Raw genomic sequence first — 225888 nt, forward strand, 5'->3', positions numbered from 1 at the left:
GGTTGGCGGACAACGCCACGGCCACACCGGCCAGCAACACCGCCACCAGGCTGGCCATGTTCAGGTAGCGCTCGGCCTTGCCCAGGGCGCCGCCGATCTGCTGGTTGCCATCCCGCGAGTCCTGCAGGCGCTGGTTGGCCGCGAGGCCCGGCTCGATCAGGTCACGATAGGTTTGCAGTGCCGTACTTGAGGGGGCTGCGCGCCACAGCTCGCGGTAACTGACGCGGCTGCCGGGCTGGACGACGCCAGTGGCGCCCAGGTCGGCCAGGTTGATCATCACCCGTGGCGTGAGGCTGTAGAAATTGCCGGCGCGGTCCGGTTCATAGGTCAGCACACGCGCCAGGCGCAGGGACTTCATGCCCACGTCGATGCTGTCACCGACTTTCAGGTCGAGTGCGGTGAGCAGCCGTGCCTCCACCCAGGCTTCGCCGGGTTTCGGGCCGCCGCCCGCGGTTTCGTCAGCGAATGGCGCGGCTGCGCTCTTCAGTTCGCCGCGCAGCGGGTATTGTTCGTTGACCGCCTTGATGCTGGACAGCTGGATGCCGTTATCGGTGGCGATAACGCTGGAAAACTCGACGACGCGTGCGTGATCCAGGCCCAGTTCGATCCCGGACCTGATTTGCTCGGGGCGCGCGGGTGAGCTGCCCTCGAGCACCAGGTCGGCGCCGAGGAACTCGGTGGCGCGCAACAGCATGGCGCCATTAAGGCGTGCGCCGAAGTAGCCGATGGCGGTGCTGGAGGCCACGGCCACCAGCAGGGCGAAGAACAACACGCGCAATTCGCCGGCGCGGGCATCGCGCAGCAATTGGCGTAGGGCAAGGCTAAACAGGCGCAACAGCGGCAAGCGTGCCATCAAGGCTCCAGGGGCGCGACCAGCAGGCCGGCTTCAAGGCGGATCAGGCGTCGGCAACGGTGCGCCAGGCGCTCGTCGTGAGTGACCAGGACCAGGGTCGTGCCGCTTTCTTTATTCAGTTCGAACAGCAGGTCGCTGATGCGCTCGCCGGTATGGCTGTCGAGGTTGCCGGTGGGTTCGTCGGCAAACAGCACGTCCGGTTCGGCGGCAAAGGCGCGGGCGATCGCCACCCGTTGCTGCTCACCCCCGGAGAGTTGGCGTGGCGAGTGGGTCAGGCGTTGGCCCAGGCCGACCCGTTCGAGCAGGTACCTGGCGCGCTCGCGGGCGTCTTTGCGGCCGTCCAGCTCCAGCGGCAGCATGACGTTTTCCAGGGCGTTGAGGCTGTCGAGCAGTTGGAATGACTGGAAGACGAAGCCCACATGCTCGGCGCGGATGCGCGCGCGCTGGTCTTCGTCGAGGCTGCTCAGGGCTTGGCCGGCGAGGATGACTTCGCCGCTGCTGGGCAGGTCGAGGCCGGCCAGCAGACCGAGGAGGGTGGACTTGCCGGAGCCGGAGGCACCGACGATAGCCAGGCTATCGCCCTTGTTCAGTTCCAGGCTCAGTTCGTGCAGGATAGTCAGTTCACCTTCCGCGCTGGGAACCACTTTGCTAAGGTTTCGCGCGATGAGAATGCTTGCGCCCATGGAGAATCCGATGCGAATGTGGTTTTTGAGTGCTGGCCTGGCCTTGATGTGCATGGCCCAGAACGCAGCGGCGGGTACAGTCCTGATCGTTGGCGATAGTATCAGTGCCGGTTTCGGACTGGATACCAGCAAAGGGTGGGTAGCCTTGTTGGGACAGCGGCTCAAACACGAAGGTTTCGACGATAAAGTGGTCAACGCGTCCATCAGCGGCGACACCAGCGCCGGAGGCCTCGCGCGGCTGCCGGCGGCGCTTGCGGAGCATAAGCCCAACCTGGTGATTATCGAGCTGGGCGGCAATGACGGCCTGCGTGGACAGCCGCCCGCGCAATTGAAACAAAATCTTGCGTCGATGATCGAGCAGTCCCAGGCGGTCGGCGCCAAGGTCCTGCTGCTGGGCATGCAGTTGCCGCCTAACTACGGTCCGAAATACACCACGGCATTTGCCGGGGTCTACGCGGCCCTGGCCAAGGAGAAGAGCGTGCCGTTGGTGCCGTTTTTCCTCGACGGCGTGGGCGGTCATCCCGAGCTGATGCAGGCCGATCAACTGCACCCGGCGGTCGGCGCCCAGGGTAAGTTGCTGGAAAATGTCTGGCCGACGCTAAAACCGCTGTTATGACGCTTTTCTACCGGCAGGCTTTCGGCTAAGGTGGCGCCCCCCCGATTTGGAGCCCTCGATGTCGCGTCCTGCCTGGTCCCTGTTTAATTACCAACTGATCGAGCCGGACGAGCAGCTGGATCTGTTCGCCTGCCAGGAAGTCCGGGTGCATCTGGTCACGCGTCAATTGGAGCTGGGCGGCACGATCGATCGCACGCTCTGCGGCACGTTGTTGCCGGCTCAGCCACGCTGGTCGGCGGTGGATCGCTCGATCTTCCAGGACCAGCGCCTGTGCCCCCTGTGCCGTGCCATCTTGGAGTCGCAAAAGCGTGGCACGCCGCCGATCTGGCCGGAGCTGCGCTTCGAGTGGTGAGGGGCGCTACGAGCTTGCAGCTTGAAGCCCGCATCGCGTATACAATCGCTTTTTACCTACACGTTGTTCTGCGAAGGATTTTCCGGATGTTGTCGCGCCTTTCCGCCGTCACCTGCTGCCTGTCTCTTGCCGCCCTGTGTGCGGCGGGTTCCGCAGCGGCCTTGCAGTTGCCCCTGCCACCCCCGGGCGAAGACATCGTCGGCCAGGTCCAAGTGATCAAGGCCAAGTACGAAGATACGTTTGCCGACCTGGGCACCACCTACGACCTGGGCTACTCGGAGATGGTCGCCGCCAACCCGGGCGTCGATGCCTGGTTGCCGGGGGCGGGCACCGAGATCGTCCTGCCGACGCGGTTCATCCTGCCGCCGGGCCCCCGCGAAGGCATCGTGATCAACCTTGCCGAATACCGGCTCTACTATTTCCCCAAGGGCCAGAACGTCGTCTACACCTTCCCGCTGGGGATTGGTCGTGAAGGCTGGGGCTCGCCGATCGCCCATACCAGCATTGTCGCGAAAACGCCGAACCCGACCTGGACGCCGCCCGCTTCGATCAAGGCCGAGCACGCCGCCAACGGCGATCCGTTGCCCAACGTGGTACCGGCCGGCCCGGACAACCCGCTGGGGCCGTTCAAGTTCACCCTGGGCACGCCGGGCTACCTGATCCACGGCTCCAACATGAAGTTCGGTATCGGCACGCGTACCAGCCACGGCTGCTTCCGCATGTTCAACAATAACGTGCTGGAAATGGCCGGCATGGTACCGGTGGGTACTCCGGTGCGTATCATCAACGATGCCTACAAGTTCGGCAGCAGTGGCGGCAAGGTCTACCTCGAAGCGCATACGCCGCTGAACGACGATGGCACGCCGTCGGTGGTCGACAAGCACACCGCGGTGATCAACGCGCTGCTCAAGCGTGAAGACCTGGCCAATCACCTGCGGGTGAACTGGGATCAGGTGCGCGACGTGGTCGCGGCGGAAGATGGCCTGCCGACTGAAATCGGTGTGCCGGCTGCGGCGTCGATGGTCTCGAACGCGCCGCTCGATCCGTTGCAATAAGCCGGTTCGATCAATCGCCCGCCACGGCCTTGGGCTGCGGCGGGCTTTTTATTGCCCGTGATCCGGGACCGAATCGCAGGCAATAAAAAGCCGGTCCAAGAATGGACCGGCTTGGTAACAACCCCGAAGGACTATTACTTGCGGCTAGCTTTTTCAAGCATGCGCAGAGCGCGCTCGTTAGCTTCGTCAGCAGTCTGTTGTGCTTTTTGAGCAGCAGCCAGAGCTTCATCAGCTTTACGGTAGGCTTCGTCTGCACGAGCCTGGGAGCGAGCTGCTGCGTCTTCAGTTGCAGTCAGACGAGCTTCGGTTTCTTTGGAGACGCTGCTGCAACCGGTAGCCAGAACTGCGGCCAGAGCCAGAGCAGAGAATTTCAGAACGTTGTTCATCGTGTTCCCCTTCAAGGACTTTCTATAAGATAGCTACTATCTCAGAGTGAGCTAATAGCCGGCGTACATACTACTCATTACTTGTAGTAAGTAAACTGACGTAGCGCAAGAAGCAAAAAAAAATTTCTGTGCTGAATCTATTTTGGCTAATCTTTTGGGAAATTGTATAAAAAGCGTTCAATTTTTAGCAGTCTGCTGAAGAATGCATGCGCCCTGAAAGGGCCGGCCCGCATGTGTCAAGCCTTGTAAGTAGATGAAAATTTATATACTGAAGCTAACACTTTTGTACAGGTTGACTTTGCCAAACCCTGTATCTTTTGCGCATGTAGAGGTGACTTTAACAGCGCCTGTTCGTCTCAAGCTTCAACTGCCGGCAATGTTCAGGCTTTCGGTCACCGATTGATCGAGGCCCTTTCTATATCCGCCAGCCCCAGGGATGACGAGTGCGTCTTGAGCAATTTCAGGATTGCCGCCTACTATTCTCTACGTGCTGGTTGTGAGCGCTCACGGTTTTCTCGTTGTCGAAACCGGCACGGGGTGGCGTAGATGTTCCTTCGCCGGAAAAACATCGGTAAGGTAGGGGTCAGAATCCAAGACCCGCGAGGAGTAGTGATGAGCGAGGCGTTGTCCATCCACCATGACCAGGCTGGTCATCAGTTCGAGACCAATGTGGACGGTCATCGTGCCTACCTGACCTATATGGACCTCGGGAAGCAGACCTTGGACATCTATCGGACCTTCGTGCCCAACGCACTGCGAGGTCGCGGTATCGCGGCTGCATTGACCGAGGAAGCCTTGAAGTTCGCCGAAGAGGCCGGCTACACGGTGATCCCGTCGTGCTCTTACGTCGAGCGCTACATGGAGCGCCACCAGCGCCATGCGGCCAAGCTGTAAGGCATGAACTGCAACATGAAAAACGCCGGGCTTAGCCCGGCGTTTTTGTGTGCGCTGATCAGGATCAGGTTCAGCTGCGCTTGCGCAGGGGCAACACGTCCTTGAGCTTGGCGTGCATGCTGCGCAGGGTGTTCTCGGTGGTTGCCCAGTCGATGCAGGCATCGGTGATCGACACGCCGTACTGCAAGTCGGCCAGGTCTTTGGGGATCGCCTGGCAGCCCCAGTTCAGGTGGCTTTCGACCATCAGGCCGATGATCGACTGGTTGCCTTCCAGGATCTGGTTGGCGACGTTTTCCATCACCAGCGGTTGCAGGGCCGGGTCCTTGTTGGAGTTGGCGTGGCTGCAATCGACCATGATGTTCGGCTTGATCTTGGCCTTGTTCAGCGCCTGTTCGCACAGGGCAACGCTGACCGAATCATAGTTGGGCTTGCCGTTGCCGCCGCGCAATACCACGTGACCGTAGGCGTTGCCTTTGGTGGTGACGATGGAGACGCCGCCTTCCTGGTTGATACCCAGGAAGCGATGAGGGCTGGAGACCGACTGCAGCGCGTTGATCGCCACGGTCAGGCCGCCGTCGGTGCCGTTCTTGAAGCCCACGGCCGAAGACAGGCCGGACGCCATTTCGCGGTGGGTTTGCGATTCGGTGGTGCGCGCGCCGATGGCCGACCAGCTGATCAGGTCCTGCAGGTACTGCGGGGAGATCGGGTCGAGGGCTTCGGTGGCGGTGGGCAGGCCCATTTCGGCCAGGTCCAGCAGCAACTTGCGACCGATGTGCAAGCCGTCCTGGATCTTGAACGAGTCGTCCAGGTACGGGTCGTTGATCAGGCCCTTCCAGCCGACGGTGGTACGCGGTTTCTCGAAATAGACGCGCATGACCAGATACAAGGTGTCGGACACTTCTTCGGCCAGCGCCTTGAGGCGCTCGGCGTATTCGTGGGCAGCCTTGAGGTCGTGGATCGAGCATGGCCCGATTACCACGAAGAGGCGGTGGTCGGTGCCGTCGAGAATGTCACGAATGACTTCGCGGCCCTTGGTGACGGTCTGCAGGGCAGCGTCGCTCAGGGGGATTTCGCGCTTGAGCTGATCGGGCGTGATCAGGGTCTCGTTGGATTCGACGTTCAGGTCGTTGATCGGTAAATCAGCCATCGTGTTACTCGTCAGGGTCACGGGTGCCGGCCGCCAGCCATCCCCGTGCGGCGGAGCACAGCATGATTTGAATGCAGGGGGGAGGAACCTTAGCGCGTAACACAGGCCCGCGACAATGGGCAAAGCCCGCTTTAATCCAGCGCCGGCGCTACAAACGCCTCATGGGAGAATTCACCGGCGTGCCGCGCCACCCACTCGCGGGCCATCGTTTCGAACTGCTCGGGCGTCGACTCGGCGTCTTCGTGCTGGCGGCAGTAGCGCTCTATCCGGCATGCTTGCTCACCCATGCGTGCGCCGAACAACGCATGTTCATCGGTAAACGAGATGCCGACGCGATAGCCGTCTTTTACCTTGCGGCACCATGCCACATAGCCCGGGTAGCGGGCCCCGGCGCCCAGGGACGGGATATGCAGGTCAACCGCTGTACCCTGGCGCCAGGCACGCGGGCAATTGCAGGCGATGCCGCCCAGGCCGATAGTGTGCAGGCGTTGGCGGGGAATGGGGGGAGAGGGACGTTGGATCAACAGGGCAGCGACATCATCAGGATGAGGTAAAAAACGACCCATGTACACGGACTCCGAGCACCGTCCAGTCGACGGCGGTGGCAGCAGTATAGTGAAGGAGCAGGCATTGACCGACCTGGATATTGACCAGCAACTGCTGGGATTACCAGGCATTTCGCTCGTGCTGTTTACCAGCGTGGGCTGTTCCGGTTGCCGTTGGGCGCATCAGCAGCTACCGGGCTGGCAGTTGCCGGTGGATCGGTTGTGCTGGGTGGATGCCGGGCACAACGGCGGCGCGGTGGAACGTTATCAGGTCTTTCATTTGCCGGCGCTGTTCGTGGTGTGCGAGGGTCAATTCTTCGGGCAGATACAGACACGTCTTACACCTTCCGAGCTTACCGACGCTATTCATCAAGCGCTTACCCGCACTCCAGAGGATTTGCCATGACCGCATTGTCGCCACGCATTGGCATTATCGGCACCGGCGCCATCGGTGGTTTCTACGGCCTGATGCTGGCGCGCGCCGGCTTCGATGTGCATTTCCTGCTGCGCAGCGAATACGCAGCGGTCAGTGAGCGTGGCCTGCGCCTCAATAGCAGCGTGCATGGCACCTTGCACCTGAACCCCGTGCAGGCCTACGCCCACGCCGCCGACATGCCGCCGTGCGACTGGCTGCTGGTGGGCACCAAATCCACGGGCAATGTCGACCTGGCCCCGACCATCGCCCAGGTCGCGGCGCCCGACGCCAAGGTGGTGTTGCTGCAAAATGGCCTCGACGTCGAAGACAGCCTGCGCGAACACTTGCCGGCGTCCCTGCATCTGCTCGGTGGTCTGTGCTATATCGGCGTACACCGTTCCGCCCCCGGCGTCGTCGAGCATCAGGCGTTGGGCCGGGTCAACCTGGGTTATCACAGCGGCACTGCCGCCAACGACGAAGCGCGCCAGAAGGCGATTGTCGAGGCAGGCGCCGCGTTGTTTCATCAGGCCGGCATCGAGTCCCAGGCCATGACCAACGTACACCTGGCGCGCTGGCACAAGCTGGTGTGGAACGTGCCTTATAATGGTCTCTCCGTGCTGTTGGGCTGTGGCACCACGGCGATGATGGCGGACGAGTCCAGCCGCGAACTGATCCAGGCGCTGATGGCCGAAGTGGTGAAGGGCGCTCACGCCTGCGGTCATGAGATTCCGGCCAGCTATGCCGAGCAGATGTTTACCATGACCGAAAGCATGGACGACTACCTGCCCAGCATGTACCACGACCATATCCATAAACGCCCGCTGGAACTGGCGGCGATCTACGCTCGCCCACTCGCCGCCGCCAAGGCCGCTGGCTGCGAGCTGCCGCGCATGCAGGCGTTGTATCAGGCCTTGAGTTTTATTGATCGGCATAACCGCTGATTGGGGGGAACCACCATGGCAAACGGATTGGGCGACAAACTGGTGCTGGCGATTTCATCGCGGGCCCTGTTCGACTTGAGCGATAGCCACAAGGTCTACCTGGCCCAAGGCGTGGAGGCCTACCGCAAATACCAGATCGAGCACGAAGAAGAAACGCTCGAGCCGGGCGATGCCTTCCCGCTGGTCAAAAAACTGCTGAGCCTCAACGCCAGCCTGGGCCGGGCCCGGGTCGAGGTGGTGCTGGTGTCGCGCAACAGTGCCGACACCGGCCTGCGCGTGTTCAATTCGATCCAGCATTACGGGTTGGATATTTCCCGCGCCGCTTTCGTAGGAGGGCGTAGTCCATATCCTTATTTGGCGGCGTTTGGTTGCCATCTGTTTCTTTCGACCCATGCTGACGATGTGCGCAGTGCGCTCGATGCCGGGTTCGCCGCGGCGACGATTCTGTCGGGCGGCGCACGCCGTGCATCGAGCGAGGAGCTGCGGATCGCATTCGATGGCGATGCGGTGTTGTTTTCCGACGAGTCGGAGCGCGTTTACCAACAGGGCGGGCTGGAAGCGTTCCAGGCCAGCGAACGCGAATCGGCGCGCCAGCCGTTGCATGGCGGCCCCTTCAAGGGCTTCCTCGCGGCGCTGAACCTGTTGCAGCGTGAGTTTCCGGACGCGGCCTGCCCGATCCGTACTGCCCTGGTCACCGCCCGATCGGCGCCGTCCCATGAGCGGGTGATCCGCACCCTGCGCGAGTGGGATATCCGCCTGGACGAGTCGTTGTTCCTCGGCGGCCTGGAGAAATCCGCGTTCCTGGAGGCGTTCGCCGCCGACGTTTTTTTCGACGACCAGGCCGGCCATTGCGAGAAAGCCAGGGAGGTGGTGGCCACCGGGCATGTGCCCCATGGCATCAGTAATGAGGTGAAGATTCAGACGCCGAGCTAAGTCAGTCGAAATCCCCGAGGCGCTGCTAAGCTCATTCAATCTCCGCCATCCTGGCAGTCCAGGAGGTTTTATGATCCGTTCGATGCTGTATGCCACGGACCTTGGTCTGTATGCGCCTTATGTGATGCAACATGCGCTGGCGCTGGCGCGAACGTTCAAGGCTGAGCTGTCGGTGATTCATGTGGTCGAACCCATCGGGCTGTTCGCCGAATCGGTGTTGCAAAGCTACCTTGATGAAAAGGCCCTGAATGAATGGCAGAGCCAGGGCCTGAGCACAGTGATGGCGACGATCGAGCAGCGGGTCCTTGAGAGTTTTCGCGAGGAGCTGGGGGACGGCGCGCAAGACTTGCAACTGATCCACTCGGTGCGGGTGATCCAGGGTGACCCGTGCGAGGTGATTCTCGACCAGTTGCGTAAACTTTCCGTGGATTTGTTGATCGTAGGCAGTCATAGCCACGCAACGGCCGCGGCCACACCCCTTGGGCGCACTGCCGCGCGGGTGTTGCAGCTGTCTCCGGTGCCGGTTTACCTGGTGCCATCGTTACAACGTCGACGCAGTGATGACGTGTGAGGGGGAGTGATAGATAAAAAGTTCTAGATTTATCCATCTAACCTTTAATATAGTTATATACCGTCGCTGATACCCGTGGCGTCTATCTGCTTTGAGGGATACATATGAAGCTTCAACAACTGCGCTACATCTGGGAAGTGGCGCACCACGATCTCAACGTTTCCGCTACCGCTCAAAGCCTGTACACCTCGCAACCGGGTATCAGCAAACAGATCCGCCTGCTCGAAGACGAGCTGGGTGTCGAAGTGTTCGCCCGCAGCGGCAAGCACCTGACACGCGTCACCCCGGCCGGTGAGCGCATCATCACCACCGCCGGCGAGATCCTGCGCAAAGTCGAAAGCATCAAGCAGATCGCCCAGGAATTCTCCAACGAGAAGAAGGGCACCCTGTCGATCGCGACCACCCACACCCAGGCACGGTATGCGTTGCCGCCGGTGATCCGCGATTTCATCAAGCAATACCCGGACGTGGCCCTGCACATGCACCAGGGGTCGCCGATGCAGATCGCTGAAATGGCCGCCGACGGCACCGTCGATTTCGCGATTGCGACTGAGGCGCTGGAGTTGTTCGGCGACCTGGTGATGATGCCGTGCTATCGCTGGAACCGTTGTGTGGTGGTGCCGCAAGGCCACCCGCTGGCCAAGCTGCCGAAGCTGACCCTGGAAGCCCTGGCGGAATACCCGATCGTGACTTATGTGTTCGGCTTTACCGGCCGCTCCAAGCTCGACGAAGCCTTCAGCCACCGCGGCCTCACGCCGAAAGTGGTGTTCACCGCCGCCGACGCCGACGTGATCAAGACTTACGTTCGCTTGGGCCTGGGCGTGGGGATCGTCGCCAAGATGGCGGTCGATACCCAGCTCGATAAAGACCTGGTCGTGCTCGACGCCAGCGAGTTGTTCGAGTCCAGCGTGACCAAGATCGGTTTCCGTCGCGGCACGTTCCTGCGTGGTTTCATGTGCGACTTCATCGAGAAATTCGCCCCGCACCTGACACGCGAAGTCATGGCCAAGGCGATCCAGTGCCACAACAAGCAGGAACTGGAAGAGTTGTTCGACGGCGTAGAACTGCCCGTCCACTGAGTGGTTTCAGCGGGCCTCGGTCACCGTAAAGTGTTGCCGGGCGCCCTCCACCAGGATTTCCACCTCATCGCCTTCGAACTTGCCCAGCAGGCTGTGGCCCAGGGGCGAGCGCGGGGTGATGACGGTGACCGGTTGCCCCACCACATCGACTTTCAAACCCGCAGCATCCGGCGCCAGGAACAACCATTGCTGGCGACCGTTTTCGTCCTCCAGGCCCACTAGCGCGCCGACTTCTATCCCCCGTTGCTCATCGTATGCACGCAGTTGCAGTTGCAGGTTCTGGCACAGCGCCAGCGACTGCTTGATTTCCTCCACCCGCTTGGCCTGCCCGGCCGCCAGGTAAGACGCTTCCAGGCCGAGGGTGTCGTATTTGTTTTCGGCGATGTTTTCTTCGTGGGTCGCGGTTTCGTAGGCGGTCTGCGCGGCGCGCTGGGCGATGTCGAGGTCGACGCTGAGTTTTTCCAGGATCAACTGGAGGACGGCGTGTTTATTCATGGTTGGGCTTGATCATTCGCAAAATTGCAGGACATTCGCCTTGCTCTTTTCATTGGGCGCGTTCTGGTCCTGTTGCAGCCAGAACTGGCATTTGGGGTTGGACAGGTTGCGCGCATTGTTGCGCGCCTGATCCAGGCTCTGCCGTTGTTCCTGCTTGCGCAGGTTCTCTTGATACTGCTCGAACAGACGGTTCGGCGGTTCCACCGCGACCGGCGCGGGCTTGCCGAGTTGCTCGACGGCCTGGGCGACCGGCGCCAGGCTCTGCGGGAACAGATAGCGCGACGCCAGCCAGGTGGTCAGCGCAATCGCGATAAACCCCAGCCACACGCCCAGGGCGATAGCGAGACAAAGCTTGAACAACGACAGCGGACGGTCAGACATGGCGGCCTCCTGGCAGGCATTTACGGCGTGGCGGCGATTGTCGCACAGCCACCGTGCAGAATAATCGCGATCAAGCCTTCTGCATCGGGGCATTTATGCGGACAATCGAGCCTTTGAGCGTGGGAGCCCGGAATGAAAGCCCGCTGGGATATTTTTTGCAGCGTCGTCGACAACTACGGCGACATTGGCGTGACCTGGCGTCTGGCCCGGCAATTGGTGGTGGAGCACGCCTGTGACGTGCGCTTGTGGGTCGATGACCTGCGGGCCTTCGAACGCATGTGTCCGGAGATTGATGTACGGCTGGAGCAGCAATGGCAAGAGGGCGTCGACGTGCGCCATTGGCCGGCGCAGTGGTCGGCCACGCCATCGGCGGATGTGGTGATCGCCGCGTTTGCCTGCCAGCTGCCGCCTGACTACATGGACGCGATGGCCGCGCGCGAGCACGCGCCGTTGTGGATGAACCTGGACTACCTGAGTGCCGAGGACTGGGTGGTGGGGTGCCATCGTCTGCCGTCGGTGAAGTTCAAGGGGGTGCAGAAGTACTTCTTCTTTCCCGGCTTCCGGCCCGGCACCGGTGGCCTGTTGCGTGAGGCGGGGTTGCTGCAACAGCGTCAGGCGTTTCAGCAGGATGCTGGCGCTCAGAAAAATTTCCTGCAAAGCCTGGGCGTATTTCCCGCAACCGGTGCGCGGCTGATGTCGCTGTTTGCCTACGAAAATGCCGCGCTTGCCGGTTGGCTGGACGTGTTGGCGACGGACGGGCGCGCCACTCATCTGCTGGTGCCGGAAGGGCGCATCCTCGGCGATGTGCAGCGCTGGCTCGGCGTGGACCGGCTGGCGGCGGGCGATACTCATCAGCGCGACGCCCTGACCGTGCAGGTGCTGCCGTTCGTGCGCCAGGAGCAATACGACCGCCTGCTGTGGTGTTGCGAGTTCAACGCCGTGCGCGGCGAAGACTCGTTCGTGCGGGCCCAATGGGCCGGGCGCCCGTTGCTGTGGCACATCTATCGCCAGGACGAAGACATCCACCTGGACAAGCTCGACGCCTTTCTGGAGTTGTACACCGCAGCCCTCTCGCCGGCGGCAAAAGCCGCAGTGGTAGCGCTTTGGCAGGCCTGGAACACCGAGGGCGATATGGCCCAGCCGTGGAAAATGCTGCTGGAACACTGGCCGGAAGTGGCTGCACATGCCGAAACATGGTGTCTGGAACAGGCCTTGCAGGCGGATCTTGCGACGGCGCTGGTACAGTTTTATGAAAGTTGGATATGATACGCCACCTTGATTTTTGTAAACCCCATCCAAATTTCGGATATACGCAATGAAAACTGGTAAAGAACTGAAACCCGGTATGGTAATCCGTATCGACAACGATCCTTGGTTGGTTCAGAAAGCTGAGTTCACCAAGTCGGGCCGTAACAGCGCGATCATGAAGACCAAGCTGAAAAACCTGCTGACTGGTTACAAGACCGAAACCGTTTACAGCGCTGATGACAAGCTGGACGACGTGATCCTCGACCGTAAAGAAGCGACCCTGTCCTTCATCAGCGGCGACGCTTACACGTTCATGGACACCACCGACTACACCATGTACGAGCTGAACGCTGAAGATATCGAAGCCGTTCTGCCGTTCATCGAAGAAGGCATGACCGACGTCTGCGAAGCTATCTTCTTCGAAGACCGTCTGGTTTCCGTAGAGCTGCCGACCACCATCGTGCGTAAGGTTGCCTACACCGAAGGTTCCGCTCGCGGCGACACTTCGGGCAAAGTCATGAAGCCTGCCAAGCTGGCTAACGGTACCGAACTGCAAGTGGCCGATTTCATCGAAATCGACGACTTGATCGAGATCGACACCCGTGAAGGCGGTTCGTACAAAGGTCGCGCCAAGAAGTAATTCTGGCCCCACCGGTACGAAAAAAGCCCGACCTTGAGTCGGGCTTTTTTGTGGGCGTTTACCTGTCACTTCAAGTATTGCCTCAGCTCATCCGATGCTTGCCGCAACGCCGGCACGTGGCTGGCGGCGTGTCGTTGGCGAGCCGCGCGGGTTAGACGGTGACGTGCAGACGCACATCGACGTTGCCGCGGGTGGCGTTGGAGTACGGGCAGACTTGGTGGGCAGCGTCGACCAGGCTTTGCGCGTCGTCCTGGGCCAGGCCCGGCAGGCTGATGTGCAGGTCGATATCCAGACCGAAGCCACCCGGGATCTGACCGATGCCGACATGGGCAGTGATCGACGCATCATCCGGAATTTTGCGTTTGGTCTGGCTGGCGACGAATTTCAGTGCGCCGATAAAGCAGGCCGAGTAGCCGGCGGCGAACAGTTGTTCCGGGTTGGTGGCCTGACCGCCGGCACCGCCCAGTTCCTTGGGGGTGGAGAGTTTGACGTCGAGGATGTTGTCGTTGGAAACGGCGCGACCATCACGGCCGCCGGTGGCGGTGGCTACTGCGGTATAGAGCGTTTGCATGGTGTTGCCCTCTTGTGGTTTTGCGCTAAATATTTGCGCGCTAAGTAGTTGGTGAGATGAATGTATAGCGCTAATGTTTAGTGCGCAAGATAAATTTCAGGATTTTTTCGTAAGGGCACCTCAAAACCACCTGTGGGAGGGGATTGCCCCCTCCGCAGGTATGGGGCTTGGGTGTGTTTAGACCGCGCCTTGCAGATTGCCCCGCAACGCAATCAAATCAGCTTGCAGCTTGCGCAGTTGCTCCAGCTCCAGGCCGCTGGCGCCGAGGATGCACTGAGGAATCCCCTTGGCCTTGTCTTGCAAGGCGCGGCCAGCGTCGGTCAGTTCCACCACCACCACCCGCTCGTCTTCGCGACTGCGCGTGCGGCTGAGCAGGCCCTCGGCTTCCAGGCGCTTGAGCAGGGGGGTCAGGGAGCCGGGATCGGTCAGCAGGCGGCTGCTGATTTCGCCGACAGTCAAGCCATCCTCTTCCCACAGCACCATCATGGCCAGGTACTGCGGATAGGTCAGGCCAAGGGCTTGCAGCAGCGGCTTGTAGACCTTGGTCATCAGCAATGAAGTGGAGTGCAGGGCGAAGCACAGCTGGTTATCCAGCAACAGGGATTGGCAAGGATCGGGATTTTTGCTCATGGTGCTGCCTCAAAAAAAGCGTATCTGGGCTGGAATCTAGCGGGCAAATCTTTAATGCGCCAGGTAATTCTGTCCGGGGGGTCAGACCAATCCGCTTTGCAGTGCCAGGTCCCAGGGCGGCACTGGGCTGAAGCGCGATTTCAGGTATTCGAGCAACAAGCGGCTACGTGCGTTCGGCTGTTGTTCCAGGCGCAGCGCATAGATGCCGGTGGTTTCCGGGCTGGGCAGGCCGTTTTCGCAAAACAGGGGCAAGAGTTCGCCGCGGACCAGGTATTCACTCGCCAGCCAGGTGGGCAGGTGCGCGATACCCAGGCCGGCCAGGGCGCCGGAGAGCAGGGCTTCGGCGTTGTTGGCGCTCATGCGGATGCGTTGCGGGCGATAGGTGGCGCGACGCCCGTCCAGTTCGAAGCGCCAGGCGAACATCGGCGCCAGGCCATCCCAGTCCAGGCCGTCGTGTTCGCTGAGGTCTCGCGGATGGGTCGGCGTGCCACGGTTTTTCAGGTAGGCCGGGCTGGCACAGGCAATTCGCACGATGCTGGCCAGCGGCGTGGCGATCAGCCGGGTGTCGACGATATGCCCGGCACGTAGCACCAGATCGACCTTGCCCAAGTGCGCGCCCTGCATGTCCACGAAGCTGTCGATCAAATGCAGGTGTACATCCAGCCCCGGGTAGACATTCAGGAAGTCGGCGATCACCGGCGCCAGATGCCGTCGACCGAACGCCGCCGGTGCGTCCACGCGAATCAAGCCTTCCGGCGCATGGCTCAAGGACACCGCTTCCGCCCGCGCCAATTGCAACTCGGTGACGATGCGCCGCGCGCGTTCGGCGAACGCCAGGCCGGCCGGTGTCGGCAGCACCGCGTGGGTGCTGCGCTGGAACAAGCGGCTGCCCACCGAGCTTTCCAGGCTGTCGATACGCCGGGCCACGGCGGAGGGCGTCAGCGGATGGCGACGCGCGGCGGCAGAAAAACTGCCGGTTTCCAGCACATCGAGAAACAGGCTGAGTTGGTCGGTGAGGATATGCGGGTTCATCGGTCGACGCTTATGCGGGATTGGCACAGCCATTGTGCGTTGCTGTGCGTATCCGCGCCAGAGCGGACTGCGTAGCATGCAAGGCTTGGGATTGTGGAGTAATGCGTGGTGTTGGATTTAGCGATGTACTTGGTTATGGGCGCGGCATTGGGCACGGTGGGCGGCCTGTTCGGCATTGGCGGCGGGTTGATTGCCATCCCGGTGCTCGGCGTGCTGTTCGGCCTCGATCAGCAGATCGCCCAAGGCACCGCGCTGGTGATGGTGGTGCCCAACGTGATGCTCGCGCTGTGGCGTTATCACCAGCGTAATCGCATTGAACTGCGCCACGCGCTGCCGCTGGGGGTGATGGGCTTCAGCTTTGCCTGGCTCGGCTCGATCTGGGCCGTGGGCCTGGACGCCGGCGCGATGCGTGTCGGCTTTATCGCATTTCTGCTGGCGCTGTCGGCCTACAACCTGCTGCGCATGTTCACCCGCAATGCGCCGCCGACGGCACAGATGCGCCATGCCTGGCCGTGGCTCGGGGTGTTGGGCGCGGTCTCCGGCTCTATGGGCGGTTTGTTCGGTGTCGGTGGTGCGGTGGTCGCCACGCCGGTGCTGACCAGTGTGTTCGGCACCACCCAGGTGGTGGCCCAAGGCTTGTCCCTGGCCTTGGCGCTGCCCAGCACCGGGGTGACTCTTGTCACTTACGCCTGGCACCACGAAGTGGACTGGATGATCGGCATCCCCCTGGCGGTCGGTGGCCTGCTCAGCATCAGTTGGGGTGTAAAAGTCGCCCACGCTCTGCCGGAGCGCCTGTTGCGCGGTTTGTTCTGCGGTTTCCTGGTGGTGTGCGCCGTGATGCTGATGTTTAAGGTTTGAAGCCGTCGATGATGTACTCCGCCAGGCATTCGGTGATAGGTGACGTCATCAGCGGGTTGCGTAACAAGCGCAGATTCATCGACGGCAAGGGTGGGAAACCCTCGTCACTGCCGAGCACGCGCAGGTCATCCGTCACCAGGCTTTCCATGCTGACCATCACTGCCAGGCCGGCGCTGACCACGGCCTGGATCGCCGCCCCGTTGGTGCTGTTGTAGGCCAGGCGATAATTGCGCCCGACGGTATCCAGTGAGGTGCGCGCCCACTGGGTGTAAAGGCAATCGGCGCCGGACATCGCCAGTGGCAGGGCGTCGTGCTCGTCCACGCAGAAACACGGCGCCGCCGCCCACACCACGCGCTCGGTGCGCAACAGCTCGCCGATATCATTGCCGGGTTCGCGGCTGATCACCGTCAACGCCAGATCCCGCCGTTGCATCAGCACGGTGGATGCCTCGCAGTGCATCTCGATCTGGATCAGCGGGTAGGCCTTGGAAAACTGTTTGAGAATCCCCGGCAGGAAGCGCATCACATAGTCGTCCGGGGTGCCGATGCGTACCAGCCCGACCATATGCGGTTCTCGCAGGGTGTTGAACACCTCGCTGTGCAGTTTCAGGATGCGCCGCGCATACCCCAGCAGCACCTGGCCCTCCGGCGTCAGTCGCACTTGGCGGCCGTCGCGCTCGAACAGTTTGCGCTGCAGCACGTCTTCTTCCAGGCGCTTCATTTGCATGCTGACCGCCGATTGGGTGCGGTTGACCTGCTCGCCGGCGCGGGTAAACCCACCCTGGTCGGCGATGGCGACGAAGGTGCGCAGCACGTCGGTGTCGATGCTTGGGTAGGCAGCCAATTGATCAATTCCTGAGATGTATTTCATAAGAAACATTTGTTGGATTGATCATAGCCGCCGGCACACACTCGCGTCATCCCCAAGGGAGGGCGAGAAGATGAAAGGTCAAACAGGTTGTGCAGGATGGACGAAGCGGCCGCTTTCCGGGCTGTTCCAAGCAATTGCGCGGTGGCAGGTATTGCGGCACGAGCGTCGGTTAGTGGCCACGCTGAGCGATGCGGCGCTCAAGGATATCGGGCTGAGCCGCGCTGACGTGGAGCACGAAGCCCATCGGCATTTCTGGGAAGACCCACTGCGAAAATGACCGAGGATGCAGTAGGGTGGTCGGCACGTTCATACGGAGATGCCCATGCCCGCCGACCTGTCGTTTTCCCTCAAGCAAGCGCGCCGCATGGCACTGGCCGCCCAGGGCTTTTCCGGGCGCCAGGCGCCTGCATTGATCAAGGCCGCACACCTCAACCGCTTGATCGACCGCCTGGGCGTGCTGCAGATCGATTCGGTCAATGCCGTGGTGCGCTCCCATTACCTGCCGTTGTTTTCCCGCCTGGGTCAGTACGCCCCGTCACTGCTTGAGCAGGCGGCCTGGAGCCAGGGCCGACAGCGTTCGTTGTTCGAGTATTGGGGGCATGAGGCCTCGTTGTTGCCGATGGCGCTGTACCCCTTGATGCGCTGGCGCATGGAGCGGGCAAGACAAGGGCAGGGGATCTACGCGCAGATGGCGCGTTTTGGTCGCGAGCAGCAGGCCATCATCCAGCGCGTGTTGAACACTGTCGAACAACAGGGCGCCCTGGGTGCAGGCAGTCTGTCGACCCGCGCCGAGCGCGCCGGTCCGTGGTGGGACTGGAGCGATGAAAAGCACGCGCTGGAATGGCTGTTCGCCGCTGGCCTGGTCACGGTTGCCGGTCGGCGCGGGTTCGAGCGGCTCTACGATTTGCCCGAGCGCGTCATCCCCGGCGACCGGCTGCACCAGGCGCCGTTGAGCGAGGCCGAGGCTCAGCGCGGTTTGCTGCTGCACAGTGCGACTGCGCTGGGTGTGGGCAGCGAAAAAGATCTGCGCGATTATTTCCGCCTGGAGCCTGCCGACACTCGCAGCCGTTTGGCCGAACTCGTCGAAGACGGCCAATTGCTGATGTGCCGAGTGCAGGGCTGGAAGCAGCCGGCCTACTGCCTGCCGGAGCCGAAAGTGCCGCGCAAGGTGTCGGCCAGCGCGCTGTTGTCGCCGTTCGATTCGCTGATCTGGGAGCGCAGCCGCACCGAGCGGCTGTTCGATTTCCGTTATCGGTTGGAGATTTACACGCCGCAGGACAAGCGGGTGTACGGCTACTACGTGCTGCCGTTTCTGCACAACGAGCGGATCGCCGCGCGCGTCGACCTGTGTGCCGAACGCGCCCACGGCCGCCTGGCCGTGCATGCGGTGCATGAAGAAACGCCGGGGCTGGACGAGGAGGGGATGTGCGCGCTGGCGCTGAACTTGCGGCAAATGGCCGATTGGCTGGGGCTCGAACAGGTGCAGCTCAATTGCCCACGGCCGAGTGCCGACCGATTAAGGGCGGCGATGCTCACATCACGGTAGGCCCGAGCTTGCTCGCGCCTACCGAATGGTGTCACCGTTTTACTTGCTTCAACGTCTCGGCGATCAGGAACGCCAGCTCCAGCGACTGATCGGCATTCATCCGCGGGTCGCAGTGGGTGTGGTAGCGGTCCGACAAGCCATCTTCGGTGATCGGCCGCGCGCCGCCGATGCATTCGGTGACGTTCTGCCCGGTCATCTCGATATGAATCCCGCCGGCATAGGTGCCTTCGGCCTCGTGTACCTGGAAGAATTCCTTCACCTCGCCGAGGATCTGCGCAAAGTCGCGGGTCTTGTAGCCGCTGCTGGCCTTGATCGTGTTGCCGTGCATCGGGTCGGAGCTCCACAGCACCTGTTTGCCCTCACGCTGCACGGCGCGAAGCAGCGCCGGCAGGTGGTCGCCGACCTTGTTGGCGCCCATGCGCGCGATCAGGTTCAAGCGGCCGGGGTCGTTGTCCGGGTTGAGGATGTCGATCAGGCGGATCAGGTCATCCGGGTTCATGCTCGGGCCGACCTTGACCCCGATCGGGTTGTGTACCCCGCGCAGGAACTCGACGTGGGCGCCGTCCAACTGACGGGTGCGATCGCCGATCCACAGCATGTGGGCCGAGCAGTCGTAGTAGTCGTTGGTCAGGCTGTCGCGGCGCACGAAGGCTTGTTCGTAGTTGAGCAGCAGCGCTTCGTGGGCGGTGAAGAAGCTGGTTTCGCGCAGTTGCGGCGAGCTGTCCATGCCACAGGCGCGCATGAAGGCCAGGGTTTCGTCGATACGGTTCGCCAACTGGCTGTACTTCTCGGCCAGTGCGGAGTTGGCGATGAAGTCCAGGTTCCACTTGTGTACCTGGTGCAGGTCGGCAAACCCGCCCTGGGCGAACGCGCGCAGCAGGTTAAGGGTGGCGGTGGACTGGTGGTAGGACTGCAGCAGGCGGTCGGGGTCCGGCACGCGGCTTTTTTCGTCGAAGCCGATGCCGTTGACGATATCGCCACGGTAGGCCAGCAAGGTGACGCCATCGATGGTTTCATCGTTGGACGAGCGCGGCTTGGCGAACTGGCCGGCCATGCGCCCGACTTTCACCACCGGGCAGCCGGCGGCGAAGGTCATCACGATAGCCATCTGCAGCAGCACCTTGAAGGTGTCGCGGATTTTTGCGGCGGAGAACTCGGCAAAACTCTCGGCGCAGTCGCCGCCTTGCAGCAGGAAGGCGCGACCCTGGGTCACCTCGGCAAACTGGCGGCGCAACTCGCGGGCCTCCCCGGCAAATACCAGCGGCGGGTAGCTGGCCAGGCTCTGCTCCACCTGTAACAGGTGTGCAGCGTCCGGGTACTGGGGTTGTTGCTGGATCGGCAGGGCGCGCCAGCTGTCGGGGCTCCAGGGTTGGCTCATCGTGGACTCGATAGGGTGATTGACGGTCGGGCGCCAATGTTATCAGCAATTAGTGCGTGACCTGTTGCCGCCGGTTGGCCGACAATCGCGCCTTTGCCCTGGGGTGAACCCGTTAGGAGTTGTAAATGAGCGAGGAGCGTGTCGAGCGCCTGCTGGCCGAGGTCCATGATGACTTCGGCATGATCCGCGTGCTCGAAGTGGCCGATTACCGTTTTCTCGAGTTTGGCGACGCCATCGAGCAAAGCTGCGTGTTCACCGCCGACCCGAGCTGGCTGGAGTACGACTACACCCGTGCGATGCTGATCGGTGCGTTGTGCCACGAGCAGCCGGAAAGCGCGTTGTTCCTCGGCCTGGGCGCCGGCACGCTGACCCAGGCGTGCCTCAAGTTCCTGCCGCTGGAGGATGTCGAAGCCATCGAGCTGCGCCCCGAAGTGCCGCGCCTGGCCATTGAGTTCCTGGGGCTGGACGACGATCCGCGCCTGTACATCCGCATTGGCGATGCTCTGGAATTGCTCGAGACCGCCGAAACGGCCGACCTGATCTTCGTCGACCTGTACACCGATGTCGGCCCCGGCGTCGGGCACCTGGCCTGGACCTTCCTGGAAAACTGCCAGAAGAAGCTCAACCCCGGCGGCTGGCTGGTGATCAACCAGTGGGCCACCGACGACGGCAAGCCGTTGGGTGCGGCCCTGCTGCGCGGGTTGTATCACCGGCATTATTGGGAGCTGCCGGTGAAGGAGGGCAATGTGATCCTGCTGGTGCCTTCGGAGTTGGATCAGGCGCTGGACGCTGCGGCGCTCTCGGCCCGCGCCGAAGCGCTGGCACCGCGATTGGGCTATTCGTTGCAGCCATTGATCAAGGCGATTCGGCCGGCAACCTAGTTGTCTGAACGGGCGTCATCGCGGGCAAGCCCACTCCCACATTTGACCGAGCACATCCTGAAGGAATGCGGTCGATGTGGAAGCGGGCTTGCTCGCGATGACTGCGGCACGGCCAACTCAAATTCCCCTGAATACCCCCGGGCGCTTCTCGAGCATGGCGCGCACGCCTTCCTTGGCGTCTTCGCTGTTGAACAATTGCGCGACCAGCGGCGGTAACGCCGCGGCCGCGACAGCTTCGCCCTCCAAGCGCGCCAGGCGGGCCGACATCAACGTGGCTTGCACGCCGAGGGGCGCCTGGCGCGCGATGCGGCTGGCCAGTTCGATGGCGCGCGGCAGCAGGTCTTCGCTGGCCATCACTTCCTGCACCAACCCCAGGCGCAGGGCTTCGTGGGCATCGAACTCATCGCCGGTGAGCAGCCAGCGCATGGCGTTGCCCCAGCCTGCTATTTGATGAAAGCGCAACGTCGCACCGCCAAATGGAAAGATCCCACGTTGTACTTCCATCTGCGCGAAGCGGGTGTTGCTCGCGCAGAGATTGATATCCGCCGCCAACATCAACTCGATGCCAAGGGTCAGGCAGTAGCCCTGAGCGGCGACGATCACCGGTTTGCCGACCCGAGGGCCGGCGAACACGCCCCAGGGATCGCAGCCCCCCGGTGGCGGTTGCCAGCCTCCGGCCATCACTGCGCTGACGTTGGCCAGGTCCAGCCCGGCGGTGAAGTGGTCGCCGTGGGCGAACACCACGGCCACCCGCGCATCGTCGTTTCGATCAAATTCGCCATAGGCCAGGCTCAGTGCGTTGAGCAGATCCAGATCAAAGGCATTGCGCTTGGCGACCCGATCCAGGCCCAACAACAGGACATGACCCAGGAGTTCACGGCTGACGAGGCTGCTGCTGGCTTGATTCATCGGGTGTGCCCTCGGGCGCAGTAAGGGGTTTCGGACCAAAGGGGCCGAGTGTGCGGATGAACCGTTTAAGCGTTTCAGCCAACAGGGCCGGGCACTTGAAAAATAGACCCTGGAGCCCATCTGCGCAAAGGCGGTGACGCAGTGCGGTTTATCGGTGCTTTGCGATAAAAAAAGCTCCCTTTTTCAGCTATTTCCGGTATAGTGCGCGCCGGCCTTTAACCGGGCCGCGTTTAGGTAGCGCAATTCCCCGAAGTCAGCTTCGGCTGCACGTCCGCACAGCGGACTCTTCCTTGACGAATCTTTTTCATTCATTCGTTTTCGCAAATCCCCGCCGACAAAGCAGCCAGGGCGACTCTTGAGTCTCAACACGGCATGCGCAGCTTTGGAGCATGGGTCTTTGCGGATGCACTTAGAGGCAGACCCATGACCCAGGAAACCGGCGGCTTCGCCGCTTTTAATCTTAACCCGAACATTCTTGCTGCCGTCATTGCGACTGGCTACGAAGAACCTTCGGCGATTCAGCAGCAATCGATCCCGATCATCATGGCCGGCCACGACATGATTGGCCAGGCGCAAACCGGTACCGGTAAAACCGCCGCGTTCGCCCTGCCTATCCTGCACTGCATCGATCCTGCCAAGCGCGAACCGCAAGCCCTGATCCTGGCGCCAACTCGTGAGTTGGCGCTGCAAGTAGCAACCGCTTTTGAAACCTACGCCAAGCAAATGCCAGGCGTAACCGTTGTGGCCGTCTACGGCGGCGCGCCGATGGGCCCGCAACTCAAGGCTATCCGTAATGGCGCACAGATCGTTGTCGCCACTCCGGGGCGTCTGTGCGACCACCTGCGTCGTGACGAGAAAGTCCTGTCGACCGTGAACCACCTGGTTCTGGACGAAGCTGACGAAATGTTGAAGCTGGGCTTCATGGATGACCTGGAAGTCATCTTCAAGGCACTGCCACCGACCCGTCAGACCGTGCTGTTCTCGGCCACCCTGCCGCAGTCGATCCGTGCCATTGCCGAACGCCACCTGCGCGATCCGCAACACGTGAAGATCCAGACCAAGACTCAGACCGTTACCGCGATCGAACAGGCTCACCTGTTGGTTCACGCTGACCAGAAGACCTCGGCTGTATTGAGCCTGCTGGAAGTCGAAGACTTCGACGCGCTGATCATGTTCGTGCGTACCAAGCAAGCGACCCTGGACCTGGCCAGTGCCCTCGAAGCCAAAGGCTACAAAGCCGCTGCGCTGAACGGTGACATCGCCCAGAACCAACGTGAGCGCGTGATCGACTCCCTCAAGGATGGCCGTCTGGACATCGTTGTAGCGACCGACGTAGCTGCTCGTGGCCTCGACGTTCCACGTATCACCCACGTGTTCAACGTTGACATGCCTTACGATCCAGAGTCCTACGTTCACCGTATCGGCCGTACCGGCCGTGCGGGTCGCGAAGGTCGCGCACTGCTGCTGGTGACGCCGCGTGAGCGCCGCATGCTGCAAGTGATAGAGCGTGTGACCGGTCAGAAGGTTGCCGAAGTCCGCCTGCCGGATGCCCAGGCCGTTCTCGATGCACGCATCAAGAAACTGACCAACAGCCTGTCGCCACTGGTGGCTGACGCTGAATCGACCCACGGTGACCTGCTGGACCGCCTGACCGCCGATATCGGTTGCACCCCACGTGCCCTGGCTGCAGCCCTGCTGCGCAAAGCTACCAACGGTCAGGCCCTGACCCTGGCGGCCATCGAGAAAGAACGCCCACTGGTACCGAACAACGCGCCACGCGGTGATCGTCCAGAGCGTTCCGGCGACCGTCCTGAGCGTGGTGATCGTGAGCGTCGCGCTCCGGTGCCATTGGCTGAAGGTCGTGCTCGCTGCCGTACCGCGCTGGGCGCGCGTGACGGTATCGCGGCCAAGAACCTGCTGGGCGCTATCCTCAACGAGGGTGGCCTGGCACGTGAAGCCATCGGTCGCATCCAGGTCCGTGACAGCTTCTCCCTGGTGGAGCTGCCGGAAGACGGTCTGGAAAAACTGCTGACCAAGCTGAAAGACACACGCGTTGCCGGTAAGCAGCTCAAGCTGCGTCGCTACCGCGAAGATTGATCCGCCCCTGGGCTGATTGATCGCACCTAAAAAAATCCCCGACTGGTTCGGGGATTTTTTTTGCCCGGCAATTGGCGCGGATCGTCGTGGGGTGGTCGGCCATAACGGTCAGCTACTGATCTTATTGGGTTTAGGAAAAGTCTGAGTTTCTGAGCGGCCTTTCTGGCAGCCGGCTTTGCGTAAAGTTTTTACTATCAAGTGACGGGGGCGGATAAACCTGAGTTGCATCGCTCAAGGGTAAAAAACGCTCTCAATCTGCTCTCGTCAGTTGTTCAAGTTGGAACGGTTCGCTTGTGACCGTGTCGAGGGATAGGCGCCGGGCTTGACGGCTATTGATTGATTTTTCCAGAAAGGAGCTGTGGCTGTTATGCGTATTAATAATTCACAGTTGTTTCCACAAACAATGCCTGAGCCTGCGACTTATCCTCCCAGCCAACCGCCTGTTAATCAGGCGCGAGAGCCAACACGCGAGCACGGTTTGCCGTGGACCGAGCGCGCACTCGCTTCGGATGCCGCGGCTGCTCGTTCAAGAAGAAATACGCCATCCATGCCTGTAGCGTCTGCGACCACGACGTCAACGCTTAATAAAGTTAGCGATCCAAAACTGGAAATCAAGAAGGTAGCCACATCGCCCAATGGGCTGTATGGCCTGAGTTACTCGCTGTCCGCGCCTGGCGCTGGGTTGAGTAACATTACGTTTCCAATGAGTATCGACGAAGGCCTTCAACGAAAAGGAAGCAAGGACGCAGGGATTTATTATGCGATGCAGTTTGGCGTCAATGATGCACAAGGTCGGCCTCTTGGCCGGGGCTATATTGGGATGCAGCCGCGCGGGGATGGCAAGGCGCTGATTGTGTTTTCTGGAAACGGTGAGCATTTCAAAGCGCCACAAGGCCGCCCCGAGTTTGATGGGGGAAAAGGCGCCAGTAACAGCACATTGGTAGATTTTAAATTTGGGAATAAATATAACCTCACGGTAGAACGAGATCCTGAGGATGCCCATAAGTTGAGGGGGGTTATTCAGGATGTTACCGATTCCGACATGCCGGGCCCCAAGCAGCATGTCAAAGATATTTATGTCGATCAGAAGTTTGCCTTGGCTGGCAGAGACAGAGGCTTCGTCGAACATTACGGCGCGAAAATAGACCGAAGTTCGCAGATCGCGCCTACTCGCGGTAGTTTCTCCGCCCCCTTTACTACAGACGATAAGGGCAATGTCAGGGTGGGTGAAATCAAGAGTGACGGGCTCTATGGCCGGTACAAGAACTCGATGGTGGGACTGCAGCGGGTGATCAGCGAAGCGGGTAAAGGTCAGGAAATACAATTCTCTTTTCAGGGCGCAGGTTATGAGAAGAAAGCCTGAAGTGCGCTGTTGATAGAGCCTGAGTAAGCGTCTCAACGCTACGCCTGTTAGAGTCGAGCCCCTTGAAAAGGTTGGCGATGCAAAAACCCGGAAGGCCCACGCAGGTGAGGATTTCCGGGTTTTCTTCTTGGGCCGCGCTCGCTTTACGGGCGGCCCTCAATCTGGGTTTGCCCGCGCATCGGGATGTGCGTCAGCCGAAGCGGTAGATGTCCATGCCCAGCGCGCCCATGGTGAAGCCTTGGTGCGCCACGCTGAAGTCGCCGCCGGCACCCCGCGCAAAGTAGAGCGGCAGTAAATGTTCATCACTGGGATGGCTGCGCACGGCGTTGGGCGCCTGGCGGCGATAATCGTGCAGCGCGGCTTCGTCGTTGGCGGCAAGCTTGTCCACCATCCAGTCACGAAACGCCCGCGCCCACGGCTCGATGCTTTCGGACCCGGCGTGCCAATCCAGTTCGCCGAGGTTGTGGGTGATGCTGCCGGAGCCGATCAGCAACACGCCTTGTTCGCGCAGGCTGGCGAGGGCGTGTCCGACCCGGGTCTGCAGGGCAGGGCCCATACGGCTGGGCAAGGACACCTGCACCACCGGGATATCCGCGGCCGGGTACATCAGCGACAGCGGCACCCAGGCGCCGTGGTCGAAGGGACGGCGCTCATCGATGCGCGCATTCAAGCCATCGGCGTGCAGCAACTCGACAATGTCGCGCGCCAATTGCGGGTCGCCCGGCGCCGGGTATTGCACGGCAAACAACTCGGCCGGAAAGCCGCCGAAGTCATGCCAGGTTTCCGGTGCGGCGTTGCCGCTGACCAGCAATTCCTGGCTTTCCCAATGCGCCGACACCACCACAATCGCCTTCGGCCGTGGCAGTTCAGCCGCCAGGCGCTGCAGGGCCGGGCCGCTGGCGCCGGGTTGCAGGGCGAGCATGGGCGAACCATGGGAGATAAACAGAGTGGGGAGCATTAGAAGGGCCCTCAGGGTTAACATGGCCCATCTTCAACCAGGTCAATGATCTAAATCTAATATAAGTTTTAGCGCCTTTTGATCGAATTTTTAGGGTGATGTATGGATTCTCAGTTTTGGCGGGAGCGCTGGGCGCGTAATCAGATCGGTTTTCACTTGCCCGAGGTCAACCCCTATCTGCAACGGCACTGGCCGCAGCTGGCTGTCGCGCAGGGGGCAAAGGTGCTGGTGCCCTTGTGTGGCAAAAGCCTGGATCTGGTGTGGCTGGCCAGTCAAGGCTGTCGCGTGCTCGGGGTAGAGCTGTCGGAGCAGGCGGTTGAGGCATTCTTCAGTGAGCAGGGGCTGATACCGCGTATCAGCCAACGCGGCGTGTTCAAGGTGTACCAGGCGGATGTGATCGAGGTGTGGTGCGGTGATTTCTTCGCGCTGGACGCGCAGGCGCTGCTCGATTGCACGGCGCTTTATGATCGCGCGGCGTTGATCGCCTTGCCGCCGCTGATGCGGGCGCGCTACACCGAGCACCTCAATACGCTTCTGGGGCCGGGTTGCAAGGGGTTGCTGATTACCCTCGACTACGACCAGACGCAAAAGGCCGGCCCACCGTTTGCGGTGACCGATGATGAGGTGAAGGCGCTGCTGGGGGCGCACTGGGCCCTCGAAGTGCTTGAGGAGCAGGACGTTTTGGGTGAGAGCTGGAAGTTCGTTCAGGACGGCGTAACCCGGCTGGAAGAGCGAGTCTACCGACTCACGAAGCGCTGAGTCCTGGGCGGGCAAGGCGCCCACAAAAAAGGGGCGATCAGATCGCCCCTTTCCGTGTAGCCGCCAAGCGGTCAGCCGCGACGACGCAGTGCGTCAATCCGCTCTTCCAGCGGCGGGTGGCTCATGAACATGCGCGCCAGGCCCTGCTTGATGCCGCCGTTGATGCCAAAGGCGGTCAGGCTGTCCGGCATATGCACCGGCAGGCCCTGTTCGGAGCGCAGGTGCTGCAAGGCTGCAATCATCGCCCCGGTGCCGGCCAGGCGGGCACCGGCTTCGTCCGCGCGAAATTCCCGTTTGCGCGAGAACCACATCACGATCGCGCTGGCCAGGAAGCCCAGCACCAGTTCAGCGAAGATGGTTGCCACGTAGTAGGCAATGCCGCGGCCTTCTTCGTTCTTGAAGATCACCTTGTCGACGAAGTTGCCGATGATCCGCGCGAAGAACATCACGAAGGTGTTCACCACGCCCTGGACCAGCGCCAGGGTGACCATGTCACCGTTCGCCACGTGGCCGATCTCGTGGGCCAGCACCGCCTTGACTTCATCGTAGGAGAAGCGCTCCAGCATGCCCTGGCTCACCGCAACGAGCGCGTCGTTCTTGTTCCAGCCGGTGGCAAAGGCGTTGGCTTCATAGGCCGGGAAGATCCCGACCTCCGGCATCTTGATACCGGCCTCGCGGGACAACTGTTCGACGGTCTGCAGCAACCATTGCTCATGCCGGGTGCGTGGCTGAGTGATGACCTGGGTGCTGGTGCTCATCTTCGCCATCCACTTGGAGATGAACAGCGAGAACAGCGAGCCGGCAAAACCAAAGACCGCACAGAAGATCAGCAGCTGATTGAGGTTCAGATCAACCCCGTTGGCCGCCATGAACCCGTTGAAGCCGAAAAGGCTCAGGGTGATGCTGGCAATCAGCACGACCGCCAGGTTGGTGGCCAAGAACAGCAGGATGCGCATCATGGTTGTAGAGTTCTCCTCATGCTAAATATGTCGCGTACTGCGGGGTATATAAGGTGCGACATGGGGTGATTCAACCGAGCGACTATTTCAAACTGTGTCCTACAGCCTGAATGTAGAGTCTTGAAGGGAATTTCCCACCTGTATTGCCCCGCTTGATCAGCCTCCTGTTGCCTCGCGGCCCTTTGATTATAAGGGGCACGCGCTGGGAGAGGGGCAAACGCAGTGCGGAGCGGGGCAATGGGCAGAGAAGTGTTGCCAGATACTCGCTGTACGACCAGATCCAGGTCGTACAGCGTCATAGTCGTTACTGGCGATAGGACTTGAGGAAGTTGCCGATGCGACCGATGGCCATGTCCAGGTCATCCACACGCGGCAAGGTCACCACGCGGAAGTGATCCGGCCACGGCCAGTTGAACGCGGTGCCTTGCACCACCAGCAGCTTTTCCGACAGCAGCAGGTCGAGCACGAACTTCTCGTCGTTGAGGATCGGGCAGACTTTCGGGTCGATGCGTGGGAAGGCGTACAGCGCGCCCATCGGCTTCACGCAACTGACGCCGGGAATGTCGTTGAGCAATTCCCAGGTGCGGTTGCGTTGTTCCAACAGGCGGCCCTGAGGCAGCAGCAGATCGTTGATGCTCTGGTAACCGCCCAGCGCAGTCTGGATCGCGTGCTGGCTCGGTACGTTGGCACACAGGCGCATATTGGCCAGCATGTCGATGCCTTCAATGTAGCTCTGGGCGTTGTGCTTGGGCCCGGAGATGGCGACCCAGCCGGAGCGGAAACCCGCCACGCGGTAGGACTTGGACAAGCCGTTGAAGGTCAGGCAGAGCAGGTCCGGCGCGAGGGAGGCGGTGCAGATGTGGACGGCATCGTCGTAGAGGATCTTGTCGTAGATCTCGTCGGAGAACACCACCAGGTTGTGCTGGCGCGCCAGCTCGAGCATGCCCAGCAGCACTTCCCGCGAGTACACGGCGCCGGTCGGGTTGTTCGGGTTGATGATGACCAGCGCCTTGGTGTTCGGGGTGATCTTGGCCTTGATGTCGGCCAGGTCCGGGAACCAGTCGGCGCCTTCGTCGCACAGGTAGTGTACCGGGCGGCCACCGGCCAGGGTCACCGCGGCGGTCCACAGCGGGTAGTCCGGCGCCGGCACCAGTACTTCGTCGCTATTGTTGAGCAAGGCCTGCATCGACATCACGATCAGTTCGGACACGCCGTTGCCCAGGTAGATGTCCTCGATGCCGACACCTTCGACCTGCTTCTGCTGGTAATACTGCATCACCGCCTTGCGCGCACTGAACAGGCCTTTGGAATCGCTGTAGCCCTGGGCGGTGGGCAGGTTGCGGATCACGTCCTGGAGGATTTCGTCCGGCGCTTCGAAACCAAAGGGCGCCGGGTTGCCAATGTTCAGCTTGAGGATGCGATGGCCTTCCTCTTCCAGGCGTTTGGCGTGCTTGAGCACCGGGCCGCGAATGTCGTAGCAGACGTTGGCGAGCTTGTTCGATTTGCTGACCTGCATGGCGATGTGATCCTGAAAATGAACGATCCAGACGGTGCGGAGCCTACCGTGCTGAGAATCCTGCGTTGGTCGCACCCATAAATACGTTTGAATGCCGCTAACGCGGGTGCCAGACTGCCGGGTTGAAGAGGCGCAATCATACGTGCCGCCTGATCCCTGGAAAAGACACAGATCAGGGTTTTTCAGTTGCCGAGGTGTACTGATGGAAAAGCTGCAGAAAACCATTGAAGAATGGAAAGCGATGCTCGATCCGGAGCAATACAACGTGTGCCGCCTGAAGGGCACCGAACGGCCGTTTTCCGGCAAGTACAATGCCACCAAGACCGACGGCGTGTATCACTGCATCTGCTGCAATGAGCCACTGTTCGACTCTACCACCAAGTTCGATTCCGGCTGCGGCTGGCCCAGCTTCTACGCACCGATCGCCGACAGCGCGATGATCGAGATCCGCGATGTCAGCCACGGCATGATCCGCACCGAAGTCACCTGCGCCAAGTGCGACGCGCACCTGGGGCATGTGTTCCCGGATGGCCCGCCGCCGACCGGCCTGCGCTATTGCATCAACTCGGTGTGCCTGGACCTCGTGCCGCGCTGAGCCTGAGTCGCCCCTGCGTCTTGCGCGGGGGCGATGTATACCGGGCTATCAGTTTGATCAATTCAATTGCACGCAATTGAATTGCTCGCTATGTTTTGCCTTCTTTCTCCTGATCCGAGGCATTGCCATGAGCGACAACCTGCTGAGCATCCCTTGCACCACCATCAAGGGTGAGCAAAAGACCTTGGCCGATTTTGCCGGCAAGGCCATTCTCGTGGTCAACACTGCCAGCAAATGCGGCTTCACCCCGCAGTACAAGGGCCTGGAGCAACTCTGGCAGCAGTACAAGGACCAGGGCCTGGTGGTGCTGGGGTTTCCGTGCAACCAGTTCGGCAAGCAGGAACCGGGCAACGAAGGCGCGATTGCCGAGTTCTGCGAGCTGAATTTCGGCGTCAGCTTCCCGTTGTTCAAGAAGATCGACGTCAATGGCGGCGCTGCCCACCCGCTGTTCGTGCAGTTGAAAAAACGCGCGCCGGGCCTGCTGGGTTCCAAGGGCATCAAGTGGAATTTCACCAAGTTCCTCATCGGTCGCGACGGCCAGGTGGTCAAGCGCTTTGCGCCAACCACCAAGCCCCAGGAGTTGACCCAAGAGATCGAAGCCCTGCTCAAATGACCGACCTGCCCACCGTGTCCCTGGCGCTGGACAACCAGCTGTGTTTCAAACTCTACGCCGCATCGCGCGCGGTGACCCGCGCCTATAAACCGATGCTTGACCAGTTGGGCCTGACCTACCCGCAATACGTGGTGATGCTGGTGTTGTGGGAATGGCACCACGCGACGCCGCCCCAGCCCACGGTCAAGGCCCTGGGCGAGCGCTTGATGCTCGATTCGGGCACGCTGACGCCGCTGCTCAAGCGCCTGGAGCAGCTTGGGTTAGTGAGGCGCCAGCGCAGCGCGCAGGATGAACGCGAAGTGCATTTGAGCCTGAGCCACGCCGGGCTGCAGTTGCGCGGCCAGGCCCATCAGTTGAAAACCCGCTTGCTGTGCGACAGCGGTGTCGACCTCAACCAGGCCGATGCCTTGCGCGAGGGGTTGGACCAATTGCTCGCGCAGATCAGAGACTTGTCGTCTTAGGCACCCACAGGTCCAGCAACGCATTGAGTTCTTCGCGGCGAAACGGCTTGGCCAGGTAGTCATTCATCCCCGCCGCCCGGCAACGCTCGCGTTCTTCCGACAGCGCGTTGGCGGTCAGGGCGACAATGGGCAGGTCCGGCCAGCGCCCGCTGCGACGAATCTGCCGACTGGCCTCGTAGCCATCCATCACCGGCATGTTGCAGTCCATCAACACCATGTCGAAGTGCTGTTCTTCGAGGAACTTGAGCGCTTCGCCACCATGGGCGGCGACGATCACTTCGCAGCCCAACTTGCTGAGCATGCCCTTGGCCACCAGCTGATTGACCGGGTTGTCCTCCACCAGCAGGATGCGTGCCCGGTGGACCAGGGGCGTGGCATCGAGTGCGATCGGGTCGAGGATCAAGTGCGCGTCGCTGCGCAGATTACGTTGCAGGATCTGGTACAGCGCGTTGCGGCTCAAAGGGCGCGCCTGTTGCTGCAACGGCGCCAGGGCCGCGACTTCCTCACTGGGCATGAAATTGCCATAGGCGGTCACCAGCAGGATCGGCGCAGTGATGGCCGGGCGCAGGCGAAACAGGCACTCCGGGCAGTCCGTGATCAACAAGTCGGGGTTTTTCCCGCTCAAGTCCTCATCGATAGAATAGCAATGCACTGTCAGCCCCCAGTGAGGTAGCAGGGTGCTGAGCAGCTCCGCCAGGCCGCTGTCGGCACTGGTGATTGCAATGACTTCGCCCGTCAGCGGCGCGAGCCGGGGCGCAGGCAAATGGGCGGGCAGCGGCAGGTCGGCGCAGAACTGGCTGCCGAAGCCGACTTCCGAACTGATGCTCAGCCGACCGTGCATCGCCTCGCACAGGTTATGGGTCAGCGCCAGGCCCAGGCCGGTGCCGCCAAACTGGCGGGTGATGCCCGCGCCAGCCTGGGTGAACGGCTGGAAGATCTTCACCTGCGCGTCCTGGGCAATGCCGATCCCGGTGTCGCACACTTCGATTTTTACTCGGCCATCCTGGGCGCTGAGGCGCACATCCACGCGGCCGAAGCGCGTGAACTTCAAGGCGTTGGACAGCAGGTTACTGACGATCTGCCGCACACGTGTCGGGTCGCCGAGCACCTGCGCCGGGAACTGCGGGTCGATCAGGCACGTCAGTTCGACACTCGGCGCGGCGTTCTGCGATAACAGGTTGGCGGTGTCTTCCACCAGCGCGCCGAGGTCGAACGGGATGTGCTCCAGCTCCAACTGGCCCGCGTCGAACTTGGACAGGTCGAGGATATCGTTGAGCAGTTCCACCAGCACCTTGCCGGAGTCATGGGCGATCGACAGTTGCTGGCGCTGCTCGGCGTTGAGCGGGCTGTCCAGCGACAGCGCGATCATGCCCAGCAACCCATTGAGCGGCGTGCGGATTTCGTGACTCATATTGGCCAGGAACGCCGCCCGCGCCTGAGCCATGCCCAGCGCGTTCATTTTTGCTGCTTCCAACTCATCGTTGGACTGGCTCAAGCGCTGGTTGCTGGCCTTGAGCTCCAGCGTGCGCGCCGAGACGATGTTTTCCAGTTGCCCCAGGTACTCGGTGAGGCGGTCCTCGGCGTGACGGCGCTGCTGGATCTCGGTTTCCAGGGTGTCGAATTGCTGGTTGGCCATGTTGACCAGCACGCCGATTTCATCGTGCTCGTGCCCCGGCGGGCAATCCAGGCGCGTCTGCCTGCGCGTGCTCAGCTCGCGAATGATGCGTACCAGCGGTTGGGTCAGCATCACATAGAACAGGCCCAGCAGGATCCCGGTCAGCAGCAGGCTGCGTACAAACCCGTTGATCAGGGTGACCTCGGCACGGTGTAGGAAGCGGCTACCAAAGGCGTAGGTGTCTACGTCGAGGCGCAGCACGCCAAGGGATTCGTTGGGCATATGGCTGAGGAACAACCGGTCTTCAAACTGGCGGTTGGCGCCGAACAGGAAATCGCTGACGGGCCGGTAGGGGCTTTCCTTGCGCGGCCGTCCGACGTCGGCCAGTACCACGCCGTTGTTGTCGGTCAACCGCGCCTGAATGATGGCGGGGGAGTGCAACAGGCCGAGGGTCAGCTCCTGGGCCAACTCGGCGTCGATGTTGTAGGCGATGCGCGACGCCGGGTTATGGCTGATTTCAATCAGCGAACGAATTTCACGGTTGATGGATGCGTCTTCGCTGGCATAATCAATGCCGATCTGGATCAGGCTGAGCAAGGTTCCCAAGACGAAACCGACCAGCACAGTCAATCTGGCTTGTTTATAAGACAAGCGGTGGGCGAACTTGATATCCATCGAGTGTTGAACCACTTCACGTTTCCCTTCGCCCGGCAAGCATAGCTGAACATCCACAGGTTCAGGCTTGCCCGGTACGAATCGTCAGTTTTAGAGGTGCAGCCCGGAGCGCTCGGCCGCAGGGTTGCCAATACGCCATCTTTTACAAGAACTTGCCAGAGGAATAGTCGTGGATTCTCGATTGAATGCCTTTCTTGAGCGTGCCGATGCCGTACTCGCGCGCCTGGAACCCCTGTTGCCAGCCCCGCGCCAAACCATCGACTGGAACCAATGCCTTGCGGCCCGTTGGCAGCGTGAGGGTCGCAGCGGCTTCCTGCTGCCGCTGGAGGTCAGCCTGGACATGCGCCTGTCCGACCTGATCGGTGTGGACAAGCAGCGTGAAACATTGGCGCGCAACACCCAACAGTTCCTCGACGGCCTGCCCGCCAACCATGCGCTGCTGTGGGGCTCGCGCGGCACGGGGAAATCGTCGATGGTGCGCGCCTTGCTCGCCCAGCACGCCAGCGCCGGTTTGCGCTTGATCGAAATCGAACGCGATCACCTCGCCGACCTGCCGCGTGTGGTCGAACAACTGCTCAAGCTGCCGCAGCGTTTCATTCTGTTCTGCGATGACCTGTCGTTCGAGGCCGGTGAAGGCGATTACCGCGTGCTCAAGAGTGTGCTGGACGGCTCACTGGAACAGGCGCCGGAAAACGTGCTGCTGTATGCCACGTCCAACCGTCGTCACCTGGTGCCGGAAAACCAGAGCGACAACGATAACTGGAAACGCGTGGATGGCGAGCTGCACCCGAGTGAGGCGGTGGAAGACAAGATCGCCTTGTCCGATCGTTTTGGCCTGTGGCTGTCGTTCTACCCATTCACTCAGGAACATTTCCTGAACGTGGTGGAACACTGGATCGGCGAGCTGGCGCGCAAGGCCGGCCTGCAGTGGCAGCGTGATGAAGACCTCGATATCCTCGCCGTGCGCTGGGCCACCGGGCGTGGCAACCGCAACGGCCGTTGCGCGTATCAATTCGCCCGTTACTGGGTGGGCCTCAAATTGCTGGAGCGTCAACCATGATCGATTTGCAGCAGGCCGGCAGCGGTCTGGATGGCTATGCCATGTTGTGTGCGCAGTTGGAGTCGCTGCTGGCCGATGAGCGCGATTTCATCGCCAACAGCGCGCAGTTCTCTGCGTTTTTGTTCAATCAGTTGGATGATTTGAACTGGGCCGGTTTCTACCTCAACCGTCACGACGAGTTGGTGTTGGGGCCGTTCCAGGGGCAGATCGCGTGTGTACGCATTCCGTTCGGGCGTGGCGTGTGCGGTGCGGCGGCCGCGTCGCGCCAGACCCAGCGGGTTGAAGATGTGCATGCGTTCCCGGGGCATATCGCCTGTGACAGCGCATCGAACAGTGAACTGGTGGTGCCGCTGGTCAAGGATGGCCGACTGATTGGCGTCCTCGACCTCGACAGCCCGTCGCTGGCCCGGTTTACCGCGCAAGACCAGGTTGGTATCGAGCAGTTGGCGGCGATTTTCCTGCGCCTGACCGACTGCTGACCGACCGTTGCGGGGGCGGGCCGTGCGGCGCGCTCCTGCCTACCCTGGAGAGCCCAGGCCGTTGAGTTGCATGTGCAGCAGGCGCTCCAGTTCCAGCATGCACTTTTCCAGGGTCTTGATACCGGTTTCGATCACCGCCCGATCATCGCCGCGGGCGCAGGCCTGCTCCAGCGCTTCGCATTGCGCCGCCAGTACACTGGCCTGGACGATACGCGCAGCGCCCTTGATCTTGTGGGCCTGCTCGATGATGTCCTGCAGTGAAGCCTGCTGGGCCCACAACGTGACCAATATCTGGCGATCGTGACAACTGCTGCTCAGCAGTTCCTCAAGCAGCCGCCGAGTCAGTTGCGGATCGCCGCCCGTCAGCGCATCCAGGTGGCTGAGGTCGAGTCGCGGGCCGGACGGCTGCGGCGCGATCTGCGCCAGTTGCCGTTCCAGCGCCGTGAGGCTGATCGGTTTGAACAGGCAGTCGTTCATCCCGGCTTCGGCGCAGCGCAGCTTCTCTTCGGGCTGGGCGTTGGCGGTAAACCCCAGGACCACGCAGGGTGTCAGTTGCTCCCGCTGCTCATACTCACGGATCGAGCGGCTTAACTCATAGCCATTCATGATGGGCATGTTGCAGTCGGCGATCACCAGGTCGAAGTGGGCCTGGCGCCAGGCCTGGAACCCGGCGGCGCCATGTTGGGCTGCGGTGAACTGGTGGCCCAGGTAACCCAGTTGCTGGCACATCAGCAGGCGATTCGCCGGATGATCATCCACCACCAGCACGTTGAGCACCGGCGCCGGTGCGGGCGCGGCCGGCAGGGGGTCGTCCGCGGCCTGGATGGGCTGCAGGCAGTTCATCTTCAGGCTGACATGCACCTGGGTGCCGACCATGGGCACGCTGCTTAGGCTCAGTTGCCCGCCCATCATCGCGCACAGACTGCGGCAGATCACCAGCCCCAGGCCCGCGCCGCTGCGGGCCAATTGCCCGGAATTGTCGGCCTGGGCAAAGGGTTCGAACAGGCGCAACTGGTCGTCGCGGCTGATGCCGATCCCCGTGTCTTCGACCACCAGCTTCATTTCGACCTGCTGTGCCAATTCGGTGGCTTGCACCTGCACCTTGATCTTTACCTGCCCGCGCTCGGTGAACTTGATCGCATTGCTCACCAGGTTGGACAGCACCTGCTTGAAGCGCAGCGGGTCGATCAGCACGTCGGTGTCATCGAGCTCGGGCTTGAACTCCAGCAGCAAACTCAGGGTTTTCTGGCGTGCCAGGCCGTCGAATACCCGCACTACCGACTCGATCACTTCCCGCAGGTTCACACGCTCCGGTGCCAGGCTCAGGCGGCCGGATTCGATCCGCGCGATGTCCAGAATATCGCCGATCAGCTCCAGCAGGTCCTTGGCCGAGTGGTAGGCGACTTCGATCGCCGGGCGGTCGAGATGCCCCTGGTCGGCGCGCTTGAGGGTCAGTTCGAGCATGCCGATCACCGCGTTCATCGGGGTGCGGATTTCGTGGCTCATGGTTGCCAGAAAGGTGCTCTTGGCGCGGTTGGCTTCGTCGGCACGTTCCTTGGCGGCGCGCAGCTCATCGAACAGCTGGCGTCGTTCGCTGATGTCGATCCAGCCGCCGATGATGCCCTGGACTTCGCCGGTGGAGTCGCGGTAGGGCAATATCCAGTGGTAGATCGTCAGCTTTTTGCCATTGATGAGCAGGGTGCGATCAAGGATCAGCGGGTTGCCCTCGGCGACCACGCGCAGATAGTCGGCGTGATACTGAGCCGCTTCGGTTGCCTGGGCCGTGCTCATCTGCATCACACTTTTGCCGATGACCTCTTCGCGCTTGACGTCGAACACCTGCAGGTAGCTGTCGTTGCAGGTCTGCAATAGGCCGTTGCGGTCGCGGACATAGATCGGGTGCGGCGTTTCGTTGACCAGTGCGCGCATGAATTCGAACTGGTCGTTGAGGGCGCGTTCGGCCATCTTGCGGTGCTTGATCTCCCGGCGCATGTAGGCGTTCCAGGTCAGGGAAATCAGCAGCAGCAGGCCGGTGACGAGGATGATCTGGGCAATCAGGTGGTGGTAGTTGCGCCAGTAGCTGTCGGAGGCGGCGGCGTAGCCTCGCCAACGGCTGTTGATCACCCCGAGCTCATCGGGGGCGATGCTCAGCAGCGCCTTGTCGAGGATCGCGCTCAACTCGGTGGCACCCCGTGACGTGGCCAGCGCAAAGACTGCGGGGAGGGTGCCGATGCTGCCGCTGATCTGCAGTTTGTCCTGAAACACTTGGGAGGACAGGAAATAGTTGGCGATCACCAACGAGTTCACCGCGCCTTCCACATGCCCTTGGGCCAGGAGTTCCGAGGCCTTGAAGGTGTCACTGGTTTCCACCAGGTGAATGTGCGGGAAATCCTTGCGCAGAAGGCTTTCCAGAGGGTTGCCTTGGGTAATCGCCAGGCGCTTGCCTGCCATCTGTTCAAGATTTGATGGGGCGTCGGGTTCCTTGCGCGTGAGCAATACGTAGGAGTTTTCCAGATAGGGACGACTGAAGTTCAGTTGAGCTTCGCGTTCCGTGCTGGGAATGATGGCGCCGATGAGGTCGGCTTTGCCGGTATCGACTTGCTCGATCATCGCGTTGACATCGCGTGCGCGCAGGATCTCGAAGCGCAACCCGGTGCGCAGGCGGATCAGCTCCAGGAGGTCGGCGGTGATGCCGCGGAAGTTGCCGTCAGCATCGAAGAAGGTCAATGGCGCGAAGGTTTCGTTGGCGATTACCCGGACCACCGGGTGCGCCTTCAGCCAACGTTCCTCGCGTTGCGTCAGTTGCAGTTTTTGCGCGGTGAGCAGGATGTCGCTGCCCGCACTCCAGCGTTTGGCAATGCTCTCCTGCTCATTGGTCGGCACCGCCGCCAGCACCGCGTTGAGGATGCTCAAGAGGGTGTGCTGGTCCTGGCGCACGGCAAAGCTGAAACCATAGGCTTCGTGCTTGCCGAAGTTGGCCATGCGGATATTTTTCAGGTAGCCCTTGTTGATCATGTAATGGGTGGAAATGGTGTCGCCGAGAAACACATCCGCCTGGTCGAATGCCACTGCATTCAGGGCGTTCTGATAAGAGGGGTAGGTGTGGATGGTCGCCTCAGGATACAGCTTCTCGACTTCGCCCAGCGGCAGGTAGTGATAGACCAGGCTCAGGCGCAGCCCGGCCAGGCCCTCACTGAGGCTGCGGGTTTCGCCCTCGCGTGTCACCAGCACTGGCTGGTCCACGGCATACGGTGCTGAAAGGGTGAGCAGCGGGTTGGTGGCCTCAAAGCCATTGGACGAGCCCAGCAGGTCTATTTCACCGGCTTCAAGCGCCTGAATGGAGGCTTCCCGGTTGGGGTAGCGCAGCACTCTGACGGGGAGCGCCAGCGCCTTGGCCAACAGCCCGGCGTAATCGGCCGTGAGCCCCTCATAGTCGCGTCCGCTGGACGTGAGGTCGAAGGGCGGGTAATCGGGAGCTGCCGCGCCGAGTACCAGTTCGCGTTTGTTCTGCAGCCACTGGCGTTGCGTCTTGTCCAGTTGAGTGTCCAGTTGAACGGCGCCTGCGCGGCTCAATAAGGTGAAGTGTTCCGGTTCCGTTTGAGCAGCGAGCACAGAGGTGCTCAAGCACACGCCTGCGCTCAATATGATCAGATAGTCCTTTATACGCCTGGGCATCCGCTTTCTCACACTAGCGCGTTTCGTTTTGCCAACTCGATAAGTTCTACCAAGGACTTGGCTTTGAGTTTTTGCATAAGCCTCTTTTTGTAGGTGCTGACGGTTTTGTTACTGAGAAACATACCTTTGGCAATTTCCTTGTTGGTGCGACCTTGTGCAAAAAGTTGCAAGACCATTAATTCGCGATCGTTCACTGCCTTGAACAGTTCCAGTTCCTGGGAATTACTGTCCGGGCCGCAGGCGTTCAATGCCTGGCTGGGGAAGTAGTTGTAGCCGGATAATACAGCGCGGATGGCACTCAGCAGTTCACTCAGGTCGCCCTCTTTGCACACATAGCCGTCGGCGCCCGAGCGCATGCAGCGGGTGGCGAACAGGGTTGGGCATTGGGCCGTCAGAATCAGGGTTTTCATCCCTGAATTCAACACATAAGTGCAACGCTCACCCCTGCATAAACTTCGTACGGCGTCTTCCAGCCCAGGCGTTTTCGCGGGCGTAAATTGATCTTCGTTACCACGCGACTGACCGCCTCGACGGTCAGCTTGCTGAAGTCGCCGCCCTTGGGAAAATACTGCCGGAGCAGGCCGTTGGTATTTTCATTAGTGCCTCGCTGCCAGGATGAATAGGGTTCTGCAAAAAAGACTTGGCACTGGCTCCGATGCGCAATGCGTTCATGCCCGGCAAACTCCTTCCCGTTATCCAGCGTCAGCGTGTGAACAGCATGCCCCTTGAGCAACAGATTGATCGCCCGCGTTACCTGCCGGCGCGTCCTGCGCTTGACCGGATAGGCGCTCAGGTAGCCGCTTTTACGATCAACCAGCGTGACCAGATTGCCGCCTACGCCATGCACCGTGTCACCCTCCCAATCACCTAGACGCTCGCGGGCTTCGACCTCAGCAGGGCGCTCGGTTATCGATACGCGATTACGCAACTGTCCGCGCCGGTCGTGGCTTCCGTAGCGTTTTCGGTACAGCTTCCTGCGGTGCCGCAAATACTTGTATAACTCGCCACCTGCGTGTTTGTCGGTGGCGATAAACCGATAAATCCACTCGTGACTGACCGCGCGCTCCGGCTGCTCTTGCTTCAGGCGCTGAGCAATCTGCTCCGGGCTCATACCGTGTTTTAGCCAGAGCGGCAGATAATGGCTGAACCACGTTAATGGCTTGCAGTGCTTGCGCGCCTGCGCTCGACGGGCATCACTTTCATGGGTCGCAGCAACCGCTTTGTAGGTCTTCTGGGAGCTGTTGCGGCGAACCTCACGACTGATCGTCGAGGGATGTACGCCAACCTGTTTCGCGATGCTTGCCTGGCTTTTTCCGGCGCTCAGACCGGCCTCAATCTGGTAACGTTGGCCCTGAGTCAGCTGCCGGTAATGCGTAGTCATCTGCGCTTGAATCCTTCGGTGTGAGAGCCTGGATTCTACCGGTGGCTGACTCTCTGCCTATCGTTTCAAACGTTGCACTTATTCTATGAATTCAGGATCGAAGTATTCATTGCGTTAAATCGGCACAGCACTTCGAGGCCATCAAGTTTTGGAATACTGATATCCAGAATGATCAGGTCTGGAAGGCATTCGCGAACCATTTGTATTGCATCACAACCGTTATCCGTTTCGCCGACGACTTTATAGCCTTCGTGTTCCAACAACATACGAATCGCCAGCCTGATAACAGGATGGTCATCAATGATGAAAACTGTGTTCATAATCACATTCCATGCAAGTGCAAATAAAGCGGGCACATTAGCTCAGAAGGCGAGGCGGGAGCATGGAGGTGAGGGGGCGTAGATACAGAACAGGAATATTCCTACATTAAAAAAGGTATTGCCTTACGATCTATCAAGGCTTTGTGGACGTCTGTTTCAGAATTCGGTCGGCGATGTGGGTTCGGGCCTTGGCCCACCGGTTAAGCGGTTATTGTGGTAAGTTTTTCCTATATGGAGATGTTTAAATTCCTACATTTACAGCGGGCTTATCAGCGTCATTAGTTCGTCCCGGTTTAACGGTTTTGATAAATAACCAAGTAACGGCAAGTTACGTTGTAAGGCTTGAGTCTTCAGATTCGCCAGTTCGGGCAGGGGCAGGCCGCTCAGCAGGATCGCCCCTGCGATAAACCCCCGCCGACCGGCGATTTCGACTAACTCAAGCCCGGGCAGATCTGGCAGGCATTGGTCGCACAACATGAGGTCGAAGGGCCGTTCGGACTGGGTCATCAAGCGGATCGCCTGTTCGGCGTTTTCCGCCAGGGTCAGGTGCTCGAAGCCGAAGCTGTTGAGCAGGCACTGGGTTGCCAGGAGCTGAAAGGGGTGATCCTCCACCAACAGGATGCGAAGGCAATTCTTGAACATAGGAAGGGCACACGGTGAGTCAAGCGGCGATTGGGCGGGGCGTAGGAAGGCGCCCTATGCCCTTTAAGAGCGTGCGTGATTATTCATCGGGTGTTTGTACTGATTCGATCAGGCCGCTCTGTTCCCTTCGTAGGTAGATTCTGTTCAGGCAACAGGCAGCTGGATCAGTCATCTATTGCGGGCTGGAACGCCCGGTCATTTCCCGCGCCATCTCGGTGGCGTAGCTGTCGGTCATGCCGGCGATGAAATCGATCATCCGCAGGAACGAGGCGTGCAGCGACCAGGCCGGGTCGGGGGCACTGTTGCCCAGCAGGTCGAGGATGCGCCGGTTCTTGAACGACGGCGTGCGCCCGCCGTGCTGTTCAAGCGCCGCCCCGCAGAAGGCGTTGAGGAGGATTTCCAGGGTGGTGTAGGCGCCGATTTCATGCAGGGTCTTGCGCTTGTCCTGGAAGATTTTCTTGCGCGCCATGTCCTTGGCATCCAGCACGCAGCGCTTGGCGGGGCCGTGCATATGCTCGACCAGATCACCGTGCAAGGTGCCGGCGAGCAAGGCGTCCTGTTGTTCGACGAAAGCGCGTGCGGCGGCGTTGGTCAGGTGTTCGATGGCTTTGCCGCGCAGGATCGCCAGTTTGCGCCGCCGTGAATCCTGGGCGCCCAGTTGCCGGTAGGTTTGCGGCAGGTCGTCGCCGACCAGGTCGAGCAGCAGCGACTCGACTTCGGCATATTGCAGCAAGTCCATTTCCAAGCCGTCTTCCAGGTCGATCAGCGCGTAGCAGATGTCGTCCGCGGCCTCCATCAAGTACACCAGCGGATGGCGCGCCCAGCGTTGTTCTTCCAGTTGCGGCAGGCCGAGCTTGTGGGCGATCTGCTCAAGGATCGGCAGTTCGCTCTGGTAGCAGCCGAACTTGTGTTTCTTGTAGCCCAGGGAGTCCGCATGGCGGGCGGTCCACGGGTATTTCAGGTAGGTGCCCAAGGTCGCGTAGGTCAGCCGCGTGCCGCCGTCGAACTGGTGGTATTCCAGCTGGGTCAGCACTCTGAAACCCTGGGCGTTGCCTTCGAAATTGAGGAAGTCATTGCGCTCGGCCACGCTCATGTCGTCCAGCCAGCCGCGCCCGGCGGCCTGCTGGAACCAATGGCGGATGGCGTCTTCGCCGGAGTGCCCGAAGGGCGGGTTGCCGATGTCATGGGCCAGGCAGGCCGATTGCACCACCATGCCCAGGTCGCTCGGGTCGCACCACTCGGGCAGGGCGCTGCGCAGGGTTTCGCCCACGCGCATGCCGAGGGAGCGGCCGACGCAGCTGACTTCCAGGGAGTGGGTCAGACGGGTGTGGATATGGTCGTTGCTCGACACCGGGTGGACTTGAGTCTTGCGCCCCAGGCGGCGGAACGCGCCGGAGAAAATGATGCGGTCATGGTCTTTGTGAAACGGGCTACGGCCCAATTCTTCCGGGCTGTGCAGGGGCTTTCCAAGACGTTCGCGAGTCAGCAGGGTGGGCCAATCCAAGGCGGGTACTCTCCGTGCGGTGAATGACTCACCCAGCTTCCCGGTTCCGGGTGGGCGGGGCAAGCGAAAATCTACAGGCCGACCGCGTCGATATCGATTAACAGCAAGCGCTGACCGTTATCGAAGAATTGTCCGGCGGTCAGGCAATACTGGTTGGTGGTGGCGTCGCGGTAGGTCGAAGACAGCGTCAAGCGGCGCTCGTCCCAGCCTTCGGCCAGCAGATGATAGAAATACGGGCGCCACGACCAATTGTGGCCGAGGTAGCGGCTGTCGGCTTGCCAGGCGTCCTGGCGCCATTCGAAATTGGGGGTCAGTTGGGTGCCATGCCGGTCGCACTGGTAGAACCGCAGCAGCCAGGGATAATCCGGCAATTGCGGCAAATGGCTCAGCGGCGCCTGGCCCTGGGCCCAGGTCTGGAGGATTTTCATCAGTTCGGCCAGTTGTTGGCGCAATTGCATGATGCGTCCGCGTTCGGCGAGTTTTTTCTGCACGTAGGCGCCACGCAGTTGGGCGAAGCGCGGCACGAAAGCATCGGCGGCGAACCAGTCCAGTTGCGCCTGGGCAAACAGATAGCCCTGCACATACCGCGAGCCGCATTCCAGCGCAAAACTCAACTGCGCCTCAGTCTCCACCCCTTCGGCAATGATCCAGCAGCCGGTTTTTTCCGCCATTTGCGCCAGTGCCCGCACCACTTCACTGCTGGGGCCCCCTTTGGCGGCCTCCTGAAACAGGCGCATGTCCAGCTTGAGAATGTCCGGCTGCAACGCCAGCACGCGGTCGAGTTGCGAATAACCGGCGCCGAAGTCATCGATGGCGATGCGCGCGCCGGCCTCGCGATAGCGCGCCACCACGTCGGCCAGGCGCTGGATATCGCCGCCCAGTTCAGTGATCTCGAACACGATGCGCTGTGGATCGACGCCGTGAGCCTGCACCTGTTGCAAACTGGGCAGGGCCTGGCCGGCGCGCAGGCGATTGATCCAGCGCGGCGAGATATTCAGGCTCAGAAACCAGTCCTGCGGTGCCTCGTGCAGACGGCTCAAGGCGTTGTCGCGGATCTGCCGGTCCAGGCGCCGCAAGGCCACGCCCGAGGTGCGCGGGTCGGCGAACAATGGGCCGACCGACAGCAGGCGACCGTCAGCCTGGCGCAGGCGGCCGAGAGCCTCGACGCCGGCGATGCGCCCGGTGGCGGTGTCGATGAAGGGTTGGAAGCAGGCGAGCGGTTGCCCGTCGATCACGGGGCCTCCTTAAAAACGTTGGCAACAAAGTGCCCGGCCCTCGTTGACGAGGGCCGGGCCGATTCTGTTTGCAAGAATGCAGCCAGCAAGCCTCAACCTTTGCGTGAGGCGCCCTGCATGGCTAATTTGATCAGTGGGATCAAACCGGCGCCCAGTCGCACCAGGCGGGTCAGGCTGCTGAGACTGCCGCCCTTGGCGCCCTTGCCGGTAAAGAAGCCGATCAGCGTCACTGCGGCCACGCCCCACAGCGGCGCATGCTTGATGCCCAGGCTGTCCTGCCAGTGTTGGCCCATGTTGCGCACCTTATTCAGGGGCGCCATCAGTTGCTGGGACTCGTGGCGGATTTCCTGGCGGTGCATTTCCATGCGCAGGCGGATCAATGCCTTGCGCATTTCCCGGCGCGAGTTGGTGGGTGGGATTTCAGTCAGGCTCATGGCAGCAGGCGCTCCCGGTCATTGGCCAGCTCTTCGAGGGTGGCGTGGAACGGCGTGGACTCATCGAACACCGCCGCCTTCAAGCGCACACCGCAGAATGCAGCGGCCAGGGTATAGAACACGCAGAGGCAGATGATTCCGGTCAGGCGGTAGCCGGTGTCCCACACCAGAATCATCACCAATGTCGACAACCCCACCAGCAACAGCAGGGCAAACACCAGGGCCAGCCCGGCAAACAGCAGCAGGCTGACGGTGCGCGCTTTCTGCTCCTGCAGCTCGATGCCGAACAGTTCGACATGGCTGTGCAGCAAGCCCAGTACGGCTGCGCCCAGGCGTCGGGACGTTGAACTTGGGCCCGTGGACGAGCCGGATTCGCCGATAGACATAGGATTAGCGCCTTGTAGCCAACAGACCGATCAAGAAGCCCACGCCGGCGGCAATGCCCACTGATTGCCAAGGGTTGGCCTGCACATAATCTTCGGTCGCGGTGACGGCGGCCTTGCTGCGGTCGCGCAGGGAGTCTTCGGTCAGTTGCAGGGTTTCACGGGCCTTGAGCAGGCTGTCGTGGATCTTGGCGCGCAGCTCGTCGGCCTGGTCGCCGGCCAGGATGGCGGTGTCGTCCAGCAACTTTTCAGTATCACTGACCAGCGTTTGAAAATCCGCCATCAGTATTTCTTGAGCCGTCTGTGCTGTTTTGCTGGCCATGGTTATCTCCGTGAGTGGCTGATCGGTACGTGTGGTTTCGAGTCACCGGTATCGGTGAAGGTTCATTGCAAATGTCTGGTACAGCTTTTGCTTTGCCTTGGTGCGCAGGCCTCTGGGGCTGCGCTGAATCTGGGCGGTTGGGCCGCAAACCGGTGAAAACCTTACCCTATATAACTGAAACTCGCGGAAAAACCCTGTCGGGAATGGCCGATTGTGCTGATCGCTGCGCTAAAGCGGTTCACGCCCTCAGAAGAGGGGCGGAGCCGGTGGTGCCAATTTAGTGCGCGAAACGCTGGCTTGAACCGCTTTGGTGCTTTTTGCCTTTATCGCAGGCCTGCCAACCTCCATGGAAAATCTGCAAAGCGCAGTGGACACCCTTGTCCACAGCTCCAACACCCTGTTCATTCTGATCGGTGCGGTCATGGTTTTGGCCATGCACGCCGGTTTTGCCTTCCTCGAAGTCGGCACCGTGCGTCAGAAGAACCAAGTCAACGCCCTGTCGAAAATCCTCAGTGACTTCGCGATCTCCACCCTGGCCTATTTCTTTATAGGCTATTGGATCTCTTATGGCGTGAGCTTCATGCAACCGGCGGCGGTGATCAGTGCCGATCACGGCTATGGTCTGGTGAAGTTCTTCTTCCTGCTGACCTTTGCCGCGGCGATTCCGGCGATCATTTCCGGGGGCATTGCCGAGCGTGCACGATTTGTTCCGCAACTGTGCGCTACCGCGCTGATCGTGGCGTTTATCTACCCGTTTTTCGAAGGCATGGTGTGGAACGGCAATTTCGGCGTGCAGGCTTGGTTGCTCGCGACCTTCGGTGCCAGCTTCCATGACTTCGCCGGTTCCGTGGTGGTGCATGCCATGGGCGGCTGGCTGGCGTTGGCGGCGGTGCTGTTGCTCGGGCCGCGCAACGGGCGTTATCGCGAAGGGCGCCTGGTCGCGTTTGCGCCGTCGAGCATCCCGTTCCTGGCGCTGGGCTCGTGGATTCTGATTGTCGGCTGGTTCGGCTTTAACGTGATGAGCGCACAAACCCTGAACGGCGTCAGCGGCCTGGTGGCGGTCAACTCGCTGATGGCCATGGTCGGGGGTACGGTTGCGGCGCTGGTGATTGGCCGCAATGACCCCGGCTTCCTGCACAACGGCCCGCTGGCCGGGCTGGTGGCGATTTGTGCCGGTTCCGACCTGATGCATCCGGTGGGCGCATTGGTCACGGGGGTTGTCGCCGGTGGCTTGTTTGTGTGGTGCTTCATTGCCGCCCAGGATCGCTGGAAGATCGACGATGTGCTGGGTGTCTGGCCGTTGCATGGCCTGTGTGGCGTGTGGGGTGGCATTGCCTGCGGCATCTTCGGCCAGACCGCCCTTGGCGGGTTGGGCGGGGTCAGCCTGATCAGCCAATTGATCGGCACCGCGTTGGGTGTGCTGGTGGCGTTTGCCGGCGGCCTGCTGGTGTATGGCGTGATCAAGCGCGTACACGGGCTGCGCCTGAGCCAGGAAGAGGAGTACTACGGCGCGGACCTGTCGATCCACAAGATCGGTGCGATCAGTCAGGATTGATCGGCGCCTCTTCGTCAGGGGCCGCCCGCGGGTAGAAGCCGTGCAGCAGACGGTAGCGGTTGTGCCGCACCTCATCGACCCGCGCTTGCACCTGCTGGTCCGGCAGGCCCAGCAGGATCAGGGCGTGGGAGGCGAGCATCAGGCTCGACTCGAGCAGCTCGGGCACTACTTCGCTGGCGCCCGCGGCTTTCAGTTCGGCTAATTGGCTGTCGTCGCGGGTGCGTACCAGGATCGGTACGTCGGCGTTGATCCGGCGGGCTTCCTTCAGCACCAGCAGGGCGACTTCGGTGTTATCCACGGCGATCACCACCAGCCGCGCCCGTTCCAGGCCGACCGCGCTGAGCAGGGCGCCACGGCGGCAGTCGCCGTAATGCACGCTGTTGTCTTCGGTGGCGGCTTCCTGCACCCGTTCCGGGTTGTCATCCAGGGCGATAAACGCCTGTTGTTCGTGGTGCAGAAAGCGCCCGATGGATTGCCCGACGCGGCCATAGCCGCAGATCACCGCATGGTCGCGTAACTCGGCGTTGAGCGCGGTGATGGCTTCGAGTTGCACCTGCTGGTTGGGTTTGCGGTGCAGGCGCAGGGCAATGCCCGGTGCCGCGCGCAGCAAAAGCGGGGTCAGCAGCATCGAACAGAAGGTGGCGGCCAGCAGCAAGCCGTTGAACTCATCCGGTATCAGCCGGCTCTGTTGCATCTGCGCCATCAGCGCAAAACAGAACTCGCCGCCCTGGGCCAGGGCCAGGCCGCTGCGCCAGGCGGTTTCGCGGTCGCTGCCGCGCAGTTTGACCAGCGCCGCGACCACGCAGCCCTTGGTCAGCATCAGCGTGAAGGTCAGGCCGAGGATCAGCAGGCTGTGGCTGATGAACAGTTGCAGGTCGATGAGCATGCCGATGCTGACGAAAAACAGCCCCAGCAGAATGTCGCGAAACGGCCGGATATCCGCCTCGATCTGATGCCGGTAATGGCTTTCCCCCAGCAGCATGCCGGCCAGGAACGCACCAAGCGCCGGGGAGAGGCCCAGCAGGTGCGTGAGCCAGGCGGTCAGCAACACGATCACCAGCGCCAGCAGCACAAACAGCTCGGCCGAATGGGAGGCGGCGACTTCATGGAACAGACGCGGCAATAACCAGCGGCTGGCGAGCAACAGGCCGACGAACAACAACAATGTCTTGGCCAGCGTCAACGGCAGCGCCCAGTACCAGGCCTGCTCGCTGCCACCGGCGAACACCGGCACCAGGGTCAGCAGCAACACCGCCACTACATCCTGGAACAGCAGCACGCCAATCGCGTTCTGGCCGTGACTGCTGAAGATTTCCCCGAGGCTGCTCAGCTCTTTGCTGACAATGGCCGTGGACGACAACGCCAGCCCCGCACCGAGCATCAAGGCGATGTTCGGCGATACGCCAAAGGCCATCAACAGGCCTCCCAGCAGCAACCCGCAGCCCAGCACTTGCAAGCTGCCCAGGCCAAATACCACGTGGCGCAGGGCGAACATCTTGCTCAGGGAGAACTCCAGGCCAAGGGAAAACAGCAGGAATACCACGCCCAGCTCGGCGAGGTCGGGCAGGTTTTCGCTGTCATTCACCCAGTCGAGGGCGGTCGGCCCCACGGCCAGGCCCACGCACAGGTAGCCCAGCACGGGCGGCAATTGCAGCCGGCGAAACAGCGCAATCACCACCAGGGATGAGGCCAGAATGATCAGCAGGTTGGCGAACACAAGCATCTCCGTTGCAGGGCGAGCGGACAAAAAGCCGCGAGAATCGCTGAATCAGTTATAGGCCATGGTGATCTGGGTCAGGGTTTATCGGCTCGCCAGCGCTATAGAGTCGGCCTAAAATGGGCGCCTATTCCTGATCAGGTCCTGTCGTCATGCCTCCTGAATGCCAGTTGTTCACTACGTTGGGTTGCCATCTGTGTGAGCTCGCCGAAGCAGAAATCATGCCGTTGGTCGAACATGGGTTGCTGGTTGAGCTGGTGGATATCGCCGATTCCGAAGCCTTGTTTGAAGCCTATGGCCTAACGATTCCGGTGCTGCGCCGGGTGGATACCGGGGCTGAACTGGGTTGGCCGTTCGACACGGAGCAGGTGGTGGCCTTCCTATTCTAGCGCTTGGGCGATGGCAGCTTTCTCAATATTGGGTTACTGTATGTTTGTACAGCGATTGAATAGAGGGAACGCCCGTGGTGAATGTTGAACAACTGAAAAGCAGCGTTAATCGCATGTCCGCCGACGTTGTGCGCGATGCGGTGAACGAGCTGCGCCTCGACGGCCTGGTCACGGAAGGCAAGACGCCGTTTAACAAAGTGCATTTCAATACCTGCTTTGCCGAGATCGAAGCGCTGTTCCAGCGCGCCGGTTATCACAAGCAGTTGGATGTGGTGGGTTACCAGGGCTTGCTGTACGCGCTATATGATCCGGGCCGTTGGGAAGCGGTAGACGTGCTGCGCTGGCTCAAGGAATTTACCGAGGCCGCCAGTGCTTCGCCGATTCTGCGGGCGCAATTGGCCAAGGCCTGAGATCCGCCCTAGGCTCAATCCCGCTCCATGCGGGATAATGCCGGCCTGTTTCCCAGGCTTCGAGCATCCGCATGTCCACTTCCGGTTTTTCCGCGTCCCAGCATCAAGCCAGCACCTTGTACTTGCCGCCTGGCCCTTGGGCGACGGTGCTCGACTGCCTGTGCGAGCATTTCCCGGCGATCGGCCGCACGCAGTGGCTGGACCGCATCGCCCGTGGCCGGGTGCTGGATCTGCAGGGTAGCCCGATCCGCCTGGACCTGGCCTACAAGGAAGGCTTGTGCATCTACTACTTCCGCGAAGTGCCGAACGAAAAAGTCATCCCGGTGCAGGAAACCATCCTGTACGCCGACGAACACTTGGTGGTGGCGGACAAACCACACTTTCTGCCCGTCACCCCGGCGGGTGAGTATGTCGAGCAAACCCTGTTGCGCCGCCTGATCCGCCGCCTGGACAACCCGTCCCTGGTGCCCCTGCACCGCATCGACCGGCATACGGCGGGGCTGGTGCTGTTCTCGGCCAACCCGCAAAGCCGCTCGGCCTATCAGCAGTTGTTTCCCACGCGTCAAATCGACAAGTTCTACGAGGCCATCGCCCCGGCCTTGCCGAACCTGACCTTCCCGCTGGTCCACAAAAGCCGTCTGGTGGATGGCGAGCCGTTCTTTCGCATGCAGGAAGGGCCAGGCGCCAGCAACACCGAAACGGCCGTGGAAGTGCGCGAAACCCACGGCGACTTATGGCGCTATGGGCTGTTCCCTGTGACCGGCAAGAAGCACCAGTTGCGTGTACACATGACGGCGCTCGGCGCGAGCATCTGCAATGACCCGTTCTACCCCGAAGTGATCAAGGATGCCGTGGACGACTACGCCAATCCCTTGAAGCTGCTCGCCCAGGGGGTGCGTTTTATCGATCCGGTCACGGGTGCAGAACGCAGTTTCCGCAGCCAGATCACGCTCGACTGGTAACCGCAGAAACGACAAGGCCCGCGCGAGGCGGGCCTTGTATGCAAGCGTTGCGGCTTACAGGTCTTTAACGGTACGCACTTGATCCTTGTTGATGCGGGTGCGCTTGCCGTCAAGCTGTTCGAATTCGTAGAAACCCGTATCTTCATTGTATTTCGGGGTATCGACAGCCTGGATTTCGCGACCGTCATTCAGGGTGATCACTGTTGGCGAGGCGCAACCGGCAAGGGTAGCGAGGCCCAGTGCAAGCATGAAAGCGGCGATGGTCCGTTGAGTCATGAGTGTGTCTCCAAGAGAATTCTTTTTGATTGCTGACTGTGTGACGCGTGGCGCGTCGACAAAGTTCCTTGTGTGGGGGTCATTCTGACACGCCAGGCCTGGTGTGTAACAGCGCAGGTGTGTTCAGGTTGGCCAGGCGCGGATCATCTGCCGGGCATTCCAGCCCGATGCCCCCCAACTGCAGGAAAATCTTGCGCGGGCTGCGCTCACCGGCTTGCCAGGCCTGTTCTACCGCGCTTTGCAGGTGGGTGGGGATGATGCAGATCAACGGTTCCCAGAATTCACCGTGGCGCACCATCACCGGCAGCCGCGGATTGCGCTGCGCCGTCTTGCGCAGGTCGGCGAGCAGTCGAGCGTCAAGATGCGGCACATCGCACGGCAAAATCAGTAAGTGCTCATGGCGGGCGGCGTTCAAGCCTGCGCGGATACCGGCCAGCGGCCCGGGGAAATCCGTACTGTCGTCACTCACCAACTGGTCGGCATACGGCGTGTAGCGGTCCGGGTTGCGGTTGCACGAGATGATCAGGTCGTCGGTCAGTGGGCGCACCAAGTGGTGCAAGTGCGCGATCAATGGCTGACCCTGCCATTCCAGCAAGCCTTTGTCTTGTCCGCCCATGCGTTGGCCGCGGCCACCGGCCAACAGCAGAATCGAACAGGGCAGAGGCGAAGAATCGTCGGGCATGGGGGTTCCGCAGCGGCAGGTAAATAGGGGCCTGTGATATAACATCGGGCTGTTCCTTCGACAACCGGACCGTGCCATGAAAGCCAAGGCAGATGCGCCCTTTGTACCCCTGAATATCGCTGTATTGACGGTCAGCGACACCCGCACCCTGGACACCGACACCTCGGGCCAGGTTTTCGTCGACCGCCTGATCGCCGCCGGCCACCTCCTGGCCGAGCGCGTGCTGCTCAAGGACGACCTCTACAAGATTCGCGCGCAGGTGGCCCACTGGATCGCCGAAGACGTGGTGCAGGTCGTGCTGATCACTGGCGGCACCGGCTTCACCGGCCGTGACAGCACGCCCGAAGCGGTGAGCTGCCTGCTCGACAAACAGGTCGATGGCTTTGGCGAGCTGTTCCGCCAGATCTCCGTGGCCGACATCGGCACCTCCACCGTGCAATCCCGCGCCCTGGCCGGCCTGGCGAACGGCACCCTGGTGTGCTGCCTGCCGGGTTCGACCAACGCCGTGCGTACCGGTTGGGACGGCATCCTCGCTGAGCAACTGGACAACCGTCACCGCCCCTGCAACTTCGTACCGCACCTGAAGCAGGCCGAACCCTGTGAATCCCGTGGATAAGCCGGGCAAGACCGGCGCCTTGATGCCGGTGGAAGAAGCCCTGCAACGCTTGCTCGAGATGGCCGAGGCCGCGCCGATTCGCGAGCAGCAGGTATTGCCCCTGGCCGCGGGTGATGGCCGCGTACTGGCGCAGGATTTGATCTCCACCCTCGATCTGCCGCCGTGGCCCAACAGCGCCATGGACGGTTATGCCGTGCGCCTGGCGGACTGGACGGGCGAACCGTTGGCGGTGAGCCAGCGCATCTTCGCCGGTCAGGCCCCCGCGCCATTGGCTGCCGGCACCTGCGCGCGCATCTTCACCGGGGCGCCCGTGCCGCAAGGCGCGGACTGCGTGGAAATGCAGGAAAACGCCGTGGTCCACGCCGACGCGCGTGTGAGCTTTACCGAGCCGTTGCATATCGGTCAGAACATTCGCCCGCAAGGGCAGGAAACCACCGTCGGCGAAGTGGTGCTGACCGCGGGCACGCGCCTGGGGCCGATCGAACTCGGCCTGGCTGCGTCCCTCGGTCTCGACCAATTGGCCGTGGTACGCCGCGTGCGGGTCGCGGTGCTGTCCACCGGCGATGAGTTGATCGAGCCCGGCCTGCCCCTCGGCCCAGGGCAGATCTACAACAGCAACCGTCGCGTGCTGTGCAGTTGGCTGGAGCGCCTGGGATGCGAAGTGATCGATGCGGGCATTCTTCCCGATGACCTGGACCAGACGCGCACGTGTCTGGCGGGCCTGGGCGCGGTTGACTTGATTCTGTCGACCGGCGGTGTGTCGGTGGGCGAGGCGGATTTTCTCGGCATTGCCCTGCGTGAAGAAGGCGAGCTGGCCTTGTGGAAGCTCGCGATCAAACCGGGCAAACCGCTGACCTTCGGCCATTTTCGTGGCGTGCCGGTGATCGGCCTGCCGGGCAATCCGGCGTCGACGCTGGTGACGTTTGCCCTGTTGGCACGCCCCTATCTGCTGCGCCGCCAAGGTGTGGCGGAGGTCGAGCCGCTGCGGTTCGAGGTGCCGGCGGGGTTCGTCTGGCCCAAACCGGGCAACCGCCGCGAATATTTGCGCGGGCGCATCGAGCAGGGCAAGGCGGTCATCTATCGCAACCAGAGCTCCGGCGTGCTGCGCAGTGCGGCGTGGGCGCAAGGGTTGGTAGAGGTGTTGGAAGGGACGACGCTGGCGATTGGCGACCGGGTGAATTTCATTCCCCTGAGCGAAGTCCTGAACTGAAGCCGATCTGAATGTGGGAGGGGCTTGCCCCGATGGCGGTGTATCAGCCACAGATGTGTTGACTGAAACACTGCCATCGGGGGCAAGCCCCTCCCACATTTGGATTGTTGTTTGTCTGGGGCTACTCAGTAGTCGTCGCCACGCTCGGTGACATCGCGCTCGACCGGCTCGGCGTCCGGATCGTACCCCGCCGGAAACTTGCCCTTCAACGTCCAGGCAAACGCAATGATCTCGGCGATCGTGCGGTACAACTCTTCCGGGATACTGTCGCCCAGTTCCATGCGCGCCAGCAGCTTCACCAGCTCGGCGTTTTCATAGATGGGCACTTCGTTTTCCCGCGCCAGCTTGAGGATCGCTTCGGCCAGGGCATCGTCGCCCTTGGCGGTCAGGGTCGGCGCTTGTTGGCCGTCATACTTGAGGGCGATGGCGTGGCGCGGTGGGTTGGCGTTGTTCATGCGGTTTCGTCCACCCAGCGTTGCTCCAATCCGGTTTTCGGCCCGCGTGGCGGCGTGCCGAGGTGGCAGTCGAGGTCGCCGACATTGATGCCCGACGTCACCAGGCGCTCGCGCAAACTGCCCAAGTGACTTTCGATCAAACTGGCGGTGAACGGTCGCGTCGCCCACAGCTGGCTCGACAGTTTGCCCTGAGACAATTGCGCCTGGACCTGCAACGGCCCCAGCGGCTCCATGTCGAAGGCCAGTTCCACGCGCCAGAGCATCTGCTTGGGGTCTTTTTTGTCCTTGCGTTCAGGCTGGTCCTTGTCCTGCGCGGGCTCTTCGCGCTGGAACTTGACCTGCAGCGGCACGATGTCCTGCAGGGTCCGCATGGGAATTTCCAGCTGCCAGGTGGTTTGCAGGCGGCCGTCGGCGGTGGTGCCGGTCTGTTCCAGGCTCGACAACTGATGGCTCTGTAACCGCGAGATGGCCCCGGCGGCCAGGCGCAGCAGGTTTTCCAGGTCGCCTTCGCCTGCCAGGCGTTGCATCAGCCGCTCCGGCAATGGAAAACCGGCGGGTGCCTGGCGGGCGCTGATCTGCCCGAGGGTGTTCAGCGGGCTGCGCACGAAGTTGGGCAGTATCTGAGCCAGGGTGTTGGCGGCGAGGATGGCATTGAGGTTGGTGCTGACGGGCAGGGCGGGCAGCAGATCGGCGACCAGGCGCAACAGCGCGCCTTTCATATCCAGCGGTGGAATTTGCGGGTTTTGCCCGGCCAGCAACTTGGCTTCAAGAAACGCGCCGCTGTTCTGGATGACTTGCGCCAGCACCTTGGGATTGCTGACTTGCGCCAGGTCGGGCAATGCCGCGAGCAGCCGCGTGGCGGCCGAGCGCAGTTCGACGGACGTACTGTCGTCCTGGGGCAGGCGTTGCAACGCGGTGAACACCGCATCCAGCGAGCCCTGGCGACTTTGCTGGGTGGCGAGTTGCTGGGTCACGGCCAGTTGATCCTTGAGCCCGCTCAAGGGCACAAAGTTCAGGGTCTGCGTGTCCTGTACCACAGCGCTGAGCAGGCTGCCGACGCGTAGCGGTTGCGGGCTTTCCAGGGTCAGGGTCGTGCCGGCCAGGGTGCTGTTGAGGACTGTCACCAACGAACGGTAGATCGTCGGTTGCGTGGTGCCTTGGGGCAGCGCTTGGCTGGTCAGGACTTTGGCTTGCAGCAAGGTGCCCGCCGGCATTTGTGTGGTGTCGATGCGGGTGAGGGCGGCGACGTTGGCGCTCAAGGCCTGCTGCAGGCTGAGGGTCAGGTTACCGGCGGACGTCTGGCTCACCGCCACATTGCTGCCCAGCGGCAAGGGTTGCGGGCTGCTGGCCTGCACCAGCGTCTGGCGGCCACCGTCGAGGGTCAATTTGAGCAGCAACTGAAAGGCTTCGCCGCCTTGTTTAAGTGCGATGACTTCGGCGTTCGCGGTTTTTCCCGGGTCGATCAAGCCGATCTGCGGCTCCAGCAGTTTCAGCAACTCACCGGTTGCTGGCGCCGGCGCAGGGGCCGGCCCGGCTGTCGGGGCAGGAGAAAGCGTAGGAAGGTTGATCTCACCGGTCATCGTGCGTGTCGTCTCAGGGGAAATAGCCCTCTTTAGCGTAGGGCATCGCATGTATAATGCGGCCCGTCTGCCATGAGAGCGGTAAAAACCTCACAACTATTTGATCCAGCTCTCTAAAATCGGTCGCCAAAGCCGTTATTGTGCTCCTTTCTATAACGGCCGCAGCACCGCCGACTTGAACCGTAAAGGCCCGCGATCTTTTGACCAGCCCTCTTCTTGAAGCCGTAGCGCTTGCCTGTGAACGCGACCTGCGCCTGCTGTTCGAGCACCTCGACCTGCGCCTGGCGGGCGGTGACATGGTGCAGATCAGCGGGCCCAACGGCAGCGGCAAGACCAGCCTCCTGCGTTTGCTGGCCGGGTTGATGCAGCCCACGGCGGGCGAAGTGCGGCTCAACGGCAAGCCCCTGAACGAACAGCGCACCGAGCTGGCCCGCAACCTCACCTGGATCGGCCACGCCGCCGGGATCAAGGACGTGCTCAGCGCCGAGGAAAACCTCAGCTGGCTCAGCGCCCTGCATCATCCGGCCAGCCGCGAGGCGATCTGGCAGGCACTCGCCGCCGTCGGCCTCAAGGGCTTCGAAGATGTGCCCTGCCACACCTTGTCGGCCGGCCAGCAGCGCCGCGTGGCCCTGGCGCGCCTGTATCTGCCCGGCCCGCCGCTGTGGATTCTCGACGAACCCTTCACCGCCCTCGACAAACAAGGTGTCGCCCAGTTGGAAGAACATCTGGCGCGGCATTGTGAGCAGGGCGGCCTCGTCGTGCTGACGACGCACCACAGCCTGACGCGCCTGCCCGCCGGTTACCGCGAGCTGGACCTGGGGCGGTGGTCGGTATGAGTGTGTTCGCGCTGTTGGTGGCCCGCGAGGCGCGGCTGTTGTGCCGGCGCCCGGCCGAACTGGCCAATCCGCTGGTGTTCTTTGCGATTGTCATCGCGTTGTTCCCGCTGGCGGTCGGCCCCGAGACTAAACTGTTGCAAACCTTGTCTCCGGGACTGGTGTGGGTGGCGGCCCTTTTGTCCGTGCTGCTCTCGCTGGACGGGCTGTTTCGCAGTGATTTCGAGGACGGTTCCCTGGAACAGTGGGTCCTTTCGTCGCACCCCCTGCCACTTCTGGTATTGGCCAAGGTACTGGCACACTGGGCGTTTTCCGGCCTGGCGCTGGTGTTGCTCTCGCCGTTGCTGGCAATGATGCTAGGGTTGCCCAGTGAATGCCTGCCGGTATTGCTCATGTCCTTGTTGCTCGGCACGCCGGCGCTCAGCCTGTTGGGAGCGGTGGGCGCGGCGCTGACGGTGGGTTTGAAGCGCGGCGGCCTGCTGCTGGCCCTGTTGATTCTGCCTTTGTATATCCCGGTGTTGATCCTCGGCAGCGGCGCTTTGCAAGCCGCGCTCATGGGCATGCCGGCGACCGGTTACCTCCTGTGGCTTGGCAGCCTGACCGCCCTGGCGGTAACCCTGACACCCTTTGCCATAGCCGCCGGCCTGAAGATCAGCGTCGGCGAATAATGAAGTCGGGTTACGCGTAACCCGTTCTTCAACATAAGAAAGACCCTACGCTTCTTGCAAACACAAGACGCAACCGTGATGGAAACAGCAATGAACTGGACCTGGTTTCACAAGCTCGGCTCGCCCAAATGGTTTTACAGCATCAGCGGCAAGCTGCTGCCGTGGTTGAGCATCGCCGCCGTAGTGCTGATCGGCCTCGGCCTGGTCTGGGGCCTGGCCTTCGCGCCGCCGGATTACCAGCAGGGCAACAGCTTTCGCATCATCTATATCCACGTGCCTACCGCAATGCTGGCCCAGTCCTGCTACGTGATGCTGGCGGTGTGCGGCATCGTCGGCCTGGTGTGGAAGATGAAACTCGCGGACGTCGCCCTGCAATGCGCCGCGCCCATCGGTGCGTGGATGACCGCCGTGTCGCTGGTCACCGGCGCGATCTGGGGCAAACCCACCTGGGGCTCGTGGTGGGTGTGGGATGCGCGACTAACGTCCATGTTGATCCTGCTGTTTCTGTACTTCGGTCTGATTGCCCTGGGCAACGCGATCAGCAATCGTGACAGCGCCGCCAAGGCCTGTGCGGTGCTGGCGATTGTCGGTGTGATCAACATCCCGATCATCAAATACTCGGTGGAGTGGTGGAACACCCTGCACCAGGGCGCCACCTTCACCCTCACCGAAAAACCGGCGATGCCCGTGGAAATGTGGGCGCCGCTGTTGCTGATGGTGCTGGGGTTCTACTGCTTCTTCGGCGCTGTGCTGCTGATGCGGATGCGCCTTGAAGTGCTCAAGCGTGAAGCCCGCGCCAGTTGGGTCAAGGCCGAAGTGCAGAGCAGCCTGGGAGCGCGTGGATGAGTTTTGCTTCTTTCAGTGATTTTCTCGCCATGGGCCACCATGGCCTGTATGTCTGGACGGCCTATGGCATCTGCCTGGCGGTACTGGCCCTCAACGTTGCCGTGCCGATCCTGGCCCGCAAGCGTTACCTGCAACAAGAGGCGCGTCGTCTGCGCCGGGAGACCGAAAAGTGAATCCGCTGCGTAGAAAGCGTCTGTTGATCATCCTTGCCATTCTGGCCGGCGTCGGTATTGCCGTGGGCCTGGCGATGAGCGCCTTGCGGGAGAACATCAACCTGTTCTACACCCCAACCCAGATCGCCAACGGCGAAGCACCGCTGGACACGCGCATCCGCGCCGGCGGCATGGTGGAGAAGGGCTCGTTGAAACGCTCCGGCGATTCTCTCGACGTCACCTTCGTGGTCACCGACTTCAACAAGGCCGTGACCATTACGTATCGCGGCATCCTCCCGGACCTGTTCCGCGAAGGCCAGGGCATCGTCGCCCTGGGCAAACTGAATGCCGATGGCGTGGTGGTGGCCGATGAAGTACTGGCCAAGCACGATGAGAAATACATGCCGCCGGAAGTCACCAAAGCGTTGAAAGACAGCGGCCAAACCGCTCCAACTCCAGCCAAGGAGGGCTAAGTGATGACGTCCGCACTGTTTATTCCGGAGCTGGGCCATTTGGCGATGATCCTCGCCCTGTGCTTCGCCATCGTCCAGGCCGTGGTGCCGTTGCTCGGCGCGTGGCGCGGCGACCGCCTGTGGATGAGCCTGGCGCAGCCGGCCGCCTGGGGCCAGTTTGCCTTCCTGGTGTTCGCGTTCGGTTGCCTGACCTACGCCTTTATGACCGACGATTTTTCCGTCGCCTATGTGGCCAGCAACTCCAACAGCGCCTTGCCCTGGTATTACAAGTTCAGCGCCGTGTGGGGCGCCCACGAAGGTTCGCTGCTGTTGTGGGCTCTGATCCTCGGCGGTTGGACCTTCGCCGTGTCGATCTTCTCCCGGCAACTGCCGCAAGTCATGCTGGCCAGGGTGCTGGCAGTGATGGGCATGATCAGCGTCGGCTTCCTGCTGTTCCTGATCATGACGTCCAACCCGTTCAGCCGCATCTTGCCGCAGATCCCGGTGGACGGGCGTGACCTCAACCCGCTGCTGCAGGACATCGGCCTGATCGTCCACCCGCCGATGCTCTACATGGGCTACGTGGGTTTCTCCGTGGCCTTCGCCTTCGCCATCGCCGCCTTGCTCGGCGGGCGCCTCGATGCGGCCTGGGCGCGCTGGTCGCGGCCATGGACCATCGTCGCCTGGGCCTTCCTCGGCATCGGTATCACCCTGGGTTCGTGGTGGGCCTATTACGAGCTCGGCTGGGGCGGCTGGTGGTTCTGGGACCCGGTGGAAAACGCGTCCTTCATGCCATGGCTGGTGGGTACGGCGCTGATTCACTCGCTGGCCGTCACGGAAAAACGCGGCGTGTTCAAGAGCTGGACGGTGTTGCTGGCCATCGCGGCGTTTTCCCTCAGCCTGCTCGGCACTTTCCTCGTGCGTTCGGGCGTGCTGACTTCGGTTCACGCGTTTGCGTCCGACCCTGCCCGCGGTGTGTTCATCCTGATGTTCCTGCTGTGTGTGGTCGGCGGTTCCCTGACCCTGTTTGCCCTGCGCGCGCCGGTGGTCAAGAGCCAGGTCGGCTTCAACCTGTGGTCGCGGGAAACCCTGTTGCTGGGCAACAACCTCGTGCTGGTGGTGGCCGCGTCGATGATCCTGCTCGGCACCCTGTACCCGCTGGTGCTGGATGCGCTGACCGGCGCCAAGCTGTCGGTCGGCCCGCCGTATTTCAACGCCTTGTTCATTCCGTTGATGGGCTTGTTGATGGTGGTAATGGCCGTCGGCGTGCTGGTGCGCTGGAAAGACACCCCAGTGAAATGGCTGGTGGGCATGCTGACCCCGGTGCTGCTGGGCAGCGCCGCCTTGGCCGTGATCGCTGGTATCGCTTATGGCGATTTCAACTGGGCGGTCCTCGCCACGTTCATGCTCGCCGCCTGGGTATTGCTGGCCGGCATGCGCGACATCGTCGACAAGACCCGCCACAAAGGCCTGATCAAAGGCCTGCCCACCCTGACCCGCAGCTATTGGGGCATGCAGATTGCGCACATCGGCATCGCCGTGTGTGCCCTCGGCGTGGTGCTCTCCAGCCAGAACAGCGCCGAGCGCGACCTGCGCCTGGCCCCCGGCGAGTCCATGGACCTGGCCGGTTACCACTTCATCTTCGAAGGCGCCAAGCACTTCGAAGGGCCGAACTTCACGTCCGACAAAGGCACCGTGCGCGTAGTCCGCAACGGTAAGGAAGTCGCCGTGCTGCACCCGGAAAAACGCTTGTACACCGTGCAGAGTTCGATGATGACCGAAGCCGGGATCGACGGCGGTTTCACCCGTGACCTTTACGTTGCCCTGGGTGAGCCGCTGGGCGAAGGTGCCTGGGCGGTGCGCGTGCATGTCAAACCGTTCGTGCGCTGGATCTGGTTCGGCGGTTTGCTCACCGGTCTGGGTGGTGTGCTCGCGGCGCTGGACCGGCGCTATCGGGTCAAGGTCAAGAGCCGGGTGCGTGAAGCCCTGGGCCTGCAAGGAGCTGCGGTATGAAGCGTTGGTTGATGGTCGTGCCGCTGGCATTGTTTCTGCTGGTGGCGGTGTTCCTGTATCGCGGGTTGTACCTGGACCCGGCCGAGTTGCCCTCGGCCATGATCGGCAAGCCGTTCCCGGCGTTTTCCCTGCCGACGGTGCAGGGCGACAAGACCCTGACCCAGGCCGATTTGCTGGGCAAGCCGGCGCTGGTCAACGTGTGGGGCACCTGGTGCATTTCCTGCCGCGTAGAACACCCGGTGCTGAACAAACTCGCCGAGAACGGCGTGGTGATCTACGGCATCAACTACAAGGACGACAATGCGGCGGCCTTGAAGTGGCTGGCGGAATTCCACAACCCGTACCAGCTGGATATCCGCGATGAAGACGGCAACCTGGGGTTGAATCTCGGCGTCTACGGCGCCCCGGAAACCTTCTTTATCGATGCCAAGGGCGTGATCCGCGACAAGTATGTCGGCGTCATCGATGAAGTCGTCTGGCGCGAACAACTGGCCGCCAAGTACCAGGCCCTGGTCGACGAGGCCAAGCCATGAAGCGCTGGTTAGCTGCTGCCGTATTGGCCCTGGGCCTGGCGGGCGTGGCCCACGCCGCCATCGACACCTACGAATTCGCCAACGACGCCGAGCGTGAGCGTTTTCGCGAACTGACCAAGGAACTGCGCTGCCCCAAGTGCCAGAACCAGGACATCGCCGACTCCAACGCGCCCATCGCCGCCGACCTGCGCAAAGAGATCTTCCGCATGTTGGGGGAGGGCAAGGACAACCAGCAGATCATCGACTTCATGGTCGACCGCTACGGCGATTTCGTGCGCTACAAACCGGCCCTCACCGGCAAGACCGCACTGCTCTGGTTCGGCCCCGCCGGGCTGCTGCTGGCTGGCATGGTGGTGATGGTGGTGATCGTCCGCCGTCGCCGCGCCGCCCCTACCGATGGTTCCGACGCGCTATCCCCCGACGAGCGCCAACGCCTCGACCAATTGCTGGACACCAAGACTGATGATTGATTTCTGGCTCGCAGCCGGTTTGCTGCTTCTGATTGCCCTGAGTTTCCTGTTGATCCCTGTGTTGCGCGGCCGTCGTGCCCAGCGCGAAGAGGATCGCACCGCGCTGAACGTGGCGCTGTATCAAGAACGCGTGGCCGAACTGCAAACCCAGCAGGACGAAGGCGTGCTCAACGCTACGCAACTCGACACCGGCCGCGCCGAAGCCGCGCGCGAATTGCTGGCCGACACCGAAGGCCTGGAAAAGCCCCGCGAATCGCGCCTGGGCAAGCCGCTGCCGTTGCTCGCAGCGGTTTTGGTGCCCGTGCTGGGCATTGGCTTGTACCTGCACTTCGGTGCCAGCGACAAGGTCGAACTGACCCGCGAATTCTCCCAGCCACCGGTGTCCATGGAAGACATGACCCACCGCCTGGAACGGGCCGCGGCCGCCCAGCCGGATTCGGCAGAAGGCTTGTACTTCCTCGGTCGCGCCTACATGGCCCAGGACCGCTCCGCCGATGCCGCCAAGGTCTTCGAGCGCACCGTGGCCCTGGCCGGGCGCCAGCCGGAGCTGTTGGGCCAGTGGGCCCAGGCCCAGTACTTCGCCGACAACAAGCAGTGGTCGCCCAAGGTCCAGGCCCTGACCGACGAAGCCCTCAAGCTCGACCCGCGAGAAGTCACCAGCCTCGGTCTGCTTGGCATCGCGGCCTTTGAAGGCCAGCGCTACCAGGAGGCGATCGATTACTGGAGCCGCCTGCTGGCGCAACTGCCGCCCGAAGACAACTCCCGCGTCGCCCTGCAAGGCGGGATCGACCGCGCGGCAGAGCGGCTGAAAGCGAGCGGTGGCACCGTCGCCCAAAAAGCCGTGATGAAAGTGCGCGTGGACCTCTCCGCCGACATCAAGGCCAAGGCCCTGCCAAGCGACAGCGTGTTCATCTTCGCTCGCGCTGTCTCCGGCCCGCCGGCGCCGCTGGCGGCCAAGCGTGTGACCGTCGCCGACCTGCCGGTCACCGTCGAACTGGGCGATGCCGACGCAATGATGCCGCAGTTGAAACTGTCCAACTTCCCTGAAGTCCAACTGGTTGCGCGCATATCCCGGGCCGGTCAACCGACCACTGGCGAGTGGATCGGCCGCAGCCAACCCCTGGCCAGCACCACCACTGCGCTGCAGCAGCTGACCATCGACAGTCCGGACAAGTAATTCGAGGAAACGCCTATGACCGCCCTTGCACGCATCACCCTGCTCAGCCTGGTATTGGGCTTGAGCGCTTGTGCGGTCCACCGCCCACCTCCGGCACCCACCGGCCCGACCATTCCCCCATCGGGCCCCTCGACCAAGCCAGCCACCAGGCCCTCCAGCCCGGTCACCGCACCCGCGAAAGCGCCACCGAGCAAGTCGCCGACCTTCGCCCCGCCACCCGGCGCGGCCAGCCACTGGGACGGCAAGATGCAGGTGTATGTGCTGGAAGACCAGCCCGACACCTTCTACCGCCAGCGCACCTACTACCGCTGGAGCAACGGCTGGAACCGCTCCATCAGCCCGGACGGGCCGTGGGAAGAGACCGACGTGCATGGCGTACCGCCAGGGTTGAGCAAGCAGTACGCGCAGTGACAGAAGGCGACCTTTGGGTCGCCTTTTTCATGCCTGCAGCCTGTCAGTCCACTGGACACTCGTGATCCAGCGCCGCATCCACCAATAACTGTGCAATCTCCATCATCTGCACCACCGCCAACACCTGCTTACGGCTTGAGCCATCAAGGTGCTCAGCGCAGTCATACGCACAGGTCGTCGCTGATTCAAGCATCTCGCTGGCATTGCTCAAGGCCGCTTCGGTGCTGAGACCGGAGCGAACGGTGAAGATGATTTCAGAGGGCGTTTGCGGGTTATCAGCCGAGGGGGATGACGGGGGATTTGGCGTGACTTTTTTCATGCAGTAAATCTCCATTCAGTGGAGCTCACCACATCCGCGACCAAGCAGAAGGGTGGCGAGCTGTACGCAGGTTGGTCGACCAGGGAATGGAAACCCGGCAGGGCCGCAGCCCTCCCACGCACAGCTCGCCATAACGCGAACACAATAATGCCGCTTGCGCGGCACTGTGCGCCATTCTCACCCGGGCGACCAAACCCGATCGCTGATGAGCAGCGATTGCGAGAGGCTAATGGTGCGTTCTAACAACTGCAAGCCACAGAAGTTGTAGGAAAAGTCTTGGCTGAATTTATTTGTGCGATGAGTTCTATATCTTGACGGAATAATCCTAAGTATTTAACTGAGTGAAGGTTCGGAATGTTCTACTTTCTGTTTTCTATCTGCTGACGCGCACGCCTGACCGAGTGCGTAGCGCGTCACAATTCGATACTGTGGCCGCCGCCGTGAAACGTAGTCGGTCATGCAACAAATCTGCAGACAAGCGAAGAGGGTGTATTGATGGCGGGCAGGTTGATCTATCTCATCGGGCCATCGGGTTCGGGCAAGGACAGCCTGTTGGACGCTGCACGACCACGTTTGGCCGAACGTGGCTGTCGCATTGTGCGTCGGGTGATTACGCGCTCGGCGGAAGCGGTGGGCGAGGCGGCACAGGGGGTGAGCGCCGAGCAGTTTGTCGCGATGCAAGCCGAAGGCGCGTTTGCGTTGAGTTGGCAGGCCAATGGGTTGTCCTATGGCATACCCAAGGACATCGACGCATGGCTGGCGGCGGGGGAGGATGTGCTGGTCAACGGCTCCCGTGCCCACCTGGCGCAGGCCCGCGAGCGTTACCCGGCGTTGCTGGTGGTGTTGCTGAGTGTCGATCAGGCGGCGCTGCGCCAGCGCTTGCTGGCGCGGGGGCGTGAGTCGGTGGCGGATATCGATGCGCGCCTGGCGCGTAATGCACGGTTTACGGCGCAGTTGCTGGCCGGCATGGGGGCGGGGTTGCTCGTGCTGGATAACTCCGGCCCGCTGGAGCATACGGTCGAGTGTTTGCTGCGCTACCTGGACCCGTCAGCGCGTTGACAACCGTTCCACATACTCCACAAACGCCCGCGCCTTGGCACTCGCCATTCGCCCTGTCGGAAACACGGCCCATAAGTCCCGCGCCGGCAAATGCCAGTCGGTCAACACCGGCTTCACCGCGCCACTGGCCAGTTCCGGCGCGAACATCCAGGCCGATGCCAGGGTCAGGCCCAAGTGGCTCAGCACAGCCGCGCGTACCCCTTCCGCCGCTGTGATGTGCAAGCGGCCATGGACGACGATCGGGTATTCGCGGGCGTCTCGGGTAAATGTCCAGCGCGCGCCCTCGCCCTGGGTGTAGATGACCGCCTGGTGTCGCAGCAGATCGGCTGGCGTGGCGGGTTCGCCGAAGCGTTCGAAGTAGGCCGGGGTGCCCAGGATATGGCAGGGCGACGCCCCGATCTTGCGTGCGGTCAGCCCCGAATCGCTCAGGTTGCCCATGCGCAGGGCGACGTCGATGCCTTCTTCCACCAGGTTGAGGCTGTGGTCGTCGAGTACTACATCGATGTTCAACCCAGGGTACTGCTCCAGGAACGGCCCCAGGTGCGGAAGGATATGCAGGCTGGCGAAGGTCACGGCGGCGCTGATGCGCAAGTTACCCGACAGCCCGGCGCCCGCGCTGCGGGCAGCGTCGTCGGCCTCGTTGGCCTCATCGATGGCGCGCTTGGCTTTTTCGAAATACGCCAGGCCCGCTTCGGTCGGCGTCAGGCCCCTGGTTGAGCGCAGTACCAAGCGCACCGCCAGGCGCGCTTCCAACTGCGCGACGCTCTTCGACACCGCGAGCTGGCCGATGCCCAGGCGTTTGGCGGCGGCGGAGAACGAGCCGGTTTCGACAACGTGGACGAAGGTTTCCATGGCGGTCAGGCGGTCCATCGGGTGTCCCTTGCTTGTGATTGAGCGCATCGCGACGCAGTACGGCGCAAAGCCTACGGGGAATGGCTATGGCTTGTCACCCGCTCCCAGGCGGGGTTTATCGCAGTGAAGAAGCTTAAGTGGATATGTCTTTGTCTGGCGGGAATTGAAGTAAGCCAGTGACGGGTATTTGTTTAGAATTTGTTTTTTTATTGTAAAAGCAACCCGGTATTGGTGAGTCGGTTGTGTGGTTGGATGTTTAAATTGCAAATAAAATCCTGGTTGTCTGACTGCATGTTACGCAGCGTGTGGTTGTTTCAGCTGAAACTAAAATAGTGTTGGTCCGCCATTTTTCACTGTGCGAGATTATCGGCGATAACGATGAGCCTGGTTTAACGCGGCTCGCGGTTATTGATACTTAATCTCCGGATCGATTCGATTCGGTGTTCTTGTGTATTCATTAATAATACGAGTGCCGCACAATGAATGGACCTGATCTGTTTACTGTAACTTCCCGCATGGGTTTTCCGATATCGGACCCCGGCCCGTTTGGTGCCGGGGCCTCGAAGAAACCGTCGTTTACGACGGACCAGGCGGCCAAACAAATCACGCGGGAAAATCATCGTTTCCGTGACCGTAACGGCGATCAGAAGATCGACTTGCACTACACGGTCGACGCGAGTTTCACCGCCCAGCAGAAACAGCGCGTGCACCAGGCAGTGCAAGCCTGGCAGGATGTGGCCAATATCAATTTCCGCGAGCAGTCAAACGGTACGGACGGAGCGCTCAGTATCCACAACAACCCTCGCGGCGACCGGGGGGGTGCCGACTTACCTCATGGTTCCACGAATCGGACAGCGGCCACGATCGGCACCCGGGGCGGGGCGGCTTCGCCTGCGCTGGGCAGTCACTTTTCGGTCACGGCTATTCATGAAATCGGTCACGCTATTGGCCTGCAACATCCGGGACGCTATAACGGCGACGGTGCCAACTACCAAAACGGCGCGGTCTATGCGCAGGACACCAAGGCACGCACCGTGATGAGTTACTGGTCGGAACGCCATCAATCCGGTCATGACTTCAGATCGCTCAATCCGTCTGCCCCGATGATGGACGATATCGCCGCGGCGCAACGCTTGTATGGCGCCAACCACCAGACCCGCAAGACCGACACTGTCTATGGTTTCAACTCCAATACCGAGCGCGAAGTGATGAGCCTTACCAGCGCCAGGGACAAACCGGTGTTCTGTGTGTGGGATGGTGGCGGTGTGGATACGCTGGATTTTTCCGGGTTTTCCCAGGATCAGAAGGTCGATCTGAATGCGGAGTCGTTCTCTGACGTGGGCGGCTTGAAGGGCAATGTGTCCGTCGCCAAGGGATGTGTTATTGAAAACGCGATCGGCGGTGCCGGTCGTGATGCCTTGATCGGCAATGATGCGGCCAACCGCCTCAAGGGCGGTGCCGGCGCCGACACGTTGAGGGGCGGCGGCGGCGCGGATACGTTTGTCTACGATAACGTCAGCGACTCCGCCGCACAGAGCCCAGACCTGATTGAGGACTTCACCAGCGGTACCGATAAGATCGACGTCTCGGGTGCGTTAAAAGCGGCAGGTGTGCGCGCCCTGGTGTTTACCGATCGGTTCAGCGGCCGCGCCGGTGAAGCGGTGCTCAAACACGATGCCAGTACGGGGGGGGCGAGCCTGGCCATTGATTTGAAGGGGACGGGCAACGCGGACATGGTGATCAACAGCAAGGGGCAGATCAAGCCTGGCGATGTACGGTGGGATGGGGCGCAGCCTGACGTTCAGTCTGTGCCGACGCCAGCCCCGACTCCGACTCCGGCTCCAACCCCAACCCCAACCCCAACCCCAACCCCAACCCCAACCCCAACCCCAACCCCAACCCCAACCCCAACCCCAACCCCAACCCCGCTGCCGGGTGAAACCCCAAACGGGCCGTCCGCACTGATCGAAATGCTTGCCAAGACACTCTCAGCGTTCGTGTTACAGCTGCTGCAGATTATCGCCCCATCGTCCAGTGGCAGGCCGCGCTCGTAACCCCACCCACGATCCCGAGGCATCATGCCGTCAGGCAGTGACCGCCGAAGTGTGGCGCGAAGCACTGAGAAAGCGCAGCAGCGCCACCAGCGGGAACGCACTGCCCACCAGCATCACGCCCAGCCAGCCGCCGTGTTCGTAAACGCTGCTGGCAATCGCCGAGCCGAAGGCACCACCGATGAAGATGCTGGTCATGTACAGCGCGTTCAGGCGGCTGCGGCTGTTGGCGTCGAGGGCGTAGATGGCGCGTTGGCCGAGGACCATGTTCATCTGCACGCAGAAGTCGAGGACCACCCCGGTCACCGCCAGGCCGATCACGCTGTACAGCGGGTGTACGAAGGCCGGCAGGAAGCTCAACACCGCAAACACCATGGCCAGCAGTGACGCGCGGTGGGTGTGGCCGGCATCGGCCAGGCGCCCGGCGATGGGCGCGGCGATGGCACCGATGGCACCGACCAGGGCGAAGATCGCGATCTGGGTCTGGCTCAGGCCATGATTGCGCACCAACTCCAGCGGCGCAGCGGTCCAGAACAGGCTGAAGGTGGCAAACATGCAACCTTGATAAAAGGCGCGCTGGCGCAACAGCGGTTGTTCACGCAGCAGGGTGCCGAGGGAACGCAGCAATTGGCCATAGCTGGCGCTGTGGTCGGGCTGGCGCTTGGGAATGGTCATCAGCAAGACCACGCTGATAACGGCCATCAACGCGGCCGCGGCCATGAACATCGCGCGCCAGCCGAAATGGTCGGCGACCACACTGGACACCGGCCGCGCCAGCAGGATGCCCAGCAACAGGCCGCCCATGATGCTGCCGACCACGCGGCCACGGGACTCGGCAGGTGCCAGGTGCGCCGCCAGTGGGATCAGGATCTGCACCGACACCGAACTGAAACCGATCAACAACGACACCAGCAGGAACAGGTTCGGTTGCTCGGTAAACGCCGCGCCCAGCAGGCTGGCGATGGCGATCACGGTGGTGCTGATCATCAGCTTGCGGTTTTCCAGCAAGTCGCCCAGGGGCACCAGGAAGAACAGGCCCAGGGCGTAGCCGATTTGCGTCAGCGATACGATCAGGCTGGCCATGGCGGGCGTCAGGCCGATGTCCGGCGCGATCAGCTCGATGATCGGTTGCGCGTAGTAGATGTTGGCGACGATGGCGCCGCAGCAAAACGCAAACAGCATCACCATCCCGCGGGTCATGGTGCTCGTAGCGTGGGGAGTAGCGTTCATGGTGTTCTCATAAAAGCGAAGGAAGATGGCGAGCGAGAGTAAAGACAAGACACTGCGGCGAGTAGGCTGTTGGCGGTGATAACACTCATGCCGTGAAATGATGACTGAAGCCTTGGCGTTGGCTTCGAGCGCCCATGATACATGCAGACGCACCGGCCGAAACAGGCGACCCGGCGGCCTGACAATCATGCTTGGCATCAAACGAATGTGGGAGCGGGCTTGCCTGCAATGCGGACACCCCGGTGTATCGGACACACCCGGGCGATGCTATCGCAGGCAAGCCAGCCCCCACATTGGCTCGCGTTTCTTCAGTGCGAGCGGCTTACTGCTCGTTGTAGATCTGGTCGAACACCCCGCCATCGTTGAAGTGGGTTTTCTGCACGGTGCGCCAGTCGCCAAAGGTCTTCTCGACCGACAGGAAGTCGACTTTCGGGAAACGATCGGTGTACTTGGCCAGCACTTTCGGATCACGCGGGCGCAGGTAGTTGTTGGCCGCGATTTCCTGGCCTTCCGGCGACCACAGGTACTTCAGGTAGTCTTCGGCGACCGCGCGCGTGCCTTTCTTCTCGACCACTTTGTCCACCACCGTGACCGGCGGCTCGGCTTCGGCGGAGACGCTGGGGTAGACCACTTCGAACTGATCGCGGCCGAATTCGCGGGCGATCATTTCCGCTTCGTTTTCAAAGGTCACCAGCACATCGCCGATCTGGTTGGTCATGAACGTCGTGGTCGCGGCACGGCCACCGGTGTCCAGCACGGGCGCTTGCTTGAACAGCTTGCCGACAAAGGCCTTGGCTTTGTCTTCGTCACCGCCGTTCTTCAGCACGTAGCCCCAGGCCGACAGGTAGGTGTAGCGACCGTTACCCGAGGTCTTCGGGTTGGGCACGACCACTTGCACACCATCCTTGAGCAGGTCCGGCCAGTCTTTCAGGGCTTTCGGGTTGCCCTTGCGCACGATAAACACGGTGGCCGAAGTGAACGGCGCGCTGTTGTTCGGCAGGCGGGTAGCCCAGTTGTCCGGCACCAGTTTGCCGTTGTCGACCAGGGCGTTGATGTCGGTGGCCATGTTCATGGTGATCACATCAGCCGGCAGGCCGTCGATCACCGAGCGCGCTTGTTTGCTGGAGCCGCCGAAGGACATCTGCAAGGTCAGCTTGTCGTTCGGGTGCTCGGCTTCCCAGTGTTTCTGGAAGGCTGCGTTGTAGTCCTTGTAGAAATCGCGCATCACGTCGTAGGACACATTGAGCAGGGTGGTCGGTGCGGCCTGGACGACACCGGCCAATGCAAGGCCGGCGGCCAGGAGAGAGGCGCTAACGAGTTTTTTCACTGCTCATTCCTTGTTGTTCGAGAGTAGAGAGAGGCACTTTGCCAGCGACTATAGCCGGGGCTGTATATTCGCTTAAAGATTAAAAAGATCTTTGCTTATTCCAGCTTGTTAAACAATGCGTTGCCACACCGCGAACAAAACGCCGCGTTCGCGTCGTGGGTGTTTTTCTTGCACACCGGGCAGTCCGTTTGCAACTGTTCACCGCGCATGGCGTTGGCCAGTTCGGCGGTGAAGATCCCGGTGGGCACGGCGATGATCGAATAACCGGTGATCATCACCAGGGACGAAATCACCTGGCCCAGCGGGGTCTTGGGCACGATATCGCCGAAGCCCACGGTGGTCAGGGTCACGATTGCCCAGTAGATGCCCTTGGGGATGCTGGTGAAGCCGTTCCCAGGCCCTTCGATCACATACATCAAGGTGCCGAACACCGTCACCAGGGTGCAGACGCTGAGCAGGAACACCACGATCTTCTGCTTGCTGCCGCGCAACGCCGACATCAGGTAGTTGGCCTGCTTGAGGTACGGCCCGAGCTTGAGCACCCGGAAGATGCGCAGCATGCGGATGATGCGGATGATCAACAGGTACTGGGCATCGCTGTAATACAGCGCGAGGATGCCGGGCACGATGGCGAGCAAATCCACCAGGCCGTAGAAACTGAAGGCATAGCGCAACGGCTTGGGCGAGCAGTACAGGCGCAGGCCATACTCGATGGCGAAGATGACGGTGAAGCCCCACTCGATGTAGGCCAGCACGGCCGCGTAATTGTCGTGGACTTCCTGGATGCTGTCGAGGATCACCACCACCAGGCTGGCGAGAATGATCAGCAGCAGGGTACTGTCAAAACGCCGCCCGGCCGGCGTGTCACTCTGGAAAACCATGACATAGAGACGCTGACGCCAGTCGTTGTTGCTGTCCATAACGTTCGCCCCTATCGAATATCGGGCAAGCCTAGGGGGATTCGAACGGGCTGTCCACGCGGGCTTTCGCTGCAGGACAATCTGGCTTAAGCCGTTGAGCAGCGCTTCGGCCCAGTCGGGGCAGGAGACCCTGACCGGCGCTAGATCAACGTCTGATCGACCCCGGTTGCGCAACCCGCAGTTTCGGCCCTTGCAGGCCCATCGGAATGCTGAAGGGGGCGTTCAACAGGGTGGGTAGCCTCGAGAATCAGAATGGCGCGAAAGTCGTTGACGTTGGTGCGGGTCGGTTCGGTGATGATCAGATCGTCGAGGGCGGCGAAATAGCCGTAGCCATTGTTGTTGTCCAGCTCGTCGCAGGCCGACAGCCCCAGCGCTTCGGCGCGGGCGTAGCTGGTGGGGGTCATGAGCGCGCCGGCGTTGTCTTCCGAACCGTCGATGCCGTCGGTATCGCCGGCCAGGGCATAGACGCCGGGCAGGCCCTTGAGGCTGTCGGTGAGGCTCAGCAGGAATTCGGCGTTGCGCCCGCCACGGCCAGTGCCGCGCACGGTCACGGTGGTTTCCCCGCCGGACAGGATCACGCATGGCGCCGCCAACGGCTGGCCGTGCTGCACGATCTGCCGGGTGATCCCGGCGTGGACCTTGGCCACGTCCCGCGCTTCGCCTTCGAGGTCGCCGAGGATCAGCGGGCTGAACCCGGCCTGGCGGACTTTCACCGCGACCGCTTCCAACGACTGTTGTGGGTGGGCGATCAATTGGAAATGGCTGCGGGCGAGCAGCGGGTCGCCGGGTTTGACGGTTTCCGAGGCCGGGTTCTGCAACCAGCTGCGCACGGACGCCGGCGCGTCGATGCCATAGCGCTTGAGAATGGCCAGGGCCTGTTGCGAAGTGCTTGGGTCGCCGACCGTGGGGCCGGAAGCGATCACCGTGGCCAGGTCGCCCGGCACATCGGAAATCGCGTAGGTATAGACCGTCGCCGGCCATGCCGCCCTGGCCAGTCGGCCGCCCTTGATCGCCGAGAGGTGCTTGCGCACGCAATTCATCTCGCCGATGGTGGCGCCGGATTTGAGCAGGGCTTTGTTGATGGCCTGTTTGTCGGCCAGGCTGATGCCTTCGGCGGGCAGGGCGAGCAATGCCGAGCCACCGCCGGAGAGCAGGAAGATCACCCGGTCGTCTTCGCTCAGTTGGCTGATCAGCGCCAGCACGCGCTGCGCCACTTTGATGCCGGCAGCATCCGGGACCGGGTGGGCGGCTTCGACCACTTCGATTTTCTGGCACGGCGCGCCATGGCCGTAGCGGGTGACCACCAGCCCCGTGACTTCACCGTGCCAGGCGTTTTCCACGACCAGCGCCATGGCAGCCGCGGCTTTGCCGGCGCCGATCACAATCACCCGGCCGCTGCGGTCGGCGGGCAGGTAGGCTTCGAGGACTTGCCGGGGATGGGCGGCGTCAATGGCTGTGGCAAACAGCTCGCGAAGCAGGTGTTGCGGATCGACCGACATAAGCGGGCTCCCGGGGATTTTTTGTTATTAGAGATGCAGCAATTGCGGCTATTGAAATGCGATCAACCTGTGGGAGGGGGCTTGCTCCCTCCCACATTTGACGGCATTTCAAAAAGGGCAGCGGTGTGGGTTATTTGTCGCGAATCGAGAAGTTCGCCATATGCTCCAAGCCCTTGATCAACGCCGAGTGGTCCCAGTTGCCGCCCCCGATCGCGGTGCAGGTGCTGAACACCTGTTGGGTGCCAGCGGTGTTCGGCAGGTTGATCCCCAGCTCCTTGGCTCCGGCCAGCGCGAGGTTGAGGTCCTTCTGGTGCAGGTTGATGCGAAAGCCCGGATCGAAGGTGCCCTTGATCATGCGTTCGCCGTGTACTTCAAGGATCTTCGACGAGGCGAAGCCGCCCATCAGCGCTTCACGCACCTTGGCCGGGTCGGCGCCGTTTTTGGCCGCGAACAGCAGCGCTTCGGCCACCGCCTGGATGTTCAGCGCGACGATAATCTGATTCGCCACTTTGGCTGTCTGGCCGTCGCCGTTGCCGCCGACCAGAGTGATGTTCTTGCCCATGCTCTGGAACAGCGGCAAGGCACGCTCGAAGGTCTGCGGCTCACCGCCGACCATGATGCTCAAGGTGCCGGCCTTGGCTCCGACTTCACCGCCGGACACCGGCGCATCGAGGTACTGCGCGCCGGTCTGGTTGATCCTGGCGGCAAAGGCCTTGGTGGCGGTGGGGGAGATCGAGCTCATGTCGATCACCACTTTGTTCGGCGACAGACCGGCGGCCACGCCATCGGCGCGGAACAGCACGTCATCGACCTGCGGGGTGTCGGGCACCATGACGATGATGAATTCGGCTTCCTGGGCGACGTGCTGCGGGGTGGCCAGCGCGATGGCGCCGGCGGCGATCAACTCGGCTGGCGCCTTGCCGTGATGCTCGGACAGGAACAGTTGGTGACCGGCTTTTTGCAGGTTGGCGGCCATGGGTTGGCCCATGATGCCGGTGCCGATGAATCCGATTTTAGCCATGAAGAAATCCTCTTTTTATTCGATAGAGCGCGGTCTGCCAAACACATGGGGTCCAAATGTGGGAGGGAGCAAGTCCCCTCCCACAGGTTGGTTGCGTGTTGTGCCTGTCACAGGGCGTTATGGGTCTTGAGCCAACCCAAACCCGCTTCGGTGGTGGTCAACGGCTTGTATTCACAGCCGACCCAACCCTGATAACCGATACGGTCCAAATGCTCGAACAGGAACCGATAGTTGATCTCCCCGGTCCCGGGCTCGTTGCGACCCGGGTTATCCGCCAGTTGGATGTGGTTGATCTCACCCAGGTGCGCAGCCAGGGTGCGGGCCAGATCGCCTTCCATGATTTGCATGTGGTAGATGTCGTATTGCAGGAACAGATTGGCGCTGCCCACCTGTTCGCGAATCGCCAGGGCCTGCGCGGTGTTGTTCAGGTAGAACCCAGGGATATCGCGGGTGTTGATCGCTTCCATCACCAGCTTGATACCCGCCGCTTGCAGCGTGTCGGCGGCGTATTTGAGGTTGGCGACAAAGGTCTTTTCTACAATGGCATCGTCCACGCCCTGCGGCCGGATGCCCGCCAGGCAGTTGACCTGGGTGTTGCCCAGCACCTGGGCGTAAGCGATGGCCAGGTCGACCCCGGCGCGGAACTCCTCGACCCGATCCGGGTGGCACGCCAGGCCCCGTTCGCCCTTGGCCCAATCGCCGGCCGGCAGGTTGAACAGCACCTGGGTCAAGCCATTGGCATCCAACTGCGCCTTGATTTCGGCAGAGCTGAATTCGTAGGGGAACAGGTATTCGACGCCTGCAAAGCCCGCATCGGCGGCCGCTTTGAAGCGAGCGAGAAACGCCTGTTCGGTGAACAGCATGGACAGGTTGGCGGCAAAGCGCGGCATAGGGTTCTCCTTAATCGAGCAGGGAAATGGCAGTCGGCGCATCGTTGCCGACCAGGGCCAGATCTTCGAATTCGTTGACGGCGTTGATCTCGGTGCCCATGGAAATATTGGTCACGCGCTCCAGAATAATCTCAACGATCACCGGAACCTTGAATTCTTCGAGCATTTCCTGGGCGCGGCGCAGTGCCGGCTGGATCTGGCCGGGCTCGAACACGCGCAGGGCCTTGCACCCCAGGCCTTCGGCGACGGCGACGTGGTCGACGCCATAGCCGTTGAGTTCCGGGGCGTTGAGGTTGTCGAAAGACAACTGCACGCAGTAGTCCATTTCGAACCCGCGCTGGGCCTGGCGGATCAGCCCCAGGTAGGAGTTGTTCACCACTACGTGGATATACGGCAGCTTGAACTGCGCGCCCACGGCCAGTTCTTCGATCATGAACTGGAAGTCATAGTCGCCGGACAGCGCCACCACCTTGCGGCTCGGGTCGGCCTTGACCACGCCGAGCGCCGCCGGGATGGTCCAGCCCAACGGGCCGGCCTGGCCGCAGTTGATCCAGTGACGCGGCTTGTAGACATGCAGGAATTGCGCGCCGGCAATCTGCGACAGGCCGATGGTGCTGACGTAGCAGGTGTCTTTGCCGAACACCTGGTTCATCTCTTCGTACACCCGTTGCGGCTTGACCGGCACGTTGTCGAAGTGGGTCTTGCGCTGCAGGGTGGCCTTGCGCTGCTGGCAGTCATGCAGCCAGGCGCTGCGGTCCTTGAGTTTGCCTGCGGCTTTCCACTCGCGGGCGACTTCGATGAACATCGTCAGTGCGGCCCCGGCGTCGGAAACGATGCCGAGGTCCGGGGTGAATACGCGGCCGATTTGCGTCGGTTCAATGTCGACGTGAATGAACGTGCGCCCCTCGGTGTACACCTCCACTGAACCGGTGTGGCGGTTGGCCCAGCGGTTGCCGATGCCGAGCACCACGTCGGCTTTCAGCAGCGTCGCGTTGCCATAACGGTGCGACGTTTGCAGGCCGACCATGCCTACCATCTGCGGGTGATCGTCGGGGATGGTGCCCCAGCCCATCAAGGTCGGGATCACCGGGATGCCGGTCAACTCGGCGAACTCCACCAGCAGGTCGCTGGCATCGGCATTGATCACGCCGCCACCGCTCACCAGCAGCGGGCGTTCGGCCTGGTCGAGCAGGGCCAGGGCTTTTTCCACCTGGATGCGCGTGGCCAGCGGTTTGGCCAGGGGTAGCGGCTGGTAGGCGTCGATGTCGAATTCGATCTCGGCCATCTGCACGTCGAACGGCAGGTCGATCAGCACCGGGCCAGGGCGGCCGGAGCGCATTTCATAAAAGGCCTTCTGGAACGCATACGGCACCTGGCCGGGTTCGAGGACCGTGGTCGCCCACTTGGTCACCGGCTTGACGATGCTGGTGATGTCCACGGCCTGGAAATCTTCCTTGTGCATCCGCGCCCGGGGGGCCTGGCCGGTGATGCACAGGATCGGAATCGAGTCGGCCGAGGCGCTGTACAGGCCGGTGACCATGTCGGTGCCCGCCGGGCCCGATGTGCCGATGCACACGCCGATATTGCCGGCCTTGGTGCGGGTGTAGCCCTCGGCCATGTGCGAGGCGCCTTCAACATGGCGAGCAAGGACGTGATCGATGCCACCGACCTTCTGCAAGGCCGAATACAGCGGGTTGATCGCGGCGCCTGGGATACCGAAGGCGGTGTCTACCCCTTCACGACGCATCACCAGAACGGCGGCTTCGATTGCTCTCATTTTGCTCATTGTTTTGGTGCCTCTTGCGTTTTGTAATTGTATACAAGCTGTGTTTGGTCGAAGTGTATTCACGGCGAGCGCCACAGGTCAATGCATTTTATTCAGTAGCCTTTGCGTTCGTCGGAAGGTCTTTACAGGGTGTTTTTTCGACATTCGGTAGGTTTGCGCGAAAATATTGTATACAAAAAATAACTCTATTGTGTTCTATTTGTCGCATCCGGTATCTGTTCCAACAGAGCCCACGGCTTTCCCATAACAAGATAAGGACGGCACCCATGAGCGCTTTAACCTTGAAAGTCGCAGTCAACCTGGCCGGCCAGGCCCTCGCCGCAGGCCGTACCATTGCCTCGGCGCCGCTGACCATTGCCGTGCTGGACGGCGGCGGCCACCTGATCACCCTGCAACGGGACGACGGCGCCAGCCTGCTGCGCCCGCAGATCGCCATCGGCAAGGCCTGGGGCGCGATTGCCCTGGGCAAAGGCTCACGCTTGCTCGCGCTGGATGCGCAGCAACGCCCGGCGTTTATCGCCGCATTGAACAGCTTGGGGCAGGGCAGCGTGGTGCCGGCGCCGGGCGGGGTGTTGATTCGGGATCAGGAAGGGCTGGTGCTGGGGGCGATCGGGATCAGCGGGGACACGTCGGATATTGATGAGCAGTGTGCGATCACGGCGATTGAAGCGCTGGGTTTGTGGGCGGATGCGGGGGTGTCAGCCTGATTATTGGATGACTGTCTGGGCCTTATCGGGAGCAAGCTCCCTCCCACATTTGACGGTATTCACAAATAGAAATGTGTGAACACAGTTAAAGGTGGGAGGGAGCTTGCTCCCGATTGCCACAGGCGCCTCGGTGTCTCAGTCCGGCGCACAGCCTTTGAGCACCAACCGAATAATCGTCTGCGCCGCCGCCTCGTAATCCGCTTCATCCAGCTTGTCTTTACCCGTCACCGCCGAAATCTGCCAATCAAAATCCGCATACGTCTGGGTTGCGGCCCAGATGCTGAACATCAAGTGATTGGGATCGATCGGCGCAATCAACCCACGGTCCACCCAATGCTGGATGCACTGGATATTGTGCTTGGCCTGGGCGTTGAGTTGCTCGACCTGTTCGGCGCTCAGGTGCGGGGCGCCGTGCATGATTTCGCTGGCGAACACCTTGGAGGCGAAGGGCAGGTCGCGGGAGATGCGGATTTTCGAGCGGATGTAGTTGCTCAGTACCGCCGCAGGCTCACCCTCCGGGTTGAACGGCGTCGAGGCTGCCAGGATCGGCTCGATGATGCTCTCGAGCACTTCGCGGTAGAGGTTGTCCTTGGACTTGAAGTAGTAGTAGACGTTGGGCTTGGGCAGCCCGGCCTTGGCGGCGATGTCGCTGGTTTTGGTCGCGGCGAAGCCCTTGTCGGCAAACTCCTCGCTCGCCGCCCGCAGGATCTTTTCTTTGTTGCGCTCGCGAATGCTGCTCATAAACCAGAGGGTTCCTTGCCATGACAGGCGGTTGCGCATGGTAGCACCGGCCATCCGCGAGCCTCAACAATGTGCCCGCGACACTCTTGGGGTCGATCGTGCATCCCGGTTTTGGCCTACAAAAAACTCGGAAATAGACTATCTGTAAAATATAGACGAATTGTTTAGGTTGGCGTAGTGTCCGCTGGGTCAGTGACTGAGCCTGCGTCAATCACCCGTGTTCCTTCGGGTTAGCCAGGCCTCAGGCACTACGCAGAATAAAAATAATTCGGTAGGTGCCTTCATGAAACAGGTCAAACAGACGCTCTATGCCGTAACGATCACCCTCGGGCTGTTGTCGGTGGCCCATGCGCAGCCGCTGCGTTTCGCCACCGAGGGTGCTTATCCGCCTTTCAACTATGTGGACTCGAATAACCAACTGCGTGGTTTTGACGTCGATATGGCGAACGCCCTGTGCGCCAGGCTCGGCGTCGAATGCACGATTGTTGCCCAGGACTGGGAGGGCATCATCCCGGGCCTGCTTGCGAAAAAGTACGACGCGATCATCGCCTCGATGGCCATCACCGAAGAGCGCCAGAAGACCGTCAGCTTCACCCAGCCCTACAACCGCACGCGCATGGTCCTGGCAGTGCCCAGGGGCAGCGACATTCAGGACGCCGCGCCGGCCACGTTGGCCGGCAAGACGGTCGGCGCTCAGTCGTCGTCCACCCAGGGTATCTACAACCAGGATGTCTATGGCGCCAATGGGGCGCGGGTCAAGTTGTACGTCGGCCAGGACGAGGCCAACAGCGACCTGCTCAACGGCCGCCTGGATGCGGTGGTCAACGACAGCGCGCCGATGCAGGAGTGGTTGAAGAGCACCGCCCCGCAGTGTTGTCGGGTGCTGGCTATCCCCGGTACGCAAAGCGACGCCGGTATTGCCGTGCGCAAGGCCGATGAGGCGTTGCGCGCCAGGCTGAACCAGGCCATCGCGGACGTGATCGCCGACGGCACCTATCGACAGCTCAAGTTGGCCCATGGCCTTGAGGATGATTAAGCGCGGGGGCGTCTTCCATGTTCGAGTCATTAGGGTTGTTGTCGTTGGGCGCCGGTGGGTGGGGCGGCGCGCTGCTGGCGGGCGCAGGGGTCACGATGGCGCTGGCATTGGCGTGTGTGCCGCTGGGGTTGCCATTGGGGTTGTTGGTGGCGCTGTGCAGCAGATCGGCAAACACCACGGTGAGGGCGATGGCTGCGCTGTTCTCCACCTGTTTTCGTGGCCTGCCGGAGTTGCTGACGTTATTGATCGTGTATTACGGCATCCAGATCGCGCTGCAGAAGTTCCAGGCGTATTGGGGCGGTTCGGCCGAGTTTGGCATCAACGCGTTCGTGGCGGCGGTGATCGCGTTCAGCCTGGTGCTGGCGGCCTTTTCCAGCGAGGTATGGCTGGGGGCGTTGAAGACCGTGGCGCGCGGCCAGTACGAAGGCGCCCAGGCACTGGGCTTGAGCCGCAGGCACACGTTTTTCAAGGTGGTGCTGCCGCAGGTGATGAGGATCGCCTTGCCGGGGCTTTCGAACAACTGGTTGAGCCTGCTCAAGGACACGGCATTGGTGTCGACCATTTCCCTGGTGGACCTGATGCGCCAGACCAGCCTGGCGGTGAACGCCACCAAGGAACCGATGCTGTTTTATCTGGCGGCGTGCGGCCTGTACCTGCTGCTGTCGTCGATGTCGGGGTTTTGCATCGCGCAGCTTGAAAAGCACTACGGCCAGGGCCGGGAGCGTGCCTCATGATGGGGGGCGAGCGTTTTGCCGAGTGGCTCGGGCTTGAGCTGCTTCAGCGCTACGGTGCGCAGTTGTTCGATGGCTTGTTGCTGACCCTGCAATTGGTGGCGATATCCAGCAGCGCCGGGATGGTGCTTGGCGTGCTGTTGGCGTTGGGCAGGACTTCACGCTGGCGTTTGTTGCAGTACGGGTGCAGGGCCTATCTCTACTTTTTCAGGGGCTCTCCGTTGTTGGCGCAGTTGTTCCTGATCTATTACGGCTTGGGTTCCTTCCACGGTTTCTGGCGCGACCTTGGCCTGTGGGGCTGGTTCGGCGACCCGTGGTTTTGCGCTGTGCTGGCGTTCACCTTGAATACGGCGGCCTATCAGGCCGAGATCTTTCGCGGCGGGTTGCTCTCCGTGCCCCGTGCCCACTATGAAGCCGCGACGGTGTTGGGGTTGAGCCGCACCACCACGTTTTTCAAGGTGACCTTGCCGCAGGTGCTCATCGTGACAGTGGGGCCACTGGGCAATGAACTGATTTTGATCATCAAGGCCAGCGCGATTGTGTCGCTGGTGACCTTGCTGGATTTGATGGGCGTGGCCAAGTTGGCGTTCTCACGCACTTTTGATTTCCAGGTGTATGTGTGGGTGGCGCTGGTCTACCTGCTGGTGGTCGAGTGTGTCCGGCGAGCGGTGAACCGGATCAATCGTCGACTCACCCGCCACATGCGGCCAACTGACGAATGATAAGGAAGGGTGGATACATGGGGTCATCAGGGGAGTTTGAGCGGTCGATCTGCGCGCCTGCGCCGGTGGTGATCGATGTCGAAGGGCTGAGTAAATGGTACGGCCCATACCAGGTGCTGCACGGTATCGACCTGCGTGTGGTGCAGGGCGAGCGGATTGTGCTGTGCGGCACCTCGGGCTCCGGCAAGTCCACGTTGATCCGTTGCCTCAATCGTCTGGAACCGGCGCAGCAGGGCCGAATCCAGGTGCTGGGCGCCGACTTGAGCACTTCGCCGACGCTCTGCCGCGCGGCCTTGCGTGAGGTCGGCATGGTGTTTCAGGGCTTCAACCTGTTTCCGCACCTGACCGTCTTGCAAAACTGCATGCTGGCGCCGATGTCCGTGCGCGGCATGCCCCGCGACAGCGCGCAGGACCAGGCGATGGCGCTGCTGAAAAAAGTCGGGATCGATCAACACTGGAAAAAATACCCGGCGCAACTGTCGGGCGGCCAACAGCAGCGGGTCGCGATAGCCAGGGCATTGTGCATGACCCCGAAAATCATGCTGTTCGATGAGCCGACGTCGGCACTGGACCCGGAGGCTGTCGGCGAGGTGCTGGACGTGATGGTCATGCTCGCCGAAAGTGGCATGACCTTGCTCTGCGTCACCCACGAAATGGGCTTTGCCCGGCAAGTCGCCGGGCGTGTGCTGTTTCTCGATGGCGGGCGGATCATCGAAGACCAGCCGCCGGAGGCGTTTTTCACTGCGCCACGCACACCTCGCGCGCAAGCGTTTCTGGCGCAGGTGCTGGGGTAGGCGGCTGGTATCGAGCAGGCAAAAAAAGGTTCTTCACGGAATCCCGGGAAACACAGAAACAAGAACGCCGATTTGATGGATGATGTTCGTGCGAGCAAACACATCTAAAAAACCGGCGTTCTTATGCGCAATATTAATACTTTCCTTCCTTTTTGGGAGGGCTTTTCTGTCGTTGCGATCAAACCTGACGGCGACGCCCTTCAAATCGACCTGATCCCCCAGGCCACGCGATTTCCCACCTGTGGTGGCTGCCAAAAGCTCTGTTCAACAACTCATGAGTACTGCGATCGAGTCGTGCGTGACTTGCCGATTCTCGGTCGCGCAGTCCGCCTCAACGTGCAGCTCAGGCGTGTTAGTTGCCGTGATTGTGGCAAGCGCATGGAGGTCGTCAGTTGGCTGGATCGCTATGCCCGCATGACGCGCCGGCTGGCAGAGGCCGTTATTCAAGCCTGCGAACGCCTTCCTACACTGCATGTTGCGCAAATGTTCGGGCTGCACTGGGACACCGTTCGGTTGCTGGAGCGGCGCGCTCTGCAAGCGGCGTTGAGTGCCTTACCCAAGGCCCAGCCACGGCGCCTGATAATGGACGAATTCGCGTTATTCAAAGGTCATCGCTACGCCAGCGTGGTGTTGGACGCTGATACTCGGCGAGTGCTTTGGATCGGCGAAGGCCGTAGCCGAGCGGCAGTCAGACCGTTTTTCGAAGAACTGGGGCCAGAAGGGTGCGCCCGAATTGAAGCGGTAGCGATGGACATGAACACGGCTTATGACCTGGAGGTTCGCCAACACTGCCCAAAAGCACGGGTGATTTATGACCTTTTCCATGTGGTCGCCAAATATGGCCGAGAAGTGATTGATCGTGTTCGCGTTGACGAGGCGAACCGATTGCGCCATGACAAGCCCGCTCGAAAGATCATAAAGCAAGCGCGATGGTTGCTATTGCGTAACCCGGAGAACCTGAAAAAGCCGGAACAGCAGGTTCATTTACAGGATCTGCTGGCCGCTAACCAATCGTTAATGACGGTCTACTTGATGAAGGCCGAGCTCAAAATGCTCTGGGCGCCGAGCGATGCCTGGGACTGGAGATCAGCCTGGAAGCAGTGGCTGCGTCATGCTCAAGAAAGCGAAATACCCGCACTGATCCAGTTCGCAAAGCGACTAAAGGGCTACTGGCGGGGCATCGTGAGCCGGGTGCGCTGGCCAATGCACACCGGTCAGTTGGAAGGAATAAACAATCGAATAAAGGTCATCAAACGAATGGCGTACGGTTACCGGGACAGCGAATTCTTTTTCATGAAGATCAAGAGCGTCTTTCCCGGCAATCCGTGAAGAACCCAAAAAAAGCCATTCGAGCGCGTCGAATGGCTTTTTTACCGCGCGCTGCGCTTATTCGGCAATCTGCAACTTGCGCGATTCCGTATAGATGTAGCGCACCTTTTCGTACTCGAACGGCGAGTTCAACTGACCGTAGCGGAAGCTGGTCTGGTAACGCTTGTCGACCACGCGCAGGGCCCAGATCTCCGGATGGTTGGAGCTGACTTCGGAGACGTTCAGGAAGTTGATCTGCGATTCGGCGCTGTAGTCGACCACCAGGCCGCTGGTATCGCGCAGGTTCGATGGGCCCAGGATCGGCAGCACCAGATAGGCGCCGCCAGGCACGCCATAGAAGCCCAGGGTCTGGCCGAAGTCTTCGCTCTGGCGCGGCAGGCCCATGGCGGTAGCCGGGTCCCACAGCCCGGCGACGCCGATGGTGGTGTTGAGCAGCAGGCGCCCGGTGGTTTCCAGGGAGCGGTGACCCTTGAGTTGCAACAGGCTGTTCAACAGGTTGGGCACATCGCCCAGGTTGTTGAAGAAATTGCTTACGCCGGTACGCAGGAAGCTCGGCGTGACGTAGCGGTAACCGTCGACCACCGGCAGGAACACCCATTGGTCGAAGCGGTAGTTGAAGTGGTAAACGCGACGGTTCCACGATTCCAGCGGGTCGTACACGTTGAGGGCGGTCAGTGACGAGCGTTCGAATTCGCGCTGGTCCAGGCCCGGGTTGAACTTGAGCTTGCTCAGCGGCTCCTTGAAGCCGTCGGCACCCACGACGGTGGGCGCGTGAGCCTTGCTGTTGTCGGCATTGGCCACGCTTGCGCACATCAGGGCGGCAAGCAGCAGAAGATATTTAGCCACGGAAAAACTCCAGCATGGCGTCGGCGTTGACGCGGTAGTTGAGGTTGCCGCAATGGCCGCCCAGCGGGTAGACAGTCAAGCGATCGCCGAAGGTTTGACGCAGGAAGCCGAGGTCGCCCGGGCCGAGGATCAAGTCGTCGGCGTTATGCATGACGGCGATTTTCGGGCTGGTGTGCAGGTAGTCCTTGAGGGCGTACAGGCTGACCTGATCGACCAATTGCAACAGGCTGCCGCCATCGGAACGGGCGCGCCACATCGGGATGACCTGTTCGGTGAGGTAGCAATCGAAGTCACATTGCAGCGCGCGCTTGAGGAACGGCGTGAGGCTGGTGCCTTCGGTGATCGGGTACTTCGGCGGGATGATCAGGCCGCGGCGGTTGATCAGGTCTGAGGTGAACGCGATGTCGGCCGCCGAAAAGCGGAACGTGGTGCCGATCAGCATGGCCATCTGTTCGTTGGTCAGGTGCTGCTTGGAGTTCTGGAAGTCGTAGAGCAGGGCGTCGTTAAGGTCGATGTAGCCCTTTTGCTGGAAGTAGCGGGTCAGCTTGTTCAACACCAGTTCATAAAAGGTCGTGGTGTTGTTGATGCCCTTGACCTCGGTCTGCACCAGCTTGTCGAGGTTGGTGATCGAGGTGTACAGGTTGACCGGCGGGTTGAGCAGCAGCACTTTCTTGAAGTTGAAGCTGCGGCGGGTTTCGTCGAGCTTGCTGACAAAGGCCGCATCCAGCGCACCGAGGCTGTAGCCGCTGAGGTAAAAGTCGGTGACCGGCAGTGAGGCGTTCTGCGCGCGCACTGCTTGCATCACGCGGTACATGTCTTTGGCGTCTTCCTGGGTGATACCCGGCGTGGCGAAGCGCGAGGCGGCGCTCATGAAGTCGAAGCTGGTCGGCGATGACAGTTGCACGACGTGGTAGCCGGCCTGGTAGTACAGTTTTTTCAGGTATTCGTTGATGCTGCTGTCGAACCGCGCACCGGTGCCCGAGATCAGGAAGATCAGCGGCGCGGCGCGGTCTTGCTTGGCGATGCGGTAGGTGAGCTTCTTCACTGCCCAGAAGTTGTCGGGCAGGCTGAATTCGCGCTCGGGACGCATGTTCAGGGTGTAGTCGGACTGGTTGATTTCGTCGTCGCTCGGCAAGCTGGGCCGAAGGTCAGGCGGGGTGGTGGCGATGGTCGCTTCGAACGGGTTGGTCAAAGGGAAGCCATAGCTGGCCTGGTCGATGTCGACGGCCAGTGCTGACGCACTCAAAAAAAGGCTGCCCAGCAAGGCAGCGCAGCGCAAGGAACGGAGCATGACTTAATCCCTAAGAGGAAACGTGCTGAATGAAGTTCGCAGGCTATGACCACCGCGTTGCCACCGAAGTGCCAGCCATCGGCACGAAAAGTCGGATAAAAAACGTCGGAGTCGGGGTAATAGTAGGCAGAAGATACACTTTGCCGCGTATTGATGGACACTTATCTGCGTACACATCTTGCTAACGGCCACCGGGGGATTAAGCTGAGCGCCGTTTTTGCCTATCGGAGTGTTCCATGTCCCGCCGCTTGCCGCTGACCCTACTGCTCATTGCCTTGCCGTTATGGCTGGCCGCCAGTTATGCCGCGCGTTACGGCTTCATGGAGGATGGCCGGTGGGTTGGCATTTGCGCGGATGAAGCCAGCCGTTGGGAATGCCAGGTGCGTTCGAACCTGGGCTTGATGATTCACTTCCAGGTGATGGGCTGGGCTGGGCTGATCGCGTCGGTGCTGGCGTTTTTCGTGCCGGGCCGTGCGGGGTGGGGGTTGGCGGTGCTGGGGCTGGTGTTCGGGTTGCCGGCGTTGGCGTTGTACAACACCACATTTGCGGTGTTTGCGGTGGTGATTGCCGGGTTGCGCTTGGTCCGCAAGCCACGGGCGGCCTGATAGGGCCAATCGGGGGGCAAGTCGAATCGTCGCACCGCCCCTTCCACATGGGAACGCGTTCCAAATGTGGGAGGGGCTTGCCCCGATGGCACTCTTAAGCCTTGCGCATCCGCAAGCACCGCCACAAAGCCACAACCATCAACCCACTGACCAGCGCCCAACCCCATGCCTGCTGGTTCAACAGACCTTCGCGGAACAGCTGCGGCGCAATGCCGGCACCGATGATAAAGGCCAGTAGGGCAATTTCCCGACGTGGCCCGGTCACCGGGCGAATCAGATAGACCAGGGCAGGCAGCACCAGTGCCGCACTTGGGAAGCTGCGGTAACGCGGGTCAAACACCAGCGCCAGCATCATCACCGCGCCAGCGAACCCGGCGATTGCCACCAGCCAGCCCGCGCGCGGCTCCAGCCAGTTGAACGCCCGCTCGCGCCAACCTTCGCGGCTGCTCAAGGCCAGGGCCGCATGTGCCAGTACCAGCAGGTTCAACGCGACCAGCAGCCCTGCCCACACCCATTCATCATTGAAGCGTGCGGTTACGCGGGTCAGTTCGGCCCAGGTGCCGATGGAACAGGCGGCGACGGCCCCGAGCAGCGGCAGCAGCCAGGCGGCGCGCACGCTGCGCACCCGCCCGCCGAGCGCCAGGGTGCCCAGCAGGATGAGTCCACCGACTCCCAACCACAGTGGCCAATACGGCACGTTGGTCACCGGGCCGGCGAGGATGCCTTTGTCCTGGCGATCGGCATCGAACAAGCCCCAGTAACCGCCGACAGCGCCTTCACTGGCACGCTTCCACGGTTGGTCGAAGGCTTCGATCAGGTTGTAGTGCCAGCCATTGGCTTCGGCCATGGCCACGAAACCGCGCATGAACTTGGCCTCATTGACCCGGCTCGGCACCGCGGTTTCGCGCTGGCGGCCTTCGCTGGGCCAGCCGGTCTCGCCGATCATTACGTCCTTGGGCGCGAATTTATTGCCGAAGGTCTGGCGCACATCACCGACATGCTTGAGCGCTTGGTCGATTCCCGAGGGGGCGTCTTCCCAGTACGGCAGCAAGTGGATGGTCAGGAAATCCACCGCCGGGGCAATTTCCGGGTGTTGCAGCCAGAATTCCCAGACGTCGGCATACGTGACCGGCTGCTTGATCTGGCTTTTGACCTTATGGATCAGCTTCACCAACTGTGCGGCCGTGACTTCCTTGCGCAGCAGGGTTTCGTTGCCGACGATCACCGAAGTCACCACGTCGGCGTTGGCGTTGGCCGAGGCGATCAAGGCGTCGACTTCTTTTTCGGTGTCGACCGGGTTGCCGTTGACCCAGGCGCCGATCATCAGTTTCAGCCCGTGCTTGCGCGCCAGGTCCGGCAAGGCCTCCAGGCCGGTCATGGAGTAGGTGCGGATGCATTCGAAGCGGGTGGCCAGCAGGGCCAGGTCGGCGTCCATGCGCTCGGGGCGCAGCTTGAACGGCTGGTCGAACGGTGATTGGTCCTTGTCGAACGGTGTGTAGGAGGCGCATTGCAGTTTGTGGCTGGCGCTGGCCGCGTCCGGCAGCACCACTGGCCGGCCGAGGCCATACCAGTACCCGACCAGCGCAAGCAGGCCGAGGATCAAGGCGAATAAATAGGGCAGGGCAGGGAAGCGGGCAGTTGCGGGCATGGTCGGCTTATCTGGGGAGCAAAGGCGCGCATCTTACCCGGATTTGTCGCGTCCCAGTGGGGCTGCATGATTTAGACATGCAAAGTTCGGGCGGGGTATGAGGTGAGCGTCCCATAACAGCGATAGCTGGCGATGTGATGTCGTTTCTTGCTTACCTGAGGTCGCTGACAGAGCAGGACAAAGGCCCCGGCAGGTTGATGATCGAAGTATCAGCACTCCACTGATGTCGTTGCCGCCGGATCGATGCGCGTGAAGGGGGCGTGGCGCACCACATAACAACAGGTTGACGTCGCTCGACATCCGTCGGGCGCAGCACTTTCGGGGAAGTACGATGAAGATGCGACGACTCTTGGGCGCAGTTGCCACTCTGGTAGTTGCGATGAGCTCCACACTGGCCAGCGCCGACAGCAAAACCCTGAGCATCGGCTACGTGGACGGTTGGTCCGACAGCGTTGCCACCACTCATGTGGCGGCAGAGGTGATCAAGGCAAAGCTCGGTTATGACGTCAAGTTGCAAGCGGTCGCCACCGGGATCATGTGGCAGGGTGTTGCCACCGGCAAGCTCGACGCCATGCTCTCTGCCTGGCTACCCGTGACCCACGGTGAATACTGGGCCAAGAACAAGGACAAGGTGGTCGACTACGGCCCCAACTTCAAGGATGCGAAGATCGGCCTGATCGTGCCGGAGTACGTCAAGGCCAAGTCCATCGAAGACCTCAAGACCGACACCACCTTCAAGAACAAGATCGTCGGTATCGACGCCGGTTCAGGCGTGATGCTCAAGACCGACGAAGCGATCAAGGCCTATGGCCTGGACTACAAGCTGCAAGCCAGCTCCGGTGCCGCGATGATCGCCGAACTGACCCGCGCCGAAGACAAGCAGGAATCCATTGCAGTCACCGGGTGGGTGCCGCACTGGATGTTCGCCAAGTGGAAACTGCGGTTCCTGGACGATCCAAAAGGGATCTATGGCGCTGCTGAAACCGTCAACAGCATCGGTAGCAAGGGCCTGGAGAAGAAAGCCCCGGACGTCGTGGCGTTCCTGAAGAAATTCCAATGGGCTTCCAAGGACGAAATCGGTGAAGTCATGCTCGCCATCCAGGAGGGCGCCAAGCCCGATGCAGCCGCCAAGGACTGGGTTGCCAAGCACCCTGAGCGGGTTGCCGAGTGGCTCGCCAAGTAACCCCCCTTTGATGTAACCCTCTGTGGGAGGGGGCTTGCCCCCGATAGCGATGGATCAGTCAGATCATCAGCGACTGACACACCGCAATTGGGGGCAAGCCCCCTCCCACATTATTTTCGCCGCCCGCAAATGTTTCTGCGCCCTCGCAAACCCTCGCTACACTCCCTCTAATACTAAGGTCGTCTGGAACCTGCCCCGTAGCCGCATACAGTGGCTATTGTTTCAATAATAACAAAGCTGTGCTGCGAGGATAAAAACAATGAACGACAGCATTTACCTCTCGATTCAAAACAGCCCGCGCTTCAAGGAGCTGGTTAGAAAAAGGGAAAGGTTCGCCTGGATTCTCTCGGCGATCATGCTAGGGCTTTACTCCGGATTCATCCTGTTGATTGCCTACGGGCCACAATTGCTGGGGGCTAAGATCAGCTCCACTTCGTCCATCACCTGGGGAATCCCTATCGGTGTCGGGCTGATTCTATCGGCCTTTGTCCTCACTGCGATCTACGTGCGACGCGCCAACGGCGAATTCGACGATCTGAACAATGCGATTCTCAAGGAGGCTGCGCAATGATCCGTCGTCTATTGGCTGTACTGGGTGCTTCGGTCTTCGCGCCTGCTATATGGGCGGGGGAGGCGTTGACCGGTGAAGTGCAAAAACAACCGCTGAATATTCCAGCGATCCTGATGTTCGTGGTCTTTGTCGGCGCGACGTTGTGCATTACCTACTGGGCGTCCAAGCGCAACAACTCGGCGGCCGACTATTATGCGGCCGGCGGCAAGATCACCGGTTTCCAGAACGGCCTGGCGATTGCCGGCGACTATATGTCGGCCGCGTCCTTTCTGGGTATTTCCGCACTGGTATACACCTCCGGCTACGACGGCCTGATCTACTCGATCGGCTTCCTGGTGGGCTGGCCGATCATTCTGTTCCTGATCGCCGAGCGCCTGCGTAACCTGGGCAAATACACCTTTGCCGACGTGGCGTCCTATCGCCTCGGGCAAACCCAGATCCGTAGCCTGTCGGCTTGCGGTTCGCTGGTGGTGGTGGCGTTCTACCTGATCGCGCAGATGGTTGGCGCGGGCAAGTTGATCCAGCTGCTGTTCGGCCTTGATTACCATGTAGCGGTGATCATGGTGGGTGTCCTGATGTGCCTGTACGTGCTGTTCGGCGGCATGCTGGCGACCACCTGGGTGCAGATCATCAAGGCAGTGTTGCTGCTGTCCGGTGCTACGTTCATGGCAGTCATGGTGATGAAGCACGTCAACTTCGACTTCAGCACGCTGTTTTCCGAGGCGATCAAGGTTCACCCTAAAGGTGAAGCGATCATGAGCCCTGGCGGTCTGGTGAAAGATCCGGTCTCCGCGTTCTCCCTGGCTCTGGCACTGATGTTCGGTACCGCCGGCCTGCCGCACATCCTGATGCGCTTCTTCACCGTGAGCGACGCCAAGGAAGCGCGCAAGAGCGTGTTGTACGCCACTGGTTTCATCGGCTACTTCTACATCCTGACCTTCATCATCGGTTTCGGCGCGATCCTGCTGGTCAGCACCAACCCGGCGTTCAAGGATGCTGCAGGCGCCTTGCTCGGTGGTAACAACATGGCGGCGGTTCACCTGGCCAACGCGGTGGGTGGCAGTATCTTCCTGGGCTTCATCTCGGCTGTGGCGTTTGCCACCATCCTCGCGGTGGTTGCGGGCTTGACCCTGGCCGGTGCTTCGGCGGTGTCCCATGACCTGTATGCCAGCGTGATCAAGAAAGGCAAGGCCAACGACAAAGAGGAGATTCGCGTCTCGAAGATCACCACTATCGCCTTGGCGGTGCTGGCAATCGGTCTGGGTATCCTGTTTGAAAGCCAGAACATTGCGTTCATGGTCGGCCTGGCGTTCTCTATCGCTGCCAGCTGTAACTTCCCGGTGTTGCTGCTTTCCATGTACTGGAAAAACCTCACCACCCGTGGCGCAATGATTGGCGGCTGGCTCGGGTTGGTCAGTGCTGTGGGCCTGATGGTCCTGGGGCCGACCATCTGGGTGTCGATCCTGCATCACGAAAAAGCCATCTTCCCGTATGAGTACCCTGCGCTGTTCTCGATGTTCATCGCGTTCGTCAGCATCTGGTTCTTCTCCATCACCGACAAGTCGGCGGCGGCAGTCAAGGAACGGGCGCTGTACTTCCCGCAGTTTGTGCGTTCGCAGACTGGCCTGGGGGCGAGTGGGGCGGTTTCTCACTAAGGTTGTAGCTCAATAGGAAATGCCCCGGTCGATAGGCTGGGGCATTTTTTTGGCTGGAGTTTTGTGGTGGCTGGGCCATTGCTATCGGGGGCAAGCCCCCTCCCACAGTTGGTTGCATTTCAAGGTGGGTAGTCGGTCAGGTTTTGGGGGGGAATAGGAAATGCCCCGGTCGATAGGCTGGGGCATTTTTTTGGCTGGAGTTTTGTGGTGGCTGGGCCATTGCTATCGGGGGCAAGCCCCCTCCCACAGTCGGTTGCATTCCAAGGTGGGTAGTTGGTCAGGTTTGGGGGGCTTAATAGGACGTGTCCCGGTCGATAGGCTGGGGGCTTGCTCCCGATAGCTGAATTTCAGACAAAACAGTTTCTTGGTTCTTGCACAAATAAAAACGGCCTCCATGAAGGAGGCCGCTTTTTTATTGCGCGTCAGTCAGATGCTTACTTGCGATCTTCCAACTTGGTAATGTCACGCGACTCGTAGCCGGTGTACAGCTGGCGCGGGCGGCCAATCTTGTACGGGCTGGAGAGCATTTCTTTCCAGTGGGAGATCCAGCCCACGGTCCGCGCCAGGGCGAAGATCACGGTGAACATGCTGGTTGGAATGCCGATCGCCTTGAGGATGATCCCCGAGTAGAAGTCGACGTTCGGGTACAGCGAGCGTTCGATGAAGTACGGGTCGGTCAGAGCGATCTCTTCCAGGCGCATGGCCAGTTCGAGTTGCGGATCGTTCTTGATGCCCAGTTCCCTCAACACTTCGTCGCAGGTCTTCTTCATGACGGTGGCGCGCGGGTCGCGGTTCTTGTAGACCCGGTGACCGAAGCCCATCAACTTGAACGGATCGTTCTTGTCCTTGGCCTTGGCGATGTATTTGTCGATGTTCGAGACATCGCCGATTTCATCGAGCATGGTCAATACGGCTTCGTTCGCACCGCCGTGGGCAGGGCCCCACAGCGCGGCGATACCGGCGGCGATACAGGCGAACGGGTTGGCACCCGAAGAGCCGGCCAGACGCACGGTAGAGGTGGAGGCGTTCTGCTCGTGGTCGGCATGGAGGATGAAGATCCGGTCCATTGCCTTGGCGAGCACCGGGCTGATCGGTTTGATCTCGCACGGGGTGTTGAACATCATGTGCAGGAAGTTTTCCGCGTAAGTCAGGTCGTTGCGCGGGTACATCATGGGTTGCCCCATGGAGTACTTGTAAACCATTGCGGCCAGGGTCGGCATCTTGGCAACCAGGCGGATCGCGGAAATTTCGCGATGCTGCGGGTTATTGATGTCGAGGGAGTCGTGATAGAAGGCCGACAGGGCGCCGACCACGCCGCACATGACGGCCATCGGGTGGGCGTCGCGACGGAAGCCGTTGAAGAACGTCTTCAACTGCTCGTGAACCATGGTGTGGTTCTTTACAGTACTGACAAACTGGGCTTTCTGCTCGGCGGTTGGCAACTCGCCATTTAGTAGCAGATAGCAGGTTTCCAGGTAGTCCGATTTCTCAGCCAGTTGCTCGATCGGGTAGCCCCGATGCAGCAAAATGCCATTATCGCCATCAATATAGGTAATCTTCGACTCGCATGAGGCGGTCGACATGAAACCTGGGTCGAAAGTGAAACGGCCCGTGGCCGTCAGGCCCCGTACGTCGATAACATCAGGACCAACGGTGCCGGTTAAAATGGGCAGCTCGACGGGGGCTGCGCCCTCGATGATCAACTGCGCTTTTTTGTCAGCCATGTGGCCTCCTATTTATGCTTCAAATCATCAGACAGACCCCCCACGCAGGGCCCGCACCACTATAGTGAGATAAATTCAGATGTCAATTTGCCTAAAGTCTTGCCCCAGAAGGCTTTAACCGGACTTTTTCCTCGAAATTTACCGCCATTTACGCCTTTTATCCTGCCAACGCAATGCGCTATTAGGGTGAGGTCAGCGCGTTGTCATTAGTAACCTAACTGTCTATACTCGGCCACCGACCGCCAAGGGCTTTTGGGCTTGCTTTCATTGGGGGTCGCACTCCCTGGGTGGTGTTACCTGACCAGTCCGCTCCCCAACAACTTTGCCCTGATTGTTAGGGGCTCTTCAGTGTGAAAAAAAGCCGTGAATAGCCAACGACCTGTAAACCTAGACCTAAGGACCATCAAACTCCCCATCACCGGCGTTACGTCGTTCCTGCACCGTGTTTCCGGCATCATCCTCTTCCTGGGCCTGGGCTTCATGCTTTATGCATTGAGCAAATCCCTGGGTTCCGAGGAAGGTTATGCCGAGGTGAAGGCATGCTTGACCAGTCCGCTGGCCAAGTTCGTAGCATGGGGCCTCTTGTCCGCTCTGCTGTATCACTTGGTAGCCGGCGTGCGCCACTTGATCATGGATATGGGCATCGGTGAGACGCTGGAAGGCGGCCGCCTGGGCTCGAAAATCGTCATCGCCGTTTCCGTGGCGCTGATCGTTCTGGCAGGAGTTTGGATATGGTAACCAGCGTAACGAATCTGTCGCGTTCGGGCCTCTATGACTGGATGGCACAGCGTGTGTCTGCGGTCGTTCTCGCGGCTTATTTCATTTTCCTGATCGGATACCTCGTCGCCAATCCGGGCATCGGCTATGAGCAATGGCATGGCCTGTTTTCCCACAATGCGATGCGAATCTTCAGTCTGCTGGCCCTTGTAGCCCTGGGCGCTCACGCCTGGGTCGGCATGTGGACCATTTCGACCGACTACCTGACGCCGATGGCGCTGGGCAAGTCTGCGACAGCAGTACGGTTTCTCTTCCAGGCAGTATGCGGCGTCGCGATGTTCGCTTACTTCGTCTGGGGTGTGCAGATTCTTTGGGGTATCTGATCCATGGCTAACATTCCAACTATTTCCTTCGACGCCATCATCATTGGTGGCGGCGGCGCCGGCATGCGCGCAGCGCTGCAACTGGCTCAGGGCGGTCACAAGACTGCCGTGATCACCAAGGTGTTCCCGACGCGTTCCCACACCGTATCGGCCCAGGGTGGCATCACCTGCGCCATCGCCTCCGCCGACCCGAACGATGACTGGCGCTGGCACATGTACGATACCGTCAAGGGTTCCGACTATATCGGTGACCAGGACGCTATCGAATACATGTGTCAGGAAGGCCCGGCCGCCGTGTTCGAGCTGGACCACATGGGTCTGCCGTTCTCGCGTACCGAGCAAGGTCGTATCTACCAGCGTCCATTCGGCGGTCAGTCGAAGGATTACGGTAAAGGCGGCCAGGCTGCCCGTACTTGCGCCGCGTCCGACCGTACCGGTCACGCGCTGCTGCATACCCTGTATCAGGGCAACCTGAAAGCCGGCACCACGTTCCTGAACGAGTACTACGCGGTTGACCTGGTAAAAAACCAGGACGGCGCATTCGTCGGCGTGATCGCTATCTGCATCGAAACCGGTGAAACCACCTACATCCGCGCCAAGGCTACCGTTCTGGCGACCGGCGGTGCAGGTCGTATCTACGCCTCGACCACCAACGCACTGATCAACACCGGCGACGGCGTTGGCATGGCGCTGCGTGCTGGCGTGCCGGTGCAAGACATTGAAATGTGGCAGTTCCACCCAACCGGCATCGCCGGCGCCGGTGTACTCGTCACCGAAGGTTGCCGTGGTGAAGGTGGCTACCTGATCAACAAGCACGGTGAGCGTTTCATGGAGCGTTATGCTCCGAACGCGAAAGACCTTGCCGGTCGTGACGTTGTAGCCCGTTCCATGGTCAAGGAAATCATCGCCGGCAACGGCTGTGGCCCGAACGGCGACCACGTGCTGCTCAAGCTCGATCACCTCGGCGAGGAAGTGCTGCACAGCCGCCTGCCAGGTATCTGCGAACTGTCCAAGACCTTCGCGCACGTTGACCCGGTGGTTGCTCCGGTTCCGGTTGTTCCGACTTGCCACTACATGATGGGCGGCGTGCCGACCAACATCCATGGCCAGGCAATCACCCAGAATGCCGACGGCGTGGACGAGATCATTCATGGTCTGTTCGCGGTGGGCGAAGTGGCTTGCGTATCGGTTCACGGCGCCAACCGTCTGGGCGGCAACTCGCTGCTCGACCTGGTGGTCTTCGGCCGCGCTGCTGGCCTGCACCTGGAAAAGGCGCTGACCGACGGCATCGAATACGATGACGCTACCGACGCCAACATCGAAGCTGCCCTGGCGCGTCTGTCCGCTCTGAACGAGCGTACCGAAGGCGAAGACGTGGCTACCCTGCGTCGCGAGCTGCAAAGCTGCATGCAGAACTACTTCGGTGTATTCCGTACCGGCGAATACATGCAGAAGGGTATTGCCCTGCTGGCTGACCTGCGCAAGCGCATCGCCAACGTCAAGATCAACGATAAGAGCCAGGCGTTCAACACCGCTCGTATCGAAGCCCTTGAGCTGCAAAACCTGTTGGAAGTGGCTGAAGCGACTGCGATTGCCGCCGAGGTTCGTAAAGAGTCCCGCGGTGCTCACGCTCGTGAAGACTACGAAGACCGTGACGATGAAAACTGGCTGTGCCACACCCTCTACTTCCCGGGTGAAAAGCGCGTCACCAAGCGTGCCGTTAACTTCTCGCCGAAGACGGTTCCGATGTTTGAACCGAAAATTCGGACTTACTAAGGGTGGCTGCCATGTTGAAAGTCAGTGTGTATCGCTACAACCCTGATCGGGACGCTGCGCCGTTCATGCAGGAATTCCAGGTCAATACCGGTGGTAAAGACTTGATGGTGCTGGATGTGCTGGCCCTGATCAAAGAGCAGGACGAAGGGTTCTCCTATCGTCGCTCTTGCCGTGAAGGTGTTTGCGGCTCCGACGGCATGAACATCAACGGCAAGAACGGCCTGGCGTGCATCACGCCGCTGTCCGCCGTGGTCAAAGGCAACAAGCTGATCATTCGTCCTCTGCCAGGTTTGCCGGTTATCCGTGACCTGGTCGTCGATATGAGCATCTTCTACAAGCAATACGAGAAGGTTAAGCCATTCCTGCAGAACGATACGCCGGCTCCGGCCATCGAGCGTCTGCAGTCCCCGGAAGAGCGCGAGAAGCTCGACGGCCTGTACGAGTGCATCCTGTGCGCTTGCTGCTCGACGTCGTGCCCATCCTTCTGGTGGAACCCGGACAAATTCCTGGGCCCGGCTGCTCTGCTGCAAGCATATCGCTTCCTGGCAGACAGCCGTGACACCCAGACCTCCGAGCGTCTGGCTTCACTGGATGACCCGTTCAGCGTATTCCGCTGCCGCGGGATCATGAACTGCGTCAACGTATGTCCTAAAGGCCTGAACCCGACTAAGGCCATTGGTCACATCCGTAACATGCTGCTGCAAAGCGGCGTGTAATTGACGTTGTAGCAAAGCAGGACCGTTGTGCCCGTAAATGCTACGGCGCAGGCTTCAACCGGCGCCGTAGTCTTAACTTGAGCAGCGACTTACAAAGCCGCGGCTCTTATTTTGAAGAAATGAGACAAGCAGGGGCATTCGGGTTGGTACCCGAACTATCAGCGTGATCCTAAGTGGCTTGTTTTGGTCGCTGCACTTGGCCTTTTGCAAGCAAACTCGGTGTCGCCGCCGGTGGTGTCCCCAAATCGAGGGTGACCAAGCATGCAAGAAAGCGTGATGCAGCGCATGTGGAACAGCGGCTATCTTTCAGGTGGTAACGCTGCCTATGTGGAAGAGCTTTATGAGCTCTACCTGCACGACCCTAACGCTGTGCCAGAAGAATGGCGCACCAAATTTCAGACGTTGTCTTCAGACGGCAACGCTGCCACCGATGTATCGCACGCAACAATTCGCGATCAGTTCGTGCTGCTGGCAAAGAACCAGCGCCGCGCCCAACCGGTTTCAGCCGGAAGCGTGAGCAGTGAGCATGAGAAGAAGCAAGTTGAAGTACTGCGACTGATCCAGGCCTACCGTATGCGCGGCCACCAGGCGGCCCAGCTCGACCCGCTGGGGCTCTGGAAGCGTCCTGCACCTGCAGACCTGTCGATCAATCATTACGGCTTGACCAATGCCGATCTTGATACGACCTTCCGTGCCGGAGACCTGTTCATCGGCAAAGAGGAAGCGAGCCTACGCGAAATTCACGAAGCGTTGCAGCAGACATATTGCCGCACCATTGGCGCTGAGTTCACGCACATCACCGACTCCGAACAGCGTCACTGGTTCCAGCATCGCCTGGAAGGCGTGCGTGGCCGTCCGGTGTTGTCTGCCGATGTGCGCAGCCACCTGCTTGAGCGCGTGACCGCAGCCGAAGGCCTCGAAAAATACCTGGGCACCAAATACCCGGGCACCAAGCGTTTCGGCCTGGAAGGCGGCGAGAGCCTGATTCCGATGCTCGACGAGCTGATTCAGCGTTCCGGCTCCTACGGCACCAAGGAAATCGTGATCGGCATGGCCCACCGTGGCCGTCTCAACGTGCTGGTCAACACCTTCGGCAAGAACCCGCGCGACTTGTTCGACGAGTTCGAAGGCAAGAAAAAGGTCGAGCTGGGTTCCGGTGACGTTAAATACCACCAGGGCTTCTCGTCCAACGTGATGACCACCGGCGGTGAAGTTCACCTGGCCATGGCCTTCAACCCGTCCCACCTGGAAATCGTTTCTCCAGTGGTCGAGGGTTCGGTGCGGGCTCGCCAGGATCGTCGTAACGACGCGACCGGTGAGAAGGTTCTGCCGATTTCCATCCACGGCGACGCGGCATTCGCCGGTCAAGGCGTGGTCCTGGAAACCTTCCAGATGTCGCAGACCCGCGGCTTCAAGACCGGCGGTACCGTTCACATCGTCATCAACAACCAGGTGGGCTTCACCATCAGCAACCCGTTGGACGCGCGTTCCACCGAGTACGCCACCGACGTTGCCAAGATGATCCAGGCGCCGATCCTCCATGTGAATGGTGATGATCCGGAAGCCGTGCTGTTCGTGACCCAACTGGCTGTCGACTACCGCATGCAGTTCAAGCGTGACGTGGTGATCGACCTGGTTTGCTACCGCCGTCGCGGTCACAACGAAGCGGACGAACCAAGCGGCACCCAGCCGTTGATGTACCAGCAGATCACCAAGCAGCGCACCACCCGTGAGCTGTACGCCGAAAGCCTGACCAAGGCCGGTGTGATTGACGAAGCGCGTGTTCAGGCGAAAGTCGACGAATACCGCAACGCGTTGGACAATGGTCTGCATGTTGTAAAAAGCCTGGTCAAAGAGCCGAACAAAGAGCTGTTCGTCGACTGGCGTCCGTACCTGGGCCACGCCTGGACTGCGCGTCACGATACGTCGTTCGATCTGAAGACTCTGCAGGAACTGTCTGCCAAGCTGCTGGAAATTCCTGACGGCTTCGTCGTACAGCGCCAGGTCGCGAAGATCTACGAAGACCGTCAGAAGATGCAAGCCGGCGGCCTGCCGATCAACTGGGGTTACGCCGAAACCATGGCGTATGCGACCCTGGCGTTCGAAGGTCACCCGATCCGCATGACCGGCCAGGACATCGGCCGTGGTACGTTCTCGCACCGTCACGCGGTTCTGCACAACCAGAAAGACGCAGGCACCTACATCCCGCTGCAACACCTGTACGAAGGCCAGCCACGTTTCGACCTGTACGATTCGTTCCTGTCCGAAGAAGCCGTACTGGCGTTTGAATACGGTTACTCGACCACCACGCCTAACGCGCTGGTGATCTGGGAAGCCCAGTTCGGCGACTTCGCCAACGGTGCCCAGGTGGTTATCGACCAGTTCATCACCAGCGGCGAGCACAAGTGGGGCCGTCTGTGCGGTCTGACCATGCTGCTGCCACACGGTTATGAAGGTCAGGGTCCGGAGCACTCCTCGGCCCGTCTGGAGCGTTACCTGCAGCTGTGCGCCGAGCACAACATCCAGGTGTGCGTGCCGACTACCCCGGCCCAGATCTACCACTTGCTGCGTCGCCAGGTCATTCGCCCGCTGCGCAAGCCGCTGGTAGTGCTGACGCCGAAATCGCTGTTGCGTCATAAATTGGCCATCTCGACCCTGGAAGATCTGGCGGAAGGCTCGTTCCAGACCGTTATTCCAGAAATCGATACACTGGACGCGGCCAAGGTCACTCGCCTGATCCTGTGCAGCGGCAAGGTCTACTACGATTTGCTGGAAAAACGCCGTGCCGAAGGCCGCGAAGACATCGCCATCGTGCGTATCGAGCAGCTTTACCCGTTCCCGGAAGATGACCTCATGGAGATCATCGCGCCTTACACCAACCTCACTCATGTAGTGTGGTGTCAGGAAGAACCGATGAACCAGGGCGCCTGGTACAGCAGCCAGCATCATCTGCGTCGCAGCATTGGTAACCACAACAAGGCCCTGGGCCTGGAATACGCCGGTCGCGATGCTTCTGCCGCGCCTGCCTGTGGTTATGCATCGATGCATGCCGAGCAGCAGGAAAAACTCCTGCAAGATGCTTTCACTGTTTAACGCCTTCGCGCTGACTGAAACCGAATTTTAAGGACCCACAGATAATGGCTATCGAAATCAAAGCCCCGACATTCCCGGAATCGGTTGCCGATGGCACCATTGCCACTTGGCACAAGAAACCAGGCGAGGCTGTAAAGCGTGACGAACTGATCGTCGACATCGAGACCGACAAAGTCGTTCTGGAAGTGTTGGCTGAAGCTGACGGCGTGTTGGGCGCGATCATTGCCAACGAAGGCGATACCGTCCTGTCCAACCAGGTACTGGGCTCGATCGAAGCGGGCAGCGCTGCTGCCGCTCCGGCTGCCGCTGCACCGGCTGTTGCTGCTTCTGCTCCAGCTGCCGCTCCGGCAGCGGGTGGCGAAGATCCAATCGCCGCACCGGCTGCTCGTCAGCTGGCCGAAGAGAACGGCATCAACCTGGCTTCCATCAAAGGCACCGGCAAAGACGGCCGTGTGACCAAGGAAGACGTGGTTGCTGCCGTTGAAGCCAAGAAAAACGCTCCAGCTGCCGCACCCGCCAAGGCTGCAGCACCTGCTGCCGCTGCTCCTGTGTTCGCCGCTGGCGACCGCACCGAGAAGCGCGTGCCGATGACCCGCGTGCGTGCCACCGTGGCCAAACGTCTGGTTGAAGCACAGTCGAACATGGCGATGCTGACTACCTTCAACGAAGTCGACATGACCGAAGTCATGGCCCTGCGTTCGAAGTACAAGGACCTGTTCGAGAAGAGCCACAACGGCGTGCGCCTGGGCTTCATGTCGTTCTTCGTGAAAGCGGCCACCGAAGCGCTGAAACGCTTCCCGGCAGTCAACGCTTCCATCGACGGCAGCGACATCGTTTACCATGGTTATGCAGACGTCGGCGTTGCCGTGTCCAGCGACCGCGGCCTGGTGGTTCCGGTTCTGCGTAACGCCGAGCTGATGAGCCTGGCTGAAATCGAAGGCGGCATCGCCGGCTTCGGCAAGAAAGCCCGTGACGGCAAGCTGACCATCGACGAGATGACCGGCGGCACCTTCACCATCACCAACGGTGGTACCTTCGGTTCGATGATGTCGACTCCGATCGTCAACCCGCCGCAAGCTGCGATCCTGGGCATGCACAACATCATCCAGCGTCCGATGGCCATCAACGGCCAAGTCGTGATCCGTCCGATGATGTACCTGGCGCTGTCTTACGATCACCGCCTGATCGATGGTAAAGAAGCCGTGACTTTCCTGGTGACCATCAAGAACCTGCTGGAAGACCCAGCTCGTCTGCTGCTGGATATCTGATAGAAGCAGCTGCGGGCCTCAAGTGACAGGCTGCCGGATACGGCAGTCGGGCTTGGGGCCTGCGGCTTGACAGCTTGCTGCTAAATAGAGGAACTATTTTCATGTCGCAGAAATTTGACGTTGTAGTGATTGGTGCAGGTCCTGGCGGCTATGTTGCCGCTATCAAGGCCGCACAACTGGGCCTCTCGACTGCTTGCATCGAAAAATACACCGACAAGGAAGGCAAACTGGCACTGGGCGGTACCTGCCTGAACGTTGGTTGCATTCCTTCCAAGGCGCTGCTGGACAGCTCCTGGAAATTCCACGAAGCGCAAAGCGGTTTTGCCATCCACGGCATCCACCACGCTGGCGTGACCATGGACGTACCCGCGATGGTCGGCCGTAAAGCCAACATCGTCAAAGGCCTGACCTCCGGCGTTGCCACCCTGTTCAAGGCCAACGGCGTAACTTCCCTGCAAGGCCACGGCAAACTGCTGGCCGGCAAGAAAGTTGAAATCACCAAGCCGGACGGTTCGGTCGAAATCATCGAAGCCGAAAACGTGATCCTGGCTCCAGGTTCGCGTCCGATCGACATTCCACCAGCACCTGTTGACCAGAAAGTCATCGTTGATTCGACCGGCGCCCTGGAATTCCAAGCAGTTCCCAAGCGTCTGGGCGTGATCGGCGCTGGCGTGATCGGCCTGGAACTGGGTTCGGTCTGGTCCCGCCTGGGTTCCCAGGTCACTGTACTCGAAGCCCTGGACACGTTCCTGCTGGCTGCCGACACCGCAGTGTCCAAGGAAGCCCTGAAAACTCTGACCAAACAGGGTCTGGACATCAAGCTGGGCGCTCGCGTGACCGGCTCGAAGGTCAACGGCGAAGAAGTAGTCGTGACCTACACCGACAAGGATGGCGAACAGACCATCACCTTCGACAAGCTGATCGTAGCCGTTGGTCGCCGTCCAGTGACCACCGACCTGCTGGCAGCCGACAGCGGCGTGAACATCGACGAGCGTGGTTTCATCCACGTTGACGATCACTGCGCTACCACCGTTCCAGGCGTCTACGCCATTGGCGACGTGGTTCGCGGCATGATGCTGGCGCACAAGGCTTCCGAAGAAGGCATCATGGTTGTCGAGCGCATCAAGGGCCACAAAACCCAGATGAACTACGACCTGGTCCCATCGGTTATCTACACCCACCCGGAAATTGCATGGGTCGGCAAGAACGAACAGCAGTTGAAAGCTGAAGGCGTTGAAGTTAACGTCGGCACCTTCCCGTTCGCTGCTTCTGGTCGTGCCATGGCAGCCAACGACACCGGTGGTTTTGTCAAAGTCATCGCTGATGCCAAGACTGACCGCGTATTGGGCGTCCATGTGATTGGCCCAGGCGCAGCAGAACTGGTCCAGCAGGGCGCAATCGGTATGGAATTCGGCACCAGTGCCGAGGACATCGGCATGATGGTTTTCTCCCATCCGACCCTGTCCGAAGCATTGCACGAAGCCGCGCTGGCAGTGAATGGTCATGCCATTCACATCGCGAACAAGAAGAAGCGCTAAAACGAGATAATAAGAAACCACGGCGGTTGCCCGTCGTGAGCCTTGCGCGCAAGACTCACCGCGGAATATCCGCTGGACGCAGCCTTGCGCAGCTTGACCGGGCTTGAGTCCGGCAAGTTGCGCAAGCAGCAGTCACAGGTGGCGCGGCACTCATAATGAGCGCAGCGCCGAATGCGCAGTACCTAACGAAGACGGTAAAAAGCATGAATCTTCACGAGTATCAGGGTAAGCAGCTGTTCGCTGAATACGGCCTGCCAGTATCCCAGGGCTACGCAGTAGACACCCCGGAAGCAGCAGCAGAAGCTTGCGATAAAATCGGCGGGACCGAATGGGTTGTAAAAGCCCAGGTTCACGCAGGTGGTCGCGGTAAAGCGGGCGGCGTTAAGCTGGTTCGCAGCAAAGAAGACGCCAAGGCCTTCGCACAGCAGTGGCTGGGCAAGCGTCTGGTGACTTACCAGACTGATGCCAATGGCCAGCCAGTCACCAAGATCCTGGTTGAATCGTGCACTGATATCGCTAAAGAGCTGTACCTGGGCGCTGTCGTTGACCGTTCTAGCCGTCGCATCGTGTTCATGGCTTCCACCGAAGGTGGCGTGGACATCGAGAAGATCGCTCACGATACCCCTGAAAAAATTCTGAAAGCCACTATCGATCCACTGGTTGGCGCTCAGCCATTCCAGGGTCGCGAGCTGGCTTTCCAGCTGGGTCTGGAAGGCAAGCAAGTTGCCCAGTTCGCCAAGATCTTCGTAGGTCTGGCCAAACTGTTCCAGGATCACGATCTGGCCCTGCTGGAAGTGAACCCGCTGGTGATCAAGGCTGACGGCGATCTGCATTGCCTCGACGCCAAGATCAACATCGACGCCAACGCCATGTACCGTCAGCCTAAGCTGAAGACTTTCCACGATCCGTCGCAAGACGATCCGCGCGAAGCGCACGCTGCCAAGTTCGAACTGAACTACGTAGCCCTGGAAGGTAACATCGGCTGCATGGTCAACGGTGCCGGCCTGGCCATGGGTACCATGGACATCGTCAACCTGCATGGCGGCAAACCAGCCAACTTCCTCGACGTGGGCGGTGGTGCTACCAAAGAACGCGTAACCGAAGCCTTCAAGATCATCCTGTCCGACTCCAACGTCGCTGCAGTACTGGTCAACATCTTCGGCGGCATCGTTCGTTGCGACATGATTGCCGAAGGCATCATCGGTGCAGTGAAAGAAGTCGGCGTGAAAATCCCGGTTGTTGTTCGCCTTGAAGGTAACAACGCTGAACTGGGCGCTAAAGTACTGGCAGAAAGCGGTTTGAACATCATCGCGGCTACCAGCCTGACCGACGCTGCTCAACAAGTTGTCAAAGCTGCGGAGGGCAAATAATGAGCGTCCTGATCAATAAAGACACCAAAGTTATCTGCCAGGGTATTACCGGTTCGCAAGGTAGCTTCCACACCCAGCAAGCCATCGAATACGGCACCAAGATGGTTGGTGGTGTAACGCCGGGCAAAGGCGGCACCGAGCACCTGGGCCTGCCAGTGTTCAACACCGTTAAAGACGCAGTAGCTGCCACTGGCGCGACCGCCAGCGTGATCTACGTTCCGGCTCCTTTCTGCAAAGACTCGATCCTGGAAGCGGCGTTCGGCGGCATCAAGCTGATCGTGTGCATCACCGAAGGCATTCCTACCCTGGATATGCTGGACGCCAAGGTCAAGTGCGACGAGCTGGGCGTGGTCCTGATCGGTCCTAACTGCCCAGGCGTGATCACTCCAGGCGAATGCAAGATCGGCATCATGCCTGGTCACATTCACTTGCCAGGTAAAGTCGGTATCGTTTCCCGTTCCGGCACCCTGACCTACGAAGCTGTGAAGCAGACCACTGACGCCGGTTTCGGTCAGTCGACTTGCGTCGGCATCGGCGGTGACCCGATCCCAGGCTCGAACTTCATCGACATCCTGAAGCTGTTCCAGGAAGACCCGAAGACCGAAGCGATCGTCATGATCGGTGAGATCGGCGGTTCGGCTGAAGAAGAAGCGGCTGCCTACATCAAGGCCCACGTGACCAAGCCGGTTGTTTCCTACATCGCTGGTGTGACTGCCCCTGCTGGCAAGCGCATGGGCCATGCTGGCGCAATCATCTCTGGCGGCAAAGGCACTGCAGACGAGAAATTCGCTGCACTGCAAGACGCAGGCGTAAAAACCGTGCGTTCGCTGGCAGACATCGGCAAGGCCTTGGCCGAGCTGACCGGTTGGGCAGTCAAGTAAGCCTCGCGCTTAACTGACGCTTCACCAGCAAAGGCCACCTTCGGGTGGCCTTTGTGCATTCTGGGCGGCCCATTTATTGAAATGTACTTGGTCCCATGTGGGAGGGGCTTGCTCCCGATAGCGGTGGCTCAGTCACTGATGATGTGATTGAACCTCCGCTATCGGGAGCAAGCTCCCTCCCACATTTTTTGTCTGTATTGCCACATTAAGTATGAAAACACGACATTCCAATGTCGCTTATCGGACAGTTCGCCCTGCAACAGTGCGTTTATCGGCCAAATTCTGTAACCTTGCCGCCTCTTTAAGCGCTCGCATCCCAAAAGGAAGCCGCGCGCTAGACCGGTCGGTGCCCACAAGGGCCGGCAGCATTTCCCTCATCCATAGGGAAGCCCTCTCTAAATTCCGATTCAGTAGTGTGGTATTTCCTCAAATGAAAGTGTTGAAAAGCCAGGACATCCTGGCGTTGGGCTTCATGACTTTTGCCCTGTTCGTGGGGGCCGGCAACATCATCTTCCCGCCTATCGTTGGTTTGCAGTCCGGGCCCCATGTCTGGATGGCGGCGTTGGGTTTCCTGATCACCGCAGTCGGGCTTCCGGTGGTCACCGTGATCGCCCTGGCCAAGGTCGGTGGTGGTATGGATGCGTTGAGCAGCCCGATCGGCAAGATCGCCGGTGGCCTGCTGGCGGCGGCAGCGTATCTGGCGGTAGGGCCGCTGTTCGCCACCCCGCGTACCGCGACCGTGTCCTTTGAAGTGGGCCTGGCGCCGTTGACCGGTGAAAGCCCGCTGGCGCTGTTCCTCTACAGCGCGGTGTACTTTCTGGTGGTGTTTTTCGTCTCCCTGTACCCGGGCCGTCTGTTGGACACCGTGGGCCGTTTCCTTGCGCCGCTGAAAATCATCGCGCTGTCCATCCTTGGTATCGCCGCGTTTGCCTTGCCGGCCGGTGACGTGGGCGTCGCCAACCCGGAATACGTGGCCGCGCCGTTCTCCCAAGGCTTTATCAATGGTTACCTGACCATGGATACCCTGGGCGCGCTGGTGTTCGGTATCGTGATCGTCAACGCGATCCGTTCCCGTGGTGTCGAATCGCCTAAATTGATCACCCGCTACGCGATCATTGCCGGGCTGATTGCCGGCGTCGGCCTGGCGTTGGTGTATGTCAGCCTGTTCCGCCTCGGGGCGGGCAGCCATGAGATCGCCGCCGGTGCCGCCAATGGCGCCGCCGTCCTGCACGCCTACGTGCAACACACCTTTGGTTCCCTGGGCAGCGGCTTCCTGGCCGTGCTGATCTCCCTGGCCTGCCTGGTCACCGCCGTCGGCCTGACCTGTGCCTGCGCCGAGTACTTCAGCCGGATCCTGCCGCTGTCCTACAAGACCCTGGTGGTGATCCTGGCGCTGTTCTCGCTGTTCGTGTCCAACCTGGGCCTGACCAAACTGATCGCGTTTTCGATCCCGGTACTCACTGCGATCTACCCGCCATGCATCGTGCTGGTGGCTTTGAGCTTCTGCAAAGACTTCTGGCAGGAGCAGAGCCGCATCGTTGGCCCGGTGATGTTGGTGTCGTTCATCTTCGGCTGCATCGATGCGCTCAAGGGCGCCGGCCTGGCGGGCTGGATGCCGGCGCAATTGGCCAACCTGCCGTTGAGCGAGCAGGGCCTGGCGTGGCTGGTGCCATCGGTGATGATGCTGGTGGCCGCGGTGGTGGTTGACCGCATGCTGGGCAAGCGCAGCGAAGCGGTCGCGTAACCCCCGGCTTCACGCTGTATTGAAATGCCCCGTATCGATTGATACGGGGCATTTTTTATGGACGGCGGGCAGTGCCTTTTTCCGTGGGCTAACGTCGAAGGAGTAACGCAAAGCTCAAGCTGGAACCCGGCGCCCACACTTAACCGGGTTCATGAAATCTGTCGTGTATAAGGACCCGCATGCCGTTTATCGAAGCCAACCTGATCCACTTGCTTGCCGCCCTCTGGTTCGTCCTCTGTTGGGGCGGCTACACCCGTTATGCCACCTGGAAAGCCCGCGACACTGCCTGCCTGGCCAGCGTGCTGCACCTGTATCGCGAAGACTGGATGCGTCGCATGCTGCTGCGCGACAACCGCATCGCCGACGCCAGTGTGATTGGCAATCTTGAGCGCAACGCCTCGTTCTTCGCCTCCAGCACCTTGATCATCCTTGCGGGCATTCTCACCGTGTTGGGCGCCTCGGAGCGGGCAGTTTCATTGCTGGCCGATATTCCGCTGGTGCAGCAGGCATCCCAGGGCATGTCGGAGATCAAGCTGCTGTGCCTGGCACTGGTGTTCGTCTACGCGTTCTTCACCTTCAGCTGGTGTATGCGCCAGTACAACTTTGCCGCGGTGCTGGTGGGGTCGGCGCCGATGATCGGCGAGCGGCACGTGTCGGAGCAGGAGCGCAAGGCGTTTGCCCTGCGGGCGGCGCGGGTGATTTCGATGGCGGCCAACCAGTTCAACTTTGGCCTGCGCGCTTATTACTTCGGGATGACCATGCTGGCATGGTTTGTCAGCCCCTGGCTGTTCATGTCGATGAGCGCCGGGGTGGTGTTGGTGCTGTATCGCCGAGAGTTTCATTCCGACGTACTGCAAGTGATGGTGTATACGCAGACCGATACGTCGCTGCCGGACGTGGCCAAAGACCCGGTGGCGTAAAGCGCTGCAGGCATAGCGCCGGTTTATCGCACTCCGCGCCAACAGCAGACAAAGTAAAGCCCGCTATCTAAGCGGGCTTTCTTTTTGCAGCGAAGCTATTTCAAGCCCCGGTATCAAGAACCGGTTGCTGGAGTAGCAGGTGCTGCTTCTTGTGCTGCGGCTTTGTTCGATTCGGCCTGAGCTTTGGCAGCATCGCCGTTTTCTTTCGCAGCTTCGTTCACTTTATCCTGTGCTGCAGCCATATCTTTCTGAGCTTGCTCAGAGTGCGCGGCGGCATCTTGGGCCTTGTTTTCGGATTTCTTGTCGCAGGCAGCGAGACCGAGGGCAGCGGCCAGCATCATGGAAATAGCTAAAGTCTTGCGCATTGGGTGTTTCTCCTTAGTGAAGATATCTACTGGCCTTTCGAGCACATGGGGCCAGCATTAGTTCCTTATATCCCACAGATATATAAAGCATTTTCCCAAGGAACTTTTTCCGACGGTCCATACTGCGCCGGCCCCACATTCATCAGAGTCTGAACCGAATGACCGAAAATCCCTTGTTAGAGCGTGCCAAGCGCTTTATTTCAGCGTTGCGCCATTGCCAAGTGCTGGGCATTACCGTTCATCAAGCCAGCGAGGAGGGGATTACCCTGGTTCTGCCCTACAGCCCGATGATCGTGGGTGATCCCCAGACGGGCGTGATCCATGGTGGCGCATTGACCTCGCTGATGGACACCGCCTGCGGCATGGCCACCCTGTGCGTGTTGCCGGAGTTCGAGGTGTGCCCGACCCTCGACCTGCGCATCGACTACATGCATCCCGCCGAACCGCACAAGCCGGTGTATGGTTTTGCCCAGTGCTACCGGGTGACCACCGACGTGATTTTCACCCGTGGTTTCGCTTATCAGGACGACCCGCAACAACCCGTCGCCCACACGGTGGGGACGTTCATGCGTATGGGCAAGCGCCTCAAGGGTGCGCAGGGGCTGGGCAGTACAGTCACGGGAGAACAGGCATGACACATCACTTCAAGACACGTCTGGAGCAGGCCCATGAGCACGGCAACTACAAGGCGCTGCTCGATCTGATCCCCTACGCCAAGCTGATCGGCATCGAATGCACGCGGATAGGCGATGAGCTGCTGTTCCGCCTGCCGGCCAACAAGGACAACATTGGTAACCCGATATTACCGGCGCTGCACGGCGGTGTGATTGCAGGCTTTATGGAACTCTGCGCCGCGTTGCACCTGCTGGTATTCACCGGCGCACCGGGCCTGCCGAAAATCATCGACTTTTCCCTGGATTACCTGCGTGCCGGCCAGTTTCGCGACACTTACGCCAAGTGCCAGGTCTGGCGCCAGGGTCGACGGGTGGCGAACGTGTCGATCACCGCCTGGCAAAGCACCGCGGCCGAACCCATCGCCACCGCCCGCGCGCATTTCAAGATCGGAGAAGTGTCCCGCCCTTGAAATCCTGGTCTTAGCCCCCAACTTTGATGACAACCCGCCGCCAACCCTTCAGGGCGCGGCCACTGCCATCCAATTGGAGTTTGATGACCATGAGTGTGGAAACTCAAAAGGAAACCCTGGGCTTCCAGACCGAGGTGAAGCAACTGCTGCACCTCATGATCCATTCGCTGTATTCCAACAAGGAAATTTTCCTTCGCGAGTTGATCTCGAACGCCTCTGACGCTGTCGACAAATTACGTTTCGAAGCCCTGTCCAAGCCGGAGTTGCTGGAAGGCGGCGCCGAACTGAAAATCCGCGTGAGCTTCGACAAAGACGCCAAGACCGTCACCCTCGAAGATAACGGTATCGGCATGAGCCGTGAGGATGCGATCACCCACCTGGGGACCATCGCCAAATCCGGCACTGCCGATTTCATGAAGCACCTTTCGGGCGACCAGAAGAAAGATTCGCACCTGATCGGTCAGTTCGGCGTGGGCTTCTACTCGGCCTTCATCGTCGCCGACAAGGTTGAAGTGTTCAGCCGCCGCGCCGGCCTTGACGCCAGCGAAGGCGTGCATTGGTCTTCGAAAGGCGAGGGCGAGTTTGAAGTCGCTACCCTCGACAAGGCTGATCGCGGTACGCGCATCGTGCTGCACCTGAAACCCGGTGAAGACGAATTTGCCGATGGCTGGCGCCTGCGCAACATCATCAAGAAGTATTCCGACCACATCGCCCTGCCGATCGAATTGCCGAAAGAGCAGGCCGCCGCCGAAGGCGAAGAAGCACCGGCCGTTGAGTGGGAAACCGTCAACCGCGCCAGCGCCCTGTGGACCCGTCCGCGTACCGAGATCAAGGACGAGGAATACCAGGAGTTCTACAAGCACATCGGGCACGACTACGAAAACCCGCTGAGCTGGAGCCACAACAAGGTCGAAGGCAAGCTGGAATACAGCTCGCTGCTCTACGTACCGGCCCGCGCGCCGTTCGACCTGTACCAGCGCGAAGCGCCAAAGGGCCTGAAGCTCTACGTGCAGCGCGTGTTCGTGATGGACCAGGCGGAATCGTTCCTGCCGCTGTACCTGCGCTTTATCAAAGGCGTGGTCGACTCCAACGACCTGTCGCTGAACGTGTCGCGGGAAATCCTGCAGAAAGACCCGATCATCGACTCCATGAAGTCGGCGCTGACCAAGCGCGTCCTCGACATGCTGGAAAAACTGGCGAAGAACGAGCCTGAGCAATACAAAGGCTTCTGGAAGAACTTCGGCCAGGTCATGAAAGAAGGCCCGGCGGAAGATTTCGCCAACAAGGAAAAAATCGCCGGCCTGCTGCGTTTTGCCTCCACCCAGGGCGAAGACGGCGAGCAGGTGGTGTCCCTGGCCGAGTACCTGGCACGCGCCAAGGAAGGTCAGGACAAGATCTACTACCTGACCGGCGAGACCTACGCTCAGGTCAAGAACAGCCCGCACCTGGAAGTCTTCCGCAAGAAAGGCATCGAAGTGCTGCTGCTGACCGACCGTATCGATGAGTGGCTGATGAGCTACCTCAGCGAATTCGACGGTAAGACCTTCGTCGACGTGGCGCGTGGCGACCTGGACCTGGGTAACCTGGATTCCGAAGAAGACAAAAAAGCCGCTGAAGAAGTGGCCAAGTCCAAGGAAGGCCTGGTTGAGCGGATCAAGGCCTCCCTGGGCGACGCCGTCAGCGAAGTGCGGGTTTCCCACCGTCTGACCGACTCCCCGGCGATCCTGGCCATCGGCGAGCAGGACCTGGGCATGCAGATGCGTCAGATCCTCGAAGCCAGCGGTCAGAAGGTGCCGGACTCCAAGCCGATCTTCGAATTCAACCCGGCTCACCCGCTGATCGAGAAACTCGACGGCGAACAGAGCGAAGAGCGTTTTGGCGACCTGTCGCACATCCTCTTCGACCAGGCAGCCCTGGCTGCCGGCGACAGCCTGAAAGACCCGGCCGCCTATGTGCGCCGACTGAACAAGCTGTTGGTTGAACTGTCGGTTTAACCCCGTTGTAGAAAAACCCGCTTCGGCGGGTTTTTTCGTTCTTGTGCAACCTCAACTGGAGTAAATGATGAGCCAAGTCACTGTGCGTTCCGTGGTCTATCAGATTGATGGCCAGTCTTATGAAAGCCGCCTGGCCTTCGATGCCAGCCAAACCGGCCCGCTGCCGGGCCTGTTGATGGCGCCGAACTGGATGGGCGTGAGTGCGGGTGCCGAAGAGATTGCCAAGCGCGTCGCCAGCAAAGGCTACGTGGTGCTGATCGCCGACCTGTACGGGCAAACCGTGCGCCCGTCGAATAACGATGAAGCCGGTGCGGCGATGATGCCGTTGAAGAATGACCGCCCATTGCTGAACAAGCGCATGCAGGCCGCGTTAGCGCAACTGCAAGGCCAGAGCGAAGCTGCGGTGGATACGTCCAGGTTGGCCACCTTCGGTTTCTGCTTCGGCGGTTGCTGTGCGTTGGAGCTGGCGCGCACCGGCGCAGCGTTGAAGGCTGCGGTGTCGTTCCACGGCACCCTCGACACGCCAAACCCGGCGGATGCGAAGAACATCAAGGGTTCCGTGCTGGTGTTGCATGGTGCTTCCGACCCGCTGGTGCCGAAAGCACAACTGCCGGCGTTCGAAGATGAGATGAACGCGGCCGGTGTGGATTGGCAACTGCTGAGCTATGGCGGTGCGGTGCATTCCTTCACCGACCCGCACGCCAACGTGCCGGGCATGATGATGTACGACGCGAAGACCGCTGCGCGGGCGTTCCAGTCGATGCATAACTTGTTGGATGAAGTGTTCAAGGGCTAAGTCTCTGGCCTCTGTCCTGGCCTCATCGCGAGCAAGCCAGCTCCCACATTCGAGCGCATTCCTACAGGGTAAACGCGGTTAAATGTGGGAGTAGGCGGCTATCTCACCGGCAACTCAATTCTTTCGGTTTCACCGGGCACCGTTGGCCAATCCCCAGCCGCCCAACGCTGCCGGGCCTGCTCGATCACGGCCGGGTCGCTCGCGACAAAATTCCAGTTGATCCGGCGTGGCCCATCCAGCGGCGCGCCACCGAACACCACCAGGTGACAATCGCTGCCGGCAGACAGGGTCATCGCCTGTCCGCTCGGCAACACCACCAGGCTGTGTGCCTCAAGCGGCTCACCGTCCAACTGCACGTCACCCTCCAGCACATACACCGCGCGTTCTTCATGCTCGTCGGGGATCAGCAGGGTGGTGGCCGTCTGCATCTGCACATCGGCGTACAGCGTGGGCGACAGCACCGGCACCGGTGATTTGAGGCAGAAGCCATTGCCGGCGATCAGGCGGATCTGCACGCCCAGGTTGTCGCTGACCGGTAGGTCAGCCGCTGGATGGTGGCTGTAATGCCCCGGCCCGCTCTCGTGGTCCTTGGGGGAGGCGAGCCACACTTGCAGCCCATGCAGGCTGAACCCCTTGGCCTTGAGCGCCTCAGGCGTGCGCTCGACATGGGCAATCGCGCTGCCGGCGGTCATCCAGCTCACATCGCCGGCCTGCACCATTTGGTCCGAACCGAGGCTGTCCTTGTGCTGCAAGGTGCCTTCGAACAGGTAGGTGAGGGTCGACAGGCCAATGTGCGGATGCTGGCGGATATTCATGCCGCTGCCCGGTGCATAGCGGGTCGCCAGCATATGGTCGAAAAACACGAACGGCCCGACGCTACGGCATTCTCGCGATGGCAGCGGGCGCAGGATGGGCTGGCCTTCGACATCTTCGAGGCGAGGGCGGATCACGGTGAGGGTGGTCATGGTGCGTCCCTGTCGGAGCGGGTTGGATAGCCCTGAGCATAACCCGCTCGACCGGAGGTTGCCGCTATTGGCTGAAGGCACCTTCCGACAATTTCGTCTCGATACTCACCTCGGCGGTGGTCATCAGCTTGTGTATCGGGCAGCGGTCGGCGATGCGGTGCAGTTCGTCGCGTTGCTGATCGGTGAGCACGCCCTTGAGCGTCAGCTTGACGTTGAGGTGGTACTTGCCCTTTTGCTCCTCGCTGTCGTCGCGGGTGACTTCCACGGTTACGCCGGTCAGCGGGATGCCCTTTCTCTGCGCATACAGCTTCAGGGTCAGGGCCTTGCACGACGCCAGGGCTGCGTCGAAATAGTCGTGGGGCGAGGGCGCGGTGTCATCACCGCCCAGGCTTTTGGGCAGATCGGTGAACAACTCGTGGTTATCGATGTTGAGGCTGTGGCGGAAGTTGTCGGCATTCAGGGTGTTGACGGTAACAGGCATGGCGAACCTCTCAAGCGTGGCAGGAAGAAAGTCATGCAGTTATAGAACATGCTGGCACTCAAGTGTTCCAGGATTTTTCCAGATGGCGGGGGGCAGGATTCCCCGCATCAGTTCGAGGCAGCGGAGCAACACCCGCGTACAGGCGAGGCGACCCCGAATTCAAGCGCAAAAAAAACGCCCCGAACCAGTCGGGGCGTTTTCATCTGATCAAGCTGCGGGGCTTACTTGCCCTGCCAGCGTTTCAGCACCAGGGTGGCGTTAGTGCCACCGAAGCCGAAGCTGTTGCTCATCACGGTGTCGACTTTTACGTTTTCGACGGTCTTGGTCAGGATCGGCATATCGGCCACGACCGGGTCCATCTCTTCGATGTTGGCCGAGCCGGCCATGAAGTTGCCTTCCATCATCAGCAGGCAGTAGATCGTTTCGTGAACGCCGGCGGCGCCCAGGGAGTGACCCGACAGGCTCTTGGTGGAGCTGATGGCCGGTGCCTTGTCGCCGAATACCGCGCGCACGCCTTCCATTTCCTTGGCGTCGCCGACCGGAGTCGAGGTGCCGTGGGTGTTCAGGTAGTCGATCGGGGTGTCCACGGTGGACATGGCCATCTGCATGCAGCGGATGGCGCCTTCACCGCTTGGCGCAACCATGTCGTAGCCGTCGGAAGTGGCGCCGTAGCCGACGATTTCCGCGTAGATCTTCGCGCCACGGGCCAGAGCGTGTTCCAGCTCCTCGACCACCACCATGCCGCCGCCGCCGGCGATGACGAAACCGTCACGCTTGGCGTCGTAGGCGCGGGAGGCCTTTTCCGGGGTGTCGTTGTACTGGGTGGACAGCGCGCCCATGGCGTCGAACAGGAACGATTGGCTCCAATGTTCTTCTTCGCCGCCGCCGGCGAACACGATGTCCTGCTTGCCCAGCTGGATCTGCTCAACCGCGTTACCGATGCAGTGAGCACTGGTGGCGCAGGCGGAGGAGATCGAGTAGTTCACGCCCTTGATCTGGAACGGCGTGGCCAGGCAGGCGGAAACAGTGCTGCCCATGGTCCGCGTGACACGGTACGGGCCAACGCGCTTCACGCCTTTCTCGCGCAGGATGTCCAGCGCTTCCATCTGGTTCAGGGTGGACGCGCCGCCGGAACCGGCGATCAGGCCGGTACGCACGTTCGAGACCTGATCGTGGCTCAGGCCGGAATCGGCGATGGCGTCCTTCATGGCCAGGTAGGCGTAGGCGGCAGCGTGGCCGACGAAGCGATAGATCTTGCGATCGATCAACTCTTCGAGGGGCAGGTCGATGGAGCCGGAAACCTGGCTACGCAGACCCATTTCGGCATATTCCGGGTTGAAGCGGATGCCAGGGCGACTTGCACGCAGGTTAGCGGTGACGGTCTCTTTGTCATTGCCCAGGCAAGAAACGATGCCCAGACCAGTGATAACGACGCGGCGCATGCGGATAACCCTTAAAAGTTGTCAGTGGAAGTGAATACGCCGACCCGAAGGCCTTCGGCAGTATAGATCTCGCGACCGTCGACAGTCACCGAACCGTCGGCGATCGCCAGGTTCAGCTTGCCCTTGAGGACGCGCTTGATTTGAATGTTGTAGGTGACTTTCTTGGCGCTCGGCAGAACCTGGCCAAAGAACTTCACTTCGCCCGAACCCAGGGCGCGACCGCGGCCCGGCAAGCCTTGCCAGCCGAGGTAGAAACCGACCAGTTGCCACATGGCGTCGAGGCCCAGGCAGCCCGGCATGACAGGGTCGCCTTCGAAATGGCAGGCGAAGAACCACAGGTCCGGGGTGATATCCAGCTCGGCGACCAATTCACCTTTGCCGTACTTGCCACCCTCTTCACTGATATGGGTGATGCGATCCACCATCAGCATGTTCGGGGCGGGCAGTTGCGCGTTACCTGGGCCGAACAGCTCACCGCGACTGCAGCGCAGCAGGTCTTCCCGAGTAAAGGCGTTTTGTTTGGTCATGCGAGCTCCTCAATAATCCCATGCGGCAGGGTAGGGCAAATCTTCCCGAACCGACTGAAGCGTTCATGCCTCACATCGGCAGCCTACACATAGACTATTGCGTTGTAGTGAAAGTCACAGCGTCAAGGCACTGAATGTACACTTGTTCACTGAAATTTTAAACCGGGCCTGTTTATCGGTCCGTTCGGGTGCCTAAGACTGCCGCACTTTCGTCTTTCACGCCAGTCGCAGTTGGCTGATGGCGCGGCGCTATTGCACCCAACGCTGCAGGATTTGCTGCAAATCCGTGCGTTTGAACGGCTTGGCCAGGTAATCGTTCATTCCGGCGGCCAGGCAGAGTTCCCGATCGCCCTGCAAGGCGTTGGCGGTGAGGGCGATGATCGGCAGGTCGGCGCAGCCCGGCAGTTGGCGAATCTGGCGGGTGGCTTCGTAGCCGTCGATCAGCGGTAGCCGGCAATCCATCAGGATCGCGGTGAAAATCAGGCTCTCGGCGCTGCGGATCGCTTCGGCGCCGTCGGTGGCCAGGCTGACTTCAAAGCCCAGGCTGCGCAGCATGGCTTCGACCACGGTGCGGTTGACCGGGTTGTCTTCCACCAGCAGCACATGGCGGCCGTCGCCCGCACTGGCTTTGCCTTCGGCGTTGGCGGCGATGGCCGGCACGCTGTGCTGGTCGATGGCCAGCGGGATTTCCAGGGTGAACACCGAACCGCGACCTTCTTCGCTCTGCGCGCGCAGGGTGCCGCCCATGCGTTCGGCCAGGGTGCGGGCGATGGGCAGGCCCAGGCCGGTGCCGCCGTAACGTCTTGAAATGGAACTGTCGGCCTGCTGGAACGCATCGAACATCAGTTCCAGGCGCTCGGCGGAAATGCCAATGCCGCTGTCGCGCACGGTGCAGGTGAACCACACCAGTTCATGGTCGAGGGGTTGCCAATGGGGCTCGACGCTGACGCTGCCGTGCTCGGTGAACTTGAGCGCGTTGCCGATCAGGTTCACCAGAATCTGGCGGATACGCGTCGGGTCGCCCTGCACGCGCAATGTGTCCAAGCCCGGCGGGATCGGCAGTTCGAGGCTCAGCCCGCGCTGCTGGGCGCTGTGCTGGAAGGCCTGGGCGCAGCTGTTGATCAGGTCCGCGAGGTTGAACGGAATGTGTTCCAGCTCCAGGGCCGCGCGTTCGATGCGCGAGAAGTCGAGGATGTCATTGATGACCTTGAGCAAATGTTCCGTGGACTCGGAGGCCAGCGCCGCATATTCGGTCTGCTCTTCGGTCATCTCGGTGGTTTCCAGCAACTGCAGCATGCCCAGCACGCCGTTCATCGGCGTGCGTAGCTCGTGGCTCATCATCGCCAGGAAGTCCGACTTGGCGTTGTTCGCCCGTTCGGCTTCCTCGCGGGTCTGGATCAGTTGCGCCATGGCCTGCTGCTGTTCGCGGCTGGCCTGGTTGAGGCCTTCGGCAAGGTTGTTGATGTGCCGCGAGAGGTCGCCCAGTTCGGAGTCATCGACAATCGGCAGCGGGGTCTTGTAGTCGCCTTGCTGGATCGCCTTGACTGCATTACCCATCGCGCTGATCGGCTGCGACAGGCTGGCGGCCAGGCGCCGCGCGAGCAAAAAGGTGAACAGCAGGGCAAACAGCGCGAGCACGCCGGCCTTGAACAGAATCTCCTGTTGGCGCTGGCTGAAGGCATCGTTGGACATGCCGACGATCACCCGGCCCAGGTAGTCGGCACGCGGCGCCTTGGGTTCGTTGAGGTTGTCCTGGAAAAAGTCATTGCCCAATTGGATATGTTGCAGGCGGATTGGGGCCTGGAACACTTTGACCGACAGCGAGCGGTCGTGGTTTTCCGAAGGTTGCTCGACGTACACCAGGATGTTCTCGGCGCTGTCCTGGATCTCCAGGAAGCGCACATGGGGCGTGGCCAGCGTCGCGCGCAGCAGGCTGTCGAGCACGTCGTTGTTGCCGGAGATCACCCCGTATTCAGTGGCCGGGGCCAATTGGTTGGCGATCAACTGGCCGGTGTGGTCGAGTTCCTGGCGCAGGTCCTGGATCCGCACGAAGGTGAAGAAGCTGATCAACAGCAACGTCAGCAACAGCGCCGGCCCCAGGGTGATGAGCTGGGTGCGGGTGTTGATGTCCCAACGACGACGTAAGGTCATGGGCGTTGTTCTCCTTCGGCCAGGCGGGCGGCGACGTTGGCTTCGTCGACCTGTTCGATGCCCAGTGAGCGTGCGACTTGCGGGTTGCCCACGACTTTGAAGCGCTCCGGGTACATGGCGCGCGGCCAGCCGGCCGGCGGGTGATCGAGCAGGCGGTCGAGTACGGCCAGCCAGTCGGTCTGGTCGCTGTAAGTACTGGCCAGGCTGCCGGCCTTGACGAAGCCGGCATTGGGCCCCACCAGCGGCAGTTGCCGGGCATAACTGCTGAGCAGCAGGTTCTTCGCGGTTTTCGGGTTGTATAACTGCGGGTCGTCAAGGCCGAGCAGTACATCGCTGTTTCTGAACAAATGCTGCAGCGGGCGACTGTCGTTAATGTCGTCCCAGCGCTGGGGCACGATCTCCAGGCCCATCGGCGCGGCGTACTGGCGCAACTCGCGGAGCAGGAATTCACTGTCGGCGCCGTAGAGCACGCCGATGCGGCGGGCCTGGGGCAGGATTGTGGCGATCAGCCGCAGTTGGCGCTCCAGCGGCGGGTCACTCCACAGCAGGCTGATTTTGCCCGGCACGCCCTGGCCCAGGCGCTGGTGGGCTTGCAGGCGACTGATGCGCAACACCAGGGTCGACGGCCCCTGGGCATCCTGCAGGCGCCAGTCGAGGCTGGGCAGGTCCAACAGGATCAGGCGCGTATTGGCCGGTAGGCGGCTGGGCACGGGCAGGTTGGCGAGGGGGGTGAAGGTTACGCGGTCGTCGGGGCGCTGCTGGGTGAGCGCCTGGACGAAGGCCTGCACCCCGGCGCCGTCTTCGGCGGCGGTCAGCAGGATATTGGCGCTCCAGGCCGGTACGCTGAGCAGCAGGCACAGCAGCAGCAGCAGGCCGCGTTGCCAGCGTCTGGGGAGAGAGAGGAGGGTCATCCGTGACTGAGCGCCCATGTCAGAACTCTAACTCCGCGCTGAAGTAGAGCACTTGGCGATGGTCGTAGTTGTTGTCGGCCCAGGTGGTGGGCTGGTTGTCCAGGCGATGTTGCAACATGCCGGCCAGTTCCACGTTGGCGTTGCCCAGGGCCATGCGCTTGGCGACCCGCAGGTCGACCCGTTCGAAGCGATAGCGGTTAAGGGCGTCGTCGCCATAGTAGAACAGGGCGCTGGACCAGCCTTGCCCCCATTCGCGCAACCAGCCGGCCGAACCGCTGTTGCGTGCGGTTTGCGCCTTGTCCAGCGGGTTGCTGGTGCTGGCGTCGACGTAAGCGTAGGTCAGCCGCAGGCGGTCGGCGTTGCTCATGCGCCAGTCGAATTGGGATTCTGCGCCGGTAAAGCGCGAGCTGTTGGCGTTGCTGGCAATGTACTGATTGTTGCGCAGCGGCGAACTGATCATGTCGGTGATTTCGTCGTAGAACAGTTTCACGTCCATGTTCAGCCCGATGTCGGCAAAAAAGCCGTTATAGCCCAATTCGCGGGATTTCATCAGTTCTTTGTCGAGGTTGCCCGGACCGCGCGTGACCACGAAGTACTGCCCGGAATTCTGCCCGTAGGCCGGCGAGTCGAGGTTGGTGACGCGATAGCTCCAGTTGACGTTGTTCTCGAACATGTCCGGCGAACGGATCGCCTCGGAGTACACCGCGCGCAGGCCGTGGCGCGGGTTGATCAGGTAGTTGACTGCCACCCGCGGCGTCAGCGAGTTGCCGCTCAGGTGGGTGTCTTCGTACATGGCGCCGCCCTGCAGCAACCAGTGCTCGCTGGCGCGCCATTCAAGCTGGCCGAACAGGCGCCAGGTGGTGTCATCCAGAGTGCCGTTGAAATAGGTGTCGGAGTCGGCGCGGTCATAGCGATAGTTCATACCGCTGACCAGGCGCAGGCTGTCGGACAGGCTCAGGGTGTCCTGGATCTCCAGGTCGTAGCGGCTTTCGCGGGTGCTTTGGTCGATGTCGCCGCATACGCTCTGGCTGGCGCCGTTGCGCCATTGGTCCAATACTTGGTTGCCCAGTGCTTGTTCGTCGGCGCTGCCGGGAGGCGCAACACTTTGGCTGTAGGTGTCCATGTGCCGGGCCAATCGCTCGGCATAATTGGGGTTGAGCTGCCACAGCCGGGTCAATTCCGGGCTGAACGACACCTTGGCGTCACAGGCTTTCCAGATCTGCCGGCGGTCCCATTGTTGGGCCGAGCCCTGGATATACAGGCTGTGTTCGGGATTGAAATCGAAATTCCAGCGCAGGGAGCCGGAATAGTCCTTGGCGGTAACGTCGGAATTGTTGCCGCCCTCGGTAATCCCGGCGAATACCGGCGTGTAGGTATAAGGACGCTGGTTGGTCCCTTCCTTGGCATTCAGTTGCCAGTCGATGCTCTGTTGCGTGTTCAGCGTCTGGCTCACCGCCAGGCTGAAGCGGTTGAGACGCCGGCCGTCACGACGGTCGGCGCCCACCGCGTTGCTGTCAAAGCCATCGTCCTGCTGCCCGGACATCGACAGGCGCAGGTCGCCGGTTTCCCAGCCCACGCCCTGGCTGGCATAGAAGTCGTTGATCCCGCGTTCGCCGCGTACCACTTTTACCCTTGAACCGTGGCTGTCGGCCGGTGAGCGCGTGAGGATATTCACCACAGCCATCAACGCATTGGCGCCGTAGCTGACGGTGTTGGGCCCGCGGAACACTTCGATGCGCTCGATGTCTTCCATGGCCACCGGAATATCGCTCCAGTCCACCGTGGCCAGGCCTGCGCGGTACACCGAGCGGCCGTCGATCAAGACCTGCATGCGTCGCGCATCGCTGGCATTGGTGCCGTGGTAGTTCACCGCCGCCTGGTTGCCGCTGGTGTAGCCGACCATCATGCCCGGCACCAGCCGCAGCAACTCAGCGATGTCCCGCGCGCCGCTGGCCTTGATCAGTTCGCTGTCGATCACGGTCATGCTGCCGGGCACGGCGGCGGCCGATTGTTTGAGGCGAGTGGCAGTCAGCACCTGTGGTAGCGGTTGGTTGTCGAGGAACAGGTCGTCGGCGAACACCGCGCCGCTGCACAACAGCATCAACCACAACGATGAACGGGGAGGAGGGCCCAAATACACGGCACGGCCTTGATAATTACGGATAGCCGACCATGTTAACCGAGGCGGGGCCATTTGCCAGTCGTCGCCTTTGCAATTACCCCGCGTCGCTATGGCATTTTCCGACAGGCGTGTGAATTGATACGGGGGCTGGCCGCAAGCGGGGGGCTCCGTATAATGCGGCCATCGCCACTGGTATGGATTAACGGATTGCATATGACTGAACAGCGCCCTATTGCGGTCCTGGGAGGCGGAAGTTTTGGTACCGCCGTGGCTAACCTGCTGGCTGAGAACGGTCATGCGGTGCGCCAGTGGATGCGCGATCCCGAACAGGCCGAGGCCATTCGCGTCCATCGAGAAAACCCTCGTTACCTTAAAGGCATCAAGATTCATCCGGCCGTCGAGCCGGTCACCGACTTGCAGGCGACCCTGGAGGCCTGCGAGCTGTGTTTCGTCGCGCTGCCTTCGAGTGCCTTGCGTTCGGTACTCGCGCCTCACGCCGAACGCCTGGCGGGCAAGCTGCTGGTCAGCTTGACCAAGGGCATCGAGGCGCACACCTTCAAGCTGATGAGCGAAATCCTCGAAGAGATCGCCCCGCAGGCGCGCATCGGCGTGCTGTCCGGGCCGAACCTGGCGCGGGAAGTGGCCGAACATGCGCTGACCGCTACTGTGATCGCCAGTGAAGATGAAGCACTGTGTGAGCGGGTCCAGGCCGTGCTGCATGGGCGCACCTTCCGCGTGTACGCCAGTGGCGATCGCTTCGGCGTCGAGCTGGGCGGTGCGCTGAAAAACGTCTACGCGATCATTGCCGGGATGGCGGTGGCGCTGGGCATGGGCGAGAACACCAAGAGCATGCTGATCACCCGTGCGCTGGCGGAAATGACCCGCTTCGCGGTGAGCCAGGGCGCCAACCCGATGACGTTCCTGGGCCTGGCGGGCGTGGGCGACCTGATCGTCACCTGCTCGTCGCCGAAAAGCCGTAACTATCAGGTCGGTTTCGCCCTCGGCCAGGGCCTGAGCCTGGAAGACGCCGTGGCGCGCCTGGGCGAAGTGGCCGAAGGGGTCAATACCCTCAAGGTGCTCAAGGCCAAGGCCCAGGAGGCCGGCGTGTACATGCCGCTGGTCGCCGGGTTGCACGCGATCCTGTTTGAAGGGCGCACCCTGAATCAGGTCATCGAATTGCTGATGCGCGCCGAGCCGAAAACCGATGTCGACTTTATTTCCACCAGTGGTTTCAACTGAGGAACGCGTCATGAACGATCCGAAAGCAGCTCCCAAGTACGAGTCCATCGCCCTGCGCATCTTGTGGATGCTGGTGTTTGCCCTGGTGTGGCAAGTGGCGCAATTCCTGCTCGGTGCGTTGGTGGTGGTGCAACTGATTTACCGGCTGGTCTACGGAGCGCCGAACCTGGGCCTGATGAATTTTGGCGACAGCCTGAGCCAGTTCCTCGCGCAGATCGGCCGCTTCGGCAGTTTCCACACCGAGCAAAAGCCCTGGCCATTCGCCGACTGGCCGACGCCGCGTGCGCCGGAAGGCGAAGCCGCCCACAGCGTGCCGCCAGCACCGCACCCGGTGCGCGATGAAGAGCCAAAACTGTGAAACTGTGGATTTTGCGGCACGGTGAAGCCCAAGCGCATGCCCGCACCGATGCCGAGCGCGAGCTGACCGAGCATGGCCGCGCCGAAGTCTTGCGCAGCGCGGCGCACCTGATCGGCCAGCCCATCAGCGCGATCATTGCCAGCCCGTATGTACGGGCGCAGCAGACCGCGCAGCTGGTGCGTGAAGCGCTGGGCTTCGTGCCGGACATCCGCACCGTGCCCTGGCTGACACCGGACGGCAATCCGCAGCAGGTGCTGGAAAAGCTCGACACGGATGAGAATGTGCTGCTGGTCAGTCATCAGCCGCTGGTCGGCAGCCTGATCAGCTTTTTGCAGCATGGTCATCAGCGTCAACCGCTGCCGATGTACACCGCCAGCCTGGCGGAGTTGGTGGGGGAATGCCCGCTGGCGGGGCTGATGAGCCTGGTCAGTGTGAAACATCCGTAGGCGCTTTCACTGCTTTGTGTGTGCTATATAGTCAGCCGAGCAAGTGCTTGGTTGGCTATCATCGGACCACAAAGGAGCGCGTCCCATGCCCGTCGCTTTTCGTTTGCCGTTGCAGGTCTTCTTCGAACGTGAAGCGCGGCATCCGCGCAAACCCTTCCTGGTGCAGCCCGTCGGCGGCGACGAGGTACAGACCCTCACTTGGGCCGAGGTCGGCCACCAGGCCCGCTGCGCCGCGCATTGGCTGCGTGCGAGGGAACTGCCCCAGAGTTCGCACGTAGCCCTGATCTCGAAAAATTGCGCGCACTGGATCATCGCCGACCTGGCCATCTGGATGGCCGGGCATGTCTCGGTGCCGCTCTATCCCAACCTCACCGCCGATTCCGTCGCCCATGTGCTGAAGCACTCCGAGGCGGCGCTGGTGTTCATCGGCAAGCTCGATGACTGGCCCGCCATGGCGCCCGGGGTTCCGGCCGACGTGCCCACCATCGGCCTGCCGCTGTGTCCGGCGGGTGACTTGGATTTCAGCTGGACCGAGCTGCAAGCCTGTTCACCGATCCAGGATCAGCCGCTACCTGCCGCGTCGGATCTGGCCACCATCATCTACACCTCCGGCACCACCGGCCTGCCCAAGGGCGTGATGCACAGCTTCGGCGCCCTGGGCTTTGCCGCCACCGGTGGCACCGAATTGTTCGGCCTGGGGGAGGGTGACCGGCTGCTGTCGTACCTGCCCTTGTGCCATGTGGCGGAGCGGATGTTTGTGGAATTGGCGGCGATCTATACCGGGCAAACCGTGTATTTCGCCGAAAGCCTTGAGACTTTTCTGAGGGACCTGCGTCGGGCACGGCCGACGGCGCTGTTCGGGGTGCCGCGTATCTGGACCAAATTCCAGATGGGCGTCTACGGCAAGATCCCGGCGACGCGCCTGGAGCGCCTGTTGCGGCTGCCCTTTATCGGCAAACGCGTGGGCCGCAAGGTGCTGGCCGGCCTGGGCCTGGACGCGTTACGCATTGCGCTGTCCGGCGCGGCGCCGGTGCCCGAAGCCTTGTTGCGCTGGTATCAACGCCTGGGCCTGGATGTGCTGGAGGTGTACGGCATGACCGAGAGTTGCGGCTATTCCCATGTGTGTCGCCCCGGCCAGCAGACAATCGGCTGGATCGGCCTGCCGTGCCCGGGCGTTGAAGTGCGTATCGACCCGCTCGGCGAAGTGCAGGTGCGCAGTGGCGCGACCATGCTCGGTTACTTCAAGGACCCGGAAAAAACCGCCGAAACCCTCACCCCGGACGGCTTCCTGCGCACTGGCGACAAGGGCGAGCAGGACGCCGAGGGCCGTCTGCGCCTGACCGGGCGTCTCAAGGAAATCTTCAAGACCAGCAAGGGCAAGTACGTGGCCCCGGCGCCGATCGAAAACCGTCTGGCCGAACATGCACGGATCGAACAGGTGTGTGTGGTCGGCGACGGCCTGCCTGCGCCGATGGGCCTGTGCGTGCTGTCGGCGGCGGGCCCGGCGGATGCGCGCCAGGCCTTGCACGGCAGCCTTGAACGCTGGCTGGAGCAGGTCAACGCGGCGTTGGACAAGCATGAGCGCCTGCGTCAATTGGTGGTGGTGAAAGACAGTTGGGCGGTGGAAAACGGCTTCCTGACACCGACCTTGAAGATCAGGCGCAATGTCATCGAATCGACCTACGGCCCACAGTTTCAGGTGTGGAGCGAGCGCACCGAAGTCATTCTGTGGCAGGATTAGGGCCATCATAAAACCAATAGGGACAACGGTATGAGCCTGTGGCGCACCCAACCCAATATCGAGCAACTCAACGCTCTGCAGAAAAACACCATCGGTGAAGTGCTGGATATTCGCTTCGAAAGTTTCGACGAAGAGTCCCTGACCGCCAGCATGGTGGTCGATCAGCGTACCCATCAGCCCTATGGCCTGCTGCACGGCGGCGCGTCGGTCGTGCTGGCCGAAAGCGTCGGCTCCATGGCGGCCTACCTGTGCATCGATGCGAGCAAGTTCTATTGCGTCGGCCTCGAGGTCAATGCCAACCACCTGCGCGGGGTGCGCAGCGGGCGGGTGACGGCGGTGGCGAGGGCGATTCATATCGGCCGCACCACCCAGGTGTGGGACATCCGCCTGACCAACGATGATGGCAAGTCCAGCTGCGTCTCGCGCCTGACCATGGCCGTAGTGCCCCTGGGCGAGAACCCGCCGGCGCGATAGGCGTGGCGTGAGTGTCATCATTCCTGGCGGTTACGGTCATTGCCGTAACGGTCGGGCGTGGTGACAATCAATGTCTGTTTTTATAGATGGAACCGGTATGTCGCAGCACGTGTTTTTTGCCCACGCCAATGGCTTCCCTTCGGCTACCTACGGCAAGTTGTTTGCCGGCCTGGCCCCGGAATATACTGTCGCGCACCTGCCGCAGCACGGCCACGATCCACGGTTTCCGGTGGACGACAACTGGCAGAACCTGGTGGACGAACTGATCCACCATCTGCAACAGCAGCCCGAGCCGGTGTGGGGCGTGGGCCATTCCCTGGGCGGCGTGTTGCATTTGCACGCGGCCATGCGCTGCCCGCAGTTGTATCGCGGCGTGGTGATGCTCGACTCGCCGGTGCTGACCCGTGCCGACCGCTGGGTGATCCGCGCCGCCAAGCGCTTTGGTTTTATCGACCGCCTCACCCCGGCCGGGCGCACCCTGGGCCGCCGTGAAGAATTCGCCGACCTGGACGCCGCGCGCAGTTACTTCGCCGGCAAGACCCTGTTTCGCGGCTTCGACCCGGAATGCTTCGACGCTTACCTGCAACATGGCCTGTATCAGGTCGGCGATCGCCTGCGCCTGCGTTTCGATCCGGCCACTGAAATCAGTATCTACCGGGGCGTGCCCCACACCAGCCCGGGCCAGGTGCGCCAGTTGAAAGTGCCGCTGGCGGTGGTGCGCGGGCGCCAGAGCCGGGTGGTGATGCGCCACCACGCCAGCGGCGTCGGGCGCCTGCCCATGGGAGAAATGCTCACCATGCCCGGCGGCCACATGTTCCCCCTCGAACGCCCCCAGGACACCGCGACCTTGCTCAAGCAGCTGTTCGCCCGTTGGGAAACCCGCGAGCGCAGTTGCGCATGAGTACGCCGGTCGAAGAAGTGCGCCTGAGCCTGCCGCATATCGAATTGGCCGCGCATCTGTTCGGTCCCGAAGACGGTCTGCCGGTGATCGCCTTGCATGGCTGGCTGGACAACGCCAACAGCTTCGCGCGGTTGGCGCCGAAACTGCAGGGCATGCGTATCGTCGCCCTCGACATGGCCGGCCACGGGCATTCGGCGCATCGTCCGACGGGGGCCGGTTATGCCCTGTGGGATTACGTCCACGATGTGCTGCAGGTCGCCGAACAACTGGGCTGGAAACGTTTTGCATTACTTGGCCATTCCCTCGGCGCCATCGTCTCCCTGGTATTGGCCGGTGCCTTGCCGGAGCGGGTGACGCACCTGGGTTTGATCGACGGTGTGATCCCGCCGACCGCCACTGGCGAGAACGCCGCCGAGCGGCTGGGCATGGCGTTGCAGGCGCAATTGAACCTGCAGGGCAAGCGCAAGCCGGTCTACGGCAACCTTGATCGCGCCGTCGAAGCGCGGATGAAAGGGCTGGTGGCCGTGAGCCGCGAAGCCGCTGAACTGCTGGCCCAGCGCGGGTTGATGCCGGTGCCGGGCGGTTACACCTGGCGAACGGACAGCCGCTTGACCCTGGCATCGCCGATGCGTCTGACCGACGAGCAAGCCATGGCTTTCGTGCGCCGCGTAGGTTGCCCTACTCAACTGGTGGTGGCCGCTGACGGCATGCTGGCGAGACATCCCGAATTGCTTTCCCAGCTACCGTTTACCGTGACGACCCTGCCCGGTGGCCATCATTTGCACTTGAATGACGAGGCGGGCGCGGTCCTTGTTGCAGACTGTTTCAATCGGTTCTTCTCTGCACCTTGACTTGGCGCGGTCAACTGCCGAGGCTGGGCGGATTGAAAGGGAGTCAACCATGAACGATCTCAACACCGATCTTGAAACTGCTGCGACCTCCGATGGCCAGGGCTCAACTATCCGATGAGCGTGCGTAAAGGCTGTATCCGTGCCCTCGGGCTGTGTGTGTTCAGCCCGTTGGTGTTCGCCGCCGATGTGCCGGGTAGCCAGGACTTGCCCGCCGTGGCCCGTCAGGTCGACGCGCAAATCGTCGATTATCGTCCCGCCGAAGAAAAAGAGCGCATCTACCCCATGGGCGCGATCCGCAAGATCAGCGGCCAGTTGCGTTACGAAGCCCAGGCCACCGCGCGCGGCCAGGCCACCGCCATCACCTATGAACTGCCCGCCGAGCACACCTCCAGCGCTGCGTTCACCGCCACGCGCGAAGCGCTGCAGCAGCAGGGCGCGCAGCTGTTGTTCTGGTGCCAGGCCCGTGACTGCGGTGAAAGCAGCCTGTGGGCCAATGAAGTGTTCGGTAATGCCAAGTTGGTCGGCGCCGATGGCCAGCAGGAATACCTGCTGTTGCGTCTGGCCGCCCCGCAGGACAATTCCCTGCTGGCGTTGTACGGCATCACCCGCGGCAATCGCCGGGCTTACCTGCATGTCGAACAGATCGATGCCGGCACCCCGCTTGGGGAGCTGCTGCCGACCTCCGCCACGCTGTTGCGCGAACTCAAAAGCACTGGCGAGCTGGATTTCCCGGCTTTGGGAACGGACCCCGATGCCACCTGGTTGACCCTGATTTCCCGCGGTTTGAACCTCGACACCACCCTGCGTGTCAGTTTGACCGGCCCCCATGCCGAAGCGTGGCGCCAGGCCCTGATTGACAAGGGCGTGCGGGCCGCACGCCTGGAAACCGGTACCGAGCCAGCCAAAGGCCTGCACCTGCATCTGATACGCTGACCGAAACAGGGCGAACGGACCCGCGCCGTTCGCCTAAACTGACTGCCTTCAGCCTTTTCCTAGAGAAACTCCATGCTCAATAACGATCGCCTGCTGGTGCAAATCCTGCTGCTGGTGCTGTTCGGTGCCAGCTTCTGGGTGATGGCGCCGTTCTGGTCGGCGCTGTTCTGGGGGGCGGTGCTGGCGTTTGCCAGTTGGCCGCTGATGGTGTTGCTGACCCGCTGGCTGGGCGGCCGCGAATCCCTGGCCGCTGGCATCCTGACCTTGGGCTGGATGCTGCTGGTGGCGGTGCCGCTGGTATGGCTGGGGTTCAACCTCGCGGACCATGTGCGCGACGCGGTGGCGTTGATCAAGGATATTCAGGTCGACGGTTTGCCGGCGGCACCGGCCTGGTTGGGGTCGATTCCCTTTGTCGGAGAACGGCTGGTGGCGATGTGGGACAGCATCGACCAGCAGGGCGCGGCGCTGATGGTCAGCCTCAAGCCGTACCTGGGGCAGGTGGGCAACTGGTTGCTGGCGCGCAGCGCGCAGATCGGCGGCGGCATCCTGGAACTGACCCTCAGCCTGGTGTTCGTGTTCTTTTTCTACCGTGACGGGCCGCGCCTGGCGATGTTCGTCCACCGCCTGCTGGAGCGCTTGATCGGCGAACGTGCCGGTTACTACATCGAACTGGTGGCCGGCACCGTGCAACGCGTGGTCAATGGCGTGATCGGTACGGCGGCCGCCCAGGCGGTGCTCGCGCTGATCGGCTTCCTGATCGCCGGGGTGCCGGGCGCGCTGGTGCTGGGTATCGTCACGTTCCTGCTCAGCCTGATCCCCATGGGGCCGCCGCTGGTGTGGATTCCGGCCACGGCCTGGCTGGCGTGGAAGGGCGATTACACCTACGCGGTGTTCCTCGGCGTGTGGGGCACGTTCATCATCAGCGGTGTGGACAACGTGCTCAAGCCGTACCTGATCAGCCGTGGTGGCAACCTGCCGCTGGTGATCGTGTTGCTCGGGGTATTTGGCGGCCTGATCGCGTTTGGCTTCATCGGCCTGTTTATCGGCCCGACCTTACTCGCCGTGGCGTACAGCCTGCTGATGGATTGGAGCGCGACCCAGGCCCAAGGCCGCCGCGAAGACGAACCGCTGTAGCTGATTGACCAAGATTTATGGCGGAGCTGGCGGGCGTTGGCCGTCAGGCGCGGGGCAACCACATCACGGCGGTCAACCCGCCGCCCGGGGTTTCCTCCAGGCTCAACCGCCCGCCCAGGCGCTCCACCGCGTCCTTGGCGATGGTCATGCCCAGGCCCACGCCGCCGGAGTTGCGGTTGCGCGAGCCTTCGAGCCGATAGAACGGTTCGAACACCGCCTCGCGCTTGTCGGCGGCAATCCCGGGGCCGTGGTCGATCACGCGGATGGTCAGGGCCTCGCGGCTGTCCTCCAGTTCCACGCGCGCGCTGCCGGCGTAGCGCAAGGCGTTGTCGATCAGGTTGTTGAGGCATGAGCGCAACGCCATCGGCTGCACCTGCAAAGGCGCACAGGTGCCGGCACATTGCACATTGGAACCTTGGTCCTGGGCGTTCTCACTGATCGACTCCACCAGCGCCTGCACATCCAGCCAGTGCCGGCTTTCGCTGGTGCGTTGTTCGTGCAGGTAGCTCAAGGTGGCGTCGAGCATGCCGATCATGTCGTTCAGGTCCTGGCGCATCTGGCCTTGCAGCTTGGCGTCTTCGATCTGCTCCAGGCGCAGCTTGAGGCGCGACAGCGGGGTGCGCAGGTCATGGGAGACCGCGCCGAGCATGCGCGCGCGCTGGCCGACTTGTTCGCGAATACGTTTTTGCATCAGGTTGAAGGTTGACGCGGCCTGCTGGGCTTCGCGGGGGCCGGACTCGTCGAGAGGCGGGCTGTCGAGGTCCAGGCTCAAGCGCTCGGCGGCCTCACTCAGGCGCTGGATCGGCCGGCTCAACAATTTGGCGCCATACCAGGCGGCGATGATCAACGAGAAAAACTGAAACGTCAGCGGCACCACCGGGCCGCCAAACCATGGGCGAGGGCGTTTAGGCAGGGGCCTCATCGTGCCGTCCGGTTGCTCGACAAAGGTGGCCTTTGGCGGCGGCGGAGGCGGGTCATAGTGGTGGAACCAGAAAAATGCCAACGCATGGGCCAGTACAATCGCCAGCAGCAACACACCGAACAACCGGCCGAACAGTGTGTTGAGGGCGTTACGCATCAGCCGATATCCCGTGCGTCGAACAGATAGCCTTCACCGCGCACGGTCTTGATCAACTGCGGTGCTTTGGGGTCATCGCCTAGCTTCTGGCGCAGGCGCGAAACCAGCAGGTCAATGCTGCGATCGAAGGCCTCGATGGAACGACCGCGGGCCGCATCCAGCAACTGTTCGCGGCTCAACACCCGGCGCGGCCGCTCGATAAACACCCACAGCAGGCGGAACTCGGCGTTGGACAGCGGTACCACCAGGCCATCGTCGGCCACCAATTGGCGCAACACGCTGTTGAGACGCCAGTTATCGAAGCGGATATTGGCGCGCTGCTCGGTGCGGTCGTCGCGCACCCGGCGCAGGATGGTCTGGATGCGCGCTACCAATTCACGCGGCTCGAACGGCTTGGACATGTAGTCGTCGGCGCCCAGTTCCAGGCCGATGATGCGGTCGGTGGGTTCGCAGCGGGCGGTGAGCATCAGGATCGGAATGTCCGACTCGGCGCGCAGCCAGCGGCACAGTGACAGGCCGTCTTCGCCCGGCAGCATCAGGTCGAGCACCACCACATCAAAGGTTTCGGCTTGCATCGCCACGCGCATCGCGGCGCCGTCGGTGACGCCGGTGGCGAGAATATTGAAGCGCGCCAGGTAGTCGATCAGCAGTTCGCGGATCGGCACGTCGTCGTCGACAATCAGCGCGCGGGTGTTCCAGCGCTTTTCATCGGCGCTCACCGCGTTTTTTTGCTCGTCGTTCAGCGGGACGGAAGTATGCATAGTGCGATCATCTGCCTGGTGGTAGCGGTCAGCATAGGCGCCCAGCCCCATGGCTGGTAGTGCTGGTCGGTGGGTCGTGCGGGCGAGGCTAGCGGTAGGGCGTGTTGAGGGCATGTCGTGAATGTATCTGCTTTGATACAAATGGCCGAAAGGTCCGCCTGAGTGCGCTTGGTCAGTATTTACCGATCATCGGATCCCGCAACGGCGTCGCTTGCGCTACAATCCGCGCCGATTTCGACTTGCCTGAGAGCCCATTCCAATGTCCGTCTGCCAGACTCCTATCATCGTCGCCCTGGATTACCCCACCCGTGACGCCGCACTGAAGCTGGCTGACCAGTTGGACCCGAAGCTGTGTCGGGTCAAGGTCGGCAAGGAACTGTTCACCAGTTGCGCCGCGGACATCGTCGGCACCCTGCGTGACAAAGGTTTCGAGGTGTTCCTCGACCTGAAATTCCACGACATCCCCAACACCACCGCGATGGCGGTCAAGGCTGCCGCCGAAATGGGCGTGTGGATGGTCAATGTACACTGCTCCGGCGGCCTGCGCATGATGGCCGCCTGCCGTGAAGTGTTGGAACAGCGCAGCGGCCCTAAACCCTTGCTGATCGGTGTGACCGTGCTGACCAGCATGGAGCGCGAAGACCTGGCCGCGATCGGCCTGGATATCGAACCTCAGGAGCAAGTGCTGCGCCTGGCGGCCCTGGCGCAAAAAGCCGGCCTCGATGGCCTGGTCTGTTCGGCGCTGGAAGCCCGGGCGCTCAAGACCGCCCACCCGTCGCTGCAATTGGTCACCCCGGGGATTCGCCCGGCGGGCAGCGCCCAGGATGACCAGCGCCGTATCCTCACGCCGCGTCAGGCCCTGGACGCCGGCTCGGACTACCTGGTGATCGGCCGCCCGATCAGCCAGGCGGCGGACCCGGCCAAGGCATTGGCGGCAGTGGTCGCCGAGATCGCCTGATCGAACACCGATCAACCATGTGGGAGGGAGCAAGCCCCCTCCCACATTGACATCTGCTGTGTATCAGCTGACTTTGAGCACCAGCTTGCCGAAGTTCTCCCCGTTGAACAGCTTCATCAGCGTCTCCGGGAACGTCTCCAGTCCCTCCACAATGTCTTCCTTGCTCTTGAGCTTGCCCTGCGCCATCCAGCCGGCCATTTCCTGCCCGGCGGCGGCAAAGTTCGCCGCGTGATCCATCACCACGAAGCCTTCCATGCGTGCGCGATTGACCAGTAATGACAGGTAGTTGGCCGGGCCTTTTACCGCGTCCTTGTTGTTGTACTGGCTGATTGCACCGCAGATCACCACGCGAGCTTTGAATGCCAGGCGGCTGAGCACGGCGTCGAGAATATCGCCGCCGACGTTATCGAAATACACATCCACGCCCTTGGGGCACTCGCGCTTGAGCGCGGCGGGCAGGTCTTCGTGTTTGTAATCGATGGCGGCGTCGAAGCCCAGTTCATCCACCAGGAACTTGCACTTGTCGGCGCCACCGGCAATGCCCACCACACGGCAGCCTTTGATCTTGGCGATCTGCCCGGCAATGCTGCCCACCGCCCCGGCCGCGCCGGAGATCACCACGGTTTCGCCGGCCTTGGGTGCGCCGGTCTCGAGCAGGGCGAAGTAGGCGGTCATGCCGGTCATGCCCAGCGCCGACAGGTAGCGCGGCAGGGGCGCAAGCGTGGGGTCGACCTTGTAGAAACCACGCGGCTCGCCGAGGAAGTAATCCTGCATCCCCAGGGCGCCGTTCACGTAGTCCCCGACGGCGAATTTAGGGGTGTTCGAGGCGATCACCTTGCCTACGCCCAGCGCCCGCATCACTTCGCCGATGCCGACGGGCGGAATGTAGGATTTGCCCTCATTCATCCAGCCGCGCATGGCCGGGTCGAGGGACAGGTATTCGTTGCGCACCAGCACCTGCCCGTCCTGTGGCGTGCCCACCGGCACTTCCTGGTAGGTGAAGGTCTCCCGCGTGGCCGCGCCGACCGGGCGTTTGGCGAGCAGGAACTGGCGGTTGGTCTGGGCAGTCATGGCAAGGACTCTTGAGAAATGAAGCCTGATTGATAGACCCATAATGGCCTGCGAGCAAGGTCGGCCGAGGGCTGCGAATGCTTGGCGATAGGCTTCGATGATAGTCAGCCAGGCGGTCTTATCATTGTGATTCATGCAGCGCTAACCGGCCTTCTGATAGTGCTGACGCGCCGCTGTCGGGCTTGGCTAGACTCGGCCCACGGCTATTTCTCCCATAGGACATCCCCCATGAGCATGACGTTTTCCGGCCAGGTCGCCCTGGTAACCGGCGCCGCTGCCGGTATTGGCCGCGCCACCGCGCTGGCGTTTGCCGCCGAAGGTTTGAAGGTAGTGGTTGCCGACCTCGACATAGCGGGCGGCGAAGGCACTGTTGCGCTGATCCGCGAGGCCGGTGGCGAGGCGCAGTTCGTGCGCTGCAACGTCACCCTGGAAGCCGACGTGCAGCAATTGATGGCGCAGACCATTGCCGCGTATGGCCGCCTGGACTACGCCTTTAACAACGCCGGGATCGAGATCGAGAAAGGCAAGTTGGCGGACGGCACCCTCGATGAGTTCGACGCGATCATGGGCGTCAACGTCAAGGGCGTGTGGTTGTGCATGAAGTACCAATTGCCGTTGCTGCTGGCCCAGGGCGCTGGTGCGATCGTCAACACCGCGTCGGTGGCGGGGCTGGGCGCTGCGCCGAAGATGAGCATCTATGCCGCGTCCAAGCACGCGGTGATCGGCCTGACCAAATCGGCGGCCATCGAGTACGCGAAAAAGAACATCCGCGTCAACGCGGTATGCCCGGCCGTGATCGACACCGACATGTTCCGCCGTGCCTATGAAGCTGACCCGCGCAAAGCCGAATTCGCCGCGGCCATGCACCCGGTCGGGCGCATCGGCAAGGTCGAGGAAATCGCCAGTGCGGTGTTGTACCTGTGCAGTGACGGTGCGGCGTTCACCACCGGCCACGCCCTGGTAGTGGACGGCGGCGCCACCGCGATCTAGGACTCCAAGCCGCACCTCATTCGAAAAAGTTTGAGGTGCTGTGGGGCGTTTCCATAGCTGGCAAAACGCCGTGATCCAATGTGTATCAGGAGGTAAATAAGTCAATAAAATCAATACTTTAGTTACTGTTGGCGACCGATTGGAGTGGGCTTCTGTGCTTAACTGTTTTGGGTTGAATAACAGATAGTTAAGTGAGTGGCTCATGGATTTAGGGATCGATCGACAAGCCCTTGTACCGGTGGTGCAGCAAATCGTCAGCGCGGTGGCGGAATGGATTCGCAAGAGCGGGGTCAGCCCCGGTACACGCTTGCCGTCCATCCGCCAACTGGCCCTCGACAACCTGCTCAGCCAGTCCAGCGTGATCGAGGCATTCGAGCGCATGGAGGCCCAGGGCTTGCTGACCTCGAAGCAGGGCTCCGGGTTTGTGGTGGCGCAGCCTCCGGTGGCTCAGGAACGCCACTGGTATGAAGGCGCGGAGCGAGAGTGGGGCGCTTTCACCGACAGCCCGTTGGGCGAGTTGAAACTCGGCTGCGGTTGGCTGCCGGACGCCTGGCGCGAAAGCGATGACATCAGCTACGCGATCCGCGAAGTCAGCCGCATCGATACCGGCGGCCTGTTCAACTACAGCACGCCACTGGGGCTGCCGGCGCTGCGCGAGCAACTGCTCAAGCGCCTGACCCAGATTCACGTGGCCACCAGCCTCGACCGCATTCTCACCACCCATGGCGCCAGCCATGCCCAGGACCTGCTGATCCGCACCTTGCTCAAGGCCGGCGACACGGTGGTCGTGGAAACCCCCGGTTATGGCAACCTCTTTCGTCAGTTGGCCTTCCACGGCGTCACGCTGCTGGAAGTGCCGCGTACCCAGGGCGGCCCGGACGTCCTGGCGCTGGAAGCCCTGCTGCGTAGCCATCGTCCCAAGTGCCTGTTTATCAACAGCCTGTATCACAACCCCACCGGCACCAGCCTGTGCCGCAAGGTGGCCGAGCGTTTGCTGGCGCTGGCGCACAGCGAAGACTTCCTGATCATCGAAGAAGATGTCTACGCCGACCTGCAACACGCCAGTTGCACGCGGCTCTCGGCGTTGCCCCATGATGACCGGGTGATCTATGTCTCGAGTTTTTCCAAGACCCTCAGCAGTGCCCTGCGCGTCGGCTACCTCAGCGCCAGTTCGCCGATCATTGCGCAATTGGTACACCTCAAGACACTCACCGGCATCGGCACCTCGCGTTTTGCCGAAGCGGTGATGGCCACGTTGCTGGCCAACGGCACCTATCGCAAATGGGTGCAGCGCCTGCGCAAACGCCTGAACGCGCAAATGGCCGCGACCTTGCAGGTGCTGGAGGATGAGGAATGGCAGGTGTTCGCCGTGCCCGCCGGCGGCATGTTTGTCTGGGCGCGGCCTCGCATGGCCGACCGTTCACGCTTGCAGGCGTGTGCGCGGCAACTCGGCGTGTTGATGTCGCCGGGGGCGCTGTTCAGCCCCACGGGTGAACACAGCGAGTGGCAGCGCATCAATGTGGCCTATGCTGCTGATCAGCGGGCCCTGGCGTTGTTCCGCGCCGCGGGGCCCGCCAGATCGACCTCGACCATTCTGAAAACGACGAGTGTGTAGCTTTTTGCCATTATTGTGGCGCCAACGACTTGTGTTCAGGGCCTTGGGGTTGCGAATCTCGCTACTGGGAAACCGGACTTGATGGCATCCGCCATTGCAAGAGGATTCGAGTGCAATGATTTCGGCCGTGCAACGACGTTTCGCCAACCTCGGTATGGCGAAAAAACTGGGTTTGGGCTTCAGCCTGGTGCTGCTGTTGACTGCGTTGGTCGCAGCGATTGGCGTGTGGTCCCTGCAAACCGTTGGCCTGCGTTTCGAGGGCCTCAAGAGCATGTCTTCGCTCAACAGCGGGCTGCTCAAGGTGCGTTTGATCGAGCAGGACTACGCGCTGCACGCCGACCCCAAGTCCGTCGACGCCCTGCATGAGCAAGTCGACGCCTTGGCCGCCCTGGCCGCCAGCCTCAAGGCCGAGTCTGCGACCAACGTGCCGCTGATGACCGAGGTCGAACAGGCCCTGGCGGCTTACCGCAAGGCGTTCGATGAGTTCGTCGAACTGACCCAGACCAAGGACCTGGCACTGGAAATGGCCAGTTGGTCGGTGTCCAGCGTGGCCAATAACCTCGATGTGTTGCAGGCCGGCCTGGCCGACGATGGCGCCTATGGCCTCAAGGAAAGCCAGGGCAAGGAGGGCGCCGAGTTTATCGAGCAGGCGGGGCAGGTCAGCCAGGTTTCGCGGTTGATGCTGCAAGCCATGAACGAGGCCCATGTGCGCCTCGATCAGAGCCGCAAAGGGCAGGAAGACAACGCCGAACAAGGCAAGATCGAACAGGCCGAGCAGGCGCTGGCCCAGGTCGAGTTACTGAAGACCTCGGTCAAGGACGCCGGTTACCAGACGGTGCTCAATGAGGTCGGCGGGCATATCGCTGCGTTCAATGAAAAGCTCGGCGAATACACCGGCCTGCTGGCCCAGGAAAAAGTGGTCTACAAACAATTGCATGATCGCGCCGATCAAGTGGTCAGCCGCGTCGACCAGGCGTATGCCGCCGAAGATCAGTCGATGCAGGCGCAGTTGAAGAAAAGCGCGCTGCTGATCATCGGCTCCTCGGCCCTGGCGCTGTTGATGGGCTTGATTGCGGCCTGGGTGATTACCCGGTTGATCGTCGCGCCGCTGCGCCGGGTGATCGCGGTGGCCCAGCAGATCGCAGCCGGCGATTTGAGCGGGCGCATGGACGTCAGTCGCCGCGATGAAATCGGCCAGCTGATGCAGGCGATGCAACAGATGGGCAGCGGCTTGAGCGATATGGTCAGCAGGCTGCAAGCGGGCATCGAGCAATTGGCCAGTTCGGCGCATTCGCTGTCCAGCGTCACCGAGCAGACCAACATCGAGGTCAGCAGCCAGAAGGAAGAAACCGAGCAGGTCGCCACGGCGATGAACCAGATGACCGCCACGGTCCACGATGTGGCGCGCAACGCCGAAGAGGCCGCACAGGCTGCGCAGACCGCCGATGACAAAGTCGACAGCGGCCAGCAGGTGGTGCGCCAGAGTTTGCAGCGCATCGAACAGCTGGCCACGTCCAGCACCAGCGCGAGCGCCAGCATCGACAGCCTCAGCAGCGAAATCCAGAACATCGGCAGCGTGTTGAGCGTGATCAAAAGCGTGGCCGAACAGACCAACCTGCTGGCGCTCAACGCAGCCATCGAGGCCGCGCGCGCCGGTGAGCAAGGCCGTGGTTTTGCGGTGGTGGCCGATGAAGTGCGGGCGCTGGCCAAGCGCACCCAGCAATCGACCGAGGAGATCGAGCGCCTGGTCGGCACCTTGCGCAGCGCGGCGCAAGCGTCGGTGCAGCAGATCCAGCAGAGCGGCGAGTTGGTGAAGCTGGCCGTCAGCGATGCGCTGGAAACCGAAAGCGCGCTGGGCAGCATTGCGGTCGCGGTGTCATTGATCCAACAAATGAATCAGCAGATTGCGGCAGCGGCCGAGCAACAGAGTTCGGTGGCCGAAGAGATCAACCGCAGCGTCACCAGCATTCGCGCGAGTGCCGATCAATCGGCGTTGAGCATGCAAGGCAATGCCGCGTCGAGTATTGCGCTGGCGCGGTTGGGCGCGGAACTCAAGGGCATGGTGGGGCACTTCCGCCTTTGATCGCCGCCGCCGGGCCGCGATCAAAGGGCCGGGGCGCGATCAGGCGTGGTTGGCGAGGAAGGTCAGCAGCGCTTCATTGACGAAGTCCGGGTTCTCGCGGCTGGAGATATGCCCGGCGTCGGGAATCAGGCTCAGGCCGCAGCCGATCAGGCTGGTCATCTGCTCGGACTCGGCGGGTGGGCGAGGCGTGTCCTGTTCGCCGCACAGCACCAGGGTGGTGTCGGCGTCCAGGCGTGACAACTGCTCCAGCACATCTGCGCGGCTGAAGATCAGCCGGCCCAGGGGCACGATGCTGTCCAGCAGGCGCGCCGTGGGGTAGCCCTGCAAGACTTTGCGGAAATCCTGGTACAGCGCCGATGCGTGGTCGATGCCCGGGCGGAAAAAGATCGGCGCGACCACATCCAGCAGCGGCTCGGGGATGGCGCCGGCGTCTTCGATCATCTTGAACAGCGAAAAGTAGTGCTGGCGCGTGGCCTCGGGCTCGGCGCCGAGGTAGGTGTCCATCAGCACCAGGCTGTTGACCCGCTCGGGTGCCAGCAGGGCCAGGCGTGCGCCCCACATGCCGCCGACCGACAAACCCACCAGATTGACCTGGGCAATCTGCAACTGGTCGAGCAGTGCCAGGGCCTGGCGCGCCAGGTCGTCCAGGGAGCGCGTGTGCGCCGGCAGCGGCCCGGACTCGCCGTGGCCCCACAGTTCGGGGACGATCACGCGGTATTGCTGCGACAGCGCTTCGATCTGCGGTGCCCACATGGCGCGGTCCCACAGGTAACTCGAACCCAGCAGGACGACCGGGCCGCGGCCCTGGTCAACATAGTGCAGCGGTTGTCCATCAATCACGGCGACAGGCATAGCGGGCCTCTAACTTCACGGAGTGAGGGGGACTTTTGTACGCGAGTCGACGGCGAGGGGATAGATGCTAAATGATGGCATGTGGCGAGGAACGCTCGCCACATGGGGTGGGGGAGGTCAGTCGTAGATGACTTTTTTCTTCCACTCGGCGTCGGTGTCGGCGACTTTCAGGCCTTCGGTCAGTTCGTTGACTTCATCTTCCGCCGGTTTGCTGTTGGTCAGCACCGTGGAGTTGGCGCGCGCCAATTGACTCTCCAGCAATTGCAGTTGCTCTCTGTAGATCGCCGGCTCAGGCTGTTTGCGCAGGTACTGCACGCCGCGCTCGAAGGCCAGGCGCGCCTGGCCCGGCTGGTCCTGTTGCAGGGCATGCTGGCCGAGGTTGTTGAAGAACTCGATGTGCAGCAGGACCAGGATGTGGCGAATCTCCCTGATCCAGTGCTTGGCTTCATTGGCCGGCAGAAAACCGTCCTGGGCCGCGCGGGTGACCTGGCCGTGCAGGGCTTCGAGCAGGAAGCGCACGTCCTTGGCCTTGGCTTCGGTCTGGATCGGGCCGGGCGGGTTGTTGACCGGGATCGATTCGCCCTGGGCCACCAGCGCATTCAGTTCGGCGATCCGCGCCTTGAGCGGTGCGCTGGACTTGTTGAGGTGCAGCAAGCGCTGGTTGACGTTGAGTTCCAGGCGGGTCAGCAGCAGCTTGAGTGCCGGAGTCATCAACTGGCCGGGGAAGGTCTCGGTGATTTCACCACAGCGACGCAGCCGGTCATTAAGCTCGATCACGGTGCGTTGCTTTTCCAGTTTGTTGTTTTCCACCACATGGTTCATATAGCCAATGGCGATCAGTATTACGATCCCGGCTATTACCAGCAGGGTGATCATGAGTGGTGTCACCGGTGCGACCTCTTTATAGGGTTTGCTGTGGAGTGTAGTGACTGAGACATCTGCCGGATAGGACTGTTCGACCAGTTGCCCAGGTAGTTTCTTCTATATACGTAAGCATTCCCTGCGTAGATGCACAATGCCATCAGTTGCTGAGCGAACTATAGCGTCTTGTCGGGCGCCAGAATATAGGCGTCAAGGCGCGGACGCGCAGAATGCCCGCACGGGCCTGGAAAGGGGGGCGAAGTCATTGATTTAAATAAATTTATCCTGGGGGGTTGACGACCTTTCAATCCATCCATAGAATGCGCGCCACTTGCAGCGTAAAGCACACAGCGAAACGCGGCAGGGAGTGAATGTTGTACGTGTGTCCCCTTCGTCTAGTGGCCTAGGACACCGCCCTTTCACGGCGGTAACAGGGGTTCGAGTCCCCTAGGGGACGCCAATGCGGGAATAGCTCAGTTGGTAGAGCACGACCTTGCCAAGGTCGGGGTCGCGAGTTCGAGTCTCGTTTCCCGCTCCATTTTTAAGCAGTGTGGCCTTCGGGCGGCATTGAGTGAAACCAGGACCAAGTCTTCGGACGAGGCCTCTGGGCACTGAAATACACACCATGTGTTTCAGTAGCGTGTCCCCTTCGTCTAGTGGCCTAGGACACCGCCCTTTCACGGCGGTAACAGGGGTTCGAGTCCCCTAGGGGACGCCATTTGCGGGAATAGCTCAGTTGGTAGAGCACGACCTTGCCAAGGTCGGGGTCGCGAGTTCGAGTCTCGTTTCCCGCTCCAATTTTTGATTTGCAGTGTCCATCGGACCTGGGAGTCAGCGAAAAAAAGACGCTTCGGCGTCTTTTTTCGTTTCCGGTGCGATCTGTCGAAAACCACCGGTATCCGGACTTTTTTAGTCCAGAAATCACGAGATCCCGGTGGCCTTGGTCAGTAACCAGATGCCCACCACCAGCAAGATCGCACCGACTGCGACGGTCAACCCGAACTGGCCCCAGGTCGCGCGCCCGGTGTGGATCTCCGAATAGCGCGTGTAGGCGTGATAGCAGACCCCGATAAGCATTGAGGCCACCACCAACAGGGCGATCAGCAGGATGATGTCGTCGCTGTAATTCTGCAGGGTTTGCAGAATGCCGCTGCCGACACCGCGGGACGGATCCTCCAGCGTGGGCAGACGGCCCTGCGCAACGGCCAATGCCGGAGCGCCCATCAGCAGCACCAGCATCCGGCTACGAAGACCATATGAAAAATGATGGTTCATCACGGCAGCTCCCTCGGATCAGGACAGAAGAAAAAACGTCAACACCAGGTACAGCGCGACAAAACGCATGACCACCCCGACAAACTGCCACGAGCCCAGACGTTGTTCGGCCCAACCGGTGTAGGCGGTACGAATTGCCCAGGCGCCCCACAGCAACAGCACGGCAAACACCCCCGACAGCAACAAGGTCGCCATCCGCGCGGGCGTAAATCCGCCGTGGGCCTGGAAGGCGGCCTGTTGGGCGGCAGTCATGGCGAGGGCTCCTGCTCGTCGCGGTACTCACCGAGCATCGGCGTTGGGTCGCGTGGCTGGGCGCGCTGTGGAGTCAGGTAGTCCTGAACTCCAGCACGTACTCGCTGGAGGTCTTCACGTAGGCGTGGGTAGTCGAAGTGGTAGCGACCCCGAACTTGTGTGGGCTGAGCTGATAGGTCTTCGACCTGGCGATTGATTTGGTCCAGTTGACGGGTCAGCAGGGCCAGTTGCTCGCGTTCAAAAGCGCGTTCAGATGCCATGACCGGAGCGGCACTGCTGCTGATGCCGATGATCAGGGCAACCATCCCGGAGCGTAGCAAGCTGAATGTGGGGCTACCCTATCCATCGAATCAGACCTCGTGAGTACGAATGGCCTGATGGTGCGACGACTGCTCAATGCTCGCCTCAAGCAATGGGGATTGGCTCGTCACCGCTTTACGGCAGGGCATTGGGGAAACATCTGACGGAGTTATCCGAAATTGAGACGAAAGAAGATGTCTAGTTTGAATCTGGTGTATTTTTAATCTGCCCTTCAACCGATTCCCGAATACTTCGCCACTGCCGCTGCCCGTGATGGCACGTTCAAGCAACGTAACAGCGACGCCACATGAATACGCACTGTAAAGGGCGATATCTGTAATTCCGTTGCGATTTCTTTATTGGTCTTGCCTTTTGCGATCAGGTGCAATACTTCATGCTGGCGGGCTGTGAGAGCAGTGGTCTGCAACGGCAGCAGGCCCGATGGCGAAAACTTGACGAGAACATCGCCTTCTCTGATAGCCAGTAGTGCCTGTCCGATCTCGTCCGGGGCGATGTTTTTGCCGATAAATCCGTCGATACCTAACGCCATAATCTGTTCGATCAACGATGGATCATCGACCATTGACACCACGATTAACGTGGTGCGCCGCAACTGCTGTCTCAGCTCACTCAAGTGACTCATGCAGGTCAAGCCTGGAAAACGCAAGTCGAGAATCAGCGTGTCAACTTCTTCGCCTGTTTTGATCAGCGCCTTTACAGTCTCAAAGTCACCGGCTTGCTCCACCGTTGCCTCGGGAAGTAGTCGCTGGACAGTGCGCAACATGCCCTCGCGAAACATAGGATGATCGTCGGCAATAATGATTCTGCATGGCATATCGTGCTCTACCCTGAGTCAGTTTTATTTTAGGGACCGTTGTAGCGCCGCGCCGGTTGGTTGCGTGTAGCACCTATCATTTTTACATCGGTTATACCGTAAGGATGCTTCCCATGACGTTCGAGAAGAACACCGAACTTGACCAGGCCAATTTACGCGTCATTGTGTCTGCCTGCGCCATTGGATATATCAGTATGCTGGGCTTTTTGCCCGGGCATAGGGTGGATGCTTATTTGCCCATAATCCTTTATTACTTAGTGTTTCTGTTGGCTTCCATAGGCTTTCGCTTTGTCATTGCTCATTGGCCTGGGCACTACCCGGCACGGCGAATATTAGGGATGGTTCACGATTACACCGGGACCTCATTCGGTCTGGTAGTCGGCGCAGAAGCTGCGTTACCGCTTTATGCGGTGATGGTCTGGGTCAACCTGGGCAACGGTATGCGCTATGGTTCGCGCTACCTTGCAATTGCGACTGGATTGGCGTTACTGGCATTGTTGATTGTCTACTGGTTGACGCCTTCGTGGCAGGCGCAGCCATTCATGGTGCTGATGCTGATGATCACCAGCACGGTGATACCGGTTTATGCCCACCTCTTGTTGGAACGTACTCGTAAAGCTTCGGAAGAAGCCGTTGCCGCTAATCTGGAGAAATCGCGGTTCCTGGCCCAGGCCAGCCATGACTTGCGCCAACCGATCCATTCTATTGGTCTATTCACCGCATGCCTGCGCGAAGCATGCTTGGGCGATGAAGAGCGACGTTTGGTGGACAGTATCGACCGCTCGCTACTCAATGTATCGCAACTCTTTCGCTCGATTCTCGATCTCTACACGTTGGACAATAGCCGTGTGCTACCCAAGTATCAGACCTTGCACCTGGGGGACTTCCTGGCCGATCTTGTGCGCCAGAATGTCGAGGCTGCGCGCTGGGCGGGTGTTGAGTTGCATCTGCGGCCTTCCTCCCATTGGGTCCGGGCAGACCCTGCACTTCTCACAACGATGGTTCAAAATATACTTTCCAATTGCTTCAAATACGGTGCCCAGCGGCCTGTACTGATCGGTGTGCGTAAGTGCGGTGATGGGCTTGCGATCGTGGTTCACGATCAGGGGCAGGGGATTGAAAAGGAACACCTGCCAAAAGTATTCGAAGAGTTTTATCGCGTCCGTCGTGAGCGAGACAAGGACGTTGAAGGTGTCGGACTGGGCCTTTCCATCGTCAGGCGTCTGGGGCAGTTGATGGCTCTTGACGTTGCTATCCGCTCGCGGTTGGGTCATGGGACATCAGTCTGCTTGTCTGGTTTCCCCCTTGCGACGCCGCCACGAAACCTCAGCCTTCAGGAAGACGTTCACCAGGCAGGGCTGTTGACAGGATTGAAAGTCTGTCTGGTGGAGGATGATCACAACGTGTTACTGGCCACTCAGGCGCTGCTGCAGCGTTGGGGGTGTACGGTACAAGCGGAATTGACTGGGCTGAACCTCTCCAGTGATTGTGATGTCATCGTCGCTGACTATGACTTGGGCAACCACGCCACTGGCATCGAGTGCATAGACCATCTACGCCAACAGCGTGGTTGGGCGGTGCCGGCGTTGATTCTCAGCGGGCATGATATAGAGACGATCCAGCAGCAGTTGCGGGAACGTCAGATCGCCATCCTTTCCAAACCCGTCCGCCCAACCGAGTTGCGGGCTACATTGAGAGAGCTCGGTCAGAAACCACTGAATGCACGAACTACTGAACAGTAGGTCTAGCCAGTCGAGTTCTCCTCTTGTTGGGGGGAGGGGGGCGGCACAAGGAGGGATGTTTACGTAATTATTGTTTGGTGCACTGGGCGCCCAGCCCCATGCCCATGGAGCCGAGGGCAACCCCAGGGCCGCTCGGGAGTTCACATGCGTATTCCCCGGTGGCGGTTTTAGCTGTGAAGTAGGTGGTGTTGAAATCACTTCGTACGTTTGAGATGTTGGTAATTGGCTTGCCGATAGTATTTTGTGCTCGACTCTTAAGGTCGTTCTCTGTTGGCTTGATGACCTGGCAGCCGGTTAGACCGACAACCAATGTGGCGAGTACAGTGAGGGCAGTAACTGTGTAAGACAACTTCATATGAACCTTCTTATATATATGTTGAGTGTTTCGAGGGTTTCCCGGCAGCGACCGGTCCTTTATTTGCAGTATTGAAAGCCGCAGGGCAGTCCTGTAGGCCGACTTGCAAAGCGTTTCAATGTTGTTAAGCCAGGCCCACAACACGCGGTTGCTTCCGAGTCGGACCGGTTTGAATGCTGGAAAAGGTTAGTGTTAAGCGAAGGTGGTGGCAATTAGGGCGAATGGGCTAATGGCTATTTGCTATCCGAGTAAACTGCGGCAGCTCTAATTCACTCTGTTGTAGAAGCTCTTGGTTTAGATCTATCTCGCGGACCGCATGCAGCTGCTCTTGATGTCATTGGCGCTGATGCTATAGGATCAAAACAGGAGATGGCATTCCTCCTTTAACTGCCTTCGTGCTAATGATGCCTACGTGAACCCTGGACAGGGGACGTAGGTGCGTCTCCCTGTCCTCCAATCTAGGACAGGCTATGATCTTACCCTTCAAGTTTCCCTTTTCTTTCAGCGCGAGCCGCTTGCCATTTAGTCCACTCAGGTCTGATGAGGAGGACTCTCCATGCTGAAGTCATTAATCGTCATTGCCGTGGGTGCTTCACTTGGAGCCTGGTTGCGTTGGCTATTGGGGATGAAGCTGAATGCCCTATTCCCTACGATTCCTCCAGGCACTGTGGTCGCGAACATGGTTGGGGGTTACATCATCGGTTTGGCCATAGCCTTCTTGGCCGCATCTCCTACCCTTAGTCCAGAGTGGCGTCTTCTGATCATCACGGGTTTCTGTGGCGGGCTTACCACCTTTTCTACATTTTCAGCCGAAACGGTTGCCTTGATTCAGGAAGGCAGGCTGCTCTGGGCGCTCGGCTCAATTTCATTGCACGTCTTAGGTTCGTTGGCGATGACCGCTGCCGGGCTTCTGTCCTACCAAATGATTGGTACTCGCTGAGGAGATAGAAATGAAAGGCTATATGGTCGTTTTCTTCACCCAACAAAACCGTCGTTATCAGGGAAAAATGCTAGGCGAATGGATAGTCGACGTGGCTAAAGAAATGGGGTTACGCGGCGCCACGCTCTGCACTGGAATCGAAGGGTTTGGGCACACCGGGAAACTGCATTCATCACATTTTTTTGAGCTGGCGGATCAGCCCACGGAGATTCGCTTGGCAATCACGGAAGATGAGGCCGAACGATTGTTCAAACGACTGGACTCTGAGGAAATATCGGTGTTTTTCACGAAGACGCCAATCGAGATGGGCACTCTTGGAAAAACGCCTTCCCGTTCAGCCCCTTCCACAACTTCGGAGCTATGAACATGAGCTACGCGGACATCCCAGCAGGGAACGCCATTCCCGATGACTTCTTCACCGTTATCGAGATTCCTGCAAACCACTTGCCGATCAAGTATGAGGTGGACAAGCCAAGCGGACAGATCTTCGTTGACCGCTTCCTGAGTACGCCGATGTTCTATCCTGCCAACTATGGGTTCATTCCAAATACGTTGAGCGATGACGGCGATCCTTTGGACGTTCTGGTGATTTGCCCTTACCCGGTATCGCCTGGTGTTGTCATTCGTAGTCGCCCGGTTGGTGTGATGTACATGACGGACGAGGCCGGAGCTGATGCCAAAGTGATCGCTGTGCCTCATGACAAACTGAGTTCTATGTACAGCGACGTGAAAGAGTGTTCAGACCTTCCCGCGCTACTACTCGCACAGATTCAGCATTTCTTCGAAAACTACAAAACATTGGAACCGGGTAAGTGGGTGAAGATGGGCCGTTGGGGAAGCGCAGATGAGGCGCGGGAAGAGATTCGCAAGTCGGTAGCTGCGTATACCCCCAAGTAGGTTTCACTCCAGATTGAATTCATCAGCCGGGAGTAGGAACTGAGGGGCAAGTGATTTGCCTCTCAGTCGTTCGGAACATCAAATGTCGAGGGAACCACACGCATGGAAAAGTGGATGGCTTATGTTGCGCATGACTCAACTCAATCAAAGCCTTTCCAGAGCATCGACCTTTGATCACCCACTTATGGGGTCGTGCTATCAAGCATTTGACGATCTCCTATTTGACTAAGGTGATTGGTATATCTGAGAGCTGAATCACCTTTGCCGCGACAGAGCCCAGAAAAATCCCTGCAAGAAAGCCATTGCCATGTGAGCCTAGGATGATGCTGTCACATCCTAAAGAGTGTGAGCACGCCACGATTTGGCTTGCTGCATCGCCTTGTAACGTATGAAGTGTAAATGCAATCCCTTCCTGCTTCAGAAGCCCCCCAGCTTTTTGTGAGTCCTCAGTACTTTTATCACCGTAGTAACGATCAACCTCATTCTCGCCCATGTCGTGGGCAATTCGAGTTGGTAAAAGTGGCTGCACATTCACCAGATGCACCTCAACACTACCGCCCAGTAATCCGCCATCTTGGATCAGCGCAATAAGGTAACGCACCGCGCGCTCTGAATGCTCGGAACCATCGACAGCTACAAGTATTTTATGCATTTTCTAAATCCTCTTTCAGTGGCATGAAGATGCTTGGCGTTAGGGGATTGCCAGCTTGCAATCAGTTTTACTCGGACAGGCGGATTCGAATCTGTTTTTCAATCTCGATGATCGCAAAGAGCGCAACACCAACGCCGATGATCAGGAGGCCATCAAGGAAGGGGATCGCTTCTGTGGCAAACACCTTTTGCAGAGGTGGCGCGTAGGTAATGGCGAACTGGGCCAAGGTCACCACTGCGACGATCATCCACACGACCTTGGTGCCACGAATGCCCTTCCAGGAAAGCGATGTGCTGTAGAGATTACGAATGAAGAACAGATGGAATATTTCCATCACGACTAGCGTATTCACCGCGATGGTTCGGGCCAACTCCACGGAGTAGCCACGGTCGAGCGCATACGAAAAAATGCCGTAAACACCACAGAGGAACAGAATAGAAACAAGCACCATATGCCAAACCAACGCACCGCTTATGAGTGGCTCCTTGCGCGAACGAGGTGGTCTGCGCATGGTGTTCTCTTCGGTGGGCTCGAATGCCAATGCGATGCCGAGCGTTACTGCGGTTATGAGATTAATCCATAGAATCTGTATCGCCGTGACCGGCAGTGTAAGACCGAGCAGCAGGGCCACAATGATAGTCATGGTCTCCCCCGCGTTGGTCGGCAGCGTCCAGCTCAGCACTTTCTTGATGTTGTCGTAGACTGTCCGCCCTTCGCGCACTGCCGCCACGATGGATGCGAAGTTGTCGTCGGCCAGCACCAGGTCTGCGGCTTCCTTGGCGGCTTCACTGCCTTTTCCTCCCATGGCGATACCCGCATCGGCACGCTTCAGCGCGGGGGCATCGTTCACGCCATCGCCGGTCATGGCCACTGTCATGCCATTGGATTGCAGCAGCATTACCAGCCTGAGCTTATGTTCAGGGCTGGTGCGCGCAAAAATATTGACGTGCTTTACCGCCTCCTTCAGAGCGGCATCGTTCATGGCGTCTAGGTCTACGCCGGTCAACACACTGTCGGGATTTTGCAGGCCAATCTGCCGACCGATAGCGGCTGCGGTACCGCCGTGATCGCCAGTGATCATTTTTACGACAATGCCTGCTGCTTGGCATTGTTGAACTGCTTTTATCGTCTCGGGTCTAGGCGGGTCAATCAGTCCGACCATGCCCAGCAGGGTTAACCTTCCTTGTACGTCCCCAAACTCCAACACGGTGTGCTCGGGAGGAACTGATCTAACTGCAAATGCCAATACACGTTGCCCCTTGGCAGCAATGGCGTTTGCCTGTTCGTGCCAGTAGTCCGCATTGAGCGGTTCAGTCCCGCCAGCGTTTACGAGCTGCTGTGTGCTCATGGCCAGTATTTGCTCTGGCGCGCCCTTCACATAGATAGAGGCATGTCGATCATGGTTGTGATGCAGGGTCGCCATGAAGCGGTGTTTCGCGTCAAACGGAATGGCATCGGTGCGGGGCCAGGCCTGATGATCTTCATCGCTATCAATACCGGTCTTTCCGGAAAATGCCAGCAAGGCCCCCTCCATCGGGTCACCCTCTACCTTCCATAAATCGTCATGCAGGCGCAGCACCGCATCGTTGCACAGGCCAGCTGCTCGCCCCAGTTCTGCCAACGCAGGGTGAGTTGATATGTCGACTGGCTGATCTGAAAGACTGATGCTTCCCGCTGGCTGATAACCAGCGCCCTCGACCGTGAAGATGAGATCGCTCGTGACGACCGATGCCACCATCATTTCGTTGCGGGTGAGTGTCCCGGTCTTGTCAGTACAGATGACGGATACCGAGCCGAGCGTCTCGATGGCAGGCAGGCGACGCACGATGGCGTTGCGGCGAGCCATTGCCCGAACGCCGACAGCCAGCGTGATGGTGAGGACGGCGGGCAGCCCTTCAGGTATCGCCGCTACCGACATCCCCACCACGACCATGAAGATCTCGGTGAACTCGTAGTGCCCAACATAATGGCCAAATACGAGCAAAAGGCCGCCGACTAACAAGATCAATATCGTCAGCCAACGGGCAAACACGTTCATTTGCTGCACCAGCGGGGTGGTCAGCGTTTCTACACCTGCAAGTAGAGTGCTGATGCGTCCGATTTCAGCTGCTGCTGCGGTCGCAACGACAACCCCTGTTGCTTGCCCGCAAGTTACGAGGGTGCCGCTGAATGCCATGCATGTACGATCACCCAGGGCGGCTTCAAGCCCCACAGGTTCGGTATGTTTTTCTACTGGTATGGATTCACCGGTAAGAATGGCTTCTTGAATCTGTAGTCTGTTTGCGTGCAGCAGACGTAAATCAGCAGGGACTTTGTCTCCCGCCTCCAGCAATACGATATCGCCCGGTACCAGTTCCTCACCCACAACACTTAAGCGTTCGCCTGCGCGAATCACGGCGGCGTGCGGTGCCAGCATCTGCCGGATAGCATCCATGGCTTTTTCCGCTTTGCCTTCCTGGACGTAGCCAATGATTGCGTTTGCAATGACCACAGCCAGAATCACTACCGTATCCCACAGATGTTGCAGCATCGCGGTAATCGCAGCGGATCCTAGAAGCACATAAATCAGAATGTTGTGAAATTGCAGCATGAATCGCAGCCACGCGGGTCGCCGTGCTATTTCTGGCAAACGATTGAAACCAGTGCGGTCAAGCCGGGCTTGAACTTCGGCGGCCTCCAGCCCGACATGCTCATTAACCTCAAGCAGGTTCGTCACCTCCTTTGCAGGCAAGGAGTGCCAGGCCACAGAATGCGGGGAGATTGGTGTTTGCTCAGCTGCTGCATCGACCACCTGCGTCATCAATAATCATCTCCTGTGCACACAGCTCGACTGAAACGGGCTGAGGTGGTCATGAGCGAGCGTAATAGTTTTCCGCTCTTACATCCTATCTTCCATCTAACTGACAGGAACTATAGATGTAACGCAAACAACAGGTTGGCAATCATTGATATAAATCAAATTATTAGTGCCAAGTAGTGTATCAAAATGTTTTGCTGGAAAATTTAGATTTTCAGATTTTCATATAGTGGTGCAGACACCCAAACATAGCTCGTAGCAAAAACGGATAAATATAAATACTACTGCTGATTTTTGCAAAAACTCAGTTTATTCAGTATATGGCATGCGGCTTCTGCAATATTTATATTTTGCCTTGTTAAACCTCGCATATTGGTGCGCCCAATTTAAGTCCATCCATCGGTTAGGACTATTTAGTCGTCACTAATGTCAGGCAAATGGCTCGGAGCTGGGACTGGGTGGTCGTTCGCGGAATCACCTCCGCCTTGGCCCTTGATACACCCCAAAAACAATTCCAGAATTGAGTCTTTTACTATTTAAGGGGGGAAATAGAACCCTTAAATTTCAATGGGTCGGACACCAGATGCGAGTCTCGTTTCCCGCTCCAATTTTTGATTCGCAGTGTCCATCGGGCCTGGGAGTCAGCGAAAAAAAGACGCTTCGGCGTCTTTTTTCGTTTCTGCGATAAATCAAATATTGCATCTGCTGAGGGTGGCTTGAGCGCTTCGGGCTATCCGACACACCTCAACCGCGCCTGCACAAAAAACAATGCCCTCCATAGAGGAGGGCATCGGTTGAGGTTGGCGGCATCAATCCCGTCAGCTAGCGTCCATGCCGTTCAATCGGACACGAGCGTGTGCGCGCAACGTTCGGGCTTGATGGAAACGGCCTAGAGCTTTTTCGCCATGTCGCGCAGCATGAACTTCTGGATCTTGCCTGTCGACGTCTTCGGCAGCTGTGTGAACACCACCGTGCGTGGCACCTTGAAGCCCGCCAGGTGTTCGCGACAGAAGCTGATGATGTCGGCTTCGCGGACGTTCTGGTGGTCGGCCTTGAGGGTGACGAAGGCGCACGGCGTTTCACCCCATTTTTCATCGGGGCGGGCGACGACCGCGGCTTCGAGGATTGCCGGGTGGCGGTACAGCACCCCTTCGAGTTCGATGGTGGAGATGTTCTCGCCGCCGGAGATGATGATGTCCTTGAGCCGGTCGCGGATTTCGACATAGCCGTCAGGATGGGTCACCGCCAGGTCGCCGGTGTGGAACCAGCCGCCTTCGAACGCTTCGGCGGTTGCCGTCGGGTTCTTCAGATAGCCTTTCATCACCGTGTTGCCCCGCATGAAAATCTCACCGATGGTGTGGCCATCATGGGGGGTGGGTTCGAGGGTTTTCGGGTCGGCGACCATCACGCCTTCCAGGGTCGGGTAGCGCACACCCTGGCGCGCCTTGATCTGGGCGCGTTCTTCCAGGGGCAACTCATCCCATTCCGAGTGCCAGGCGCACAGGGTCACCGGGCCGTACACTTCGGTCAGGCCGTAGACGTGGATCACCTTGATGCCCATTTCTTCCACGGCGCCGATCACCTTGGCGGGTGGCGCCGCGCCGGCGACCATCGCGTTCACCGGGTGGTCTATGGCCGCCTTGGCCGAGTCGGGCATGTTCACCAGGGCGTTGAGCACGATTGGCGCGCCACACAAGTGGGTGACCTGATGCTCGCGGATCAGGTTGAGGATTCTCTGTGGGTCGACGCGGCGCAGGAACACATGGACCCCGGCCAAGGCCGTGATGATCCACGGGTAGCACCAACCGTTGCAGTGGAACATCGGCAGCGTCCACAGGTACACCGGGTGGTTGCCGATCGCCCAGATCATTTGGTTGCCCAGGGAGTTCAGGTAGGCCCCGCGGTGGTGGTAGACCACGCCCTTGGGGTTGCCGGTCGTGCCCGAGGTGTAGTTCAGCGAGATGGCTTGCCATTCGTCTGCAGGCCACTGCCAGGCGAAATCCGGATCGCCTTCGGCGAGAAACGCCTCGTAGTCCAGGTCGCTGACCGGCTGGCCTTCGCCGTATTCCGGGTCGTCGACGTCGATGACCAGCGGCGGATGGTCAAGCATGCCGATGGCCGCGTGCACCACATCGTGGAACTCACGGTCGGCGATCAGTACCTTGGCTTCGCCATGCGCGAGCATGAAGGCGATGGCCTCGGCATCCAGGCGCACGTTGAGGGCATTGAGTACCGCGCCAATCATCGGCACGCCAAAATGCGCTTCGAGCATGGCCGGGATGTTGGGCAGCATGACGGCCACGGTGTCGTTTTTGCCGATCCCGCGACCGGCCAGGGCCGAGGCCAGGCGCCGGCAACGGCTGTAGGTTTGCGCCCAGGTGGCGCGTATTGATCCGTGGATCACGGCAGGGTAATCGGGATAAACGCTGGCAGTGCGTTCAATGAAGCTTAAAGGCGAAAGAGCAATGTGATTAACGCTGGTCGGCTCGAGGCCTTGGTCGAAAATGGACATGGTGCGGATACCCGGTGGCTGATTATTAGCTCTATTGTTCGAGACGCTGGTAACGGCAGTTAAGCTGACGGTGCCGGCCTTGAGGCTTTATCGTTGGCACGCCGGTCCCTGCGGGAAAAGCTCAATGACTTCTCCGGCGGCTTTTATATACTGTCCGCGCAGATATATGGAAGTACTACCTGTGTTGTATAGTATATGTACTATATCTTGATGAAACGCTTCCGCTGACCTCGACGTTCCCCTCCCTGTATAGGCTCTATGATGATCGGCAACTCCGTGCGCTTGACAGGCGGTTCGCCGCTGCTCAGGCATGACCCGCAGCCGAGTCTGCTGCTCGATGCCCAGGCTCGGCCGCTGGAGTTCAACGCCGCGCTGCTGGCGTTGCTTGAGCAGTTGTCCCCGGTCGATTGTATGAGCCTGTTGCCGATCAATTGCTTGCCGCTGGTGCAGGCGTGCCTGGGGCAGCAGCGGGCGATCGAAAACGTCGAGGCACAGTTCGCCGAGCGCATTCTGGTGTGGACGTTCATTCCCGACCCGGGTGAAAACCGCGTGCTGGCGCGCTGCCGGGAAGCCAGCGCGCAGATTGTCGCCGAGCGCGAATCCACCAAGGCGCGGCGCCTGTATCGGCTGATCATCGAAAACACCACCGACCTGATTTCCCGGCACACCCCGGATGGCGCTTTTCTCGACGCTTCACCGGCTTCCTGGGCCTTGCTGGGCTATTGGCCGGGGGAATTGCGCGGGACTCGGGCACAGCGCCTGTTCCATCGGCAGGGCTTGGCGGGGTTGGTGCGGCGCGCCCGGGAGGGCCTGGAGCAGGACGGTTATTACACCATGACCTATCGCATCCGCCATCGCCAGGGCCATTACCTGTGGTTCGAAACCGCCTGCCGGGCGATCCGCGAGACCTACACCGGCGCGGTGGTGGAGGTGGTCAGCGTGTCCCGCGACATCACTGCCAGGGTCCAGGCCGAGGAAACCACCCTGACCGAACGCGAGCTGCGCGAGGCCCAGCAACGCCATCATCAGGACGAACTGGCGCACACCGCGCGCGTGGTGACCCTGGGTGAACTGGCATCGGGTATCGCCCATGAAATGAATCAGCCACTGGCGGCGGTGGTCAATTACGCCAACGCCAGCCAGCGTTATCTGGCCGCAATGGGCAGCGATTCGCCGGCGGCCGAACGGGTGGCTCAAGGCCTGGAGCGGATCTCGGTGCATGCCAATCACGCCGCGCAAGTGATCAAGCGCTTGCGTGCGTTTCTGCGCAAGGGGCGCCGCCGCATGGAGGCGCTGAACCCCGGCGAGGTCGCCCGCGAAGCGGTGCGCCTGTGTGCCTGGGAGGCCAGCGATTGTCAGGTGACGATCGAGGATCGCCTGCCGGATAATCTGCCGCTGATTTACGCCGACCGGGTGTTGCTGGAACAGGTGCTGCTGAACCTGCTGCGCAATGCCATCGAGGCGAATCGCGAAGCCCATCCCGGCCAGCCCTCGCTCATCGTCATGAGTGCCTTGGCGCAGCGTGACGGGTGGGTGCAGATCGACGTGAGCGATCAGGGCCCCGGTGTCTCGCCGGCGCAGTTGGAACAGATATTCACGCCGTTCTATACCAGCAAGGCCAATGGCCTGGGCCTGGGCTTGTCCATGAGCCGCAGCATTATCGAAGGCTTCGGTGGCGAGTTGCAGGCCGAACCGATGCCGGTCGGGCTGCAAATGTGCTGCCGCTTGCCCACGCTCGCGCAGAGCGGCGCTCCACAATAAGAAGAGGAATCAAGCGATGGTGAGCGTGACGGAACAGGTGGTGTATGTGGTGGATGACGACCAGGGGATGCTCGACTCGACCGTCTGGTTGCTGGAGTCGGTGGGCCTCAAGGCGCTGCCGTTTACCAGTGGCCGCGAGTTTCTCGACGCCTGCGACAGCCGCCTCAACGCCTGTGTGCTGCTGGATGTACGCATGCCGGGCATGGGCGGCCTGAATGTGCAGGAGCACATGCGCAGCCGTGATTTGCACCTGCCGGTGATTTTCGTCAGCGGCCACGCCGATGTGCCGATTGTGGTCCGCGCGTTCAAGGCCGGGGCGCATGACTTTATCGAGAAGCCCTACAACGAACAGTTGCTGCTGGACAGTGTCCTGCAGGCCCTGAGCAAGGCCGATCATCGCCAGAGCCTCGGTGAAGGGCCGGCGCGGGTACAGGCGCGGCTGCAGCAACTCACGCCACGCGAGCGCGATGTATTGCTGCCGTTGGTGCAGGGTTATACCAACCGCGAAATCGCCGAGCAGTTGGGCGTCAGCGTCAAGACCATCGATCTGTATCGCGCGCGGGTCATGAAGCGCATGGCGGCCAGCCATTTGCCGGAGCTGGTGGGGATGGCGATTGCCGCCGGCCTGGTGGACCCCCTGCAATTGCGCTGATAGGCCTCAGGCCACGGCAATCTGCAGGCTCGGCCGGTCGCTGGCCCTTGTTGCCAGCACGCGCTCGATGGCGCCGGTCAGCAGGTTTTCCAGTAACTCGGTGCGTTCGGCATCATCCAGCGCCTGCCCGGCCAGCCAGCTCGGCGCATTGTTCAGCAGCGTGGCGATCGCGTGGCCGGCCGCTTGCAGGGCGTGGACACTCAGCCGCCGCGGTCGCCCGAGCATTTGCAGCAGTCGGCGCTCGTATTGTTCGCGCAACTGCCGGACCCGCAGTTGCTGGTCTTCCGTGAGGCAGCCGCAATCACGCTCCACCAGGCGGAAGTGCCATGGCATCTCTCGATGCAAATTCAGGTGGGCGTGGATCAGCCGTTGCAGGTTGTCCTGGCGTGAGCGCGGCCGTTGCTCGACGCGCCCCAGGGTGGTCAGCAGTTCTTCGTAGAACTCTTCGATCCAATCCAGCAGCAGGTGCTGCTTGCTGGGGTAGTGGTGGTACAGCGAGCCTGGGGTCAACCCCAGGCTGCTGGCCAGCTCGCGCATGCCGACTTGACCGAAGCCTTTACTGGCGAGCAACTCCAGGGCCTTGTTGCGGTGTTCGCACAAGCGCGAGCGATACTCAGCCATAGGTATGGAAGCCGCGCCCGGTCTTGCGCCCCAGGTAACCGGCGGCCACCATTTCCTTGAGCAGCGGCGCGCTGCGGTATTTGCTGTCCTGGAAGCCCTCGTAGAACGCTTCGAGGATCGCCAGCAAGGTGTCCAGGCCGATCAGGTCGGCCAGGGCCAGCGGGCCGATCGGCTGGTTGCAGCCCAGGCACATGCCGGCGTCGATGTCTTCGGCGCTGGCCAGGCCTTCCTGGAACACCAGGATCGCTTCGTTGATCATCGGCACCAGAATCCGGTTGACCACGAAACCCGGGCGGTTGCCGGCGGTGATCGCAGTCTTGCCCAGGTGCTGCGCCAGCTCGATGGCCTGGGCGTGGGTCGTGTCGCTGGTCTGCAGGCCACGGATCACTTCGATCAGGCCCATCACCGGCACCGGGTTGAAAAAATGCAGGCCGATAAAGCGCTCCGGGGCGTTAACCCCGGCCGCCAGTTCGGTGATGGACAGCGAAGACGTATTGGAGGCAATCACGCATTGCTCATCGACGTGAGCGGCGATCTGTTGCAGCACGCGCCGCTTCAGTTCGAGGTTTTCCGTGGCGGCCTCGATGACCCATTGGGCATTCGCCAGGCTGGCGTAGTCGGTGCTGGTGCGGATCTTGCCCAGCGCCGTATGCTTCTGGGGTTCGCTGAGGATGCCCTTGCTGACTTGGCGATCGAGGTTCTTGCCTACGGTGGCCAGGGCTTTTTCCAGGGCGCCGGCGGAAATGTCCAGCAAGGTCACGTTGATGCCGGCCACGGCGCAGATCTGGGCGATGCCGTTACCCATGGTGCCCGCGCCGATCACGCCGATATTCTGCAGATTCATCGTCAGTCTCTCTTCAATTGTGCGCTGCCGTCGCACGGCAGACATGCCTTGCAATACGGTCCATTGGGCGAGAGTCTAGGGCCCGACAATGTGGCGGCCTATGCCGAAACCTGTCAGTTGTATTGGCGTTTCTTACCATGTGTCCGCTACAGGAACTCAGAATGATGCCCACCCGGGAAAAGGATTCGGTTGCCGTCTACTTCGTGCAGGTCATGATCCATGCACTGCGCGATCAGCCCGAGCGGCTCGCCGCGGTGCTGTGCGAAGCGGGCATCGCGCCAGCGTTGCTGACCCAGCCCGAGGCCCGGGTGCCGGCCAGCGCGTTTGCGGCGTTATGGCTGATTCAGATTCGGGAGTTGAACGACGAGTTCTTCCGCCTGGACTCCCACGGCATGCCGCCGGGCAGTTTCGCCCTGATCTGCCGTGGCCTGATCCAGGAACCGAACCTGGGCAAGGCGCTCACCCAGTGCCTGGCCAGTTTCGCCCTGTTCCTGCGCGATTTTCGCGGCAGCCTCAGCGTGCATGGCAAGCGCGCGGTACTCAGCCTGCAAGTCGGCGGCGGCGATGAGGACACCCGGCGTTACGGTGAGGAAACCTTCCTGGTGCTGATGATCAGCCTGCTGTGCTGGCTGGGCGGACGCCGTGTGCCCATCGATCGCGCCGACTTTCGCCATGTGCGTGCGCCGCTCAGCGACGATCAATTGCTGTGGGGCTACAACCTGACGTTTGGCGCGGCCCGCACCGAAATCGAGTTCGCCAGCAGCTACCTGCGTCTGGCCGTGGTGCAGGACCTGGCGTCGCTCAAGGTGTTTCTGCGCAGCGCGCCGCAATGGCTGGTGATCCGCTTTCGCAACCAGGACGGCATGGCGACCCAGGTCTACCAACGCCTGCGTGGCAGCCACTACAGCCAGTGGCCGGCGCTGGAGGATCTGGCCGTGGATTTGCACATGAGCCCCAGCACCTTGCGCCGCCGATTGGAGCGCGAAGGTTGCTCGTTTCAGGAGATCAAGGACGAAGTGCGCCGCAGCCTGGCGCTGGAACTGCTCTGCCAGACGCGCGCCAGCATCGGTGAAATCGCCGCGCAATGCGGTTTTCAGGAACCCAGCGCATTCCATCGCGCGTTCAAGAAGTGGACCGGCGAAAGCCCGGGGCGTTACCGCGAGCGGGTCCAGGGCAAAGTGTCGCGGCCTGCGCGCCTGGACGCCTGAGTCATTTTCGGTTGAGCGCCGCGTCGCGGTAAGTCCTGGGTAACTCGCCGGTCCATTGGCGAAAGGCCCGGGTGAACGCCGAAGGGTCCGAGAAACCCAGCTGTTGCGAGGTCTGGTTGATCGACATCGACGTCTGGCTCAAGTAATGAATGGCCATGTCGCGGCGTACCCCGTCCTTGAGTTTCTGGAACTTGCTGCCTTCGGCCAGCAGCTTGCGCCGCAGCGTTCTTTCCGTCAGGTGCAGCTCACTGGCGGTGCTTTGGATGGTGGCCTTGGCGAGATCGCCGACGTTCTCCAGGTGGTCCAGCACCCGCCGCGTGTAAACCGGGTAATAGGCGGGGCGGGTGAACCAGTCCACCGGTGCGCGCTGCAGGTGGTAGGCCAGGGTTTCCGCGGTTTGTACCAGCGGCGCGGTGAGCATCCGGGCGTCGAACACCAGGCAGGTCTCAGGTTGGTCAAAATGCGTGGGGCACGGAAACATCAAGCGGTATTCCGCTGAATGGGCAGGCTCGGGATGGTCGAACGTCACCCGCTTGAGCGTGATCCGCTGGCCGATCAGCCAACTGGGGAAACGATGCCAGAGCAAGAGTAAAAAACCCCTCAACAGGTAACCGGGGTCCAGGCTCGGGTCGCTCAAGGTCATGGAAAACATGGCCTCATCACCGACGACTTTCAGCTCCAGGTGCAGGGAGTCGTTCATCACGTTGTAGAAATGGCTGAGCTTGTAATACACCGAATGCAGGTTGTGCGAGTGGATCACTTGCTTGGCCATTATCGCGAAGCAGCCCTTCGGGCAGCGCTGTGAACCTGCGCCGAAAAACTCATCATCACTCAACCGCCACACGGCCTGCATCAAGCGACTGAACTGGTCGGGGGTGATGCGCAGGTGCAGGTTGTCCAGGCGCTTGCGGCTGATGCCGGCTTCCTTGAGCAATACCTCTTCGTCCAGCGCGAGGCGGCGCGCAGCCGTCATCAGGATGTGGGCGAAGTACATGGAGATGGAATAACGCTCGATGCCCATCGTTCAGGAGTCCGGCAGCAGGGGAGGTTAGTTTAGCCAAAAGTGACTGTCCGTTTATGTCTGTTTTTCGACTGATTTGGTAATTGCCACGCGGGGCTGGATCGGAGGAAGCTGAATAGAGCTTTGCGCTGCTGGCTTCGTCCCTGCTTGCTACCGACCCGGGTTTTTAAGGTAATGGCCGTTTTGGTCAATTACCCGGCATGGGGTAGCGGGCGAAGGGTGTAGCGGCCTGTCTAATGAGTGAATGAGGAAAGTAACAATGAGTGGTTATGCCCATCCGTACCGCGACACCGAATTCGTGCTGGAGGAACTGGTCGGATTTGAGCAGTTGTGCGCGAGCGCCCAGCTTCAGGATGTCAACAGCGAGTTGGTCAGCGCCATCTTGAGCGAGGCAGGCCGCTTGGGCTCCGGCGTGCTGGCGCCGCTCAACCGGGTCGGTGATACCCAAGGTACGCACCTGGGGGAACAGGGTGTGCAAGAGGCACCGGGTTTTGCCGAGGCGTATCGGCAATTCCAGGAAGGCGGCTGGCCCTCGTTGACCGCTGCGGAGCAACACGGCGGGCAGAACCTGCCGAACGTGATCGGCACGGCCGTCAATGAGATCTGGCACTCAGCCAATATGGCGTTCGCCTTGTGCCCCATGTTGACCCAGGGCGCCATCGAAGCCATCGCCCATCACGGCTCGGCCGAACTGCAAGGCGCCTACCTGGAAAAACTGGTGAGCGGCGAGTGGACCGGGACGATGAACCTGACCGAGCCGGATGCCGGCTCCGATCTGGCGGCCATCAAGAGCCGCGCCGTGCCCCAGGGCGACCACTATCTGATCACCGGGCAGAAGATTTTCATCACCTGGGGCGATCACCAGATGACCGACAACGTCGTGCATTTGGTCCTGGCACGCTTGCCGGATGCGCCGGCGGGCGTCAAAGGCATTTCGCTGTTCGTGGTGCCCAAGTTCCTGCTCGATGCCCAGGGCCAGCCGGGTGTGCGCAACCGCGTGCAGTGCATCTCCCTGGAACACAAACTGGGCATTCATGGCAGCCCGACCTGCGTGATGAATTTCGGCGATCCCGAAGGGGCCGTCGGTTATCTGCTTGGCGAGCCGCACATGGGCCTGGCCTGCATGTTCACCATGATGAACCACGCCCGCCAGAGTGTCGGCCTGCAGGGGCTGTCGATTGCCGAGCGCGCTTACCAGCAGGCCCGTCAATACGCCAAGGACCGTCTGCAGGGCACGCGCAAGGATGGCAGCCGTTTCTCGATCATCCACTTTCCCGATGTGCGCCGGATGCTGTTGCAGATGAAAGCGTCCATCGAAGCGATGCGCGCGTTGTCGCTGGTGGCCGCCGCCGAAGTCGACCGTGCCGCGCATGCGCCCACGCCGGAACTGGCGCGCCATCACCAGGGGCGGGTCGATGTGTTTACCCCGATCGTCAAAGGCTGGCTGACCGAACTGGCCCAGGAAGTCACCTCCCTCGGCGTGCAAATCCACGGCGGCATGGGCTTCATCGAAGAGACCGGCGCGGCGCAGCACTATCGCGATGCGCGCATCCTGACCATTTATGAAGGCACCACCGGCATTCAGGCGCTCGACCTGGTGGGGCGCAAGACCCTGCTGAACCAAGGCGCGTTACTGAACAGCCTGCTCGAGGAAATGGATGAAACCGTCGAGCAACTGCGTCACATCGATGCCCTCGACTATCAGGCCGTGGCACTGGCCGCTGCGCTCGGCGCCGGGCGCGAGGCCTTGTCGCGGTTACTCGACAACGCCAAGCACGATGCGGATTGGGCCGGCAGTGTCAGCGTCAACTTCCTGATGCTCTTCGGCTACCTGTCGGGCGGCTGGCTCATGGCGCGTTCTGCCCTGCAGGCGCATGCGCAGTTGGAAGCCGGCACGGGCGATGCGGCCTTCCTCAAGGCCAAGGGCGTCAGCGCACGCTTCTACGCGGAGCAATTGTTGCCGCGGGTACACGCATTGTTGGCGGCGGTCAGCGCTGGGAGCGCGAGCATCATGGCGTTGGATGAAGAACAGTTCTGACAGCGCGTTGGTTTTTGTGCCTAACTTTTTTGAGGTTCACCCCATGCATCACCAGCGCATCCGCCTGGATTCCTTGCACGAAAAAATCATGAGCGCGGCGCAGGCCGCCGCGTTCATTCAAGACGGCATGACCGTGGGCATGAGTGGTTTCGGTGGCGCAGGGGACGCCAAGGCCGTGCCGCTGGCGCTCATCGAACGAGCGCGGCAGGATCCGCTCAAGATCAACCTGATCACCGGCGCGAGCCTCGGTCGTGGCCTGGATGGGCAGATGGCCGAGGCCGGGCTGCTGGCGCGGCGCATGCCGTTTCAAGGCGACCCGGTGCTGCGCAAGGCGATCAACGAAGGCCGTGTGGTGTTTATCGACCAGCACCTGAGCGAAGTGGTCGAACAACTGCGTGACGGCAGCCTGCCCAATCCGGATATTGCGGTGATTGAAGCGGTGGCGATCACTGAGCAGGGCCATATCGTGCCGACGTCTTCGGTCGGCAATTCGGCCAGTTTCGCCCAGACGGCACGGCAGGTCATCGTTGAGCTGAACCTGGCCAGCAGCCCCTATTTCGAAGGGATGCACGATATTTTCCTGCCCCACGGGCGCCCTGGCCGCGGGCCGATTCCGCTCATCCGCGCGGATGATCGCATCGGCACCCAGGCCATCGAAATTGACCCTGCCAAGATCGTCGCCATCGTGCTCTGCGACACGCCGGAATCTGCGATTCCGATGCTGCCGCCCGATCATGAAACCCAGGCGATTGCCGACCATCTGGTGGCTTTTTTCGAACAGGAAGTGGAGCACAAACGCTTGGGCAGAAGCCTGGCGCCGTTGCAGGTCGGCGTCGGCTCCATTGCCAACGCCGTCATGTGCGGGCTGATCGATGCGCCGTTCACCGACCTGGTGCAGTACTCGGAGGTGTTGCAGGATTCGACCTTCGAATTGCTCGACGCGGGCAAGCTGAAGTTTGCCTCCGGCTGTTCGATTACCTTGTCCGGCCCCTGCGGCCAGCGGGTGTTCGGCAACCTGGGAAAATACGCCGACCGCCTGGTGTTGCGGCCCCAGGAAATCTCCAATCACCCGGAAGTGATTCGACGCTTAGGCGTGATTGCCATCAACACCGCGCTGGAGTTCGACCTGTACGGAAACGTCAATTCCACCCACGTTTGTGGCACGCAGATCATGAATGGCATCGGCGGTTCGGGAGATTTCGCCCGCAATGCGCTGCTGTCGATTTTCGTGACCAAGTCGATCGCCAAGGACGGTGCGATTTCCCGCGTGGTGCCGATGGTCAGCCATGTCGACCACACCGAGCATGACGTCGATATCCTGGTGACTGAGCAAGGGCTGGCCGACCTGCGCGGCCTGGCGCCGAAAGAACGGGCCGAGTTGATCATCAACCACTGCGTACACCCGGATTATCGCGAGGCGTTGCGCAGCTACTTCAAGGCCGCGTGCGCCAAAGGTGGGCATACGCCGCATGTGTTGAGCAAGGCCTTGAGCTGGCACATCAACCTGCAGGAAACCGGTTCGATGCAGGCGGCCGCCGTCAGCGTCTAGGGTGTCTGCGCCAACTGAAAAAAGCCCGCCATTGCGGCGGGCTCCTGCCGCATTCAGAGCTGCGGTAACTGACCGACCCGCGCCATCATTTCGGTGACGATCTGCAGGTCGAGGAGGAACTGTTCGACCGTCTTGAACTCATTGTCGGTGTGCCCGGTGTACTTCTCTTCCGGGCGTGCCAGGCCGAACTGCACGCCGTTGGGCAGTTCATGCACGGAGGTGGCGCCGGCCGAGGTGCCGAACGCGTGTTTCATGCCCAGGTTTTCCGTGGCCACCGCCAACAAGGCCTTGACCCACTCACCTTCCGGGTTGCGGTACATCGGTTCGGCGATCGAGTAGGTGAAGTTCACGTTGACCTTGGTTTTCTTGTCCCAGGCGCTGAGCTTGTCGGCAATTTGCGCTTTGAGTTTCTCCGGCGACTGACCCTTGGGCACGCGCAGGTTCACCGCCAGCTTGAAGCTCTTGTCATCGAGGTCGACAAACGTCAGCGAGGTGGTCAGCGGGCCCATGAAGTCATCGGCGAAGCCCACGCCCAATTTGCCGCCCAGGTAATCCAGGCCCCAATTGTCGGCGGCATAACGCGCCGCGTCGGTGATGTGGTTGTGCTTGAGGGCGATCTTGCCATCGACGCTGTGGATCAGCTCCAGCATGCGCGCGACCGGGTTCACCCCGGATTCCGGTTCGGACGAATGCGCCGAGACCCCGGTGACCGTCAACTGCACCGCTTTGCCGACCACCTTGGCGCTCACCTGGAAGTCACCGCCATTGCGCTCGGCGTATTGCGTACCGGCCTCTTGCAGGCTGGCCGCCAACTCGGCGGGTTTGTCGCTGAGCAACGTGGCGACCGACGCCGAGGGAATCTGGTTGGTGGCCTTGCCGCCGGTCATGGCGATGATCTCTGCGCCTTTGCCTTCGCCTGTGCGGCGTGGGAAGGTGGCCATGATCGTGCCGTAGCCTTTTTCGGCAATGACCACCGGGTAGCCGCCATCCAGCGCCAGGTTGTACGGCGGCGTCGGGTTGCGTTCGAAGTAATAGGGGATCGCGTCGCCGGAGGTTTCCTCGGTGGTGTCCACCAGCAGCTTGAACGTGCGCGCCAGCGGCAGCTTCTCTTCCTTGATCACCTTCATGGCGTACATCGCCACCACGATGCCATTTTTGTCGTCTTCAGTCCCGCGGCCGTACATGCGGTCGCCAATCAGCGTGACCTTGAACGGATCGAGCCGGGTGCCGTCTTTCAACACCCAGTTTTCCGGCGTCACCGGCACCACATCCGCATGCGCATGGATGCCCACCACTTCATCGCCGCTGCCTTCCAGGGAGATTTCGTACACGCGGTTATCGATGTTACGGAAGTTCAGGTTGAAGGCTTTCGCCAGGCCCTGCAGCTTGTCGGCGATCTTGAGGAATTGCGGGTTTTTGTACTGCGGCACGCCGTCGACGTTGAACGTCGGAATTTCCACCAGCTCGCGCAGGGTCTCGGTGGCGGCCTTGGCGTATTTCAGCCGCGCATAAATGCCCAGCAGGCGATTGATTTCGTTCTGTTGCTCGGCGCTCAGGGGGTTGTGCTCGAGAAAGGCGCTGATCGCCGGCCCCGTATCGCTGGTTTTGCCCAGCTCGCCCTGGGCCAGGGTGCCGAGGAAACCGTTGAAGTCAGTGATCGAGGTTGCGCTGAAGTCCTTCAGAATCGCCGTGCTCTGCTGTGGGGTGATATTGGCGAAAGCCGGGCTGACGAGGGTCGAAAGGCTCGCGGCGAACACGCTGGCGACAGCCAATTGCTTGAGTGGAAAGTACATGGCGGGACGCATTCCTTTGCTGGTAGTGAGTGGGAGATTTCTGATCATTAAGTCAGAAATATTTCCACACACTACCACCACAGGGAATGAGAATGGCAGACCTTGGCGTAGGAAATTTCTCAGTCAAACGCCCCCGCGTCGGAGTGTACATCCCTGTGTGCGCGGGCGTTGAATCGTGTTCAGGTCAAGGTTGGCCAGGGTGCGGCGCAGGGTAATCGGCCGTTACGTCCAGTGCTTTGGCGTAGGGCCCATCCCACAACTGCTCGTGCAATTGGCCTATACGCTTGGCCATCGCTTCGCTGCGCATGACCACCTCCAGGTTGCGCGAATTATCCAGATAACCGCCCAGCCAATTGCTGGTGCCGACCCAGGCCACTTGCCCGTCGATCTCCAGGGTCTTGCTGTGGATCACCCGTGCGTAGGGGATAAACCCTTGCTTGGCCTGGGGCAGGGTGACGATCTTGATCTGCACGTTGGGCAGCACTGCGAGGCTTTTCAAATAGGGCAGTTCCAGCGCATCGGTGTTCCAGTTGGACACCATCAGCTTGATCGACACCCCGCGTGCGGCGGCGGCACGCACGGCGTTGTCGATCACCGCATAGTAGGGCCGGGTTTTATCCGGGCCGTAGGACAGCGGCGCGTAGTCCAGCAGTTGCACGCGCACTTCGTGCTTGGCTTCGCCGAGCAGGCGCGGCAGTTCGAGTTGGGAGTCGCCCACCCCGGGCGGGTTGTAGCGTTGCGGGCTGGCCACCAGGTAATTGCCGCTGCGCGCAGGCGCCTGGCCGGCCATCGGCAGCGGCACCGGGCTGTGTGCGCTCAGCGCCGCCTGGGCTTGCCAGTCCTGATCGAAAATCGCCTGGACCTGGCCGACCACCGTAGCGTCGGTGATGCGCAGCCCGGTTTCGTGGATATGTTCCAGGGACCGCCAGTCGAAATTCTGGCTGCCGACAAACGCCTGCTGCCCATCCACCACCATGTATTTGGCGTGGATGATGCCGCCACTCAGTTGCGCGTAGGGCAGCACGCGCAAGGTCAGGTTGGGAATCGCGCGCAGGCGTTCCAGGGTGGAGGCTTCTGATAGGCGAATGCCTTTTTCCTCCAGCAGGAAGCGAATTTTCACGCCGCGTTTACCGGCGGCTTCCAGGCGCTCGATCACCCGCTCCAGTACCGAGCCTGGATGGTCGGCGGCATAAAACTGGCCGATGTCGATCGTGCTTTTGGCGCCGTCGAACAGCTCGATCCATACCGGGCCCGGCTGGCGTAGATCGGCGCTCGCCAGGTCGGTGTCCAGCGGCACGGTGTGTACCAGTTCAAACCCCGGAATTGAAAAGTCCGCCTGGGCCAGCGGACTGAGCAGCAAGCCGGCGAGGCCGGCGATACGGCATTTCATCGATAGGGACATAGGCATCTCGTCAGGGAAAAAGACAGGGCGGGCGCCTCACGCGCCCGCCCTGACAGTCATGCCGTGCGGCTTTGCAACGAGGTGGGCACCAGGTGCGGCACTTCGCCCTGCACGCGGGCCCCGGTGGCAGCGCGGATCAGCAGGATCTTCAACTGATCGTTGATGCGTTCCAGGCTGTCCTGGAAGAAGTTGTGGAACACCACGCAGAACAGCGCGATGGCGATCCCCAGGCCCGTCGCGAACAACGCGGTGCCGATACCGCCGGAAATCTGCCCAGGGTCGGACACCCCCGCGCTGGCCAACGCCTTGAAGGTGTCGATGATGCCGAGGATGGTGCCGAGCAAGCCCAGCAACGGCGCGGCGGTGGTGATGGTTTCGATGATCCACAGGCTGCGGGCCAGCGGGGCGCGGGTGGTCAGGTACTGGGTTTCGATCACATCATCCAGGTCCTTGCGCGAACCCTGCGAGGCTTTCTGTGCCAGCACCGGCATCACCATGTTCAGCGGTAGGCTGTCGCGGCGGCTCAGGCTTTCCGGCAGGTCACGTTCGCTGTGTACGTGGGCGCCCAGCACCTCGGTCAAGGCACGGGCCTGGCGGCGCACATAGGCGAAGTAAATACCGCGCTCGATGGCGATGAAGATGGCGATGGCCATCGCGGCGTACATCACATAGAAGGTGATATCGTGGAGCAGGTTCATGTCCATGTTCGATTACCTCGCAGTTAGAAATTGGCTTCCAGGGACACCGTCACGGTGCGTTCCAGGCCAACGATGTAGGCCGGGTCGCCGTCGCGGAAACCGCTGTAGCTGGCCGCGTTGGTCTTGGTGGTGTACACGCCGTCCAGGTACTTCTTGTCGAACAGGTTGTCGACGTTCAGGCGCAGGGTTGCGTCCTTCACCACTTTCTTGTCCACCGGCAGGTAGATACCGGCGCCGGCGTTGAACACGGTGCGGCCGGAGATGGCTTCGTCGTTGGTCAGGTCGCCATAGAGCTTGCTGGTGTATTTGCCGCCGAAGGTGCCGTAGAAGCGCCCGTCGTCATACCCGATGTTGGCGGCCAGCATGTTTTTCGGCACGTTGGCGAACTGCTTGCCGCTGGTGGGCAACAGGATGGCTTTGCCCGCGTTGTACACGGTCAAGTCGTCCTGTTGCTCGGCCTTGGTATAGGTGTAGGAGGTGTAGTAGTTGAAGTGGTGGGGCAGCAGGCCGCTCCATTCCAGCTCCAGGCCGCTGTTGTTGACCGATCCGGCGTTGATGTCGGCGAAGTCGCCGTTGATGTCCTTGGACGAAACCTGGCGATCCTTGAACTGCATGTAGAACAAGGTGGCGGCCACGGTCATGTCGTCGCCGGTGAAGCGCCAGCCCAACTCATGGTTCCAGCTGGTTTCCGGCTTGGAGTTGATCGAGTCCACGCCCTTGTCGTACAGCACGTAGTTCTGCGGGATACGCATGTTGCGCGACAGGCTGTAGAACAACTGGTCGCGTTCGTCGAGCTGGTACTTGAGGCCGGCGTTGGGCAGCAGCTTGTTGTAGGTCTGGTGACGTTTTTCCGGCTGCTCGGTGAGGCTGCCGTTGTTGGTGCCGTCGCGCTTGACGTTCATGTAGGCCAGGCCGGCCACCAGGGTCCAGTCCGGGTTGATGTACCAGGTGTCCTGGGCCCAGACTTTCTGCGCCGGCGTGATGGTGAAGCGGTCGCGACCCTGCACGGTGTTGCCGTTCGCATCGACCACGGAAGTGCCGTCCGGCCAGGTGTCGGTAGGCTTGCCGTTGCTCTTGAGTGCGATGAACGGTTGGGTCTGGCTTTGGCGCGCGCGCTCGTACCAGTAGCCGAATTGCAGGCTGTGATCGCCCAGGTCCCAGTTCAGTTTGGTGGTAATGCCGGGGCGCCAGGTCTGGGTGCGGGAGGGGCGGTAGTACACGCCGGTGGTCGAGGAACCGTCGGCATTGTATTGCGCGGCGGTGGGCAAGTTGCCCAGGTCGAAGACGCCGCCTGCGTTTGAGCCGCGGTTCAGCGCGTAGCTCGACGAACCGACGCCGCTGCCGTTACCCCAGTAGTAATACGGGATCACCGACAGGGCCAGGTTGTCGGCCAGTTTGAACTGGGTATTGAGCACGCCGGTAAAGGTCTGGAACGGGTTCTGCGCGAGGGCGTAGTAGCTGTTGAGCTTGCCGTTGCTGCCGACCGTCGGTGTGGCGGGGTAGGGGTCGAACTTGCGGCCCTTCTGCTGGAACTGCGATTTGGTCAGTTGGCTGTAACTGTTGTTGTCCTGCTCGTGGTACTTGAGGATCAGGTTGGCGGTGTTGCCGTTGCCGGCGTCGAAGAAGCTGTTCCACTCGACCTTGTCCGCACGCACGGCGCCCGAGCCGCGCCACATCTGCCCTTCGGTATGGGACGCCGACAGCCAGTTGCTCAAGCCGTTGACCTCGCCGGTGTTGAGCCGGGCAAAGGTCTTGCGGGTGGCGTTGCTGCCGACCGTCTGTTTGACGAAGGCCCCGGTTTCCTTGGTGGGGCGAATGGTCACGATACCGATGTTGCCGCCGCTGGAGCCGATGTGCGGGCCGTCGGCCTCCGACGAGCCTTGGGTGACGAAAATCTGGTCGATGTTTTCCGGGTCGCCCAACAGGTTGGAGTACAGCGCGTAGTTGCCGGAGTCGTTGATCGGCATGCCGTCCACCGACATCCCCACCTGGTCGGAGTTAAGCCCGCGCATGGTGAAGCGAAAACCCGACAGGCCGGTGGCATCTTCGCTGGAGATGTTCAGGCCCGGGGTGTACTTGAGCTTGTCGATGGCGTTGCCGGTGGCGGTTTGTTTATCCAGCGCTTCCTTGGTTATCGTGGAGCGCCCCTTGATGCTTTCTTCCTGCACCATGTAGCCGCCACCGGCAGTGGCCTTGCCCTGTACGCCGATGGTGCCGACGTCGCTGTCGCCGGTGTCGGCCATGACCATGCCATGCCCCATGCTCGCGGCAACGAGTGCCAGATGAATCCGTGTGAACCTCATCAGTGTCATCCTAGTGTCGGGTGCTTATTGCACGCTGTAGTTGAAGGTGGCGGTGAAGCGCTGCTCGTTGCGCCCCCCGAAGGCTTGCTCGGGGAACGGCTTGACCTGCTTGATACGCCGCAGGCTGTTGGCGGCGGCCCGGTTGAGCAACATGCTCGAGGCCGGGGTCTGCACGCCGGAGTCGAGTACCCGACCCTGGCGGTCCACCAGCAGCCAAACCACCACGTCGCCACTTGGGCGTTCGAGGGAGGCCTGGCGTCCTGTGGGGTATTGCTTGTAAGTGTCCAGCTCGTTACGCAAACCCTTGAGGTAACCGCCCTCCAGGGCCTGGCCGTCGACCTTGGGCGGTGCGGGCGGGGCCGGAGTCGGCGCAGCCTGGGCGACCGCCGCAGGCGCGGGTTTGGCCGCCACCGGGGGCGGCGTCGGCGTGGGTTTGGCGACCACGGGCTTGGGCACCGGCTTGGGCGGTGGCGGGGGCGGTGGTGGAGGGGCCGGCTCGGCCTCTTCGTCCTCGATCACCGGCGGTGGCGGTGCTTGCTCCACCACGGGTGGCGGCACCACCTCGGGCTCCGGCTCGACCAATGCCAACTCGACCGCCGACTCGTCGTACACCGGCTCGACCTTCAACGTCTGGGACTGGATACCCAGTGCAATCAGCACCAGGGCGATCAGGGCCGGGACACTGCCCAGCAGCCGACGCGCACGAAACAGGACGTACATGATCAGGACTTACGCGTGGCGATGGACACGGAGGTAAAGCCACCCAGACGCAGGGTGTCCATCACCTCCACCAGGCGCGAAACCTCCACGCCCTTGTCGCTGTTGACGATGATCGTCGACTTGGTATCCGGCTTTTCCGCCGCCTTCAGCGCCGGTACCAGAGCGTCGACCGTGAGGTCCTTGCCATCCAGTTGCAACTGGCCTTCCAGGCCCAGGGTGAGGATGAATTTGTTCTGCGGCTTGAGCTGCTGCGAACTGCTGGCGCTGGGCAGTTGAGTCTTCATGCCGAGTGCCGGAATCACGTTCAGACTCACGAGTACGAAAAACACCAGGAGGAACATCATCACGTCGATCATCGGGATCAGTTCGATGTGTGCCTTGCGTTTTTTCGGTTCATCCCAGGTTCTCATTCCGCTACCCCGTTATTGAATTAGGGGCGACACGCTAACAACGGAAAATGACCGAACGGTTAACTTTAATTTACGTTTTGACGTGTCTAGGACGTGTCTTACAGATTGGTTTCCGGTCACTTCCACGAAGTAATGAAACTGAAACGCCGGGGGTACATTCTCGAAAAATTTACACCGAGAGCCGTCTTGTATGAGTCAGTCATTGCCGCATTTGTTGACTTCGCGTTTACTGTTGCGGGCGCTGGAAAGCGACCAGGCCGCGGTACTTTCCAGCCTCGCCAACGGGCCGAAGATTGCTGACAACACGGCCAACATTCCATCGCCCTATACCCTGGAAACGGCCCGGACGTTTATTGACGGGATGCAAGACAAATACCGCGCCGGCGATCTGTTGAGCCTGGGCATGCACCTGCGCGAAACCGGCGAATTGATCGGCATCGTCAGTCTGCGTCTCAATGCGCGTCACCACTACGGGCACCTGGGTGGATGGGTGGCGGCGCACTGTCGCAACCAAGGCTATGCGGCCGAGGCGGCGCGTGCGGTGATGGACTTCGGGTTCACCGAACTGGGCCTGTACCGAGTGGGCAGCCAATGCTTTGGCCGCAACAAGGAGTCGGCGCGGGTCATGGAGAAAATCGGCCTGCTGTACGAAGGCTGTATGCGCGCCGCGTTTCTCAAGAATGGGGTGTATGAGGACTTGCTCGGGTTTGCGACCGTGCGCAATGACTGGGAGCGCCTGGCGTGAGTCGCGCGGTTGACCATGATCGGCGCCGGGTGCTGGCCGGGCTGGCGCTGGCCACCACCTTTTCGATCCTCAGCCCGTTTGCCCGCAGTGCGGGGATCGATTATCCGTTCACGTTGGGCGTGGCCTCGGGTGATCCGTTGCCGGATGGTTTCGTGATCTGGACGCGCCTGGCGCCGTTGTTCAATGCGGCGGACGGTCGCGGCGGGTTGGCGCGTGCGGTGCCGGTGCGTTGGCGGGTCGCCAGCGATGCGGGGATGACGCGCATTGTGAGGCAGGGTGAGGTGATGGCGAGTGAGCGCTTTGCCCACTCCGTGCATGTGGAGGTCGCGGGGCTGGAAGCCGGCAGGCCGTATTGGTATCAGTTCGAAGGGCTGGGGGCGCAGAGCGCGGTGGGGCAGTCGCGTACCGCGCCGGCTTTGCATGCCCTGGCGACGGCGCGCTTGGGGTTCGTGTCGTGCTCCCACTGGGAACGCGGGTACTTCAGTGCCTATCGTCACCTGGCGGCGGAGCAGCCGGACCTGGTGTTTTTCCTCGGTGACTATATCTACGACAGTTCCTACGCGGCCGACTCGGGAAAAGTCATTCGTTCTCACGGCAGCGGCAACGCGCTGACCCTGAGCGACTATCGCAACCGCTATGCGCTGTACAAGACCGATCCGGATCTCCAGGCCTTGCACGCGGCGGCGCCCAGCGTGGCGACCTGGGACGATCACGAGGTGCAGAACGACTATGCCAGCCGCTGGTCCCAGGACCCGAAGGTTGCCGTGGCGCAGTTTCTCAAGCAGCGGGCGGCGGCGTATCAGGCCTATTACGAGCATATGCCGCTGCGCGTGAGCAGCCTGCCCAGCGGGCCGGATATGCGCGTTTATCGGCGCCTGGACTACGGCCGCCTGGCACGTTTCCATGTGCTCGACGGTCGACAGTATCGCTCCGAGCAACCGTGCATTCAGGCCAACGGCAGCCATCAGGGCCACATCGCCGCCAACACCTGCAGCGACTTGCGCGACCCCGCTCGCACCATGCTCGGTTGGCAGCAGGAGGCCTGGCTGGACCAGGGGTTTGCCCAGTCGAAAGCGCAATGGAACGTGATCGCCCAGGACTTGCTGGTGGCGCCGCTGCTGCAGCGCGACCTGACCCAGCACACGCTGGGCCATTGGACCGATGGTTGGGATGGCTACATGGCGAACCGTTCACGAATGCTCGCGTCCATCGCGCGCCACCAGCTCAACAACCCGGTGTTCTGGGGCGGCGATATACATTCATTCTGGGCCACCGATTTGCATGCCGATGCCAACAACCCGGACTCGCCCGTGCTCGCAACCGAGTTCGTCGGCACCTCGGTGACCTCCGATGGGCCGCCTTATGACGCCTTCACCCAGATGCTGCCGCAGAATCCCCATGTGAAGTTTTTCGACAGCCGCCAGCGCGGGTATGTATCGGTGACGCTAGATGCCCAGCGCATGCTCACGCACTTTCGTGTGATTACCGATCCGCGTGACCCGGCCGCCACGGTGTCGACGCTCAAGTCGTTCGTGGTGGAACCGGGACGGGCCGGGGCGATCGCGGTTTAATCCAGGCTGTAGCGCACCGACAGCGTGCCCTTTTTCTCCGACACGGCCAGGATCGTCACCTGGCCCAATTCGCCTAATGCCTGCACATGCGTGCCACCACAGGCATACGCGGGCAACTCGCCGAAGCCGACTTCGCGGATGCCGTCTTCCAGGCGCATCTGGCGCGGGTAGTCGGCGGCGATCCAGTGGTCGAGTTGTTGTTGAAGCGTGTCGGCCTCCATGGCTTGTGCGCTTTCGCCGCGGATAAAGGTGATCTTGCCTTCGCCCGGCCAGTGGTGAGCCTTGATCGGCATCCAGCCCAACGCCTCGCCGGCGTTGCCGATCAAGTGTCCGGCGGAATGCAGGCGGGTGTGCAAGGCACGGCGTGGTGCATCGACCCGTGCGTTGATCGGGCCCGGTTCTACGGGCTGGTCGAGGTAATGCACCACGCGCTCCGCCTCCTGGGTCACCCGCAGCACCCGGCTGTCGCCCAGCCAGCCGGTGTCGAATGGCTGGCCGCCGCCCTGGGGGTGGAAAATCGTCGACTGCAGCGTGACCGCAAACTGCTCTTCGTGGGCGGTGCAGCTCAGCACTTCAAGCTCGGCGGTCAGGTGGTCGTGGGTGAAAAACAGGCGCTCGGTCATCGTCTACATCCGCATCAAGGTTCTGCGGTCAGTATAAATAGTGCGCAGATGGGTGATAATCCGTTCAATTATCAATGGACTTGTGCGTCATGAGCATCAATCTTCCTTTGCCGCTGCTGGGTGAAATGGCGATTTTCGTCAAAGTGGTGGAAGCCGGCAGTTTTTCTGCGGCAGCGCGACAACTGGGCGTGTCGCCTTCGGCGGTGAGCCGCAGCATCTCGCGTCTCGAACAGGCGTTGGCCACGCGCCTGCTGCAACGCACCACGCGCAAACTGCGTTTGAGCGAGGGCGGCGAAGAGGTGTTCAAGCGTTGCCAGGAGATGGTCAACGCGGCGCGCTCGGTGATGGAAATCAGCGGCCAGTTCACCCACGAGGCCGAGGGCTTGGTGCGGGTCAGCGTGCCCAAGGCGGTGGGGCGGTTCGTGGTGCATCCGCATATGCCGGAATTCTTGCGGCGCTATCCCAAGGTCGATGTGCAGTTGATCCTTGAGGACCGGCAGGTGGACCTGATCGATGACAACGTCGACCTGAGTATCCGTATCACCGACAGCCCGCCGCCGGGCCTGGTGGGGCGGCAATTACTGCCCATCGAACACGTATTGTGCGCGACGCCGCAGTACCTGGCCGAGCACGGCACGCCGAGTCATCCCCATGATCTGCTGGCGCACAGCTGCATCTACCTGGGCGAAACCCCGGGGGACTCGCGCTGGAAGTTTCGCCGGGCGGGCAAGGCGGTCACGGTGGGCGTGCGGGGGCGGTATGCGGCGAACCACACTGGCGTGCGCCTGGATGCGGTGTTGCAGCATGTGGGGATTGGCAGCTTGCCGTATTTCACGGCGCGGCATGCGTTGGATGAGGGGCGCCTGGTGCAGGTGTTGCCTGAGTGGGACTTTATTGCGTCCTACCATGGCGAGGCCTGGCTGCTGCACTCGCCGACGCGGTACCTGCCGCCGAAGGTACGGGTGTTCATTGATTATCTGGTGGCGTGCATGGCCACCGAGCCGACGCTGCGCCGAGGGTAGTGTGGGAGGGGGCAAGCCCCCTCCCACATTGAATGATCAGTGCTTGCTCTGGTCCTGCGGCATCGCCAGCAGCTGTTTTTCCTGGTTCCAGTCGAACGGTTCATCGTTCTGTTCGGCTTCAAAGCGACGCTCTTCCAGGGCCTGGTACAGGTCCAGTTCTTCGTCTGGCATGAAGTGCAGGCAATCGCCGCCGAAGAACCACAGCAGGTCGCGTGGCACCAGATGGGCGATTTGCGGGTAACGCAGGATGACCTGGCTCATCATGTCCTGGCCCAGGTACTGGCTCTCGGTAGTGTGGGAGGGGGCTTGCCCCGATAGCGGTGGATCAGTCATGCATGTATTGGCTGACACGCCGCCATCGGGGGCAAGCCCCCTCCCACATTGAATGATCAGTGCTTGCTCTGGTCCTGCGGCATCGCCAGCAGCTGTTTTTCCTGGTTCCAGTCGAACGGTTCGTCGTTCTGTTCGGCTTCAAAGCGACGCTCTTCCAGGGCCTGGTCCAGTTCCAGTTCTTCGTCGGGCATGAAGTGCAGGCAATCGCCGCCGAAGAACCACAGCAGGTCGCGTGGCACCAGATGGGCAATTTGCGGGTAACGCAGGATGACCTGGCTCATCATGTCCTGGCCCAGGTACTGGCTCTCGGTAGTGTGGGAGGGGGCTTGCCCCTCCCACATTGAATGATCAGTGCTTGCTCTGGTCCTGCGGCATCGCCAGCAGCTGTTTTTCCTGGTTCCAGTCGAACGGTTCATCGTTCTGTTCGGCTTCAAAGCGACGCTCTTCCAGGGCCTGGTACAGGTCCAGTTCTTCGTCGGGCATGAAGTGCAGGCAATCGCCGCCGAAGAACCACAGCAGGTCGCGTGGCACCAGATGGGCGATTTGCGGGTAACGCAGGATGACCTGGCTCATCATGTCCTGGCCCAGGTACTGGCTCTCGATCGGATCGATTGGCAGCAGGGCGCGCAGTTCATCGAAACGCTCCAGGAACAGCAGGTGGCTTTCCTCGGGCACCTGTTCGGCTTCGCCGACGGCAACCAGGATGCTGCGCAGGTGGTCGAGCAAGACGAGATGATCAGCAACGACGTTGGACACGAGATAAGTCCTCAAAGCAAAAACGGGCGCGAGAGTATATAGCTCAAGCGCCCGTAATTATATGGCCTGGGGGATCAGCGGACTTTACCCGCGGCCTGGGCCAGTTCTTCCTTGCTGAAATCATCCACGTCGATCACCTTGCGCCGTGCCGCTTCGGCTTCACGCAGGGTTTGCGCCTCGGCCGGTTGCAGCACCCCGGCGTGCAGTGCGGCGTCGATGGCCGGTTCGCCAGCAGCCGGTTTGACCTGGCCGCTTTTGAGCGCCGCATGCAGTTTTTTCTGCAGCGGATGGCTGGCGGCGAGCAGGTCGCAGGCATGTTGCAGGGCGCCCACCGGGTCTTGCGCCGATTGCGGGCGGTAGCAGCCAGCCAGCAGTTCTTCGAGGGTCGGATCACCCTTGGCGCGACCGATCACCGCGGCCACTTCGGCATCCAGCGCATCGGACGGGCCGGTATGGCGACGGCCGAACGGGAACACGATGACCCGCAGCAGGCAACCGAGCAGCTTGTTCGGGAAGTTGCTCAGTAGTTCATCCAGTGCGCGTTCGGCTTCGCCCAGGCTTTCTTCCATGGCCCAGGTGAACAGCGGTTCCAGGTGGTCCGGCGAATCCAGGTCGTGATAACGCTTGAGCGCCGCCGAAGCCAGATACATATGGCTCAGCACATCGCCCAGGCGTGCCGACAGGCGTTCGCGGCGTTTCAACTCGCCGCCCAGCAGCATCATGCTCAGGTCGGCGAGCAGGGCGAACGCCGCAGCCTGGCGGTTCAGCGCACGGAAGTAAGCCTGGCTCAAGCGGTTGCCGGGGGCTTTTTCGAAGTGGCCGAGACCCAGGTTGAGCACCAGGGTGCTGGCGGCGTTGCTCACGGCAAAGCCGATGTGCTGCATCAGCAGGCCATCGAATTCCTTGAGCGCCTGGTCGTGGTCTTCGCGGCCGGCCAGGGCCATTTCCTTGAGTACGAAGGGGTGGCAACGGATCGCGCCCTGGCCAAAGATCATCAGGTTGCGCGACAGGATGTTCGCGCCCTCCACCGTGATGAAGATCGGCGCGCCTTGCCAACTGCGGCCCAGGTAGTTGTTCGGGCCCATGATGATGCCCTTGCCGCCGTGGACATCCATGGCGTGGCTGATGCATTCGCGGCCGCGCTCGGTCAGGTGGTACTTGAGGATCGCCGACAGCACCGAAGGTTTTTCACCGAGGTCCACCGCGTTGGCGGTGAGTATGCGCGCGCTGTCCATCAGCCAGGCGTTGCCGCCGATGCGGGCGAGGGCTTCCTGGATACCTTCGAAGGCCGCCAGCGGCACGTTGAACTGCTCGCGCACCTGGGCGTATTGGCCGGTCACCAGGCTGGTGAACTTGGCTGCGCCGGTGCCGACCGCCGGCAGGGAAATCGAGCGGCCCACCGACAGGCAGTTCATCAGCATCATCCAGCCCTTGCCGAGCATGTCCTGGCCACCGATCAGGTAGTCCAGGGGGATGAACACGTCCTTGCCGGAGTTGGGCCCGTTCATGAACGCGGCGCCCAGCGGCAGGTGACGACGGCCGATGTCAACGCCCGGCGTATCGGTGGGAATCAACGCGAGGCTGATGCCCAGGTCTTCTTCTTCGCCCAGCAAGTGGTCCGGGTCATGTGCCTTGAACGCCAGGCCGAGCAGGGTCGCGACCGGGCCCAGGGTGATGTAGCGTTTTTCCCAGTTCAGGCGCAGGCCGAGGGTTTCCTCGCCTTGCCATTGACCTTTGCAGATCACCCCGGTGTCGGGCATGGCGCCGGCGTCGGAGCCGGCCAGCGGGCCGGTCAGGGCGAAGCAGGGAATATCGTCGCCACGGGCCAGGCGCGGCAGGTAGTGGTTGCGCTGTTCATCGGTGCCGTAATGCAGCAGCAGCTCGGCCGGGCCGAGGGAGTTGGGGACCATCACGGTGGACGCCAGGTCGCCGCTGCGGGTCGCGAGTTTCATCGCCACCTGGGAGTGGGCATAGGCGGAGAAGCCTTTGCCGCCGTACTCCTTGGGAATGATCAGGGCGAAGAAACCATGGGTCTTGATGTGTTCCCAGGCGGCGGGCGGCAGGTCCATGGCCTGGCCGATTTGCCAGTCGCTGACCATCGCGCACAGTTCTTCGGTCGGCCCATCGATGAACGCCTGCTCTTCTTCGGTCAGGCGTGCCTTGGGGTAGGCGAGCAACGTGTTCCAGTCGGGGCGGCCGCTGAACAGCTCGCCGTCCCACCAGACGGTGCCGGCGTCGATGGCATCGCGCTCGGTCTCGGACATTGGCGGCAAGACCTTCTGAAACCAACTGAACAGCGGCTTGGTGACGTATTCGCGGCGCAGGTCGGGCAGCAGCAGCGGCGCGGCCACGATGGCAATCAACACCCAGCAGATCAGCAGCAGCCAACCTGGTGCGTGGCTCCAGGCGCCCATCGCCAGCAGGTAAACGGCGACCACGCCCAGGGCGGGCAGGGGCGCGGTGCGGCGGTGTGCCAGGTAGGCAATGCCGACCACCAGAACCAGTATCCACAACAACATATTCAATCCTCCGTGAAACCAGGGGCGAAACCACCGTTGAGCTTAGTCGGCATCCGAGAAAGCGCGGTGATCAGGGTGTGGCGAGTTGTACTGGAAGCACCTTGGGATCACCGATCACCAGGCGCCGACATTTGGCCGAATCGTCGTTATCGCTGTGGCGGACCTGTCGTTAGACTCCAGGCTTCCCCCGGAGATCAAACCCATGGAAACGTACCTGAATCCCAGCCGCTTCATCGATAGTGACCACCCTGCGGTGGTGGAGTTCGCCGAAAAACATCGCGGTTCCAGCGCGGATTCAGGTGATCAGGCAGTCAGTCTTTATTACGCCGTGCGTGAGGCGGTGCGCTACAACCCCTATACCTTCAGCCGCGACCCCAACACCCTGAACGCCAGCTTCGCCCTGGCTGCCGGCCAGAGCTACTGCGTGCCCAAGGCCACTTTGCTCGCCGCCTGCGCGCGGCACTGCGGGATTGCGGCGCGCATCGGCCTGGCGGATGTGCGCAATCACCTGTCGACGCCACGCCTGATCGCGCTGCTCAAAAGCGATGTGTTCGCCATGCACGGTTATACCGAGTTGTACCTGAACGGGCGCTGGGTCAAAGCCACGCCGGCGTTCAACCAGCAATTGTGCGAGCTGTTCGATGTGCCGCCGCTGGCGTTCGATGGGATCAACGACAGTGTGTTCCACGCCTTCAATCGCCAGGGCAAGCGCTCGATGGAGTACCTGGTGGACCATGGGCAATTTGCGGATGTGCCCGAAGATTTCTTCTTTGCCCACCTGGAGAAATGTTACCCGCACCTGTTTGGCGAGCAGATGCCGAGCGTGCTGGGTGACATGCAGGACGATTTAAGCCGCCCGTGAACCGGCGTATGCTGCTGCGTTCATCAAGCCATGTTCATCAACAATAAGGCGCGGTCATGCTGAAGATCTGGGGGCGTAAAAATTCATCGAACGTCAGGAAAGTCCTGTGGTGCGCCGAGGAACTCGGCCTGGACTATGAGGCCATCGATGCGGGCGGGGCGTTTGGCGTGGTGGACACGCCGCAATACCGCGCATTGAACCCGAACGGCCGGGTGCCGATGATCGAAGACGGCGACTTCGTGCTGTGGGAATCCAACACCATCGTGCGTTACCTCTGCGCCAAGCAGGCGTCGAACTGGTACCCGAGCGACGTGAAGGCGCGGGCCAGTGCCGAAAAATGGATGGACTGGACCACCTCGACCCTCGCCGAGCCGTTCAAGGCGGTGTTCTGGGGCGTGGTACGCACCCCGGCGGAAAAACAGAACTGGGACAGCATCAACGCCGGGCGCCAGGCCTGCATCGATGCACTCGGCACCGTGGAGAAGGCGCTCGCCGAACAGCCCTACCTGTCGGGCGACGCCATCGGCATGGGCGATATCCCCTTGGGCTGCTTTGTTTACGCCTGGTTTGAAATGCCCATCGAACGCCCGGCCATGCCCCACCTGGAGGCTTGGTACCAACGCCTGCAACAGCGCCCGGCGTACCGCAAAGCGGTGATGACCGCGTTGACCTGATACTGACTATTAATACAGGTGACTGTACTTGTGCGGCGCGGGCAAGCACCATGTTTGTCATGCGCCGCCGTTGAACGATGCGCGGTGTGCCCTCATCTATTGTCCCTATTCCCTTCTTTGGTGCGTATTCCGCTATGAGTTCCGCTCTGTCCATCCGGCAGCTAACCAAAACCTACGGCAACGGTTTCCAGGCCCTGAGTGGTATCGATCTGGACGTTGCCGAAGGTGATTTCTTCGCCTTGCTCGGCCCCAATGGCGCCGGCAAATCCACCACCATTGGCATTCTCTCGACCCTGGTCAACAAGACCAGCGGCACGGTGAATATCTTCGGCCATGACCTGGACAAATCCCCGGCGGCGCTCAAGCGTTGCATCGGCGTGGTGCCCCAGGAATTCAACTTCAATCAGTTCGAAAAGACCTTCGACATCGTCGTGACCCAGGCCGGCTACTACGGCATCCCGTCGAAAGTCGCCAAGGAACGCGCCGAGCAGTACCTGACCCAACTGGGCCTGTGGGACAAGCGCGACGTGCCTTCGCGTTCGCTCTCCGGCGGCATGAAGCGACGCTTGATGATCGCCCGCGCGCTGGTCCACGAACCGCGCCTGCTGATCCTCGATGAGCCCACCGCGGGGGTGGACATTGAACTGCGTCGCTCGATGTGGACCTTCCTCACCGAGCTGAACCAGAAAGGCATCACCATCATCCTCACCACCCATTACCTGGAAGAGGCTGAGCAACTGTGCCGCAACATCGGCATCATCGACCACGGCACCATTGTCGAGAACACCAGCATGCGCAACCTGCTGGGCCAGTTGCATGTGGAAACCTTCCTGCTCGACCTGAAGACCGAACGGTCGGCGCCGCCGCAATTGCTCGGCTACCCATGCCGCCTGGTGGACAGCCGTACCCTGGAAGTCCAGGTGGATAAAGCCATGGGCATCACCGCGCTGTTCGGCCAATTGGCGACCCAGCACATCGAAGTGCTGAGCCTGCGTAACAAAACCAATCGCCTTGAGGAGTTGTTCGTGTCCCTGGTGGAAAAAAACCTGGCGAAGGTGGCGGTATGAATTCGGAACTGCAACCCAACCTCATCGCCCTGCAAACCATCGTCTACCGCGAAGTGAAACGCTTTACCCGGATCTGGCCGCAGACCCTGCTGCCGCCGGCGATCACCATGGTCCTGTACTTCGTGATCTTCGGTAACCTGATCGGCCGGCAGATCGGTGGCATGGGCGGTTTCACCTACATGGAGTACATCGTGCCGGGCCTGATCATGATGTCGGTGATCACCAACTCCTACGGCAACGTGGTGTCGAGTTTCTTCGGCAGCAAGTTCCAGCGCTCCATCGAAGAACTGATGGTGTCGCCGGTGTCGCCGCACACCATTCTGATCGGCTACACCTTGGGCGGCGTGCTGCGTGGCTTGATGGTCGGCGTGATCGTGACCTTGTTGTCGCTGTTCTTCACCCAACTGCAAGTGCATCACCTCGGCATCACCCTGGTGGTGGTGGTGCTGACGGCGACGATCTTCTCGCTGCTGGGCTTCATCAACGCGGTGTTTGCCCGCAACTTCGATGACATTTCGATCATCCCGACCTTCGTGCTGACGCCGCTGACCTACCTGGGCGGGGTGTTCTACTCCATCACCTTGCTGCCGCCGTTCTGGCAGACCGTGTCGCTGGCCAACCCGGTGTTGCACATGGTCAACGCCTTCCGCTACGGCATCCTGGGCGTGTCGGATATCCGGATCAGCGTGGCGATCACCTTCATGGTCGTGGCCACGGCGGTGTTGTACATCGGTTGCGCGCGGTTGCTGGTGAGCGGGCGCGGGATGCGGACGTAACGCCGGATTACACGCCGTAAAAAATGTGGGAGCGGGCTTGCTTGCGATAGCCGTGGATCAGTCAGCGATACAGTGACTGACCTAGTGCAATCGCGAGCAAGCCCGCTCCCACATTGGTTTCTGAATAACGTCTTTACCCTTGCAGCGCCAACTCGATCAGCGCGTGCAGCTCATCCACCGCCAGCGGCGCGGTGGAGAACAGAATGCGAAACACCGTCGGCGCCGCCAGCAGGTTGATCAGGCGGTCCGCGCTCGGCGGTGGCGGCGTGGCGTTCGGGTAGCGCTCGACGATCGTTTGAAGCTGCCCGCTCAGGATGCTCACGCAATACCCTGGCGTCTGGCTGGATTGCACATCACGCATCATGTTGCGCCCCGGCTCCGAACTCATCTCATCCAGGTATTGCTCGGCCCACGCCCGCAGGTCGCCGCGCAGGCTGCCGGTGTTGGCCGGCTCGCTGTCCGGGCGCATGCGCGCCAGGGCCACATCGGCGAGCAACACCGAGAGGTCGCCCCAGCGGCGGTAGATGGTCGATGGCGTGACGCCCGCGCGCGCCGCGATCATCGGTACGGTGACGCTGGACCGCTCATGGGTTTCCAGCAGTTCGCGCACCGCCGAATGGACGGATTCTTGTACCCGGGCACTACGGCCCCCCGGGCGGAGGCCTTCTTTTATCGCCATGCCTGTGACCTTAACACAAAGAATTTGCTTTAAGCGGCGAGCAGTAGCACACTCGACAAAAGCAAAATATTAGCTTTAGCGGAGCGTGCCCATGTCCAGCCTCACTTCTCATCGTTCCAGCCTGGTGTTCCTGGCGATCACCTTGCTGACGTTCCTGGCGGCCTCCAGCGCAACGACGCCGTTGTATCACCTGTACCAGGAGGGCCTGCATTTTTCCTCGGGCATGCTCACACTGGTCTTCGGGGTCTACGCCTTGAGCTTGCTGGCGGCGCTGTTGACCGTGGGTTCGCTGTCGGATCACCTGGGGCGCAAGCCGGTGATTTTTGCCGCACTGGGCCTGAATATGCTGGCGATGCTGCTGTTTATCAATGAGAGCGGCGTGGCCTGGCTGATCGCCGCACGGACGCTGCAGGGTTTCGCCACCGGCATGGCCACCGCGGTATTGGGCGCGGCCCTGCTCGACACCGACCGCCAACAGGGGCCGCTGGTCAATAGCGTCGCGCCCTTGCTGGGCATGGCTTGTGGCGCGATGGGCAGCAGCCTGCTGGTGGAATTCGCGCCGCTGCCCACCCAGTTGATCTACTGGACACTGCTCGCGCTGATGCTCGGGCAGGCCATGTATGTGTGGCGTTTACCGGAAACCGTCAGCCGCATCCCCGGCGCGCTGGCGTCATTGCGCCCGACCCTGCACGTGCCGCCGCAAGCGCGCCGGGCGTTGTGGCTGTCGTTGCCGGTGGACGTGGCGGTGTGGGCCATGGGCGGCTTCTATCTGTCCCTGGCGCCGTCGCTGGTGCGGGCGGCGACCGGCTCGACCTCCAACCTGATCGGTGGCGGCCTGGTCGCGGTGTTGACCTTGAGCGGCGCGCTGATGATTTTCAGCCTGCGCAATCGCCCGGCCCAGAAGGTCCTGCGGTTGGGCGCCAGCCTGCTGGCCGTTGGCGTGGCACTGATCCTCGCGGCGGTCCACAGCGCCAGCCTGCCGCTGTTTTTCGTCGCCACGTTGATCGCCGGCAGTGGTTTTGGCGCGGGCTTTCTCGGGGCCTTGCGCAGTGTGGTGCCGCTGGCCTTGCCTCATGAGCGGGCGGGGTTGATGTCGGCGTTTTACGTGCTGAGCTACCTGGCGTTCTGCCTGCCGTCTTTGCTGGCGGGCAATCTGATCCGCAGTTTTGGCCTCATTGCCACCACGGACGGCTATGGTGTCGTGCTGATCATGCTGACCCTCGGCGCCCTGGCCGGGTTGCTGCGCCAGGATGCATTGCGGGTCGGGTGCAAGGGCAGCGCCTGACGCTATATTGGTAAAATAGATAACAGTTAGAGATATTACCCGTTATATAGATATGCGCTCAGGTTCTACCATGGCCCCAACCTCCTACGAGGAAGAGGATTGCCATCATGACCTGCTCGACCACCCTGAACTACAAACCCTTCAGCCACCTGGCCCGTCCGCGGGAAGTGATCCGCCAGTTCACCCCGAACTGGTTCGCCGCCACCATGGGCACCGGGGTGTTGGCGCTGGCGCTGGCGCAACTGCCGGTCAACCTGCCCGGCATGTACGCCATCGCCGAAGGGCTGTGGCTGTTCACCATCGGCCTGTTCATCCTGTTCAGCGCCTTGTATGCGGCGCGCTGGGTGATGTTTTTCGACGAAGCGCGACGGATCTTCGGGCACTCCACGGTGTCGATGTTCTTCGGCACCATTCCCATGGGCCTGGCTACGCTGCTCAACGGTTTGCTGCTGTTCGGCCTGCCGCGCTGGGGTGCTGGTGTGGTGCCGCTGGCCGAAGCGCTGTGGTGGCTGGATGTGGCGATGGCAGTGGCCTGCGGTGTGCTGATTCCGTTCATGATGTTCACGCGCCAGGAACACAGCATCGACCAGATGACCGCCGTTTGGCTGTTGCCGGTGGTCGCCGCCGAAGTCGCCGCCGCCAGCGGTGGCCTGTTGGCGACGCACCTGGCGGATGCCCACGGGCAACTGGTGATGCTGGTGACCAGCTACGTGCTGTGGGCATTTTCCCTGCCGGTGGCGTTCAGCATTCTGACCATCCTGATGCTGCGCATGGCCCTGCATAAGCTGCCCCACGCCAACATGGCCGCGTCGAGCTGGCTGGCACTTGGCCCGATCGGCACCGGCGCCCTCGGTATGCTGCTGCTGGGCGGCGATGCACCGGCGATCTTCGCCGCCAATGGCTTGCCCACTGTCGGTGAAATCGCCTACGGCCTGGGCCTGATAGCCGGGATTACCCTGTGGGGCTTCGGTTTGTGGTGGATGCTGATCGCGGTGCTGATCACCCTGCGTTACCTGCGCGCCGGCATCCCGTTCAACCTGGGCTGGTGGGGCTTCACCTTTCCGTTGGGGGTCTACGCCCTGGCCACGTTGAAGCTGGCGAATGTGTTGCACCTGGGGTTCTTCAGCGTAGTGGGTGGCGTGCTGGTGCTGGCGTTGGCGCTGATGTGGCTGGTCGTCGCCAAGCGCACCGTGCAGGGGGCCTATAAAGGTGAGCTTTTTGTTTCGCCGTGTATTGCAGGATTAGGGAATAAGTAAGCGGGATTAGGTAAAGTCGTGGCCTGAAAAAAAACCAGGCCACGCAGGAACACGGACGATGAGCCACCCCTCACAATTCACCTTGCTGCGCACACGGCGCTTTCTGCCGTTCTTCATTACCCAGTTGCTGGGTGCCTTCAACGACAACATCTTCAAGCAATCGCTGATCCTGGCGATTCTCTACAAGTTGACCATCGACGGTGACCGCGCCATCTGGGTCAACCTGTGCGCCTTGTTGTTTATCCTGCCGTTCTTCCTGTTCTCGGCGCTGGCCGGGCAGTTTGGCGAGAAATTCAACAAGGACGCGTTGATCCGCGCGATCAAGGTCGGCGAGATCGTGATCATGGCCGTCGGCGCCACCGGCTTTTTGTTCAATCATCTGCAACTGATGCTGCTGGCGTTGTTTGCCATGGGCACCCACTCGGCGCTGTTCGGTCCGGTGAAGTACTCGATCATGCCTCAGGCGCTGCGCGAGGATGAGCTGGTGGGCGGCAACGGCCTGGTGGAAATGGGCACGTTCCTGGCGATCTTGGCCGGCACCATTGGCGCCGGGATCATGATGTCGTCCACCCATTACGCGCCGGTGGTGGCGGTGGCGATTGTCGGTGTAGCGCTGCTGGGTTACCTGGCCAGCCGCGGCATTCCGCGGGCGGCGGCGTCTTCGCCGCAACTGCGGCTGGACTGGAACATCTTCAGCCAGTCCTGGGCCACCTTGCGCCTGGGCCTGGGGCAGACCCCGGCGGTGTCGCGCTCGATCGTCGGCAACTCGTGGTTCTGGTTTGTCGGCGCGATCTACCTGACGCAGATCCCGGCCTACGCCAAGGAGTGGTTGTACGGCGACGAAACCGTGGTGACCCTGATCCTCACGGTGTTCTCGGTGGGCATCGCGCTGGGCTCGATGCTCTGCGAAAAACTCTCCGGGCGTAAAGTGGAAATCGGCCTGGTGCCGTTTGGCTCCTTCGGCCTGACGGTGTTCGGCCTGCTGCTGTGGTGGCATTCCGGCGGCATGCCGCAGAACGTGCAGGCCAACGACTGGCTGGCGGTGCTCGGGTACGGCCAGGCCTGGTGGGTGTTGTTCGATATCCTCGGCCTGGGTGTGTTCGGCGGTTTCTATATCGTGCCGTTGTATGCACTGATCCAGTCGCGCACCGCCGAGAACGAACGGGCGCGGGTGATCGCCGCCAACAACATCCTCAACGCGCTGTTCATGGTGGTCTCGGCGATTGTGTCGATCCTGCTGCTGAGCGTGGCCAAGCTGTCGATCCCCGAGCTGTTCCTGGTGGTGTCGCTGCTCAACGTGGCGGTCAACGCCTACATCTTCAAGATCGTCCCCGAGTTCACCATGCGTTTCATGATCTGGCTGCTCAGCCATTCCATGTACCGCGTCGAGCATCGCAACCTGGAACTGATCCCGGACGAAGGTGCGGCCTTGCTGGTGTGCAACCACGTCTCGTTCGTCGATGCGCTGTTGATTGGTGGTGCGGTGCGTCGGCCGATTCGCTTTGTCATGTACTACAAGATCTACCGCTTGCCGGTGCTCAACTTCATCTTTCGCACCGCCGGGACGATTCCGATTGCCGGGCGTAATGAAGACATCCAGATCTACGAAAAAGCCTTCACACGAATTGCGCAGTACCTGAAGAACGGCGAGTTGGTGTGCATCTTCCCGGAAGGCAAGTTGACCAGTGACGGCGAGATGAACGAGTTCCGCGGTGGTGTGACGCGCATTCTGGAAGAGACGCCGGTGCCGGTGATTCCATTGGCGTTGCAGGGCTTGTGGGGGAGTTTTTTCAGCCGCGACCCTAACAAGGGCTTCTTTCATCGCATTTGGTCGCGCGTGACACTGGTGGTCGGCCAGCCGGTAACGGCGCAGGCAGCGACACCGTCGCACTTGCAGGGTTTGGTCGGGGCGCTGCGGGGGGCGGTGAAGTAGCGAGCCGGGTTTACTCGGCATGCGTGCTGCTGGCGAGCGGTGTGGCGCCAGGATGTTCCGGCGTGACGCGGCTCCTTCATGCCCAGTCCGGTAATTTTTCACTCTATTGGAGGAACGTTTTCGGTCAGCACGCCACAGAGTTATCGTCTTCCTCTGCGTATGACGGGAGCTAACGATGGACTCTACTTCTACTTCTACTTCTACTTCTTCACCGCAGCCGCAGCCGCAGCTGGCTTACTCCGGCGAAGATCAAAAAGCCAACTCGGCCTATCGCGCGGCGAGTGATCCCGTCAGACAGGCCGCGCATGCGGCTCCGATCACTGCCAATGTGCCGTTTATGTACAACAATACTCATGGGCCATCCAGGGTGGAGATCGGTTCAGTCGAGGCTGGCCCGGTGACTTATGGCAGTGACTCCGATCTCCAGCGGCGTGCAAGGCAATCTGATGCTGCGCCGGCCGATTCATACTTCCAGAGCGCGCCCAGTCGTGAACAGGTTCGCGCCAAGGCCGAGGGCCAGCAAGGCAGTATTGATTTTGGCAGCCCTTCATCACCCTCTGCGCCGACCAAGGTCGACCCGAGTCGGGGATACCATGATGGCAATGTCAGCATTACTCGCGAACGTGGCACCTCGTCTCGAGCACAGCGGAATCATGAGACCCTTCGCATCAAAACCGGCAATGGTGATGATTCTATCCATATCGAAGAAAGCCGGGACGGTGGGCTCCTCGCGCAGATCAATGGGAAATCCTACGACATTCAACATCATGAAAATCCCGCAATCAAACAGGGCGTTGTGGTCGAAACCGGCGGGGGGAATGATGGCGTCAGCATCGGTTACGGGGGCAGTCGGGAAACGTTTATCTATGCCGGCGCGGGTAACGATACGGTTTACGCCGGGTCGGGCAAGACGAATGTGTTTGGCGGGGAGGGTTCTGACGTGATTAACCTGGGCAGCGGTGAAAGCTACGCTGAAGGTAATGATGGAAATGACTTTATCACCGGGGGCAGTGGCAATGCTGTGATTTACGGTGGCAAAGGCAGCGATGAATTGCGTGCAGGCGGAGGGCCAGATACCAAAACCAACTACGTGGATGGCGGGGAGGATAACGATCTGATTTATGGCGGAAGGGGGCACAACATTCTGCATGGCGGACCGGGCGATGACCATATCGTCGGGGGAGACAGCAATGCTATTTATACCGGGAGGGGGCGGGATACTGTCCAGACAACCAATGAAAATGATCGTGTCTTCGGACGGCGAGGGGTCGACGATCTGAGCCAGCTCCGTTCCCAGTCAGGCTTTCGGGAAGTCGCCCCCCTTGACGTCGGTCATCGCGGGATCAAAGTCGAAGGCAGCCCGGAGTTCCGCCAGCGTGTAAATGATGACCTTGAGTTTCTCAGAGGCTCGCCGGTGGGGCAGAGGGTGCTTGCAAAAATCGATTCGCTTGAAGCGCCTGTCAAGATCCGACAAGGGGCCGATGGTAGTTTCTATGACTACAGTGATCCAGGTCTCGGAGTTACGCGCAGCGATGAAGGCCGCCGTGCTGATTATGGCGACGGTTTTGTCAAAGACGGCGTTGCGGGCATACCTGCAACAGATCCGGTCCTGACGTATCAACCTAACTTCATTGTTCCGGGGGACCAACGGCCTCCGATCGTTGTTCTGCAACATGAGCTCGCCCATGCGATCAATTTTGGTGAAGGCTCTGCGCTGACAGGTACGACTTTTTCAGGCACCAAAATGGTGGGCTACGACTCAAATGGCCGACCCCGGTTCATGCCGGTGTACGAGGATAATTTTGAGCGCCAGGCGGTCGGACTCTTCACCAGCCACGCCCCCTATAAATTCGACCCGAATCTGCCGGCCTCCACCTACAACGTCTGGCCCTTCACCGAAAACGCGCTGCTCTACGAGTTTGGTCTGCCATTACGCCAGCGCTATACGTAACCGTGCGTCGATCATTGCTGCGGAGTAATTATGTAGGTGGGGCGCGAGACTGCGTGCCGGCAGAGGCTACGCGCTGATCTTGAGCCCCACCAACCCGGCGATGATCAACGCCACACTGGCCAACCGGAACAGCGCCATGGATTCCCCGAACAGGATAATCCCGGCGATCACCGTGCCCACTGCACCCACACCGGTCCAGATGGCGTAGGCGGTGCCCAGCGGCAATTCCTTCATGGCCAGCCCCAACAGGCCGAGGCTGATGGCCATGGCGGCAATCGTCAGGGCGGTGGGCAGCGGCTTGCTGAAGCCGTCGGTGTATTTCAAGCCGACGGCCCAGCCGACTTCGAACAGCCCGGCGAAAACCAGAATGATCCAGGACATGATGACCTCCCTCTATAAAAGCGGGGTCGTCCCCTGATGTGTACGCGATAGCGTCGCGGGGTCGTCCCCGCGGCGTTCGGTAGAGTGCCGAAGATTGATCGAGCGATCAAGTTTTTGCAGTGGCTTCCAGGGTGCGGCGGTCTTCCTTTTCGCTCATGCGGCGGAAGTACGTCGACAGCAGCGCTCCGGAAATATTGTGCCAGACGCTGAACAGCGCACTCGGCACCGCGGCCAGCGGCGAAAAATGCGCGCTGGCCAGCGCGGCACCCAGCCCGGAGTTCTGCATGCCCACTTCCAACGCCAGCGACTTGCGTTGCGCCAACGGCAGCTTGAACAGGCGGCCGGTGAAATAGCCCAGCACGTAACCGAAGCTGTTGTGCAGCATCACCACGGCCATGATCAGCAGGCCCGACTCGGCGATCTTGGCCTGGCTGGCGGCCACCACGGCGGCGACGATGATCACGATGCTCACCACCGATACCAGCGGCAGCACCTCCACCGCATGGCGGACCCGCTCGCCGAGCACACGTTGCGCCACCACGCCAAGCACGATCGGCAACAGCACCACTTGCAGGATCGACCAGAATAATTCCATGAACGACACCGGCAGCCAGGCCGAAGCCAGCAGCCAGATCAGCGCCGGGGTCAGCAGTGGCGCGAGGAGGGTGGTGACGGCGGCGATCGCCACCGACAACGCCAGGTCGCCACGGGCCAGCCAGGTCATCACGTTGGACGAGGTGCCGCTTGGGCAGCAGCCGACGAGGATCACGCCGACGGCGATTTCGGGCGGCAGGTTGAAGGCCCGGCACAGCAACCAGGCCACGCCCGGCATGATCACAAAGTGCGCGACCACGCCCAGGGCCACGCGCCACGGATGGCGGGCGACTTCGGCGAAGTCTTCGAGTTTGAGGGTCAGCCCCATGCCGAACATCACCAGGCCCAGCAGCGGGACGATGGCGCTTTTCAAACCGATGAACCAGCCGGGTTCGACGAAGGCCAGCACAGCAAAGATCAACACCCAGTAGGCGAAGGTATTGCCGACGAAGCGACTCAAGGCGGCGAGTGCGCGCATGGGGAAGTCCTTATTATTAGGTGTACGGAAAAACCATTGTAGGAGCGAGCTTGCTCGCGAAAATCGTCAACGATGACGCGGGCATTTTGAATGCACGCGGCGCGCTCAGGTTTTTCGCGAGCAAGCTCGCTCCTACAGTAAGGCGATAGTGCGCTTAGATACCCTGTGGGGTCTCTTCGCCGCCCAATGCTTCGATCAGCGCCGGCAGGAATTCGCCGAAGGTCAGCATCATCAGGGTAAAGCTGGCGTCCAGTTGGCCCAGGGCTTCGTCGCCACCGTCCTGTTCGGCCTGGTCCTGCAGCAGGTCTTCGAACTTCAGGCGCTTGACGGTCATCTTGTCGTCGAGCATGAAGGACAGCTTGTCCTGCCAGGCCAGCGACAGTTGGGTCACCACTTTGCCGGTGCTCAGGTGCAGCTGGATTTCTTCGCTGGTCAGGTCCTGGCGCTTGCAGCGCACGATGCCGCCGTCTTCGTGGGTGTCGCGCAGTTCGCATTCGTCGAGGACGAAGAAGTCATCGGCCGGTTTCTGGGTGGTGACCCAGTCGGTCATGACCGCGGTTGGCGCGGTTTTCACGGTGAGTGGGCGCACCGGCAGGGTGCCGATCACTTCACGCAGGGTCGACAGCAGGTCTTCGGCGCGTTTCGGGCTGGCCGAGTTGACCAGGATCAGGCCCTGTTTCGGCGCGATCGCGGCGAAGGTCGACGAACGACGGATAAACGCGCGCGGCAGGAAGGCCTGGATGATTTCATCCTTGATCTGGTCCCGTTCCTTTTTATAGACCTTGCGCATTTGCTCGGCTTCGATCTCTTCGACCTTCTCTTTCACGGCGTCACGCACCACGCTACCCGGCAGGATGCGTTCTTCCTTGCGCGCAGCGATCAGCAGGAAATCACCGCTGACGTGAACCAGAGGAGCGTCTTCGCCTTTACCGAAAGGTGCGACGAAACCGTAAGTGGTCAACTCCTGGCTTGCACAAGGGCGCGCCAGTTTGGTGGCCATTGCAGTTTCCAACGCCTCGGCATCAACAGGCAGATCTTGGGTCAGGCGATAGATAAGCAGGTTCTTGAACCACATGGGGTGAGTCTCTCCTTTATACAAAGGGGGGCATTATTGTCTTGATAGCGGCTGAGGCCAACCCTGCCTAAGCCATTGGAAGGGCTGAAAAAAAAGATTTAAGAAAGTGCTTGCCAGACCTTGGGTCGCTCCGTAGAATGCGCGCCACACCGAAACGAAGGGTGATTAGCTCAGCTGGGAGAGCATCTGCCTTACAAGCAGAGGGTCGGCGGTTCGATCCCGTCATCACCCACCATTCGCTTCAAGTGTTACGCGCAGCGGTAGTTCAGTCGGTTAGAATACCGGCCTGTCACGCCGGGGGTCGCGGGTTCGAGTCCCGTCCGCTGCGCCATATTTGCTTCCACTAAGGCCCACTGAACGCCTGGAAGCCACGGAAATAGCGGCCTTGTGCCGCTTTTTTCGTTTTCTGAATTCCACTGGAATCCATCTCCAGCCACGGTTTTTAAGTACACATTTAAGTACACCGCTGGCACAACCTTTTACGATTTCTTGCGCATCAATTTTCGTATTGGTTCGCCTACCGCTGGGTTGTATTCCCCTCCTTGATCTAAAAGGAGGTGTCTGATGGCTCTGACAGATACAGCGATCAAGCAAGCCAAGCCCGCCAGCAAGCCTTATACGTTAACTGATGGGGATGGCTTATCTCTGCAGGTGCCCACGACGGGTTCGAAGCGCTGGCATTTCCGTTTCTATTGGCATGACAAGCAATTGCGTATTTCCCTCGGCACCTATCCCGACGTGGGTCTCAAGGAGGCTCGTCGGCGGAGAGAGGCTGCGCGTGCGCTGGTGGCCAACAATATCGATCCCCGATCGCATCGTCGTGCCGAGAGGCAGAAAGCCTCTCACGCCGCCAACAACACGTTTGAAGCGGTTTCTGATCGCTGGCATGAGTTCCGAAGTAAAAAACTGACGAAAAGTAAGAAGGGTAGTGCAGGGCAAGCGAGCAAATACCTGAAGAAGGACATGCTGCCGTGTTTGGGCGATCTTCCGATCGCGGATATTTCTCGTGGTGACGTGCTGGAGCTCATTAGGCGAATTGAGCGCAGAGGGGCGCTGGTCTCCGCTCGAAAGGTACGCACCTGGCTCAACCAGATCTTTCGTTTTGCTATGGCGGAAGGGCTCGTTGATGTAAACCCTGCAGCAGACCTTGATATCGTTGCCGAGATGCCTCGGCCAGTTCGCCATAATCCCTTCCTCCAAGTAAATGAACTTCCAGGATTGCTAAGGACCGTCACCAATTATGAATGTGCAGAAAAGACACGACTCGGTATTCGTCTATTATTGCTGACGGGCGTGCGCACAGGAGAGCTACGGGCGGCGACTCCAGATCAATTCGACTTCGACAAGGGGATCTGGTTGGTGCCGCCAGAGGGTGTGAAGCAGCTCCGGAGTCGTGTGCGAACGCAGGGGAATGAGATCCCGCCTTATGTGATTCCGCTTTCTATTCAAGCAATTGCAATTGTGCATCGGCTGATGCAGTTGAGGGCGCGCGGTGCACGGTATCTGCTGGTTCACCGATACGAACCGCAGGAAATGATCAGCGAAAATACCCTTAACACCGCGATCAGCCGGATGGGTTACAAAGGAAGGCTCACTGGTCATGGCATCAGAGGCACCATCTCTACGGCGCTCAACGAGGTTGGCTTTGTAGAAGAATGGATTGAGGCGCAGCTTTCCCATGCGGATGCCAATCAAGTTCGGGCTGCATACAATCATGCGGAATACGTCGAGCCGAGACGTAGGATGATGCAATATTGGGCGGATTTATTAGACGCGCTAGAGGTCGGCGTTTCTCCGCCTAAGCCCGAAGCATACATGGCGCAGAGCGGCCGACGTTCAATGGATTTTCTGAGCATGCAGCAGGAATCTGGTGATAACAGCATGGGTGCTAGAGGCCTAACGGCCGAATCACTTTGAATTTTCGGCATCACCGATCATGGCGATCTAGGGCTGATCGGTCTAGCAGCCTTACAGGCTTACGTTAAAGGCGTTTCGACTCTGAAGTAGAAGGAGCGACCAATCTGGGGGGAGCAACATCTAGATCGGTCGCCTCATTTCGTTTATCCCTCCTAATGAATACCACGTTGAAGTTTTTGTAAGCCGTTCAGAGCTCTATCTCATGCAATCCCTGGCTGCCCTGTCGAGCTCCTCAACGACATAGTGAGTAAGCGTCCGGCTAAGTCACCTTCGGACTTGGTATCCTAGGCCAGACCGAGCAGGGCCGGCAGCTCTCGGCTTGAAGAGACATTCGCTGTCCTCCTCTCCCTGCTGCAAGGCGGACTGCGTAGATGGACATGCAACAGGACGCTTCCAGACCTCGCCTCACAGTGCGTTCGGCTCGACGCTCAACAGTCCCGGTAGTCCTCCGGGTACTCGATCCCATGCAGGAACCACAAACTCTTGGCTTTGCTGTCGTTAGGCGCTTGGTTGAAGATCAAGGCGGGGCATTCTTCGTCCGCCTTGTCGGTTAACTTGGCCAGCAAGGCGACGTTACGGCGCTGTTGCTCTGAAAGGTTCATTTTCCAAGATTCAAGTTGTTCAATGCTAAGCTTTTCCATGCAACTGAAATGCTTACCCAGAATACCGCATAGAACGTCCGAAACCTGGATGGCAGGCTCGCTCCTCGAGTTGGCAAAACGGTACATGATGGGTTGGTCGCGGCAGACGATTCGTCGCGGCTCCAAGCGCGCGCGGATCTGAGGTTCTTCGTCAAACACGTGAACGGCGTTCGTGAATGTGGCCAGCCGATTGAGGAACACGGTATCGAAGCTGTCCACCAGAACGCCCGAGTCGTTGCTGACCAAAAAGTCGAGTGTTGTATTGTCCGCGGCGTCTTGCAGCAGATCGCACAGAGTCATTGTCGCGAAGTTTCTGAGCACGAATCCTTGGCGAAACAAAAAAGCGCGAACGGCTCTCACGAATTCCGGAACCCGTTCGACGGACACGCTGGGGTAGTCGAAGGTCTGGAGTAGGCGGAAGTAACTGAGTGGGTCGAGCCGGACGAGTGTGTGCAGTTCGTTTTTCAGTTTGTCGTGCACCGCTCCCAGATGTCTAAAGCGCTCGTGGACAATGAGTGAATCAATAAGGTCTACGATGGACCAGTTCAAGACGCTGAAGTTGGAGTAGTGGGTGTAAACCGGGGCCTCCAGGACCCAGGTGAGGAAGTGCTCAACCTTTCGCGAGCCGAGGCAAGCTGCGTAATCTCCTTGTACGAGGTGCCTGAGCTTCAACTCCGGCGCAGACGGCTGAATTCGTAGCTGCGCTCTGAGCACCGCGATGTCAGGAAGCACCGCTCCCTGCTCTAAGGCAATGCCGCCTAGGACAAAACAGTCCAGAGCGTCGTGATTCAGCAGCCCGGTGTCCGTGATCGTTAGACGACGGATGTTGTTCGTCTCGTCATAGTACAGCGTGTACCGCTTGTGGATGTTTGGCATGAAGCTGAGCCAAGTGGGCCTGAAGCAGTTGATGTCGATGGAGGAATCTTCGGGCTTCTCATTGTTCATAGCGTCGTGCTTGTTAGATTTGGGGGTGGGTGGAGCACCTATGCAGATATGGCAATGCAAAGTATGGGGGGAGATCAAGGGCTATGTGACCTGCAGCTCCAACCAGAAAATTGTGGCTTCGATAACCTCAGTAACCCTGAGGCGCAGCGTACCTTCAATCGATACCATATCTTTCTGGTACTGGACGTACACCTCCATGAGCTTTGTATCCCCACGCTGCTCGACAGTCGGTTGGCCGAGATAGTTGTCAACGAATGGGTTCACTGGCCATAGCTCATACTGCTCGGCAAGCAAACGAACCTTGTCAGTCAGCACGAGCCAGCTCAATGCGTGTTCTGGCGAGATTGAAGCTGCCATTGCCAGGGCGTGCTGGAAGTCGGGGTACCTGGAATGCCCAGTCTCCATCGCGAACTTCACCCTCAGCAGATCCCTCTTGGTCACCAGCTCGCTTTTGTGAACCTTAAGCTTTTCTATATCAAGTACGGCCAAGTCGATTGAAGTGATGGGGGTCTCATGTCCAAAAACCCTTGAGCGCTCGTATGCGTCGATCACTGCCGCGACGATCATGTTTAGGGGCCTCAATGTCAGCTCCTCTCTCCGGTGGCGAGGCATAAGCTCGACGATCACGTAGAATACATACGCCGAGAAGAGACCGACCAACAGGTCACTGCTTACACTGCTAGTTGCATCAGCACGAAGGAATACTGCAACCTGACTATCATCCAGCCAAGGCCAGAGTGACAGCTTCAGGTTAATCAGGACAATAATAACTAGGACGCCTACAGCCCCTGCCAGTAACCACTTTTCCCTTGCTTCTCGCCAAACCCACATAGTCCCGCGCCCCCTTGAATTTCGCAAGCATACCGACAGGTAGGTGCTTGATATCGCCTCGCTGGCCCTGCGCCATTACAACATATCCAAATGCACAGCTAGTTCCCCAAGCCACTGGATATATCTATGATGGGGCACGGTTAATCTCAATTTGTTGCTGTGCTCGGGAGCGCCGGCCGAGGCGGTACCGAAGGATTTTGCTCGCTCTCATAGTCGATGCTCAGAAGGATACTGGTCGGTGAAAATCAGAAAGATAGTGATCAAGAACTTTCGTGGAGTGAAAGAGCTTGAATGGAACCTACCAGCGGCCGATATCATCTGCCTCATAGGGAAAGGTGACTCGTCCAAGTCCACAATCTTGGAAGCCATCCGCTACACGTTCCACCCCCAATGGAATCTCGCCTTCAGCGATTCTGATTTCTATCAGTGCCGGATTGCTGACTGCATAAACATCGAAATCACGATCGGCAATTTGCATGAGGATTTCTGCGCGCTCAACAAGTACGGTCTGCATCTACGGGGTTGGGATGCGACAACTCGGAAACTCGAGGATGAGCCCGATGACCATCTGGAAAGCGTGCTAACTGTCCGGCTGACGGTCGAGAAGGACTTAGAACCGAAATGGACAGTGGTCTGTGACCGTAATCCAGAGGGTGTCCCTTTCAAGCAGGCCGACAGAACCAAGGTTGGAGTGGGCCTCATCGGTGTATACAGCGAGAGAGAGCTTTCCTGGGCAAACGGAACCGCACTTGCCAAGCTGACCGCAGCACAGAGCTTGAGCGAGCTGTTAGCCAATGCGTCAAGAACCGCCAGAAACTCGCTGGATATTGACCGGCCTGTCACCCTTACAAATTTTGATGCTGCAGCGATCAAATCTCAGGATATTGCGAAGCTGCTTGGTGTTCCCGTATCAGATGCCTTCAAGGCTCACCTCGACTTGGCTTCCATCAACCTGCGGGTAGGTGGACTTGCCCTGCATGACGGCGAAATACCGCTGCGTCAGTTGGGGCTCGGGTCTCGCCGCATGCTTCAGTGCGGAATCCAAAGGGCGGGGTTGGACGAAGGCCACATCACTCTGTTCGACGAGTTGGAATTCGGCTTGGAGCCGCACAGAATCACACGTCTCATTAAGCACATTAGGGAAGACAACCGCGGGCAATATTTCCTGACTACGCATTCGCCCATGGTGCTTCGCGAACTCACCGTACAGGACCTTCATATCGTCCACAGCAGAGGCGGGACGGTTACGATCATCTCGGCTGGTGAGCAGGGACTTGAAGAGCACGAGGTTCAGGGAAAGATTCGCTCGAGCACCGAAGCATTTCTGGCGAAGAAAGTCGTGGTGTGCGAGGGCGCTACCGAAGTCGGCTTCCTGAGAGGTTTTGACGACTACCAGATAGACAACGCAAAGGATCCGTTTTCCTTTCACGGTGTAGCGCTGTTGGACGCAAAGAGTGGGAACAAGGTAAAGGCACTTGCCAAGGCCTTCAAATCACTCTGCTATGACGTATCCGTATTGGCTGATGCCGATGCGCAAGATCAGTTTTCCATTGCAGATGAAGCTGAGCTTCGCAAAATGGGCATTCCGACTTTTGTATGGAGCGAGAATCTTTCACTTGAAGAGCGGGCTTTCCAAGATCTGCCATGGCCCGCGGTGTTGGCGAGCTTGAAGCTTGCTCAAGGTAAGCTGGGATTCCCTGTGCGTGACCAGGTGCTATCCAAATTTGCCGGCCCCTTAGACAAAGATTGTGCCGTGTGGGGGGAAAGTCCTGAGCTGCGTGTTGCTATCGGCGTTGCCGCGAAAAAATCTGGCTGGTTCAAGGACACCACTAGAGGTGACCTATGGTTCAAGGAAATATGCCCGGCCTTCCAAGATGCCGCCTTCGGCAAAAAGAACCTTGCGCTTGAGCTCGGAAAACTTTGGGAGTGGGCTGAGCATGTCTGAAGAGTTGGCGATCAAGCTCAACGACTGCGCTACTAAGGGGTATGTACTCGCACCTGCGGGGTATGGAAAGACACACCTCATCGCGTTGGCAGTGAAAGCTTCCAGTGGCAGACAACTGATCCTGACGCATACCTTTGCCGGGGTGAACTCCATCAAGACGAAGATGACCAACTTAGGTGTTCGCTCCTCTCAATATCAGGTGGACACGATCGCCAGCTGGGCGCTGCGACTTTGCCTGGCCTACCCCAAAACGTCAGGGTGGAAAATTGAAAACCCGACCAGCAAGCAATGGAACAAGCTCTATGAGTGCTGCTCTGGTCTGCTAGCTAAGGGGTTCATTCGGCAGGCCGTGTCGGCCAGCTACGTCGGCGTCTATGTGGACGAGTATCAAGACTGCTCGGACTTACAGCACGCGTTGGTCTGCGCTTTGGCTGACTTCCTTCCTAGTCGGATCTTAGGTGACCCCATGCAGGCCATCTTTGACTTTGACGAGGGCAAGCCTGTGGACTGGGAGGTGAGCATCTACCCCAAATTTGACTGCCTGGGGCAGCTGGAGACGCCCTGGCGATGGGTAAAGGCGAAAAATCCGGCTCTCGGCGCCTGGCTCAAAGAGGCAAGACGAAAGATAGAGCTTGGCCAACAGATTGACTTGCTGGGCGAGCGGCCGCCGAGTGTGGTTCGTGTGTTGCCGCTGACCGAAAACTGACCCAGTAGAGGCTCTTCTGCCGACTGAAAACTGACCCAGGTGTTCAACTGCTTCTGCTCACTTTTCGAGCAGGAGAACACAGGGTGATCAGCATGGAAATGTTGGGAAAAATCCGGCGGATGTACTTCCGCGACAAGCTCTCGCTGCATCAGATAGCCAAGCGTACCGGGCTGTCGAGAAACACCATCCGAAAATGGGTCAGAGCGCCCGAAGCCATTCAGCCAGCGTACCAACGGTGCGCAACCTTCAATAAGCTCAGCCCTTTTCACGAGACCCTGGAGCAGGCGCTCAAGGCCGATTCGTTCCGGCCAAAACACAACCGCAGGAGCGCCAAAGCACTTTTTGAGCAGATCAAAGCCGAGGGTTATGACGGCGGTTACAGCCAGCTCACGGCGTTTGTGCGCTCTTGGCGAGGCGAGCAAGGCAAGTCTTTACGCGCTTTTGTACCGCTGACGTTTGCGCTCGGTGAGGCCTTTCAATTTGACTGGAGCGAAGAAGGTCTGCTGATCGGTGGTCTTTTTCGACGTATCCAGGTCTCCCACATGAAGCTGTGTGCCAGCCGCGCATTCTGGTTAGTTGCGTACCCCAGCCAAGGCCACGAGATGCTGTTTGATGCCCACACCCGTTCGTTTGGAGCGTTGGGTGGTGTGCCGCGTCGCGGCATCTACGACAACATGAAAACGGCTGTCGACAAGGTCAACAAAGGCAAAGGGCGCACGGTCAACGCCCGGTTTTCCGTGATGTGCGCGCACTATCTGTTCGATCCGGACTTCTGCAACGTGGCCTCTGGCTGGGAAAAAGGCATCGTCGAAAAGAACGTTCAGGACAGCCGGAGGCGAATCTGGCTCGATGCTCAAAACTGTATGTTTCACACCTTCGAGGAACTGAATGTCTGGCTCGGCCAACGTTGTCGGTCGCTCTGGAGCGAACTGGTGCATCCGCAGTACAACGGGCTGACGGTGGCCGAGGTCTTAGAGCTGGAGCAGGTCGAAATGATGCCAATGCCGACGGCATTTGATGGCTACGTCGAGCGTACCGTGCGGGTCTCCAGCACCTGCCTGATCAGCGTGGCGCGAAATCGCTATTCAGTGCCATGTGAGCGCGTCGGCCAGTGGGTCAGTAGCCGTTTGTACCCTTCGCGGATCGTGGTCATTGCTGACGAAACGGTGATCGCCAGTCACGAGCGCCTCTTTGATCGAGATCAGGTCAGTTTTGACTGGCAGCACTACATCCCACTCATCGAACGCAAGCCTGGTGCATTGCGCAACGGTGCGCCATTTGCTGATCTGCCAAAACCGTTACGGCTTCTCAAACGAGGACTGAGGCGTCACACCAACGGTGATCGAATCATGATGCAGGTACTGGCTGCTGTGCCAATTGCGGGGCTCGAACCTGTGCTGGTGGCGGTGGAGCTGGTACTTGAATCGGGAAGTCTGAGCGCCGATCACATCCTCAATGTCCTTGCCCGCCTGACCTCCACCGCACTACCTCCCAGTGTAGAAACCAGCCTGCAACTCAAGGTCGCGCCTGTTGCCAATACAGCACGCTACGACCGGCTCCGTGCGACCGATGAGGAGAATCGCAATGCGTGACCTAATGACTGAACTCAAAGAACTTCGCCTGCACGGCATGGCCAGTGCTTGGGAAGAACTGGTCTCTCAAGGAACAGCGTCGACGGCTTCATCGAAATGGCTGCTGGAACATCTGCTTCAGCAGGAACATGCGGATCGCGCGGTGCGCTCGGTGAATCATCAGATGAACATGGCAAAACTCCCCATGCACCGTGACTTAGCTGGCTTTGACTTCAGCGCTTCCAGCGCTGATGCCCGGCTGGTCAGCGATCTATCCAGCTTAGCGTTCACTGAAACGGCGCAGAATGTCGTGTTCATTGGCGGCCCTGGAACCGGGAAAACACACCTGGCCAGTGCCTTGGCTGTATCCGGAATCACGGCCCACAACAAACGCGTGCGCTTCTTTTCCACGGTGGATCTGGTGAATCTGCTGGAGCGTGAGAAGTACGATGGCAAGGCAGGGCGAATCGCCCAGGGACTGCTTCGCACAGACCTGGTGATACTGGATGAGCTGGGATATTTGCCCTTTAGCCAAAGCGGCGGTGCCCTGTTATTTCACCTGCTGTCCAAACTGTACGAACACACCAGCGTGGTCATCACCACCAACCTCAGCTTCTCGGAATGGTCGAGTGTGTTTGGCGACGCCAAGATGACCACCGCGTTGTTGGATCGGCTGACACATCACTGCCACATCGTCGAAACGGGCAACGAGTCCTACCGCCTACAACACAGCACCTTGGCCGCCCAGACAAAGATCAAGTCACGGGAACGAAAGCGCAAGGACGGAGATGATGTCGAGGACGATGAGCCATTTTGATCCGCACCATAAATACCCTGCTGCATGCCTACATGCGGTGGGGGTTGATGCGTCTTGAATCGGCCCACTGCTGCTAAGCTTATCCACAATTGCTGGGACAGAAATCAGCAATCCGTCCTGGGTCAATTTTCAATCGGCAGGGTGGGTCAGTTTTCAATCAGCGCCAACACCCCGAGTTCCCCGGGCCCACGGGGATCGTCACCATGTAGGTGTGATTACATGTGAAATCGAAATTCTGGTTCAGTGTCATCCCCAATCCTGCAAGTCGATCCCCATGCGCCAACGAAACTCCTACCCCAAACATTTCAAAGCTCTGGTCGTTCAGGAACGCCTCCAATCTGCGCCGCGGTGGCCAACGTCGCCTTTGAACGAGCCCCTTGAAAGACAGGACACCGTTTCCCCCTTAGGATAAGGGGTAGGCAAACGGGTATGTTTATGACTAACAGTAACGATAAGGGTGGCGGCTAACTGCTTGGCCAGGAGCGCCGGCGGCGCTGGAGTCCCGAGCAAAAGCTGGCCATGGTGCGCGAAAGTTTGGAACCCGGACAAAGCGTCTCGGTGGTCGCTAGGCGCAACGGCATAAATGCCAACCAGCTTTTCCTGTGGCGCAAGCTTTACCAAGAAGGCAGCTTGTCGGCGGTCAGTGCCGGCGAAGCTGTCGTTCCGGCTTCTGAGCTGAACGATGCATTGAAGCAAATCCGCGAACTTCAGCGAATGCTTGGCAAAAAGACCATGGAAGCTGAAGTGCTCAAAGAGGCCGTGGAGATCGCTCGCTCGCGAAAATGGATTGCGCACTCACCCTTGTTGCCGGGGGACGACCAGTGAAACTGGTCAGCGAAAGTCTCGGTGTGTCGCGCTCTCAGTTAACGGTTCGACTCAAACAAGGCGCGCAGCCAAAGGCCCGGCGTGCCCGGCATTCGGATGACACGGCTGTAGTTGCCGAAATTAGGGAGCATCTTGGTGATCTTCCCACGTATGGTTATCGCCGAATGTGGGGCCTGCTACGCCGATCCCGCGAGCAGTTGGCACTGCCTGCGATCAATGTGAAGCGGGTCTACCGTGTGATGCGTGACCACCGACTTTTGCTGGCACGGCGTGTAAAACACCCTGGTGTTGCTCGCAAGCATGAAGGTCGCGTCGCTGTTGCTACTAGCAACACTCGATGGTGTTCCGATGGGTTTGAATTTCGCTGCGACGACGGCGCCAAGTTGAGTGTGAGCTTCGCCTTGGACTGCTGCGACCGAGAGGCGATTGGCTGGGTGGCCAGTCCGACCGGCTACAGTGGCGACGATATTCGTGACCTCATGCTGGAAAGCGTAGAGAAGCGGTTTGGTGATCAGCTCCCCAGCACGCCTGTGCAGTGGCTGAGCGATAATGGCTCGGCCTATATCGCAGAGCAGACTCGGATCTTTGCACAGCAAATCGGCTTGCAGCCTGTCACGACGCCGGTTCGCAGCCCGCAGAGTAACGGGATGGCCGAGAGCTTCGTGAAGACCATCAAGCGCGACTACGTGGCCCACATGCCTCGCCCGAACCGCGAAACGGCGTTACGCAACCTGGCAATCGCTTTCGAACATTACAACGAGCAGCATCCACACAGCGCGCTGAAATACCGCTCTCCCAGAGAGTTCAGGCGTATGAAGACGGCATCAAGTTAACGGGGTGGCGGTGTCCGGTTTTGTAGGGGCCAGTCCAGCCTTGCCACGGTATCAACGCCAGCGTCGTGAGCAAATGGATACCTGTCCACTGCTGCCCCGTCATCCTCCCAACCGTTTGCTTTCATACCATTGATGGTCGAGGTTAATCGTCATCCGGAGGTATCGGTGATCATTGAGCTGCCTCGATTCTATTCAGAAGCTCAATCAAGGGAAGGAGCGGCGTACTGGTGAAGCTATGGTGTATGTACCCGTCGCGGCCGCCCCACTGATCCACAGCCTTGGCGACGGGCGTTTCGTCAATAGGGATACCTTGATCGAGCCAGTGACAGAGAAGTTCGGTTGCTGACTCACTGGCTTTTTCATTGTCGGAACACAGACATGCCAGCGTTGAATTCATGAGCCCGGTCGATGGTGGGGTATCAAGTTTTCGCAGCACCTCGAAAATTCCGCTCACATCACCCGTTGCGTCACTGTCCAGGTGCTGCAACATCATCTGGGTTGTTTCCTCAAAATGGTGATGCAGAATCAGGTTGATTACACAACGTAGCGAATAGCCCTTAGCTTTGCTCAGAAGCACTTCAAGCTCATCTCGTGTCATCGGAAGGTATTCGCAAATATTCGCGGCGAGATGATTGATCCAAGTCGAGGTGTGTAGAAGCGCGCGCTTGACCTCCTCACGGTTGATCGGCAGGGCTGTCACTTTCTCCCAGGCGGGTGGCGCTATATCAACCGCAGGCAGAAAATCGAACATCGATTCGCATGCATTTGTGTCGAGTATATGAAGCACTTCTCTGGCTTCTTGCGCCAGAGCATGCACGTCGAGAGGGATCAGCGCCGCAACGGCTTTCATCGTCGAGTGCACGGCATGCTCGTCGTGAGCTTGCGCCCAAGAGTAAAGGTCGCTGACTGGCACCGTCATGAACCCAGATGCACTCATCAGTCCGGCAAATTGAGGGAACGCACGACGACGTTTTTGCTCAAGGCCTGCCGGAGTTTTGTCGTTTATAAAAGCGGTGGCGATTGAACGGCAGGCGTAAAGATTTGCCTGCCTCCAGCTAACTCCCACCGGGGACAGAGTGACAGGCGAGACGGCTCTTTTAGCTTCCGGCAAGGGCGTTGGTAACTCTTCGATCCCTCGGGAGCGCAGGATATGGTTGATTTGAAATATGAAATTTACGGTTCGGAGTTTCTCGTCCTTAAGCTCATGCTCAGCAAAGGATCTGATCCGATCATCCGGCTGCGCCTTCAATGCCGCCAAAGCAACACGTTGCACCAGTTCGCGGTCGCTGCGGTCTTTCTTATCGAAAATATCCCGGATGTTGAACGGCTCTACTTTCGGCAGCAACTCCAGCAGTGCGACGGCTATGGTCGTGGCGTCATAATGGGAGGAATCGTAGCTGACGGCTGTAGCCCATGCTACGAGCTTGACTGCCGAATCGAATGCCTCAAGTTTTGACGCAGCTTCGGCTTCAACGAGGTGGCTCGCTTTTGCGCCGACGTCCGAGAGTGCGATTCCTATGCTGAATTTGTCGCTCGCACCGTCCTCGATTGTTTTAAATGATTGTCGTATCAGCTCTTGCGTCCACCGATCAGAAACCAGGATCTCTTGATGTCCAAGCAAGGCAAGGGCTGGCTGCAATTGTTGTGGGCGCCCCGAGGCATGTCGGCTTAGGTACAACGCGATCAACTCATCCGCCAAGCCTTGCCCAACTGCAAAATTGATGACCTCTTGTTTGTCTGGTTGATCGACCACATGCTCGATTAGATCTTTGGGTTGGCAAACCAGAAAACGTGAAGCGACAAACTCGCAGAAGGTCTTATGGATAAAGGTCAGTAGCTTGGTACCGTCGTGAAATATTTTTTCGAGCAGACCTACACTTTCCCAGTGAGCCACCGCTAGCCTAACGTCCTTTTTCGAAGCCAACGGTGTTGTCCCCATCATGGGCGCCAAGGTGGCTGCCGTTCGCTCGATCAATTGGTCGAACGTTATCAACGGGTTGCTGATTAGGTTCCAGCCGATGATATTGAGGACAGTATCGGCGACATCAGTCTGCTCTGGCGCGGTATCGGCTGGAAGCTTTTCAAACAGATTGATGAGTTGAGAGTAAAGCTCTAGGCGCGTGCGAGGCAAAGTGTAACGATGCAAAATCAGTGACGCAGCCATTCCAAGTAGCTGTGGGCTGATCGAAATGGTGTCACTTGGAGGGTTTGGTCCAAGTTGATATTGCGAGATGTCGGGAGCGCTTGACTGTGACGACTCATCTATCGACGCAGCGCCCACCAGCTTTGCGAGATTGTCCGCACCTTCGTCCTTCAGTGGGGGCAGAAGGCGGTAATGAGTCCAGTTCGACAATACTGCTGTGTCGTAGCCTATCGGTCTGGTGGTCACGACAATTCGCGCACTGGGATGGCCGAGGGCAAATCGATTGATTTGCTCTGCAACCTCGTGGTGCGCGCTTCCACATTCGTCCAGCCCATCTGCCAGTACGACCCATTTGAAACGTGTTGCGTTTTTGATCTGGCTAGGTGATATCCCGGATCCATCAAGAGAGTGGTTCAGGAGCAACTCTGAAAACGCTCCACCCTGCCGCATGGCTGCAGCGATCGGCTTAAGTGCAACACTCAGCACCAGATAGCCGTCCTGAGCGTACTGATGAGCTAGCTCTTTGATCATTGTGGACTTTCCCAAGCCCGGGCCTGCGATGACCACTGCCAGCGTTTTGAAGCGTGCTGTCCAGATAGAATCGAACACCTCGCTATACGGCTTTCGCTCGGTACTTTTGTGATAGCGCTCCAGTGCGGATAAAGCATCGTTTGACTCGGAGCGCTTAAACTCCATTCTTTCCAGATGCATGGGAAGCAGATACAAAAGCGGTATCTTGCGTCGTACTCCGGTAATGGAGAAGTGACCATTGGTATCGACGACCCATTTGGTTTGACGATCCAACACAGACGCAGGGAAGTCATCCTCTCGTATAGCAATATTTGTGCTTCTGAGCAGGCGAACCAGATCTTGCAACGTCCATCGTCCGCGCTTTTCGATCAGCAGGACAGCCTGTCGATATAGGGAATTCCAAGCCGCATCAACGTCATTTTCCCGCGCACAGACGTAACGTAGAACCTCTTTAGCGGCGCTGATGTTGGTGTCCTCAGCGCTGAGGGCGTGGATCACTCTGATCCTCATGCAGCGGCATACCTCGTGGGGTGGTATGTTGGCCTTACTCAATTGCTTAGCCCAGTCTGTACCGATGTCAGTGAGCGAGTCAGTTCTGCCTTGTCCGAGGCGCTCAATGTCAGTGGCTAGATCTTTACAAATGGTCTTGCTCGAATCAGATGCAACCACCAGTACTCCGTAGGACAAGTGACCTTTGTGAATTGCCTCTGCAATTGAATGCAAAGCAGTCCATAGCTTGCGGCCGCGAGCAAGACCTTTTTTTGCCTGAATCTCAATCTTTGAATTGTTCTCAAGCTCAATGCGGAGATCATCACCAGGCCCCTCGCTTTCTGCCCAGACTGCGACGGGTTTGTCGCTGCAAACACCCTCGAGCCAGTTCAAGGCAGTGCCGCGTAAAATATGTACCCCGACAATGGCAGTAGCGACAGCCTGAAAGTTGACGCCGCCTCCGACAGCTGTACCGCCGCCTGTCTTTTTAGCGCGAGAAATATACTGTGTCTTGGTATTGCTGTGTTTGCCCGCCATTTTCGACCTACTGTCCGCCGTGTCCAACACATTACCCATGCTCAAAGCGGCGCAATGCGAAAGTCTTCAAGAATGCCAGTCTCGACAGCGACTGTGTAGCGGTGATGCCATCATTAGTTGCGCGGGATTTACGTACTCCAACGGCATGGGGACGCTAGGAGTTGAAGAAGTCTGGTCTGGTGGTGGAATGAGTAGTTTTTACCTGCTCCGCGAGTGTCCATCTTCGTCTGGACGATATGACGCTCAACGTGAAAGCTGCGTCGAACCGATACGTAGTCGGACCGTATTCTTTGGAACCTTACCGCGTGGGGCGATCTCAATGGTTTGGGTTGGCCAACCTAGAGGGGGATGGCTTTTGGTCGCAGGCTCATCTAACTCACAATTGTCCGAACTAGCTATCACAAATCCACGGTAACGAAATCCTAGGCCTCTAGCATGAGGTAAGGGTTTTCTGGGGGCGATGATTCGAAGAGTAGCTTGTAATCTTCGAGTAAGTAGCCCTTGAGTTTGGCCTTTCTCCGTGGGCCTTCAACTTGGCATGTCCAGATGTTCAAACCGTCGTCTCGCTTCCTGTGGACCTTTAGTTTTTCGAACTGCTTCTGTACCCAATGCCATTCTTCAATTTCTTGATCGGCCCCATGTGAGATACCAGGAAACTCCTGGACATAACGTTGGAAGAGACCAGGCGTGACCAGAAATACGCCGCCACATACCGTGTGGATTTTGGCCTTGCTGTCATTGATGATCAGCTTGTGGCTTTGGATGCCTTCCCTGACCCAACTTAGGAAAGCCTGGCCTGGGTTGTTCGAATGTGAATATGAGATTTCGGGAGCGCTTTCTGACGTTACTTCACGAAATCCAGGTTCTCCCGAGTCGAACATATCCAGTAGCGTGCCGAGATAGTCGGCATCTTCGATCGCCATGGGATCTGGCAACGAAGAGCTTTGATCTGATCTTGTATTGACTGCCTTGGGGGAGAGTGGTGGTACGGGAGCGTTGGGCTGATTGTCATCGAGTGCAATGCTCACCGTTCCACTGAAAGCTTCGGGGCGGTCTTCGCTTCCCCAAATCAGCGCCGGTTGAAGGCGCAGAAAGGTAAAGCTCTGCTGCCAGTTTCCCTGCGCAACGAGCGCGGTCCAGATGGCTTTGCCTTCCGGGGTAGACTCGACCAGTCCATGCGATTGCAGTTCGTCGAACACGGCGATGTTGGAGGAGGGAATACCTTCAATCGACTGCGACAGCAGATAGGCCCGCAGCTTGTCCGTGACCGTCTTGCTGACCAGCCAGAGTGCGTCTTGGGTCAGCCATCCTGCGGCACCTGGCTGGTTGAGTTTAAGTTCGTGCTGAACCAGATGACGCAGTCCGCTGATCAAGTGATGTTGCAGCGAATGAATCGGCGCTTGCAGCGCCTTGCTCGGGTTGCCACCGATGTTCTGCGCGGTGGAGACGCGGTCGGCCTGCATCACCAACTCACCGAGCACACCGGCACGTTCGTACTGACCGGCCAGGACATACAGCAAGTTGGCCCACAGCGACGGAAATCCACTGAGCCAATCGAGGATGGGACGGTCTAGAATCTGGGTGTAAACCAAACCTGCAGCGGCGCCGTGCAAGTGATAGTCGCGACCCTTGATGTAACGAAAACGGTAGGGCTGATCCAGCGGGCCCTGCCAAGGATGCCAAAGACGGCCATCCTGGCGTTCAACCAACAGGTCCACGGCGATCTTGCCGATGTCATGCAGTAGGGCACCATAAGCAATACCCGCCGACCAGGCATCGGCCTGGGCGGTTTGGTCTTCGGGCGCAGCGCCGGTGGGAAGCAGATAGGATTGGCGCAGTTTCAAACTACAGGCGACCAGTTCCAGTCCATGGTCGAGCATGCCACCGAGATACGCATGGTGGTGCGTCTCGCTGGCTGGGAGTTGCTGGACCTGCTCGGCGTAGCGATGGATCGGATTTAAATAGAGCTGGATGAACTGAGCGTGGGAGAGGGCGGTGTACTGCCAGATTCGATCGAGCAGCTGGCGGCGGTGCTCCGCTGCTAACAAGCTGTGAGCCGACTCGATGGGCAGGTAACCTTCGGCGACGTTGATGGTCGGTGGCGGAGATGGCTTCTGCCTTTTGCGGCGAAACAGGCTGAGCATCGTGACCTCCGGGAAGTGGCTGGGTCAGTGGCCTTTTAGCCTTTTCGGATAGGGCTCTTACCCTTGACCCCCCATTCCTTTCCAACCCTTACCGTCCTTTTGGCGCGTGTCCCTTTGCGCGGCAATCGGAATATGGATACTGCTAGGCATCGTTTTGTTGGGGCTAGTACGGCAAAGACAAGAGTCGGTACACTGCGGTGCCTATTTTTTTGGGGCTTGCCATGAACCTCACTGACGCCACGCTCGTGCTGCTGCTCGCGGCACGTATCCATGGGACCGACGAAGCCGTCCGGGCCTCGGCGAAGAGCGTGGTCAAGAAGTTGCCGCGCAGTAAGCGTGATCTGATCTACAAGGTGATCGATAGCCGAAGTCCGCTCGAGTTGGTGGATTTTCTGGCGCAGAACCTGGATGCGGAATGACAGGCTGCGGGTGTGTGCCCATCCCTGACTCTTTGCATCAGAGCCCCGCGGCATGGGGGTTTCTTGGCGCAGAAAAAAGGGCCCAACTCGCGTTGGGCCCTGTGATGCGATTGCAGCGGTGAGGTAACGATCAAACTCCATCGTTCATGCATCGTGAGTCATCCATTACCGTCTGTTTCAGTTGCTGCTCCAGGTTGAGTACATACTCCGAGGCGCTTCGGGCGTGACCACTGGCGCGAAAGATCGCGCGTTTGTCAGCCTTGAGCAGGCCGAGCCAGGAGTCGATGTAGCCCTCGTGCCGCAGCTCCCCCTGTATACCGGCGTAGGCACATAAAAACGCAGCACCCATTTCGGCGATCAACTCCTCAAACGCGTAGCCTGGCGCGCCGAACGGACAGGCTGACGTCACGCCTTCGCGCTGCAACCGAGTGTGATGCCCGGTCCAGTGCGTCAGCTCGTGCAGTGCGGTGGCGTAGTACCCACCTTCATCGTGAAATTGCGCTTTTGTCGGCAGTTGGATGAGATCCCTGATCGGGTGGTAAAAGGCTTCGTCGGCAGGCCGATGAACGATGCGTGCACCTGAACTTAACAGTAGACTTTCCGCAGAGCTGTTGGCCTGGAAGGGATCACTCGGTTCCGTCTCGAACAGGGTTTCATTGAGCGCTTCGAGCCCCTCCGTTTGCTCGAGGTTGAATAGAAAATGCGTCCGGAGAATGCCAAAGTGAGCGACCTTGGGCTGACCGTTTTCATCGAGTACGGGTTGGCCTGACTCGGTCTGTTCCTCGCGCTCCATCGGCTTGTAGAGCACCGCCAGAGTGCTGCGCTCACCCTTGCGGATGTGCCCACCGGCTTTTTTGGCCTGGTTGAAGGTCAGCCAACGATCTTGAGTGAACCCCTGCAACCTGGCCTCGGCCCAGAGCAGCGGTAAATTGATGCCCGAATAGGGACGCCGCGTAATGGCGTTAATGGGGTAGGGGTGATGATGACCGACGTGAGCTGAGCCACTTGAGGACCAGGGTTTGATCCAGGGGGCTACGCCTTGTTCCAAAGCGGTAACGATCTTGTCAGTCACGTCTTGGTAGATATCGCGCATGGCATTTTCCTCGAGAGAAAACGGGGGAACGCCTTGCCCGTCGGGGAGGGTTCCCCGGTAAGTGATGGGTTGGATTGATGCAGGACTTGCATACTGTCCGAATGTGGATTTTGAGTGCCGAGTACGGTTATGTGCGTTTAGCGTTGGCCTCTCCTGCAAGCGCTATCAGTAAGGCGTCAGGCTGGTCCGGCCCTTGGAGCAGGCTGAGACTCAATTGCAGCAACGGATCGTGGTGTAAGTGATCTGTTGGTTGAATGTTTACTACCTTGAACAGTACATAGGGCTCGTGTGGAGAGGCGAGGTGAGCCTCGAAGGCTGCGCGCAATACGTGGCTCAGCCGATCGATCTGCAGCTTCTCAGGAGGACCTGAGAGTTCGAGCAGAACTGCGCGTTGCCAAGCGCCAGGAGTGAACACGATGGGCAATCGAAGGGTGTTCAGTGCTTCCGGTGTAAGTGAGTCGGACATGGTGTGCCTCCGTTGAAAGCGCGAAGAAACCTGTCCCGTGGGGGAAAGAACTTCCCCGCGGTGGGTTGAAGAAAAACAAGAAGGTTTGCCTGACGAACAGAGCTCGAAAGGCGCTCATGAGAGCAGTAGGCGTTCATCACCGTAGCAACGGTCACCGTGCGAGCCACCGAACGCTAATCGCACTTGGGGAGAACCATCATCGAAGTAACGTAGCCTTGAAGGTTCTGGCTACCTGGGAAAGTGCTGTCGATAACAGCGATCCGTACCTCGGGTTTAGCCGAGCTGTTCGTGAATAGCAACGAGATAAACCAACGCGTTAGACGAACTGAGTCTACTGAAAGCCAGCCTTGTTTTTTCGACCGGATTGACTGACAAACGGTTAGGCTTGGAGCGCTACCGGCAAGCTTCTAAAGGGCGTAATACTAGGGTGATGATGTTCAATGAAGTTGTATGAAAATGTGGTTATCGGAAATTTTCTCTACGGGCTGGGGTTCGCTCTTGGTTCACAGCTGAGATCCGGTCAGTTACCAAGCATGGTGAACTTGCTTCAACAAACGCCAGACGATAAACGATTGGGGGATTTGCTGATGGCATTCCCTGGCACAGTACGTTTGATCGAGTTTAAGACTGAGGCTAACAAGTCAAAAAAAGAGGCTGGTCGTCACCAGTTTCTATCTAGAATTTTTTCCGAAAAATTGGACGAATTGCCTGACCTGCCAGGTACCTCGCGGCGGGTGCATTGGTACATCGAAACGGCGCCTCTTCCCAGCGCTGCACTGTCGGCACGCATTGAGCCCTATCTCGATGCGTTTGGCGAAGGCGCCAGGCAACGGCCTAAGTCAAGCGAGAGGTTCCAAAATTTTATCGAGGAGCTGGCTGCTGGCATTCTGCAACGCAGATCGGCTGAGATCACAAGGGCTGAGCGCGACTACATCGATCTGGTGCGGCTTGCTCAAGGCCCAGAGGAGACCGGAACAGGCGGATTGGTGCTGGTGGCCGGCAGCGGTGGAGGTCTGCATTTCGCCGCCTTACAGGATTTGATGGATTTGAACCTGTCCCACAAACAATGGATCGAGTACAGCCAGGAGCGATATCTTTCCCTTCAGAGAGAGATGAAGCAACCAGATCATGAGATGCCCGATCTAAAAGGTCCAACTTTAGGAAGATATTGATGGCCGGAACAAGTCAAGAGCAAGCGCACGATCGAAATTTTCAGGCCCTCTTTGGCGCGGCTCGCAAAGTTCTCGAAGCTGTAGAGATCGATGAGAGCAAGTCTCGACGGGCTACGGATGCGTTGCGTGAGCTGCAGGATAGCGTCGAAAAGAAGCTGGTTCGACTGGAGGCGGGCGTCAAACAGAGCATCGAGAGTTCTGCACAGTCAACTGCGAATCAAGCCGCTGATCTGTTGAGCAAGAGATTCACGGAGGCAGATGCTGCCGCTCAGCGGGCTGCTGAACTGTACAACATGGCAGCAAAGAAATTGAATAGCAGGCGTTGGCTCTACTTCCTGTCGGCGCAGGCTACGATCCTTACATTGGTAGTAGTGTCTCTCTATCTGTGGGTGCCGTCGTTAGACGAAATAAAAGCGCGTCGAGGCGAGGTGGCGAGGCTGGACGAATTAGGCAGTCGGGTTGAGTGGTCGAAATGCAATGTTGGGAATGGTCAGACGCGCGATTGCATACGCACGGACGAATCGGAGCATGCGGACTTTTTCGAAGACCGCACAAAAAAGGGCAAGACCTATCGCATACCGAAAGGTTACTAGCCGTTTACGGGTCCTATTCTTGGCGGACTAGGATATGGGGGCTGTTTTCAACGCGCAGCCCATATCAACGCTCGCGGCGCCGTCTGATCAAACTGATAAACGGTCAGATATGGACCGCTTTCAGTAGTAGGCTAATACTCTTGCCTCAACCATGAAAACGCTCAGAAGAGGGCGAGACCATGCCGACTCAGCAACCTGTTCAAAGTTCACGTGCCCACCGCTGGGCGTACGCCTGTGGTCTGTCGGTGAAGCGTGGTTACCGTAAGTTGAAAGCGTTTGAATCCCGCGTGGTTGAGGGTGCGGAGACGGCAGGAATGCCCGCAGGTAAATTACTTGTTCGCGGGGGTTTTCTAGTTATCAAGTTGGCAATAGCCGCCGGACTCCTTCTAGTTAGCTTATGGTTCACAGTGTCGGTGATGATCCTTATTGTCTTGTGTTGGGCCATCGCCAATGGAACGCCTATCAAACCTAAGGATGCTCTCCGGTACAAGGCATATGGCGACCCATATGGTGAGTATGAGTATGGCCGCGCGCCCGGTCAGCCTGATTTAAAAGACCTGTAGTCGAGTTCTTCACCCCTTCCTTAAGGCCTTTCCAGCAGACATCAGAGCTCCAGCGCCCCTTGCACCAGCGTCCTGCGCTTGAGCTGCTCCTTTGCTAAGCATGCCGTCGGCAATTGAGCCAACGCTATATCCTGCCCAGCTCATTGCAGCCAAAAACAACATCGGAAGCACGACGAACATTGCCCCCATCACGTACTCGATCACCTGCGCGGTGACCGTCCCATCCATAAGTCCGGATGTGGGCAGCGACAACAGCATCTGATTGGACGCCGAAACCTGGTTGTACAAGGTATCGAGCATGCTGGAGTCGACCCAGCGGGCCAGTTCCCACCAGAAGCTCAGCATATGCAGTGTGAACAGTGCGAACGTCACCGTCATGACGGTCTTCAACTGGTAGGTACTGACCAATAGAATCAGCGGCAAGCTGATGATGATGCCCATGATCAGGAACGCCTGCACCATCGGTAGGGCGGCGCGTAGCGCATTCAGCGCCGGGAAGTTGCTGAAGGAGCCCAGTGCTAACCCGGTATTGGTGGCCAGATTATTGAGCCCCTGATTGATCGAGCCGCCACGAGCGCTGGAACCATAGTCCTGGTACACCTGTCCGGGCGACATGGACATCGATTGCTGGCGCGGACTGACCAGTTCGCGCAGGGTGGCATCCTCGATGTCGTTGCTCGAGCGGCCAGTCAGCCAATTTTTCAGCTGAGTCAGCAGAGAGGGATCAACCTGCTGGATCAACTGCTCGCGCAAGCCAACACCGCTGTCGCTCCACCACTGCTTGCAAGTGGGGTAGCCCGCGGCACTCTCCAGCCGCGGCAAGGAAACATCGCGGCTTTCGTCATACGGCCAACTGATTCGCGGTGTGCGTGAACGATCCGTGTCGTAGTAGCCGGGCGTGTCGAGAAGATAGCTTGAGCCGATCCAGGACGCGTCGTGACTTTGTGCCTTGTCCAGTTGCGGGCGATTGGTAAACAACCGAGAACGGGAATAGCCATAACAGTCGCGGGTGAAGTCGGCGACTTCCTGCAGCAGTACCTGGCTGTTGATACGCGAGCTGTCGATCTCCATGCGCATCTGCCGAATATCCGGTGCGCAGGGAATGGAGGCGGTGGCTGCGGCGGTTACTCCTTTGCTCAAGGCATGCACTAGAAACCACCAGATCGGTACGTTGGCGGAGCGTTCGCCGATGGTATTGAAGGTTGTCCCCCAGGCGGTTTCCGCTGGCTTGGCCACACTTACGCCGCAGCGCTGACTTGCCGCATCATCGAACGTCATTGACGAGAGGCTCAACGGAAAGACCGGCGCGCAGCCGAACAATACGACGATGTAGGCCAGCCACAACCGGTTCTCGATCCGTGGCACCGAGAGCAATCCCTTGTTTCCCTCATCCGCGCCTTGCTGACGGGCTGACAGCCATTCCTGGAGGATGATCGCGCCAAAGGGCGCGGCGAACAGTCCGGTGTCGGACAGGACGCTCCAGAGGCCGTTGTTGATGATCCAGGCCAGCAGGGAGAGGTAAAACTCCAAGTAGCTGTTGGTGCTCATGAGCATGGTGGTGACCTCACAGTCGGGTGAGTTCGACGAAGGTAAAGAGCACGAGCCCTAATGCCCCGATGCGTTTCACGCGCAGTCGATCCTGTGGTCGATGTCGGTAGCGCCGAAGCAGATCCACCCACAGCGCGAAGAGGGCGCCGTAGAGCAGGGCACGCCACCACTGCAGATAGGGCCTTACGGATTCGAATGCCTGCTGCCAGACCTCGAAGCTGCCCAGCGCAGCGTGGCCGATCCATGCGACCAGTGCGGCGGTCAGGATCATCACTGCGGCAATCCCCAGACTCGAAAGTAAAGTGAATAGCGGTGAGCGTTTCATGGCTCACTTGCGCCTGGCGTCAGCGTCATTGAGTCGGCCCGGCTCAGGGTCGCCTTGCTCGACGGTGCGCGAAGCATCAGCACCGCCGGCATGCCGATCGAGCACTAGGCTGGCGGTATTGGTGGCCAGCATCTGCCGGACCTGCAGTTCGGTCTGCAGCAGGCGGATTTCGCGCTCCAGAGCGTCGATGTTTTTCGTCAAGGCGGTTTGGGCCGGCTCGGCGGAGGCGATGTTCGGTTCGTGACTGCCCGCCAACAGGGTGCGCAGTAGCAGCAACGCTTTGTCGAGCACACTGGACAAGGCCGTCTCACTGGCCAGGCGCCGTGCCAACAGATCCTGGTCGGGATCGTCGCGCAGGGCTTCGACCACGCCACGGGTTACCGGCAGCATTGGGCTGGAGGCTTTAGCCAGATTGTCAGGGGTAGGCGGCAGTGAGCCAGACAGCAGCCCTTGCAGGGCCTTGAGGCGTTCGCTGTAGGCCTCCTGGATCAGCGGCGTCAGTCCGCTGCCAGCGGTCGCACGCAGGGTTTCGCAGGTATCGCAGGTCGTGACTTCAGTTTCGCCCAGCACGCGAACGGCCCATTCGGATTCCTCCTGGGGCGAAGCCCAGGTCTGGCAAATGGCCCCACCCAGGCAATCGCTATTACTAATCGAGGCATTGTCATCCATCGACCGGTTATGCAGCAGGTTGTAGCCCGCGCGCACTACGTCGGCGGTCACCCGAATGGGCGTCTGCCCATCACCACCAGCCTTCGAGCCGCCGACCCAGGACACCCCCTTGTTGCCGTTATGGGCCTCGGTGTTTTTCACCGCGGCCACCGCATCACCGCCGGTTTGCTCCAGATTGCCCTGCATCTCCTGGTTCTTGGCCAGCGCGCCCCAGCCGGCTTGACCGACCTTGTCCGCCATCTTCTCGGCCATGGCCTGGCAGGTCAGCTTCGAGCGGTCGAAGTCGATACGCCCCTGCATCACCCCGTTGCTCAACAACTCATAGAGGCCGGGGTTGGCGCGTTGGATGATCAACGCCGGCAGCGACATCACGGCTTGGGTCGCGTTCTGCACGATGCTGCCCATGATCTGCTGGAAACCTTCGGTGACGCCGTTCAGCTGGTTTTGCAGGGTGTTGGTGAGGCTCATGTTTCCGCACATCATGTTCGCTCGCCATGACCAGCCGACACCGAGACCACTGGGTCGGTAGAGCGAGCTCGGTGAGCCGACTGCCGAGCCGCCACCAATGGTGTACATCACTCGGTCGTCGAGTACTTCACCTTGAGTACCCAGACGGTAATCGCCCTCGGCGGCGTAGGCATGTGTGGCAATGGCGAGCAGTCCACAGAGCAACAGACTCATCGTGCCCAACCAGGGCCGCGCGAGAAGCCGACTCATGAAGCACCTCCTTCGAAGTCGATGCTGAACAGGAAGGTCTGTCCCTCACGTTTGCAGCAGCTATAGGGACGCCACAGCGACCAGGCGTAGCCGCCATCCGCGCTCTGTACCGGATCGCTGGGGAAGATGGCGCACGTGGGCTGCACCTGGGGGTAGAGCAATTGCCATTTGTGGGTCGAAGCGTCGTTTTCAACGATCGGGCCAGGCGGCCAGTAGCCGTCGCGTTTGGCGGGCGTGAGTGGTAAGTACACATGCGGCTGCCAGTTGTGGGTAATCACATCGCCGGCGCGTTGCGCCATGACTGCGGCCGCCTTGAAATCGTCGGGCTGTACCAGAAAGCCCTGCCGGGGATAAACGTTGCCCCACATGTTTCCCGAGACCTGACGACCAATTTCACGGATCCCCGGCATGAGCGATTCGGGGTAGAAACTTTCTGGGATGCCATGGCGCCAGGCCAGTGAGTCCAGGGTACTCAGGTAGTAAGGCATTAATGCAGTTGCACCGCTGGCGCAGGCATAGCCGGATTGCGAAGCCAGTTGCGTTGCGACCCAGCCACCGGGGTGGCCGATGCCATCAACGTTCTTGAATCGAGGCAGGTTGTCGCGGCGGGCGTTCGGCGTGATCAGGTTGCCGCCACCTTCTGCACCGCTGATGGGAGCGGAGAGGGTGGTCATCTCGGTCCAGGGGTTATTGCCGGTGGTGGCGTAGCTCGAGACGACCAGTTCAGGAATGAAATGACGAACCTTGGTCGAGGTTTTGACTGTGCAGCCGAAGGGCGTGCAGAGGAGCCAGAAACAAATGCCGACGACCCTGTATTCGAGACAGTTTGGCGAAAGCACGGAGGAGGTGATGCTGACGGTGTCCAGCGCCATGCTTGGGCCGCACGCCAGCAGAATGCTTAGCGCCAAGGGCCGTAGTTTTGTGGGCGGAAGTGACGAGCAGGCAACAGGCATTATCCAGGCTCTCGGTGTATGGCCTGGGCAGGTTCGGTTAGGGACTGAAGACTGTCAGTGGGAATTATGAAGGCGGATCTATCGGATTTGTGAGGCGTGGGTCTATTATTTGACGTGAAGGGAGCTGCGCAGGGTATCGGCGTCTAGAAGTAGTTGATCTGTGGTGATTTCGAAAATATTGGCGAGTTTGCACAGGACCAACAGCGAGGGGTTGCCCGCGCATCGTTCGATTTGGCTGACGTAGGTGCGATCCACCTCGGCCATGAGCGCCAGCTGCTCCTGGGTAAGGTTCTTTACGCGCCGCATCCAGCGGATGTTCTCCGCCAGTTGCAGACGAAGTTGTTCGTAGTCTTGAGTCATGCGCGCAAATTGCGCCTTGAGGGACTCTCAATCCACGGGATATAGTCTACATTGGCATTCAACTAGGCCATTTGGTGTTCATGCCTGGTATCGAGCGTTCATTTGGTGTCGTTACGCTTTTCGAAGCTGCGCCCAGCATCTAACAATAAATCAGAAATTTAGGGTGTGTATGGACCAAAACTACATTTCAATTCCTGCGGCGGATGGTTGCCCAAGTCTTCTGACACCTTGGGGCAGCGAATTTTCGCCGATGATCGAGCGTGGTGTGCAATGTGCCCAGGCTTGGCTTGAGGCAACGACCGATATTCCTTTGTGGTGGGAACTGGCGCAAACGCGCAAGACCTTTCCTGTCGGTGACTGCCAAGATGCCTTCGAAGCCGGTTTTCTGTTGAGAATTCAGCAACGGCTTCGGAGCGTGTCACAGTAACCCTGTTGCTTATGGGCGATTGCATCGTCTTGATCGCCCGTTTGCACTCAAGCTGGCTGCATCGACACAGACCATGCAGTTTAAGAACGATTGCCGCTTCGCTGGCGCGTTTTTTCCACCGGCTGAACAACTCGGTGGGGGATTGTGCTTCCCTTATTTGGGCGCTGCACCAAGGGCGGCACTTGCTTCAAATGCCACCGGTCATGCATCGAACGTGAAAATCTCTTGAAAGGTATGGTTCCAGACGCCATTCCTCTAGAATGAAGGCTGACAGAAGTAGCTTTCGCCCTGTTACAAACAGGTTTACGTAGCTAAGATTCTGATTAAGTGCAGATTCTGCACGCTCTGAGAACGTGGAGCGCGATATGAAAGCCAAACGAGTGTTGAGTGACGATCTGGTGAGCCGACTGGAGGATAAGATCCCGGTCATGGCTGAAGGCGCCATCAATACCGCCTATATCAACGCCCTGGCTGCCGGCCGCAGTGTGATGGAAGTCATGAACGGCATGCTTGTTGAAACGACTGCTGACGGTAAGCACAAAGTCATTCGGGTGGCCAAGCCCAAGCACAAAGTGACTCTGGGTGGCGTCATTAAGGTGCGCCGTTGCTCATGACTGTCCCTCGGTTGAGGGTCTTTGCTGGACCCAACGGTTCCGGCAAGAGCACGATGAAGAGTGCCATCCCTTCCCACCTGATCGGTATCTACATTAACCCGGATGAAATCGAGAAGGCTGCCAAAGACAGCGGTCGTCTGGAGTTCAGTGATTTTCAACTGGAAGTTGAGGGTGATGAGGTCCTCGGTTTCATTAGGGAGCATCGGCTGGTCAGGTCTGCCCGGCTCGATGAGGAGGCGACCAACATAGGCTTTAGCAGCAACGGCCTGAATTTCCAGACGGTCGCGATGAACTCCTATTTTGCCTCCGTGCTCTCTGACTTCATCCGGAACAAGCTCCTCGAAGACCAGCTGTCTTTCACCTTCGAAACGGTGATGTCTAGCGACGACAAAATCGCTTTTATGCTCAAGGCAAGAGAGTCTGGATACCGAACCTACCTGTACTTTGTGGCAACTGAAGACCCTGACATCAATATCAACAGGGTCAGGAACCGTGTCGCGGCAGGTGGGCACCCAGTTCCCACAGAAAAAATTATACAGCGCTACGGCCGTTGCCTGAGCCTGCTGCCTGTGGCTATTGCTGCTTCGGACCGGGCCTACATCTTCGATAACTCCGGTGCCGATCTGGTGCTGCTGGCCGAAGTTACGGATGGGACGGACCTTGAGTTCAAGGTTGATGAGGTCCCTGACTGGTTCATGGATGCCTACGTTGAAAAGGTGTCCAACGGCTAGCTGCCGGATTGGCCAAGCTGGGAGCGCCACACCTCCCTTATATGGGCTCTATTCCTCGTGCGCTATCGATCCGTTCAGCTACCCGGTAAGCCGCTTCCAACTCCGAACAGCCATTCTCCTGCATCAGTGTCCAGCGTTCGGCTTTTTCCTCGGGCTCTGTCATGGCCAAAGCGAGGTAAAGACTGGGTGGCACGGCTCGAAACAGCGTCTCGAGCTTTTTCGACAGCACCACTCCCTCGGTGTATTTCCCCGGCTCTTTGCTGGCGGAGAGCAACAGGGCTTTCTGCGCAGGTGAAAGCTTCTTGAACCGTGCGATTTCTTCGATTTCCGCAGGCGGCATATTCAAACAAATCCACCATTCGATCATGTTGAGCATGGTCTGCGCAGCCGTGGGAAAATCAGCAAGGTTCTGCGTCGCCAGCCAGAACCAAGCGCCGAGCTTGCGCCACATCTTCGTCCCCTTGACCACGAACGGCGCCAGCAACGGGTTCTTGGTGATGATATGACCCTCGTCGGTGACCATGATGATCGGTCGGCCCAGGTACTGGTCGCGCTCGGCGAGGTTGTTCACGGTGTTCATCAAGCTGATGTAGCTGATGGACATCTGTGCCTCGTAGCCTTCGCGCGCGTAAGTGGCAAGGTCGACAATGGTCACATCGCTCTCGGGCCAAGGCGTGCCTTCGCGATCGAACAGTTCACCCTCGAAACCCTGGCAAAATAGGTCGATGGACTCGCCCATTTCCTGGGCACGCTCGCGACGTTTCTCCGGCAAGTGCGGGTCGGCGGCGATGCCCAGCAAGGCGTCGCGTACGTCGCGGGTCAGTACCTGGCGACCCGCCGCGACGCAGGTCTGCGCCGCATCGAGAATGCACTCGCGGATCAAGCTGCGATCGGCTCGACTCAGGCGCGCCTCTTCTTTGGCCTCGCCGCCGGTGATCATCAGGCGGGCAGTGATTTCCAGTTCGCCGAGAACATCGCGCTGGTCTTCGTGACTGGTTACCACCTCATCGTCCAGCTCATCGATCGACAGACTCGCCACCTGATCCGGCTGCTCGACCAGGCGCCAAGCATCGGCGAACGGGGCGAGACAGACCGAGGCGCCAGGTTTCAATTGGACCTTGTTGACCGACAGGCCCTGTGTCGCGAAGTAGTCTCCCTGCAAGCCGAATGAGTTGCCGGCCTCGACGATAAACAGGCGAGGGCGGTACACGGCCATGACCTGCATCAGTAGGGTGACCAAGGTCGCCGACTTGCCGGCACCGGTGGGGCCGAACAACAGCAGATGACCGTTCATGGCCCGATCCAGGCGTGACAATGGGTCGAAGCTCAATGGCGAGCCGCCGCGGTTGAACAGGGTGATGCCCGGGTGGCCGGTGCCGGTGCTGCGGCCCCAGACCGGAACCAGGTTCGCTAGGTGCTGGGCGAACATCAGGCGGGTGTACCAGTTACGCGTGTCGCGGGCCGGGTTGTAAGCCATCGGTAACCAACGCAGGTAGCTGTTGCAGGCGGCGACCTCATCGCCTTCACTTACCGGTTGCAGCCCCGCGCCCAACAGCGCGTTGGCCAGGCTGACCGAGCGCTGGTGCAATTGCTGTTCATCGTGACCGCGTACGTAGAACGCCAGGGTTCCTCGGTACAGCTTGTGCTGGCGGCCGATGATCGCGCGAGCCTCTTCGACATCCTGACGAGTCTGGGTCGAGGCCAGGTTTTCACCGATGGCTTTGCGAGCTAGGCGGTTCAACTGATCCTCGAGTACATCCTGTGGTTTGACCATTAAGGTCAGACTCGTCACCGTACCTTCGGGTAACTGGTCGAACAGCGCATTCACCGCGTCACCCTTGCGGGTTTCGCCGGTGAGTTGACCAATCGATGGTGCCCGCCGCAGTTTGTCCACCACTATCACCCGGTGGGGTTGATCGTCGAAAAACCAGAGTCCGTGCTGCACATCCGAACGCGGTTCGTTGAAGAACAGCCGCTCGGCAAAGTCATGATCGAAGGGCAGATCCAGCGACTCACCGTCACCCGACTCCGGATAGGCCACGCGGCGGTAGAAATTTTCGGGCGCTTCATCAGTGAGCCTGGGGGCCGGATTGAACCAGGGCAATAACCAGGCATACAGACCTCGGCCATCGACTCGCGTTGAGTGCACCCCGCACGCCTGCAACGAAGCACGGATACGTTCGCAAGCCTGTTGCAGGGATTGCACCGGGGTGAGTCCCGTCTCCTCAGCGTCAGATTCAAGCCAGCGATAGACCACCAGACGCACCCGTCGGTTATTGCCGCGCCAGGGCAGGCGCGTCACCACCTGATCCTCAAACAGACCACCGGGCTTGGCGATGGCCTTCAGATGACGGCGGCTGAGCTGCAAATACGCTTCGGTGAAGACCGTACCTCGCGCGCTGTTCTGAATATAATCGGTGAGCTGGGTCAGGTAGGGTGTGAAGTCATTGTCGTCTTGACAGAAAAACTGCGCCACCCAAGGCGCTTGATCCAGCTCGTCAAAGCTATCTTGCAGGGCGTCTTCGAGGGCGTCGCGGACCGCCATCAGCCAATCGGGTTCGCGCCCTTCGGTGCCGATGGGCAGCAACTCGAACACCGCACCCACCGAGCGATTGTCATCCAGTAGAAAACACTGCTCAGTGTCGAGGTATTCGACCCAAGGCAGGTAATCGGTGAAGCTGGGGTTGTGCGCATAGAGTGCGGCCTCATCGGCCAAGGTCGCGCGAGGGCGCAATGGATTGCGCCAGCCTTTCCACGTGGGAGTGCGATTGCCCGAATCGCCGCTACGCACTACAGGTCTTCCTGACGTTCACCAGGTAATGCGTACTGCACACGTTGGTAGAACGGAAAGACGGTCGAGTAACCTGGGATCGGTGCCTGCTCGGTACCACTCAGATGCGGATACACGTATAGCACCAGATCGGGATTGGGCAAGCGAGGGAACAGGTTGCGGATCTCGTTCGCCGCTGTGCGAGTGTACGGTTCCTGGAGAGAAAAGGAGAAATCTGCTTGAGCCAACGGGCGGCGTAACTGCTGCCGAGCATCCAGCAGTTGCTGCTGAGTGCCTTGCGAACCGGCGCCGTTCCAGATGTCCAGCATGGTTTGCTCTCCATGGGGCAGAAGCGTCTCCTTGTCGGTGGAGCACCCCGCCAGGACCCAGCAGAACACGCTAATCCAGGTCAGGCAGGGAGGCATGGTCTTTTTCATGGCGAACGCTCCGGCCCTTGGGCTCGTAGTCGATGGTGATCTCATGGTCGAGGTGCAGCGCGACTTGTGCTGCCGGTGGCACGTACACGGCAGCAAAGGCTTCGCCATACAGCTTGTTGACCCACTCGCGGATGTCGCTGACCCCGCCGCTGAGAATTGAATTCAGTGCACTGTTACCAGTGCTATTGGTGACCCCGAGCGTACTGCCGCCCGAACTGATCACGCTGCTGTTGTTCTGCTCATGCCCAAGTAGGGCGGCGACACCGGCACCGGCTGCGGTGACCAGGCTCTGGCTGCCGAGGTATTGCTGGGCGTTCGACCGGCGCTCGCCAGCGATGCAAGGAATGCCATACGGATCGGACAGGTAGCCGAGTCCACCGCGGATCTTGTCGGTGTTCGAACTCTGGGTGGCGGAGGCATTGCGGCTGGCTATTGCCTGTGGCTGAGGCACCGTGCGGATGGTGCCGTCTATGAATACAAAGGTGATCGACTCGACTTGCCCGCGCACTCAAGACAGGGTCCAGTCACCGGACGCCGTGCCACTCATCACGGCCCCCGCGACGTCTGGCAGGTCGATACCGTTAGCAGTCAGGTTCACGGGACCGACCAGCACCTTGAAGGGATAGGGGTCGTTGACCGTTCCGTCCACCGGGACTCTGCCGATCAGCGCGGTCATGGCGACCGATCCCATCAGCGTGGCGTTTTCAGGAATGGTGTAGACCGGCTTCGCGCCTTCGGTACGGTCAACGGATCGCGTCAGGTCACGCTCACGCTTGGTGACCGCAGGCAATTGTTTCTGGCTGCGGTCAATTGCATTGTCTTTCAGACGTTGCAGCGAATTGAAGGCGGTAGGCAGACTCAGCGTGGAGGGGGTCTTGGCTTTTTCTCGGGCGTCGGTGGGTAGAGTATCCGAGGGCTCAATCCACTGCATCGTGTCACCGGCAGTATGGGGCCCCTCGAACTGAGCGCCATCGCCCGGCTGAAGCCCCAGTCCGATCGGCAGATCCTGACCCTTGCCGGTCAGTCCGGACAACTGATCCTGCAACTTTGTCAGCAACCCATGGGCCTGACGACTGTCTTGTTCAGCTTTGAGCCGGGCCTCGTTGGCTTGTTGACGGCCTTCGTCGACCTGTTGGGTCACGCTGCCGAGCGCGGTCTGAATGCGCGAATCGACACTATTTTCCCATTCTCGCAGGCGGTTGTTCTCGGTTTGTAGCAAATCATTTTGTTTCTTCAGGCCGAGCATATCGCTGCGCATCGCCTTCACTTGGCCGACCAGAGTGGCGACCGTGTCGCGGGGGGTATCACCCGCAATGCCTAGAGACTTGGCCTGTTCGGAAGACAGAGCAATATTTTGCTGGTCGCCTGATATTTTCGGCATGCTGCCAGTGCTATCCGCGACCCAGGTTTTCAGGATGATCAGTACCACGGCCAGTAGCGCACCCGGCACCAGCCATTTGAGCAGTGCGTTAGCGTTCATGGCCGCCACCTTGCGTAACAGATGGGATCAATAGGACCGCTTGTTCGAGGCCTGCGCCGCGGGTGACAAGGTAGGCAATCGTAGTGTCTTCAGCACTGCCGACAGGTCCGAGGAAGGCATGCTGGAAGGTGGTGGCAAACAGTTTGGCCTGAAACCGACGAGGATCCAGTTGCACCGTGTTTGTACCACGATTGCGCAACTTCACCGCCGTCACCCAGTAATCACCGAGTCGCCAAGCGGCGATAGGTGTGCTGGACACGTTTTCGGTCGGCAGCAGGGTTGGCAGTTCGGTGCGCAGCTTGAGCGGGACGCGGCGCACGCCGGGTAGGGGTTCTACTGTGCGCAGCGGCGCGTATAGGGTCTGTGCGGCATAGCGCGTCAAGGCGACCGGGGTCGGCGTGCGTTCTGGAGTGGGGACGGTGCTATATTCAGACTCGGTAGCCTGCGCCGGAGCATTCTTGAGAATGTGCACGGGCTCCAGCGGTTGATCGCCGGGAGTGGCCGCGATATCTAGAAGGATGATCTCGCCCGTCGTGACTGATTGCAGTTGCAGTCGGGTCGGTGCAATCGCTTCCGACGCGCGCAGGTACAGCGTGCCGCCAGTTGATTGCACGCGCAGCTTGCCCGTTAGGGTTGAGGGCACGCCGACTCGAACATCCTCATCGATAAAGACCGCTCGCTCCTGATTGATCACCAGAGGGACCGCGAGGGGTAGACGTTCCCAGTGCATCAGCTCGACGGCCTGCGCTGCAGCTCCCCATAGCATCAGTGCGACGGTGAGTCCCAGGGTAGAAATCCGCTTCATGGCTCACCTCCAGGCAGGGAGATTTTTTGCGGAGTGCCCTGATAACAATCCAGCGCCAGCCCCCACTTATTGCGTTCGGGGTCCAGATCAAAACGCACCACGCGTAATGGATAACGCACCACCACCCGTTTCACCGGTTCGGCGGCGTAATACTCATCCGCGTTAAGGTCGAGCTTGACCAGCCAGCTGTTGCGATCGAGTTGCTTGACCCTGAGTTCCGGATCTTCGCTATAGCCTCGGCCCAGAATTTCGTAGACGCCACGCACCCGCTGGCGCAGTTCGCCGGCGGCCTTGCGGTACTCATAGTCGCCGTCGAGGAAGGCCTTGCAGGCGGGTGTTAGGTAGGACTGCAAGCCATAGATAGCGCGGCGATAATCCTGCTCGCCATCCGAGGGCCAGCGGTTGAGCTGACCAAAGATGTAGAGGGCAAAGGCATAGATATTCTCTGGGGGGACATCCCACCACTTGCGAGTGCTGCCCGAGCGCAGATCCGGGGGGACATGCACCGTCAGATCGGTCGGTGCCGAGCGCCAGCCATACCAAAGTCCGGCACAGACCAGGGCCAGAATCACTACCGCCAGACGCAGGCTGAAGATGTGGGCGTGTTGGGCATCCACCTTGTTCCGAAAACGATTCATGGTTGCCACCGGGACAGGGCAGGGCGCAGTCGACGCGAACGGCGAATCGTCCAGGCGCCGGAGTGGAGAATCAAACTTCCGCGCCCCAGGCGCCAACGGCTGGCGAGTATCCATTCGAGCTTGCGGTACAACCAGGTCTCGGGGCGAGCCCGTTTGGCCCGACGCAAAAGCGTACCACCGGCAAATAACACCAGCGCCATGCTTGCGATCATGCTGGTCGGCGCAACGGCAATAGACGAGGTGACGATCCCTAGAGGAACGCCCAGCAGCAGGCCAATGGCGGCGCCAGTGCCGAGAGCTACCCACATCTCATCATTGGTCAAACCGCGCAGTACGGCAGGATCGCGGTTGAGTCGCTCCGGCAGAAAGACCAAGGTGCCGTCGGCAAGGCGTTCGATAGTGTCGTTCATGTCGACCTCACAGAATCGCGGCGGCCTTGGTCAGGAACCAGATGATGATCACCACCAACAGGGCGCCGATGCCGACCACCGCGCCGAGGTCCTTCCAGGTCTTGCGCTGGTTCTGCACGTCGGCATAGACAGTTAGGGAATGCCAAGCCACCCCGAGAAAAGCGAGCAGGGCGATCAACAAACCGAGCAGGATGCCGCCGTCATAGGCGTAGTTTTTGATCGTCTCGATCAACCCGGAACCTTCACCACGCGAAGGAGCCTCCATGGTGGGAAGCTCGGCAAAAGCCAGGCTTGGGCCGAGCACCAACAGCAGGCCGATCAAGCGCTGGCTGGCACGATCACGCAGGTTGTTTTTTAGAGGGGTAAAGCACTTGAGCATGGCAGTGATCTCCTGGATTAGGACAGCGTGAAGAACATCAGGACTAGTAGGGCGAGCAAAACACGTGCGGCGCTGCCGCCAAACGCGCCGAAGCGCACACTGCCGGTGGCCCAGCCCCGGTAAGCCGTCCACATCACCCAGGTGCACCAGAGCAAAGCCAGGACGAGAACCAGGGACAACCAGAGTGTCGAACTGCTCTGTGCCGAGAAACCGGAGGCGTTTTGGAACGCTGCGGTCTGAGCGTCGGTCATGCTCATGGCGACGGTTCCACGGACGGGATGTCGAGGCGGTAATCGCCGACCAGCTCACCAGCGTCGTGAGGTTGAGCACGGGAGGGCGACAGATAGTTCTGCATTCCTTGGCGAATGCGTTGGATGTCCTGAGACAGGCGGGGATAGTCGAAGCGATAGCGTTCGTTTGGTTCGGAGGTCCTGGCTACCTTAGCTTGCGCCGCAAGGCGCTCAATAGTGTCGACCTGCTGCTGAACTAGGCTGAGCTGCTCGCGCTCATGAGCAGATGCGGCATAGCCGCCGCTATGGAACGTCATCAATATGAGCAGTAGGCAGATTCGGAAAAATGTAGTCGGCATGTGGATAGCCCATTTGGAGATGGGGCCAGCATTCAACTAACGTCCAGGACTCAGCAGTAAGAAACACGAAACACGCTGCGTCATTTTATTTCGATACAGTCTCTGATCGTGGAGCGAGTTCGAACACCGTATCGAGAGCTACGAAACGCGGAAAAATGACACGATTGGACCGCAAGTACAGCATTGGTTACTCATGAAAAACGATTAGTAGCCGTTAACTTTTGATTCCGCTAACAGCATTGTTAGCGGGGCGCAGATAAGCGCGGACGAAATCAGTTAACGAAGAGTGATAGCAGAGAGTGAACATCCAACAAGCAATTCGGCGGTACCGTATTCGACAGGCCGTGGGCTTCTCCTTGATGGTCTTCGGGGGGCTATTTTATTTGGTTTCATCGTTGATTTTTCTGCACCATCAAGCAGAGACTCTCGCGAGCACAAAATTTTTTGGGCATTTGGGAGGGGTTGTGCAAAATTTAGTAGCCGATGTTTACCAGGTCACATCACCCTACATCGGTTTTGTATGGGAGCACGCGCCTACCCTCAGCCAGGAAAACCCGCTCAGCTATGGAAATTTGCTGTTTTTCGGTTTGCTGGGTGTGATGATTATTGGAAAGCAAATTCTCCTTTCCGCTAGCCAACTCAAGAGGCGTGTTCAGGTTCAATTCGAACGTCTTGAGGAAGCTCAGTGGCGCAACTCGATGCAAAATGGAGCAGCCACCCAAGTCAACGCAAATCAGATCGGGCAGATCAATTTTTATCAGCAGTCTATGCCGCCGTCCCCTAGCGGTGATTGGTGGCAGCGGCCGTTGGGTATTGTTGGTTTGTCTATTATTGGCGGTTATGTCGTCGCGATTTTGGCTAAATTCACCGGAATGGTTTAACACGTCAGCGTTACATTTTATTAAATGTATTTTTTAAACGTCGCCGCGGTGATGGCTGTCGTTATTCCGAGCATCATCGCGCAAGGCAAAAAGACGGCCATAGGATTGAGCGAAAAGGGCAGGGACAGATACATGATCCAGGGTACGAGCAGCAGGGGTATCACTGCTCGTTTAGCTCGGTGATAGACAAAACTGCTTTCTCGCCCGGCTCCAAACTTGCGCAGGTCGCGGCGCATCAAACCATCGACAAAACCCGTGAACATGGCCAGCAAAAACAATGGCGTGGCCAGGGCCAGAATGGTCAGGCGCACCACGAAGGTAAAGGTCACATAGACCGCCGCCAGCACGAAAGCCTCAATGCTCACGTAGAGCTGGTTGATCCAGCTCCAGAAGCCGTTGCCCTGGCTCGACACCCGCGCCTGCCGGGCAAAATCCGCAAAGCCAGTCTTGACCAGCAGCCACTGATTGAGGAGCTCCAGCCACTGGACAATTGTTTTCCCAGGCTGTTGGATGAGAAGTGAAGCTTTGAAGTGCTCGCTGAGCCAGCCCAACTCACTGGTTAGCATAGCCTGACTATGCCGCCAGCCCTGATCACCCCAGAACAGTAGCAGCCCGGCGAACTCGATGAGGATCGAGAACAGCAACGAGGCAATCAGCAAACCGATGATGCGCAGGACTAGGCTGATCGCCGAGATGATCAATCCCGGACGCTGGATCGGTTGTGGCGGCGTGTTCTGGGTGGAAGTCGCCATAGTTCACCCCATTGCGCGCTGCAGAGTTGATGTGGGCAATACGTCTCCTGGATCGTTTTCTGCTGAATCGAAACCTGTTGTGGGGTAGGGCTACCCCACCTGATCCAGATCGAAGTTGGTAGTTGGGCCGCCACCGCTTGCGCTCCACCATTGCCCCGCCTGCGCGTTATAGGCCGCCCGCATCCGTTGAGTGAGTTCCTGTAGGTCCTTGGGCATGGCGTCGACGTTGGAGGGTTTTGGCAACGGCATGCGGACTTTCCAGAGCTGCCCACCGGCCTGGAAGGAGAACATTTGCCCCTTGGGCAAACTGACGATATGAGCAGGCTCGATCAGCGGCACACTGGTGCTGCTGACACGGTCCTGGGAGGACGAGGTGAAGTCCGTGTTGGCGTCCGGATCGGATGTGTCCGTCGCACCCGACATCAGGGTCTTGGTCAGCACGTTAACCTTGGGTAACTGCTGGGTGAGCAGTTCAGCGGTGGCGGTTTCGCGCACGCGGAGCATCTGCAGGGTGTTGAAGTTGCCAATCACCTGGCCAGCTTTGGCGCGGTTGCCGATACGTGCTTCGATATCGCTGAGGGTCTGGGTGTAGGCGGTTACCTGGATACCGGCGCCGCCACCCTTGTTGATCAGGGGGATGAACTCATCGCCCATCAATTCGTTGAACTCATCAGCGTGCAGGTTTATCGGCAGCTTGTCACTGCTGCTGCCTGATGGGGGCAGGCCGTGGTCAATGCCATGTTTGTAGATATGGCCCGCGACCGAGACCAAATCAGCGAACATGGAGTTGCCCACAGCGGCTGCGACTTCGGCGTCGGTCAGCGCATCCAGGCCGACGTAAACGATGCCGCGTTTGCGAATGATCTGCATCCAGTCGAAGATTGGTCGCGGGTCATCTAGGTCGGTGTAGTTGGGGGCCAGCAGTTGGGCGGTCTTGCCGGTGGTGAGTTTCTCCAGCAGCGGCAGCAGCGAAGCAACGATTTTGTCGAAGTAGGTGCGGTCGTAACGTACTGCCGAGCGCAGTCCATCCAGCACCGGATCGAATACCCGTTTCACCGCCAGGTACTGTTCGATGGCCACCACACGCTTTTCGCGTCCCACCATATGCCGGGGAATGTTCTTCTCAGTGAGTTTGCCTTCCAATTGGACGATCACTTCCCAGGCTTTCGGATCGGTCTTGGCGAAAAACTGCTGAGCGTATTCGATGAACAGCGCGTCTATATTGACCACATGTCGCTGGATCTGCAGGTAGTCTGGGCGCCGGCCTAGCTCGATCAGCGCTCGGGCGATGATGTTGACGAAGCGCCAGGCAAACTCGCGAAACGCGGCAGAATTGCCTTCACCGCTGAGTTGCCCGGCGATGCGCGAGGCCACCTCAGAGATACGCCCAAAGCGTCCTACGGCGTTGTAGCGCGCCGAAATCTCTGGCCAGCCCAGATGAAACACATAGAACTCTTTTTCCCGGCCGGCCCGCCGGGCTTCGACGTACATGCGTTTGAGCAGGTCGGCATCGCCCTTCGGGTCGAAGACGATCACCACCTCAGGTTTGACGCGGTGGATGTCCTGGGTGATGTACACCTCGGCCAGACGGGTTTTACCGACGCGGGTAGTGCCCAGCACCAGGGTGTGTCCGACCCGTTCGCCCAGCGGCAGACTGACTTCCGTTTCGTCGGGCTCGACCCCATGCAACAGCGGCGAGCCACCTACCGGGGGTAAAGGGCGCAACGGATTGAAGGCGCTGTCCCAGGCAGTGACACGGGCCAGTGTCGAAAGCGGAAACGGTGCATGTTCCAGGCGACGTTCGAGTCCGCGTGCCAGCCGGTAGTGGGTCGGTTGGTCGACATAGTGGGCGACAGCCGGATCCTGGGCCTCGACCAAGCGCTGGGTGTGCAGGCGGGTCCAGCGAAAGCCACGGCCTATGAACAGACGCTTGCGGCTGACCGGAATCTGCCGACTGGTCAGCTCGTAGCGGGGCAGCCGACGGATATTGCGCCGATAGCGCAGCACCTCCCAGGCTTGTCGCAGCCGGATCAGGCCGAACAGGGCATAGGCCAGCGCTGCAACCAGACCGATCTCGGGTGACAGGGCCACAGCCCAGGGCGAGTACATGCACAACACCGCGGCGGCGATGCAGATCGCTACGGTGTACAGCTCCACCGCTGGCCGGAGATTGGACTCCATCGCATGCTCGGCCATGACCTGGACTCACTGGTCCAGTGAGGTGGCGGTGATCAAGACGGGGTAGTGCTCAATCTGCAGGCGGGTGGCGATGTCGTTGCCGTTGACCGGCAAGATGGTGATGCCCGGAGCGGCTGCTCGAATTCGGGCCAGGGCTTCAGTATCGGCCACTTCGACGGCGAGGCCAGCCGCGCCTATTTCCTGCAGTTCAGCCGCACGGTGACGCAACCAAGCCAGTGATTGGGGATCGTCACCGACCAGGAAAAATGGCTGCAAGCCAGGCATGCTCAGGGAGCGAGGCGTGATCTGGCCGGGGCTCAAGTGAGAGCTGTGGACGGGCAGTATCCAGGCTTCATCGGCAAACGTGGACAGGTCCGCATGCATGGCCCGATCAGGC

At 60.2% G+C, this 225888-nt stretch carries 217 protein-coding genes, 6 tRNA genes, 5 pseudogenes and 1 riboswitch (2 of these 229 running past the window's edge); of the genes and pseudogenes, 120 read left to right on the forward strand and 108 right to left on the reverse strand.

The window, feature by feature from the left end; translation table 11 throughout:
- Nucleotides 1-853, reverse strand: partial view of an ABC transporter permease gene (locus tag RGV59_RS14510; RefSeq protein WP_046384245.1) — the start only. The gene continues 1658 nt to the left of window position 1, outside the view; the window shows 853 of its 2511 coding nt (coding positions 1-853); it begins with the start codon at nt 851-853; its stop codon lies beyond the left edge, outside the window.
- Nucleotides 853-1536, reverse strand: coding sequence for an ABC transporter ATP-binding protein (locus RGV59_RS14515; protein ID WP_017849531.1), 684 nt, complete (start codon nt 1534-1536; stop codon nt 853-855). Before RGV59_RS14515 ends, RGV59_RS14510 begins: the two co-directional genes overlap by 1 nt.
- 10 nt (nt 1537-1546) lie before the next feature.
- Between RGV59_RS14515 and RGV59_RS14520 the strand changes: the two genes are divergently transcribed.
- The 3 genes from RGV59_RS14520 (at nt 1547) to RGV59_RS14530 (ending at nt 3559) form a co-directional block, all read left to right on the forward strand.
- Nucleotides 1547-2152, forward strand: coding sequence for an arylesterase (locus RGV59_RS14520; RefSeq protein WP_026140353.1), 606 nt, complete (start codon nt 1547-1549; stop codon nt 2150-2152).
- 58 nt (nt 2153-2210) lie between these two features.
- Entirely contained in the window at nt 2211-2504 is a 294-nt protein-coding gene (locus tag RGV59_RS14525) for a hypothetical protein (protein WP_017849529.1), read from the forward strand.
- Between the two features lie 86 nt (nt 2505-2590).
- Entirely contained in the window at nt 2591-3559 is a 969-nt protein-coding gene (locus RGV59_RS14530; protein WP_017849528.1) for a L,D-transpeptidase family protein, read from the forward strand.
- Nucleotides 3560-3693: 134 nt separating this feature from the next.
- On the opposite strand, the gene oprI is transcribed toward RGV59_RS14530, so the two are convergent.
- Nucleotides 3694-3945, reverse strand: a complete 252-nt coding sequence (gene oprI / locus RGV59_RS14535; RefSeq protein WP_003172710.1) for an outer membrane lipoprotei OprI — start codon at nt 3943-3945, stop codon at nt 3694-3696.
- A 612-nt stretch (nt 3946-4557) separates the two neighbouring features.
- Here oprI and RGV59_RS14540 point away from each other — a divergent pair.
- Nucleotides 4558-4839 (forward strand): GNAT family N-acetyltransferase, encoded by a 282-nt coding sequence (locus RGV59_RS14540; RefSeq protein ID WP_003189869.1) that lies wholly within the window; start codon nt 4558-4560, stop codon nt 4837-4839.
- Nucleotides 4840-4909: 70 nt separating this feature from the next.
- Here RGV59_RS14540 and RGV59_RS14545 read toward each other — a convergent pair whose 3' ends face one another.
- The gene (locus RGV59_RS14545; protein WP_017849526.1) at nt 4910-5986 is read right to left on the reverse strand and encodes a 3-deoxy-7-phosphoheptulonate synthase; all 1077 of its coding nucleotides are present in this window, start codon (nt 5984-5986) and stop codon (nt 4910-4912) included.
- 131 nt (nt 5987-6117) lie between these two features.
- A complete protein-coding gene (locus RGV59_RS14550; protein WP_046486449.1) occupies nt 6118-6552 on the reverse strand; it encodes a PilZ domain-containing protein in 435 nt (144 codons plus the stop codon).
- On the opposite strand from RGV59_RS14550, the gene RGV59_RS14555 reads away from it, so the two are divergent.
- The 5 genes from RGV59_RS14555 (at nt 6551) to cysB (ending at nt 10470) form a co-directional block, all read left to right on the forward strand.
- On the forward strand, nt 6551-6937 hold the full coding sequence (locus tag RGV59_RS14555; RefSeq protein ID WP_017849524.1) for a hypothetical protein: 387 nt from the start codon (nt 6551-6553) through the stop codon (nt 6935-6937). The two genes, RGV59_RS14550 and RGV59_RS14555, sit on opposite strands and share 2 nt — an antisense overlap.
- Entirely contained in the window at nt 6934-7887 is a 954-nt protein-coding gene (locus RGV59_RS14560) for a putative 2-dehydropantoate 2-reductase (protein ID WP_126585900.1), read from the forward strand. Before RGV59_RS14555 ends, RGV59_RS14560 begins: the two co-directional genes overlap by 4 nt.
- Before the next feature lie 15 nt (nt 7888-7902).
- Nucleotides 7903-8820 (forward strand): 5'-nucleotidase, encoded by a 918-nt coding sequence (locus RGV59_RS14565; protein ID WP_017849522.1) that lies wholly within the window; start codon nt 7903-7905, stop codon nt 8818-8820.
- Nucleotides 8821-8890: 70 nt separating this feature from the next.
- Nucleotides 8891-9391 (forward strand): universal stress protein, encoded by a 501-nt coding sequence (locus RGV59_RS14570; protein ID WP_046384242.1) that lies wholly within the window; start codon nt 8891-8893, stop codon nt 9389-9391.
- A gap of 104 nt (nt 9392-9495) precedes the next feature.
- Nucleotides 9496-10470, forward strand: coding sequence for an HTH-type transcriptional regulator CysB (gene cysB, locus RGV59_RS14575; RefSeq protein ID WP_017849520.1), 975 nt, complete (start codon nt 9496-9498; stop codon nt 10468-10470).
- Between the two features lie 6 nt (nt 10471-10476).
- Here cysB and RGV59_RS14580 read toward each other — a convergent pair whose 3' ends face one another.
- Both RGV59_RS14580 and RGV59_RS14585 read right to left on the reverse strand, forming a co-directional pair.
- The gene (locus RGV59_RS14580; protein ID WP_126585901.1) at nt 10477-10965 is read right to left on the reverse strand and encodes a GreA/GreB family elongation factor; all 489 of its coding nucleotides are present in this window, start codon (nt 10963-10965) and stop codon (nt 10477-10479) included.
- 12 nt (nt 10966-10977) lie between these two features.
- Nucleotides 10978-11346 carry a hypothetical protein gene (locus RGV59_RS14585; RefSeq protein WP_017849518.1) on the reverse strand — a complete coding sequence of 123 codons (369 nt, stop codon included), beginning with the start codon at nt 11344-11346 and terminating at the stop codon, nt 10978-10980.
- A 132-nt stretch (nt 11347-11478) separates the two neighbouring features.
- Here RGV59_RS14585 and earP point away from each other — a divergent pair, with 132 nt between their 5' ends.
- The gene (earP, locus tag RGV59_RS14590) at nt 11479-12612 is read left to right on the forward strand and encodes an elongation factor P maturation arginine rhamnosyltransferase EarP (RefSeq protein ID WP_322246979.1); all 1134 of its coding nucleotides are present in this window, start codon (nt 11479-11481) and stop codon (nt 12610-12612) included.
- A 49-nt stretch (nt 12613-12661) separates the two neighbouring features.
- Nucleotides 12662-13234 (forward strand): elongation factor P, encoded by a 573-nt coding sequence (locus tag RGV59_RS14595; RefSeq protein ID WP_017849516.1) that lies wholly within the window; start codon nt 12662-12664, stop codon nt 13232-13234.
- 151 nt (nt 13235-13385) lie between these two features.
- On the opposite strand, the gene RGV59_RS14600 is transcribed toward RGV59_RS14595, so the two are convergent.
- The 3 genes from RGV59_RS14600 to RGV59_RS14610 all read right to left on the reverse strand — a co-directional run bounded on the left by RGV59_RS14600 (nt 13386) and on the right by RGV59_RS14610 (nt 15467).
- Complete coding sequence (locus RGV59_RS14600) at nt 13386-13805, reverse strand: organic hydroperoxide resistance protein (protein ID WP_010211852.1); 420 nt, start codon at nt 13803-13805, stop codon at nt 13386-13388.
- A gap of 177 nt (nt 13806-13982) precedes the next feature.
- Nucleotides 13983-14435: a MarR family winged helix-turn-helix transcriptional regulator gene (locus RGV59_RS14605; protein ID WP_026140352.1), complete on the reverse strand. Its 453-nt coding sequence runs from the start codon at nt 14433-14435 to the stop codon at nt 13983-13985.
- A gap of 81 nt (nt 14436-14516) precedes the next feature.
- Nucleotides 14517-15467 (reverse strand): LysR family transcriptional regulator, encoded by a 951-nt coding sequence (locus RGV59_RS14610; protein ID WP_017849514.1) that lies wholly within the window; start codon nt 15465-15467, stop codon nt 14517-14519.
- Nucleotides 15468-15575: 108 nt separating this feature from the next.
- Here RGV59_RS14610 and RGV59_RS14615 point away from each other — a divergent pair, with 108 nt between their 5' ends.
- A complete protein-coding gene (locus RGV59_RS14615) occupies nt 15576-16325 on the forward strand; it encodes a sulfite exporter TauE/SafE family protein (protein WP_046385336.1) in 750 nt (249 codons plus the stop codon).
- Here RGV59_RS14615 and RGV59_RS14620 read toward each other — a convergent pair.
- Entirely contained in the window at nt 16315-17196 is an 882-nt protein-coding gene (locus RGV59_RS14620) for a LysR family transcriptional regulator (protein ID WP_032805034.1), read from the reverse strand. The genes RGV59_RS14615 and RGV59_RS14620 overlap by 11 nt on opposite strands.
- Nucleotides 17197-17266: 70 nt before the next feature.
- Between RGV59_RS14620 and RGV59_RS14625 the strand changes: the two genes are divergently transcribed.
- Together RGV59_RS14625 and RGV59_RS14630 are read left to right on the forward strand one after the other, a co-directional pair.
- Nucleotides 17267-17473 carry a DUF1127 domain-containing protein gene (locus RGV59_RS14625; protein ID WP_017849511.1) on the forward strand — a complete coding sequence of 69 codons (207 nt, stop codon included), beginning with the start codon at nt 17267-17269 and terminating at the stop codon, nt 17471-17473.
- 45 nt (nt 17474-17518) lie between these two features.
- On the forward strand, nt 17519-18742 hold the full coding sequence (locus RGV59_RS14630; RefSeq protein WP_126585904.1) for a winged helix-turn-helix domain-containing protein: 1224 nt from the start codon (nt 17519-17521) through the stop codon (nt 18740-18742).
- Between the two features lie 31 nt (nt 18743-18773).
- Here the strand turns inward: RGV59_RS14630 and RGV59_RS14635 are convergent, their stop codons facing one another.
- Nucleotides 18774-20120: a class II 3-deoxy-7-phosphoheptulonate synthase gene (locus RGV59_RS14635; protein WP_126585905.1), complete on the reverse strand. Its 1347-nt coding sequence runs from the start codon at nt 20118-20120 to the stop codon at nt 18774-18776.
- A gap of 125 nt (nt 20121-20245) precedes the next feature.
- Between RGV59_RS14635 and RGV59_RS14640 the strand changes: the two genes are divergently transcribed.
- Nucleotides 20246-21001: a spermidine synthase gene (locus tag RGV59_RS14640; RefSeq protein WP_017849508.1), complete on the forward strand. Its 756-nt coding sequence runs from the start codon at nt 20246-20248 to the stop codon at nt 20999-21001.
- 117 nt (nt 21002-21118) lie between these two features.
- Here the strand turns inward: RGV59_RS14640 and RGV59_RS14645 are convergent, their stop codons facing one another.
- Nucleotides 21119-21910, reverse strand: a complete 792-nt coding sequence (locus tag RGV59_RS14645; RefSeq protein WP_017849507.1) for a crotonase/enoyl-CoA hydratase family protein — start codon at nt 21908-21910, stop codon at nt 21119-21121.
- Between the two features lie 423 nt (nt 21911-22333).
- Here RGV59_RS14645 and RGV59_RS14650 point away from each other — a divergent pair, with 423 nt between their 5' ends.
- Both RGV59_RS14650 and RGV59_RS14655 read left to right on the forward strand, forming a co-directional pair.
- Entirely contained in the window at nt 22334-24007 is a 1674-nt protein-coding gene (locus RGV59_RS14650) for a DEAD/DEAH box helicase (RefSeq protein WP_046486437.1), read from the forward strand.
- A gap of 367 nt (nt 24008-24374) precedes the next feature.
- Complete coding sequence (locus RGV59_RS14655) at nt 24375-25370, forward strand: hypothetical protein (RefSeq protein ID WP_260473877.1); 996 nt, start codon at nt 24375-24377, stop codon at nt 25368-25370.
- Between the two features lie 190 nt (nt 25371-25560).
- Here RGV59_RS14655 and RGV59_RS14660 read toward each other — a convergent pair whose 3' ends face one another.
- Nucleotides 25561-26328, reverse strand: coding sequence for a DODA-type extradiol aromatic ring-opening family dioxygenase (locus RGV59_RS14660; protein ID WP_104903642.1), 768 nt, complete (start codon nt 26326-26328; stop codon nt 25561-25563).
- Between the two features lie 102 nt (nt 26329-26430).
- Between RGV59_RS14660 and RGV59_RS14665 the strand changes: the two genes are divergently transcribed.
- Complete coding sequence (locus RGV59_RS14665; RefSeq protein WP_017849407.1) at nt 26431-27087, forward strand: thiopurine S-methyltransferase; 657 nt, start codon at nt 26431-26433, stop codon at nt 27085-27087.
- Nucleotides 27088-27158: 71 nt separating this feature from the next.
- On the opposite strand, the gene htpX is transcribed toward RGV59_RS14665, so the two are convergent.
- Together htpX and RGV59_RS14675 are read right to left on the reverse strand one after the other, a co-directional pair.
- Nucleotides 27159-28046, reverse strand: coding sequence for a protease HtpX (htpX, locus tag RGV59_RS14670; protein WP_017849408.1), 888 nt, complete (start codon nt 28044-28046; stop codon nt 27159-27161).
- A gap of 304 nt (nt 28047-28350) precedes the next feature.
- Entirely contained in the window at nt 28351-29562 is a 1212-nt protein-coding gene (locus tag RGV59_RS14675; protein ID WP_017849409.1) for a pyridoxal phosphate-dependent aminotransferase, read from the reverse strand.
- Nucleotides 29563-29764: 202 nt separating this feature from the next.
- Here RGV59_RS14675 and msrB point away from each other — a divergent pair, with 202 nt between their 5' ends.
- The 3 genes from msrB to RGV59_RS14690 all read left to right on the forward strand — a co-directional run bounded on the left by msrB (nt 29765) and on the right by RGV59_RS14690 (nt 31231).
- The gene (gene msrB / locus RGV59_RS14680) at nt 29765-30157 is read left to right on the forward strand and encodes a peptide-methionine (R)-S-oxide reductase MsrB (protein ID WP_046384231.1); all 393 of its coding nucleotides are present in this window, start codon (nt 29765-29767) and stop codon (nt 30155-30157) included.
- Nucleotides 30158-30284: 127 nt separating this feature from the next.
- Complete coding sequence (locus tag RGV59_RS14685) at nt 30285-30770, forward strand: glutathione peroxidase (RefSeq protein ID WP_017849411.1); 486 nt, start codon at nt 30285-30287, stop codon at nt 30768-30770.
- Nucleotides 30767-31231 (forward strand): MarR family winged helix-turn-helix transcriptional regulator, encoded by a 465-nt coding sequence (locus RGV59_RS14690; protein WP_017849412.1) that lies wholly within the window; start codon nt 30767-30769, stop codon nt 31229-31231. The genes RGV59_RS14685 and RGV59_RS14690 overlap by 4 nt, the downstream gene beginning before the upstream one ends.
- On the opposite strand, the gene RGV59_RS14695 is transcribed toward RGV59_RS14690, so the two are convergent.
- Nucleotides 31212-33521 (reverse strand): hybrid sensor histidine kinase/response regulator, encoded by a 2310-nt coding sequence (locus RGV59_RS14695; RefSeq protein WP_126585906.1) that lies wholly within the window; start codon nt 33519-33521, stop codon nt 31212-31214. The two genes, RGV59_RS14690 and RGV59_RS14695, sit on opposite strands and share 20 nt — an antisense overlap.
- 169 nt (nt 33522-33690) lie before the next feature.
- On the opposite strand from RGV59_RS14695, the gene RGV59_RS14700 reads away from it, so the two are divergent.
- Both RGV59_RS14700 and RGV59_RS14705 read left to right on the forward strand, forming a co-directional pair.
- Nucleotides 33691-34581, forward strand: a complete 891-nt coding sequence (locus RGV59_RS14700) for an ATP-binding protein (RefSeq protein WP_026140337.1) — start codon at nt 33691-33693, stop codon at nt 34579-34581.
- The gene (locus RGV59_RS14705; RefSeq protein WP_046486427.1) at nt 34578-35060 is read left to right on the forward strand and encodes a GAF domain-containing protein; all 483 of its coding nucleotides are present in this window, start codon (nt 34578-34580) and stop codon (nt 35058-35060) included. The genes RGV59_RS14700 and RGV59_RS14705 overlap by 4 nt, the downstream gene beginning before the upstream one ends.
- A 39-nt stretch (nt 35061-35099) precedes the next feature.
- Here the strand turns inward: RGV59_RS14705 and RGV59_RS14710 are convergent, their stop codons facing one another.
- The 10 genes and pseudogenes from RGV59_RS14710 to RGV59_RS14755 all read right to left on the reverse strand — a co-directional run bounded on the left by RGV59_RS14710 (nt 35100) and on the right by RGV59_RS14755 (nt 44956).
- The gene (locus tag RGV59_RS14710; protein ID WP_102617965.1) at nt 35100-38735 is read right to left on the reverse strand and encodes a transporter substrate-binding domain-containing protein; all 3636 of its coding nucleotides are present in this window, start codon (nt 38733-38735) and stop codon (nt 35100-35102) included.
- 8 nt (nt 38736-38743) lie between these two features.
- Nucleotides 38744-39208, reverse strand: a complete 465-nt coding sequence (locus RGV59_RS14715; protein WP_416152046.1) for a LuxR C-terminal-related transcriptional regulator — start codon at nt 39206-39208, stop codon at nt 38744-38746.
- A complete protein-coding gene (locus tag RGV59_RS14720) occupies nt 39154-40116 on the reverse strand; it encodes an IS30-like element ISPsme1 family transposase (RefSeq protein WP_017846754.1) in 963 nt (320 codons plus the stop codon). Before RGV59_RS14720 ends, RGV59_RS14715 begins: the two co-directional genes overlap by 55 nt.
- A gap of 95 nt (nt 40117-40211) precedes the next feature.
- Nucleotides 40212-40436 (reverse strand): annotated as a pseudogene (locus tag RGV59_RS14725) (response regulator transcription factor); the annotation flags it as partial.
- A 255-nt stretch (nt 40437-40691) separates the two neighbouring features.
- Entirely contained in the window at nt 40692-41078 is a 387-nt protein-coding gene (locus RGV59_RS14730) for a response regulator (RefSeq protein WP_017849418.1), read from the reverse strand.
- Nucleotides 41079-41250: 172 nt separating this feature from the next.
- On the reverse strand, nt 41251-42582 hold the full coding sequence (locus RGV59_RS14735) for a deoxyguanosinetriphosphate triphosphohydrolase (RefSeq protein ID WP_017849419.1): 1332 nt from the start codon (nt 42580-42582) through the stop codon (nt 41251-41253).
- Between the two features lie 71 nt (nt 42583-42653).
- Nucleotides 42654-43817: an EAL domain-containing protein gene (locus tag RGV59_RS14740; protein ID WP_017849420.1), complete on the reverse strand. Its 1164-nt coding sequence runs from the start codon at nt 43815-43817 to the stop codon at nt 42654-42656.
- A gap of 92 nt (nt 43818-43909) precedes the next feature.
- The gene (locus RGV59_RS14745) at nt 43910-44251 is read right to left on the reverse strand and encodes a hypothetical protein (RefSeq protein ID WP_017849421.1); all 342 of its coding nucleotides are present in this window, start codon (nt 44249-44251) and stop codon (nt 43910-43912) included.
- A complete protein-coding gene (locus RGV59_RS14750) occupies nt 44248-44637 on the reverse strand; it encodes a phage holin family protein (protein WP_017849422.1) in 390 nt (129 codons plus the stop codon). The genes RGV59_RS14745 and RGV59_RS14750 overlap by 4 nt, the downstream gene beginning before the upstream one ends.
- Nucleotides 44638-44641: 4 nt before the next feature.
- Nucleotides 44642-44956 carry a DUF883 family protein gene (locus tag RGV59_RS14755; protein ID WP_017849423.1) on the reverse strand — a complete coding sequence of 105 codons (315 nt, stop codon included), beginning with the start codon at nt 44954-44956 and terminating at the stop codon, nt 44642-44644.
- A gap of 346 nt (nt 44957-45302) precedes the next feature.
- Between RGV59_RS14755 and RGV59_RS14760 the strand changes: the two genes are divergently transcribed.
- Nucleotides 45303-46511, forward strand: coding sequence for an ammonium transporter (locus RGV59_RS14760; protein ID WP_026140339.1), 1209 nt, complete (start codon nt 45303-45305; stop codon nt 46509-46511).
- Here RGV59_RS14760 and RGV59_RS14765 read toward each other — a convergent pair.
- A complete protein-coding gene (locus RGV59_RS14765; RefSeq protein WP_046385334.1) occupies nt 46498-48228 on the reverse strand; it encodes a cation:proton antiporter in 1731 nt (576 codons plus the stop codon). The genes RGV59_RS14760 and RGV59_RS14765 overlap by 14 nt on opposite strands.
- Nucleotides 48229-48380: 152 nt before the next feature.
- Here RGV59_RS14765 and RGV59_RS14770 point away from each other — a divergent pair, with 152 nt between their 5' ends.
- From RGV59_RS14770 to RGV59_RS14780, 3 genes are all read left to right on the forward strand, one after another.
- Complete coding sequence (locus RGV59_RS14770) at nt 48381-48617, forward strand: glutaredoxin family protein (RefSeq protein WP_017849426.1); 237 nt, start codon at nt 48381-48383, stop codon at nt 48615-48617.
- Nucleotides 48618-48691: 74 nt separating this feature from the next.
- Nucleotides 48692-49027 carry a hypothetical protein gene (locus RGV59_RS14775; RefSeq protein ID WP_017529348.1) on the forward strand — a complete coding sequence of 112 codons (336 nt, stop codon included), beginning with the start codon at nt 48692-48694 and terminating at the stop codon, nt 49025-49027.
- A 71-nt stretch (nt 49028-49098) separates the two neighbouring features.
- On the forward strand, nt 49099-49989 hold the full coding sequence (locus RGV59_RS14780; RefSeq protein WP_046384224.1) for a pseudouridine synthase: 891 nt from the start codon (nt 49099-49101) through the stop codon (nt 49987-49989).
- A 54-nt stretch (nt 49990-50043) separates the two neighbouring features.
- Here the strand turns inward: RGV59_RS14780 and RGV59_RS14785 are convergent, their stop codons facing one another.
- Both RGV59_RS14785 and mobA read right to left on the reverse strand, forming a co-directional pair.
- Nucleotides 50044-50265, reverse strand: coding sequence for a YgdI/YgdR family lipoprotein (locus RGV59_RS14785; RefSeq protein ID WP_017849428.1), 222 nt, complete (start codon nt 50263-50265; stop codon nt 50044-50046).
- 79 nt (nt 50266-50344) lie between these two features.
- The gene (gene mobA, locus RGV59_RS14790) at nt 50345-50947 is read right to left on the reverse strand and encodes a molybdenum cofactor guanylyltransferase MobA (RefSeq protein ID WP_102617966.1); all 603 of its coding nucleotides are present in this window, start codon (nt 50945-50947) and stop codon (nt 50345-50347) included.
- A 76-nt stretch (nt 50948-51023) separates the two neighbouring features.
- On the opposite strand from mobA, the gene moaB reads away from it, so the two are divergent.
- Both moaB and glp read left to right on the forward strand, forming a co-directional pair.
- The gene (gene moaB, locus RGV59_RS14795; protein ID WP_017849430.1) at nt 51024-51563 is read left to right on the forward strand and encodes a molybdenum cofactor biosynthesis protein B; all 540 of its coding nucleotides are present in this window, start codon (nt 51024-51026) and stop codon (nt 51561-51563) included.
- Nucleotides 51547-52773, forward strand: a complete 1227-nt coding sequence (glp, locus tag RGV59_RS14800) for a gephyrin-like molybdotransferase Glp (protein WP_102617967.1) — start codon at nt 51547-51549, stop codon at nt 52771-52773. The genes moaB and glp overlap by 17 nt, the downstream gene beginning before the upstream one ends.
- Before the next feature lie 125 nt (nt 52774-52898).
- On the opposite strand, the gene RGV59_RS14805 is transcribed toward glp, so the two are convergent.
- Complete coding sequence (locus tag RGV59_RS14805; RefSeq protein ID WP_102617968.1) at nt 52899-53228, reverse strand: EscU/YscU/HrcU family type III secretion system export apparatus switch protein; 330 nt, start codon at nt 53226-53228, stop codon at nt 52899-52901.
- Complete coding sequence (locus tag RGV59_RS14810; RefSeq protein WP_046384220.1) at nt 53225-54808, reverse strand: flagellar hook-length control protein FliK; 1584 nt, start codon at nt 54806-54808, stop codon at nt 53225-53227. Before RGV59_RS14810 ends, RGV59_RS14805 begins: the two co-directional genes overlap by 4 nt.
- Before the next feature lie 200 nt (nt 54809-55008).
- Here RGV59_RS14810 and ccmA point away from each other — a divergent pair, with 200 nt between their 5' ends.
- From ccmA to RGV59_RS14860, 10 genes are all read left to right on the forward strand, one after another.
- Nucleotides 55009-55644 (forward strand): cytochrome c biogenesis heme-transporting ATPase CcmA, encoded by a 636-nt coding sequence (ccmA, locus tag RGV59_RS14815; RefSeq protein ID WP_017849434.1) that lies wholly within the window; start codon nt 55009-55011, stop codon nt 55642-55644.
- Nucleotides 55641-56309, forward strand: a complete 669-nt coding sequence (ccmB, locus tag RGV59_RS14820; protein WP_017849435.1) for a heme exporter protein CcmB — start codon at nt 55641-55643, stop codon at nt 56307-56309. The genes ccmA and ccmB overlap by 4 nt, the downstream gene beginning before the upstream one ends.
- Before the next feature lie 90 nt (nt 56310-56399).
- Nucleotides 56400-57155: a heme ABC transporter permease gene (locus tag RGV59_RS14825; protein WP_126585907.1), complete on the forward strand. Its 756-nt coding sequence runs from the start codon at nt 56400-56402 to the stop codon at nt 57153-57155.
- Nucleotides 57152-57328 carry a heme exporter protein CcmD gene (gene ccmD, locus RGV59_RS14830; protein WP_017849437.1) on the forward strand — a complete coding sequence of 59 codons (177 nt, stop codon included), beginning with the start codon at nt 57152-57154 and terminating at the stop codon, nt 57326-57328. Before RGV59_RS14825 ends, ccmD begins: the two co-directional genes overlap by 4 nt.
- Nucleotides 57325-57780, forward strand: coding sequence for a cytochrome c maturation protein CcmE (gene ccmE / locus RGV59_RS14835; RefSeq protein ID WP_017849438.1), 456 nt, complete (start codon nt 57325-57327; stop codon nt 57778-57780). Before ccmD ends, ccmE begins: the two co-directional genes overlap by 4 nt.
- A gap of 3 nt (nt 57781-57783) precedes the next feature.
- Nucleotides 57784-59772 (forward strand): heme lyase CcmF/NrfE family subunit, encoded by a 1989-nt coding sequence (locus tag RGV59_RS14840; RefSeq protein WP_322247144.1) that lies wholly within the window; start codon nt 57784-57786, stop codon nt 59770-59772.
- The gene (locus tag RGV59_RS14845) at nt 59769-60305 is read left to right on the forward strand and encodes a DsbE family thiol:disulfide interchange protein (protein ID WP_017849440.1); all 537 of its coding nucleotides are present in this window, start codon (nt 59769-59771) and stop codon (nt 60303-60305) included. Before RGV59_RS14840 ends, RGV59_RS14845 begins: the two co-directional genes overlap by 4 nt.
- Nucleotides 60302-60775, forward strand: a complete 474-nt coding sequence (locus RGV59_RS14850) for a cytochrome c-type biogenesis protein (protein WP_017849441.1) — start codon at nt 60302-60304, stop codon at nt 60773-60775. The genes RGV59_RS14845 and RGV59_RS14850 overlap by 4 nt, the downstream gene beginning before the upstream one ends.
- A complete protein-coding gene (gene ccmI / locus RGV59_RS14855; protein ID WP_017849442.1) occupies nt 60768-61952 on the forward strand; it encodes a c-type cytochrome biogenesis protein CcmI in 1185 nt (394 codons plus the stop codon). The genes RGV59_RS14850 and ccmI overlap by 8 nt, the downstream gene beginning before the upstream one ends.
- A 15-nt stretch (nt 61953-61967) precedes the next feature.
- Nucleotides 61968-62363, forward strand: coding sequence for a hypothetical protein (locus tag RGV59_RS14860; RefSeq protein ID WP_126585908.1), 396 nt, complete (start codon nt 61968-61970; stop codon nt 62361-62363).
- Between the two features lie 43 nt (nt 62364-62406).
- Here RGV59_RS14860 and RGV59_RS14865 read toward each other — a convergent pair whose 3' ends face one another.
- Nucleotides 62407-62682 (reverse strand): DUF6124 family protein, encoded by a 276-nt coding sequence (locus RGV59_RS14865; protein ID WP_046486404.1) that lies wholly within the window; start codon nt 62680-62682, stop codon nt 62407-62409.
- A gap of 495 nt (nt 62683-63177) precedes the next feature.
- On the opposite strand from RGV59_RS14865, the gene phnN reads away from it, so the two are divergent.
- Nucleotides 63178-63741, forward strand: coding sequence for a phosphonate metabolism protein/1,5-bisphosphokinase (PRPP-forming) PhnN (gene phnN, locus RGV59_RS14870; RefSeq protein WP_126585909.1), 564 nt, complete (start codon nt 63178-63180; stop codon nt 63739-63741).
- Here the strand turns inward: phnN and RGV59_RS14875 are convergent.
- Complete coding sequence (locus RGV59_RS14875) at nt 63730-64611, reverse strand: LysR family transcriptional regulator (RefSeq protein ID WP_322246982.1); 882 nt, start codon at nt 64609-64611, stop codon at nt 63730-63732. The genes phnN and RGV59_RS14875 overlap by 12 nt on opposite strands.
- A 461-nt stretch (nt 64612-65072) precedes the next feature.
- Between RGV59_RS14875 and RGV59_RS14880 the strand changes: the two genes are divergently transcribed.
- Nucleotides 65073-66647: a M10 family metallopeptidase C-terminal domain-containing protein gene (locus RGV59_RS14880; RefSeq protein ID WP_322246983.1), complete on the forward strand. Its 1575-nt coding sequence runs from the start codon at nt 65073-65075 to the stop codon at nt 66645-66647.
- 30 nt (nt 66648-66677) lie between these two features.
- Here the strand turns inward: RGV59_RS14880 and RGV59_RS14885 are convergent, their stop codons facing one another.
- The 7 genes from RGV59_RS14885 to gcl all read right to left on the reverse strand — a co-directional run bounded on the left by RGV59_RS14885 (nt 66678) and on the right by gcl (nt 75317).
- Nucleotides 66678-67874, reverse strand: coding sequence for an MFS transporter (locus tag RGV59_RS14885; protein ID WP_026140344.1), 1197 nt, complete (start codon nt 67872-67874; stop codon nt 66678-66680).
- A 322-nt stretch (nt 67875-68196) separates the two neighbouring features.
- Entirely contained in the window at nt 68197-69201 is a 1005-nt protein-coding gene (locus tag RGV59_RS14890) for a sulfate ABC transporter substrate-binding protein (RefSeq protein ID WP_017849453.1), read from the reverse strand.
- 95 nt (nt 69202-69296) lie between these two features.
- On the reverse strand, nt 69297-70121 hold the full coding sequence (locus tag RGV59_RS14895; RefSeq protein WP_102618948.1) for an ion transporter: 825 nt from the start codon (nt 70119-70121) through the stop codon (nt 69297-69299).
- 140 nt (nt 70122-70261) lie between these two features.
- Entirely contained in the window at nt 70262-71620 is a 1359-nt protein-coding gene (locus tag RGV59_RS14900) for a glycerate kinase type-2 family protein (protein ID WP_126585911.1), read from the reverse strand.
- Between the two features lie 130 nt (nt 71621-71750).
- Nucleotides 71751-72641, reverse strand: coding sequence for a 2-hydroxy-3-oxopropionate reductase (locus RGV59_RS14905; RefSeq protein ID WP_046486391.1), 891 nt, complete (start codon nt 72639-72641; stop codon nt 71751-71753).
- A 107-nt stretch (nt 72642-72748) separates the two neighbouring features.
- Entirely contained in the window at nt 72749-73531 is a 783-nt protein-coding gene (hyi, locus tag RGV59_RS14910; RefSeq protein ID WP_017849457.1) for a hydroxypyruvate isomerase, read from the reverse strand.
- Between the two features lie 10 nt (nt 73532-73541).
- Nucleotides 73542-75317 carry a glyoxylate carboligase gene (gcl, locus tag RGV59_RS14915; protein ID WP_017849458.1) on the reverse strand — a complete coding sequence of 592 codons (1776 nt, stop codon included), beginning with the start codon at nt 75315-75317 and terminating at the stop codon, nt 73542-73544.
- 266 nt (nt 75318-75583) lie between these two features.
- Between gcl and RGV59_RS14920 the strand changes: the two genes are divergently transcribed.
- A complete protein-coding gene (locus RGV59_RS14920) occupies nt 75584-76024 on the forward strand; it encodes a GlcG/HbpS family heme-binding protein (protein WP_017849459.1) in 441 nt (146 codons plus the stop codon).
- A gap of 135 nt (nt 76025-76159) precedes the next feature.
- On the opposite strand, the gene RGV59_RS14925 is transcribed toward RGV59_RS14920, so the two are convergent.
- Nucleotides 76160-76765 (reverse strand): TetR/AcrR family transcriptional regulator, encoded by a 606-nt coding sequence (locus RGV59_RS14925; RefSeq protein ID WP_102618953.1) that lies wholly within the window; start codon nt 76763-76765, stop codon nt 76160-76162.
- Between the two features lie 283 nt (nt 76766-77048).
- Between RGV59_RS14925 and RGV59_RS14930 the strand changes: the two genes are divergently transcribed.
- The 5 genes from RGV59_RS14930 to RGV59_RS14950 all read left to right on the forward strand — a co-directional run bounded on the left by RGV59_RS14930 (nt 77049) and on the right by RGV59_RS14950 (nt 81377).
- Nucleotides 77049-77801 (forward strand): transporter substrate-binding domain-containing protein, encoded by a 753-nt coding sequence (locus RGV59_RS14930; protein ID WP_046486387.1) that lies wholly within the window; start codon nt 77049-77051, stop codon nt 77799-77801.
- 17 nt (nt 77802-77818) lie between these two features.
- Entirely contained in the window at nt 77819-78535 is a 717-nt protein-coding gene (locus RGV59_RS14935) for an ABC transporter permease (RefSeq protein WP_057003708.1), read from the forward strand.
- Entirely contained in the window at nt 78532-79254 is a 723-nt protein-coding gene (locus RGV59_RS14940) for an ABC transporter permease (protein WP_017849463.1), read from the forward strand. The genes RGV59_RS14935 and RGV59_RS14940 overlap by 4 nt, the downstream gene beginning before the upstream one ends.
- Before the next feature lie 17 nt (nt 79255-79271).
- Nucleotides 79272-80048, forward strand: coding sequence for an amino acid ABC transporter ATP-binding protein (locus RGV59_RS14945; protein WP_017849464.1), 777 nt, complete (start codon nt 79272-79274; stop codon nt 80046-80048).
- Nucleotides 80049-80171: 123 nt separating this feature from the next.
- Nucleotides 80172-81377: an ISL3 family transposase gene (locus RGV59_RS14950; RefSeq protein WP_026139890.1), complete on the forward strand. Its 1206-nt coding sequence runs from the start codon at nt 80172-80174 to the stop codon at nt 81375-81377.
- Nucleotides 81378-81434: 57 nt separating this feature from the next.
- Here the strand turns inward: RGV59_RS14950 and RGV59_RS14955 are convergent, their stop codons facing one another.
- Entirely contained in the window at nt 81435-82223 is a 789-nt protein-coding gene (locus RGV59_RS14955) for a VacJ family lipoprotein (RefSeq protein ID WP_046384201.1), read from the reverse strand.
- Nucleotides 82216-83514, reverse strand: coding sequence for a serine protein kinase PrkA (locus RGV59_RS14960; protein WP_017846756.1), 1299 nt, complete (start codon nt 83512-83514; stop codon nt 82216-82218). Before RGV59_RS14960 ends, RGV59_RS14955 begins: the two co-directional genes overlap by 8 nt.
- 236 nt (nt 83515-83750) lie before the next feature.
- On the opposite strand from RGV59_RS14960, the gene RGV59_RS14965 reads away from it, so the two are divergent.
- Nucleotides 83751-84119, forward strand: coding sequence for a hypothetical protein (locus RGV59_RS14965; RefSeq protein ID WP_126586582.1), 369 nt, complete (start codon nt 83751-83753; stop codon nt 84117-84119).
- A 94-nt stretch (nt 84120-84213) separates the two neighbouring features.
- Here the strand turns inward: RGV59_RS14965 and RGV59_RS14970 are convergent, their stop codons facing one another.
- On the reverse strand, nt 84214-85767 hold the full coding sequence (locus RGV59_RS14970; protein ID WP_017846758.1) for a glycosyl hydrolase family 17 protein: 1554 nt from the start codon (nt 85765-85767) through the stop codon (nt 84214-84216).
- A 331-nt stretch (nt 85768-86098) separates the two neighbouring features.
- Between RGV59_RS14970 and RGV59_RS14975 the strand changes: the two genes are divergently transcribed.
- The 3 genes from RGV59_RS14975 (at nt 86099) to RGV59_RS14985 (ending at nt 89176) form a co-directional block, all read left to right on the forward strand.
- Nucleotides 86099-86950 carry a glycine betaine ABC transporter substrate-binding protein gene (locus tag RGV59_RS14975; RefSeq protein ID WP_026139996.1) on the forward strand — a complete coding sequence of 284 codons (852 nt, stop codon included), beginning with the start codon at nt 86099-86101 and terminating at the stop codon, nt 86948-86950.
- A 259-nt stretch (nt 86951-87209) separates the two neighbouring features.
- Nucleotides 87210-87521, forward strand: coding sequence for a DUF485 domain-containing protein (locus tag RGV59_RS14980; protein WP_017846760.1), 312 nt, complete (start codon nt 87210-87212; stop codon nt 87519-87521).
- Entirely contained in the window at nt 87518-89176 is a 1659-nt protein-coding gene (locus RGV59_RS14985; protein WP_017846761.1) for a cation acetate symporter, read from the forward strand. Before RGV59_RS14980 ends, RGV59_RS14985 begins: the two co-directional genes overlap by 4 nt.
- Before the next feature lie 434 nt (nt 89177-89610).
- Here the strand turns inward: RGV59_RS14985 and gltA are convergent, their stop codons facing one another.
- Nucleotides 89611-90900 carry a citrate synthase gene (gene gltA, locus RGV59_RS14990; protein WP_017846762.1) on the reverse strand — a complete coding sequence of 430 codons (1290 nt, stop codon included), beginning with the start codon at nt 90898-90900 and terminating at the stop codon, nt 89611-89613.
- A gap of 363 nt (nt 90901-91263) precedes the next feature.
- Between gltA and sdhC the strand changes: the two genes are divergently transcribed.
- The 11 genes from sdhC (at nt 91264) to RGV59_RS15045 (ending at nt 105306) form a co-directional block, all read left to right on the forward strand.
- Nucleotides 91264-91638, forward strand: coding sequence for a succinate dehydrogenase, cytochrome b556 subunit (gene sdhC / locus RGV59_RS14995; protein ID WP_017846763.1), 375 nt, complete (start codon nt 91264-91266; stop codon nt 91636-91638).
- Complete coding sequence (gene sdhD / locus RGV59_RS15000) at nt 91632-92000, forward strand: succinate dehydrogenase, hydrophobic membrane anchor protein (protein ID WP_017846764.1); 369 nt, start codon at nt 91632-91634, stop codon at nt 91998-92000. The genes sdhC and sdhD overlap by 7 nt, the downstream gene beginning before the upstream one ends.
- Nucleotides 92001-92003: 3 nt before the next feature.
- Entirely contained in the window at nt 92004-93776 is a 1773-nt protein-coding gene (gene sdhA, locus RGV59_RS15005) for a succinate dehydrogenase flavoprotein subunit (RefSeq protein WP_017846765.1), read from the forward strand.
- Between the two features lie 11 nt (nt 93777-93787).
- Nucleotides 93788-94492, forward strand: a complete 705-nt coding sequence (locus RGV59_RS15010) for a succinate dehydrogenase iron-sulfur subunit (protein ID WP_017846766.1) — start codon at nt 93788-93790, stop codon at nt 94490-94492.
- A gap of 261 nt (nt 94493-94753) precedes the next feature.
- Nucleotides 94754-97585 carry a 2-oxoglutarate dehydrogenase E1 component gene (locus tag RGV59_RS15015; protein WP_017846767.1) on the forward strand — a complete coding sequence of 944 codons (2832 nt, stop codon included), beginning with the start codon at nt 94754-94756 and terminating at the stop codon, nt 97583-97585.
- Between the two features lie 44 nt (nt 97586-97629).
- The gene (odhB, locus tag RGV59_RS15020; protein ID WP_017846768.1) at nt 97630-98853 is read left to right on the forward strand and encodes a 2-oxoglutarate dehydrogenase complex dihydrolipoyllysine-residue succinyltransferase; all 1224 of its coding nucleotides are present in this window, start codon (nt 97630-97632) and stop codon (nt 98851-98853) included.
- A gap of 101 nt (nt 98854-98954) precedes the next feature.
- The gene (lpdA, locus tag RGV59_RS15025) at nt 98955-100391 is read left to right on the forward strand and encodes a dihydrolipoyl dehydrogenase (RefSeq protein WP_017846769.1); all 1437 of its coding nucleotides are present in this window, start codon (nt 98955-98957) and stop codon (nt 100389-100391) included.
- Nucleotides 100392-100594: 203 nt separating this feature from the next.
- Entirely contained in the window at nt 100595-101761 is a 1167-nt protein-coding gene (gene sucC, locus RGV59_RS15030) for an ADP-forming succinate--CoA ligase subunit beta (RefSeq protein ID WP_017846770.1), read from the forward strand.
- Nucleotides 101761-102642, forward strand: coding sequence for a succinate--CoA ligase subunit alpha (gene sucD / locus RGV59_RS15035; protein ID WP_003172813.1), 882 nt, complete (start codon nt 101761-101763; stop codon nt 102640-102642). Before sucC ends, sucD begins: the two co-directional genes overlap by 1 nt.
- Before the next feature lie 430 nt (nt 102643-103072).
- Nucleotides 103073-104386: a branched-chain amino acid transport system II carrier protein gene (gene brnQ, locus RGV59_RS15040; protein ID WP_126586581.1), complete on the forward strand. Its 1314-nt coding sequence runs from the start codon at nt 103073-103075 to the stop codon at nt 104384-104386.
- A gap of 179 nt (nt 104387-104565) precedes the next feature.
- Nucleotides 104566-105306: a DUF599 domain-containing protein gene (locus tag RGV59_RS15045; RefSeq protein WP_017846772.1), complete on the forward strand. Its 741-nt coding sequence runs from the start codon at nt 104566-104568 to the stop codon at nt 105304-105306.
- A gap of 113 nt (nt 105307-105419) precedes the next feature.
- Here RGV59_RS15045 and RGV59_RS15050 read toward each other — a convergent pair whose 3' ends face one another.
- Nucleotides 105420-105671, reverse strand: a complete 252-nt coding sequence (locus RGV59_RS15050; protein ID WP_017846773.1) for a hypothetical protein — start codon at nt 105669-105671, stop codon at nt 105420-105422.
- A gap of 158 nt (nt 105672-105829) precedes the next feature.
- On the opposite strand from RGV59_RS15050, the gene RGV59_RS15055 reads away from it, so the two are divergent.
- The 4 genes from RGV59_RS15055 (at nt 105830) to RGV59_RS15070 (ending at nt 109545) form a co-directional block, all read left to right on the forward strand.
- Complete coding sequence (locus tag RGV59_RS15055) at nt 105830-106306, forward strand: PaaI family thioesterase (RefSeq protein ID WP_017846774.1); 477 nt, start codon at nt 105830-105832, stop codon at nt 106304-106306.
- Nucleotides 106303-106755 (forward strand): PaaI family thioesterase, encoded by a 453-nt coding sequence (locus RGV59_RS15060; RefSeq protein WP_017846775.1) that lies wholly within the window; start codon nt 106303-106305, stop codon nt 106753-106755. The genes RGV59_RS15055 and RGV59_RS15060 overlap by 4 nt, the downstream gene beginning before the upstream one ends.
- Nucleotides 106756-106844: 89 nt before the next feature.
- A complete protein-coding gene (gene htpG / locus RGV59_RS15065) occupies nt 106845-108749 on the forward strand; it encodes a molecular chaperone HtpG (protein ID WP_017846776.1) in 1905 nt (634 codons plus the stop codon).
- Between the two features lie 67 nt (nt 108750-108816).
- Entirely contained in the window at nt 108817-109545 is a 729-nt protein-coding gene (locus RGV59_RS15070; RefSeq protein ID WP_046384193.1) for a dienelactone hydrolase family protein, read from the forward strand.
- Between the two features lie 98 nt (nt 109546-109643).
- Here the strand turns inward: RGV59_RS15070 and RGV59_RS15075 are convergent, their stop codons facing one another.
- The 7 genes from RGV59_RS15075 to RGV59_RS15105 form a co-directional block, all read right to left on the reverse strand.
- Nucleotides 109644-110510 (reverse strand): pirin family protein, encoded by an 867-nt coding sequence (locus RGV59_RS15075; RefSeq protein ID WP_126586579.1) that lies wholly within the window; start codon nt 110508-110510, stop codon nt 109644-109646.
- Between the two features lie 64 nt (nt 110511-110574).
- Nucleotides 110575-110991: an OsmC family protein gene (locus tag RGV59_RS15080; protein ID WP_017846779.1), complete on the reverse strand. Its 417-nt coding sequence runs from the start codon at nt 110989-110991 to the stop codon at nt 110575-110577.
- A gap of 221 nt (nt 110992-111212) precedes the next feature.
- Complete coding sequence (fabB, locus tag RGV59_RS15085) at nt 111213-112433, reverse strand: beta-ketoacyl-ACP synthase I (protein WP_017846780.1); 1221 nt, start codon at nt 112431-112433, stop codon at nt 111213-111215.
- A gap of 11 nt (nt 112434-112444) precedes the next feature.
- On the reverse strand, nt 112445-112960 hold the full coding sequence (fabA, locus tag RGV59_RS15090; protein WP_003190035.1) for a 3-hydroxyacyl-[acyl-carrier-protein] dehydratase FabA: 516 nt from the start codon (nt 112958-112960) through the stop codon (nt 112445-112447).
- A gap of 249 nt (nt 112961-113209) precedes the next feature.
- Nucleotides 113210-115111: an ATP-binding protein gene (locus RGV59_RS15095; RefSeq protein ID WP_046486372.1), complete on the reverse strand. Its 1902-nt coding sequence runs from the start codon at nt 115109-115111 to the stop codon at nt 113210-113212.
- Nucleotides 115108-116040: an ABC transporter substrate-binding protein gene (locus RGV59_RS15100; protein WP_126586577.1), complete on the reverse strand. Its 933-nt coding sequence runs from the start codon at nt 116038-116040 to the stop codon at nt 115108-115110. The genes RGV59_RS15095 and RGV59_RS15100 overlap by 4 nt, the downstream gene beginning before the upstream one ends.
- Before the next feature lies 1 nt (nt 116041).
- Nucleotides 116042-118123 carry a TonB-dependent receptor plug domain-containing protein gene (locus RGV59_RS15105; protein ID WP_017846783.1) on the reverse strand — a complete coding sequence of 694 codons (2082 nt, stop codon included), beginning with the start codon at nt 118121-118123 and terminating at the stop codon, nt 116042-116044.
- A gap of 234 nt (nt 118124-118357) precedes the next feature.
- On the opposite strand from RGV59_RS15105, the gene RGV59_RS15110 reads away from it, so the two are divergent.
- The 9 genes from RGV59_RS15110 to RGV59_RS15150 all read left to right on the forward strand — a co-directional run bounded on the left by RGV59_RS15110 (nt 118358) and on the right by RGV59_RS15150 (nt 126221).
- Nucleotides 118358-119383: an NAD(P)H-dependent glycerol-3-phosphate dehydrogenase gene (locus RGV59_RS15110; protein WP_017846784.1), complete on the forward strand. Its 1026-nt coding sequence runs from the start codon at nt 118358-118360 to the stop codon at nt 119381-119383.
- Nucleotides 119384-119393: 10 nt separating this feature from the next.
- Nucleotides 119394-119741 carry a DUF4389 domain-containing protein gene (locus tag RGV59_RS15115; protein ID WP_017846785.1) on the forward strand — a complete coding sequence of 116 codons (348 nt, stop codon included), beginning with the start codon at nt 119394-119396 and terminating at the stop codon, nt 119739-119741.
- Nucleotides 119738-120187: a phosphohistidine phosphatase SixA gene (sixA, locus tag RGV59_RS15120; RefSeq protein ID WP_126586575.1), complete on the forward strand. Its 450-nt coding sequence runs from the start codon at nt 119738-119740 to the stop codon at nt 120185-120187. Before RGV59_RS15115 ends, sixA begins: the two co-directional genes overlap by 4 nt.
- Nucleotides 120188-120272: 85 nt before the next feature.
- Nucleotides 120273-121928 carry an AMP-binding protein gene (locus tag RGV59_RS15125; RefSeq protein WP_126586573.1) on the forward strand — a complete coding sequence of 552 codons (1656 nt, stop codon included), beginning with the start codon at nt 120273-120275 and terminating at the stop codon, nt 121926-121928.
- A gap of 30 nt (nt 121929-121958) precedes the next feature.
- Nucleotides 121959-122402, forward strand: a complete 444-nt coding sequence (locus tag RGV59_RS15130; RefSeq protein ID WP_017846788.1) for a hotdog fold thioesterase — start codon at nt 121959-121961, stop codon at nt 122400-122402.
- Nucleotides 122403-122499: 97 nt separating this feature from the next.
- Nucleotides 122500-123303 carry an alpha/beta fold hydrolase gene (locus RGV59_RS15135; RefSeq protein ID WP_102618152.1) on the forward strand — a complete coding sequence of 268 codons (804 nt, stop codon included), beginning with the start codon at nt 122500-122502 and terminating at the stop codon, nt 123301-123303.
- The gene (locus RGV59_RS15140; protein ID WP_017846790.1) at nt 123300-124154 is read left to right on the forward strand and encodes an alpha/beta hydrolase; all 855 of its coding nucleotides are present in this window, start codon (nt 123300-123302) and stop codon (nt 124152-124154) included. Before RGV59_RS15135 ends, RGV59_RS15140 begins: the two co-directional genes overlap by 4 nt.
- A gap of 114 nt (nt 124155-124268) precedes the next feature.
- On the forward strand, nt 124269-125087 hold the full coding sequence (locus tag RGV59_RS15145) for a DUF4892 domain-containing protein (RefSeq protein ID WP_126586571.1): 819 nt from the start codon (nt 124269-124271) through the stop codon (nt 125085-125087).
- Nucleotides 125088-125159: 72 nt separating this feature from the next.
- Nucleotides 125160-126221, forward strand: a complete 1062-nt coding sequence (locus RGV59_RS15150) for an AI-2E family transporter (protein ID WP_046486361.1) — start codon at nt 125160-125162, stop codon at nt 126219-126221.
- 43 nt (nt 126222-126264) lie between these two features.
- On the opposite strand, the gene RGV59_RS15155 is transcribed toward RGV59_RS15150, so the two are convergent.
- The gene (locus RGV59_RS15155) at nt 126265-127299 is read right to left on the reverse strand and encodes a sensor histidine kinase (RefSeq protein WP_046486360.1); all 1035 of its coding nucleotides are present in this window, start codon (nt 127297-127299) and stop codon (nt 126265-126267) included.
- A complete protein-coding gene (locus RGV59_RS15160) occupies nt 127299-128060 on the reverse strand; it encodes a response regulator (protein WP_032804413.1) in 762 nt (253 codons plus the stop codon). Before RGV59_RS15160 ends, RGV59_RS15155 begins: the two co-directional genes overlap by 1 nt.
- 259 nt (nt 128061-128319) lie before the next feature.
- Between RGV59_RS15160 and pyrF the strand changes: the two genes are divergently transcribed.
- Nucleotides 128320-129018: an orotidine-5'-phosphate decarboxylase gene (pyrF, locus tag RGV59_RS15165; RefSeq protein WP_017846795.1), complete on the forward strand. Its 699-nt coding sequence runs from the start codon at nt 128320-128322 to the stop codon at nt 129016-129018.
- A gap of 63 nt (nt 129019-129081) precedes the next feature.
- Here the strand turns inward: pyrF and RGV59_RS15170 are convergent, their stop codons facing one another.
- Nucleotides 129082-130089 (reverse strand): NADP-dependent oxidoreductase, encoded by a 1008-nt coding sequence (locus RGV59_RS15170; RefSeq protein ID WP_126586570.1) that lies wholly within the window; start codon nt 130087-130089, stop codon nt 129082-129084.
- Nucleotides 130090-130317: 228 nt separating this feature from the next.
- On the opposite strand from RGV59_RS15170, the gene RGV59_RS15175 reads away from it, so the two are divergent.
- From RGV59_RS15175 to RGV59_RS31715, 4 genes and pseudogenes are all read left to right on the forward strand, one after another.
- Nucleotides 130318-131079, forward strand: coding sequence for an SDR family oxidoreductase (locus RGV59_RS15175; protein WP_126586568.1), 762 nt, complete (start codon nt 130318-130320; stop codon nt 131077-131079).
- 202 nt (nt 131080-131281) lie between these two features.
- The gene (locus RGV59_RS15180; RefSeq protein WP_126586565.1) at nt 131282-132694 is read left to right on the forward strand and encodes a PLP-dependent aminotransferase family protein; all 1413 of its coding nucleotides are present in this window, start codon (nt 131282-131284) and stop codon (nt 132692-132694) included.
- Between the two features lie 1060 nt (nt 132695-133754).
- Nucleotides 133755-133916 (forward strand): annotated as a pseudogene (locus RGV59_RS31710) (HAMP domain-containing protein); the annotation flags it as partial.
- A gap of 18 nt (nt 133917-133934) precedes the next feature.
- Nucleotides 133935-134777: a methyl-accepting chemotaxis protein gene (locus RGV59_RS31715; RefSeq protein WP_371928132.1), complete on the forward strand. Its 843-nt coding sequence runs from the start codon at nt 133935-133937 to the stop codon at nt 134775-134777.
- A gap of 39 nt (nt 134778-134816) precedes the next feature.
- Here RGV59_RS31715 and RGV59_RS15190 read toward each other — a convergent pair whose 3' ends face one another.
- Entirely contained in the window at nt 134817-135629 is an 813-nt protein-coding gene (locus tag RGV59_RS15190) for an alpha/beta fold hydrolase (protein WP_126586563.1), read from the reverse strand.
- 117 nt (nt 135630-135746) lie between these two features.
- Nucleotides 135747-136517 carry a hypothetical protein gene (locus RGV59_RS15195; protein ID WP_026139998.1) on the reverse strand — a complete coding sequence of 257 codons (771 nt, stop codon included), beginning with the start codon at nt 136515-136517 and terminating at the stop codon, nt 135747-135749.
- 357 nt (nt 136518-136874) lie between these two features.
- Here RGV59_RS15195 and RGV59_RS15200 point away from each other — a divergent pair.
- The 4 genes from RGV59_RS15200 to RGV59_RS15215 all read left to right on the forward strand — a co-directional run bounded on the left by RGV59_RS15200 (nt 136875) and on the right by RGV59_RS15215 (nt 137287).
- Nucleotides 136875-136950, forward strand: a tRNA-Glu gene (locus RGV59_RS15200).
- Nucleotides 136951-136952: 2 nt separating this feature from the next.
- Nucleotides 136953-137028 (forward strand) — tRNA-Gly (locus RGV59_RS15205).
- A 104-nt stretch (nt 137029-137132) separates the two neighbouring features.
- Nucleotides 137133-137208: transfer RNA gene (locus RGV59_RS15210), tRNA-Glu, on the forward strand.
- A gap of 3 nt (nt 137209-137211) precedes the next feature.
- A tRNA-Gly gene (locus tag RGV59_RS15215) sits at nt 137212-137287 on the forward strand.
- 124 nt (nt 137288-137411) lie between these two features.
- On the opposite strand, the gene RGV59_RS15220 is transcribed toward RGV59_RS15215, so the two are convergent.
- From RGV59_RS15220 to RGV59_RS15235, 4 genes are all read right to left on the reverse strand, one after another.
- Nucleotides 137412-137729, reverse strand: coding sequence for a TIGR03745 family integrating conjugative element membrane protein (locus RGV59_RS15220; protein WP_232925703.1), 318 nt, complete (start codon nt 137727-137729; stop codon nt 137412-137414).
- A 54-nt stretch (nt 137730-137783) separates the two neighbouring features.
- Nucleotides 137784-138017 carry a TIGR03758 family integrating conjugative element protein gene (locus RGV59_RS15225; RefSeq protein WP_126586561.1) on the reverse strand — a complete coding sequence of 78 codons (234 nt, stop codon included), beginning with the start codon at nt 138015-138017 and terminating at the stop codon, nt 137784-137786.
- The gene (locus tag RGV59_RS15230; RefSeq protein ID WP_126586584.1) at nt 138014-138322 is read right to left on the reverse strand and encodes an RAQPRD family integrative conjugative element protein; all 309 of its coding nucleotides are present in this window, start codon (nt 138320-138322) and stop codon (nt 138014-138016) included. Before RGV59_RS15230 ends, RGV59_RS15225 begins: the two co-directional genes overlap by 4 nt.
- 227 nt (nt 138323-138549) lie before the next feature.
- A complete protein-coding gene (locus tag RGV59_RS15235) occupies nt 138550-139152 on the reverse strand; it encodes a response regulator transcription factor (RefSeq protein ID WP_046482598.1) in 603 nt (200 codons plus the stop codon).
- Between the two features lie 113 nt (nt 139153-139265).
- Here RGV59_RS15235 and RGV59_RS15240 point away from each other — a divergent pair, with 113 nt between their 5' ends.
- Nucleotides 139266-140894, forward strand: a complete 1629-nt coding sequence (locus RGV59_RS15240; protein ID WP_046482595.1) for a hybrid sensor histidine kinase/response regulator — start codon at nt 139266-139268, stop codon at nt 140892-140894.
- 67 nt (nt 140895-140961) lie between these two features.
- Here the strand turns inward: RGV59_RS15240 and RGV59_RS15245 are convergent, their stop codons facing one another.
- A complete protein-coding gene (locus tag RGV59_RS15245) occupies nt 140962-141249 on the reverse strand; it encodes a hypothetical protein (protein ID WP_017846808.1) in 288 nt (95 codons plus the stop codon).
- A gap of 356 nt (nt 141250-141605) precedes the next feature.
- Nucleotides 141606-141667: riboswitch (Fluoride riboswitch) on the forward strand.
- A 138-nt stretch (nt 141668-141805) separates the two neighbouring features.
- On the opposite strand from RGV59_RS15245, the gene crcB reads away from it, so the two are divergent.
- From crcB to ppa, 3 genes are read left to right on the forward strand one after another with little or no spacing between them, the layout of a single operon-like run.
- Nucleotides 141806-142189, forward strand: coding sequence for a fluoride efflux transporter CrcB (gene crcB, locus RGV59_RS15250; RefSeq protein ID WP_017846809.1), 384 nt, complete (start codon nt 141806-141808; stop codon nt 142187-142189).
- 10 nt (nt 142190-142199) lie between these two features.
- Entirely contained in the window at nt 142200-142553 is a 354-nt protein-coding gene (locus tag RGV59_RS15255; protein WP_017846810.1) for a DUF190 domain-containing protein, read from the forward strand.
- Between the two features lie 2 nt (nt 142554-142555).
- Nucleotides 142556-143086: an inorganic diphosphatase gene (gene ppa, locus RGV59_RS15260; RefSeq protein WP_017846811.1), complete on the forward strand. Its 531-nt coding sequence runs from the start codon at nt 142556-142558 to the stop codon at nt 143084-143086.
- Nucleotides 143087-143303: 217 nt separating this feature from the next.
- Here the strand turns inward: ppa and RGV59_RS15265 are convergent, their stop codons facing one another.
- The 3 genes from RGV59_RS15265 to RGV59_RS15275 form a co-directional block, all read right to left on the reverse strand.
- Entirely contained in the window at nt 143304-143738 is a 435-nt protein-coding gene (locus RGV59_RS15265) for a universal stress protein (RefSeq protein WP_126586559.1), read from the reverse strand.
- 67 nt (nt 143739-143805) lie between these two features.
- Nucleotides 143806-146538: a cation-transporting P-type ATPase gene (locus RGV59_RS15270; RefSeq protein ID WP_126586557.1), complete on the reverse strand. Its 2733-nt coding sequence runs from the start codon at nt 146536-146538 to the stop codon at nt 143806-143808.
- Between the two features lie 886 nt (nt 146539-147424).
- Nucleotides 147425-149047, reverse strand: a complete 1623-nt coding sequence (locus RGV59_RS15275) for an acyl-CoA synthetase (RefSeq protein WP_017846813.1) — start codon at nt 149045-149047, stop codon at nt 147425-147427.
- 261 nt (nt 149048-149308) lie between these two features.
- On the opposite strand from RGV59_RS15275, the gene RGV59_RS15280 reads away from it, so the two are divergent.
- Both RGV59_RS15280 and RGV59_RS15285 read left to right on the forward strand, forming a co-directional pair.
- The gene (locus RGV59_RS15280) at nt 149309-150808 is read left to right on the forward strand and encodes an ATP-binding protein (protein ID WP_079443187.1); all 1500 of its coding nucleotides are present in this window, start codon (nt 149309-149311) and stop codon (nt 150806-150808) included.
- Between the two features lie 16 nt (nt 150809-150824).
- Nucleotides 150825-151460, forward strand: coding sequence for a response regulator transcription factor (locus RGV59_RS15285; RefSeq protein ID WP_017846815.1), 636 nt, complete (start codon nt 150825-150827; stop codon nt 151458-151460).
- A gap of 6 nt (nt 151461-151466) precedes the next feature.
- On the opposite strand, the gene RGV59_RS15290 is transcribed toward RGV59_RS15285, so the two are convergent.
- Complete coding sequence (locus RGV59_RS15290) at nt 151467-152081, reverse strand: TetR/AcrR family transcriptional regulator (protein ID WP_017846816.1); 615 nt, start codon at nt 152079-152081, stop codon at nt 151467-151469.
- Nucleotides 152074-152925: a 3-hydroxybutyryl-CoA dehydrogenase gene (locus tag RGV59_RS15295; RefSeq protein ID WP_017846817.1), complete on the reverse strand. Its 852-nt coding sequence runs from the start codon at nt 152923-152925 to the stop codon at nt 152074-152076. The genes RGV59_RS15290 and RGV59_RS15295 overlap by 8 nt, the downstream gene beginning before the upstream one ends.
- 161 nt (nt 152926-153086) lie before the next feature.
- Between RGV59_RS15295 and RGV59_RS15300 the strand changes: the two genes are divergently transcribed.
- Entirely contained in the window at nt 153087-154133 is a 1047-nt protein-coding gene (locus RGV59_RS15300) for an AraC family transcriptional regulator (protein ID WP_126586555.1), read from the forward strand.
- A 1-nt stretch (nt 154134) separates the two neighbouring features.
- Here RGV59_RS15300 and RGV59_RS15305 read toward each other — a convergent pair whose 3' ends face one another.
- Complete coding sequence (locus RGV59_RS15305) at nt 154135-155154, reverse strand: AraC family transcriptional regulator (protein WP_104903609.1); 1020 nt, start codon at nt 155152-155154, stop codon at nt 154135-154137.
- 259 nt (nt 155155-155413) lie between these two features.
- Between RGV59_RS15305 and RGV59_RS15310 the strand changes: the two genes are divergently transcribed.
- Together RGV59_RS15310 and RGV59_RS15315 are read left to right on the forward strand one after the other, a co-directional pair.
- Nucleotides 155414-157192 carry an acyl-CoA dehydrogenase gene (locus RGV59_RS15310; protein ID WP_126586553.1) on the forward strand — a complete coding sequence of 593 codons (1779 nt, stop codon included), beginning with the start codon at nt 155414-155416 and terminating at the stop codon, nt 157190-157192.
- 43 nt (nt 157193-157235) lie between these two features.
- Nucleotides 157236-158741, forward strand: coding sequence for an acetyl-CoA hydrolase/transferase family protein (locus RGV59_RS15315; protein WP_126586551.1), 1506 nt, complete (start codon nt 157236-157238; stop codon nt 158739-158741).
- 53 nt (nt 158742-158794) lie between these two features.
- Here RGV59_RS15315 and RGV59_RS15320 read toward each other — a convergent pair whose 3' ends face one another.
- The 6 genes from RGV59_RS15320 to RGV59_RS15345 all read right to left on the reverse strand — a co-directional run bounded on the left by RGV59_RS15320 (nt 158795) and on the right by RGV59_RS15345 (nt 166067).
- Nucleotides 158795-160534, reverse strand: coding sequence for a dipeptidase (locus RGV59_RS15320; protein WP_126586549.1), 1740 nt, complete (start codon nt 160532-160534; stop codon nt 158795-158797).
- Between the two features lie 184 nt (nt 160535-160718).
- On the reverse strand, nt 160719-161936 hold the full coding sequence (locus tag RGV59_RS15325; RefSeq protein WP_046384170.1) for a phospholipase D-like domain-containing protein: 1218 nt from the start codon (nt 161934-161936) through the stop codon (nt 160719-160721).
- Between the two features lie 56 nt (nt 161937-161992).
- On the reverse strand, nt 161993-162640 hold the full coding sequence (locus RGV59_RS15330) for a MotA/TolQ/ExbB proton channel family protein (RefSeq protein ID WP_126586547.1): 648 nt from the start codon (nt 162638-162640) through the stop codon (nt 161993-161995).
- Nucleotides 162641-162657: 17 nt separating this feature from the next.
- Entirely contained in the window at nt 162658-164937 is a 2280-nt protein-coding gene (locus RGV59_RS15335) for a TonB-dependent receptor (protein ID WP_126586545.1), read from the reverse strand.
- 24 nt (nt 164938-164961) lie between these two features.
- The gene (locus RGV59_RS15340; protein WP_322246995.1) at nt 164962-165657 is read right to left on the reverse strand and encodes a TonB family protein; all 696 of its coding nucleotides are present in this window, start codon (nt 165655-165657) and stop codon (nt 164962-164964) included.
- A gap of 2 nt (nt 165658-165659) precedes the next feature.
- Nucleotides 165660-166067, reverse strand: coding sequence for an ExbD/TolR family protein (locus tag RGV59_RS15345; RefSeq protein WP_005786670.1), 408 nt, complete (start codon nt 166065-166067; stop codon nt 165660-165662).
- 190 nt (nt 166068-166257) lie between these two features.
- Between RGV59_RS15345 and RGV59_RS15350 the strand changes: the two genes are divergently transcribed.
- Together RGV59_RS15350 and RGV59_RS15355 are read left to right on the forward strand one after the other, a co-directional pair.
- Nucleotides 166258-166812 carry a GNAT family N-acetyltransferase gene (locus RGV59_RS15350; protein ID WP_126586543.1) on the forward strand — a complete coding sequence of 185 codons (555 nt, stop codon included), beginning with the start codon at nt 166258-166260 and terminating at the stop codon, nt 166810-166812.
- A complete protein-coding gene (locus RGV59_RS15355; RefSeq protein ID WP_126586541.1) occupies nt 166809-168383 on the forward strand; it encodes an alkaline phosphatase D family protein in 1575 nt (524 codons plus the stop codon). Before RGV59_RS15350 ends, RGV59_RS15355 begins: the two co-directional genes overlap by 4 nt.
- Here RGV59_RS15355 and RGV59_RS15360 read toward each other — a convergent pair.
- Nucleotides 168380-169006: a hypothetical protein gene (locus tag RGV59_RS15360; protein ID WP_017846825.1), complete on the reverse strand. Its 627-nt coding sequence runs from the start codon at nt 169004-169006 to the stop codon at nt 168380-168382. The two genes, RGV59_RS15355 and RGV59_RS15360, sit on opposite strands and share 4 nt — an antisense overlap.
- Before the next feature lie 89 nt (nt 169007-169095).
- Between RGV59_RS15360 and RGV59_RS15365 the strand changes: the two genes are divergently transcribed.
- The gene (locus RGV59_RS15365; protein ID WP_126586539.1) at nt 169096-170028 is read left to right on the forward strand and encodes a LysR family transcriptional regulator; all 933 of its coding nucleotides are present in this window, start codon (nt 169096-169098) and stop codon (nt 170026-170028) included.
- A 36-nt stretch (nt 170029-170064) separates the two neighbouring features.
- On the opposite strand, the pseudogene RGV59_RS15370 reads toward RGV59_RS15365, so the two are convergent.
- From RGV59_RS15370 to RGV59_RS15385, 4 genes and pseudogenes are all read right to left on the reverse strand, one after another.
- Nucleotides 170065-170331 (reverse strand): annotated as a pseudogene (locus RGV59_RS15370) (PA2817 family protein); the annotation flags it as partial.
- Between the two features lie 86 nt (nt 170332-170417).
- Nucleotides 170418-170675: pseudogene (locus tag RGV59_RS15375) on the reverse strand (PA2817 family protein); the annotation flags it as partial.
- A 34-nt stretch (nt 170676-170709) separates the two neighbouring features.
- Nucleotides 170710-171117 (reverse strand): PA2817 family protein, encoded by a 408-nt coding sequence (locus RGV59_RS15380; protein WP_017846829.1) that lies wholly within the window; start codon nt 171115-171117, stop codon nt 170710-170712.
- Nucleotides 171118-171191: 74 nt separating this feature from the next.
- Nucleotides 171192-173636: an acyl-CoA dehydrogenase gene (locus RGV59_RS15385; RefSeq protein WP_126586537.1), complete on the reverse strand. Its 2445-nt coding sequence runs from the start codon at nt 173634-173636 to the stop codon at nt 171192-171194.
- A gap of 202 nt (nt 173637-173838) precedes the next feature.
- On the opposite strand from RGV59_RS15385, the gene RGV59_RS15390 reads away from it, so the two are divergent.
- The 4 genes from RGV59_RS15390 to RGV59_RS15405 all read left to right on the forward strand — a co-directional run bounded on the left by RGV59_RS15390 (nt 173839) and on the right by RGV59_RS15405 (nt 177015).
- Entirely contained in the window at nt 173839-174498 is a 660-nt protein-coding gene (locus RGV59_RS15390; RefSeq protein WP_079443197.1) for a transglutaminase-like domain-containing protein, read from the forward strand.
- A 56-nt stretch (nt 174499-174554) separates the two neighbouring features.
- Nucleotides 174555-175172 (forward strand): glutathione S-transferase family protein, encoded by a 618-nt coding sequence (locus tag RGV59_RS15395; RefSeq protein WP_017846832.1) that lies wholly within the window; start codon nt 174555-174557, stop codon nt 175170-175172.
- A 134-nt stretch (nt 175173-175306) separates the two neighbouring features.
- A complete protein-coding gene (locus tag RGV59_RS15400) occupies nt 175307-176239 on the forward strand; it encodes an ABC transporter ATP-binding protein (RefSeq protein WP_017846833.1) in 933 nt (310 codons plus the stop codon).
- Entirely contained in the window at nt 176236-177015 is a 780-nt protein-coding gene (locus RGV59_RS15405; protein WP_017846834.1) for an ABC transporter permease, read from the forward strand. Before RGV59_RS15400 ends, RGV59_RS15405 begins: the two co-directional genes overlap by 4 nt.
- A gap of 133 nt (nt 177016-177148) precedes the next feature.
- Here the strand turns inward: RGV59_RS15405 and RGV59_RS15410 are convergent, their stop codons facing one another.
- The gene (locus tag RGV59_RS15410; RefSeq protein WP_026140003.1) at nt 177149-177694 is read right to left on the reverse strand and encodes a TetR/AcrR family transcriptional regulator; all 546 of its coding nucleotides are present in this window, start codon (nt 177692-177694) and stop codon (nt 177149-177151) included.
- 91 nt (nt 177695-177785) lie between these two features.
- Between RGV59_RS15410 and RGV59_RS15415 the strand changes: the two genes are divergently transcribed.
- The 4 genes from RGV59_RS15415 to RGV59_RS15430 all read left to right on the forward strand — a co-directional run bounded on the left by RGV59_RS15415 (nt 177786) and on the right by RGV59_RS15430 (nt 184119).
- Nucleotides 177786-178979: an MFS transporter gene (locus tag RGV59_RS15415; RefSeq protein ID WP_126586535.1), complete on the forward strand. Its 1194-nt coding sequence runs from the start codon at nt 177786-177788 to the stop codon at nt 178977-178979.
- A 107-nt stretch (nt 178980-179086) separates the two neighbouring features.
- Nucleotides 179087-180235 carry a TDT family transporter gene (locus RGV59_RS15420; protein ID WP_017846837.1) on the forward strand — a complete coding sequence of 383 codons (1149 nt, stop codon included), beginning with the start codon at nt 179087-179089 and terminating at the stop codon, nt 180233-180235.
- 58 nt (nt 180236-180293) lie between these two features.
- Nucleotides 180294-182168, forward strand: a complete 1875-nt coding sequence (locus RGV59_RS15425; protein ID WP_126586533.1) for an MFS transporter — start codon at nt 180294-180296, stop codon at nt 182166-182168.
- Between the two features lie 175 nt (nt 182169-182343).
- Nucleotides 182344-184119: a M91 family zinc metallopeptidase gene (locus tag RGV59_RS15430; protein ID WP_050558747.1), complete on the forward strand. Its 1776-nt coding sequence runs from the start codon at nt 182344-182346 to the stop codon at nt 184117-184119.
- A 66-nt stretch (nt 184120-184185) separates the two neighbouring features.
- Here the strand turns inward: RGV59_RS15430 and sugE are convergent, their stop codons facing one another.
- The 3 genes from sugE to rdgC form a co-directional block, all read right to left on the reverse strand.
- The gene (gene sugE, locus RGV59_RS15435; protein WP_017846842.1) at nt 184186-184500 is read right to left on the reverse strand and encodes a quaternary ammonium compound efflux SMR transporter SugE; all 315 of its coding nucleotides are present in this window, start codon (nt 184498-184500) and stop codon (nt 184186-184188) included.
- Between the two features lie 106 nt (nt 184501-184606).
- Nucleotides 184607-185572 (reverse strand): bile acid:sodium symporter family protein, encoded by a 966-nt coding sequence (locus RGV59_RS15440; RefSeq protein WP_017846843.1) that lies wholly within the window; start codon nt 185570-185572, stop codon nt 184607-184609.
- 154 nt (nt 185573-185726) lie between these two features.
- Nucleotides 185727-186647 (reverse strand): recombination-associated protein RdgC, encoded by a 921-nt coding sequence (gene rdgC, locus RGV59_RS15445; RefSeq protein WP_017846844.1) that lies wholly within the window; start codon nt 186645-186647, stop codon nt 185727-185729.
- A gap of 159 nt (nt 186648-186806) precedes the next feature.
- Between rdgC and RGV59_RS15450 the strand changes: the two genes are divergently transcribed.
- The 3 genes from RGV59_RS15450 (at nt 186807) to RGV59_RS15460 (ending at nt 188564) form a co-directional block, all read left to right on the forward strand.
- Nucleotides 186807-186882 (forward strand) — tRNA-Val (locus RGV59_RS15450).
- A gap of 19 nt (nt 186883-186901) precedes the next feature.
- A tRNA-Asp gene (locus RGV59_RS15455) sits at nt 186902-186978 on the forward strand.
- Nucleotides 186979-187211: 233 nt separating this feature from the next.
- Entirely contained in the window at nt 187212-188564 is a 1353-nt protein-coding gene (locus tag RGV59_RS15460; RefSeq protein WP_126587394.1) for a tyrosine-type recombinase/integrase, read from the forward strand.
- 428 nt (nt 188565-188992) lie between these two features.
- Here RGV59_RS15460 and RGV59_RS15470 read toward each other — a convergent pair whose 3' ends face one another.
- Together RGV59_RS15470 and RGV59_RS15475 are read right to left on the reverse strand one after the other, a co-directional pair.
- The gene (locus RGV59_RS15470; protein WP_126587395.1) at nt 188993-190150 is read right to left on the reverse strand and encodes a DUF3800 domain-containing protein; all 1158 of its coding nucleotides are present in this window, start codon (nt 190148-190150) and stop codon (nt 188993-188995) included.
- Between the two features lie 81 nt (nt 190151-190231).
- On the reverse strand, nt 190232-190981 hold the full coding sequence (locus RGV59_RS15475) for a hypothetical protein (protein WP_126587396.1): 750 nt from the start codon (nt 190979-190981) through the stop codon (nt 190232-190234).
- Nucleotides 190982-191219: 238 nt separating this feature from the next.
- Here RGV59_RS15475 and RGV59_RS15480 point away from each other — a divergent pair, with 238 nt between their 5' ends.
- From RGV59_RS15480 to RGV59_RS15500, 5 genes are all read left to right on the forward strand, one after another.
- On the forward strand, nt 191220-192926 hold the full coding sequence (locus tag RGV59_RS15480; RefSeq protein ID WP_126587397.1) for an ATP-dependent nuclease: 1707 nt from the start codon (nt 191220-191222) through the stop codon (nt 192924-192926).
- Nucleotides 192919-193632, forward strand: a complete 714-nt coding sequence (locus RGV59_RS15485; protein WP_260473933.1) for a UvrD-helicase domain-containing protein — start codon at nt 192919-192921, stop codon at nt 193630-193632. Before RGV59_RS15480 ends, RGV59_RS15485 begins: the two co-directional genes overlap by 8 nt.
- A 92-nt stretch (nt 193633-193724) precedes the next feature.
- A complete protein-coding gene (istA, locus tag RGV59_RS15490) occupies nt 193725-195224 on the forward strand; it encodes an IS21 family transposase (RefSeq protein WP_102619021.1) in 1500 nt (499 codons plus the stop codon).
- Entirely contained in the window at nt 195217-196020 is an 804-nt protein-coding gene (istB, locus tag RGV59_RS15495; protein WP_029241171.1) for an IS21-like element ISPsy20 family helper ATPase IstB, read from the forward strand. The genes istA and istB overlap by 8 nt, the downstream gene beginning before the upstream one ends.
- A gap of 519 nt (nt 196021-196539) precedes the next feature.
- Nucleotides 196540-197678, forward strand: a protein-coding gene (locus tag RGV59_RS15500; protein ID WP_260473902.1) for an IS3 family transposase whose coding sequence is annotated in 2 segments (ribosomal slippage) — nt 196540-196804 and nt 196804-197678 — 1140 coding nt in all. Because the reading frame shifts where the segments join, the coding sequence is not laid out codon by codon here.
- A gap of 169 nt (nt 197679-197847) precedes the next feature.
- Here the strand turns inward: RGV59_RS15500 and RGV59_RS15505 are convergent.
- Both RGV59_RS15505 and mobH read right to left on the reverse strand, forming a co-directional pair.
- Nucleotides 197848-201378 (reverse strand): NACHT domain-containing protein, encoded by a 3531-nt coding sequence (locus tag RGV59_RS15505; protein WP_126586961.1) that lies wholly within the window; start codon nt 201376-201378, stop codon nt 197848-197850.
- A 422-nt stretch (nt 201379-201800) separates the two neighbouring features.
- The gene (gene mobH / locus RGV59_RS15510) at nt 201801-203522 is read right to left on the reverse strand and encodes a MobH family relaxase (RefSeq protein WP_126586963.1); all 1722 of its coding nucleotides are present in this window, start codon (nt 203520-203522) and stop codon (nt 201801-201803) included.
- A 221-nt stretch (nt 203523-203743) separates the two neighbouring features.
- Between mobH and RGV59_RS15515 the strand changes: the two genes are divergently transcribed.
- Entirely contained in the window at nt 203744-203941 is a 198-nt protein-coding gene (locus RGV59_RS15515; RefSeq protein ID WP_007901093.1) for a hypothetical protein, read from the forward strand.
- Between the two features lie 130 nt (nt 203942-204071).
- On the opposite strand, the gene RGV59_RS15520 is transcribed toward RGV59_RS15515, so the two are convergent.
- Both RGV59_RS15520 and RGV59_RS15525 read right to left on the reverse strand, forming a co-directional pair.
- Complete coding sequence (locus RGV59_RS15520; RefSeq protein ID WP_126586965.1) at nt 204072-205034, reverse strand: ArdC family protein; 963 nt, start codon at nt 205032-205034, stop codon at nt 204072-204074.
- 127 nt (nt 205035-205161) lie between these two features.
- Nucleotides 205162-205500, reverse strand: coding sequence for a hypothetical protein (locus RGV59_RS15525; protein ID WP_011334429.1), 339 nt, complete (start codon nt 205498-205500; stop codon nt 205162-205164).
- A gap of 440 nt (nt 205501-205940) precedes the next feature.
- Between RGV59_RS15525 and RGV59_RS15530 the strand changes: the two genes are divergently transcribed.
- From RGV59_RS15530 to RGV59_RS15540, 3 genes are all read left to right on the forward strand, one after another.
- A complete protein-coding gene (locus tag RGV59_RS15530) occupies nt 205941-206672 on the forward strand; it encodes a hypothetical protein (RefSeq protein ID WP_011334428.1) in 732 nt (243 codons plus the stop codon).
- On the forward strand, nt 206672-207265 hold the full coding sequence (locus tag RGV59_RS15535; protein ID WP_126586967.1) for a hypothetical protein: 594 nt from the start codon (nt 206672-206674) through the stop codon (nt 207263-207265). Before RGV59_RS15530 ends, RGV59_RS15535 begins: the two co-directional genes overlap by 1 nt.
- A gap of 179 nt (nt 207266-207444) precedes the next feature.
- Nucleotides 207445-207828, forward strand: a complete 384-nt coding sequence (locus RGV59_RS15540) for a DUF3742 family protein (protein WP_126586969.1) — start codon at nt 207445-207447, stop codon at nt 207826-207828.
- Nucleotides 207829-207837: 9 nt separating this feature from the next.
- Here the strand turns inward: RGV59_RS15540 and RGV59_RS15545 are convergent, their stop codons facing one another.
- From RGV59_RS15545 to RGV59_RS15565, 5 genes are all read right to left on the reverse strand, one after another.
- Entirely contained in the window at nt 207838-209382 is a 1545-nt protein-coding gene (locus tag RGV59_RS15545) for a conjugal transfer protein TraG N-terminal domain-containing protein (protein WP_126586971.1), read from the reverse strand.
- 10 nt (nt 209383-209392) lie between these two features.
- Nucleotides 209393-209701, reverse strand: coding sequence for a hypothetical protein (locus tag RGV59_RS15550; protein WP_020300917.1), 309 nt, complete (start codon nt 209699-209701; stop codon nt 209393-209395).
- Nucleotides 209702-209704: 3 nt separating this feature from the next.
- Nucleotides 209705-211087 (reverse strand): integrating conjugative element protein, encoded by a 1383-nt coding sequence (locus RGV59_RS15555; protein ID WP_126586973.1) that lies wholly within the window; start codon nt 211085-211087, stop codon nt 209705-209707.
- On the reverse strand, nt 211084-212040 hold the full coding sequence (locus RGV59_RS15560) for a TIGR03756 family integrating conjugative element protein (RefSeq protein ID WP_032903622.1): 957 nt from the start codon (nt 212038-212040) through the stop codon (nt 211084-211086). Before RGV59_RS15560 ends, RGV59_RS15555 begins: the two co-directional genes overlap by 4 nt.
- A 105-nt stretch (nt 212041-212145) precedes the next feature.
- Complete coding sequence (locus tag RGV59_RS15565; protein ID WP_126586975.1) at nt 212146-212400, reverse strand: helix-turn-helix domain-containing protein; 255 nt, start codon at nt 212398-212400, stop codon at nt 212146-212148.
- Between the two features lie 169 nt (nt 212401-212569).
- Between RGV59_RS15565 and RGV59_RS15570 the strand changes: the two genes are divergently transcribed.
- The 3 genes from RGV59_RS15570 to RGV59_RS15580 all read left to right on the forward strand — a co-directional run bounded on the left by RGV59_RS15570 (nt 212570) and on the right by RGV59_RS15580 (nt 214172).
- Entirely contained in the window at nt 212570-212827 is a 258-nt protein-coding gene (locus tag RGV59_RS15570) for a LasR-specific antiactivator QslA (RefSeq protein ID WP_076964374.1), read from the forward strand.
- Between the two features lie 365 nt (nt 212828-213192).
- Entirely contained in the window at nt 213193-213441 is a 249-nt protein-coding gene (locus tag RGV59_RS15575) for a hypothetical protein (protein ID WP_020300912.1), read from the forward strand.
- The gene (locus tag RGV59_RS15580) at nt 213438-214172 is read left to right on the forward strand and encodes a zeta toxin family protein (protein ID WP_126586977.1); all 735 of its coding nucleotides are present in this window, start codon (nt 213438-213440) and stop codon (nt 214170-214172) included. The genes RGV59_RS15575 and RGV59_RS15580 overlap by 4 nt, the downstream gene beginning before the upstream one ends.
- A 37-nt stretch (nt 214173-214209) precedes the next feature.
- Here the strand turns inward: RGV59_RS15580 and RGV59_RS15585 are convergent, their stop codons facing one another.
- The 9 genes and pseudogenes from RGV59_RS15585 to RGV59_RS15625 all read right to left on the reverse strand — a co-directional run bounded on the left by RGV59_RS15585 (nt 214210) and on the right by RGV59_RS15625 (nt 221680).
- Entirely contained in the window at nt 214210-216963 is a 2754-nt protein-coding gene (locus RGV59_RS15585) for a conjugative transfer ATPase (RefSeq protein WP_126586979.1), read from the reverse strand.
- Nucleotides 216963-217379 carry a TIGR03751 family conjugal transfer lipoprotein gene (locus RGV59_RS15590; RefSeq protein ID WP_032903625.1) on the reverse strand — a complete coding sequence of 139 codons (417 nt, stop codon included), beginning with the start codon at nt 217377-217379 and terminating at the stop codon, nt 216963-216965. The genes RGV59_RS15585 and RGV59_RS15590 overlap by 1 nt, the downstream gene beginning before the upstream one ends.
- Nucleotides 217342-218859: pseudogene (locus RGV59_RS15595) on the reverse strand (TIGR03752 family integrating conjugative element protein). Before RGV59_RS15595 ends, RGV59_RS15590 begins: the two are co-directional and overlap by 38 nt.
- Nucleotides 218849-219664, reverse strand: coding sequence for a TIGR03749 family integrating conjugative element protein (locus RGV59_RS15600; RefSeq protein WP_126586981.1), 816 nt, complete (start codon nt 219662-219664; stop codon nt 218849-218851). The pseudogene RGV59_RS15595 and the gene RGV59_RS15600 overlap by 11 nt, the downstream one beginning before the upstream one ends.
- Nucleotides 219661-220302 carry a PFL_4703 family integrating conjugative element protein gene (locus RGV59_RS15605; protein WP_126586983.1) on the reverse strand — a complete coding sequence of 214 codons (642 nt, stop codon included), beginning with the start codon at nt 220300-220302 and terminating at the stop codon, nt 219661-219663. The genes RGV59_RS15600 and RGV59_RS15605 overlap by 4 nt, the downstream gene beginning before the upstream one ends.
- On the reverse strand, nt 220299-220712 hold the full coding sequence (locus RGV59_RS15610) for a TIGR03750 family conjugal transfer protein (RefSeq protein ID WP_126586985.1): 414 nt from the start codon (nt 220710-220712) through the stop codon (nt 220299-220301). The genes RGV59_RS15605 and RGV59_RS15610 overlap by 4 nt, the downstream gene beginning before the upstream one ends.
- Nucleotides 220713-220719: 7 nt before the next feature.
- Nucleotides 220720-221091: a TIGR03745 family integrating conjugative element membrane protein gene (locus tag RGV59_RS15615; protein WP_020300904.1), complete on the reverse strand. Its 372-nt coding sequence runs from the start codon at nt 221089-221091 to the stop codon at nt 220720-220722.
- Nucleotides 221092-221108: 17 nt separating this feature from the next.
- Entirely contained in the window at nt 221109-221348 is a 240-nt protein-coding gene (locus RGV59_RS15620) for a TIGR03758 family integrating conjugative element protein (protein ID WP_020300903.1), read from the reverse strand.
- Nucleotides 221345-221680, reverse strand: a complete 336-nt coding sequence (locus RGV59_RS15625) for an RAQPRD family integrative conjugative element protein (protein WP_020300902.1) — start codon at nt 221678-221680, stop codon at nt 221345-221347. The genes RGV59_RS15620 and RGV59_RS15625 overlap by 4 nt, the downstream gene beginning before the upstream one ends.
- Nucleotides 221681-221979: 299 nt before the next feature.
- Between RGV59_RS15625 and RGV59_RS15630 the strand changes: the two genes are divergently transcribed.
- Nucleotides 221980-222561 carry a hypothetical protein gene (locus RGV59_RS15630; RefSeq protein ID WP_020300901.1) on the forward strand — a complete coding sequence of 194 codons (582 nt, stop codon included), beginning with the start codon at nt 221980-221982 and terminating at the stop codon, nt 222559-222561.
- Nucleotides 222562-222581: 20 nt separating this feature from the next.
- Here RGV59_RS15630 and RGV59_RS15635 read toward each other — a convergent pair whose 3' ends face one another.
- The 3 genes from RGV59_RS15635 to RGV59_RS15645 all read right to left on the reverse strand — a co-directional run.
- Complete coding sequence (locus RGV59_RS15635) at nt 222582-223313, reverse strand: TIGR03747 family integrating conjugative element membrane protein (RefSeq protein ID WP_126586987.1); 732 nt, start codon at nt 223311-223313, stop codon at nt 222582-222584.
- Nucleotides 223314-223403: 90 nt separating this feature from the next.
- Nucleotides 223404-225509, reverse strand: coding sequence for a type IV conjugative transfer system coupling protein TraD (gene traD, locus RGV59_RS15640; protein WP_126586989.1), 2106 nt, complete (start codon nt 225507-225509; stop codon nt 223404-223406).
- A gap of 9 nt (nt 225510-225518) precedes the next feature.
- Nucleotides 225519-225888 carry the 3' portion of an integrating conjugative element protein gene (locus RGV59_RS15645; RefSeq protein ID WP_126586992.1) on the reverse strand. Its footprint extends 146 nt past the window's final position, so the window shows 370 of its 516 coding nt (coding positions 147-516); its start codon lies beyond the right edge, outside the window; its stop codon occupies nt 225519-225521.

Source organism: Pseudomonas sp. FG1, assembly GCF_034313875.1.
Classification (GTDB): Bacteria; Pseudomonadota; Gammaproteobacteria; order Pseudomonadales; family Pseudomonadaceae; genus Aquipseudomonas; species Aquipseudomonas veronii.

Bases quoted from the DNA above. Each gene is read 5' to 3' on its own strand.
- RGV59_RS14515 (WP_017849531.1), bottom strand. From the start codon at position 1,536: ATGGGCGCAAGCATTCTCATCGCGCGAAACCTTAGCAAAGTGGTTCCC.
- RGV59_RS14520 (WP_026140353.1), top strand. From the start codon at position 1,547: ATGCGAATGTGGTTTTTGAGTGCTGGCCTGGCCTTGATGTGCATGGCC.
- RGV59_RS14525 (WP_017849529.1), top strand. From the start codon at position 2,211: ATGTCGCGTCCTGCCTGGTCCCTGTTTAATTACCAACTGATCGAGCCG.
- RGV59_RS14530 (WP_017849528.1), top strand. From the start codon at position 2,591: ATGTTGTCGCGCCTTTCCGCCGTCACCTGCTGCCTGTCTCTTGCCGCC.
- oprI (WP_003172710.1), bottom strand. From the start codon at position 3,945: ATGAACAACGTTCTGAAATTCTCTGCTCTGGCTCTGGCCGCAGTTCTG.
- RGV59_RS14540 (WP_003189869.1), top strand. From the start codon at position 4,558: ATGAGCGAGGCGTTGTCCATCCACCATGACCAGGCTGGTCATCAGTTC.
- RGV59_RS14545 (WP_017849526.1), bottom strand. From the start codon at position 5,986: ATGGCTGATTTACCGATCAACGACCTGAACGTCGAATCCAACGAGACC.
- RGV59_RS14555 (WP_017849524.1), top strand. From the start codon at position 6,551: ATGTACACGGACTCCGAGCACCGTCCAGTCGACGGCGGTGGCAGCAGT.
- RGV59_RS14550 (WP_046486449.1), bottom strand. From the start codon at position 6,552: ATGGGTCGTTTTTTACCTCATCCTGATGATGTCGCTGCCCTGTTGATC.
- RGV59_RS14560 (WP_126585900.1), top strand. From the start codon at position 6,934: ATGACCGCATTGTCGCCACGCATTGGCATTATCGGCACCGGCGCCATC.
- RGV59_RS14565 (WP_017849522.1), top strand. From the start codon at position 7,903: ATGGCAAACGGATTGGGCGACAAACTGGTGCTGGCGATTTCATCGCGG.
- RGV59_RS14570 (WP_046384242.1), top strand. From the start codon at position 8,891: ATGATCCGTTCGATGCTGTATGCCACGGACCTTGGTCTGTATGCGCCT.
- cysB (WP_017849520.1), top strand. From the start codon at position 9,496: ATGAAGCTTCAACAACTGCGCTACATCTGGGAAGTGGCGCACCACGAT.
- RGV59_RS14580 (WP_126585901.1), bottom strand. From the start codon at position 10,965: ATGAATAAACACGCCGTCCTCCAGTTGATCCTGGAAAAACTCAGCGTC.
- RGV59_RS14585 (WP_017849518.1), bottom strand. From the start codon at position 11,346: ATGTCTGACCGTCCGCTGTCGTTGTTCAAGCTTTGTCTCGCTATCGCC.
- earP (WP_322246979.1), top strand. From the start codon at position 11,479: ATGAAAGCCCGCTGGGATATTTTTTGCAGCGTCGTCGACAACTACGGC.
- RGV59_RS14595 (WP_017849516.1), top strand. From the start codon at position 12,662: ATGAAAACTGGTAAAGAACTGAAACCCGGTATGGTAATCCGTATCGAC.
- RGV59_RS14600 (WP_010211852.1), bottom strand. From the start codon at position 13,805: ATGCAAACGCTCTATACCGCAGTAGCCACCGCCACCGGCGGCCGTGAT.
- RGV59_RS14605 (WP_026140352.1), bottom strand. From the start codon at position 14,435: ATGAGCAAAAATCCCGATCCTTGCCAATCCCTGTTGCTGGATAACCAG.
- RGV59_RS14610 (WP_017849514.1), bottom strand. From the start codon at position 15,467: ATGAACCCGCATATCCTCACCGACCAACTCAGCCTGTTTCTCGATGTG.
- RGV59_RS14620 (WP_032805034.1), bottom strand. From the start codon at position 17,196: ATGAAATACATCTCAGGAATTGATCAATTGGCTGCCTACCCAAGCATC.
- RGV59_RS14625 (WP_017849511.1), top strand. From the start codon at position 17,267: ATGAAAGGTCAAACAGGTTGTGCAGGATGGACGAAGCGGCCGCTTTCC.
- RGV59_RS14630 (WP_126585904.1), top strand. From the start codon at position 17,519: ATGCCCGCCGACCTGTCGTTTTCCCTCAAGCAAGCGCGCCGCATGGCA.
- RGV59_RS14635 (WP_126585905.1), bottom strand. From the start codon at position 20,120: ATGAGCCAACCCTGGAGCCCCGACAGCTGGCGCGCCCTGCCGATCCAG.
- RGV59_RS14640 (WP_017849508.1), top strand. From the start codon at position 20,246: ATGAGCGAGGAGCGTGTCGAGCGCCTGCTGGCCGAGGTCCATGATGAC.
- RGV59_RS14645 (WP_017849507.1), bottom strand. From the start codon at position 21,910: ATGAATCAAGCCAGCAGCAGCCTCGTCAGCCGTGAACTCCTGGGTCAT.
- RGV59_RS14650 (WP_046486437.1), top strand. From the start codon at position 22,334: ATGACCCAGGAAACCGGCGGCTTCGCCGCTTTTAATCTTAACCCGAAC.
- RGV59_RS14655 (WP_260473877.1), top strand. From the start codon at position 24,375: ATGCGTATTAATAATTCACAGTTGTTTCCACAAACAATGCCTGAGCCT.
- RGV59_RS14660 (WP_104903642.1), bottom strand. From the start codon at position 26,328: ATGCTCCCCACTCTGTTTATCTCCCATGGTTCGCCCATGCTCGCCCTG.
- RGV59_RS14665 (WP_017849407.1), top strand. From the start codon at position 26,431: ATGGATTCTCAGTTTTGGCGGGAGCGCTGGGCGCGTAATCAGATCGGT.
- htpX (WP_017849408.1), bottom strand. From the start codon at position 28,046: ATGATGCGCATCCTGCTGTTCTTGGCCACCAACCTGGCGGTCGTGCTG.
- RGV59_RS14675 (WP_017849409.1), bottom strand. From the start codon at position 29,562: ATGCAGGTCAGCAAATCGAACAAGCTCGCCAACGTCTGCTACGACATT.
- msrB (WP_046384231.1), top strand. From the start codon at position 29,765: ATGGAAAAGCTGCAGAAAACCATTGAAGAATGGAAAGCGATGCTCGAT.
- RGV59_RS14685 (WP_017849411.1), top strand. From the start codon at position 30,285: ATGAGCGACAACCTGCTGAGCATCCCTTGCACCACCATCAAGGGTGAG.
- RGV59_RS14690 (WP_017849412.1), top strand. From the start codon at position 30,767: ATGACCGACCTGCCCACCGTGTCCCTGGCGCTGGACAACCAGCTGTGT.
- RGV59_RS14695 (WP_126585906.1), bottom strand. From the start codon at position 33,521: ATGGATATCAAGTTCGCCCACCGCTTGTCTTATAAACAAGCCAGATTG.
- RGV59_RS14705 (WP_046486427.1), top strand. From the start codon at position 34,578: ATGATCGATTTGCAGCAGGCCGGCAGCGGTCTGGATGGCTATGCCATG.
- RGV59_RS14710 (WP_102617965.1), bottom strand. From the start codon at position 38,735: ATGCCCAGGCGTATAAAGGACTATCTGATCATATTGAGCGCAGGCGTG.
- RGV59_RS14720 (WP_017846754.1), bottom strand. From the start codon at position 40,116: ATGACTACGCATTACCGGCAGCTGACTCAGGGCCAACGTTACCAGATT.
- RGV59_RS14730 (WP_017849418.1), bottom strand. From the start codon at position 41,078: ATGTTCAAGAATTGCCTTCGCATCCTGTTGGTGGAGGATCACCCCTTT.
- RGV59_RS14745 (WP_017849421.1), bottom strand. From the start codon at position 44,251: ATGAGCCTGACTGAAATCCCACCCACCAACTCGCGCCGGGAAATGCGC.
- RGV59_RS14750 (WP_017849422.1), bottom strand. From the start codon at position 44,637: ATGTCTATCGGCGAATCCGGCTCGTCCACGGGCCCAAGTTCAACGTCC.
- RGV59_RS14755 (WP_017849423.1), bottom strand. From the start codon at position 44,956: ATGGCCAGCAAAACAGCACAGACGGCTCAAGAAATACTGATGGCGGAT.
- RGV59_RS14760 (WP_026140339.1), top strand. From the start codon at position 45,303: ATGGAAAATCTGCAAAGCGCAGTGGACACCCTTGTCCACAGCTCCAAC.
- RGV59_RS14770 (WP_017849426.1), top strand. From the start codon at position 48,381: ATGCCTCCTGAATGCCAGTTGTTCACTACGTTGGGTTGCCATCTGTGT.
- RGV59_RS14780 (WP_046384224.1), top strand. From the start codon at position 49,099: ATGTCCACTTCCGGTTTTTCCGCGTCCCAGCATCAAGCCAGCACCTTG.
- RGV59_RS14785 (WP_017849428.1), bottom strand. From the start codon at position 50,265: ATGACTCAACGGACCATCGCCGCTTTCATGCTTGCACTGGGCCTCGCT.
- mobA (WP_102617966.1), bottom strand. From the start codon at position 50,947: ATGCCCGACGATTCTTCGCCTCTGCCCTGTTCGATTCTGCTGTTGGCC.
- moaB (WP_017849430.1), top strand. From the start codon at position 51,024: ATGAAAGCCAAGGCAGATGCGCCCTTTGTACCCCTGAATATCGCTGTA.
- RGV59_RS14805 (WP_102617968.1), bottom strand. From the start codon at position 53,228: ATGAACAACGCCAACCCACCGCGCCACGCCATCGCCCTCAAGTATGAC.
- RGV59_RS14810 (WP_046384220.1), bottom strand. From the start codon at position 54,808: ATGACCGGTGAGATCAACCTTCCTACGCTTTCTCCTGCCCCGACAGCC.
- ccmB (WP_017849435.1), top strand. From the start codon at position 55,641: ATGAGTGTGTTCGCGCTGTTGGTGGCCCGCGAGGCGCGGCTGTTGTGC.
- RGV59_RS14825 (WP_126585907.1), top strand. From the start codon at position 56,400: ATGAACTGGACCTGGTTTCACAAGCTCGGCTCGCCCAAATGGTTTTAC.
- ccmD (WP_017849437.1), top strand. From the start codon at position 57,152: ATGAGTTTTGCTTCTTTCAGTGATTTTCTCGCCATGGGCCACCATGGC.
- RGV59_RS14840 (WP_322247144.1), top strand. From the start codon at position 57,784: ATGACGTCCGCACTGTTTATTCCGGAGCTGGGCCATTTGGCGATGATC.
- RGV59_RS14845 (WP_017849440.1), top strand. From the start codon at position 59,769: ATGAAGCGTTGGTTGATGGTCGTGCCGCTGGCATTGTTTCTGCTGGTG.
- RGV59_RS14850 (WP_017849441.1), top strand. From the start codon at position 60,302: ATGAAGCGCTGGTTAGCTGCTGCCGTATTGGCCCTGGGCCTGGCGGGC.
- ccmI (WP_017849442.1), top strand. From the start codon at position 60,768: ATGATTGATTTCTGGCTCGCAGCCGGTTTGCTGCTTCTGATTGCCCTG.
- RGV59_RS14860 (WP_126585908.1), top strand. From the start codon at position 61,968: ATGACCGCCCTTGCACGCATCACCCTGCTCAGCCTGGTATTGGGCTTG.
- RGV59_RS14865 (WP_046486404.1), bottom strand. From the start codon at position 62,682: ATGAAAAAAGTCACGCCAAATCCCCCGTCATCCCCCTCGGCTGATAAC.
- phnN (WP_126585909.1), top strand. From the start codon at position 63,178: ATGGCGGGCAGGTTGATCTATCTCATCGGGCCATCGGGTTCGGGCAAG.
- RGV59_RS14875 (WP_322246982.1), bottom strand. From the start codon at position 64,611: ATGGACCGCCTGACCGCCATGGAAACCTTCGTCCACGTTGTCGAAACC.
- RGV59_RS14880 (WP_322246983.1), top strand. From the start codon at position 65,073: ATGAATGGACCTGATCTGTTTACTGTAACTTCCCGCATGGGTTTTCCG.
- RGV59_RS14885 (WP_026140344.1), bottom strand. From the start codon at position 67,874: ATGAACGCTACTCCCCACGCTACGAGCACCATGACCCGCGGGATGGTG.
- RGV59_RS14895 (WP_102618948.1), bottom strand. From the start codon at position 70,121: ATGGACAGCAACAACGACTGGCGTCAGCGTCTCTATGTCATGGTTTTC.
- RGV59_RS14900 (WP_126585911.1), bottom strand. From the start codon at position 71,620: ATGTCGGTCGATCCGCAACACCTGCTTCGCGAGCTGTTTGCCACAGCC.
- RGV59_RS14905 (WP_046486391.1), bottom strand. From the start codon at position 72,641: ATGGCTAAAATCGGATTCATCGGCACCGGCATCATGGGCCAACCCATG.
- hyi (WP_017849457.1), bottom strand. From the start codon at position 73,531: ATGCCGCGCTTTGCCGCCAACCTGTCCATGCTGTTCACCGAACAGGCG.
- gcl (WP_017849458.1), bottom strand. From the start codon at position 75,317: ATGAGCAAAATGAGAGCAATCGAAGCCGCCGTTCTGGTGATGCGTCGT.
- RGV59_RS14920 (WP_017849459.1), top strand. From the start codon at position 75,584: ATGAGCGCTTTAACCTTGAAAGTCGCAGTCAACCTGGCCGGCCAGGCC.
- RGV59_RS14925 (WP_102618953.1), bottom strand. From the start codon at position 76,765: ATGAGCAGCATTCGCGAGCGCAACAAAGAAAAGATCCTGCGGGCGGCG.
- RGV59_RS14930 (WP_046486387.1), top strand. From the start codon at position 77,049: ATGAAACAGGTCAAACAGACGCTCTATGCCGTAACGATCACCCTCGGG.
- RGV59_RS14935 (WP_057003708.1), top strand. From the start codon at position 77,819: ATGTTCGAGTCATTAGGGTTGTTGTCGTTGGGCGCCGGTGGGTGGGGC.
- RGV59_RS14940 (WP_017849463.1), top strand. From the start codon at position 78,532: ATGATGGGGGGCGAGCGTTTTGCCGAGTGGCTCGGGCTTGAGCTGCTT.
- RGV59_RS14945 (WP_017849464.1), top strand. From the start codon at position 79,272: ATGGGGTCATCAGGGGAGTTTGAGCGGTCGATCTGCGCGCCTGCGCCG.
- RGV59_RS14950 (WP_026139890.1), top strand. From the start codon at position 80,172: ATGCGCAATATTAATACTTTCCTTCCTTTTTGGGAGGGCTTTTCTGTC.
- RGV59_RS14960 (WP_017846756.1), bottom strand. From the start codon at position 83,514: ATGCTCCGTTCCTTGCGCTGCGCTGCCTTGCTGGGCAGCCTTTTTTTG.
- RGV59_RS14965 (WP_126586582.1), top strand. From the start codon at position 83,751: ATGTCCCGCCGCTTGCCGCTGACCCTACTGCTCATTGCCTTGCCGTTA.
- RGV59_RS14970 (WP_017846758.1), bottom strand. From the start codon at position 85,767: ATGCCCGCAACTGCCCGCTTCCCTGCCCTGCCCTATTTATTCGCCTTG.
- RGV59_RS14975 (WP_026139996.1), top strand. From the start codon at position 86,099: ATGAAGATGCGACGACTCTTGGGCGCAGTTGCCACTCTGGTAGTTGCG.
- RGV59_RS14980 (WP_017846760.1), top strand. From the start codon at position 87,210: ATGAACGACAGCATTTACCTCTCGATTCAAAACAGCCCGCGCTTCAAG.
- RGV59_RS14985 (WP_017846761.1), top strand. From the start codon at position 87,518: ATGATCCGTCGTCTATTGGCTGTACTGGGTGCTTCGGTCTTCGCGCCT.
- gltA (WP_017846762.1), bottom strand. From the start codon at position 90,900: ATGGCTGACAAAAAAGCGCAGTTGATCATCGAGGGCGCAGCCCCCGTC.
- sdhD (WP_017846764.1), top strand. From the start codon at position 91,632: ATGGTAACCAGCGTAACGAATCTGTCGCGTTCGGGCCTCTATGACTGG.
- sdhA (WP_017846765.1), top strand. From the start codon at position 92,004: ATGGCTAACATTCCAACTATTTCCTTCGACGCCATCATCATTGGTGGC.
- RGV59_RS15010 (WP_017846766.1), top strand. From the start codon at position 93,788: ATGTTGAAAGTCAGTGTGTATCGCTACAACCCTGATCGGGACGCTGCG.
- RGV59_RS15015 (WP_017846767.1), top strand. From the start codon at position 94,754: ATGCAAGAAAGCGTGATGCAGCGCATGTGGAACAGCGGCTATCTTTCA.
- odhB (WP_017846768.1), top strand. From the start codon at position 97,630: ATGGCTATCGAAATCAAAGCCCCGACATTCCCGGAATCGGTTGCCGAT.
- lpdA (WP_017846769.1), top strand. From the start codon at position 98,955: ATGTCGCAGAAATTTGACGTTGTAGTGATTGGTGCAGGTCCTGGCGGC.
- sucC (WP_017846770.1), top strand. From the start codon at position 100,595: ATGAATCTTCACGAGTATCAGGGTAAGCAGCTGTTCGCTGAATACGGC.
- sucD (WP_003172813.1), top strand. From the start codon at position 101,761: ATGAGCGTCCTGATCAATAAAGACACCAAAGTTATCTGCCAGGGTATT.
- brnQ (WP_126586581.1), top strand. From the start codon at position 103,073: ATGAAAGTGTTGAAAAGCCAGGACATCCTGGCGTTGGGCTTCATGACT.
- RGV59_RS15045 (WP_017846772.1), top strand. From the start codon at position 104,566: ATGCCGTTTATCGAAGCCAACCTGATCCACTTGCTTGCCGCCCTCTGG.
- RGV59_RS15050 (WP_017846773.1), bottom strand. From the start codon at position 105,671: ATGCGCAAGACTTTAGCTATTTCCATGATGCTGGCCGCTGCCCTCGGT.
- RGV59_RS15055 (WP_017846774.1), top strand. From the start codon at position 105,830: ATGACCGAAAATCCCTTGTTAGAGCGTGCCAAGCGCTTTATTTCAGCG.
- RGV59_RS15060 (WP_017846775.1), top strand. From the start codon at position 106,303: ATGACACATCACTTCAAGACACGTCTGGAGCAGGCCCATGAGCACGGC.
- htpG (WP_017846776.1), top strand. From the start codon at position 106,845: ATGAGTGTGGAAACTCAAAAGGAAACCCTGGGCTTCCAGACCGAGGTG.
- RGV59_RS15070 (WP_046384193.1), top strand. From the start codon at position 108,817: ATGAGCCAAGTCACTGTGCGTTCCGTGGTCTATCAGATTGATGGCCAG.
- RGV59_RS15075 (WP_126586579.1), bottom strand. From the start codon at position 110,510: ATGACCACCCTCACCGTGATCCGCCCTCGCCTCGAAGATGTCGAAGGC.
- RGV59_RS15080 (WP_017846779.1), bottom strand. From the start codon at position 110,991: ATGCCTGTTACCGTCAACACCCTGAATGCCGACAACTTCCGCCACAGC.
- fabB (WP_017846780.1), bottom strand. From the start codon at position 112,433: ATGCGCCGCGTCGTTATCACTGGTCTGGGCATCGTTTCTTGCCTGGGC.
- fabA (WP_003190035.1), bottom strand. From the start codon at position 112,960: ATGACCAAACAAAACGCCTTTACTCGGGAAGACCTGCTGCGCTGCAGT.
- RGV59_RS15095 (WP_046486372.1), bottom strand. From the start codon at position 115,111: ATGACCTTACGTCGTCGTTGGGACATCAACACCCGCACCCAGCTCATC.
- RGV59_RS15100 (WP_126586577.1), bottom strand. From the start codon at position 116,040: ATGGGCGCTCAGTCACGGATGACCCTCCTCTCTCTCCCCAGACGCTGG.
- RGV59_RS15105 (WP_017846783.1), bottom strand. From the start codon at position 118,123: ATGCTGTTGTGCAGCGGCGCGGTGTTCGCCGACGACCTGTTCCTCGAC.
- RGV59_RS15110 (WP_017846784.1), top strand. From the start codon at position 118,358: ATGACTGAACAGCGCCCTATTGCGGTCCTGGGAGGCGGAAGTTTTGGT.
- RGV59_RS15115 (WP_017846785.1), top strand. From the start codon at position 119,394: ATGAACGATCCGAAAGCAGCTCCCAAGTACGAGTCCATCGCCCTGCGC.
- RGV59_RS15125 (WP_126586573.1), top strand. From the start codon at position 120,273: ATGCCCGTCGCTTTTCGTTTGCCGTTGCAGGTCTTCTTCGAACGTGAA.
- RGV59_RS15130 (WP_017846788.1), top strand. From the start codon at position 121,959: ATGAGCCTGTGGCGCACCCAACCCAATATCGAGCAACTCAACGCTCTG.
- RGV59_RS15135 (WP_102618152.1), top strand. From the start codon at position 122,500: ATGTCGCAGCACGTGTTTTTTGCCCACGCCAATGGCTTCCCTTCGGCT.
- RGV59_RS15140 (WP_017846790.1), top strand. From the start codon at position 123,300: ATGAGTACGCCGGTCGAAGAAGTGCGCCTGAGCCTGCCGCATATCGAA.
- RGV59_RS15145 (WP_126586571.1), top strand. From the start codon at position 124,269: ATGAGCGTGCGTAAAGGCTGTATCCGTGCCCTCGGGCTGTGTGTGTTC.
- RGV59_RS15150 (WP_046486361.1), top strand. From the start codon at position 125,160: ATGCTCAATAACGATCGCCTGCTGGTGCAAATCCTGCTGCTGGTGCTG.
- RGV59_RS15155 (WP_046486360.1), bottom strand. From the start codon at position 127,299: ATGCGTAACGCCCTCAACACACTGTTCGGCCGGTTGTTCGGTGTGTTG.
- RGV59_RS15160 (WP_032804413.1), bottom strand. From the start codon at position 128,060: ATGCATACTTCCGTCCCGCTGAACGACGAGCAAAAAAACGCGGTGAGC.
- pyrF (WP_017846795.1), top strand. From the start codon at position 128,320: ATGTCCGTCTGCCAGACTCCTATCATCGTCGCCCTGGATTACCCCACC.
- RGV59_RS15170 (WP_126586570.1), bottom strand. From the start codon at position 130,089: ATGACTGCCCAGACCAACCGCCAGTTCCTGCTCGCCAAACGCCCGGTC.
- RGV59_RS15175 (WP_126586568.1), top strand. From the start codon at position 130,318: ATGAGCATGACGTTTTCCGGCCAGGTCGCCCTGGTAACCGGCGCCGCT.
- RGV59_RS15180 (WP_126586565.1), top strand. From the start codon at position 131,282: ATGGATTTAGGGATCGATCGACAAGCCCTTGTACCGGTGGTGCAGCAA.
- RGV59_RS31715 (WP_371928132.1), top strand. From the start codon at position 133,935: ATGGTCAGCAGGCTGCAAGCGGGCATCGAGCAATTGGCCAGTTCGGCG.
- RGV59_RS15190 (WP_126586563.1), bottom strand. From the start codon at position 135,629: ATGCCTGTCGCCGTGATTGATGGACAACCGCTGCACTATGTTGACCAG.
- RGV59_RS15220 (WP_232925703.1), bottom strand. From the start codon at position 137,729: ATGCTGGTGCTGCTGATGGGCGCTCCGGCATTGGCCGTTGCGCAGGGC.
- RGV59_RS15225 (WP_126586561.1), bottom strand. From the start codon at position 138,017: ATGACTGCCGCCCAACAGGCCGCCTTCCAGGCCCACGGCGGATTTACG.
- RGV59_RS15230 (WP_126586584.1), bottom strand. From the start codon at position 138,322: ATGGTTGCCCTGATCATCGGCATCAGCAGCAGTGCCGCTCCGGTCATG.
- RGV59_RS15235 (WP_046482598.1), bottom strand. From the start codon at position 139,152: ATGCCATGCAGAATCATTATTGCCGACGATCATCCTATGTTTCGCGAG.
- RGV59_RS15240 (WP_046482595.1), top strand. From the start codon at position 139,266: ATGACGTTCGAGAAGAACACCGAACTTGACCAGGCCAATTTACGCGTC.
- RGV59_RS15245 (WP_017846808.1), bottom strand. From the start codon at position 141,249: ATGAAGTTGTCTTACACAGTTACTGCCCTCACTGTACTCGCCACATTG.
- crcB (WP_017846809.1), top strand. From the start codon at position 141,806: ATGCTGAAGTCATTAATCGTCATTGCCGTGGGTGCTTCACTTGGAGCC.
- RGV59_RS15255 (WP_017846810.1), top strand. From the start codon at position 142,200: ATGAAAGGCTATATGGTCGTTTTCTTCACCCAACAAAACCGTCGTTAT.
- ppa (WP_017846811.1), top strand. From the start codon at position 142,556: ATGAGCTACGCGGACATCCCAGCAGGGAACGCCATTCCCGATGACTTC.
- RGV59_RS15265 (WP_126586559.1), bottom strand. From the start codon at position 143,738: ATGCATAAAATACTTGTAGCTGTCGATGGTTCCGAGCATTCAGAGCGC.
- RGV59_RS15270 (WP_126586557.1), bottom strand. From the start codon at position 146,538: ATGACGCAGGTGGTCGATGCAGCAGCTGAGCAAACACCAATCTCCCCG.
- RGV59_RS15275 (WP_017846813.1), bottom strand. From the start codon at position 149,047: ATGTCCATTTTCGACCAAGGCCTCGAGCCGACCAGCGTTAATCACATT.
- RGV59_RS15280 (WP_079443187.1), top strand. From the start codon at position 149,309: ATGATCGGCAACTCCGTGCGCTTGACAGGCGGTTCGCCGCTGCTCAGG.
- RGV59_RS15285 (WP_017846815.1), top strand. From the start codon at position 150,825: ATGGTGAGCGTGACGGAACAGGTGGTGTATGTGGTGGATGACGACCAG.
- RGV59_RS15290 (WP_017846816.1), bottom strand. From the start codon at position 152,081: ATGGCTGAGTATCGCTCGCGCTTGTGCGAACACCGCAACAAGGCCCTG.
- RGV59_RS15295 (WP_017846817.1), bottom strand. From the start codon at position 152,925: ATGAATCTGCAGAATATCGGCGTGATCGGCGCGGGCACCATGGGTAAC.
- RGV59_RS15300 (WP_126586555.1), top strand. From the start codon at position 153,087: ATGATGCCCACCCGGGAAAAGGATTCGGTTGCCGTCTACTTCGTGCAG.
- RGV59_RS15305 (WP_104903609.1), bottom strand. From the start codon at position 155,154: ATGGGCATCGAGCGTTATTCCATCTCCATGTACTTCGCCCACATCCTG.
- RGV59_RS15310 (WP_126586553.1), top strand. From the start codon at position 155,414: ATGAGTGGTTATGCCCATCCGTACCGCGACACCGAATTCGTGCTGGAG.
- RGV59_RS15315 (WP_126586551.1), top strand. From the start codon at position 157,236: ATGCATCACCAGCGCATCCGCCTGGATTCCTTGCACGAAAAAATCATG.
- RGV59_RS15320 (WP_126586549.1), bottom strand. From the start codon at position 160,534: ATGTACTTTCCACTCAAGCAATTGGCTGTCGCCAGCGTGTTCGCCGCG.
- RGV59_RS15325 (WP_046384170.1), bottom strand. From the start codon at position 161,936: ATGTCCCTATCGATGAAATGCCGTATCGCCGGCCTCGCCGGCTTGCTG.
- RGV59_RS15330 (WP_126586547.1), bottom strand. From the start codon at position 162,640: ATGGACATGAACCTGCTCCACGATATCACCTTCTATGTGATGTACGCC.
- RGV59_RS15335 (WP_126586545.1), bottom strand. From the start codon at position 164,937: ATGAGGTTCACACGGATTCATCTGGCACTCGTTGCCGCGAGCATGGGG.
- RGV59_RS15340 (WP_322246995.1), bottom strand. From the start codon at position 165,657: ATGTACGTCCTGTTTCGTGCGCGTCGGCTGCTGGGCAGTGTCCCGGCC.
- RGV59_RS15345 (WP_005786670.1), bottom strand. From the start codon at position 166,067: ATGAGAACCTGGGATGAACCGAAAAAACGCAAGGCACACATCGAACTG.
- RGV59_RS15350 (WP_126586543.1), top strand. From the start codon at position 166,258: ATGAGTCAGTCATTGCCGCATTTGTTGACTTCGCGTTTACTGTTGCGG.
- RGV59_RS15360 (WP_017846825.1), bottom strand. From the start codon at position 169,006: ATGACCGAGCGCCTGTTTTTCACCCACGACCACCTGACCGCCGAGCTT.
- RGV59_RS15365 (WP_126586539.1), top strand. From the start codon at position 169,096: ATGAGCATCAATCTTCCTTTGCCGCTGCTGGGTGAAATGGCGATTTTC.
- RGV59_RS15385 (WP_126586537.1), bottom strand. From the start codon at position 173,636: ATGTTGTTGTGGATACTGGTTCTGGTGGTCGGCATTGCCTACCTGGCA.
- RGV59_RS15390 (WP_079443197.1), top strand. From the start codon at position 173,839: ATGGAAACGTACCTGAATCCCAGCCGCTTCATCGATAGTGACCACCCT.
- RGV59_RS15395 (WP_017846832.1), top strand. From the start codon at position 174,555: ATGCTGAAGATCTGGGGGCGTAAAAATTCATCGAACGTCAGGAAAGTC.
- RGV59_RS15400 (WP_017846833.1), top strand. From the start codon at position 175,307: ATGAGTTCCGCTCTGTCCATCCGGCAGCTAACCAAAACCTACGGCAAC.
- RGV59_RS15405 (WP_017846834.1), top strand. From the start codon at position 176,236: ATGAATTCGGAACTGCAACCCAACCTCATCGCCCTGCAAACCATCGTC.
- RGV59_RS15410 (WP_026140003.1), bottom strand. From the start codon at position 177,694: ATGGCGATAAAAGAAGGCCTCCGCCCGGGGGGCCGTAGTGCCCGGGTA.
- RGV59_RS15415 (WP_126586535.1), top strand. From the start codon at position 177,786: ATGTCCAGCCTCACTTCTCATCGTTCCAGCCTGGTGTTCCTGGCGATC.
- RGV59_RS15420 (WP_017846837.1), top strand. From the start codon at position 179,087: ATGACCTGCTCGACCACCCTGAACTACAAACCCTTCAGCCACCTGGCC.
- RGV59_RS15425 (WP_126586533.1), top strand. From the start codon at position 180,294: ATGAGCCACCCCTCACAATTCACCTTGCTGCGCACACGGCGCTTTCTG.
- RGV59_RS15430 (WP_050558747.1), top strand. From the start codon at position 182,344: ATGGACTCTACTTCTACTTCTACTTCTACTTCTTCACCGCAGCCGCAG.
- sugE (WP_017846842.1), bottom strand. From the start codon at position 184,500: ATGTCCTGGATCATTCTGGTTTTCGCCGGGCTGTTCGAAGTCGGCTGG.
- RGV59_RS15440 (WP_017846843.1), bottom strand. From the start codon at position 185,572: ATGCGCGCACTCGCCGCCTTGAGTCGCTTCGTCGGCAATACCTTCGCC.
- rdgC (WP_017846844.1), bottom strand. From the start codon at position 186,647: ATGTGGTTCAAGAACCTGCTTATCTATCGCCTGACCCAAGATCTGCCT.
- RGV59_RS15460 (WP_126587394.1), top strand. From the start codon at position 187,212: ATGGCTCTGACAGATACAGCGATCAAGCAAGCCAAGCCCGCCAGCAAG.
- RGV59_RS15470 (WP_126587395.1), bottom strand. From the start codon at position 190,150: ATGAACAATGAGAAGCCCGAAGATTCCTCCATCGACATCAACTGCTTC.
- RGV59_RS15475 (WP_126587396.1), bottom strand. From the start codon at position 190,981: ATGTGGGTTTGGCGAGAAGCAAGGGAAAAGTGGTTACTGGCAGGGGCT.
- RGV59_RS15485 (WP_260473933.1), top strand. From the start codon at position 192,919: ATGTCTGAAGAGTTGGCGATCAAGCTCAACGACTGCGCTACTAAGGGG.
- istA (WP_102619021.1), top strand. From the start codon at position 193,725: ATGGAAATGTTGGGAAAAATCCGGCGGATGTACTTCCGCGACAAGCTC.
- istB (WP_029241171.1), top strand. From the start codon at position 195,217: ATGCGTGACCTAATGACTGAACTCAAAGAACTTCGCCTGCACGGCATG.
- RGV59_RS15505 (WP_126586961.1), bottom strand. From the start codon at position 201,378: ATGGCGGGCAAACACAGCAATACCAAGACACAGTATATTTCTCGCGCT.
- mobH (WP_126586963.1), bottom strand. From the start codon at position 203,522: ATGCTCAGCCTGTTTCGCCGCAAAAGGCAGAAGCCATCTCCGCCACCG.
- RGV59_RS15515 (WP_007901093.1), top strand. From the start codon at position 203,744: ATGAACCTCACTGACGCCACGCTCGTGCTGCTGCTCGCGGCACGTATC.
- RGV59_RS15520 (WP_126586965.1), bottom strand. From the start codon at position 205,034: ATGCGCGATATCTACCAAGACGTGACTGACAAGATCGTTACCGCTTTG.
- RGV59_RS15525 (WP_011334429.1), bottom strand. From the start codon at position 205,500: ATGTCCGACTCACTTACACCGGAAGCACTGAACACCCTTCGATTGCCC.
- RGV59_RS15530 (WP_011334428.1), top strand. From the start codon at position 205,941: ATGAAGTTGTATGAAAATGTGGTTATCGGAAATTTTCTCTACGGGCTG.
- RGV59_RS15535 (WP_126586967.1), top strand. From the start codon at position 206,672: ATGGCCGGAACAAGTCAAGAGCAAGCGCACGATCGAAATTTTCAGGCC.
- RGV59_RS15540 (WP_126586969.1), top strand. From the start codon at position 207,445: ATGCCGACTCAGCAACCTGTTCAAAGTTCACGTGCCCACCGCTGGGCG.
- RGV59_RS15545 (WP_126586971.1), bottom strand. From the start codon at position 209,382: ATGCTCATGAGCACCAACAGCTACTTGGAGTTTTACCTCTCCCTGCTG.
- RGV59_RS15550 (WP_020300917.1), bottom strand. From the start codon at position 209,701: ATGAAACGCTCACCGCTATTCACTTTACTTTCGAGTCTGGGGATTGCC.
- RGV59_RS15555 (WP_126586973.1), bottom strand. From the start codon at position 211,087: ATGAGTCGGCTTCTCGCGCGGCCCTGGTTGGGCACGATGAGTCTGTTG.
- RGV59_RS15560 (WP_032903622.1), bottom strand. From the start codon at position 212,040: ATGCCTGTTGCCTGCTCGTCACTTCCGCCCACAAAACTACGGCCCTTG.
- RGV59_RS15565 (WP_126586975.1), bottom strand. From the start codon at position 212,400: ATGACTCAAGACTACGAACAACTTCGTCTGCAACTGGCGGAGAACATC.
- RGV59_RS15570 (WP_076964374.1), top strand. From the start codon at position 212,570: ATGGACCAAAACTACATTTCAATTCCTGCGGCGGATGGTTGCCCAAGT.
- RGV59_RS15575 (WP_020300912.1), top strand. From the start codon at position 213,193: ATGAAAGCCAAACGAGTGTTGAGTGACGATCTGGTGAGCCGACTGGAG.
- RGV59_RS15580 (WP_126586977.1), top strand. From the start codon at position 213,438: ATGACTGTCCCTCGGTTGAGGGTCTTTGCTGGACCCAACGGTTCCGGC.
- RGV59_RS15590 (WP_032903625.1), bottom strand. From the start codon at position 217,379: ATGAAAAAGACCATGCCTCCCTGCCTGACCTGGATTAGCGTGTTCTGC.
- RGV59_RS15600 (WP_126586981.1), bottom strand. From the start codon at position 219,664: ATGAAGCGGATTTCTACCCTGGGACTCACCGTCGCACTGATGCTATGG.
- RGV59_RS15605 (WP_126586983.1), bottom strand. From the start codon at position 220,302: ATGAATCGTTTTCGGAACAAGGTGGATGCCCAACACGCCCACATCTTC.
- RGV59_RS15610 (WP_126586985.1), bottom strand. From the start codon at position 220,712: ATGAACGACACTATCGAACGCCTTGCCGACGGCACCTTGGTCTTTCTG.
- RGV59_RS15615 (WP_020300904.1), bottom strand. From the start codon at position 221,091: ATGCTCAAGTGCTTTACCCCTCTAAAAAACAACCTGCGTGATCGTGCC.
- RGV59_RS15620 (WP_020300903.1), bottom strand. From the start codon at position 221,348: ATGAGCATGACCGACGCTCAGACCGCAGCGTTCCAAAACGCCTCCGGT.
- RGV59_RS15625 (WP_020300902.1), bottom strand. From the start codon at position 221,680: ATGCCGACTACATTTTTCCGAATCTGCCTACTGCTCATATTGATGACG.
- RGV59_RS15635 (WP_126586987.1), bottom strand. From the start codon at position 223,313: ATGGCGACTTCCACCCAGAACACGCCGCCACAACCGATCCAGCGTCCG.
- traD (WP_126586989.1), bottom strand. From the start codon at position 225,509: ATGGCCGAGCATGCGATGGAGTCCAATCTCCGGCCAGCGGTGGAGCTG.